This window comes from Gluconobacter sp. Dm-44 (assembly GCF_018256175.1).
GTDB lineage: Bacteria > Pseudomonadota > Alphaproteobacteria > Acetobacterales > Acetobacteraceae > Gluconobacter > Gluconobacter cadivus.
The window spans coordinates 1-229227 of the sequence record NZ_JAERLZ010000003.1; the positions used below are offsets into that span (position 1 = coordinate 1).

The following is a 229227-nucleotide window of genomic DNA, read 5'->3' on the forward strand; positions in this document are numbered from 1 at the left end:
CGCGGGGTGGAGCAGCCCGGTAGCTCGTCAGGCTCATAACCTGAAGGCCGCAGGTTCAAATCCTGCCCCCGCAACCAGTGAATAAGCGTCTGAAAAGACAGAAGAAAAGCCACCCAATCGGGTGGCTTTTTTGGTGCCTGAAATGCCCGCAGGAAACACATAGGAAACAAACGAAAAGGAATTCAGGCGCAATTTTGTCGGTTTTCACTTTCGCGTGATCGTCGGGACGCTAGCCCTCGTAGTCGCAAAGACAGGGCTTTGGTTCTACGACATGCAGTGCAAAACGAACTGCGCCTAGTGTTTCCAGGCCGGGTTTCAACTCCATCGTCGGGATCTGATAGTCGCCGCCGTTTTGTTTCCGGTATGGGATCGGCGTTGTCGTTGCGAGCGTGCGCATACGCTCGCGAAGTTGTTCGGACACAATTTCGAAACGTGCGTCATCCAGTCGGTCTGTCCTGTAAGCCACGAAAGGCGGTAGCACTGTGAAGCCGGGATAGAACAGAATGCCATGGTTGATCGGAAACAGCAGATCATCGATCTGACCATTGATCCCGCGTTCGGAATAATGCTCCGGCCAACCTCCCGTCGTTACGAGCAGCATGGCGCGCTTGCCTGCCATCACGCCCTCGCCATAGCGATCCCCCCAGCGGCGGTCGCTGTGTTCACCAACGCCATACGCAAAGCCACAGGCATAAACGCGGTCAACCCAGCCTTTGAGGATCGCCGGCATGGCGAACCACCAGAGCGGGAACTGGAAAACCACGGTATCGGCCCAGCGAAGTTTCTCCTGTTCTGCTTTCACGTCATCCGTTAGGCCGTCTGCTGCGAATTCGCGGGAAGATGCAGATGCCACTTTAAGGCGCTCGTCGGTAGGCAGATCCGGGAAATCGCTGCGGTCGACGGTCGCTTTCCAGTGCATGGTATAAAGATCAGAGACTTTGACCTCGTGCCCCTGCGATTGCAGTTCGGCGACTGCGATATCGAGAAGAGCGCCATTGAGGGAGTGTCGTTCGGGATGGGCGAACACGATCAGGACATTCATGCGTGGGGCCTTGTCTTTGTAAAAAAGGTTCGTTTCCCGGCAAGACTAGGCGATAGGATATTCTTCTCCCATATGGAGATAGCGGAAGGCACTGTGCCGAAAAATGGAACAATCCTTGATCTCGCTGGAACGGATGCGAACCTTTGTACGCATCGCTGAACGCGGCAATCTGGCCGCCGTCGCACGGGAAACCGGTGCCGGACAATCGACAGTGACGCGGCATCTGCGTGAACTTGAAGAGGCTCTGGGTGTCTCGTTACTGACGCGCACCACGCGCCGGACTGCTTTAACAGACGAAGGCACGCGATATTATGCGCAGTGCGTGCAGATTCTTTCTCTTGTCGAGCAGGCAAGTCAGGAAATGCGTGACACACGGCAGGCAACTGCCGGAACGGTGCGTATTTCCTGTACGGGTGCGTTGGGTGTTCTGCATGTCAGTCGTCTCGTCTATGCTTTTCAGGACGAGAACCCAGGGATCAGGGTGGAATTCGGTCTGACGGACGAGCGTATTGATTTGGTGCGTGACGGTGTTGATATCGCCATCCGTCTTGGCCCCCTGAGCGATTGCGCAATGAAACTGCGCTCCCTTGGCGAGAGCGAGCGTATGCTGGTCGCATCTCCCGAATGGCTGCGTCGCAACGGTCCGGTGCGGAGCCCCGAGGACCTGCGTCAGCTTGAAGGCGTACGGATGTCTCGTGTGCATGGATCGGACCGGCTGGTTTTGCGGAGCACGAGGGGCAGAAATCACGTTGTGCCGTTCCACGGTCGTTTAATCGTCGATCATGGTTTGGCAGCGCGGGATGCGTTTCTTGCAGGTCGAGGCTATGGGCCAGCCCATCGCTGGCTGATAGAGGACTGCCTGCGGGATGGTCGGCTTGAGCATGTGTTACCAGATTATACACTGTCGCCCGTGCCGCTGAGTATGCTGATCGCGCCGGAACGGACGAACCTGACCCGGGTTCGTCTCTGCGTTGATTTTCTTGCAGAGGGACTTAGGCGGGTTCCCGGCATCAGCCGGTGAGTGTTCGAACTTTGCTGCGGCATTCAGCCTGCGTGCGCACAGAAGCTAACATGCGCCTGCGGATCAGTCCGCTCACGGGGCGGATAAGATACCAGTAAGGCGCGAAACGTCGCCGGGTCGCGGACGTAGGACAAAAGACACATGTCTCGGTCGTGAGGCGCGCTCTTCCGTGTGTCAGAGGCAGAAGCGTGAAGGAAAGCACAAGTCTGCAAACGTCCTGCCTTGCGCAACTCCGGAAATCTTCCACTGAACGGCATGGGAGTAACCCGTAATCGGCTTCCCAGAATGCACCAACCAGCCCGAAAGCAAGGGTGCTGTCTCCATCACGTCCTAAAAAGGTAAAATCGTCCTGGTCAAAGGGTGGTCGACTGGTGCGTCCCAACATATGCATGGGCAGTTCGCGTAGCTTTATGGCAGCACGAACCAGCGGATCATGTTTCAAGCGGTAGTCCATCGCGCAGTCAAGAATGCGTCCCGGAGGCGCCGCAATATCGATGCTATGTCGTTCCCGAAAATCAACACGAGGCAGAAGCGTCTCGATCCAGTTCGGGGAAAGCGTCGCGGCGCCTTTAGGTGTCATCTGTCAATACCGGGCATCGGCACGAATCCCGGTAACGCCCGGACGCGATCGATCCAGCGTGTCAGCGCGCTGAAAGGGGTGATGTCGATCCCGCCTTCATGGGCGAGCGCAAGATAGGGAAATAGTGCGCAGTCCGCGATGGTCGGTCGGTTAAGAGCGAACCAGTTATGGACACTCAGATGCTGGTCCAACAGAAGCAAAAGCCGCTGCGTGACAAGACGTGCGCTTTCCATCGAACGGTCATAGCCAAATTTTCGGATCAGGCGAGCCGTGTTTGGACCATCGCGCACCTCGTTCGCGGCGATGGAAAGCCATTGCACGATTTCAGCCTGGGCTGCTGGTTCTTGTGGCCACCATGTTCTGTCCGCAAGTTGGCCGGCCAGATAGACGAGGATCGCCTGGGAATCACGCAGAACGATCTCCCCGTCGATCAGAACTGGCACTTCCTGAAACGGATTCAGGGCCGTGAATTCTGGAGTGCGCTGTTCGTCTGCCGCGAGGTCCACGGGTACATGTTCCAGATGAATTCGGGCCAAGGCTGCCAAGAGGCGCACCTTATAACAATTGCCGGAGAGTTCGAGATTGTAGAGTTTCATGAACGCTTCTCCGTCATGCGTGATGACTACGTCTGATTTGTATAAAGCTTTCCCCCAGCAAGCGCACGCTTCGTTGCCGTGCTGGAAATGGGCAGAGGGAAGGGGACAGGGTTTTTGAATTCCCTGCCTCGGTTTCCGGGCCATTACGATTTTCTGTGTTCATACGTGCGCGCTTGGCTTTATTTTGTACCAGATCGCATAAAGAGCGGGCAGAAAGAGCAGAATCAGCACTGTTCCTGCAATGGTTCCTCCAATGAGGGTAAAGGCCATCGAACCCCAGAACACTGATTCTGTCAGAGGAATAAAGGCCAGTACAGCCGCGAGCGCAGTCAGAATGACCGGGCGTGCACGCTGTACGGTGGCTTCAACGACGGCATGAAAAGGATCAAGTCCCGCAGCCTGATTGACCTTGATCTGCCCTATCAGGATCAGTGTGTTGCGCATCAATATGCCCGATAGTCCGATCAGTCCCAGAATTGCATTGAAGCCAAAAGGCTGATGAAAGAGCAGCAGGACGGGAACAGTACCAACCAGCCCCAATGGTGCTGTTAAAAAGACCATTATCATGGCGGACATGGTGCGTGTCTCAATGACCAGAACGAGAAGGGTCAGGAGGACCATCACCGGAAAGATCGGAAGCAGAGCGCGATTAGCCTTTCCAGCTTCCTCTGTATTTCCACCCGTTTCGATACGATAGCCGGGCGGCAGGGTTGCCTTCAGATGAGCCAAAGCAGCTTCAATCTCTGTCGAGACTTGTGGGGGCTGAAGATTTTCGTCGATATCGCTTTGCACCGTAATGGTCGGCACACGGTCCCGCCTGCGCAGGATGGGGTCTTCTGCGCGGTAGTCGAGATGACCGATCTGGCTCAGGGAAATCGCCCTACCTGTGTTATTGCTGATGGTCATGTCCTTGAGACGATCGGGGTTGAGGCGGTCATGGCCCGCGCTTCGGGCGATCAGATCGACGGTCCGGATATCCTCGCGTACTTGAGTGATTGGAATACCCAGAAGAAGAAACTGAATCTGGGAAGCGGTCTCTTCGGGCGTTAAACCAACGAGCCGCAAACGGGCCTGATCCAGCACGAAATGGGCTGTAGGAGCGCGTTCGCCCCAGTCGGTATTCACCTGGCGGGTATTCGGGTTTTGCCTCATGATGTCCTGCACTTGCCGCGCGATCACTCGCAATTCGTCTGCATCAGGACCCATGACACGAAATGCGACGGGAAAGTGAGAATAGGGGCCGAAGACGAGTTGCGTTGCACGGATGCGGGCTTCCGGCGCCAATCCCTGCGCGACCTGCGCTCTGAGCTTGAATTTAAGACGGTCACGCGCTTTTTCGTTCGGGGTCAGAACGATAATTTTCGCAAAGGACGGATCGGGAAGTTCAGGGTTATAGGCAAAGAAGAAACGGGGCGCGCCAGCACCTACATAACTCGTGACGATGGTGGCTTCCGGCTGGGTGCGTAGCCAGTTTTCCACGCGTGCGGTGATTTTGCTGGTTGCTTCAATGCCCGTACCTTCGGGCATCTGGACTTCAACGAGTACTTCCGGACGATCGGATGTCGGAAAGAACTGTTGTTTGACGGCTCCCATCCCCACGACCGCCAGAAGGAAAGCTGCCGTGACACTCCCCGCAACCATGAACTTGCGACGCACTGCCCAGATGACAAGGCGACGAAACCTCTGATAGCGCGGCGTCATGTAAGGCGAGCCGTGCTCGTTACCGACCTTATGGATTTTGGGGAGAAGCTTTACCCCCATATAAGGCGTGAAAACGACTGCAACGACCCACGAGGTGATCAGTGCAAATCCGACCACCCAAAAGATGTTGCCCGCATATTCGCCAGCCGTGGATTGGGCGAAACCCACCGGTGTAAAGCCAATAACCGTGACGAGTGTGCCAGCGAGCATTGGGGCCGCGGTATGGCTCCAGGCATAGGCCGCAGCGCTGGTGCGTTCATACCCTTCCTCAAGTTTCACCACCATCATCTCGATTGCGATGATGGCATCGTCCACCAGAAGGCCAAGGGAAATAATCAGGGCGCCAAGAGTAATACGATCAAGTGCCCGGCCAGTCAGATGCATGATGATCATGACGGTCGCAAGCGTAAGGGGAACAGCAGCGGCAACCACAATGCCCACACGCCAGCCAAGACTGATGAGGCTGACAATCATCACCACGATCAGCGCCACAAAAAACTTGAGCATGAACTCGCCGACCGCCGCGTGAATATTCACGGCCTGATCGACGACTTTTGTCAGCGTGACGCCTTGTGGAAGGCCTGCCGAGAGGGTCTTGCCTGCGTCATCGAGCGCAAGCCCCAGTGTCTGACCGTTCCAGTGCTCCTGCATTACGACATTGAGGACCAGCGCCTGCTCGCCATTGTGCCGGATCAGGTAGGCCGGAGGATCTTCATAACCACGATCGACTGTAGCGATGGCGCCTATTCGGAAGGTTCGGCCATTGGCTGCGACGGGTGTGTTGCGGATCGCTTCGAGATCGTTGAAACGGCCATCCAGACGGATGAAAACCTGTGGACCGCTGGTATCGATCGAACCCGCTGCCGTGACGCTGTTCTGGTGGGAAAGAGTATTGAAAATATCCTGCGGCCGGATGCCAAGTGTGGCGAGGCGCGCGTTGGAAAGATTGACGAAAATCTGCTCGGGACGTTCTCCGACGATGTCGACTTTTCGCACGCCTGGCACATGCAGCAGGCGCTGGCGGATGGTCTCGGCATGGCGAACCAGCAGCCGTTCGGGCAGACCATGGCCTTCGATCGCATAAACGGCGAAATCGACGTCGCTGTATTCGTCGTTGACAAAAGGCCCCATGACACCGCGCGGTAGTTTGGGGGTCGTATCAAAAAGCTTTTTGCGCGCCTGATAGAACTGTTCTGACACCGTAGATGGCGGCGTGTTGTCCTTTAGTGTGACCAGAAGAACGGTCATTCCGGGCCTGGAGAGGGTTTCGACCCGGTCATACCACTGAAGTTCCTGAAGTCTTTTTTCCAGAGGGTCTGCGACGAGATCCTGCATCTCCTGTGCCGTGGCACCTGGCCAGACAGCAGAGATGGTAAAGCTTTTGACGGTAAAAGTGGGGTCTTCAGCACGCCCGAGCTGTTTGAAGGAAAAAGCCCCGGCGAGACTGAGGGCGATAATCAGAAAGAGGGTGATCCCGCGCTCGCGAACCGCCAGAGCCGAAAGGTTGAAGCGGCTCATTGCATCGCGACCTTCTCGTGAGCGAGTGACACATGCTCGTCGGGATGCAGGTAATGGCCTCCTGTTGCGACAATCGTCGCTCCAGAGTGCAATGTGGGGTCGCTGGCAGGAGTGAGGACAGCGTTTTCTTCTGTCAGTTGTGCGACGGCGACTTTATGGAAACTGACGCGGGACGTTTTGTTGTCTACGATCCATATGCCCTGACCCTGTCCTTCGTCATCCAGTGCTCCCAGAGGAACCTGAAGCCTCTGTGCGTCCTGATCGAACGGGAGTTCGACCCTGACCGTCGTTCCCAAAGGAGCCGATGCGCCTTTGTCTTCCAAGACATAGCGTGCCGCATAGGTGCGCGTTGAGGCATCCGAGGCATCGGAAAGCTCTCGCAAATGGGCAGAGATCTTCTGAGCGCCGCCATAGAGAAAAGCGCTTGCTTCTGAATGTAACGCTGGACGGAGGCCTTCCGGAAGATCGACGCGCGCTTCGCGGGGACCGGCATGAGCCAGGACGATGACGGCTTGGCCGCTTGATACAACCTGGCCCGGTTCTGCCAGTTTCTGGACGATAACCCCGTTGGCATCGGCGCGGAGCAGTGAATAATCGTCCTGATTGCGGGCAACTTTTTCCTGAGCGATGGCGGCATCGAGCTGCGCTTTTGCGCTGTCAGCTTCTGCTTTCACTTCGTCGTAGGTTAAGGCAGACGCTGCTCCCGTGCCAACAAGGCCGCGATAGCGCTTTTCATCGGCGGCAGCCTTTACCCAACGGGCACGTGCGGAAGCCATGCTCCCTGTCTGTGCCGTCAGGGCATGAACGTAATCAGTCGGATCAAGCCGCATCAGCACCTGACCAGCCTTTACCTGCTGGCCGACGTCAACCAGACGCTCAATAATTTTGCCTTGAATACGAAAGCCCAGATCGCTTTGTACCCGCGCGACGACAGTCCCGGTGAATTGGTACGTGTCAGTGCGCGCATTTTCGATCTGGGCGGTCTGAACGATACGATCGGCAACGCGAGGGTCGGAGTGAGCCTCTCGTTTGCAGCCGACGAGTCCTAAAGTGGCGAACAAAGTTGCCGCCGTAAGGCGGGGCAGGCGCAAGACGGCCATTGAGGGCTCCAGGACAAGAGTGGTGACTTATCCTGTTTATTAGTGAACGAAATGTCAAATCGTCACTTAAAATTTACGGTGCGAGGCTGCGCAGAACCAGATTGGCAATCATCGTGGCATCGGTATCGAGGGTCTCCAGATTGTATTCGAGAAGAACGGGATGCCGAATGGGCTGAAGGCTGAGTGTGATGGCGCGGCAGGCTTCATCAATCGGCGTCTTGCGTTCGAACTCTCCCTGTTCACGCCCTTCCAGAATAATGTGGCGGATAATGCTGCTCAATTCCTGATCGAAGGCGATGGCGGCGTGCCATTTCTCCTCAATTGCGGACGCGACAATATCGTGCATTTTACGATCATGAATAAACAGATCGGCCCCATTATGAGCAAGAGACTGAAAGGTTTTTCGCAGTTTTTCAGGGGGCGTGATGTCTTCTCTCACGACGGTCTGGATGTCAGTCAGGAGCTTGTCGTGACAGAGGGTGCAGATCGCTTCGCCAATGGCTTTTTTTGAGTCGAAGAATTTATAGAGATAGGCGGTGGACAGACCGATCGCCTTTGCCAGATCCGCGACTGTCGTTTTTTTATAGCCGTACCGCCGGAAGTGCTCGTGTGCCGCCGTGATGATCTGCTCCCGACGGTCATGATCGACGGGGCCTCGTTGCCCGGAAGGTTTTCTGGTCATCGTTTTGCCCCTTGTTTTACCCGTCCTTCATAGCTCTGTTACCCAATATTGACAACGAGTGACGAATGTGAAAACCATTCACTCGCATTGTAGAGCCAGACACGATTGCTGGATCACATTTGGGGCATGAGCATATGGCTGTCGATCACACCGCACGAGCGATGTTTGTGAAGCCCTCAAGGGTCGTGCGCTTCGCGAGAACGTCTTTGTCGCTTACGGCTATGTTAAGTCTCGGGGCATGTGCGGTGGGGCCAAATTACAAGGCACCTCACTCGGATCTTGCCGCGTTTCATAATGTCGACTTGCGAGGGTATGACGGCGGCCAGACTTCTCTGGATCGCTGGTGGGAGTCATTTCACGACGCTGAACTGGTCCGTATAGAACAGCGTGTTCTGACGCAGAATCTTGATCTGGAAGCGGCAATCGGGCGCATAAGACAGGCTCATGGTGCGGCTGAGGCTGCTGCTGCACAAATGCTGCCAACACTGGATTTTGCTCCGCAGGCATCGGCCTACAGGCTGTCCAATGAAGGACTGATTGGTCGGATAGCGCATAATTTTCCGGGCTATAACCGCGATCAGCGAGCTTATGATATGCATGGCGTGGCCAGTTGGGAACTGGATCTGTTTGGCGGTCTGAGACGTGGGCATGAGGCGGCCCGAGATGAAGCCGAGGCTGCTGTTGCGCAGAGCGCGGGCGTACGGATCAGTGTCGCAGGAGAGGCCGCGGATGCTTATTTCCAGATACGGGGATATCAGGCCCGGCTACGCATCGCGCAGGATCAGATTTCAACGGATCGGCACTTGTTTGATCTTGTGCAGCAAAAGCGGGACCGCGGTGTTGAGTCGCAGCGTGCGCTTGATCAGGCGCAGGCCCTTCTTCAGTCCGCACGCGAGACAGTGCCGGTACTACGGGTCGCGTTAGAGGTTCAGCTTAACCGGCTGGATGTCCTGATGGGCGCCCAGCCGGGGACTTATGCACAGGAATTGGCTTTTGCCTCGCCTTCGCCAGCAATTCCGTCCATTGGTAATGTCACGCCCGCAGATATTTTGAGGTGCCGCCCCGATATTATCGCGGCAGAGCGGCGTCTTGCCGCGTCAAACGCACGTATCGGTCAGGCACTGGCTGATTATTATCCGAAGCTTTCGCTCTCGGGTGCGCTTGGGTTTCAGAGTCTGAGCGTGAACAAGATGTTTACGCCAGCAGGTTTCGGGCCGTCGGCGTCCGGCGCTCTTCGGTGGAGGATTTTCGATTTCGGCAAGATCGATGCGGAAGTCCAGCAGGCAAAAGGCGCACATGCCGAACAACTTGCACAGTATCGGTCAACGGTTCTTCACGCGGCCGAAGACGTGGAAAACGCTTTTATGGCGTTGGCTCAGTCTGAAAAACGTGGAGACGATCTCAGAACCGAAGTGGCTTCTTTGACCCAGGCTCGTGATCTTTCCAGCCAGTCCTACAAGGCGGGGGTTATTCCTCTCACGGATGTCCTTGATGCCAACCGGCAGTTGCTCGAGGCCGAAGACCGCCAGGCCGATAACCAGAGCGAAACCGCCCGGGCCGCTGTCCGATCCTTCAGAGCGATCGGCGGCGGCTGGGAAGGAGCGGCGGACGGTCTGCAACTGGCTTCACGTTAGGCCCATCGGCAGGGATGTCGTGGTCGTTGTTGCAATAAACATCAAAGTTGAAAGAGCAGAATATGGCACAGAATATTTCTGGAACCCATGAAACGATTAACCTCGGTAAAAGAGCCTTGGTCACTGGGGCTTCAAGTGGTCTGGGTGTCGATTTTGCCGATTTACTGGCAGCGCAGGGAGTGGATCTTGTTCTTGTCGCCAGACGACAGGATCCGATGGAGACGCTGGCGGAAAGACTTCGGCTTCAACATGGTGTGGATGTCATCGTTGAACCGTTTGATCTGGCCAGCTCCGGAGCGGCCGGTCGTCTCAGAGAGAGGCTGGATGCCCGATCGCTCCAGATCGATATTCTGGTGAATAATGCTGGCTATGGCCTGCATGGAGATTTTCTGGATATTCCGATTGAGCGAACCGCCGACATGATCCAGCTTAATATCACGGCGCTTACTGAGTTAAGCTATATGTTTGGCGCGGCCATGGCGGAGCGCGGCAATGGTCATATTCTGCTTGTGTCCAGCATTCTGGCATTTCAGCCCGTGCCGACCTATGCGGCTTACGCTGCGACGAAAGCCTATGTGCTTTCTTTCGGGGAGGCGCTGCACGATGAACTCCGCTCTCGCGGTGTAAAGGTGACCGTCCTTTGCCCGGGCCATACGGAAACGGGCTTTGACGCGGTGGCTGGTGCGAGCGTTTCAACTGCATTGCGGATGTTGACCATGCAGCCCCGTCCAGTCGTGCAAAGTGGTCTTTCGGCACTTTGGAAAGGAAAGGCGAGTATCACAGCCGGGATCATGAACAAGATCGTCGTGTTTTCCAACCGCCTAATGCCAAGATCAATGCAAAGAGCCGCGATGAAGAAAGTTCTGGGGCCATAATCTTTACCGGTATTGGTGACAGGCGATGCAGGGCCTGTTGGTCACGAGCTCTCCATCGTAACCTTTGTCGGTTAGGAATGCCTTGATCCTGTCAGGGATCATACGGAACAGCGAGCCGAAACCATGGACATCGTGTGTCTATGTCGGCGTCAGGACAAAACCGATAGGACACCCCTGACGTCGTATCGGGCCTGCAGTTTGGCGGTGAAACTGTCACGCGATCGGCCAAACAGCTCGGTTGCCTGAGATCCTTTTTATAACGACGATATAATGATGCGCCCGGGTCGCCGTGCTGTCGATCATGTCTGATGTGGTATCTCGTTCGACCGCTTCAGCCAGGATTTCCTGCACCGCATCGCACACGCCCGTCGTCACCCAGCGTCGGTAGCGTCGGAACACGCTATTCCACTTGCCAGAGTCATGAGGCAGACAGACGATTGTTTTGCGCAGGACGACAGCCATGACCCTTTTTCGAGCGAAAGCAGCGTCCCGATAAGGGTTCATCCTTCATCAGAAAGCTCAATACGATCACCCAACAATGACTCTAAAAAGCGGCCCTGAATCAATCAGTGACGCTACTGCCAAATCTCGTCCACGAAACCCAAAAAAATTTTCCATAATAATTATAAAGACACCATAAATTCCCACTGATAATTAATTAAAAATATATTATATTACTCGATTTTCTTCATTGAATTTATTATTGAAGAAATACAATATTTTTCCCTAATAAAAGAAACGCCAATTCTTGATATACTGTCAATATCTCTGTCGTCATGCATGGAAATAATCATATTCGCAATACTATCAGCGTCCTTCTCCACAACAACCTCCTTCAACTCTACCGGAAGAGGGATCCCTTCAGCAGCGACAGGTGTCATGACAACAGGAAGACCCCACCCCAACATTTCAAGAACCTTGCCTTTAATACCCGCTCCAAAGCGAAGAGGCGCAACGCCAATCCTTACCCTGCTAAAAACTTCATTCAGATCCTGAACATAACCAAGAATTTCTATGCCCGGACTTGTGGTATTCCGAAGGCGCTCTGGCATATGAGAGCCAACAAGATAACAAATGATATCCGGACGCCGCTTGTGAACAAGCGGCATAATTTCTTCTATTAACCAGAAGGCTGCATCGAGATTAGGTTGATGAGCGTAATGCCCGACAAAAAGACAACCGCTACGATTTTGAAGCCGTTGAATAACGGGGGGCGTTTCAATCACCCATGGCACAACAAAAACAGGAGTTCGAGGCGCTAATTCTTTCAGAATACGCATTTCTTCTGTTGAATGCGTAATCAAAGCGTCAGCCTGAATTGCACAAATTCGCTCCAGAACCCGTACACGCTGCGCCTTACTCTTTAATTCCATATCATCAAGTTCTATGGCTTGGCGTTCCAATCTTAAATAAGACAGATCGGCAACACTAAAAATGATACGAGCCCGCGACTGAAAGCATCTTGCAAGACCGATATAAGCCTGCGCCACCTCCACTCGATGGAGATAAATCAAGGAAAAACTATCACGTTGATTGCGTAAAACTACTTCCACAGTATCAAAAAGCGGAGCCTCTAAAATTTGGATCCCGTCTTTTTCCAAAAATTTCTTTTGTTCTCTGGTCGCCTTCGTTTCATTTAACGCAATAAAAGAAACATCGTATCCCATATCTGAAAGCGCACGGATATGCGATATAATAGCATTTGAGCCAGCATCGCGACTTGGATTTGGAAATCTACTATCTATCACTAGCGCACGTTTATAACGATTTTTAATATTCTGAGAAGGATCTTCAAACCCCGATGTCAAAGCCTTCTGTCGTTCAATGGAATGTTTGTCATAACCAGATATTTCGTCATTAGCCGTTGTCTTCAAAATATCCAACGTTGACAGAAGTATTTCCGAAATTCGCTCTCTCTCTTCATTATTTCCAACGCGCTTTGCTGCAAGCTGCATGAACCAAAGTATATCTGGATCAAAAATGGAAACCGCTTCGATAATAACTGGGGACCCCTGTAATTCAGCCCCATCATCTCTGATAACACGAACGGTATTGCATATGTGTGGGGATAATAATTCTGGTAATATTATAATGAATCCATGATAGCCCGTTCCAATCCCACATTCTTTTAAATCTTCTCGAAACCTATTTGCTATAGAGTTTATTAATACACAATCATTAACAATTACCTGTATGCCAACAGAATTTTCGGGATGGCTTTCGTCCCATGCCCACCCCGCTATACAGCGTCTTTCAACAGTATCCAGAATGCCTGCATGCTTTCCTTCCTGCAAATTTGCTAATGCAGTAACCTGGCGTGGCTCAGCCGGGATTTCGACTTGGCAGGGAGAACCCTCCAACTCGACGCCACTCACGGCTTCTCTTGCTTCAATTTGGATTAACTCTCCTGAAGGTAACCCACCTACAACATTGAAACAAAAACCATGATATCCATCACCTATACCAGACTGCTCGAGGTCCTCTCTATACAAATCGGCTTTGATGATCCCTAGAACAACTCCATTACACAATAGACGGATAGCTACCGCCTCATCCGTCCCATTATATGCCCATCCTACGATGGTGGATTTGTCGATTTTATCGACAAATCCACGTACGACAACGAGAGATCCCTCTCCGTCAAGATTTTTTCCATTCATGATCAATAAGTATCTTCATACTATAATCACGCTGAAAGAAGCGTATTTTTCTTGGAAATCTCTTGGAGATTGCGACGAATACGCTCTACGATGGGCCCTTCTTCCAATCGCGGAGCACAGTAATGCACCGGTTTCACCCTCCGGTTTGGGTAAAGTGTATAATAGTCGTTTACGTTATGGAACATTGATCGGCTTGAATCGTCGATGAACGTCTCAGAAGGCGTCCCTTCTGCATAAACAGCGTCGTGCTCTTCAAGTTCTATATGATAATATTCAATTATTTTTTTACTAAACGATCGGACTATTGTTGTCTCGTTCACAAGGCTTTCAGCTTGGACAAGCACTCCATCTATCAACATTGCATGTTTCGGAGAGACTGTCAGATCGCAAACGGGGAGACCACCTCCCAACGAACCACGTTTGAAAATTACAGGGATAACATTCGGGTTTACGCCTGCGAAACGCGATGAATAACTTCTGTAGCCAATCCAGACTACAGGTTTCAAATCTCCGCTCACAGTCCGAACCAGATCCCCAATCTGCAAATTCTCTACGGAGACTTCTCCGTCTGCAGCCTGAATTGCGGTCCCCTTCGCAAAGCACGCGACGACAAGCTCCGTTCCATTTCCGCCTGAAACGGACTGTGTGGAGAGATATGTCCCCTCTCCATCTTCTTGATCCGTGTATTGCCCATTGAGGATTAATGTATCCCCATTGCCAAAAGATATCGTACTTGTGTCAAGCAGGGAGTTGTATGTAACACCTGTAATCGTTGCCAGAGTGCCGTTAGAGCTCACGATAATCTCGTCGCCTGCCCCGAAACCATTGATAGTTGCTCCACTCAAAAGAGCGATATTCGCGCTTGATGCCGCAAGATTGAGGGTTCCCCCTCCCTCCCCAAAATTGATCTGAAGGCCTGACGCCGCGCTAATAAAACTGGCAGATCCACTAAAAGTGCCGCCGTTTGTAATATTTACTGTTACGTATTTCAATGCATCCAACAAACCGCCGCTAATAGACATTGTCCCGCCGTCCGCATCAAGCGTAACTCCGGTCAAGATGCCAACTGTTCCACTGCTGACTGCGACTGTCGTGTGAGCTTCCGCCGTTATCGTATATGAAGCAGCGGCCGCGAGCGCAGCCAACTGGACAGTGGCGCTGACTGCAGATCCGTCTCCGGATCCCACAGTCAAGTCATTGGGGCCAATAGCCAAAAGAGAACCCAGATTGTAGCTGCCACCATTTGTTGAGGCTGTAAGTGAGAGAGAATTCCCAGATCCGTAATAAGTATTTCCGATATTGGACATGTTACTTCTCCATTTTTCTCGTTGACTCGAACATCAACCCAGAAAGACTGAATGAAGCAAAACAAGAAAAATAATTTATTTCTATAAAAAATTACGACACTTTCACATAAAGTATCATCATAAAATAGTTATATTATATAATAAATGGTTACCGAGAATCAGATTCCTCTTTGGTCCACGCATATTGCGTCGAATTATCTAAAATGAAAATTTCTGAAAAATACTCAGTTTTTGAGTTACGCTTCAGTGATTCCACTCCGTCTATGTTGGCCTAAAAATAGATCACGAAGCCCGTACTATTTTTGATAGCAAGAAAGAAGGATAATCCGCCCTATCGACCTCACCACTCTATTTTTTGACTCTAAATCAAAAATGAGACTGGCTGCTGCGCGAATCAGATTGTCTAATATCGTTGACAAGCGGCAGATGCATCTGCACATGGACGCCACAGCCTAGATTTCGTGGACGAGGTTTGACAGTAACATCCCTGATTGATTCAGGGCTGCTTTTTAGAGGCATTGTTGGGCGATCGTATTGAGCATTTCTAACGAAGGATGAACCCTTATCGGGACGATGCTTTCGCTCGAGAAGGATCATGGCTGTCGTCCTGCGCAAAACAATCGTCTGTCTGCCTCATGACTCTGGCAAGTGGAACAGCGTGTTCCGACGCTACCGACGCTGGGTGACGACGGACGTGTTCGATACGGTGCAGGAAATCCTGGCTGAGGCGGTCGAACGAGATACCAAATCAGACATGATCGTCAGCACGTTGACCCCAGTGAACCATTATTTCATCGTTATAAAAAAGATCTCAGGCAAGCGAGGCGTTTGGACGGTCGCGTGACAGTTTCAGCGCCAAATTGCAGGCCCGATACAACGTCAGGGGTGTCCTATCGGTTTTGTCCTGACGCCGACATAGACACACGATGTCCATGGTTTCGGCTCGACGTTCCGTGATCCCTGACAGGATCAAGGCGTTTCTGGCCGATAAAGGTTACGATGCAGACTTCATTCGCGAGGAGCTTTCCGAATCCGTCATTCCACACAAAAACAACCGCCGCGATCCTGTCCCTCATGATAGGATAAGTATTGTTGACGAAATTTCGTCGAGCGCCTCTTCAATAAACTCTAGGACTGGCAATGTGTTGCTAACCGATATGACGAAACCCAGAAACCATATCTTGGCTTCGTCAATCTCGTCTCACCATTCCAATGAATAACCTTTGTCTGCGAAACTTAGTTAAGCTTGCAAAGGCTCGGATCTTGCACGCGTCATTGCGGGGGCTGAAGATGCGCAGCTTATAGGTTGCACCTGGCTGAGTTGGGGGGAGTAGAAATGTCGTTTCCGACAGGTTTGTCCAACCAGCGATCGCTTGCATTTGTTTTGTGTTCAGTCCTCCAGCATCCAGTACAACAGCAACAGGATTTCCCTTAAAGGGAGTAGAGCTGAAAACATCCACAATTTTGAAATCGCGGCTCATGGCATTTCCTTTTGGAACTTTTCTGTATCTTTAATTGATATTCAATCACGCTACAAAAAATTAAAAATATAATGTTAATTATGTCGTAAGGATTTACCCGGAAAGAAGCGGGCGCCCATTAATATGGGTTGCGATTTATATTTTCCTTTAGTGTGTTTGCTGTATTCCGAATTGATTTTCTAATGCGGCAATATAATCTTTTTGACGTTTTGTATGTGCTTCATGAAGGGTTAGGCGATTGATGAGCAGGGTATGCATGTACGCAATTTCTTCGATATGGTTTAGTCGATTGAGAGAGTGTGTTGCTGAAACAGCATGTCTTCGATGAACATTGAGAGATTTTGCTATGTATACAATTTCTGCATCTTCCTGCGTCAGAAGTTCTACATAAATTCTCCAGTCTCCGGCAACGCGAAGTGTTTTTAAATCTTTTTGACAGGCATTAATAGCAGTCAACAAACGTTTTTTCTGAAAAATGGCGCTACTGACATTGAGAACGAGATTACGTTCAAACAGGCATTCTCTTACAAATCCTTCACCTGTAAATTGACTGTTATTTTCCAAAAGTGCGCCTACACTTTGTGAGTAGTAGGGACGATAAGATGAAGACATTGGCGTTCCGTCTTCATCTACAGAGCGGCTATCGGTGAATGCCATGACAACAGACGGATTGCTGTTGATGCCGTCCAGAATATTTTCGAGAAAATCAGGTTCACAAAAATCATCTGCTTCGGCAATCCAGATCCAGTCGCCTTGTGCGAGGTTAAGGGCTTTGTGCCATTGCCGGAAGACAGACCCTGAGGGGACAGTATTTTCAATGCAGAGAATGTCTCGGTTCCAGTCTTTTGCAGTCTGACGCGCAATTTCCAGACTGTTATCGTGAGACGCATCATCAAGTACGATGATTTCAAAGACCGGTATTGTCTGCGCAAAAATGGAAGACAGGCGGCTGCTCATGTAACGGGCATAGTTATAGGACGGAATAACGACGGAGATTTTTGGTACCTTTGGCAGAGCCAGGCTGAGAATGTCCTGAGCATAGTGTTTGAAGCTGAATGCGTCCTGTGCGAACCGCCCGGCTTTCTGTCGTTCTTTGCCAGTTCTTTTCATGGACCAGATGGCCAGTTCTTCAGTTGCACTGGCCAGAGTTGAGACATCTGCGAACGGAACAGTCCGGTTTTGGAAATCTTTATTGCTGTCGAGTTCTTTCAAAAGATCTGGAATTCCCCCTGCATCGTCGAATGCAACGCATGGAAGGCCCGCAGCCAGCGCTTCAAGAACAACCGAAGGGTACGGGTCCTCGCGTGATGGCAGAACAAACACATCGGCCGCGGCAAACCAGACCGGAACATTGTCTATTCGTCCCGGCATGTGGAATGTGCCGCTGGAGCAGGCGTTTTCCAGTTCAGTGTGAAGGCTGTTTTTCAGGGACGGATCAATATCTCCCAGCCAGACACAGTGTACTGTGCTGCGCAGTTTGCGCCAGAGCTGAAGGAAAAGGTCAAATCCCTTTCGCAAATCCGCGTAGCCTGCGCCGATCACGACCGGATCTGTTGAGCTAAAGCCCATCTGTTTGCGGATCGTCTGCCGTGTCTGCAAGGAAAGTGACGCGGCGGCATAGAGGCCCTGTGGCAGGATTTTCAGGGTTTTTGCAGTTTCGAGATCAAGTTTTCTGGCCACACTTCTGGCCGGGACAATAACATTCCGAGCAAGCGCGCAGGCCTGTTTCATAGGTGTATAAAGGTCGCGACTGCGGAGGAGGGCTGGAAGTTCATGGATCAGGAACAGGAAATCGATACCTGCCTGCGCAAGGTGAGGCGCGATGCCTGAAGACGCAGCGCTATTGAGGATGGCTGACTGAAATCCCTGCTTTTGAAGTGTGTAGAGACGAGATGCGAGTGTTTCTGCTTCTGCGGAGAGCACTTCCGTTGGTGCGACATTCCGATAGTCATTCAGAAGTGCACCGTCCGCTAGAAGAAGAAACTGAAGCTCCACTCCAAAGCAGTGTTGCAGGGTGCGGCCTGTTTCCAGAAGCAGTCTCTGCGCGCCCGCTGGAAATGCGTCATGACCAATCAGCAGAAGCTTGGATCGAGACCGCTTGCCGCCAAAGCCCGTACAGGCGCGGGCCGTCGCGTTGAGATAGGCGCTTCCGAAATGTTGATCCGGTTCCAGATATGCTCCCTCGGCCCATTCGTTCCAGGCATTGATGCACACGACCGGGTCTCCGAAGAAAGTCCGGGTTTGAGCCTGTTCGATCAGACCGCCGAGCCAGTGTTCGTAGAGTTCCGGGGTTGATCCGTGCAGGACAAGACCTTTTCCCTGCCGGCGCGCGTCATTATCCCAGGAGGGGGCCGCAGTTCGGATGAGTGGAAACGGCGCTTCGGGTTGAGACAGCGCATGCTCCACGACGTCACTGTAATCATAAACCTGAGCACTGAACTCATTATCGAAGAGCTTGAGTTCGTCATTCATCAGGTTGCAGCCTGATACGACCTTGTGGGGCGGAAACTCGATGGCCCCGTCCAGTCCGAAAAGGTCGGGATTTTCGTCTCCAAAGGCCTGCCCCATGACAAGGATCGGGTTTAATCCGTGTCGATGCCGGAACATCGCGCGCCATCTGGCGATCGTGGCCGGCGCATCGGGGATTGTGCCAGGGCGGTAGATCATGAGGACCGGTCGGCCATCGCAGTGGATATAGCGCCGGTCTTTCAAATAGCGGGCAAAGCAGTCCACGAGGGCTTCGTCATCTTCGGGGCGGTAGTCCTGCGCAATCAGCAGGTCGTCATCCGATCCGTCCCAGCGACGGCTCCAGTTCTCATTGGCCCACATCAGGCAGAACGGAAGGTCGATCTGCGGGTTGGCCAGCAGGATGTCCAGTGGTTGTTCCAGCAGGCGCTGGCGGTTGAACCAGTAGAAATAGAAAATGAACCCCTCAATGCCCGCTGCCTGGGCCATGGCAGCTTGCCGTTCGAGGATTTCTGGCGAGTTCAGAGTGTAGTGGCCCAGGTCGCGTGGAATGCGCGGCTGATAATGGTCTGCAAAACGTGGAACGCCACGGGGCAGGTTGGCCCACTCCGTGAAGCCATCGCCCCACCAGGCGTCGTTCTCTGGGATGGCGTGAAACTGCGGAAGATAATAGGCCAGAACCCGCGCGCGGCGAATGGCGCTTTTGGGAATGGGGCGGGGCTTTTCAAAAAATGGGCCGGGTTTTGTTCTGCGTTTGATTTCGCCAAAAACCGATATTTCGCTTTCAGGACTGCATGGATGAACATCCGGCCGTTCGCGGTTTTCCAGATAATGAAGAAATGGATTGCTTTCGGGCGCATTTCGCAGGTGCTTGCGCCTGTAATAAAGCGGGTCGAACCCGTCGAAGGGGCGTCTTGCCTCGCGAAAGCCCTGAATCATATAATGCTCAAGCGCATCCAGGCCAGCTTTCGCGACATCCGGATAAGACCGCAGATAGAATTCCGGATCGAAATCCGGAATGGGGCGCAGGGGTGTCGTGTGTCGGTTCAGCAGATAATGGGCGAGTGCCAGCATCCGTTCCGGAACGTGATAGGTTTTTACATACCAGGTCGGGTCGAACCATGCGATCGGGCGACGTCCTTCCCGCTCCCCGCGTAGGACATAATGCAGTAACGGATCGCCAATAACGTCGCGGTTCTGACTGAGATACCAGTGAGGATCAAAAAAAGGATTGGGTTTGCGACCTTCGCGCCATCCATGCTGGTGAAAATGGCGCAGAACGTCGGTTCCAAGGGGTTCAAGATCCGGATTGGTTTTCAAATAGTAAAATGCGTCGAAAAGTCCGGAATGCCCGAGAATCTGAAGAGGCGACGCATCGACCGGGAAAGACGGTGCTTGTGAATCGTCAGCAGGGGAATGTGAGAACGCATTCGGCATTGATGACTTTTTTACGGTTTTTTAACTTTATTCAAGCCGTTAATTGATCGTCATTCCAAAAGGAATTTGATCGCATTGCCGTGCGGTGTCATACCGTGGCGCCTTGAAGGCAATGCTGCTTTCAGGTCTGGTATCGGAGGCGGGTTAACGATGGACATCAGCGCGTTACCGATTGTCGCGGATGGTCCGGTTCATGAGCACCGGACTGTGCGTCTTGAGGGCGGCCTCGATCTGGAATGCGGGGTGCATCTGGCACCGCTGGAGATCGCGTATTGTACCTATGGAACGCTCTCGCCAGCACGCGACAATGCCATTCTAGTCTGTCATGCATTAACGGGCGATCAGTATCTCGCGGAGCAGCATCCTCTGACCGGAAAACCCGGCTGGTGGAGCCGCATGGTGGGGCCCGGCCTTCCGATTGATACGGATCGGTATTTCGTTGTGTGCTCCAATGTCCTGGGGGGCTGTATGGGCACGACGGGGCCGCGCTCGGTCTGTGCAGAAACCGGGAAGGCGTGGGATAGCGCGTTTCCGCCGATCACCATGCATGACATCGTGGCTGCCCAGGCCAAGCTAATCGACCATCTGGGCATTGGACGCCTGTTTGCCGTTATTGGCGGCTCAATGGGCGGAATGCAGGCCCTGACCTGGGCTGCGGATTTCCCGGACCGGGTGTTTGCCGCCATGCCGATTGCAACCTCGCCGTTTCATTCCGCCCAGAATATCGCGTTCAACGAAGTCAGCCGACAGGCTATTTTTGCCGATCCGGACTGGCATGACGGTCACTACCGGGACTTCGATGCCATTCCGGCCCGTGGGCTTGGGGTCGCACGGATGATGGCGCATATCACCTATCTGTCGGAGGAGGCTCTTAGCCGGAAATTCGGACGGCGCATCCGGCATGATGCCGCCACGGCTGTGCCGGCGTCCAGCAGTCCGTCCCTATTTGGCGAGATGTTCGAGGTCGAGAGCTATCTGCGTCATCAGGGTTCGTCATTCGTGCGGCGCTTCGATGCCAATTCCTATCTGACCATCACGCGTGCGATGGACTATTTCGATCTGGCTGCGGAACATGACGGGGATCTGGCCAACCCTTTCCGGAAATCGCAGACGCGTTTCTGCGTCGTTTCTTTCAGTTCGGACTGGCTGTTTCCGACATCCCAGTCGCGTCTTCTGGTGCGGGCGTTGAACCGGGCAGGAGCGAACGTGTCTTTCGTCGAAATCGAGAGCGATCGCGGACACGATGCTTTTTTGCTGGAAGAGCCCGATTTTGACCGGACGATCCGGGGCTTTATCAATGGCGCTGCCGAACATGCAGCCCTTCTGGCGGGAGAAGGCTAATGCGTGTTGACCAGCGCCTGATTGCCGAAATGATTGCGCCCCGGGCCCGCGTTCTGGATGTCGGAAGCGGAGACGGTACCCTGATCGACTACCTATACCGGACGCGTTCGTGCGATGCGCGTGGCATAGAGATCGACATGCAGAACGTCACGCAGTCGGTTGCCCACGGTCTGCCTGTCATGCACGGCGATGCGGATCATGATTTGGCGGATTATCCAGACGGTACGTTCGATTACGTCGTGCTGCAAAGAACCCTTCAGGCCGTCGAGCGTCCTCGGGAAGTCCTGCGGCAGATGCTCAGGATCGGGCGCTATGCGATTGTTTCCTTTCCAAATTTCGGACATTGGCGGCTGAGGCTTCAGCTTCTGACGACAGGCCGGATGCCAATGACGTCTGTCTGGAGCACGCCCTGGTATACGACACCAAACATCCATCCCTGCACAATCCGGGATTTCCTCGTTCTGTGTGAAGAAGAGGGATATGTCGTTCAGCAGTGGCTGGCGATTGACGAAGACGGAGCCCGTGCGCCCTGGCGTCGCTCCATCAGGCTCGCCAACCTGTTCGGGGAACAGGCGATGTTCCTGCTGCGGCGAGCAGAACCCTGACCGGGTTCAATTGTTTGCAACCTTTCCTTTAGGGTAGGGTTTGAAGATACAGGCCTGATTCAGGTCTTTCATCATCAAAGCGGAGTGCTGGATTTATGAGCGACATTCTTCAGGCCATCGCATCCCGTCGTGCTACCAAGCATTTTGATGCGGACCATCAGATTGCGGATGCTGATCTGACGGCGATTCTGGAGGCGACCCGCCATGCGCCGACAGCATTCAATATCCAGAACTATCGCTTTCTGGTTGTGCGGGACGCCGATCAGCGTCGCAGAATTCGCGCCGCCGCATGGGATCAGCCGCAGGTCGAGGAATGTTCCGCGCTGATCGTTATGTGTGCCGATATCAAAGCGTGGGAGAAAGATCCCGCACGGTACTGGAAAGACGCGCCGGAATCCGTGCGCGAAGGATATGTCGGCATGATCCGCTCTTACTATGAAGGGCGCGAACAGGTGCAGCGGGACGAGGGTTTCCGGTCGTGCGGTCTGGCGGCCTATGCGCTCATGATGGCAGCATCGGCCTATGGTCTCCAGACATGTCCTATGGACGGGTTTGATTTCGATCGGGTCGGGGAGATCATTAATCTTCCGGTGGATCATGAAATTGTGATGTTTGTCGCGCTTGGGCGTGAGGCATCCTCGCCAAAGCCTCGCGGCGGGCTCTTGCCTCTTGATGCACTGGTTCAATACGACAGCTTCGCCTGATGGCAAAACTCAAGAAATAGCAATGGTTTTTCACAGAATGGCATTGCTGTATCCTTGCAATGGGACAAGTGCTGTCCTACATCCCATAAGCACTTCAGGGGCATTTTCTGAAATGTGATGATGACTTCATGATCCTGCTGGCTCTGTGAGCACATCGGGCAAGAAGTGGTCTGCAATATAAAGCCTGCGGCCGATTGGTCGGGCGGGATGTATAGCGGTGCGGTTAACTGAGCATGACCTTGCCGTCTCAAAGGAGAGGTCCATGACCAGTTTTGCCGAACTCAAGCTTGCCGAGCCAATTCAGAAGGCTCTCGCAGAAGAGGGTTACACCACGCCTACGCCGATTCAGGCCGGGGCCATTCCCTATCTGCTGGAAGGCCGTGATCTTCTGGGTCTTGCCCAGACCGGCACAGGAAAAACTGCAGCATTTGCCCTGCCGATTCTGAATCATATCTTTTCAAACCGTCGTCCTGCGCCGCCTAAGGGCGTTCGGGCTCTGGTTCTGGCGCCGACGCGAGAACTGGCATCCCAGATCGGCGAAAGCTTTGCTGCTTACGCACGGCACATGAAATTTTCCTACGCTGTCGTGTTTGGCGGCGTGGGGCAGGGGAGGCAGATCGAGGCAACGCGCCGTGGTGTCGACGTTCTTGTGGCTGCGCCGGGCCGTTTGCTTGATCTGATCGGGCAGAAATATATCGACCTCTCAAGCCTTGAAATTCTTGTGCTTGATGAAGCCGACCGCATGCTGGACATGGGCTTCGTGCGCGACATCCAGCGCATTATGGCCCTTCTGCCCAAGCAGCGTCAGACCCTGCTGTTCTCGGCAACCATGCCGCCGTCCATCAGCGATCTGGCGCATTCGCTGCTGAAGGACCCAGCGACCGTTCAGGTCACACCTGAATCCAGCACCGTTGATCGCATCAATCAGGCCGTGATGTTCGTTGATTCGAACAGCAAGAAAGATGCGGCTCTCATGCTGCTGGAAAGCCCGAGCGTTGCCCGGGCCGTGGTCTTTACGCTGATGAAGCACGAAGCCAACAAGGTCGCCGAATTCCTGAACAAGAACGGGATCCGTGCGGAAGCCATTCACGGCAACAAGTCTCAGGGTGCGCGCGAGCGCGCTATGGCGGGGTTCCGCAGCGGAGCCATCAAGGCACTGGTGGCCACCGATATCGCGGCGCGTGGTATTGATGTGGACGAGGTCAGTCACGTCTTCAATTACGACCTGCCCAACGTTCCGGAATCTTACGTCCATCGTATTGGCCGGACCGCACGTGCCGGACGTGAGGGTTGCGCAGTGTCGCTGTGTGATGCCGAACAGCGTGCATGGCTCAAGGATATCGAAAAGAAAATCGGCAAGCCTATCCCGGTCGTGACCGATCATCCTTTCCATTCCGAAGAAGCACGCCTCTCCACCCAGCGTCCTCCCGTTCTTGGCGGGGGGCGTGGTGGCGGCGGCGGAGGTGGACGACGCCGTTCGGGACCGCCGTCAGGTGGTCGTCCGGGTGGCGGACGTGGAGGCGCTCCCAGCCGTAGCGGTCATCGTTCCGGCCCACGCTGATCTGTCTTTGAAAATATTTCCTGAAGAGCCCGTTTCTGCACACATGCAGGAGCGGGTTTTTTTTATATTGCTCGGGTCCGTACCAAAGACCATTATTCTTATAAAGTAGGGAATTCCATTTTAATAAATAACAATGTCTTCTGTCAGTTCATGCCGACTCTATCGCCCGGGTTTGACCTGACCGGCATGGGGATCGATAGATACCAGCAGAAACGGCTGTATGATGCGGGATTGCCCCTGATGGAACATCGAAAGACGATCCAGTTGCGCGACAGGCAGCCACATTCGGCCATCCGGTGCAAGGCAAGGTGCATCCGCCCAGTGCAGACGTGGGTCCGAGAGCAGTTTCGTGATCTTCCCGGAAACGTCCCTTCGATAGACGCCGTCATCCTTCAGATTGGTAAAATAGAGGTTTCCGGCAGTATCCATGGCGCTGCCCCCGATTGGAGGTAAATCTGCCCAAGGCTTTACAGCCGCAGACAGATCGGTTGACGATATATTGGGATCGTCAAGAAGTGCTGTCGGAACTTGAGACCAAGGCCCTTCAAGCGGCCCGAAATACAGCCATTTCCCGTCCGGACTCACTTCAAGCGGATCGACATTCACCAGAAGCGGCTGATGCAGGCGGCTCTCCACGACGTGCCCATCCATGACAATCGGTCGATCTGTCCGTGCGCGGGTGGACGCGTCGTTGTCCAGAACGCGGCGTGCCTGGCCTGTTCTGATATCAAGAACAATCAACGCTGCCTTGCCCGCATCCGTGAGATAGGCATGCGGCCCGTTGAAACGGATATCGTCGATATAACTGCCTGCCTGCGCGATCTTTGGGCCCAGAGGATAGATCCGCAGCACATGACCTGTTGCCGGATCAATACGGACCAGTTTCGCTGCCCCGGGTACGGGTGAACCTCCAAAAGACGGAGTTCCCGTATCAACAACCCAGAGCGTGCCGTCAGGAGCAACGTGGAGAGCATTGACGCTGACAAACCGATGCGTCGCATCCCGTCCGGATTGCCAACCATTCCAGTCAGCGTCCGGAAACGGCTCTATCTTTCCATTCTTCGTCAGAAGACCTACGGCCGGTCCGGAAAACCCCGTCCAACGGGGGCCTGCGACAAACACACGACCGCCTGAAAGCGCCACGGCGTTCCAGTCCATGGCTGTAGTGGTCGCCTCAATCCTGATGGTCTGGGCACGCAACGGGGCGGAATGCGCGCAGGCTGCAACGAATCCCGTGAAAACGGCAATGGCGATCCTGCGAAGGCCTCTTTTAGAGAAAGCCTGCTGCCGATTCTGTTTCATGACTCCCATGCCTTCAGATCCCGGCAATAAAACCGGAGGGCGTGCCGTCAGCAGGATCGACGAACACCACGTCGTCTGGTGCCCGTCGCGGCGTGTCGATGGCCAGAAAAATAACTGGATGGCTTAGAATGCGGGGTACGGCATGCACGGCCCGACGGGGGAATACCAGAAGATGGCCGGGGGCAAACGGCGCCTCCTTCTTGGGATCCCCAATCCAGAATGTGCCTGTCCCGGAGAGGACATGAAGCACTTCATCGCACTGGGTATGATAATGCGGCGGCACATCCCGATAGATCCGGAAGACCCGGATACTCGCTTCCGGCTTGTCGGTCAGATAGGTGTCCAGCAGCATCGTGTCCGCCGTTTCGGGAAATGCCGCCGCAATTTTATTGAGATCGAAGCGACCTCCCGTCCGGTTCAGGGTCATCAGATGTTCTTCGTCATTCATGAGGTCTGCTCCTCTCAAGCGCTTTGGTTGTTTTCGTCATGGTCGTCTCCGTTCAGGGAGAGAAACCCTCGAGAACGATTTTGCCTTTGGCCTGACCACTCTCGATCAGAGCGTGAGCCTCTCGCAGATTGGCGGCAGTGATGAGACCGAGATTTTTGCCGAGCGTCGTGCGAAGACGACCTTCATCTACGAGCCGCGACACGTCGTTCAGGATTTTCCCCTGAGCGCTGATGTCTTCCGTCCCAAATAGTGAACGCGTGAACATCAGTTCCCAGTGCAGGGACAGGCTTTTGCGCTTGAGGGGTACAGCATTGAGTTCAGCCGGATCATCAATCAGGCCGAAATGTCCTTGAGGGGCAAGAAGTTCGACGATCTCCGCCAGGTGTCGATCCGTCTGCGTCGTGGAAAAAACAAAACCAGGAGCGCCGGTAGGAAGGGCAGCAACCTGTGCGGCCAGAGGCTTGCTGTGATCGATCACACAATCTGCCCCGAGAGATGTGACCCAGTCCTGCGTTTCAGGGCGCGAAGCCGTGGCAATGACCGTGATGTCGGTCAGAACCTTGGCCAGCTGGATCGCCATGGAACTGACCCCGCCTGCGCCCCCGATGATCAATATGGACGGCGTCGTTCCCGGGACAGGCCGACGAATGTCCAGACGATCGAAAAGCATTTCCCAGGCGGTGATTGCTGTCAGCGGTAAGGCGGCGGCTTCGGCCCAGTTCAGAGAGTGGGGTTTGCGACCGACAATCCGTTCATCAACCAGATGAAACTCCGCGTTGGTCCCCGGGTGATTGATTGCGCCCGCATAGAAGACCTCGTCGCCGACAGAAAAATCCGTGACGTCCGGTCCGGTGCCGACGACAACTCCCGCCGCATCCCAGCCCAGGACACGCCACTGACCCGCCTCCGGCGTCGCACTGCGACGGACTTTTGTATCAACCGGATTGACCGACACGGCCCTGATTTCCACCAGAAGATCCCGACCCGAAGGAACAGGTTTTGGCAGATCAATGTCCTGAAGGGATGCCGGATTTTCGATGGGAAGCGGCGTCTGATAACCGATGGCCCGCATGATCTCTGCTCCTCTGTTGAATGAGGAGAAGAGTGAGCATTATGCTGTTTTCAGGCAAGAACGCACTTTTAACGCCCATAGTGTCGGAAATGATACCGTTATGACCCGCATCCGCCATCAGTCGCTCGATTGCAGCCCCGGCTGCGCTGTTGAAGCAACGCTTCAGCTCATCGACGGGAAATGGAAAGGCGTGATCCTCTATCATCTGCTTCAGGGAACATTACGCTTCAACGCCATCCGCAGGCGCCTGCCCAACATCACGCAGAGAATGCTGACGACCCAGCTTCGCGAACTGGAGCGTGACGGGTTCGTGTTACGGACGGTCTACCCGGAAGTTCCACCAAAGGTGGAATACAGTCTCACCCCGCGCGGGCGGACCCTCGAGCCCGTCATCATGGCGCTCAAAAAATGGGGCGACGAACACACGGTTTTCAAGCCCGGTGCTGCGGACTGCAAAGGTCAGGACGAAGCATTTTTGCCTGTCATTGACTCCTTTTCAGCCGCTGAGTGAACACTCCGGAAATACTGGGTGAGAAGAAGCCATAGGGAATTTTCGATCCATCTCCATGGTTCGTGTTTCTTAGCGCGAAGTTTCACCACTGATGAGAGCTTGGGGAAGTATCAGCCCCATCAAGGCGACAAAGATGAGCAAAACCCCCACGCTTCCGAGCGCGATGGGAAGGTTTGCACTCTGGGCGACAAACCCCAGGGCCGCAGGGCCAACCAGAATTCCTGAATATCCGAGCGTTGTTATGGCCGACACTGCAAGATGTTCTGGCATGAAAGTCTGTCTTCCAACGGCTGAATAAAGCACTGGAACCACGTTGGCACACCCTGCGCCAACCAGTGCGTAGCCCACAAGGGTCAGCTGCCAGACCGGAAACATCGTCACCAGAAACATTCCCATGGCAGCCAGAAGACTTCCACCTATGACCAGCACACGGCCGGGGATGTGGCGAACCAGCCGATCTCCCAGCAATCTCCCGACTGTCATTGTGGAAGCAAACGCAACATATCCTAGCCCCGTATAGCGCATCTCGACGTGGCGCACTGTCGCCAGGAAGACCGCACTCCAGTCGATGGCAGCTCCTTCCGCCAGAAAGACGATAAAGCACATAATCCCTATGATCAGAACGATCCCATGAGGGAGAGCAAAGGCGGTCCCGGCGTCCGAACTGGTTCGCCCGGTCAGCAGACCAGAGAGCGCCAGACATGCACTCAGAAACAGCAAAACAACAACGACAAGAGAGGCCTGAGTGGGCGTGAAGCCAAGGCTGAGCAGGCTGCTCACGCCTACGGCTCCGAGGAGGCCGCCTACGCTGAAAAGGCCATGAAAGCCCGACATCATGGTTTTCTGGCAGGCGCGCTCGACAATAACAGCCTGGACATTGACGACGCAGTCAATCGATCCAACCCCCGCGCCGAAAATAACCAGGGCGGCAACAAGAAAAGGCATAAAGTCTGAAGACGCCAGAACAGGCAAAGCGCAGCAGACGGCCAGGGTGGCCATTGCAATGATCCACCGGCAACCGAAGCGTCCAGCCAGACTTCCAGCAATGGGCATGGCGATGATCGATCCCATCCCCAGACATAAAAGGAGCAGACCAAGATGGGCGTCTGTGAGGCCGCATCGCAGTTTGACATAGGGAATGATCGGCGCCCATGCCGCACCCGAAAAACCGGCGATGAGGAATGCCAAACGGGTTGAGTGCTGGGCCCGGAGCGAAGCTGGGTGAGGATTGCCCATCAATGACACGTCGAAAAAACCTTTATTTTCATGCGGTAGGGAGGCACTGGTCAGAGGGGCTTTCGGCGTGATGTCACACGGGCAAGCTGCCGGACCGTTTGATTTCGCGGATTGAGAAATGCGTATGCATTTCCTTGATGCACCCCAGCATCCGGATTTGCCGCATCGAGAGATTATGAAAATCGTTCATGTCCCGGACGACTATCTGTAGCAGATAATCATATTTTCCCGAGACATTATGACAGGCGATCACTCCGGGCATTTTCGAGACTGCGCTTTCAAACCCGGTCATCGTTTCTTCTGAATGGTCATCGAGCATGATGCTGAGAAACGCCAGAAGATTGAGGCCAAGCGCTTTTGCGTCTAACTCTGCGTGGTATCCCGCAATGCAGTCGGCTTCCAGCCGCTTCAGCCGTTTCCAGCACGCGGGCGCGGAAATACCGACCCGCTGCGCCAGATCGCTGTTGCTCAGGCGTCCATCCGCCTGAAGCGCCTGTAAAATCGTACGGTCGATCTGATCCAGCTTTATCATCGGGAAAAGTTAATATTCTTTCCCGAATGCGTCCATGAAATCAGTTTTTTGAAAGCACATTTTGTCAGGGATTTCCTACGTTTAAAGGAAATGGAGACAAAATGACTAAGAAAATGAATGATCGCACGCTCCTGGCCCATGCTGCTGTCAATCCATCAGAGCACCATGGGTTCATCAACCCTGCCCTTTATCGCGGTTCGACTGTCGCCTTTCCCACGGTCGCTGCTCTGGCTGGGAGGACGCAGCCCTATCGTTACGGTCGATGGGGTAATCCAACCTCAACCGCGCTGTGTGAGGCTATCAACGCGCTGGAAGGAGGGGCTGTCGGCACGGTGCTCTGCCCGTCCGGACTGACCGCCTGTACCACAGCGATCCTGGCGGTATGTGGTGCGGGCGATCATCTGCTGGTTCCCGACAGCGTTTACGGCCCGGTCCGGCATTTCTGTGATACGGCGGCGCGACGGATGAATATCGAAACCACCTATTACGATCCCCGCATCGGGGCTGGCATCGCCGGGTTGTTCCATCCCAATACCCGTGCCGTCTTCCTCGAATCTCCCGGTTCCGGGACGTTCGAAGTTCAGGACGTTCCCGCTATCGCTGCCGTAGCCCATGAGCGTGATATCTTCGTCCTGATGGATAACAGTTGGGCAACGCCTCTGTTCCTGAAGCCGCTGGAACTGGGTGTTGATCTGTCCATCATGGCAGCCACGAAATATATCGGTGGTCATTCCGACGTGATGCTGGGCACGATCGCCTGTGGCCCCCGGGCGTGGGAGCAGGTCAGAGACATGCATTTCCAAGTTGGCCAGTACGTCGGGCCGGACGATGTGACGCTCGTTCTGCGCGGGCTTCGTACCCTCGATGTCCGTCTGCAACGGCATCAGGAAAGTGCGTTGACCATTGCCCACTGGCTGGAACAGCGGCCTGAAGTCTCGCGTGTCTTTTATCCCGCGCTCCCGTCTCATCCGGATCATGCTCTGTGGCAGCGGGATTTCCGAGGGGCCAGCGGCTTGCTGTCATTCGTGACCCGTAGTCCGTCATCCGATTTCGTGGCAGCTATGATCGACGGTCTGAAGCTGTTTACGATCGGCTATAGCTGGGGTGGTTTTGAAAGTCTGGCGCTGCCCGTGGATCCCCGTTCCCTGCGCACTGCAACACAATGGACGGAAACCGGGCATCTCATACGGTTGCATATCGGTTTGGAAGACGTCGATGACCTGATGGCTGACCTTGAAGAGGGTTTCAGCCGCCTGAGAGCGGTGGAAGCGCAGAAAAACCTATGACAGACAGATCATGCCTGACCCGGCCAAAATGTCTGCACCCAATGATTTTTTATAACCCATCAGGATGGGAAGGATGTGTAAGACATATCATTCCCGGATGGCACGCTTGGGTTAAGGAGAAATGGCATTATGACACTACACACTTGGTGGCTTTTTCTGGCCGCTGTCTTTCTGCTCTCAGGCACGCCGGGCCCTAATATGCTGCACATTCTGTCGCGCAGTGTTGACCTTGGTATGAAGCGAAGCACTGCTGCCATGGCTGGCTGCCTCACGGCACTCGTGACCGTTTTGACAGCGTCATCCGTAGGATTAACCACGCTGCTTATGGCACTTCCGGGCGCTTTCGAAATTCTGAGATATGTCGGTGTCGCCTATCTGCTTTATCTCGGCATCAAAGCGTGGCGCAGCGATGTTGCACCTCTCGATGTCGGTGAGGACAAGCTCCCTGTGTCTCTCTCCCCGGCCATTCTGTTTCGGGGCGGCTTTATCATCGGTATCAGTAATCCCAAGCTTCTTCTGTTCGCAGCAGCTTTTCTCCCGCAATTTGTTAATCCCGTTGCCGCACAGGCCCCTCAGTTTGCAATCCTTGTTGCGAGCTTCTCGGCTGTCGAATGTTTTTGGTACGTCATTTATGCCGCAGGGGGGCGTTCGTTATCCCATTATCTGACGCGTCCCTCCATCAAACGCATCTTCAACCGTGTCACAGGAGTGATTTTCGTTGGGTTCGCAGCTCTTCTTCTGAAAACCCGCCCCAATTGAGTTTTGACATCAGATCCACGCTTCGCCTGAATGATGACGGTCTGTTTTTGCGCGCTTGAGTGATCTTTACGCATCAATGCTGGTTGGGTCTGGCCACGTCGCCAGCAGAATGGAGGGAAGCGCCGTCTCGATGAAAGTACTGATCGGATCTGGCGTATCGAACAAGAGTGCAGGGCGGCCTTCTATCACCATATGCGCCAGTCCATGAGCCGTTGCCATTGCACTGGCCATATGGGGACGAAAGACACGGTGATGCAGATTGGGTGGTTCGTGTCCGAAATAGGCTGCTGCGGCATGGGCATAGTGTGTCAGTGCTTCAAAAGAAGCCTGTATCAAATCAGCGTCTTTGAAATCAATCAGATCAACGCGGCAAATAAGCCGGAATAATCCGGGATTACGTGCGGCGAATGTCACGTAGCCCAGAGCCTGCGTCCGCAGATCCTGAGCCGGCATTCCGGATGACGGGAGAGCATCCAGTTCCGCTCCGAGCTGCTTGAAAATCCGGATGGCAACAGCTGTCAGAAGCCCCCTTGTGCCATTGAAATGATGCGAGGGGGCTCCGGGAGAGACGCCAGCAGACTTCGCAGCTTTTCTCAAGGTAAACCCTTCAACGCCTTCTGCCCTGATGATGGCTTCTGATGCCACAATAAGTGCCGTTTTCAGATCGCCGTGGTGATAGCTTTCCCGTGCTGTCACGCTCATATCACCTCCTGTACGTTAATGTGAACATCGTTCAAATTGATGGTTGCTTCAATCTATGCAATGTTCAGATTGAGAAATCACTCCACTGGAATACGTTATATGACACAGCGCGCACTGATCGTAGGCCTCGGCATTGGCGGCATGTCTGCTGCCATCGCATTGCAGCGTCAGGGCTGGACGCCTGTGATTGTCGAACGTGCTCCCGAGCGGCGAAAAGGTGGGTATTTCATCGGTTTGCGCGATGAGGGAAAAAATGCCGCCTCGGCTTTGGGTGTTCTGGATGTCATGGAAAAAAGAACCCCGGAAAACATTCGTTTCTGGGATGTGCGTAAGGATGGCACCCGCAGACGCATTGCCGATCTGACGCAAGAGACAAACGCGCCGATTGCCGTACTGCGAGGGGATATCGAAGAAGCTCTCTGGTCCGGAATTGAAGGAAAGGTGGACGTCCGGTTCAGCACTGTCCCTTCGGCAATTGTGAATGGCGATACACAGGCGCAGGTCATACTCCGAACAGAAGGCGGTGAGGAAACGACAGAAACCTATGATCTTGTGATTGGCGCTGACGGGGTGCGCTCGACCGTTCGCAAACTTGTTTTTGGACCTGATGAGGCATTCTTTCATTCGATTGGCACAATGCTGTGTGCTTTTCCGTTGGCGCGCCCCGTTGAGGGTTTCAAAGCGGGCGATGGCCTTATGGTTGCAGACGTAAAGCGCACTTTGACTGTCTTTCCTCTGGAAGGACGTCCCTCAACCGCACTTTTCTCGTACCGAACCAGAAATCCGGAAAAAGCTTCCAGAACAAATCCGCTTTCCACGCTGCGCCAGATATTTGCCGATCTGGATGTGGGCGGGATTATTTCCAAAGCTCTTGAGGATCTGGCAACAACAGACGACTTCCTTTTTGATTCCGTTCAGATGGTCAAAATGCCCCGATGGTCGAAAGGTCGTGTTCTGCTGCTTGGGGATTCAGCCTGGTGCCTGACACTGTATTCAGGCATGGGGGCTTCAGCCGGGATGCTTGGTGGACAGGTTCTCGGTGAAGCTTTCGCGGCTTGTCCGCAGGGCATTGATGGTGCGCTGAAAATGTTCGAGGCCCGGATGCGTCCATTTGTCCGCAAGCATCAGAGATTCATCGCTCTGCGTTCCCAGTTGTTCGTCCCGTCAAACCGCTTTTCGCTCTGGGGGCGCCGTGTTCTGTGGCAGATCCTGCTGCGCTCCAGGAAATACCTCTTCCGCAAGAATGCATGAGGAAGGGGGAAGGCAGGGCTGATATAGTCTATCTCTAAACCAGACCTTTCGTTTGTCTCTGAAAGCGGACGTTTGCCGAGAGATTGGGTGGCCGCCCGTGAGGCGCAGCGTCGCAGTTTTATCGATTTTCATGGCGAATAAAAAAGGCATTAAGGGCAAGAAACGGAGTTCGTGAGGGCACCGAAGGCGACATAAGAATCCGTCTTTATCGCCAGGAATTTTTCGATGAACGATCCGCATCTCACGATTGAGCTGTCCATTCTTTATCTAGGGACTCCAGTTGTCCTGATCAGCACGGTTAATGAAGACGGAAGCTCTAATCTTGCGCCGATGTCATCCGCGTGGTGGCTGGGCTGGAGAGCCATGCTAGGACTTCAGACGGCGTCAAAAACCCCACAGAATATGTTACGCACAGGACAATGCGTCCTCAACCTTCCATCTCCGGCACAGGCTGAAGCAGTGAACAGGCTTGCTCACCTCACTGGAAGCAAAAGCATTCCTGAATTCAAACAAAAACTGGGCTATACTTACGAGCCGTCCAAATTTGAAGTTGCGGGTCTTACACCCGTCGCGTCTCAAACGGTCAACGCGCCTCGTGTTCTGGAATGTCCAATTCAACTGGAAGCCGTTCTGGTCGCGCAGCACGGTATCATGGACGATGATCCCCAGGTTGCAGGCCTCATCTCGGCTTTCGAAGTGCGTATAACGCGTGTCCATGCGCATCCGGGCATCCTTATGGAAGGATACGAGAATAGAATTGACCCGGATAAATGGCATCCTCTCATCATGAACTTCCAAAAACTGTACGGAGTTTCTGATGCTCAGATCGTGCCATCCCGTCTCGCCGAAATTGATGAAACAATTTATCGGATGCCTGATGTGGATCGGGCGCGTACAGAAAAGAACTGGCTCTGATGAAGAGCGCCGCAGCCGTGACAATGGCCTGTCGCCTTATCGAGGAAAGCGAAGAAAGCCTTTCCCTGATAGATCTTGCGCAGGCGGTTGGCCTGAGCAGCAGCTATTTTCATCGCACTTTTAAGACCCATACCGGGCTTACACCCAAGGACTATGCTGCCGCACATCGTGCAAAGCGCGTTCGCGCGGCATTGGCGCGCGAGGCAACCATCACTAATGCGATCTACGATTCCGGCTTCAGCTCTAGTGGTCGGTTCTACGAAACGTCTCGTGCCATGCTTGGTATGACACCATCACGCTACCGCAAAGGAGGAGCCGACGAAGATATTAAATTCGCGATTGCAAAGACAACGCTTGGTGATCTTCTCGTGGCCTCAAGTGCTGCGGGGGTAGCCGCTATTTTGCTTGGTGATGATCCTGAAGTGCTCCTTCGCCAACTCCAGGATATGTTCCCCAAAGCGCACCTGCTCGGTGCCGAAGCGGACTATGAAGCGGTTGTGTCTGAAGTCGTAGGATTTATTGAAGCACCTAAAATCGGACTTCACTTGCCGCTGGATATCAGAGGCACAGCATTTCAGCGCAGAGTATGGCAGGCCCTTCGCGATATTCCTTTTGGGGAGACGCGGTCTTACACTGCTGTTGCGGAATATATTGGTTTGCCACGTGCCACACGGGCAGTGGCAAAGGCCTGTGCGGCTAACAAGTTGGCCGTCGCAATTCCATGTCACCGTGTGATTCGCCGTGACGGCTCTCTGTCTGGTTATGCATGGGGCGTGGACCGTAAAGAGATCATACTCGACAGAGAGAAACTGAAAAAAGAGAAGTGATCGTAAAATTATAACAATTAAAATCAAATCCTAATTTTTTAAAGTAATTGTATGTTTGTGCGTTAAGGGTATTATTGATTTATAGATACAAAATAAATGCCCTTTTAGTCTGTGATTCGCCTTAGATCGAACCGCATTGCACACCGGGAACCCTCTGGAAATCCATGTGCCTGCTCCCTGTCGAGGATGGATATCAGGCGCTGATTCAACTCGTCATGCGTAAGGATCACGAAACCCATTTTGGAGTAAAATGGTGCATTCCATGGAATTTCCTGAAAAGTAGTCAAAGTTATATCTGCCAGCTCTTTGCGTAGAGCCCAGTGTTTAAGATGTTGTAGTAATGCTTTCCCGATCCCGCATTTCTGCCAGGACGACGCGACTGACATTTCAAGAATATGGACGTCCTTATGCTTCACAGAAGCTGTCAGAAAACCGACAGGCGTATCTGCTGTATCCACAGCTACCCAGCATGTCTTTGTCTGTATAGAGCTTCGGTGCGCCTCCTCTGGTATCGTCTCTGAGGTCGCAATCCAAGCTAGTCCCGGCACAGACCTGAAAGATTGTGCTGCAGAAAGTTCAATGGCAGGCAGTTGCTCTATGTCCGTCAGGCGTGCGTCACGGATCTGAAAAGTTTGCTTCTGGACGCGTGAATTCATGTTCAGGACTTTGCTGAGGCGTGTTGGCGCATATATACCGACGATATCAGGTAATACTGGGCGGTATAGATGACAGGGCCAGAAAGATGATCGCCAGTAGCGTTACAAAATGAACTGAAATGGCATCAACCTCGCAGAACTGATCGTGCAGTTTACCCAGATTTGTGATGGCAGACTGATACCTCTTCTTATTAAGACGACTGCCTTTTGATGATTGTTGCGGGATATAATGTGCCAAGACCAGCGGGGGTGCCGAGGGAAAATCGCGCTCAGTCTATGCTGTATCCGTTATGCCGCTTGCGGGCTTCTGCCTGGCGTTGTTTGCGGATCAATAGAGGATCGCGTTGATAGGGAGTTCCCGGAAAACCTCAGCCCGCTTTAGGGTCCTTGAATATCGCGCACCCCTGCGAGATTCAGGACCGAATGTGACGGGATATCATGAAATTTATCTTAGTGGCGGAGAGGGTGGGATTCGAACCCACGGTACGCTTCCACGCACGGCGGTTTTCAAGACCGCTGCCTTCAACCACTCGGCCACCTCTCCATCCGGCAGGCTTCATTTCTGAAGACTTCTGTTCGGATCTGGATGCTTCATGCGACGGGAAACATTTGCCGTCAAGTCGCTATGTTACATATACCCTCTCTCCTTACTCTTTGAAACGGAGGAGGGGGAACTCAGCAACATTGAAGCATGCCATCTAGAACGTCATGGAAGGCGCCTTGTGCGTTTCCGGCTGCCATAACCTCCAAGGATATGACGTCCATGACGATCCTTCGTCCTGTTGTTTTTCTTCCCGTCATTGCGGCTCTGGGCCTGATGGGAACTCCTCTTGTGGCTTCGGCACAGGCGCATCATGCGTCTGACTGGGTTCAGCCTCCTCCGGGAGGTCCGCGTGGCGCTCCTGGCCGTATGATGCCTCCTGTTCCTCCCGGCGTTACGTTGACGGCGGCTCAGAAAACAAAGCTCAAGGCCATTTTTGAAAAGGCTCATCAGGATGAGCGCGCGCTTCGTCTCGAGGGACGGGCGATCGAAGGCAAGATCCACGATGCTCTCAGTGCTGTCGGCGATCTGGATCGTGCAACGCTGACAGATCTGAGTGGGCAGGAAAACGCCCTCAAGGCGAAAGTCTCCGCGTTGCATCTTGAAACCATGGAACAGCTTCATGATCTGCTGACGCCTGCTCAGCGCCAGCAGGGCAAAGAGACCATGGACAAGCTCAAGGCGCTTCATGAGCAAATGAAGGCTCTGATGGGGCATCCGCCAGAAGGCGAACCGGACGATATGCCCTGAAAACCGAGGTTTCTGCGTCTATCGCTTGACGCCTGTGTGGCAAGGCGATAGACGAACTCTGTTTCCGGACACGCCACCTCGCGAAGACTCGCGCAGTGGCGTGTTTCTGTTTGCTTTTAAGGTGACCCGTTGTTCGATCAACTCTCAGGCAAGATGTCCGGTGTCCTCGAAGGGCTTTCCAAGAACGGGAAGCTCTCGGAGGCTGATGTCACCGAGGCCATGCGTGAAGTACGTCTCGCCATGCTGGAGGCAGACGTTGCTCTGCCTGTGGTGCGGGACTTCGTCAACAAGGTTCGCGAGCGGTCTGTTGGGCAGGAAGTGCTGGAAAGCGTTTCTCCCGGTCAGGCCGTGGCCAAGATCGTCAACGATGCCCTGATCGACGCACTGGGCGGGGCAGGGGCTGTTCCGCTGAACCTGTCCGCCAATCCGCCGGTCCCGGTGCTGATGGTGGGTCTGCAGGGTTCGGGCAAGACCACGACCTCCGGCAAGATCGCCCTGCGTCTGTCCGGTCGCGAGAATAAGAAAGTCCTTCTGGCCAGCCTCGACGTCCAGCGTCCGGCTGCGCAACTCCAGCTTCAGCAGCTGGCTGAGCGCGTCAACGCCAAGACGGGTCGCGTTCAGGCTCTGCCGATCATTGTCGGGCAGTCGCCTGTCCAGATCGCAAAGCGTGCGCTCGAGACCGGTCGTCTCGAAGGTTATGACGTCGTCATTCTCGATACGGCAGGCCGTCTGTCCATCGATGAAGCGCTGATGGATGAAGTGCGGGAAATCCGTACGCTCACCAAGCCTGCCGAGACGCTGCTGGTCGTTGACGCGATGACCGGTCAGGACGCCGTCAACACCGCGAAAGCCTTCAACGAAGCTGTTGGCATTACCGGTGTTGTCATGAGCCGGATGGACGGCGACGCCCGCGGTGGCGCGGCCCTGTCCATGAAGGCCATCACGGGCGCGCCGATCAAGCTGACCGGTTCGGGCGAGAACCTCGAAGCGCTTGAAGAATTCCATCCCGAGCGTGTCGCGGGCCGTATTCTCGGTCTGGGTGACGTTGCCGGGCTGGTGGAACGTGCTGCTGAAACCCTCGATCACGAGGAAGGTGAGCGCGTCGCCAAGAAGATGCTCGCGGGCAAGTTCGATCTGGATGACTATGTGTCCCAGATCAACCAGATCAACCGCATGGGCTCGATTTCCGGCATTCTCGGCATGATGCCGGGAATGGGAAAGATCAAGGATATGCTGGGCGATAAGGAGCTCGATACGTCGATCTTCAAGCGTCACAAAGCCATCATTTCCTCGATGACGAAGCAGGAGCGCAAGACGCCGGAGATCATCAAGGCGTCCCGCAAAAAGCGCATTGCGGCAGGCTCCGGAACCACGGTTCCGGAGATCAACCGTCTGCTCAAACAGTTCAACGACATGTCCACCATGATGAAACGCATCAGCAAGATGGGCCTTGGTGGCCTGATGCGCGGCATGGGTGGTGCAGGAGGTCTGGCGGATCTGATGAAGGGCATGGGTGGCCCCGGGGGCAAACCCGGCGGACGCCCGCCTTTCGTCTGATCTGTCCCGTTTTTTACAAGTTCTGTCTCTCAGGAGTATTTCATGAGCCTCAAGATCCGCCTTGCACGTGCAGGTGCCAAGAAGCGTCCCTACTACCACATCGTTGTCGCCGACAGCCGCAGCCCGCGCGATGGCCGTTTCATCGAGAAGGTTGGTTCCTACAACCCGATGCTGCCGGCTGATCACGCCGACCGTATCCGTCTGGTTGACGAGCGCATCAAGCACTGGCTGTCCAACGGTGCCCTCGCCACGGACCGTGTTGCCCGCTTCCTCGGCAATGCAGGCCTGGCTCCGAAGCCGACCTACAACGAGCAGCCCAAGCAGTCCGCTCCGAAGGCGAAGGCTCAGGAACGCGCCAAGGCTGCTGCTGCCGCTGCTGCGGCCTGATTGAGCTGCTTTTCAGGAAGCCCGAGACGTGCCCCGCTTCAACCCTGACAGCGATGTCCTGATTGCCACCGTCGGTCGTCCGCACGGTGTCCGCGGTCTGGTGCATCTTCATGCTGCCACAGATGATCCGGCTTCGGTCGAGACGCTGGGCGTGCTGCATGACGGGCAGGGCAGGGCATGGACGGCACGCTGGATTTCGGCTGGCGTGGCTGCACTGACGGATGCCGAAGGCCAGGATCTTCCTGACCGTACGGCCGCCGAACGTCTGGTCAATGTCAAGCTGTATGTTCCGCGTACCGTTCTTCCGGAAGCCGGAGACGACGAATTCTATCATGCCGATCTGATCGGTATGACGGCTGTCTCGGAAGACGGAGAGGTTCTCGGGACGGTGTCGGTCGTTCACGATTACGGCGCAGGCGTCAGCCTCGAAGTGGATCGTGGCCTGATCGTGCCGTTCACGCTGGCTTGCGTACCGCGCGTTGATCTTGCGAAACGGGAAGTGACCCTTGTCCCTCCTGTTGAAGTCGAGGTCGAGGGGGATCTCTCCGGCGAGGTCCAAGTGCGGGCATGAGCTGGCGCGCGGACATCCTGACCCTTTTTCCCGACATGTTCCCGGGGCCGCTGGGGTTCTCCCTTGCGGGCCGGGCGCTGGAGCGGGGGATCTGGTCCTGTGAGGCGCATGATCTGCGCCAGCATGGACTGGGACGTCACCGGGCCGTCGATGATACGCCTTTTGGTGGCGGAGCCGGCATGGTGATGCGGGCAGACGTTCTGGATACGGCCCTCTCGGCGCTTCCCGCGCTGGATGGGCGCCCGGTTGTCTACCCGACGCCACGGGGGAAGCGCATGTCGCATGAAGATGCGGAGCGCCTGTCGTCCGGACCGGGGGTCGTCGTTCTCTGTGGGCGCTTTGAAGGCGTGGACGAGCGCGTTCTGGAGAAGCACGATATCGAACAGCTCTGCATGGGCGATGTCGTGCTGTCGGGCGGGGAAATTCCTGCCCTGACTCTTCTGGATGCGTGCGTACGGCTCCTTCCCGGCGTCATGGGGTCAGATGTCAGCGGTCAGGACGAGAGCTTCGCCGAAGGGCTTCTTGAATATCCACAATACACCAAGCCGGCAGTGTGGGACGGGCGGGACGTGCCCGACATTCTTCTCTCCGGCAACCATGGTGCCATCGCCCGCTGGCGCCATGAACAGTCAATCGCCGTCACGAAGGCGCGCCGCCCGGACCTCTGGGATGCGTATCTGGCACGACAGCAGGTCCATTGAAGTTTTGTTTTCAGGAGTTTGGTCATGAACATTATCCAGCAGTATGAGGCGCGCGAAATCGAGCGTCTTTCCGGCGTCCGCGCTGTTCCCGAGTTCATTGCAGGTGACACGGTCCGCGTTGGCGTCCGCGTTGTCGAAGGCACGCGTGAGCGTGTTCAGAGCTTCGAAGGCGTTGTCATCGCCCGTTCCAACAAGGGTCTGAACAGCAACTTCACGGTTCGCAAGATCTCGAACGGTGAAGGCGTCGAGCGCGTGTTCCCGCTGTACGCACCGTCGATCGCCAGCATCGAAGTCGTGCGTCGCGGTAAGGTCCGTCGCGCAAAGCTGTATTATCTGCGTGGCCGTTCGGGCAAGTCCGCCCGTATTGCCGAGCGTCCCCGCGATCTGCCGAAGGCGGACAGCAAGGCCGCTTCCTAAACCGTTCGGAGTAGAGACAGGATGCCCGTTAGCAATTCGCCCAGAACCCTTTTTGACAAGATCTGGGACGATCATGTCGTCGAACGTCTCGAAGACGGGACGTGCATCCTCTACATCGACCGGCACCTCGTTCACGAGGTGACAAGCCCGCAGGCCTTTGAAGGTCTGCGGCTGTCCGGGCGCCGTGTGCGTCGTCCGGATGCCACGGTGGCCGTGGTGGACCACAACGTCCCCACGTCCGACCGTTCCAAGCCGATCGAGGAGCCGCAGAGCCGCCTCCAGATCGAAACGCTTGAGAAGAATGTTGCCGAATTCGGCATTCCCTATTTCCCGCTGCGTTCCGCCTCTCAGGGGATCGTGCATGTTGTCGGGCCGGAGCAGGGCATTTCCCTGCCGGGCATGACGATCGTCTGCGGCGATAGCCATACCTCCACGCATGGCGCTCTTGGTTCGCTGGCATTCGGGATCGGCACGTCCGAGGTCGAGCATGTGCTCGCGACCCAGACGATCCTGCAGAAGCCCGCGAAGAACATGCGTGTTTCGGTCGAAGGCAAGGTCGGTCCGGGCGTAACGGCCAAGGACATCATGCTGGCCATCATCGGGCGCATTGGCACCGCGGGTGGCACTGGCCATGTCATTGAATTTGCAGGATCTGCGATCCGTGATCTGGACATGGCAGGGCGTATGACGCTGTGCAACATGTCCATCGAAGCCGGTGCACGTGCAGGTCTGGTCGCGCCTGACGAGACGACCTTCGCCTATGTGAAGGGCCGCCCGTTTGCGCCGAAGGGCGAAGCGTTCGACCAGGCCTGTGAGTACTGGCGCAGTCTGGCGTCTGACGAAGGTGCCTATTTCGATACCGAAGTCACGCTCGCTGCGGAGGAAATCATTCCCTCCGTCACTTGGGGTACCAGCCCGCAGGACGTGCTGCCGATCGACGGTTCCGTGCCGTCTCCGTCGGACGTTGCGGATCCGGCCCGTGCCGCCCAGATCCAGCGTGCCCTGGATTATATGGGTCTTGAAGCCGGCCAGAAGATCGCCGGAACGCCAGTGGATGTCGTGTTTATCGGCTCCTGCACGAACAGTCGTCTGGAAGATCTGCGCGCTGCTGCGGATGTGGTGCGCGGGCGGCATGTTGCCGAGGGCGTTCGGGCCATGATTGTGCCCGGCTCCGGTCTGGTGAAGCATGCGGCTGAAGCGGAAGGACTGGACAAGCTGTTCCTTGATGCCGGTTTTGAGTGGCGTGAGGCAGGCTGCTCGATGTGTCTGGGCATGAACCCCGACCGTCTGACGCCGGGCCAACGTTGCGCTTCAACCTCCAACCGTAATTTCGAAGGGCGTCAGGGGCCGGATGGTCGCACGCATCTCTGCTCGCCTGCCATGGCGGCAGCGGCAGCTGTCACGGGGCGTCTGTGCGATGTGCGTGAACTGGTGAAGGAGACCGTCTGATGGACAAGTTCACGGAACTCACCGCCATTGCGGCGCCCATGCCGACCGAGAACATCGACACGGACCAGATCATTCCGGCCCGCTTTCTCAAGACCATCCAGCGGACCGGTCTTGGCAAAAATGCTTTCGCCGCCCAGCGATATGACGCCGATGGCAATGAAAAGCCGGATTTCGTGCTCAATCAGGAACCATACCGGCACGCCGAAATCCTGATTACCTACGACAATCTGGGCTGCGGATCCTCGCGCGAGCATGCCCCGTGGGCGTTGCTGGATTTCGGGATCCGTTGTGTGATCGCGCCCAGCTTTGCCGATATCTTTTTCAATAACTGCTTCAAGAACGGTATTCTGCCGATCCCGCTGCCGCGTGAGATCTGCGACGAACTGATGGACGATGCGCGTCAGGGTTCGAATTCGCGTCTGACAGTAGATCTGGAGCGTCAGGTTATCGTGCGTCCGAATGGCGAGACCATCGCGTTCGAGGTCGATCCGTTCCGTCGCCACATGTTGCTGGAAGGGCTGGACGACATCGGTCAGACCATGGCGCATGATGCCGAAATCAGCAGCTTCGAACATCGCACCAGCCGTGCGTGGGTGCCGTCAATTACCATAGGGACTGTGAAATGAGCGACGCACACAAGCTTCTGGTTCTGGCCGGAGACGGGATCGGACCGGAAGTCATGCGCGAAGTGGCGCGGATCGTGCACTGGATGAGTGCGCATCGCGGACTGAAGCTTGAAATCACGGAAGAACTTGTCGGCGCAGCGTCGCTGGCCGTGCATGGGGTCCCCATCCGCGATGAGGTCATTGAACTGGCCCGCCAGTCTGACGCGGTACTGTTTGGCTCGGTGGGAGATCCGGCTTGGAGCCATGTCGGGTTCGACAAACGCCCGGAAGTAGCGATCCTCAAGCTCCGCAAAGAACTTGAATTGTTCGCCAATCTGCGTCCGGCCAAGCTGTTTGATGCCCTGATTGACGCCTCCGCGCTGAAGGCGGAAGTGGTGCACGGACTTGACCTGATGATCGTTCGCGAAACGGTCGGCGGCATCTATTTCGGTGAGCCGCGTGGAATCGAAACGCTGCCTGACGGCTCCCGTCGCGGCATCAACACAGAAGTTTACACAACGTCCGAAATCGAGCGTGTGGCGCGTGTGGCGTTCGATCTGGCCCGTAAGCGCGACAACCGCGTATGCTCGGTCGAGAAGTGCAATGTCATGGAAAGCGGCCTCCTGTGGAAGGAAGTCGTAACCGACATTCACAAGCGCGAATATTCCGACGTCCAGCTTTCGCACATGTTGGCCGATAACTGCGCGATGCAGCTCGTGCGTGACCCGAACCAGTTTGATGTCATTGTAACTGGGAACCTGTTCGGAGACATCCTGTCCGATCTGGCGTCGATGCTGACGGGTTCACTCGGGATGCTGCCGTCTGCAACGCTTGGCCCGGTTCGCGCCTATGGCAAACGCAATGCGCTGTATGAGCCGATCCATGGCAGCGCGCCGGATATTGCGGGCAAGGGGATCGCCAATCCGCTGGCCCAGATCCTCTCTTTCGCCATGCTGCTGCGGTATTCGCTCAATCGTGGCGAGGATGCAGATCTTATTGAAACGGCTGTCTCGAACGTGCTGGCTTCGGGCCTGCGGACCGGGGATATCATGTCTCCCGGCATGGCTCGAGTCGGAACCGAAATGATGGGACAAGCCGTTCTGCGCGAGATGGAAAAGCTCGCCTGACCTCTTACGGGACCTATCTGGCAAATATCAGGCGCCTTCCTTAGGGAAGGCGCCCTTTTTGTTGATCGCAGCCCGGCTGCCTGTGGTCAAAACTGCTGGAACATGCCTAGGATCGCGCCATCGAAATGATCCGGAACCTTGTCATGTCCTTTATTGCCGACCGTCTGAACCGCATTCTTCCCAGTCAGACGATTGCCGTGACCCAGAAAGCCCGTGCCCTGAAGGCAGAGGGCCGTGATATCATCAGCCTTTCTGCGGGTGAGCCGGACTTTGATACGCCCGACTTCATCAAGCGTGCGGCAATCCGGGCGATCGAGGCCGGCAAGACAAAATATACGGATGTTCCGGGCACGATTGAACTCCGCAAGGCGGTCGCAGCGCGTCTGAACGCCGATTTCGATCTGGACTACAAGGCCGAGGAAATCTGCGTTTCCACGGGTGGCAAGCAGGTTATCTATAATGTCATGGTCTCGACCCTGAACGCAGGCGATGAGGTCATCATCCCGGCTCCTGCATGGGTGTCTTATCCCGACATCGTAACGCTGGCCGATGGAACGCCTGTCATTATCCAGACGGCCCCCGAAAATGGCTTTCGCCTGACGGCAGAACAGCTTCGTGCGGCCATCACGCCTCGCACGAAATGGCTCTGCCTGAATTCGCCCTGCAATCCGACAGGGGCGGCGTATGACGAGGTAGCCCTGAAGGAATTGACGGATGTCCTGCTGGACTATCCGGATATCTGGATCCTGACGGACGATATGTACGCCAAGCTCCTGTATGATGAGGCTGTTGCCAAGACCGTTGTGCAGGTCGAGCCGCGTCTGCGGTCCCGGACCGTGACGATGAATGGTGTCTCCAAAGCCTATGCCATGACAGGCTGGCGGATCGGGTTTGCCGCCGCACCGGTGGAGTTCACAAAACAGCTTATCAAGCTGCAGGGACAGAGCACGAGCAATCCCTGTTCCATCGCGCAGGCGGCAGCGCAGGAGGCCGTATCCGGCCCGCAGGATTTCATTTCGGAGATGGTGGCGGTCTATCAGGAGCGGCGCAATCTGGTGATCGGCATGCTCAATGATGCACCCGGTCTGACCTGCGCTCTCCCTGAAGGGGCGTTCTACGCCTTTCCGTCCATTGCTGGCGTTCTGGGCAAGACCAGCAAGGGCGGTCGTCTGATTGAGAGTGACGAGGCTTTCGTAACGGCTCTTCTGGAAGAAACCGGCGTGGCGGCCGTGCATGGAACGGCGTTCCTGACCCCGGGATATTTCCGGATTTCCTATGCCACCAGCACGGATCTTCTGGTTGAAGCCTGCACCCGGATCCAGAAGTTCTGTCAGGGTCTTTCATGAGTTTTACCATCGCATCACGCCTTGCGGATCTGCCGCGACCTGCAACGATCGCCATGGCTGCCCGCGCCCGCGAACTGAGGGCGCAGGGCGCGGATGTCATTTCACTTGCCTTGGGGCAGCCGGATTTTCCGTCTCCTCCAGAAGCGATTGAAGCCGCTTATGCAGCCGCGAAAGCCGGGGATACGGGCTATCCGCCGATCCCCGGACAGAAGCCGCTGATCGATGCCATTATCCGCAAGTTCAGGCGTGACAACGAGTTGGACGTTGCGCCCAGTCGAATCATGGTTGCGAATGGCGGCAAGCAGATCATTTTCAATGCGCTGATGGCGTCGCTGGAAATTGGCGACGAGGTCATCATTCCTGCGCCGTACTGGGTGAGTTATCCGCTGATTACCCGGATGCTGGGCGGGGTTCCGGTCGAAATCTGCTGCCGGGAAGAGGACGGCTTTCGTCCTGATCCTGAGGCCATCCGCGAAGCTATTACGCCGCGCACGAAATGGCTGGTTCTGAATTTTCCGAACAACCCAACCGGTGCCATTCTGGTACGGCAGGACCTTGAAGCCATCGCAGATGTGCTGCGTAAGGCGCCGCATGTTCTTGTGATGAGCGACGAGATCTATGAACATCTGACGTTCGACGGCCGCAAACACCTCTCCTTGCTGAATGTCGCGCCTGATCTTGCGGATCGGATTCTGATCGTGAACGGGATGGCGAAAGCCTACGCCATGACGGGATGGCGCGTCGGGTTTGCCTGTGGTCCTGTGCCTCTAATTCAGGCCATGGTGGCGGTGCAGGGCAATTCCACCTCGGGCGTTTGCACGCTGGCACAGGCCGGATCGGTGGCCGCGCTTGATGGGGACGCTGACGGAATTGCACACATGCTGGCGACGTATGAGCGACGTCGGGCGCTGGTTGTCGGTGCCTTGCAGAAGGTTCCCGGACTGACCTGCGTCATGCCGGAAGGGGCGTTTTATGCCTACCCGGGTGTCGCGGCCCTGGTCGGTCGCACATCCGGGCAGGGGCGTCTTCTGGACACGGATGTGGCATTTGCGGAAGCCCTGCTCGAAGAGGCGCATGTTGCGACCGTTCCGGGTTCGGCGTTCGGATATAGCCCGTATCTTCGCCTGTCTTTTGCGGCGTCCGATGTACAGCTTGCAGAAGCCTGCCGCCGTATTGCCCAGTTTGTGGGCGAGATCCGCCCCGTCTGATGGCAACAAGGGCAGGGCATGGACGCAGAAGCGGGGGAGTGTCAGACTTGCATCATGACGAAGACACTCCCTCCCTTTTCCGAACTGTCTTTCCCCCGGCCTGACGAGCAGTCGCTCAAAGCGCGCTACGATGCCATCGCGTTTCTGCTGGATGCCGGGGACCGGGTGGAAGCCCTGAAGGCTTTTGATGCTGTCCGACGCGAGTATGAGTCGTGGGCATCGCACGTTCATCTGCAATTTTCGCGCAATACACAGGATGAGACCGCCAAGGCAGATCGGGATTATGCGGATCGGTTGTCTCCGATCGTAACCGATCATGAGGTGACGGTCAAGAAGCGTCTTCTGGCCGATCCCGACCGCGCGGGTCTTGAAGCCATTGTAACGTCGCATGTGGTGCGGCTCTGGGAAGCTGATACGACCACATTCGATCCGCGTATCAGTACGGATCTGGAAGAGGAAGCCCGTCTTTCAGGGGAATACACGGCGCTTCTGGCGGCTGCGAAAATCTCTTTCGATGGCAAAGTCCTGAACCTGTCGGGGTTGGTGCCTTATCTTCAGGGCATGGATCGGGATGTCCGTCATGCGGCGGAAAAGGCGCGCTGGGATTTTTTCGAGCAGAACGGCGCTGAACTGGATGCCCTTTACGGCAAACTGGTCGCTCTGCGGGACCGGATGGCGAAAACCCTTGGTTTCGATAACTATATCGAACTCGGGTATCGCCGGATGCGCCGGACAGATTACGGTCCCGAGCAGGTCGCAGCCTTTCGAGAGAAGGTTCTGGCTTATGTCACACCCCTGATCAGCGCGCTCATGGAGCGTCGTCGTCTGAAAATGGGCTGGGACAAGGTGATGGCGTGGGATGAGGCTCTGATTGACCTTCAGGGTAATCCCGAGCCCGCTGGCGATCATGACCTGCTGGTGGCGCGCGCTGAAACCATGTTCCGCGACCTCGATCCTTCAGGGGAAATGGCGGATTTTTACGTCCAGATGCGCGATCTTGGGTATCTCGATCTGAAAAACCGAGAGGGCAAGGCGGGAGGCGGCTTCTGTACGTCTTTTCCGACGGTCGGGACGCCTTATATTTTCGCTAACTTCAATGGCACCCATAACGATATCGGCGTTTTCACCCATGAAATGGGTCATGCGTTCCAGAACTGGAAAAGCCGTGATCTGCCGTGGATCGATCAACTCTGGCCGACCATGGAAGCGGCGGAAATCCACTCCATGGGCCTTGAGTTCCTGAGCTGGCCGCAGATTGGAGACCTGGTCGAGGATGGCGCGGCAGAACGATATCGGCGCATGCATCTGATTGATGCGCTGTCGTTCTTTCCCTATGGCGTCTGTGTGGATCACTTCCAGCATGAGATTTATGCCCATCCTGACATGACGCCAGAAGAACGGCATCAGACTTGGGAGCGGCTTGAGAAACTCTACATACCCTGGCGGGACTGGGGCGATCTGGCCTATCCGGCCAAGGGTGGCCGCTGGCAGGCCCAGCTCCATATTTACCGGCTGCCGTTTTATTATATCGACTATGCATTAGCACAGTGCTGTGCTCTGCAACTCTGGCTGGGGTCGCGTCTGGACCGGGAAGGGACGCTGGAAATCTACCGCAGGCTCTGCGCCGAAGGTGGGTCGAAACCGTTCGCGCAACTCGTGTCCGAAGCAGGATTGACCTCTCCGTTTGAAGCAGATGTGCTCGCTGAAGTCGTCCATGAAGCCGAGCAGGTGCTCGCGCTTTAAGGATAGAGTAAGGCTCCGGAAAAAAGCCGGAGCCTCAAGGACTTATCCGCGTTTGTTCCAATCAGAAATGAGGTCAAGAACAGCCTGCGGTGACATGCTGCGGGCGTTGCCAAGCGCCTTGGAGCCGTCGCCGTTCAGGGCATGGCCTTCCGGCGTGACGATAATGACGGTCGGGACGGCCTTGATGGTCACGCCATAGCGTTCCGCCAGATCGAGATTGGTGTTGATGCGTCCGACATTGATCGGCACCACCACGAACTGGCTGTCCAGCCAACGTGCCGCATCAGGTAGTGCGAAAATCCCGCTGAGCATTTTGCAGTCCGGGCACCAGTTGCCGCCAAAATCGAGCAGAACCTTACGATGCGTTTTCTTCGCGAGCGCGAAGGCCTGTTCTACCTGCTCGTGCGCCACTGCCGTATCGGGATAGGGTTCGGCGACGGGCGGTGCGGATGTTTCGGTCAGTTTTGGGGCGGGGACTGCTGGCGTTGTGGACGCGGCATGTGCCGGCAGGGTTGCAGTCAGCGCCAGACCAAGGCCGGCGGCAAGAAGGGAACGGTTCATGAAAAAGGCTTTCATTGATGTTGTCCTCTGCATGCCATAACGCAGAATGACAGGAACAGATGATTAAAGCCCAATTTTGAGGAAAGGTCATGCGTTTGAAAAAAGCAGTACCCCGCCCACAAGCAGAATCTCCGCGTGAAGTCAGTGTTACGGAAACCCTGATCCGGACAGCAATCCTCGTGGCGTTAACACTGGCCTTTGCGTCGGTCTTCCGTTTCTGGAAACCGGCCATCAAGGCCGCGCAGCATATCGCTGGAACGTCTGTCTGGCAGGAACTCTACAGCCTGTTTCATATCGACTCAGGGGTCGGACGCGAGCAACTGATCCTGACCGGGATCATGGTGGTCTGTTTTCTGCTGGCACTTGCCGTCCAGTCCATCGGGTTTCTGATTTTTCGGAAGCTTAGAAAAAACCGGGCCTGACTTTCAGGGCCGAAACGGCTGCCAGGCACCACGCAATCATGAGCATCGTCCCGCCATAAGGCGCGATCCGGCCAATCGAGACCGGACCCAGCTTCAGGTCAAACAGCGCAAGCAGGGTGACGGGCACGCAGAACAGAACCATGCCGACCGCCATGCACAGACATGCCATGCGGATCAGTCGCGGCGACAGGCGCGCTGCGTTCAGAGAAAGCAGACCAAGCCCGAGAGCATGCCACATCTGGATTTCCACTGCGGAATGCAGCATGGCCCTGCCACCCGGAACGGCAAACAATCGGTCCGGCAGATGGGCGGACAGGGCGCCGAGCATGACGCCGGACGCTGCGGAGAGGGCCGCGAAAATGAAACTGCCTCGAAGCAGAACTGGTGTACCGGGCTGGATGGGGTTTGCGGACATGCCGTGAATGTATCATGTGTTGTCTGAACAGCGAATGAGAGACTGTCATGAGTGCATTGTCAGTCTGTCGCGGCCTGTCTTTTCGAGGCAGGCGCGTTTGAAAAAGGAAGCTTCGATGACTGTTTCGTATCTCCGCCTCTGTCTGTCCGCGGGCCTTCTGGCCGGTCTTGCGGCCTGTAACGCTCCCGATGCGCCGCCTGCGCCGGCGCTGCCGAGCGTCGCTTCGACCTACAAGCTGACGACGGCAGATGCGGCGTTCCTCCAGCAGGTGGATGAGATGGATCAGACCCAGATCGCCATTGCGACACTGGCCGCGACCCATAGCAACAGTGACGTGGTCAAAGCCTTCGGTTCGACCGTTCAGGGTGATTACACGACCAATCAGAAAGCCGTCGCCAAGATCGCCTCAGACGCCAATCTGACGGTTGCCGCCAAGATTGATGCGGCCGATCAGGAGCATGTCGAGTCGTTTTCCCATCTTTACGGTGCTGCATTCGACCGGATGTTCCTGCGCGATATCGTCAGTATCCGGACACCGGATCTGAGCAAGGCCATCGCGACGGCTCAGGCTTCGGGCGGCTCGCCGGACATCAAGACCCTCGCTACGGACACGGACAAAATGCTGACGGATCATACATCCCGCGCCCGTGATCTGATGGGCGATCGCAGCATCGGTCATCACGCGAAGCACAAAAGAAGCCGCTAAGACCAGCGCGGAGGATTGGACAGGTCATGACGATCCGCATCGATAAGATCGTAACACGGGGTGGAGACGGCGGGCAGACGTCTCTTGGAGATGGCACACGCGTCCCCAAGTCTTCAGACCGGATCGAAGCGATGGGGACTGTTGATGAACTGAATGCCCAGTTGGGAATTTTGTGCAGTACCATGGCGCAGGATTTCCGGATGGCTGTTCTTCTGGACGAAATCCGTCAGATCCAGTCCTGCCTGTTCGATCTTGGTGCGGACCTTTGTCTGCCTGACCCAGAACGTACCCCCAGCTTGCCTTCGGAAGCCATTATATGGCTGGAAAGCAGGCTGGAGGATCTGCGCCGACACCAGAAGGAACTCAGAAGCTTCGTGCTGCCAGGGGGCTGTTCCGTCGCGGCTCAAGCGCATCTTGTCAGAACTGTTGCGCGCCGGGCAGAACGGCGTGTTGCGCTTCTTGAACAGAGGCCGGTAGAGGGACTTCGTTTTTTGAACAGATTGTCTGATTACTTCTTTGTTCTTGCGCGTCACGCGAACAATCATGGTGAAACCGATATTCTCTGGTCGCCGGGTCGTTGGCATGAGAAGAAAATATAAATAAACGCTTATTGCCCTGATGACAGAATGGGCGTGAAGTGCTAGGAAATCCTCGTCAGAACGCTGGGGTTCTTCCAGACGAGTCGACTTTTCATATCCTTGTCAGGACATGTCTCGGCTGAGCGGGTTTAAATCCGGTCAGCTTTTCTGCCTTTCGGCAGGCCTGTTCTGCAGGGGAAAATCCATAAATATCATATTGGTTGAAGAATACAGAATGCAGGACGAGCATCAGGCTAACGAAGAAGACAAACTGCGACAGGCTCTGGCCCGTCTGGGTGCCGGGGCGTCCTCACGCACTCCAAACAAGTCAAGGCCCGTTCCCCCGACTGCCGAGCGTCGGCGTCGTTTCGTCCGCGACGGGCAGGTTGTGGTCGAACATCAGGGCGGTCGTGGAATTGCAGCACGTAATGTCGGGCAGGACGATCAGGAAGAACTTGAGCGTCTTCGTCAGTCGGTCAAGCGTGAACAGCGTCGCTGGGAAGAGGCCGAGCGGAGCCTCGGGGAAATTCGCAGCCAACTCAAGGCGTTCGAGACGCGCGAAGCCCATGCGAAAATCCAGATCAGTGAACTGAACCGCGAGTTACGCGAAAATCAGGACACGATCCAGACATTGAAGGCATCTCTTCATCAGGCGCGTGAGCAGGCTGCCGAAGCAGCACGCCGTACACCGCGCCCTGTTGGACGCCCTCGCAAGGAGCCTGCTCCGCAGGTGGTGGATGTGGCGGAAGCCGAGATTGCCGAACAGGAGCCTGTGCAGTGGTGGGTAAAGGCCTGACCGCAGGCCTTTATTCATTTACTCTGAATGTTTGACCCGGCGTCCGAACCAGAGCAGAACACCACAGAAGACAGCCCAGCCTAATCCGGCATTCAATAGAGCTGGAACGGGAAGCGCCAGACTATCTGAGCTTCCCGTAGCGCCTGTCATGGCCGCAAGTGCTACGCCGATCAGGCTTTCCCCAACAATGAAGCCTGAGGCGATCATCGTTCCCTGTTCTCTGGGGAAACGGCGCAGAAGCCACGCAAGCCCCGCACCAATCCCGATAGTTACCGAGACCTCTGCTGGGAGGTAGATGCCCATTCCCACGGCCAGCGGCGGGAGAGCAAGGTTGCGGCGGTTCAGCACAATATCCAGTACGACCAGGCAGACGCCAATGGCTGCTCCGATTTCCAGCATCAGCCAGTCAAGTCGGTGCGTCAGAATCCCAGTTGCAATAGCTGCCATCAGGGCGGGCTGGGGGGCGGCAAGTGCGCGCGAAGGGTCCATATCTGCACGTGGCATGGCACCCACGAAACCATAAGCCTGATACAACACCTGAAGCACCCAGGGGATAACGATCGCGCCAACGGCACAGCCGATAAGCAGCGCAACTTCCTGCCTCCAGGGTGCCGCGCCGACGAGCTGGCCTGTCTTGAGATCCTGCAGATTATCGTTCGAAACGGCGGCTGAGGCAGTGATGGCGGAGAGGACGAACAAGCCGAACGCGATGGCGATCGGGCGCTGGTCCACCGTCAGGATGCCGCCGCTCTCCAGCCCCCAGAGAGCAACCGAAATGACAATGATGGCGATGATACCAACACCGGATATCGGCGAAGATGATGATCCAATGATACCAGCCATATAGCCGCACGCGCTGGCGACCAGAAAACCCAGTCCGAAACAGGCGATCAACCCCAGAACGACCAGTGTTCCCAGAGCGCCACCATGCGGCATGACAGGCCACAGGAAATAGCCGAACAGCGCAGCGAGCAGGATTGCAAGACCTGCGCAAAGACCAATCAGTGTACGAGGAGAAAGATCGCGATCGCTGTCATCGCCGGTGGCCAGATGGGTGACCGAAAGCGCTTCTTTCAACCCTTGTGCGACCGGACGGGCAAGAGCGAGCAGCGTCCAGACCGCTGCCACCGCAATGGTTCCGGCGCCGATGAAGCGCACCTTGTGCAGCCAGAGGCCCGAAGCCTCGGCCAGTGGCGTGGCTGAGGGGGCGAGGTGGCCCAGAACCGGCACCATGACGCCCCAGGCCAGAAACACGCCGAGCAGCATCGCAATGCCGCCGCCAATGCCGACCAGATAGCCGGTGCCCAGCAGGGCCAGCGAAAAACTTCCATTCAGACGAAATGCCGACGACCCGACGACGGTAGCAGCAGAAAATCCGTCTGACAGGAGGCGTAGACCCGATGTAGCAAAAGCCACAGCACCCGAGACAAGAGTGCCGAGCATGAGGGATTTGAGGCTCCGGGCATCGCCCTCCGGCGAGGAGGCGCGCAGGATTTCCGCACAGGCTGTGCCTTCTGGGTAGGGCAGATCGGAGTTGCTCACGAGGGCCCGGCGTAGCGGGATGGTGAAAACAACGCCCGTCATGCCCCCCGCCATCGTCAGCAGCAGGGTGATGACATACGGAAATTCATGCCAGTATCCGACCATGATAAGGGCCGGGAGAGCCGCAAACACGCAGGACAGGGTACCGGCAGCAGAAGCCTGCGTCTGGACCATGTTGTTTTCCAGCATGGTCCCGCCGCCCATGAGGCGCAGGACGGCCATCGAGATGATGGTGGCTGGAATGGAGGAGCCAAAAGTCAGGCCGATTTTCAGACCCAGATAGACGTTTGCTGCCGTAAAGACGACCGTGATGAGGGCTCCGAGAATAATCCCCCGGAGGGTCAGTTCGCGATTGTCCATGTATTTCTGTTCCGAAATGATGGCAGGCACAGAGCCGCTCGCTGTGACTGCATGTCGGGGCTGATGCTTCAGCCCCGCCGATTTTTACTGGTACTTTTACTGGGTGTGGCTGTGGAAAGCGACCGGGGAGAGGTGTTCGCGGTTATAGCCCAGTTCGCCGTGCGTCAGCTGATACCCGATTTCGAGTGTATAAGGATTTTCCTGCGCCATGTTGTCGGTGGCTGGCAGGTCGATCAGGCGCAGGTTCGTGCGGACGGATTGTGTGCTGACATTCGGCGGGAAGCGGAACGTGTCCGTGAAGACTTTCTTGTCCACGATCTTGCCGTCCCGCATGATGACAATGAAATACGGCACATCGATCGTATTGCTGGTCGCCGCCGGGCCACGGGTCAGGTTCATGGCAAGGCTCAGACGCGTGCGGACCGTCTGGTGACCATGAGGTCCTTCCGGACCGCGCTCGCAGTCTCCGGACAGAGATGTGATCTGCGCATGGCTGACGAGGCTTCCGATATCCGCGCTCTTGCCGTCATAGACGAACTGGTCCGCTGCCGATCCCGGGATATCGAGCGCCGGACAGGCGGGGGCGAAGAAACTCTGGTTGGATTCGTCGCAGCCGGCCAGACTCGAAAGGGCCAGGAGGGCGAAAGCCGGAGCAAACAGGGGCGAGGCGAAGCGCCGGATGGCTAGCATCAGCTGAAGAAACTCCTACAAAGAGGCTCGGCAAAGAAGCCCGGACGTTGCGACGAGAGGCAATCCGGTCGATACTGGTCCTACATATCGAACTCCGCCCGCTTGGGGAACACCATGTCAGAACAGACGACTTTCGCTCCTGCCCGCACCAATGGTGTGGATGCTCCTCCAACCCTTCGCGTCCTGCTTGCCGGTCCGCGTGGATTCTGTGCCGGTGTGGACCGCGCCATCCGTGTCGTGGAAGAAGCGCTGCGTCGTTATGGCGCTCCGGTCTATGTCCGTCACGAGATCGTCCATAACCGGACGGTCGTTGAGGGGCTTGAGGCCAAGGGGGCCATTTTCGTCGAGGAACTGGACGAGGTGCCCGAGGACGGACATGTTGTTTTCTCTGCGCATGGCGTTCCAAAATCCGTTCCCGCCGAAGCCCAGCGCCGCAATCTGCTGTATCTGGATGCAACATGTCCGCTGGTGTCGAAGGTCCATCGTGAGGCCGAGCGTCACTTCGCGGGTGGGGGTCCGGACCAGCTCCACATCCTCATGATCGGCCATGCGGGCCATCCGGAAGTTGTTGGCACGATGGGCCAGCTCCCGCCGGGTGCTGTCACGCTCATCAATGATGCGGAAGAAGCCCGCACGATCCAGCCGGAAGACCCCGCGAAACTGGCTTTCATCACGCAGACCACATTGTCGGTCGATGATACGGCCGAGATCGTGGACATCCTGCGTTCGCGCTTCCCGCTCATCGAGGGGCCGAAGCGCGAAGACATCTGCTACGCGACGACCAACCGTCAGGAAGCCGTGAAGGCGATTGCGCCCGAAAGTGATCTGGTGATCGTGATCGGCTCTCCGAACTCGTCCAACTCACAGCGCCTGCGCGAAGTGGCTGAGCGTTCGGGCGCGCGTCGTGCGCTGCTGGTGCCGAAGCTCGAAAATCTGGACTGGAGCGTCCTTGAAGGCGTGGAAACGCTGGGCATCAGTGCGGGTGCATCTGCTCCCGAGAGCCTTGTGCAGGAGATGGTGTCGGCTCTGGCCGAGAAATACACGCTCAAGATTGAAGAGCGGATCGTCAAGGAAGAGAACATCAACTTCCGTCTGCCCGGTCCGCTGGCTGGCGAGGAAGACTGATTTCTCATGGCCGTCTATACGGAACTGGCGGCCGAGACGCTTGAGGCGTTTCTTGGCACTTACGCGATCGGCACTCTGGTCTCGTTTCATGGCATCGCAGAGGGTGTCGAAAACAGCAATTTCCTCCTCCGTACGACGGAGGGGGATTTTATTCTCACGCTGTTCGAGCGTCGGGTAAATGCCAGTGAGCTCCCGTGGTTTCTGGGGCTTATGCAGCATCTGGCGGGCAGGGGGCTGAACTGCCCGCTCCCCGTATCAGACCGGAATGGCACTGCGCTGCGGACACTGGCAGACCGTCCGGCCGCCATCACGACATTCCTTCCCGGTGTTTCTGCAACCCAGCTTGATGCGGGGCTGTGTCTGGAACTCGGCAAGGCGTTGGCTCGGCTGCATATTGCTGGTGAGGGATATAGCGCCGTTCGTCCGAATGCGCTGTCTCCGGCGGCGTGGGGACCGCTGCTTGATAGCTGTGGGGAGAGCGGAGACGCGCTGTCGCCCGGCCTGACGGCTGAAGTGCGGACTGCGCTGCAGCGGATCGAAAGCGCATGGCCCCTCCCGGATGAACTGCCGCGTGGGCAGATCCATGCGGATCTGTTTCCGGACAATGTTTTCTTCCAGAACGGGCAGGTGTCGGGGCTGATCGACTTCTATTTCGCCTGTACGGATTTTCTGGCTTACGATCTGGCGATCTGCCTGAATGCCTGGTGTTTCCGGGACGAAAAGACATTCGAGCCGTCATTCGCTGCGGCCATTCTTCAGGGTTATGAAAGTGTTCGCCCGCTGACTGAGGCGGAGAAATCGGCGCTTCCCCTGCTGTGTCAGGGGGCTTCGATCCGCTTTCTGCTGACGCGCCTGTATGACTGGATCAACACTCCGGCCAATGCGCTCGTGACTCGCAAAGACCCGTTGGCCTATCTGGTGCGCCTGCGCCATTTCGCAGGTGTCGCGCATGTCTGAGGCCTCTGCGGAGCGGCCTCAGGTTGAAATCTGGACGGATGGCGGGTGTAAACCCAACCCCGGCCCGGGTGGCTGGGGGGCGCTTCTGGTCTGCCGCGGTCAGGAAAAAGAGCTTCTGGGTGGGCATCCGGAAACGACCAACAACCGTATGGAAATGACGGCTGCCGCCGAGGCGCTGGAGGCTCTGAAACGCCCCTGCATCGTGACGCTGCATACGGACAGCGAATATCTGCGGAATGGCATTACCCGCTGGCATACGGGCTGGGTGCGCCGGAAATGGCGGAATGCGGCTGGGGACCCTGTCGCCAATATGGATCTGTGGCAGCGTATTCTGGAAGCTGCGAAGCCGCACGAGATTGAATGGCTCTGGGTCAAAGGGCATTCGGGCGATGAAAACAACGAACGCGTGGATCAGCTTGCAACGCGGGGGCGGGAAGAGCTCTGAAAATCGCGGTTTTTCTCAGGTCTTTGAAGAAAAACGAAAAAATCTCCAAAAAAAGTTCATTTAGGGGCTTTACCGACCCCGACCATTTGGCTACATACCACCTCGCCGGTCCCGAATAGCTCAGTTGGTAGAGCAAGCGACTGTTAATCGCTGGGTCGTAGGTTCGAGTCCTACTTCGGGAGCCAGCCTTTCTCTTAGAAAGCTGCTTCGGCCGCAATAAAAAGCTCCCTTTTGGGAGCTTTTTGCGTTTCTGACCTTACTGTTCTTCGGGGAAGACGTCTTCCAGACGATCCAGCGCCCATAGTCGCGGGAAAAGGCGCGCCCATGCGGCCGCCACCAGAATGGTGCCGACGCCGCCCGCGATCACGGCTGCCTCTGGTCCGATCGCCGTTCCGAGCATCCCGCTCTCAAATTCGCCAAGCTGGTTGCTGGACCCGATGAACAGCGTATTGACGGCTGAGACACGTCCACGCATCGAATCCGGTGTTGCAAGCTGGATCAACGAGGAACGGATGACGACGCTGATGACGTCAGCGGCTCCGAGGATCATCAATGCGACAATCGAGACCCAGACCGTGTGGGACGCGCCAAAGACAATCGTCGCTATGCCGAACACGACGACCGACACGAACATGACGAGACCTGCACGCCCCTTGAGGGGGTAACGGGACAGGCCCCAGGACATCAGGAGTGCGCCAATCGCCGGAGCCGCGCGAAGCAGTCCCAACCCGACCGGACCGACATGCAGGATGCCGTCGGCATAAACCGGGAGCATGGCTGTAGCGCCGCCCAAAAGAACGGCGAATAGATCGAGCGTAATCGCCCCCAGCAGGTCACGGCGGCGGTTAAGAAAGGAGAGACCGGCAAAGACCGAGGCGAATGTGATGGGTTCTTTTGGAGGAACGGTGTGCACCAGTTTCAGGGAAAATGTTCCCGAGAAAGCCACGGCAAACCCGATGGTTGAAAGGCCATAACAGACGACTGGCCCAATGCCGTAAAGCAGGCCGCCAAGGCTCGGGCCGACGATGGAGGCTGTCATGAAGAGCGAGGAGAGTAGGGCCTGTGCGCGGGGTAGAAGGGATGGAGGTGCGATGGCGGGGAGAAATGCCTGCTGGCAGGGCATCTCGAAGCTGCGCAGAACGCCATAGAAGGCTGCGAACGCATAGATGCCGCCCGTCGTCAGTCCGTGAAGTGCGGCGGCCACGGCGAGGGCGGCCGTAGAGAGAATTTCGCAGATCTGACAGACAAGGACGATGGTGCGCCGGTTGAAGCGGTCCGCAACGTGCCCCGCGACGAATGTCAGCGGGATCATGGGCAGGAACTGTGCCAATCCCAGATAGCCTAGAGAGGCTACGTCATGCGTCAGCGCATAGATCTGCCATCCGATGGCGATCGTCATGGTGGTCGCGGAAAGCTGTGAGAAAATTCTTCCGACGATAAGAGCCGGAAGGCCGGGGAGGGTGCGCAGGGCCGGATCGATCATTGCGGCACTTTAGGCACTTCCGTCTCTCAAGTTTATTGCAAAATTGCGAGACGGAAGGCAGAGGAAGATCATGACAGCCAATCAGACCCCCCAAACCGTTCATTATGCGACCGTCACCTGGGACCAGCTCCATCGGGACGCGCGCCTTCTGGCCTCAACTCTCATGCAAAAGCATGGGCCTTTCCGCGGGATCGTCGCCATTACCCGTGGTGGCCTGATTCCCGCCGCTATTCTTGGCCGCGAAATGGGCTGCCGCCTGATCGAAAGCGTTTCGGTCATCAGCTATGCGGGCGAAGAAGGCACGCAGCATGAGCCGAAAGTCGTCAAGCCGCCTGTTGCTGCGGGAGATGGCGAAGGCTTTCTGATCGTGGACGACCTCGTGGATTCGGGCGTAACGGCCCGTATCGTGCGCGAACTGCTGCCCAAAGCAGTTTTCGCGTGCCTCTATGCCAAGCCTGAAGGCAAACCCTTCACTGATCATTATGTGACGGAAGTTGCGCAGGACACCTGGGTGCTCTTTCCGTGGGACACAGCACCGCTTTTCGTGCCACCGCTCGTAAGAAGCGAAGGCGAATAAAAAAACCCTCTTGCCTCGACCGGCCAGACATCCTAGGTTCCGGCCGGTTCGGGGCGTGGCGCAGCCTGGTAGCGCGCTTGTTTTGGGTACAAGAGGCCCCCGGTTCGAGTCCGGGCGCCCCGACCAGTTAACGGCCAATTGATGCGCCCTTAGCTCAGATGGATAGAGCAACAGCCTTCTAAGCTGTGGGTCGATGGTTCGAATCCATCAGGGCGCACCAGCCATTTCAGAAACATCGGCTGGCGCTCCATTTTCCTTTAAATTCAGTCTGCTGGATTATTGTCCTGATAGGCTTTGAGAAGCACTTTCTGCATCTCGGCATCGGGTGCGCCCAGAAAAGTCTGTTTCAAAGGCCCCTCCCGTTTGATGCTCAGCAGGCCCCATGCGGCTGAATGGTCTTTCGCAAAAACAACCTCAAGCTGCTCTGCCGCACAGTCATGCTGGCGGCACATATGCCCCAGAAGATAAGACTTGCCCCCAATGCTGAAATCACTGACCGGTACGGAGGTCGCATGTGCCGTCATCACCCATGACGGCAGTGTCACCATAGCCTGATAGGCCTGTCGGAACCCTTGCGTATTCGCCAGATCCGCCGTTGTCGGAGGTGTCGCTGCCGAGGCAGTCTGAAACGCCGCACATGCCAGCAGGGCAGGAAGCAGTCGGGTTATATGCATGATTGTGCCCTTCAGAAGGCATTCAAGTTTTTCAACCGAACGCCTTGTTTTTCAAGTTTTTCCAAGGTGGCATTTGGATCAGTCGAAATCCCTCGACAGGCTTCCGGCACGACGTCGGTTTGATAGCCACAATTTACGGCATCCAGCGCCGTCGCCATGACGCAGTAATCCAGAGCCAGCCCACAGACGACCACATGGTCAATGCCAAGACCTTTCAATAACCCGTCGAGCCCTGTTGAAGTTGCACGATCATTGTCAAGAAAACCCGAATAGCTGTCCCGCTCCTGCAGAACGCCTTTGCGGATGATGTGCGTTATTGGTTCGGGCGTGAGTGCTTCAGGAAAATCAGCCCCATGGGTGCCTGCAACGCAGTGAACCGGCCAAGGACCGCCCTGAGAGCTGAAAGAGCAGTGATGGGAAGGGTGCCAGTCCTGCGTTGCGATCACTGCCCTGAAGGGGCGTCTGGCAAGCGCGTTGACGGCCTCAAGAATGCTGTCCCCATTTGGTACGGCAAGTGCACCGCCGGACAGGAAATCATTCTGGATATCGACAAGGATAAGAGCGGAGCGGTTGAGATCGATCATGTCACGATCTAAGCAGCCTGCGTCCGGCAGAGGAAGTCAGTTCAGACGTGTCACCAACAACTGGTTGATTCTGAAGCCTTCCACGTCCACCACTTCAAACCGGAATCCGGACGATTGTACGCTGTCCGCCTTGCGGGCCATGCGACGTAGACGGTTCATTACAAAGCCGCCAACCGTGTCAAAGTTTTGGGCATCGTCGAACATGGGAATGTCCAGTTCGCGGATGACGTCGCCGATGGGGGCCGCGCCGTCGATCAGCCAGGATTTGTCGTCGCGGCGGACGATGGCCTGTTCTTCAAACGGACTGACCAGACCGTCCATCAGGGCGCCCATGATGTCCTTGTAGGTGATGAGGCCGACCACGAGACCATATTCGTTGACGATCAGGGCAAAGCCTGCCGAGTGCGCCTCGAATTGTGCGAGGGTTTCCCACAAATTCAGGGTGTCGGGGAGCGAGAGGACATCGCGGCGCATGCGGAAGATCTGACTGGCGATGGTGGTCAGACCCGTGCTTTTGGGCTGGGGTTCGTCGACGACGGCAACCAGAACGTCTTCTGCGCGAATGGAGCCGATGACCTTATCGAGACCGCCGTCGCAGAGCGGGTAGCGCGAATAGGGCCGAACCCGCACTTTGTCGCGCTGGCTTTCAGGGCTTTCCTGTACGTCCAGAAAAACGATCTCGTCGCGCGGGGTCATGGCGGACGTGACGGCACGGTCCTGCAGGCCGAGCACGTTCTGGATCATCTGGTGCTCTTCTTCCAAAAGCACGCCGGAAGCTGTTCCGGCCGCGAGAATGGCGCGCAGGTCTTCAGGCGTGACAGGCTCGACGGTTGCGGCGGCCGGGATCTTGAGAAGTTTGAGCAGCCAATCGGAGATTTTCGAGAAAACCAGAACCGCCGGGTAGAGAACTTTCAGGGCGATGGCGGGAAACCAGCCGACCTTGAGCGCGATCCGGTCGGGCGCGTTCATGGCAATCCGCTTGGGAAGAAGATCCGCAAACAGGACGAAAAGGCCGGTGATCAGCATAAAGGAACATGCCGAACCCAGCTTGCTGGCAAGGGCTGGGCTTGTGCCCATAGAACGAAAGCCTGCCGCGATCGGGTCGCTCAGCATGGATTCGCTGATGATGCCGCCCAGAACTCCGACCGCGTTCAGGCAGATCTGAAGGACCGTAATGACCTGGCCGCTGTTGCGTCGCAGTTTGAGAAACGCGACAGCACGGGGGTCTCCTGCTTCGGCTCTGGAACGAAGGCGCACATCCCGTGCCGCGGCAAAAGAGATCTCCGATAGCGAGATCAGGATGGAGACGCCAATCAGCGCGACCGTGGCAGCTAAGCCCAGCAGGAGGAAAACGATCTGTTGCTGGGAGGAAGGAAGGACTGACATGCGGGAGGCGTTATACCCTGAAAAAGTGAAATATTACCAACTTTCTCACGGTTTTGGTTTTGCAGTTCTGTTACAGCCCTGCCAAAACGCGCCAGCCGTCCTCATCCGTGGTTTCAATCCCGAGTTCGGCGGCTTTCTTCGCTTTTGAACCCGCTTTTTCACCGAGGACGACCAGAGACGTTTTTTTCGAAACGCTGTCCGTCACCTGCGCACCCAGCCGTTCGGCGATGGCTTTGGCTTCCGGACGGGACATGGTTGTCATGGTCCCTGTGAACACGATGACTTTTCCGGAAAGATGGCCTTCCTGAGGGGCGTCTTCGGGAGTAATTTCAGTCAGTTCCGTTGCCAGATCATCAAGAGTGTCGATGTTATGGCTCTCGGCGAAGAAGGCGGACAATTCGTCGGCGATCGCATCGCCTACGCCCATGATCGCGCCGAGGGTCGCCCGCTCTTCTGAATCCGGACGGGCGGCCAGCATGGCGTCGCGCCAGTTTTCGAAAGTCTGGTAGTGCCGTGCCAGAAGCTGGGCATTGCGTTCGCCAATGCGCCGGATACCGAGGCCGAAAATAAGCCGCGCCAACGGGATAGTCCGTCGTTCGTCAATCGCGCGGAACAGATTGTCGACCGACAGCCGCCCCCAGCCGTCGCGCTGGAGTAGCGGGTCTTCGTGCTGGTGCAGGCGAAAGATATCGCCGGGTCTGCGGATGTAGCCTGCCTCGTAGAATTCACGGATGCTGCGCTCGCCAAGCCCGTCGATATCGAAGGCGTTGCGTGACACCATATGGATCAAGCGTCTCACGATCTGCGCTTCGCAGTTCAACCCTCCTATGCAGCGACGGACGGCCTCACCGTGCACACGTTCGGCGAGCGATCCACAGACGGGGCAGTGGTCGGGATATACGAAAGGCTCCGAGCGCGGCCCTTCGCTTGGGAGGGATCCCAAAATCTTGGGGATCACGTCTCCGGCTCGCTGAAGACGAACCAAATCTCCGACGCGCACGTCCTTCCGGGTGATTTCGTCTTCGTTATGCAGGGTTGCGCGGGAGACAATGACGCCACCGACATTGACGGGCTCCAAACAGGCAACAGGTGTTAGGGCTCCTGTACGGCCAACTTGTATCTCTATTTCCCGTAGACGCGCGATAGCCTCTTCCGCGGGAAATTTATATGCGACGGCCCAGCGAGGTGTACCGCCTATGAAGCCAAGCCGTTTTTGCAAGGCGATATTATCTATTTTGAAGACTATGCCGTCGATATCGTAGTCTAGCTCTGAACGTTTGCGGGCCAATCTCTCGACATAAGCCGGAATGTCATATGCATGGGTAATCATTTCGGACAATGGATTGATTATAAAACCCCAGTCCCGCAACTTTTCTAAATATTCCCATTGTGTTTTGGCTACAGGTGAGGATGTGTATCCCTGCGCGTAGGCGAAGAAAGAAAGCGGCCGATTTCGGGTAATTTCTGCATCTATTTGCCGAACGGAACCAGCCGCCGCGTTGCGGGGATTTGCAAAAGACTTAGCCCCAAGTGCCGCCTGCTTTTTATTGAGCGTTAGAAAGCTACTTTTAGATAGAAAGACTTCGCCGCGAATCTCAATTAGTTCGGGTGCACCCTTAGGGAGTTGAAGGGGAAAGTCCTTCAGGGTCAGCAGATTCGCTGTTACGTCCTCACCATCAATACCATCCCCTCGCGTCGCTCCGCACACGAAGCGTCCGTGCTCATAAGTCAGGTTGATTGAGAGGCCGTCGATTTTGGGTTCAGCCACAAACTGCAGTGCCTGCAACTTGTCTTCATTCAGACCGAGAAAGCGACCAATCTTGGTGATAAAGTTCTCTAATCCTTCCAGATCAAAAGCCTTGCTGAGAGACGTCATGGGAACGAGGTGGCGATATTTGCCGAAAGCGGAATCAGGCGCCGATCCGACGCGCTGGCTGAAGCCATTTTCAGATCGAAGATCCGGGTGTGCGTCTTCCAGAGCCAGAAGTTCGCGCCGGGCCGCATCATAGACGGCATCAGACACTTCCGGTTCGTCGCGCCCATGATAGGCCTCGTCCCACCGTGCGAGGTCCGCTTCGAGTTCAGCGTGACGCTCGGCGGCGGAGACTGGGGCAGTGGTCATGAAATCTGATGTCCAAGAAGGCTGTCGGCGGCCCCGCGGGCCGCGTCGGTAATGATATCGCCCGCAAGCATCCGGGCGATTTCTTCACGCCGGGCGTCATGAGGCAGAGGTTCGGCCAGTGTTTCGGTTCGGTCGTTGCGGACACGTTTGGCGATTCGCAAATGGTGGTCGCCACGCGCCGCGACTTGCGGGCTATGGGTGACGACCAGAACCTGCACGTCCTGCGCGACCTTATGAAGCCGGTCGCCGATTGAGGATGCGGTGGCGCCACCCACGCCGGAATCGACCTCATCGAACACGAGCGTGCCGATGTCGGAGCGTTCCGCCAGAACCACTTTCAATGCCAGCATCAGGCGTGACAGCTCACCGCCTGATGCCACCTTGGCGAGCGGGCCGGGAGACTGTCCGGGGTTGGCAGCGATCAGGAACGAAGCCTGTTCCATGCCCTGACTGTTCCAGTGATCGGGTTCCAGAGGCAGAAGCGAGACGATGAAGCGCGCGCGTTCCAGTTTGACGGGACGCAACTCCATGCTGACGGCTTTTTCAAGCTTTTCGGCTGCTTTCTGGCGGGCGGCAGAGAGGGTGCGGGCAGCGTCTTCATAGGCCAGACGGGCCTCGGTCAGGGCCGTCTGGAGGCGGGCCAGTTCGGCGTTGCCGGAGTCTAGTGCGCTCAGCCGTGTTTTCAAGGCAGCGAGAAAGCCGGGCAGTTCGGCTACGGAAATATTGTGTTTGCGGGCCTCGGCCCGGAGTGCAAACAGCCGCTCTTCCGTTTCTTCCAGAAGACGGGGATCGCCTTCGGTATCTGCGGCAAGGCGGCTCAGCAGCATCTCCGCTTCGGCAAGGGCCTCTTCGGCTTTTCCAAGAGCGTCGAGCGCGTCCTGTGCCTGTGTCTGGTGGCTGTCTGAAAGGGTTTCCGTCTCCGTCGGTGCTGGCAGCAGTCTTGCGAGCGCACGGCTGGCTGCACGCAGGGCAGCGGCCGGAGCGGACGAGCGGCGGTCACGGGGAGTCAGTTCTGACAGGGCGGCGGCAACGGCTTCACCACGGCGTTCATCACGCTGGAGGCTGACGCGCGTGGCGGCGAGCGCGTCCTCCTCACCTTCCTGCGGGGCCAGACGTTCCAGATCATCGACCGTCTGACGCAGCCATTCTTCCTCGCGGGCTGCGGCTTCCATATCGGTGCGCGCGGCTTTGAGGGCATTGCGTGCTGCGGCCCATTGCCGGAACGTGCTGGCCGTTTTCTCTCGGAGCAGTGGAGTAATTCCGAATACGTCCAGCAGATCGAGATGGGTGCTCTGGTCGGCAAGCCCCATCTGCTCGTGCTGGCCCTGAATCTCCACGAGGTGGGCGCCCACGCGACGCAGCAGGCCAACGCCGACCGGCTGATCGCAGACATAGGCACGGGAGCGGGCATCCGGCGTCACGATGCGCCGCAGGACGATCGGGTCCGATGGATCTTCGCGGACGATGCCGTGTTCGTCGAGCAGGGCTAGAACAGGATGACGGGCATCGACTTCAAAAATAGCCGATACGCTGGCTTGCGTGGCGCCTGAGCGCACGAGGCCACCGCTGGCACGCTCTCCGAGGGCCAGGCCCAGACTGTCGAGCAGGATGGATTTTCCTGCCCCGGTCTCGCCAGTCAGAACGGTCAGACCGGGGGCGAGACCAAGATCGAGCTTTTCGATCAGAACGACGTCGCGGATCGAGAGATGGGTCAGCATGACAGCAATGTTGGGAGTGTAGTGCCCTGTTTCAAAGGGCTGGTATCAGAAGACGCTGTGCCACATCCGGGAGAAAAATCCACGATGGTCCTGCTGGCCCGGACGGACGACAGGCTTCTTGAGATCGCCATTGAGCAGCTTATTCTCCCGAAGATCATTATACGCGTAACGATACCACTGGCTGTCGGGATAGTTGTAGCCGAGAACGGAAGCCGTCTGGCGGGCCTGATCCTTGAGACCAAGGGACAGATAGACTTCCACGAGCCGCTCAAGAGCCTCGGCAACGTGGTTGGTCGTCTGATAGTCCTGCACGACGCGCTGATAACGTGTCATGGCAGCTTCGTAGTTGCGCTGCTGTTGATACCAGCGGCCAACCAGCATTTCCTTGCCGGCCAGATGGTCGCGGCACAGATCGATTTTCAGCTGGGAATCACGGGCATAGGAGGTCTGGGGGAAGCGGGTGATGACTTCTTCAAGCGCGTCCAGTGCCTCGACCGTACCCTGCTGATCACGCTCAACATTGGCAATCTGTTCGTAATAGCAGAGAGCACGCAGATAGAAGGCGTAGGCTGCATCAGGGCTGGTCGGATGCAGCTGGAGATAACGCTCGAGCTGCTGAACTGAAAGTGCGTATTCGCCCTGAAGGTAATACGCATATCCCTCCATCAGCTCCGCATTTCCAGTGAAGCCGGAATAGGGGTAATTTTGCTGAAGCAATTCGAATTCGCCACCAGCCAGTTCGTAATGGCCCGTATGCAGCGCATCGATTCCGTAATTATACAGAGTCTCGGCATCAGCGGTTTTTGGAATCGCGGGTTTTTCGTGCTGATGCGAAAACAGGGAGCAGCCGGACAGCAGCAGAAGCCCGCTGACAGCCGCAGCTCTCAGAATGAAACCACCATTCGTGACCGATGCTTCAAAATGACGCTGAGTGCTGCTTGTCATACCTGCTCTTCCCGTGGAAGCCCGTCTTATATCACGGGAATGCGCTGACGAAAGACCTGCCATGCGGCCTCAGGCGGCAACGCGCGTGCGCAAAGCTTTTGTAACGGACCGGGAAGGGGCTGTGGAAACGAAACGCCAGTTGGAAGCATCTGAAAAAACGGTTCGCAGAAGCTTGTTGTTGAGCGTGTGTCCGGATTTATGGCCAATGAAACCAGCCTGCATCCGGTGTCCGGCACAATAAAGGTCGCCAATGGCATCAAGTAATTTATGGCGGGCAAACTCGCGTTCGATTTTCAGCCCAGCAGGATTGAGGATGTTTTCGCCATCCACGACGACGGCATTTTCCAGTGATCCACCGCGAGCAAGGCCAATACTCTGAAGATATTCAATGTCCTGACGATTAACGAATGTCCGGCAGAACGCCACTTCTTCCATGAAGCGCTGCTCGTTGAGCTGCATGGCGTAACGCTGATTTCCGATGGCCTGTGCTGCAAAGCTCAGGGAAATGGCCAGTGACAGTCCGCGCTGGGCAGGGCGCAGTTCGGCAAATGCTCCGTCTTCGCCTTCGACGCGAACATTACGCAGGATCTCAATGACCTGGCGAGGTGTATCCAGGATCTTGCGACCAGCGCACTGGATCAGGAATGCAAAGGCGTCAGAAGAGCCGTCGAGAACCGGCAGTTCAGGACCACTGACCGAAATCAGGATATTGTCGATCTCGCAGGCATTGAGGGCCGCCATCAAATGTTCGATCGTCGCGACACGCAGGGAGGGATCGGTCTGGCAAGCAACGACCGTTGAAAGTCGCGTGTCCACGATGTGGTCATAGGTCGCCGGAAAAGAAGGTGACCCTTCTCTGTCGGAACGCTGGAACCGGATTCCCGTATTGGCCGCCGCCGGAGAAAGATGGAGATCGACCGTGACACCGCTATGCAGGGCGATCCCCTGACAGTGAATGGGGTGTGCAAGAGTTGTCTGCAGATTTTTTGAACCGCTGCGCTCAGTGCGGGAAGGCGAGCCATCAAGAGCCGAAGCCGTCTCTGGCTTTATGACATCAACGCCACGCGCCGTTTTTACACCTTGCTTGGGCGTCACCTGCATAAAGCCTCCGAAAAATCTGGTTCCGGAGACTAGAAAACAGATACTGGGTTTTGGTTCCAGTCAACGATTGTTGCCGGATATTACCCCTCTCGCCCTGCGAGCAAGAGGGGGGGGCGTTGATCAGCGACGCAGATAGGTTGGGATATCCAGATTGGAATCATCGCCGCCGCTCGAAGGCTGTTCGGGATGTTGCGGGGCCTGATGCTGGTAATTGTCGCGTGTGTTGGGTTCTGCGCGCTGCGTTGGCTGCTGGCCCTGCTGCGGCTGGGGCGGACGGCTGCGGAAGGCACCTGTGACCATGCCGAACAGGCTGCGGGGCGGTTCGGCCTGCTGCTGGGGAGCGTGGCGGGAGGGATCTGAGAACAGACCAGCCCGCGGAGAAGGCTGATGGGCGCTCTCCTGCCGGTGCGCGGGGTTTTCAGGGGCAGTCTGCTCGGGAGCAGGGGCTTCCTGTGCGGACAGGGAAGCTGTGTTGTGAGCCTGTGTCTGTTGTGCGTCGAGTGCGAAATTCGGGCGCGGCGGGCCACCGGCATAGGTTGAGCCGGGCTGGAAAGAGGGTGCGCTGGCACGGGAAGACGATGTCTCCCGGGCGGCAGGCTGGGACATGGGGTTTGCGTGAGGCGCGGATGCCTGAACAGGCTCGGGAGCAGCAGACGGATCCTGAGAGGGCTGGGTATCAATGCCGGTTGCTACGACTGAGACGCGCACGCGACCGTTCAGCTTCTCGTCAATCAGGGCGCCGAAGATGATGTTTGCATCGTCGGCCACTTCTTCACGAATACGGTCTGCGGCGGCGTTGACTTCGTATAGCGTCAAGTCTTCGCCACCGGTGATGTTGATGAGAAGACCGCGTGCGCCTGCCATTGAGGCATCTTCCAGCAGCGGATTGGAAATCGCACGTTCGGCCGCGAGGACGGCACGGTCTTCCGCGTCTTCTTCGCTGGAGGCTTCGCCCGTCCCCATCATGGCCTTGCCCATCTCTTCCATCACGGCCTTGACGTCCGCGAAATCGAGATTGATTAGGCCCGGAGAGACCATAAGGTCTGTAATGCCGCGGACGCCCATGTTCAGGACGTTGTCGGCCATCCGGAAGGCTTCGCGGAATGTCGTGTTCTGCGTTGCGGAATTGAAAAGATTCTGGTTCGGGATGACGATCAGCGTATCGACGTGCTTCTGAAGTTCGGCAATGCCTTTTTCAGCAGCCGTCGTGCGGCGACGCCCTTCGAAATTGAAAGGTTTCGAGACGACGCCCACCGTCAAGACGCCGCGTTCGCGTGCCATGCGTGCGATGACCGGAGCCGCACCCGTACCCGTACCGCCGCCCATGCCAGCCGTGATGAAGACCAGATTCGCACCTTCAAGCTGCCGGTCGATTTCCTGAGCGGCTTCTTCAGCGGCTTCACGACCGATTTCCGGCTTCGCGCCTGCACCGAGGCCGCGCGTCAGATGCGGGCCGAGCTGGACGCGGCGTTCAGCCTTGGAATGGGCAAGCTGCTGTGCGTCGGTGTTGGCAACGACGAATTCGACGCCCTTGAGATCAGACGCAATCATGTTGTCGACGGCGTTTGTCCCGCCGCCGCCAACGCCGATCACGGTAATCCGTGGCGCCAGCTCAACGTGGGAATTGGGAGTAGGGGTAAGGTTCAGCGTCATGATCTGGTCCGGAACTTCAGGAAAGCGACAGGTGAGGGCGTTATGATCTGTAATAGCTTATACATTATTGCGTATGAAGCCTACGAGACGTTTAACAAGTCCGCGAGGTCTTGGTTCGGGTGCGGAAATATCTCCGAAGTCCCGATCCGCACCCGCTGCCCAGGCCAGAAGCCCCGCAGCGGTTGAAAAGCCTGCCGAAGCCGCGGCTGTCTCGGGCAGGCCGTAGATGTTCTGGGGTTTTCCCATCCGGACAGGACGGCCCAGAATACGGGTAGCGACAGGCACGATCCCCTCAAGCAGGGATGCTCCGCCGGTAAGGACGACCCTGCCATTGGCCAGTCGGCCCAGTCCGGCATTGTCGAGGGACTGTCGAACGAGTTCAAGGGTTTCCTCGATCCGGGGCTGGATGACGGAAATGACCTTGGAACGCTGTAGGCGCACCAAGCGGTCGCTGTTTTCCCCGATCAGGGGAACGGACAGGATTTCCCGCTGGTCGTCAGAACCCATCTGGGCTGCGCCATACATCGTCTTGAGACGTTCGGCCGTTTCTAGAGACGTCGACAGGACGCCTGCGATGTCGCGCGTGACATGCAGGCCGCCAACGCGGATCTGGGCCGTGTGCAGCAGTTTACCTTCGCAGAAAACAGCCAGAGACGTGGTCCCCCCGCCCATTTCCACGACCGTGACGCCAAGCTCCCGCTCTTCGGCTGCAAGAACCGAAATGCCCGAGGCGAACGGACTTGCCACCAGTCCGTCCAGCTTGAGTTCCGCATGTTGCAGAACGGCGTCCAGAGTGCGCAAGGCGCTGGAGTTCATGTCCACGACATGCATCCGGGTCGCCAGTTCTTCGCACTGGTGGCCGATGGGATCGGCAATGCCGGGAATGGAATCCACGACATATCCGATCGGGAGCGTATGGATGACCTCTCGGCCTTCCATCCAGGCGCGAGCCTGTCCTTCTGCGATGAGGCGTTGAACGTCTCCGGCCGTCACTTCGCGTCCACCGATCGGGATCTGAGCGTCCACCAGCCGGCTCAGCGGTCTGCCGCAAGACAGGTTGACGACGAGGGAGTCCATGCGTCGTTCGGCGGCTTCTTCGGCCTGACCGACCGTCGCCCGGATCGCGGCTTCGGCTTCGCGGATATCGACGATCGATCCTGAGCGGATACCGTGAGAACGGCGCCATCCGTGACCCAGAACCTGAATGGAACCGTCAGCTTCACCCTTGCCGATCAGGCAGGTCATTTTCGTCGTACCGATATCAAGTGCGCCGAAAATTCCCGGACGCCATGCGATACTGCGATGCGTCTCTTCGGGAGGGAGCGGCAGGATGTCGCGCGGGACACGGTTGACGCTGACATCACGCTCGCCGCCAACAGGGATGAGGGACCGGCCTCTCAGACCGCCCCGGCGCCGGAATGCCGGAAGATCTGACATGGAGGTAAGGTCATTCATGGCTGCTTCGTGCTGTCTGCTGGGGGTGGAGAAGAGGACGGAGACGGATCGGGTTTTGCTCCTTCGGCAGGCGGTACGGCGACCTGTGGAGGCTGGTGCACGACCATTCTGTCCGGGAGGCGCAGATCAATCGACTGTACCGGACGTTCCAGCAGGCGCATGCTCTGCTGATAACGCGCCAGACGCGCAAAAGCTGCAGCTTCTTCGCCTTCAGGCAGCAGAATAGTGGTGCCATCCTTGAGCGTTGCATTCCAGCGGCGGCTTCCGACCCGGATCAGCGCCGTGACCTGAGCCTTGACCAGCGGTTCGTGGTTGAGCGCGTCAATAACGCTTGCAGCAGCGGTATTGGCGCCTTCACCCACAACGAGAGGAAGCTGGAGAAAAGCCTGCGCATTCTTCCCGGTCAGGCCCTGATCGGGAACTTCCTCGCCGACGCGGTTGATGAGCATGAAATGCCCGCGGTCCTGCCAGACGGCGATCGGGGTGCGCTCGACCAGTGTAATGATGACGGTATCGGGCATGTGTCGCTCGACCGTGGCGTGGTCGATGAATGGCAGTTCGTCCAGTCGCTGGCGGGCGGCCTCGACGGAGAACCCGAAAATCGGGTGTCCGATGGAGGTTCCGAGCGCATCCTGAATTGAGGCTTCGCTCGTCATGCCGCGACCATTGATGACGATGTGGCGGATGGGCAGCGGCTCCATTGCGACCAGACGTTCGCGTAGGGGGGCAAAGCGTTCTTCCGAAGCTGCGTCATACAGCAGGCGCATGCCCGCACCTGCAAGACCCATCACCACCAGAAACACGATCGCAGGCCGGACCAGCCGCCGTTGCCGGCGCCAGAACAGCTTGGCCCGGGAAGGACGGTCTTCCTGAGGCGGCATGGCCCCGGAATAACGCTCCCGGACAAAATCGTTTTTCTGAAAGGACGGGTCTTCCCGCATCAGCGCGTCAGTGCCTCCCGGACCATCCAGTCACACAGCTCCGGATAGGGAATGCCACAATAGGCAGCCTGTTCCGGAAGCAGGGATGTGGGTGTCATGCCTGGCTGCGTGTTGACCTCGAGAATGATCAGCGTGTCGGTATCCTCGTCATAACGGAAATCCGTACGGCTGGCACCCTGACAGCCCAGCGCCTGATGGGCGCGCAGGGCGTAGTCGAGCGCGCGATCCGTTACAGCCTGCGGAAGCTCGGCGGGAACGACGTGACGCGAGCCGCCAGCCTTGTACTTGGCTTCGAAATCGTAGAACGCAGCCGTTTCGCAGGGCAGGATATCTGTAACGGCGAGAGCGCGGTTTCCCATGACGCTGGCGGTCAGTTCCCGGCCGGGGATGAAGCTCTCGACCAGTGCGTCTTTTCCGAAACGCCAGGTCTGTGCGATTTCCGCACGGCGGTTGTCTCCCGCTCGGACGATCTCGACGCCCACGGATGAGCCTTCGGCAACGGGCTTGATGACATAGGGGGCGGGAAGAGGGTCGGCTTCGGCCAGTTCCTCAACCGTCACCACACGTCCCTGAGCCACCGGCAGACCTGCGGCAGCCAAAAGGATACGGGTAGCGCCCTTGTCCATTGCGACGGCAGAGGCGCGGATTCCGGAATGCGTGTAGGGCAGGCCGAGCCATTCCAGAACGCCCTGAATGGCGCCATCTTCGCCGCGCGGGCCATGCAGCGCATTGAAGACGACGTCCGGAGCTGCGGATTTCAGGCTGGCGATTGTTGCGGCGATGTCGGGCCCGACATCGATCGGCGTGACGTCGTGACCCGTCTCGCGCAGGGCCTTGATCACGGCCTCGCCGGTCACGAGGCTGACGGGGCGCTCGTTGGATGTCCCGCCCAGCAGGACTGCGACTTTCATAACGTCTGGTCTCCTTCGGACGGACGTCCGATCCGTTTGATTTCCCAATGCAGACTGACGCCGCTCTGTGCCAGAACTTTTTCGCGCACTGTCTCTCCCAGCGTTTCCAGATCAGCGCTGCTGGCCTGCCCCAGATTGAGCAGGAAATTGCAGTGCTTTTCGCTGACCTGCGCATCTCCGATCCGAAGGCCGCGACATCCGGCTTCGTCGATCAGTTGCCAGGCTTTGTGGCCTTCGGGATTGCGGAACGTGGAGCCGCCTGTGCGTGCACGGACGGGCTGTGAAGCCTCGCGAGACGCCCGGATATCTGCAATGCGGCTGCGAATGGCGTCTGCATCATCCGGCGTTCCGCGTAGGCTTGCCCGGATCACCACGCTCCCTGCGGGAAGCTCTGAATGGCGATAGGCAAAGCCCAGCTCGTCATGTGAAAGGCGTCGCAGATCGCCATTTTCCGTCAGGATTTCGGTCCATTCGAGAATGCCATCGAGATCCGATCCGTAGGCGCCTGCGTTCATGCGGACAGCGCCGCCGATCGACCCCGGAATGCCAGCCAGAAATTCCAGACCAGCGAGACCGGCTGCGGCGGCATGTTCGGCCACGGTGATGTCGAGGGCTGCGGCCCCGACGATCAGGCTGTTGCCCTGTATGTCGATATCCGCAAAGCCACGCGCCAGACGAATGACCGTGCCTGCAATGCCGCCATCGCGGATGATGACGTTCGAGCACGCTCCCAGAATTGTGACCGGCATGGATGCAGGCTTTTCACGCAGGAAAAGTGCCAGATCGTCCTGATCTTCAGGGATGAAGACCCAGTCTGCCGGGCCGCCGACGCGAAACCACGCACGCGGACCAAGCGGGGTGTTCGGCGTCAGTCTTCCCCGCAGGCCTTTGACCGGAAAATCGCTGCTGTCTGTCATGCCGCGCCTTCGGTTGCGGGCTGCCGTTTCAGGGCTTCGAGCTGGGCAGGGAGCGCCTGAGCCCACTGGGTGATGGTTCCGGCACCGAGGCAGACAACATAGTCACCGGGCTTGGCGATGGCGTTGATCATTTCCGGAAGATGTGCGGGATCGGGGAGCGGCACGACCGAGCGGTGGCCGCGATCGCGCAGACCTTCGACGAGTGCATCTCGGCCCGCGCCTTCAATCGGGGCTTCACCCGCAGCGTACACGTCTGCCACGATGACCGTATCGGCATCGTTCATGCAGGTGCAGAATTCGTTGAACAGGACTTTCAGGCGCGAATAACGATGCGGCTGCACGACGGCGATGACGTTCTTCGCACCCGCTTGACGTGCGGCTTTCAGAACGGCGGCGATTTCAACCGGGTGATGGCCGTAATCGTCGATGATGGAAATGCCGTTATAGTCGCCGGTGCGTGTAAAGCGGCGCTTGACGCCTTTGAATGTCGTCAGGGCAGACGCGATGACGGAATCGCTGATTTCCATTTCAAGGGCGACGGCGATGGCGGCCAGCGAGTTCAGGACGTTATGGTGCCCGAGCATCGGCAGACGGAACGGACCCGCCCGGCGGGAGCGGTTGCGCTGGCGGTTCGTGACCACGACCTCGAATGTAGCCCCCCGCTTGTCCATGACAACCTTTTCGGCACGGATGTCGGCCTGTGGGCTGAAGCCGTAGGTGATGACGCGATGATCGGACAGGCGCGGGATCATCTGCTGGACCTGCGGGTGATCCACGCACAGGACGGCAAAGCCATAGAACGGGATGTTGGAAACGAACTGGTCGTAACCGGCCTGCATGGCCTCTTCTGTGCCCCAGTGATCCAGATGTTCCGGATCCATGTTCGTCACGACCGCGATCACGGCGGGCAGACGCAGGAAGGAGCCGTCGCTTTCGTCAGCTTCGACCACCATCCAGTCGCCTGAGCCCATGCGTGTATTGGTGCCATAGGCTTCGATGATGCCGCCGTTGATGACGGTGGGGTCGAGTTTGGCATGTTCCAGAACACAGGCGACGAGGCTGGTCGTGGTGGTCTTGCCGTGCGTGCCGCCGATGGCGACGGACCAGCGCAGACGCATTAGTTCGGCCAGCATTTCTGCGCGCCGGACGACCGGAATGAGCTTGGCACGCGCCGCCACGACTTCCGGGTTGTCTTTCTTCACCGCCGTAGACGTTACGACAACCTGTGCATCACCCAGATTGGCAGCGTCATGGCCGATATGAACGACAATTCCGGACTGTCGCAGGCGTTGCACATTCGCGCCCTCCGCGATGTCTGAACCCTGCACCCTGTAGCCCAGCATGTGCAGCACTTCGGCGATGCCGGACATGCCGATGCCGCCGATACCGACGAAGTGAATGGTTCCGATGTTCAGGGGCAGGGCGCGCATGGGGCAGGTACTCTTGGGTAGAAACGGGGGATCAGGGACGAAGAGCGGATTCAATCAGATCCGCGACTTTTACGGCAGCATGAGGGCGCGCGCAGGAATGAGCGGCTTTTGCTGCATTTTCGAGCTTTTCAGGATGGGAAAACAGGTCTGTCAGCAGAGTGGTCAGCGCTGCGGGCGTGAAATCAGGCTGGCGGATCATCCAGGCGGCACCCGCATCCACGAGCGCCTGACCATTCGCGCCCTGTTCATCGGAGGCCGCGATGGGCAGCGGAACGAGAATGGAGGGGCGGCCTGACATGGTCAGTTCCGCGACCGAAGAGCCGCCCGCGCGACCGATGACGAGATGTGCGTCTCTGAGGCAGGTTGGCACATCGGTGAAAAACGGTGCGGCTTCGACCTCAATACCGGCATTCGCATAGATGGCGCGGACGTGGTCCAGATCGTCAGCCTTGATCTGCTGCGTCACTTTGAGGCGCTTGCGGAATTCTTCGGGCAGGGCGGTAAGGGCCTGCGGAACGACCTCGGAAAAGACCCGCGCTCCGAGAGAGCCACCCCAAACCAGAAGATTGATCTGCTCTTCCGGAGCCGCATAGGCGTTTTCAAAGAGCGCTTCGATACCTGCGCGCACGGGCATACCGGTGAGCGTCGTCTGGGCGTTTTGCGGGAGGCGCGCGACCGTCGCGTAGGATGTGGCGATCAGGGGAGAAAAGCGGGACAGGAAGGCATTGGCCTGACCAAGGACCGCATTGCCCTCATGAATGACCATGCGGGGCCGCTTTGCGGAAGGCAGAAACCGGGATGCGGTCAGGGGCGGAATGGACGGATAGCCGCCAAAACCGACGACGGCTGCTGCATCGAGGGATTTGAGGACGCGACGTGCTTCTCCTATGCCGCGGAGCAATGCGAGCACGCCACGGATTTTTCCGCCAAGACCCTTGCCTGCCACACCGGCACCATCCAGCACATATTGCGGAAGGTCTTTGAACAGGCCCGTGTCTCGGCGTCCATGCCGAGCGTCGGTCATGAGGACGAGGTCATGGCCTCGCTCTGCAAGAACGGTTGCGACGGCTTCGGCTGGAAAGAAATGTCCCCCGGTGCCACCGGCGGCGATAACGATGGGGCGGCTCACGGCGCATTCCTCTCAAACAACGGGTTCTGGCCGTAAGATGCAGCGGCTCTTTGTGCGATTTTGCTCTGGCCGACATGATGGCGGGTCAGGGCCAGAACCATTCCCATGGTCAGGGCGACCGACATTGCCGAACTGCCGCCATAGGAAATGAAGGGGAGGGTCATGCCCTTTGTCGGGATCAGATGCAATGTCGAACCCATGTTGACGAAGGCCTGAAGGCCGAAACCCGTCACCAGTCCCGCAGCAGAAACAATGACGAACGGATCGTCTTCATGCATCAGCTTGAGGAGGGTCCGCAAAACGATCGTTCCGAAAAGCAGAATGATGATCACGCACAGGATCAGGCCGTATTCTTCCCCGGCAACGGCGAAGACAAAGTCAGCATGGGCGTCGGGCAGCAGGTCTTTCACACGTCCTTCGCCGGGGCCGCGTCCCAGAAGGCCGCCGTTTCCGAAAGCGCGTAATGCGGTGTCGATCTGGTAGTGATCACCGACATCGGGATGCAGGAAGCGCTGGACGCGGGACTGGACGTGCGGAAAGACGATATAGGCCACAGCAAAGGCCCCTGCCATGCCTGCAACGCACAGTCCAACCCAGTAGAGCTTGAGCCCATCCACGAAAAGCTGGGTCATGAAGACCATCGTGATGACGGAGAGCATTCCGATATCCGGCTGTGATTTCAGCAGGAGCAGGATGAAACCGAAGCACAGGAAGGCAATCAGCATGCCCGGAAAGGCGATATTGCCCCACATGACGACCGAACGTCGTGCGGAAAGCAGCCAGCCCGTCACGACCGCAAAGCAGGGCTTGAGAAATTCGGAGGGCTGCACGGACATCATCGGCAGCGCGATCCATCGGCGTGCGCCCTTGATTTCCATACCATGAACCAGCGTCATGGCCGTAGCACCGAGTGCGATGATCCCGCCGATGATCGCCAGTCTTTTGATGGCTTTGCGGGACAGATACGACGTGCCGAGCACGATCCCACCAGCCAGCGCCAGAAAGATCACCTGCTTGAGAATGAACATGTTGCGCGAGGCACCGATGCGCGATGCCACCGCAGGACTGGCGGCGAGCATCAGCACATACCCCAGACCGATCAGTAGGCCGACGCAGGCCAGCGTGACGCGATCAAGGTTTCGCCACCAGCGGGCGACAGCGGAGGTCTCGACACGGGATAGTCCCGACATGGTGTCAATTCTCCAGCTTTTGCGTGAGCGTGGTGCCCGAATGGCCTGATTTCACAATATTATCGCAAATATGAAGAAAGTGTGACCCACGATCCTCGAAACTGCGAAATTGATCAAAACTTGCACAGGCGGGTGAGAGCAGAACAACCGGGACAATCTGGGCGAGAGCTGCGCTGAAGGCTGCCGAGACGGCATTCTCCAGCGTTCCGCACTGCTGGAAAGGCACGCCGTGTATGGCCAGTGTCCCAGCGAGAGTGTCCGCATCCTGCCCGATCAGAAAGGCCTGTGCGATATGGTTGAAGAACGGAGCAAGGCTTTCGATGCCGCCCGCTTTTGCAACGCCGCCGGCAATCCACATGACCCTGTCATACGAAGCAAGAGCCTTGGAGGCAGCTTCGGCATTTGTGGCCTTGCTGTCATTGATAAACGACACGCCGTCGTATTCCGCGACTTTTTGCAGGCGATGTTCCAGGCCGGGAAATGATTTCAGACCGTCGCGGAGTGCTGCCTCATCAAGGCCGAGATGACGCGCGATGGCGCAGGCTGCACCAACATTCTGGGCGTTGTGCCGGCCCGGAAGGGCTGGACCGTCGAAAGGGGGCAGAGTATCGGCGTCCAGTTCCATGACCTGCACACCGCGTGCTGCGACCTGTGACGCAATGGCGCGGCACCAGTCATCATCGGTGCCGATCACGGCGAGGTCACCGGAAACCATATTGTCGAACACATGCGCCTTGGCGGCGGCATATCCGGTCATGTCGCCGTGCCGGTCCAGATGATCGGGCGTTAGGTTCAGCAGGCAGGCTGCGCTTGCATGAAAGCGGTCCAGCCGTTCGAGCATGTAGGACGACATTTCGATTACATAGACGCCGTCATCGGGCAGGAGCGGCAAGGCCAAAGAGGCCGTTCCGAGATTGCCACCTGCCACGCAGGGACGCCCGGCCATCGTAAAAAGATGGGCGATCAGGGCTGTTGTCGTCGATTTGCCGTTTGTGCCGGTGACGGCCACGAACGCGGCTTTTGAGCCGGATTTCCGAACGACCCGATATAGGATTTCGGCATCGGATAGGATCTGAATGTCCTGTGCGCGGGCGAGATCTGCGACAGGATGCGCCTTCGGCAGCAGGTGCGGAATACCCGGTGACAGGATGAGGGCCGTCATTCCGGACAGATCGTTCAGGGGCGCGAGCGTCAGGTTCGGATGTGCGGGCAGATCGGCGTTGCGATCGTCCCAGGCCTGAACCTGTGCGCCCATTCCGAGCAGGGCATGGACGACAGCCGCACCGTTACGCCCCAGACCGCAGACGGCATAACGCTCGCCTGCCAGAAGGCTGGGTGAGAAGCCGTTCATCGCAGTTTCAGGGTCGCAAGGCCGCACAGGCCGAGCACGATGGACACGATCCAGAAGCGGATAACGATTTTCGGTTCCTGCCAGCCCTTTTTCTCGAAATGATGGTGCAGCGGCGCCATGAGGAAGACGCGGCGTCCCGTTCGTTTGAACCAGAAAACCTGAATGACGACCGAAAGGGTTTCGGCCACGAAAACGCCGCCCACGATGCACAGGACGAGTTCATGCTTGGTGGCGACGGCGATGGCGCCCAGTGCGCCGCCGAGAGACAGGGAGCCGGTATCGCCCATGAAAACAGCCGCAGGTGGGGCGTTGAACCATAGGAACCCAAGGCCCGCGCCGATCAGGGCTGCGCAGAAAACCGCCAGTTCGCCCGTGCCTGGGACCGGGTGGAGTTGCAGATAATCCGCAAAAACGTGATTGCCGACCAGATAGGAAATCAGGGCGAAAACCAGTGCTGCGATCACGACTGGAACGATGGCCAGTCCGTCCAGACCGTCCGTGAAGTTCACGGCGTTGCCGAAGCCGGTGATGGCGATCATGGCGAAGATCGGAAACGCATAACCCAGCGGAAGCAGCACATCCTTGACGAACGGGAAGGCGACCATGTTGCGCAGTTCTGGTGGCGTCAAATGTTGCAGCCAGATGCCGGCAATCAGCGATGTCAGGAATTCGCAGCCCAGTCGGGTACGTTTGGAGACGCCGGTCGTATTGCGTTTGGAGAGCTTCAGATAATCGTCTGCAAAACCAACGGCGCCGAAAGCGGCCGTCGTCAGCATGACGGCCCAGACGAAGCCGTTTGTGAGGTCGGCCCAGAGCAGTGTTGCCGAGAAAAGCGCAATCAGGATCAGCATTCCGCCCATCGTTGGCGTGCCGGCTTTTTCCAGAATGTGTCGTTCGGGGCCCACGGAGCGGATCGGTTGGCCTTCGCGCTGGATGCGTTTGAGCTGTGCGATGAAGGGTTTGCCCAGTGTCAGCGAGATGACCAGTGCCGTCAGGCAGGCGCAGCCTGAGCGGAACGTCAGGTAATGGAACAGGTTGAAGAACCCGCCATGAGACGTGTCGTGAGCGGCGATAAGATTGAAGAGCATCAGGCAGAAACCGGGCTGGAGGCGTTGTCGAGGGCTGAGATCACGTCACGCATCCGGCTGCCGAAGCTGCCTTTCACGAGCAGGAGATCACCGGGGCAGAGGGTATCAAGAAGAATGGGAGCCAGGGAGGCGGCATCAGCGGCGTATCCTCCCTGAAGTTCGGAGGGAAGCGCATCGTAAAGAGCACGCATATGGGGGCCGCAGCAGAATGTAAGAGCGCTTGCGGCCTGCACGGCGTCTGCCATAGAGCGGTGTTCGGCATCGGCGAATGTGCCGAGTTCGCGGATGTCTCCGAGGGCCGCAACATGTCGCTGGGCCGGAAGGAGGGCAAGCGTCGCCAAAGCGGCGCGAATGCTGGGTGTGGAGGCGTTGTAGCTCTCATCCAGCAGGCGTACGTCGTTCAGGATTGTGCGGATCTGCCCTCGGCCCGCGCCGGGCACGAAAGCATGCAAAGCGCGCGATGCTGCTGTAACGTCTTCGCCGAGGGCTGCAACTGCGCCGAGGGCCAGAGCTGCGTTTCTGGCAAGATGTTCGCCGGGTGCAGTGAGCGTCACCCTCTGCTTGCCGCAAGGTGTGTGGAGCAAAAAATGACTGCCTTCCGCCGCGCAGTTCAGGGCTTCAAGGCGGAGTTCCGCTGTTGCGGAAAGGCCAGACCGCCAAAGGGTACAGCCTGTGGGAAGAGCGTCTGTAAAGACTGTCTGACCGTGAGCATCATCAGGGACGATTGCAATCCCATGGGCAGGAAGAGCGCCGAACAGGGAAGCTTTTTCCCGCGCAATCGCTTCGATGCTGCCCATATGACCGAGATGCGCGGTTCCGATCGTGGTGATGATGGCCACATCGGGACGGACCTGCGCGGCAAGGGGCGCGATTTCTCCCACATGGTTCATGCCGATCTCGCTGATGCAGAAGCGGGCATCCTGTGGCAGCCGGGCCAGCGTGAGGGGAACGCCCCAGTGATTGTTGTAGGAAGCGACGGCGGCGTGTGTCGGGCCGATCGCGGACAGGGCGACGGTCAGCATGTCCTTGGTCGTTGTCTTGCCGACGCTCCCAGTGATGGCCACGACTTTCCCGCGGAAACGGGAGCGAGCATAGCGGCCCAGATCCACCAGTGCGGTCATGGTGTCGGGAACAATCAGGAGGCGCGAATCGTTCAGACCGGCGGTGTCATGCACGAGGACACAGGCTGCGCCTTTGTCCAGAGCCTGCCGGATATAGGCGTGGCCATCGCTGCTCTCGCCATGCAGGGCGACAAACAGGTCTTCGGGCGCGAGCGTGCGGGTGTCGATTGAGATGCCCGTGACATGGACATCGGCCTCAAGCGTGCCGCCCGTCGCTGCGCGCAGGTCTGCGCTGGTCCACAGAACGCTCATGCTGCACCTGCCAGTTCGCGGAGGACGAGACGATCGTCGAAAGGCAGGATGTTCGTGCCCACGATCTGTCCCTGTTCGTGTCCTTTGCCCGCTACGACAAGGATGTCGCCCGGTTGCAGGGCCTCAAGCCCTGCTGCGATGGCGCTGCGGCGGTCTGCGATTTCCAGAGCGTCCGGGCAGGCCGCGCGGATTTCGGAACGGATCGTCATGGGGTCTTCCGTGCGGGGATTGTCGTCCGTGACGATGGCCAGATCTGCCATACGTGCCGCGACCTCTCCCATCAGCGGACGTTTGCCGCGGTCACGGTCCCCGCCTGCGCCGAACACTACGACCAGACGGCCCGTCGTATGCGGGCGCAGACTAGACAGAACGCAATCAAGGGCGTCGGGCGTGTGGGCGTAATCGACATAGGCTGCGGCACCGTTAGGCAGTTCGACCGCGCGTTCGCACCGGCCGTGGACGCCTGTCAGTCGCGGTAGAAGCTCGACAACCTGCTTGGCATCGGCCTCGTCCGTCCAACACATGGCTGCTGCCAGCATGACGTTGTCGGCCTGAAAGCGGCCCGGTAGTGAAAGAGACAGCTCGGGTAGCTCCTCGCCATGCAGCGCCAGACGAAGGATTTGACCGGAGGGCGTGGGACGGGCCTCTATCAGTCGAAGGGCCGTGCCGTTGCGCCCGACGCTACGGAGTTTCAAGGTTCTTCGGGCTGCAATTGTCTGAAGGGCTGCGAAAGTCTCGCTGTCCATATCTGCGTTGACGGCTGCAATGCCGCCCTCGGGCAGGACTTCGCCAAACAGGCGCAGTTTGGCCTTGCGGTAGGCTTCCAGCGTCAGATGATAGTCGAGGTGATCGCGCGTCAGGTTGGAAAAGCCAGCGGCTGTCAGGGTGATGCCGTCCAGGCGGTGCTGCTCCAGCCCGTGCGAGGAGGCTTCGAGCGCGACGTGGTCCACCCCGTTCCGGGCCAGTGCGGCAAGAGTCTGGGCGAGGGAGACGGGATCGGGGGTGGTGAGGCTTGGAGGGGCGGGGATTTTTGTGTCCGACACAAGCCCAAGCGTTCCCAGACTGGCCGCGCGGTTTCCCTGAAGGATCCAGAGTTGCCGGAGAAAATCGACCGTGCTGCTTTTCCCGTTTGTCCCGGTGATTGCCGCGATACAGGAAGGCTGCGGACCGGCAAGGGCGAAGGCCATGCAGGCCAGAAGATGCTTGGCATCCGGGCGCACGATCACAGGGATCTGGACCGAGATTTCTGCTGTATCATGATCTGCGATGACTGCGGCGGCGCCTTGTGAGAGGGCCTGTGCGATGAAGGCGCTTCCATCCTGTTTTGCGCCACGCAGGGCAAAGAACAGCGCGCCCGGCCCGGCCCTGCGGCTGTCGGCAGTGACGGCCAGAATGTCAGGATCGTCCGTCAGGGACTGCGATGTGCCGCAAAGGGCGAAGAGCTGGGAGAGGCGCATGGGACGGTTCAGTGCTGTGTCTTGGTCTTCGGGGAGGTGGTCTTGGGTTCGTGAGGCTGATTACGCGGGTCTCCGGGGTCATTTCCGGGGCCGAGGGCATGGTACCCGGCGGGAACAACCGGGTTCATCGGAATGGCCAGAGAGGCATCAATGGCATCTTTGTTCGTAAGATCCGGGAACTGGTTCAGGATCGGGCCTACGCGGGAAATGATCTTTTTCACGGTCGGGGCGGCGTTCCAGGCGGCCGTCGTCCAGCCATGGGTCGCAGCGGTTCCCTGCGGGCTGTCGAGCATGACATAGACGGCATAATGCGGGTTGTTCATCGGGAAGACGCTGGTGAAGGCCGAGACGTTGACGTGCTTCAGGTAGCCGCCATGCGCGCCGATCTTTTCCGCAGTGCCGGTTTTCCCGCCGACATAATAGCCCGGAACTTCAGCGGACTTACCGCTTCCCATCGTGACGTCGAGGCGCAGAAGTTTGCGCAGGAGGGCTGACGTCTGTTCAGACAGGACTCTTGTGCCCACAGGCGTTTCAGCGCCGATTTCGTCGCTGTCGGTGCCCGGACGATACGCGACCGGGCGAAGCTGTGCCGTGTCGGCGTCAGGTGTTGGTTTGCTATCGTCTTCGGTGTCGCGGGCCACCAGTGTTGGCTTGAGCAGGATGCCGCCATTTACGGTCGCGGCTGTTCCACGCACGATTGCAAGCGGTGGTTCGGCCACGCCATGACCGAAGCCGACTGTCATAACGGTAGAGATGCCCCAGTTGCGCGAGGCTGGTACGAGCGGTCGTCCGGCTTCGGGCAGTTCGACAGGAACACGGTTGAAGAAGCCCATGTTCCGCAGCCAGTCCTGCTGCCGGGTGGCACCAACATCAAGTGCGATATGCGCGGCGGCAGGATTGGACGAAAACGCCAGAACGCCGGGCAGGGAGAGCCACGGGGCGAAATGGTCCGTCTTCATGTCCCGGATGGTGAAGCGCCCGACGCGGATGGGGATGGTCGAGAAGCGGTCCCAGATATGCACGACACCAAGCTGAAGGCCCATTGCGGCGGTCTGGAGCTTGAAGGTCGAACCGGGTTCATACATGCCGGTAACGGCGCGGTTGAAGCGCGCATCATTGGGCGCATGGCCGAAATCATTGGCGTCATAATCGGGCAGGCTGACCATAGCCAGAATTTCGCCAGTGCGGACATCCATGACGATGGCGCTGGCACCGATGGCGGAGAATTCGTCTTTCGCGGCCTGAAGTTCGTCATGCGCGACGGTCTGGACACGAACGTCCAGCGACAGGCGCAGCGGAGATTTGTCGGAATTCAGGCGCTTGTCGAAATACCGCTCCACCCCAGCGATACCATGATCGTCAATATCGACACTGCCCATGATCTGGGCGGCGGTCCGGCCAAGAGGGTAATGACGGCGTTCACCTGCTTCGAAATAAATGCCCGGAATACCCAGATTGTTGATGGCGATTTCCTGAACGGGGGAAATATCGCGCGCCAGATAAACGAACTGTTTTTTAAGCGACAAACGCCGGATCGTCTCATCCCGGTCAAGCTGTGGGAGAACTTTGCGGAGTTTGTCTGCCGCATCTGCCGGGTCGATCAGCTCCATTGGATTGGCATAGACCTGCGCCACGGGCAGAGAGAGCGCCAGAGCCTGACCCGTGCGGTCCGTGATGGTGGCGCGCTTGACCGTTGGCAGCACGAAATCGCCGGACATTTCTCCGCGCGGATCGCTTTTGGGAATCTCGGGAACCTGCGGGGCGATCTGACGCTTTTCGGGCTCCATCGGCATCAGGACCGTGGCGACGGTCGCTTTGAGCGCTACGGCACCATAAATCGCCAGAAAGCCCATCCCGACGCCCAGAAGGCGTCCGTGCATCTGGTCAAGATTCAGGCGGATACCTCTTCGTGATGCCGCACCTTTCCGGCGACGTCCTGACGGGACATCCTGACGCGCGGGGCGCTGCGAACCGGAAGAAGGTGGCACGTCCTGGGGCATCGTGCGGGGGTGCGTCCTGTTGAAGGGCTCGCCCTAAGCTATCCGAGAATGCTGAACGAGCGGTTAACGATGAAAGGGCTTTCAGTTAGCCAACGGCACCGGCGCGGGCAATGCGTCATTTACATTTGCCAGAGCGGAAAGTTGAGCGTGATGCGCCCGCGGACGCTCTTCCGCAAGGCGGGTCGTTACGGGCGCATGGCTGACATGAACAGTCTGCGGATGCCAGGCGGCCACCATCAGCGGAGCAGGGTGGCTCTCACGATAGCTGACAAGATGCACGTTCGGCGCCGTGTCCGCATGGCTGTGACCGGACGCTGTAGCGGGACGAGGTGTGGCGGAGGCCAGCTGGACGTCCGCAGCGCGAGCATGGGAAGGGTGCGTCGGGATCGCGGCAGGTTTGACGGCGACCGGGGCAGGATGACTTGCCATGGCTACGACCACTGGGCGGGGTGCTGGTGCACTCTGGGTAGGAGGCTGTGTATGCACAGCAGGCTGCTGCGGGGCGGGCAGGGGCAGATGTGCGGCTTCTGCGGCCCTGTTGACGACTTCATGCAGACCTTCGCGAGGATCTGCCGCCTGCGCTTTCGAGCCGGGGGCTGGAAGATGCGCTTCAAGAGACGTCATGCGGATGAACTGGTCAGGCTCCATCGGATGGAGCGCCGGGACGAAGCGGGCAGCGAGTGTGTTGAGGCGGTCCGGCTGGTTCAGAAGGGCCCATTCCGTCCGTAGCATGGCGGTCTGGCTTCGCACGCGCTGCGTGTCCTGCACGATTTTCGTGATCTGCTGGTCCAGAACCGTAGTCTCATGCTTCTTCGTATAGAGAAACAGGCCGGATCCTGCGGCAAGGACGGCACAGGCGACGGTGAAGGGCCGGATCATGAGGAGATTCCTGAGGCGGGATTACGGACCAGTGCACGCAGACGGGCGCTGCGCGCGCGCGGATTTTCCCGGGATTCCTCGTCCGTAGCGGAGAGGGGGCGGGAATGGAGAAGGGAAAAAGCCGGCGCGTTCTGACGAAGCGGAGCCGGTTCGTAGCGGGAAGGATTTCCCGTCCGTCCTGCGAGAACAGCCATGGCACGTTTCGCCAGACGGTCTTCGAGGGAATGGAAGGTGACAACCACGAAAATACCGCCCGGTGCCAGAAGACGCGGCGCGGCGTCCAGCGCACGCTCCAGTTCGCCAAGCTCGTCGTTCACGGCAATCCGCAACCCCTGAAAGCTGCGGGTTGCGGGGTCGATATTGGCACGGTCGCGGGGGACGCAGCAGCGGATGATATGGGCAAGCTGGCCAGTCGTGGTGATCGGAGCTTCAGCACGGGCCGCCACGATGGCGCGTGCGATGCGGCGGGAGAGTTTTTCTTCGCCGTATCGGTAAAGAATGTCCGCGAGGTCCGCTTCCTTGAGGTCATTGACCAGATCGGCGGCGGAAGGGCCGTCTGAACCCATGCGCATGTCCAGCGGACCGTCGTTCCGGAACGAAAAGCCGCGCTCGGCCTGATCGATCTGAAAGGAAGAGACGCCCAGATCGAGCACAATGCCGTCAAACGGCCCTTCTGCGCCAACCAGAGCTTCCATGTCACCGAACGTGCCCTGATGCATCCGCAGCCGTCCGTTGGCCTGTACGGCCATGGCGTTTCCGCGTTCGATGGCTGCCGGATCACGATCGATGCCGTCAAGGGTGCAGTCAGCGGCGTTCAGAATGGCACGGGCATAGCCGCCGCCGCCGAACGTACCGTCCAGATACCGGCCACCAGCGCGGGGTGCGAGGGCTTCGAGTACCTCATGCAGCATGACGGGGACGTGGCCCGAGTGAACCAGAGTAATCGCGTTCATTCGGCTGCTCCCGCAGTGTTTGTGGCGGCGGGCGCGCTGATGGGGCGACGGCTGGTTGCAAGTGTTTTTGCACGGCTCCGGGCAGCCTGACGGCGCTCTTCGGCAGCGGCGGGATGCCAGATCTGGAATGTCCGTCCCAGCCCCATGAAAGACACTTCGTCCGTCAGCGCCGCGTGGGTGCGCAGGGTTTCGGGCAGAATGATGCGGCCTTCCTTGTCGCTGTCCAGCGGATAAGCATCCGCGTAGAGGCTGGCGGCCAGATCTTCGTGGTCTTCCGAAAACGGATCGTATTCGTCAAGCGGAGTGGCAAGGGAGGCGAAAGCGCCAGCCGTCCAACCCTCAATGCATGGGTGGAGGTGGGACGGACGGAGAATAACCAGCGGATCGCCCGGCTGGGCCTGAGATTTCAGGGCGGCACGGAAAGGTGCAGGGATGGAGACGCGTCCCTTGGCATCGAAACGGTTCTGATGCGTGCCGAGGAACATGCTCATGAACGATGTGCCTCCTTCCTGCATTCAGAAACCGGGTATTCGGCTGCTGATTATTTGGCTTGGTCTTTATTGGGATATCATGGGATTTCATGGGACGTCAAACAGATATCGTCAAAAAACCGCAGAAAACTGCGGCATTTTCAAAAGTTGAAATGTGACAAAAATTTTTGCTGTTTGTTAGGGTTTATCAGGGATAATCGCGGAGGCGGATCTATACCTGCCGTTATTTGTTCTGTTTTTGTTCTTCTTTGGGAGAGGGGACAATTACTGGAAGAACAGATTTTCAGAGGGTGCCAGACGGCCTGTAAGCCGGGTTCTGTCCGCCCGAAAGCGGGACGATCATTCCTCTGGGACCTGCATTGCTGCAGGCCTCACGCAACCAACCCGAACGACGGGGCGAGAAGCCCCCGGCTTCCTTGCGGAAACCTGCCGTTCCTATTCGGTCTTGCTCCCGGTAGGGTTTACCGTGACCATCGCCGTTGCCGGAGATGCGGTGCGCTCTTGCCGCACCGTTTCGCCCTTACCCGCAACGTATTTTCCCCGCGATAAATCGCTGAAAAAACAGTCCGGCGGGCGGTCTGTTTTCTGTGGCACTGTCCCTGGGGTCGCCCCCGCCGGCAATTAACCGGTACCGTTTTCCCGTGGAGCCCGGACTTTCCTCCCTGTATGCGATCCTCATCGCACACACAGCGATCGTCCAGCCGTCTGGCGGGGCAGACACTGCTCCGGGACGCCTGCGGGGTCAAGGGCAGACTTTTTCTGATGACCGGAGCATAAGGGATACATGCGCCCGACCCTGACATTGCGGATCTTCCTGTTCTGGCTGGCCCGACAGAGCCGCAGACGTGGTATTGCACCGCGAACAATCGTTCTCGATGAAATTCCGCCCATCCCTGCCCCACAGCCTTCTGCGGACGTTCTGCAACAGATCCGCCGCGTGACGGGGCGTCCGAGTTTTCCGGTCAGTCTTTCATCGCTGCGGATCCGGCAGTGGTGTGAGATCCGTGTTCCCGGAGCGGAGGGACAACGGAATGCCCGTCTGTACCGGCCGCGGGGAAAGGTCAGGGGTGTTGTGCTGTTTCTGCACGGCGGCGGATTCGTGCATTGCGATCTCGTTTCGCATCACGGGATCTGCTGCCGTTTGGCAGCCGCTTCAGGGGCAATGGTGCTGTCGCTGGATTACCGTCTTGCGCCCGAGCATCGTTTTCCGGCTGCTCTGGATGATGCCAAAGCCGCGTTGGAGTGGATTTTCGCGACTGTGCCAGCCGATATGCCTGTGGCTGTAGCGGGTGACAGTGCGGGAGGAAATCTTTCTGCCGCGCTCACGCAATGGGTCCGGGCGCTGGGATCACGCCCGCTCAGCGCCCAGCTTTTGTATTATCCCGCCCTGAGCGGTCCGTTCGTTCCGCCGTCCCGTCAGGCTTATGCGGACGGTTACATGCTGAGTGTGGAGCTTCTGTACTGGTATTGCGGTCAGACACTGGCGAGTCCGGAGCAGCTTTTCGATCCGGCATTTTCGCCATTGCTGGCAGACGATTTCGAGACTCTGCCGCCCGCTATGATCGTTACTGCGGGGTTCGATCCACTCAGGGGCGAGGGCGAGCTTTATGCCCGTCGCCTGAATGAGGCCGGGGTGTCGGTCGTGCTGAAAAACTTCCCGCGCATGATTCACGGTTTCCTGAACGGCTACGCGCTGTTCCGGGATGGGCGGCGGGCGTTGAGAGAGGGGGGCCTGTTCCTGCGCGAGGCTTTTGCACAGGAAAAAAACGGAGCGCCCTAAGGCGCTCCGTTTTTTTAGAACACCTCAGAGAGGCAAATCGTGGAAGGAGCCGGGCGTTCCCGCATCGGTCTGTACGGTCCGGTCGGCACGGTTGATCTTCAGGCTGAACAGTTTGTCGGCTGACGGTTTCTCGCCGGGGCAACCATTGCCGTGCCGCCCGAGCACATCCATCGTCGGCGTGTTGTCGGACGCGCTGCCGTTAACGACGAAAACGAGGCAGTTGCGTGGCAGATCCGTCAGATTGTCCTTCACCACCGCAAGGCGGAGATGCTCCACCAGAGCGGTGTTATCGAACCAGCTCAGCTTGCTGAACGTAATCTTGTCATAAGACATGTCCAGCAGTCCGCTCCGGACTGCGATGAACATGAGCAGAAAAGCCGGGATGACGATCAGAAGCCGCCGCAGCAGAAGCTGTTTGAAGCTGCGGGGCTGGCGGCGTGTATTTTTGCCAGGCGCGCGGCCCAGACGGGGCGTTGCGCTTTTATCATCACTCAAATGTGGTCACTCCGAGGCTTCGTGCCAGGTGTCGCCATGCTCGGCGAGCAGGCGGGTGGCCTGCTCCGGACCGTAGGAACCGGCGCTGTAAGTCTGCATGGGTACCTTATTATGCTTCCACGCATCAAGGACCGGTTCAGCCCAGCGCCATGCAGCTTCGACTTCGTCGCGACGGATGAAGAGGACCGGATCACCCCGGACCGCGTCAAGCAGCAGCCGCTCGTAGGAGTCGGGGAAGGGCATGCCGCCTTCCATACGGATGGAGGTGTCCAGATCCGCCGTGTGGAGGTTGAACACATCCAGCGCGGGGTTCTTGACGTTCAGGCGCAGTTCCACACCCTCATTGGGCTGGATGCGCAGCACGAGGCGGTTGCTGGCGGGAGCGGCACCGAACATCGTGGTCGCAGCCGGGCGGAACGTCACGACGATTTCGCTGACCTTGCGGGCTGAACGCTTGGCCGTGCGGATATAGAACGGCACGTTCTTCCAGCGGGGCGTATCCACCCAGGCCCGGACTGCGGCAAAGGTTTCCGTGGCGCTGGGCGTGCCCAGTTCTTCAAGGTAGCCCGGAACATTCTCGCCGCCGATCACGCCAGCCGTGTATTGCGCACGTACGGTCTCGGTCGCTGCGCTGGCTTCCGTAATCGGGCGCAGCGCGTTCAGAACCGCCAGCTTGGCGTTACGGACGGCATCGGCCTCAAGGGAATCCGGCGCTTCCATGGCGACCAGACACAGCACCTGAAGCAGATGGTTCTGGATCATGTCGCGCAGTGCGCCTGACGTATCGTAATAGGCGGCACGACCTTCAACGCCAACCGTCTCGGCAGCGGTGATCTGCACGCTTTCGATATGCTCTGCAGACCATGCCGCATTGATGAGCGGATTGGCAAAGCGCAGGGCAAGAACATTTTGCACCGTCTCTTTGCCGAGATAGTGATCGATCCGGTAGATCTGCTTTTCCGGGAAATACTGGCCCACGCCGTCATTGATGGCGGTTGCGGTCGCCATATCCGTTCCGATGGGCTTTTCAAGCACCACCCGCGAATTGGCCGTGATCAGCCCATACCGGTGCAGGTTTTCGCAGATGCTGCCGTAAAGCTGCGGCGCGGTTGCGAAATAAAAGACCCGTACCCGGTCAGGCTGCGCCTTGGCGAACAGGGACGTCAGGCTGTCCCACTGCTCGCTCTGGCGGCTGCTGTCGAGGGTCACATAGTCCAGACGGGCGAGGAAACGGTCCACCAGTCCGGGGCTCAGGACATCCGAAGGAAGGAAACGCTCGAGCGCCTCACGGGCACGCGCGACATAGGCCTCACGGCTCAGCTCTGTCCGGGCGGCTCCGATGATGCGGGCATCATCCGGAATCTGCCCCAGCCGGAGGCGGTTATAGAGCGCGGGTAGCAGCTTGCGCATCGTGAGATCGCCAGTGGCGCCGAAGATGACATAGTCGAAAGGTTCGACCTGCTGAAAATGTTCCATGGGAGACTCTCTGACCTCTCGAACCCGCAGACCGGGAAAAAAGGGTTAAGGTTCAGGCCGTTTCAGGCACCGTCTAGTTCCCTGTCGGGGGGCTTTCTGTCAAGGGATGAGCCGTGCACGACATCGGGAGAAAAGCTTCGTCATGTTCACGCGTTCATGAAACGTGCGCATAATTCCGTTGACCGTCCGACCCTCATCACGATAAGCCGCGCGGCGGATGCTGTGTTTGCGCAGCGTCGGCAAAACATAGCCCAGACGACATAAGGAAACCGGACCATGGATGCAGAAATCAAGAACGAAGGCGCTGCCACGGGCGGGATCGCTGCGGACCGTCTGCGCTCCATTATCGAGCGTGTCGAGCGTCTAGAAGAAGAGCGCAAGGCTCTGGCTGGCGATATCAAGGACATTTTTTCCGAAGCCAAATCGGCCGGATTTGACGTAAAAGTCATCAAGCAGATCATCCGTCTGCGCAAGCAGGAGCCTGCGGAAATCGAGGAGCAGGAAACCCTGCTCGACATCTACCGTCGCGCCCTTGGAATGTAATTCCAGCCGCCGGACAATCGAACACGCCACTTTCAGACGGGACCGGGCCTCCTCATGATGTCTGATTTTTCATGGCTGCCAGGCTGGGCCTTCGGGTGCCTGGTCGTGGTGGCCGCACTGTTTGGGCTGGCACTGCTGTGCATGCCGTTCGCTGTGTTCGGCACCAAGCCCCGGTTGCAGGATCTGGAGTTTCAGATCGCCGAGATGCGTGCTGAACTCCGGGCCCTGAACCTGCGTCTGGCAGTCTCGACACGTCCGGACACTCTTTCTGTGGAGCCGGTGGCGCAGACCGTCGCTGCATCTCAGGAGCGCATGGCGCGGATAGATGAAGACTATCTGATGCCCGCACATACCCTGCGTCCTGATCTGCCGTCCTATGAGGATGGTCCTGGGCAGAGTGGCTCGGGGCAGGGCATTACGGGACGGGCAGACCCTGAGACCCTGCCGCGCCGGGGTTTTAAGGCGGCATCCACTCCAGCGAGAGACGACCTGCCTAGTGCGCCCGAGCGGGTCTGGTCGCGCGCGCCATGGGAGCAGGGCGCAACAGAGACTGCGCGCCAGCCTCTGAGTCGCGCCATTGACAAGAAGCAGTCCGCAAAAATAGTTGCGGAGAGTGACGCTTACCAGCCCCGTTCCGAACCTAAGCTGCGCTGGCCCCCAAGGGGCTGAACAGCAGGGCAGGGCGTGTCAGGGATGATCGAGAGCCAGATCATCCCGATGAATTAACGCATCCCGGCCGCGATATCCCAGAAGCTGCTCCATTTCGCCGGAGCGGTGTCCGATCAGTTTCAGACTTTCATCCGAATCATAACCGATCAGGCCGCGCCCGATCACGTTGCCTTCAGCGTCGCGGATGGCGACAAGATCGCCGCGTCCGAACGCGCCCTCAAGTCCGGTTACGCCTGCGGGAAGGAGGGAGGCACCCTCCTGAAGTGCGCGGCACGCGCCTGCGTCAATTGTCAGTGAGCCTTTGGGGTGGAGGCTCCCGCCAATCCAGCGCTTGCGGGCTGACCCTGCATCGGTCTGGGCCAGGAACCAGGTGCAGAGGCCACCATTTTGCAGTCTGCGCAGTGGATGGTGGCCCTGTCCGGCCGCAATGACCATGTTCGCACCGGCGCGCGTTGCAATCTTTGCAGCCAGCAGTTTCGTGCGCATTCCGCCCGATGAATAACCCGGTGGCGGCTCGCCCCCCATGGCCATGATGTCGTCGCTCATCTGTTCGACCACGGGAATATGCCGTGCAGACGGGTCCTGTCGCGGGTCGGCCGTATAGAGCCCGTCAATATCGGACAACAGGACCAAGCAATCCGCTCCCGTCATCTGCGCAACGCGCGCGCCCAGACGGTCATTGTCGCCGAAGCGGATTTCGCTGGTGGCGATGGCATCATTTTCATTGATGACCGGCACGCAGCCCAGATCGAGCAGTGTCTGGAGCGTGGCGCGGGCGTTGAGGTGGCGCTCACGGTTTTCCGTATCGTCCGGCGTCAGGAGAAGCTGTGCCGCGACCAGATTGTGGTCCGCCAGCGCTGCACTCCAGCCCTGTGCCAGTCCGATCTGCCCGACACTGGCCATCGCCTGTTTTTCGTCCAGACGTAGTTTGCGGGACGTAAGGCCAAGACGATGCCGGGCAAGAGAGATTGCGCCTGACGAGACCACAATAACCTCAGCACCCTGCGCGCGCAGGTCAGAGATGTCGGCGCAAACACCCTGCAGCCATTGCTGGCGCAGGGTCGCGTTTGCTGAATCGACCAGAAGCGCGCTTCCGATCTTGATGACGATCCGGCGGGCCTGCGCCAGATGAGGAGCACAAGCCGCAGCGTTCATCCCTGCCGGTCCTGTTTGGCAGCCGTCACACGATCCTGAAGCATCCGAAGCAGTTCGGGCAGGCCTTCCTGCGTCGCGCCGGACAGCATCAGCACTTCGGCCCCGGATGCCTTGGCCAGTGCCCGCTTTTTGGCGGAACGCTGTGAGGGCGTCAGGGAGTCGCACTTGTTCAGAACGATGATCTCGGGCTTGGCAGCAAGCTCCGGATCGTAGGCTTCAAGTTCCTTGCGGATCAGGCGCCAGTGTTTGACGACCTGACTTTCCGTCCCGTCGATCAGGTGCAGGAGCGTCGCGCAGCGCTCCACATGCCCCAGGAACCGGTCCCCAAGGCCCGCGCCTTCGCTGGCTCCTTCGATCAGGCCGGGAATATCGGCGATCACGAATTCTTCGGTGTTGTTCAGGCGAACCACACCGAGCTGGGGGTGCAGGGTCGTGAACGGGTAATCGGCAATTTTCGGGCGTGCACGGGATGCGACGGAAAGAAGCGTGGACTTGCCTGCGTTGGGAAGTCCGACAAGGCCGATATCGGCGATCAGCTTGAGGCGCAGCCACACCCAGCGCTCTTCGCCCGGCCAGCCTTTGTCGGCCCGGCGTGGCGCACGGTTGGTGCTGCTTTTGAAGTGGGTGTTACCAAGGCCGCCATCACCGCCGCGGCACAGAAGGACTTCCTTGCCCTCGGCGTCCAGATCAGCCAGCAGGGTTTCGCGGTCTTCGTCGAAAATCTGCGTTCCAACCGGCACGTTAATGGTAACGGTCGAAGCAGCAGCTCCGGTCCGGTTGGACCCTGCGCCATTGCCGCCCTTACGGGCCTTGAAATGCTGCGTGTAGCGGAAATCGATCAGGGTATTCAGACCGGGGACCGCACGGAAAAGGATATCGCCACCACGACCGCCATCGCCGCCGTCCGGACCACCATATTCGATGTATTTCTCGCGCCGGAATGCGATCACGCCGTCACCGCCGTCACCGGAACGCACATAGATCTTGGCCTGGTCGAGAAACTTCATCGTATTGTCCGAAAGAATAAGGTGAGGGGCGCTTTATACGCAAAAAGGCCGGTCCCGAACAGGACCGGCCCTTTCTGCTCGCGCTGGAACAGCGGGCTGCTTATTCAGCGGCTTCCGGCAGTGCCACGGAAACGTGGACGCGGCCTTCTGCGCGGCGCTGGAACTGCACGTGGCCGTCTACCAGAGCGAACAGCGTGTGGTCGCGACCGATACCGACATTGGCGCCAGCCTTCATCTTCGTGCCGCGCTGACGGACGATGATGTTGCCTGCGATGACGCTTTCGCCACCGAACTTCTTTACACCTAGACGACGACCTGCACTGTCGCGTCCGTTACGGCTCGAGCCGCCTGCCTTTTTTTGTGCCATGACTGTTTGTCCTTACCTAAAGTGTCTGGCCAATCAGGCCGCGTTGATCGCGTTGATACGCAGGACGGTCACCGGCTGACGGTGTCCATTCTTGCGGCGGCTGTTCTGACGGCGACGCTTCTTGAAGATGATCACCTTCGGCAGGCGATCCTGAGCGACGACGGTTGCCGTCACGGTTGCACCAGCAACCAGCGGTGCGCCAACGGTCAAGGTGCCTTCGCCGCCAACCATCAGGACGTCGGTGAAGGTGATGGTGCTGCCGGCTTCAGCTTCGAGCTTCTCAACCTTGAGGATGCTCTCGGGAGCAACGCGATACTGCTTACCGCCGGTGCGGATGACTGCGTACATTCTGGAAACTCTCTCTGTTCCGATCTCGTGGTCGCTGCTGCCGGGTGGTCCCGGTCTGGCGCGACCCAGTCGCTTTTTGTCGTTGGCTCCAAGGCAACCACATACAATGCGGTCGTATGGAACAGCCGCGGTCGATACAGATATGAAGGCTTTCAGTCAATCAGAAACGACTAAAAAACCGCCCTGCAACCACATTTCTCGCAGGAAGGCGTTTCTACCCTCTTGCAATATCGGATAAAGCCCGTCATAAGCCCCTCCGTCGATCAGGTTCAGCGAAACAGCAGAGCCGTACGGAGAGGTGCCAGAGTGGTCGATCGGGGCGGTCTCGAAAACCGTTGTGCCTTCGCGGGTACCGTGGGTTCGAATCCCACCCTCTCCGCCAGATAAATCAAAAAATCCCATATTTTTCAGAGCGGTATCTGGTTTATCGAAATGCGTCCGACTGTGGACGCCATCTTAAAAATTAAGGCAACCACACATTAAAGTTGTCTGGTTTGGAAATGTCTTTGCTCATGTTTCAGTGATCGAGGTCTTGGCCGTCATCCGGACCTTTGAGCAGGCGGCTTTTTTCGCCCGCAATGCTGATGGGCGTGTCTCCGCGTACAGTGATCCGACGGAGGAGGCGGGGATGGGTGTCGAAGTCGGCTGTGGCATAATGCTGCGTGGCGCGGTTGTCCCAGATGGCGACATCACCGGGCTTCCAGTTCCAGCGGACAGTGTTGTCGATCTGCGTAATGTAGGACTGGAAGATTTCCAGTAACTGGTTGGCGTGCTGGGTAGGAATTCCGCGGATTTCTTTGAAGAAATGACCCAGAACGAGTGTGCGTTCGCCGGTTTCAGGGTGAATGCGAACGACGGGGTGCTCTGTTTCATAAATCCTTGAGATGAAACGGGCGCGAAAATCGGCAATTTCCTCATGACGAAGGTCGTATTTGTAAAAATTGGTATCGTAGTCGTTGCCATGAACAGCCCAGAGCGTGTCGGCTAGTTGTTGGAGTGGAGCGGGCAGGTCGTCATAGGCCGTGGCCGTATTGGCCCAGAGAGTGTTGCCACCATAAGGCGGGATCGTGATGGCGCGCAGAATGGAGGCTTTGGGATAGGCGGGGACGAACGTGACATCCGTATGCCAGGAATCCGTGGAGCGGCCGTTGCGGGAGTTCAGCTCGAATGTATAGGGGGTGCCGTCTGCGGCCGGGATGGTCGGATGGAGGATCGGGTCCCCGAAAACGCGACTGAGTGTTTCGTGCTGGGCGTCATCGAGAAACTGATCGCGCAGGAAGATCACCTTGTGGCGCAGCAGGGCGTCATGAAGAAACGCCTTGTGTTCTTCGGGCAAAGGCTCTCGGGTATTGATGCCATGAATGATGGCACCGATGCGGGACGTGACCTTTTCGGCATTGAGGGTGTCGGCGAAGGTGGGTTCGTTGGGGACAAGGCGGAGGGTCGTCATGAGGGAAGTCCTTCGGGCTGGGGGACTGCGGTGCTGTTGAGAGGGCGGTCGGGGCGTGTGAGGGGCGGGGGTGTGATGAAAAAAGTGAGGATTGCGCTGGCCAGAAAAAGCGCGGCGTAAATGAGGATAATGCCCTGCGTGCCGACAGCACCTTCAAAGGCATAGACGATGAAGGGGCCAATCCAGACGCTGCTGCCCGCGCCGAGGTTCAGCAGGGACATGGCGATGCCCTTGTGGTCCGGCAGAAGGGACGGCGTCAGGGCCGAGAGCGGTACATATCCGGCGAGTGTCATGCCGAAGACGGCAGCAGAGGCGTAGACTGCGAACAGGCTGCTCTGTGCGTAGAGCAGTGGAATCCAGTACAGCCCAACGCAGCTCAGCGCGCTGCCGATGCCGCCGAACCAGATGACAGTCTGGCGCCAGGAAATATAGTCGCTGGCAAAACCGATCAGCAGGTTGAAGACGATATTGCTGGCGAAAATGATTTCCAGAAACCGGATCCACACATCCTGCGACAGGCCCAGTCGGCTGGTGAAGAAAAAGGGCATGAAGACGATCAGGCCATGTGTGGCGCTGGAATTGACCGCGCGCACGATGCAGGCCAGTCCCACGCCCGGATTGTGACGGATCTGGCGGACTGTTTCGCGCAGGGTCGGGGCGATATCCTTCAGGCTCCCTTTCTGCGACCGGGGCGTGGCAGGTAGGGGCAGGATGGCGAGAACGCCCCCAGCTCCTACGCCGAGCAGGGCGATCCAGAGCGTAACGTACTGGCCGTACACCGGCAGCAGGAGTTGCGCCACGATGGAGCCGACCGTGGGCAGGCCGCAGGTGAAGCAGAACCAGAACAGGCCGACGGCCCGTCCCAGACGGTCCTGCCGGACCGTAGTGACGAGCAGGGTCAGCAACCCGTAGGAGAACAGCGGATAGCCCGCTCCGCGCAATCCGTAGGTCAGCAGAAGCAGGGCTGGAGAATGGGCAGGAATGGCAACGCCAAGGAACAGGATCTGCGGGAGGACCCAGAACAGCAAGCCTGCCGTCATGATCGTGCGGCTGCTGAAAATATCGCATAGCAGGCCCGAGAACCAGGCCGCCAAGGCAGCAGCCAGACCATAGGCTGTAAAAAGGAGGGCGACGAAGTGCTCCGTCTGGCCCGTCTGGACCAGAAACGGCGACAGATAGCCGACCTCGACACCATCTCCGATCATGAAAACCAGAAGCCCGGCGTATTGCAGCGCGAAGCTCCGTGGCAGGCGGCTGGCGGGCAGGAGTGAGGCGGTGGGAACCATCGTCTGCATCTCAGAAATCCGCATGAACCGCGCCAAAATACTGGCGTGGGGCACCGAGGACGACAGACTGGTAATCGCCAGCCATGGGATAGCCGTTCTGGCCCATGGTGGAGATGTATTTCACGTTCGTCAGGTTATAGACGTTGAAGTCCAGCGAGAGGTGCTGGACGAAACCTGTATGGGACAGGCGGTGGAGCTGTTTGCTCAGGTCGTAGCGGGCGCCGAAATTGGTCAGCCAGTAGGACGGGACTTTGGTATCTCCCGTATAGCTGAGGTTACGCTTGCCGACATACTGGGCCTCGATATGAGCCTGAAGGTCATGCCAGGTGTAGGACAGATCGGCATGGTACATCAGGCGCGGATAGGCCACGACCTGTTGACCTTTTATGTTGTAGGTCACCCGCGATCCATTGATGGTCTGGGTGATGTTGTCATCATAGACAGCGTGATTGTAGCTGATGCTGTTGGTCAGGCTCAGCCCTTTGACGGGGGTGAGTGTGACGGCACCGTCCACGCCGCTCATCGTCACGCCGCCGACATTCTGGATGGTGGTGTAAGGCTGGGTTGTCGGGCCGGTAGAGATGCGTTGCAGACGGTTGGAAAAGATCGTGTGGTAGCCGTAGAGCGAGCCGCTGACGAGGCGGCCGGTGTAGCGGTAGCCGCCAGCGAAGTTCCAGTCGGTTTCAGGTTGCAGGCTGCTTTTGGACGCCAGATAGGACGCCTGCGAGGTCGAGAATGGTGATGAGCCGCTGTTATAGCCCGAGACCGGATAGACCTTCACGTTCTCCGCAATATCGAAATAAAGCTGATGACCGGGAGCAAAACGCCATTCCCCGCTGAAATGCGGGAGGAACGGTTTGCTGGAGGTGAGGGAATCTCCGCCTGCAATCGCAGTGGTGCGGGTGTAGGTCTGCCAGTTGGCAAGGGCACCGACGCGGCTGGTATTCAGGACGGAACGGAAACCGGCATGCAGGGCGATGGTGTTCGTGACGTGATAGGTATCCTGAAAATAGGCGACAAAGGTGTTGGTGTTGAAGACCTGTCGATAGCCATTCTGGAACGGGTTCTTGAGATTATCGAGACCATTGACCGGCGTTGCGGTGCCGTTGAGCACGTCTTCCAGCAGAGGTTCCTGATAGAGCGGTTTGCTGATGTCGAAATGGGTGTTTTCGTACCACAGCCCCGCATTCAGCACGTTATGCGCGATGCGGTAGGACAGGGACGTCGTGAAGCCGAAACGGTCCGTATCGGGCTGCGTGACCTGATCGATCAGCGGGGCGCCATTGGGCGATGCGATCAGCGGGCTTGCGACCGATCCACGCTGGTAGGAACGATGTCCATAGGCGGTGCTTTGCCAGCGCAGGCGGTCGGTTAAAGCGAGATCCGCCGAGACGCCGCCGATATAGGAATGCTGCATCTGCGCGCCCTCGTAATAGGAGGCGGTATAGGGACTCTTGAGATTGGCATAGGCAGCCGGAACCTGTCCGCCCGGCAGACCGCGCTGGGCCAGTGCCAGACGGTAGGCTTTCTCATATCCTCCGGGTTGTCCGATGAAATTGTCGATCGCGTAGCCACCGTGGTTGAACATATCCAGGCTGTAGTCCTGGTAGTTCTGCATCTGAAGATCCGCGTAATCGAAGAAGGCCGTGATGCGGCTGTCCTGCCCGATGGGGTGCAGAACCTTTGCATTGACCTGCTGCATGAACTGATCCTGTCCGCCACGCCATTTGTTGGTGTCGTTACGGGCATAGGAGACATAAAAACGCGTCCCCTGCGGGTTCAGATCGCCGCTTTCGAGCCGCAGAAATGTCCGGTACATCGCATTGCTGCCAAAGGTCTGGTTTACGCTTGCGCCGCGCTTATGGGACGGATCGCGGGAGATGAACTGCACCGTGCCACCCAGATTGGATGTGCTGGCGACGCTTTCCGAACCCGTGGAGGCCGAGACGTCCATTCGCTCGATATTTTCGGACGAAATGGCAGATGTCGGGCTGAGGCCGTTGACGTTACTGAACTGCTGGTCGCCCAGCGGGATTCCATCCAGCGTCATGCCGATCTGGCTTTGGTCGAAACCATGCATCAGGAACGAATTCTGCCAGGTGTTCACGCCCTGCGGGTCACCGGAATTGAACAGCACGCCGGGCAGGCGCGTCAGGGCCTTGAGCGGGTTCGTGCCGGCGACATACTCGCGGATTGTGGCGGCGGAGACGGGGTTGGACACCCAGTTGGCCTGCCGATGCCCCTCCACGCCGATATTTTCGGCAAGACGGGAGGTCAGGGCGTGTGTTTTGGCGGACGCTTTGTGCGCCGACGCGGGTGTGGCGTGACGGGGCTTCTCGCCGGGTTTGGTGACGGGTGCATTTGTGGCAGCGAATGCCGTGGTGCTGACCGAGAGAGTCAGCAAGGCGATCAGAGAGACGGAGCTTCCGGACGTACGGATGGTGTGACGATTGGAAAACGGAAAAACGGGCATGAAAAGACACTCACAAGAAACAGGAAACGGGGATTTTCAGGTCTTGGGAGGATCAACAGCGCCACGCCGGATGATCGGCGGCTGGATGGGCTGAGGAGTTCTGCGGGAAGAGGCTTTCGCGCAGGGTGTTGCCGGGTTTAGGGCGGATGCGACCGCGACGCTTCAGTTCCGGCAGGACGAGGCGGATGAAGTCGTTGTAACTGTCCGGATTGATGAGCTGGATCAGGTTCAGCCCGTCGGTTTCCGACTCTTCGAGCCAGCGTTCGATCTGGTCTGCGACGGTTTCGGGGCTGCCGACGAACGTTTTGGCCCGACCGAAGCCTTCTGCCGGACTCGTCGCTTCGGCGATGGTCCAGGAGCGGCCGCTGATGGCAGGATCGAACTGTTCAAGGACGGACTGGCTGGCCTCTGTCGGACGATAGGTCAAAACCTCGTCCGTCTGGTTCTTCGAGAAATCCACGCCTGTCATGGAGGAATAATGGATGAGCGATCCGGTCGCGTCGTAGAACACCTTGTATTCCGCAAATTTGCGGATGGCCTCTTCTTCCGTTTCGCCCACCACGACGGCGGCAGCGCAGATGAAGCGCAGGCTTTCGGGATCGCGGCCCTCGCGCGCGGCTTCCTCGCGGATGCGTCGGACGTTCTTTCGCGTGCCTTCCGCCCCGGCGCCGACGACGAAAATGACTTCCGCATGCCGGGCCGCGAAAGCGCCCCCGCGAGCGGAGGCACCAGCCTGAAGAAGGACGGGAACGCGCTGCGGGCTTGGTTCGGCGGTATGGCCATCTGGAACGCGGTAGTATCGGCCGTCATGACGGATGGGATGAACCTTTTCCGGGTCGGTATAGATCCACTCGCCTGATGCCGTCTGGCCGCGGATGACCGCGTCTTCTTCCCAGGATTTCAGCCAGAGCTTGTAGACGATATCCATGAATTCGTCTGCGCGGTCATAGCGTTCGTCATGTGGGATCTGGTGGTCCAGTCCAAGATTTCGGGCCGCGCTTTCCTGCTGGGACGTCACGATATTCCAGCCCAGACGCCCTTTGGTCAGATGATCGAGGGTCGTCAGTTTGCGGGCGAGCAGATAGGGATGCTCATAGGTCGTGGACAGCGTGATACCAAAACCAAGCGACGTGGTCGCCGCTGCCATTGCGGACACGAGTAAAAGCGGATCGATCAGTGGAGACTGGATGCCGTGTTTCAGGGCAGCGTCGGGGCTGTTGCCATAAACGTCAATCTGGCCAAGGGCGTCCGCGATAAACAGGGCATCAAACCCGGCATCATCCAGCGTGCGGGCCAGTTCGGTCCAGTATGTGATGTCCTTATAGCGATATGTCTGGTCGGCAGGGTGGCGCCACAGCCCGTAATTCAGATGCGAGACCGTCGCCATCGTGAAACCGTTGAGGATGATGTGCTGCCCCATTACGCCACCCCCACGCGCCATTGGATCGGCGGCAGGGTGCCGTTGACGGCGTAATCTCCGACAACACGCGTGCGATAGACGCGCGGGTTGTGATTGCCTAGCGTCCGAACATTACGCCAGTGTCGATCCAGACCAGCCACGCGCAGGGTCGCGCCGCCGCTCAACGCATCGAACAGGGCGGTCGTGGCCTCCAGAACCAGCGGGAGGATGCGGTCCTGTACCTGCCAGACTTCGAGTTCGGCGCGGGCGACTGTGAGGTCGAGTTCCGGAGCCGGACTGTCCGCGACGGCCTGTATGGCGCGGGCGGCACGCTCAACGGCAGCGCTGGCGAGATAGGCGCCACTGAACACATGACCGACGATTTCGAGAATCTGAGGATCCTCAGCTGGCAGGTCCGCGTTGCCATGGCTGAAAGAGCGTTTGCGACGACGCACGGCATCTGCGACATCTGTTGCCGCAGCGCGGGCAATACCAGCGACAGTCGCCAGATGATAAAGCTGGAAGAAAGCCTGTGAATGCGGAAAGGCCGTGTTGCCGTAGCGCAGGTCGGCTTCTTCAGTGTGAACGTTGTGGAAATGTGCGGTGCCACTGGCCGTCAGGCGTTGTCCAATTCCATCCCAGTCATCCACGATTTCAAGGCCCGGATCGTGACGGGCGGCCAGCGTCTTGACGGTCTGGCCATCTTCGGTGGTGCCGGTAACAGTGAGCCAGTCGGCGTAGAGCGAGCCGGTCGTGAAAAATTTGGAACCGTTGATAACCCACTTGCCATCCGTTTGAGACAGGGTGGTGCTGAACAGATCGCGCTTGGAAGCCGGTCCTTCAGCAGCAGCGGCGCCTGCGGTTTGCCCTGCGCCAAGTCGGTCGAGCCATTTTGTGCGGTACGGTCCGGCAGCTTCAAACAGAAGATGTTCGACAAAACCAAAATGGGCCCTGAGCGCCTGTGCGACGTTTGAATCGGCTGCCGCCAGCGTGGTGATCAGAGCGAACAGGTCTTCAAGGCTCGCGCCAGAACCGCCATGTGCAACGGGAACGCGAAGGGCTGTAAAGCCGCTCTGCTTGAGGAGACGGATTTGTTCGAAGGGTAGCTCTCGACTGAGTTCGGCCCGTAGTGCCTGTCTGCGGATCTGCTCGAAAACGGGAGCGAAGCGGTCGTGAAGAGCCGTGGCTTCACGGGCGTCCTTCCCCCAGAGAAGGGAAAGATCAGGAAGCGGAGCGGAGATATATGTCATGATGTCTGCCTGTAGCGCCGGGGCCGAATAACGGGAGTGAAGGCAGGGGGAGGCCCCGCATCATCGGGGAACAGGGACAGAGCAGTGCGACAAACATATAACTAATATTTCTCGTTATTATTAGATATCCAGAAATTATTGAGATGATTCTTTTGTTCCGTCAATAAAATAGTTATTACTAAATTTAACTATTAAATAGTGTTATATAGAGGAATGACAGCAGATCGTATGATCTCCGGCCTGAAACCTTCTGTGTGGTTCCAGCATATGCGTCTGAGTATGGATATTGAGCCGATAGATGGAAAATAAATACTAAAATACGGTAATAAATTACTCAAATATACCTGTATAAATAGCAAAATATCATCCTGATGTATGCAATCAGGATATTTAGAAATTTAAAAACTCGGAACTAAATTGCGCCACGATCATTCATAAAACGCAGGGTGGTTTTGCTACGCTGTCTCCATCGGAAGACATAGAAAAGCTATTATGATGACGAGAAAAAAATCTTTTCCGGGATATCTGAATACAGCAGCAATCGCTTCATATGTCGTTTTTTGTATAACGCAGGCTGCGCTCGCGCGCGATTTTTCTCAACAGGCTCCTGCATCAAATATTCAGCAGGTAGTCGATCGGGCCTATAATCACTATAAAACAATAACAGACGGCTCTAATGCCTCGTATATTTCTTATTTGGCGAAGGCCAACACAAAACTTTACGGTATTGCAGTCGTCACGACAGACGGAAAAATTTTTGAAGCGGGAGATGCGGAGCATCTTTTCCCCGTTGAGTCGATCGCCAAGGTTTTTACTTTGGCTCATGTCCTGAAAGTGCAGGGAGCAAAAACCGTCCAAAACAAAATAGGCGTTAATGCTACCGGCCTTCCTTTTAATTCTGCTCTGGCGATCGAGCTCAATAATGACAAACTGACGGGCAGTCCTCCGCCCGGTAATCCTTTGGTGAATGCAGGCGCTATTGCCACGGCAAGTCTCGTTGACGGCAAATCACTCGAAGAAAAATGGAACATGCTTCTCAAGGAAGCTTCGGCTTTTGCGGGGCATTCATTGATGCTGAATAAAGACGTCTATGATTCTGAAATGGCGGATAATCAGCATAATCTGGCGATTGCGGTTCTGCTGAAAAGTTATAAATCGCTATACGCAGATCCGACTGAAACAATCGATTTGTATACTCGTGAATGTTCCTATGACGTTACAGCAAAAGATCTTGCTGTGATGGGAGCGACGCTGGCAAATGGTGGCACCAATCCGCTCACCCATCAGGCGGTTACCGATGCTGAAACAAGCGCGCGCGTTTTAGCCGTTATGGCGACCGCTGGCCTTTATAATACGTCTGGTGAGTGGCTTTATAATGTTGGGCTGCCTGCGAAAAGCGGTGTTGGCGGTGGTATTGTTGCGGTTGTGCCCGGGAAAATGGCAATTGCGGTTTACTCGTCACCGCTTGATGCTGCGGGAAACAGTGTCCGCGGACAGCTGGCTATTCAGTCTATCGCGCAGGATCTCGGAGTAAATATTTTCAAGATCCAGATGCAAAAATAGCGTCGAGGCGGGGGCATTTGCAGCCCTGTCTCTCTTTGGAAAACTGCTCAGCTCTGTCCGGAGTTGAGCAGTCGGCTGTTTCTTTCGCCCCGGAAGGGTTTGCTGGCATCAAGGAAATCTTCGTTCGTCCGCATGGTATGGGCAATCACGACCAGATAGGTGATGGCGCGTGTGAGCTCAAGGCGCGTTACCAGGTCCGTTTCCTGGGCATCGAGAACGCGGAGCCGTCGTACGGCGGCTTCTGCGATGCGGGCGGCTTTGTCGTGTCTGCGGGTTGATTCTTCAACATAATGCAGAACAAGCAGGATTGGCCGTCTTGCGCTTTCGGGCAGATACTCGCGATCCAGCAAGGCGCGTAGACGGATGACATTTAGCCCAAGAGTCAATGTGGCCAGCGTTCCGAGGATGCAGGCTTCGATCAGCGGGGCAGGGGTTGGGCCTGCATGACGGATCAGGCGGGCAAAGCGGTCCGTATTGCGACCGATCCATACGCTGATGCGCGGTGTGAAGCCCGGATGGGCCAAGTGTTGCAGCTCACCCAGCATGACGCGGCGGAGGCGGAGGCGCTCGGCATCGCTGCTGAAGGGGAGGACGCTTCGGAAAACGATTACGCTGACGGCGACCGCAAGAACAGTCGCCATGTTGCCATTATAAAAGGCAAGTTCGTTCATGACATGATGGTTTTCCAGACCAAGCATGGCCGGAAGCAGAAGCCCGTAGGCTGCTGAGCCGCCCGCAGTGGCCGGGTTACCCTTGGCCAGTCCGCCCAGAAACATGGCGGGCCCCAGAAAAAGGGTCAGGGTCTCGAATGTCGTGACTTTCGGCATCAGAACGAAGACCAGAAACCAAGCGACGATATAGGCTGCCACGGCGCCTTTGAGGAATTCCGTAGTGCCAAGAACGGGATTTTCTTTGGTGGCAAAAAGCCCGCAGACCAGTGTTGTAATGGCGATGAAGCCAAGGCCGTTCGGCCAGGCCGTCACTTCATAAATATAGGCGGTGATCAGAACCGCGCAGGCTCCACGCAGGCCGTTATGCACGGCTTCACGGGTGTCGCGATGGGTTTCGAGCTGGAAGTGGAAGTGATCGCCTTTGATGCGGTGCGTGCTGGCTTCGTATTCCTTGATAGCCTGTTCCAGATCGCCCAGAAGCTCACCCAGCGAGACGAAAAGCACGCGCTCGTCCAGTCTGTCGTCCAGCGTCTCCGGGCTGGCGTCGATCGCATCAAAGGGTTCATGCCCGGGGATCGGCTCAAGATCAGGACGAATGTCGGTTTCGCGATGCGGTGCAGCGTAGAGACGGCAGACATCCCGAAAATGCTGTAAATCCGCGAGAAGGGCAGGGACGGAATTCTGGTCGGGCAGGCGCTGTGGAAACTGCTTCAGAAAAGCCAGGATTTCGTCTGCGGTTTTGGTAAAGGCGGGGTGGTTATGGTTGAGCACCTGAAGGCGCATGGCCATTCCGAAGCCGCGTGACAGCAGGGCTGAAACGGCGGCGAGGGCTGCGCGTGCATGATCGCCTTCATGGCCGTGCGGTCCCATTTCGACTTCGGCAAATTCGATCTGGTCATTGATGGTGAGGATCGTACCGAACTGACGCCGGGCCGCGTTCAGCGCGCCGCGCTCTTCTCCCAGAAGGCTGCACAATGTTGTCGTAACGAGAACCAGTGCCGATTCAAGTTTCTGTCTGAGCTGCGCGCGGGCATGCCGTTCCTGACTGGTGGCAAAAATCAGCCCCATGAAGGCTTCACACAACACACCGAGCACAATGTAAGTGCCGCGCGACATCGCGACCATGAAAATATTGTCGGGATTGGACGCCGCGCCCATGCAGATGATGGAACAGGTATATCCTGCAAGAACAAGGGCATAGGAGCGGAAGTTGCTAACGAATGTTGCAAAACCGCTGCACAGGCCGATCCATAATGCGATCATGGGGAAGAACAGCCATGGCGCCTGCGGGGCAAGCGCCATGATGGTGATGGCGGCAACACCGCCACTGATGGTGCCGACGATACGCCATTTGGCCTTGGACTGGCTTTCACCCCGGCTGGTCTGCGCGACGGCCCAGACGGTCATGGCGGCCCATGCCGGGTCGTCCAGTTCCATCCAGAAGGCAATCCCGATCGCGAGACAGGCTGCAATGGTGTTGCGTAGGGCAAACGTGACGGATGAAGCGCTGGGAGCGTACAGCCACGAGAGAAAAGGACGTGCCCGCGGCCGCAGCGGTGCAGGCCGTGTGGTCGTATTATCCGGAGTCGGTTGTCCCGAGGAGATGGTGCTGCCACTCATTGCCCGGGTTTCTTAGCCCTAACGGCATTATCCGGCGAGAGTGGAAATCGCCATTCTGAGATCGTTTACAAATTTTGTATATTCGCGTGCCTTCGACTCCTCATCGGGCAGGCGCAGTAGATAAGACGGATGTACGGTTACCAGACCGATACTGCCGTCCTCGAGAGGAATAGGCCTCGAGCGCTCACGCGACACTGTAACCGAGCGTCCCAGAACAGCACTGGCCGCTGTAACGCCCAGCATGACCGTCACTTCGGGAGACAGAACCCTGCGCTCTGTTGCAAGCCACGGTGTGCAGGCGTTGATTTCAGGTGCATCGGGTTTTTGATGGATGCGGCGATGTCCTTTTGGAGTGAATTTGAAATGCTTGACGGCATTGGTGATCCACATCTCTGCACGACTGCCGCCGGCCTCTCGCAGAGCACGGTCAAACAGTTGTCCTGCTGGTCCAACAAAGGGGCGTCCGTGAAGATCTTCCTGATCTCCGGGCTGCTCGCCAATGAAGATGATTCGGGCTTTGGGGTTACCTTCTCCGGAAACGGTTCGCGTCGCGAGCTTGCACAATTCGCACATCTGGCAGTCGATCGCCTGAGCGCGCAGACTGGCGAGTGAAAAAGAAGATTCAATCTTTCCGGGGGTAGGATGGAGTCGTACCGGCGCAATTCCGTCCCAGTAGGCGTTTCCGCGGCCAGCGGTAGCGAGCTCGCGTGCAGTTTCGATCACCTCTGATGGAGGCAGTTCATTGCCTGTGAAACCCGGTCCAAAGCGATATTCCCGACCGTCCCAGAGCAGTGTTCGATCAGGCGCCATCACGATCCACGGTGTGGGTCGTAGGTTTGACAGTGCGTCTGCCTGACTGTCGATCAGGGCCGCAGTATGAGAGGTATGCAGGATCTGCCATTCCGGATTGCTGGCGTCGGGCATCTGGCAGCGCAGGTCGAGTGCTTTTTTCCGAGTTTCCATAGCGATGCTGCGGAGGCGCTCGCTCACTTCATCTGGCACCGGCATACCGTCGCGTAAAGTCTGAAGCGTGAGGTATAACAGGTGTAGCCTGTCAGGGGCATCGGAAACAAAAACAGCGGGAAAAATCGCGGCAAGAGCGCGAGGAAGGCTGGCGGTCGACGGGGCTGTAGGAAGAGGCCGCGTGGCAGAGATGCCGTAAAGGGACGGTGGGGCTTCCACGATCCATTGTATTGATTCGGTCGAAACTTTGTCATGAAGCAGTTTGCGCGCCCATGCACGCCAGCCGGAAAAATCACTTGTTGTTGAAAGCGTGACGGTTTCACGGATCATGTCGTCATTCCAGTTGTCAGGCGCAACACAGGATACATTTGTAAGCGCATAGAGTTATTTTTGTTTGCGGGTTATTTTGATATGGTGATAATCATGGGCGGGAAAAGGAATACGTCAAATATTTCCATGCCGCATTTACCTGACCCTTTACAGGCGTTAAGGAACTGAAAATTCATTCGAATGGATAGGATGAGATATTATGTCTGAAAGCACTTCCAATACAGGACTCTTAGAGCTTACGGCTAGAATCGTTGCTGCCCAGGCGTCTCGCGGAACTCTCGAAGCTGAAGCCCTGCCAGCCCTGATCCGTCAGGTTTATGACGCGCTGTCAAAGGCTGGCGTTCCCGAAGAGGCGCCGCAGCCCGAGCGTCCGCAGCCTGCTGTCCCCGTCAAGCGCTCCGTTTTTCCTGATTACATCATCTGTCTTGAAGACGGCAAAAAGCTGAAGATGCTCAAGCGCCATCTTCAGAGCGCCTATGACATGACGCCGGAACAGTACCGTGAGCGCTGGGGCCTGCCGGCGGATTATCCTCTGGTGGCTCCGAACTACGCCCAGCGTCGTTCTGCCCTGGCGCGTGAGATCGGTCTGGGTCGGAAGATCAGTGCGGCAAGCGGAGAGGGCAAGAAAGAGTCTACCCGCGCCCGTCGCACCAAAAAAGAAGACTGATTTTCTTTGACCGCGTCCGGAAAGCAGGAGCAGAATTCCCGTTATGAGTGCTGAACTGAATCTTTTTCTGACACGTCAGTTAAAGCATCGGCAATTACTCTTCTGGCGGGTGGGAGCGCTCGTTGCGTTCTGCGGCGCGGTTGTCATTTCCATGATGGGCCATCGTGGGTCTGTTGGGCCGAATTTCAGCCACAGACCGCATATCGTCCGTCTTGCCATCAACGGCGTCGTGCAGAACGACGTTTCACAGATCGTCCGTGCTCTGAAACAGGCCCAGACGGCACCGGATGTGACCGGGCTCCTTCTGGTTGTGGACAGTCCGGGTGGAGGCGTTACAGGCGGCGAAAGGCTTCATGATGCAGTCAAGCGCTTCGCCGCGGTCAAGCCGGTTTCTGTTTCAATGGGAGATATGGGAGCATCTGCGGCCTATATGCTCTCTGTACCGGCGCAGCATATCGTTGCCTTGCCTTCAACGCTGACCGGATCGATCGGGGTTATTTTTCAGCGTCCTGATGTTTCGGTTGGGCTTGGGCGTCTGGGAATCGGCGTGGATGCCATTACATCCGGTGCCATGAAAGATCAGACCGACCCGACCAGTGCTCTCACTCCTGAAGGACGTCAGATGCTTCAGGGTATCGTCAACGATCTGTTTGCTCAATTCGTGTCGATGGTTGCGGACGGCCGTCATCTGACGGAAGAAAAAGTCCGGAGCATGGCCGATGGGCGTGCCTATACGGGGCGGCAGGCCATTGCACTCGGGCTTGTCGATGAACTCGGGGACGAAGATGCGGCGCGTCTGTGGCTCAGAAAACGGTTGAATATCGGGACGTTGTCCTATCCGGTTATGCCGTTGATGCCAGAACGCTCCAGACGCTGGTATGAATGGCCCGGCAAGAAGGCGCTTCTGACAGGGTTGCTGGGAGGAAGTTTCTCCACCGCTCTCGACCGTGAAGGCCTTGACGGAGCCGTTGCGATTTTGCAACTCTGATGGCCTGTTTCAGAAGGCGGAGTCAGGTGGAACAACTGTCATGACTCGATCCGAACTTATCGCCGAACTGGCGGAAGCATATCCGCACCTTCTCACCCGCGATATAGAACGTATCGTCCACGCGGTCTTTGACGAGATCGGTTCTGCACTTGCGCGCGGGGATCGTGTGGAACTGCGTGGTTTTGGGGCATTTCTCCCCCGTGAACGTGCAGCTCGGACAGGGCGAAATCCCCGGACGGGCGATATCGTGCCTGTTGAGGAAAAGAGCGTCCCGTTCTTCAAGGTGGGCAAGGAACTCAGGGAGCGCGTTAACCAGCGCCTGTCATCGTCAAAATCCGGGAACTGATACTATTGTGGCTAAGGCGCATCAGCTGTGCTGCAAGATGATGGCCGTGTCTGGTCAACGCTGGTTCAGCAGATCGTTTTTGCGATATCATGAGCGCATGAAGCCTGTTCCGCATTTTCTGGTGATTTCTGTCTGGGTGATGGGCTTGTCTTCTGGGGCTTTGCTTGCGATCCCCTCGACAGCATGGGCTCATGATTTCCCGAAACCGGTCGGGAACTCTCTGGCTCGCCATGGCAAAAAAGCACACTCACCGCAGGCAGCAGCCTGCTACCGGATGGCATCAGGTGTCATCGTGCTCGAGCAGATGCCCAACAATGCGCATCGCCTCGGACGGGGCAGTGGATTTGCGCCGATTGGGGAGGCGGTCTTCCGATCCAGCAATCGGCCTCATGCTTGTCCCTCGACACATGGTCGCAGGGGGTAGGAGGCGTAAAAGCCTCCCGGTTTCTTATCCCTGTTCCTGCCCTTTGAGGTTGCTGATTTCGGAAAGAAGAAAGTCCCGGAAGACCGCGATCCGCTTTGATGTTCGCAATTCTTCAGGGTAGACGAAATAGGCTTCCACCAAGGGCACCTGCTGGTTCGGCAATATCCTGACAAGATCAGGATAGCCTGCTGCGGCATAGAGGGGCAGGGAGCCGATGCCGGTTCCGGCTGCAATCGCATTCGCGACCGCCGAGATATTGTTGATGGCCAGACGACGGCTGCCTTGGCGTGCAACACCTTCCTGACGCAGAAGATCCAGCAACCAGTTCACATTAGGCAGTGGCAGGTGCCAGCCTGCAAAGCTGATGATCTGATGATTGGCCAGATCTTCGATAGAGTGTGGTGTCCCATGGCGCTCAAGATAGGCGGCGCTTGCATAAATCGGCATGGGGAAATTGGCGAGATGACGCTGCACCAGATCGGGTTGTGTGGGTGGGTGTAGCCGGATGGCGACATCTGCCTCACGCATGCCCAAATCCAGATCCGCATCTTCAAGCAGAAGTGTGACTTCAATGTCGGGATGCAGTTCCAGAAAACGGTTCAGACGTGGAGAGAGCCATGACAGGCCGAAGCCCGTTGTCGTGGTAATCTTGATCTTTCCTGCAGCCCGCTCCTTGCTTTCGCTTAGGAAAGCCTGGGTCAGAGCCAGTTTGGAGAAGACCTCCCGGACCGTACGGTTCAGGACATCGCCCTGTTCCGTCAGGATCAGCCCGCGCGCATGCCGATGGAACAGCGGCACGCGCAGGACGTCTTCAAGCGCGGAAATCTGCCGGGAAACTGCCGACTGGCTCAGTCCCAGCCGGTCACCGGCATGGGTAAAGGAACCGGCTTCCGCCACGGCATGAAAAATCCGCAGCTTGTCCCAGTCCATCTGGTTTTCTCCCCGTTCGCCAAGGCGACGGTCCTCGTCCTTTTTACCCATACGTCCCGGCGTTATCCGTCAAGATATGTCGTTGAAAGGACGAAATTGTCTGAAGCACGCGCGAGGGTCAAGTTTTTGTCATGGCAGGTATGCCAGAAAGATATCGTTCGGCTTCCAGAGCGGCCATGCAGCCTGTTCCGGCCGCTGTGACGGCCTGCCGGAAAATGCGATCCTGAATGTCGCCTGCCGCAAACACGCCTTTGACGGATGTTTCGGTTCCGCCGCTTTCCGTCAGAATATATCCGTCGCTGTCACAGGCCACCTCATGCAGGAAAGGCCCAGTATTCGGCGTATGGCCGATGGCGACGAAAACTCCGTCGACATTCAGTTTGGACGGCGCGCCTGTCTGGGTATCTTTCAGTGCGATCCCGCAAACCACTTCCGGCTCGCCTGAGCCCAGAACCTCTTCGACGGCCTTGTTCCAGTGAACTTCGATCTTCGGGTTGGAGAACAGACGTTCCTGAAGGATACGCTCGGCCCTCAGGCTGTCCCGACGATGGATCAGATGAACCTTGTCCGCGTGGTGCGTCAGATACAGCGCTTCCTCGACGGCCGTATTGCCGCCACCGATCACGGCCACCGTCTTGCCACGATAGAAGAAGCCATCGCAGGTCGCGCAGGCAGAGACGCCGCCGCGCTGGAGACGCTTTTCCGATTCGAGGCCGAGCCACCGGGCCTGTGCGCCCGTAGCGATCACGACAGTCCGGGCCCGGAACTCGTCTCCCGAATCTCCGACCAGCCGGAAATACCCATCCGGCCCGGGGCCTTTTTTCAGATCGGCCTGAACGATCAGGTCATAAATCAGGCGCGTTCCGACATGCTCGGCCTGCGCGCGCATCTGCTCCATCAGCCAGGGGCCCTGAACAGGAGTCGCAAAGCCGGGATAGTTTTCAACATCCGTCGTGATGGTCAGCTGGCCGCCGGGCTGCATTCCGGTCACGAGAATCGGCTTAAGACTTGCGCGGGCCGCGTAGATTGCCGCCGTGTAGCCAGCAGGGCCAGCGCCCACAACCAGCAGATCCGTATGATGGATTTCGGGCATGATTGGTCCTCAAATGATATCAGGCCCCTTCATATAGGGACTTCGGACGCATGTGCCATCTTTGCGGATCATGTCGGCTGACATATACGTCAGATTGAAATGAACGCTTCTTCGCACTCCGCACCGATTGAACTGGACGCCATCGACCGGCAGATCATTGCCGAACTCCAGGCCGATGGACGCATGACCAACGTGGAACTTGCCCGTCGTACCGGCATTTCCGCGCCTCCCTGCCTGAGGCGGGTCCGACGGCTGGAAGAGCTGGGAATCGTTAAGGGATATCACGCCGAAGTGGATGCTGCCCTGCTGGGGTGGTCCCTGAATTTCTATGCCCTGATTGGCCTCGACAGCCAAAAGGGGAGTGTTCTTGAGGCTTTCGAAGCTCAGGTCGGTGCATGGCCCGAAACGCGCGAATGTCACATGATCCGGGGCGGCGGAGATTTTCTCGTCCGTCTGGTCGCCCGTGATGCTGCCCATCAGAATGCCCTGACACGCCTGCTGACCGACAGTCCGCATGTGGTTCGCGTCCAGACTCTCCAGACCATCCATACGAGCCGCGATCTTGCCGGCGTGCCGATCTGACCGGCTGAACCCATGACCGCTTCCCGGTTGCTGTCTCTTCCGGCCGAACTGAGCGTCATTGTTCCCTGCTACAACGAGGTGTCCAATGTGGCGCCGATGGTTGCGGCGCTTGAAGGTGCGCTTGAGGGCAGGGCGTGGGAAGTCATTTTTGTTGATGATAATTCACCGGATGGAACGGCCAATGAGGTTTCGCGGCTTGCGCGGCTGGACCCACGGGTCCGGCTGGTGCGCCGCGTTGGCCGTCGGGGGCTGTCTTCTGCCGTAATCGAAGGCATTCTGTCGTCCAGCGCTCCTCTGGTCGCGGTGATGGACGGCGATCTGCAACATGATGAATCCGTTCTGCGGACCATGCTTGTTGAATTACAGAAGGGTGCCGAACTGGTCGTGGCCAGCCGCCATGTCGAGGGTGGCGATAGTGGTGGACTGGCCGGGCGTTGGAGGCATCTGCTTTCGGATGCGGGCATCAGGGCCGCGCAGGCCGTCATGCCGCATCCGCTGAGCGATCCGATGAGCGGTTTTTTCGCCATACGCCGGGATCTTTTTGAATCGCTGTTGCCGCGCCTGTCCGGGACGGGCTTCAAGATTTTACTCGATCTGGTGATGTCCGCTCCCAAAACTGTCCGGATTGTCGAGGTGCCATTCGTCTTCCGCCCGCGCCTTGCAGGCGAGAGCAAGCTTGATGTCGTGGTACTGCTTCAGTTTGCGACCATGGTGCTCGACAAGCTGACGCATGGCTGGCTGCCGACCCGCTTCATGGCCTTCGCGCTGGTCGGGCTTATTGGTGTGGTCGTGAATGTCAGCGTCCTGGATCTGGCAGGCGCATGCGGCCTGAGTTTTTCCTGGGCACAACTCGCCGGAACCGCTGTCGCTATTTTGACAAATTTTCTGCTGAACAACCGCTTCACCTACCATGATCGTCGTCTCAAGGGTCACAAGCTCTGGCGAGGATTGGCTGTCTTCGTCGCGGTCTGTTCGCTGGGGGCCGTCGCCAATATCGGCATTGCCCGGATGATGCTGGATAGTGCGGGTCATGGTCACTGGGACCGCTCGTCTGCGGCGGGGGCCGTCGTTGGTGTGGTCTGGAACTATGCGGTGTCTTCCACGCTGGTCTGGCGCTGAGACCGTGGGTGACAATACGCGAAATATCCGGCTCTTCTGGGGGCTTCTTGCGGGCCTGACGATTATCCGTGTGTATCTTGCAGCCAGTGTGTCACTAACGCCGGACGAAGCGTATTACTGGGTCTGGTCGCGCAATCTTCAGCTCGGCTATCTGGACCATCCGTTCATGGTGGCCCTGTGGATCCGTGTTGGAACATGGATCGTCGGGGATACGACGCTGGGTGTCCGTCTGCTGGGTCCCCTGTCTGTCCTACCGGGAAGCTGGGCGCTGTACCATGCGGCGCGGCGGCTGTTACCGGGGTCTCCGTGGCCGGAATCGGGGCTCAGGGCCGCGCTTTTGCTCAATGCTACCCTGATGCTCGGCCTGGGTGCTGCGACGATGACGCCCGATACGCCGCTGCTGTTCTTCATTACGCTGTTTCTCTACACACTCAGCCGCGCAATCGATCCCGAACTGACCGCACGCGCTGCTCTTCCGTGGTGGATCGGATCGGGCCTTCTGCTGGGACTGGCGTTTGATTCAAAATATACCGCCATCCTGATCGGTCTTGGACTGGGAGGGGCGGTTCTCACGACGAAACGCCTGCGTCAGCAGCCCGGTCCCTGGCTGGCTCTTTCGGGGCTGTTTGTGGCGATGTCGCCTGTCATTGTGTGGAATGCGACGCATCACTGGGCCAGCTTTATCAGGCAGGGAGGACGAACGGGTGACTGGCATCCGGCACGGGCGCTTCAATTCATGGGCGAACTGATCGGCGGACAGATCGGACTTGCCACGCCGCTTGTTTTTATCCTGTTTGTGGTCGGGCTTTGGGTATGTGTCAGGCGTAACAGGCTGCTGGCATGGCTGGCTCTGGTGCCGACGGCCGTGTTTGTCGCCCATGCTTTCGGAGACCGCGTGCAGCCAAATTGGCCTGCCGTCATCTATCCGGTGCTTGCTATCGCCGCACTTGAAGCCGGATGGCGCATCCGCTGGCCTGTGATCAGTGGGCTGGTCATCACCATGATCGTTTGCATTCAGGCAATATTTTCGCCGCTTCATCTCGTCCCGCATCGCGACCCGGTGTTGCGTCTGACCGGAGGATGGGATGAATTTGCCCGCAATGTTGCCGTGCAGGCAAAGGCGCAGGGCGCGACGGCTCTGGCTGCCGAAGATTATGGTCTGGCCTCCCGTCTGGCATTTACGCAGAATATTCTTCCCGTTATCGGAACGGACCCGCGCTGGCATCTTTTCCGCCTTTCTGCGACAGCGGCGGCGAAAACGGTCATGATTGAAGAACAGAGGCATGGCGGGGAAGGGCAGAAAGCTGCAATATCCTGCCGTGAAGTCAGGGGGCAGGCTATCCGCTGTTACATTCTGCATGAGCCGGATTTTGTCACAGGCGTGCGGCTGCCGGAGCGTTCTTAAACCTCTCCTTAAGAACTTGCCTGTCATACTGAGACCACTCAGGAGGCGGGATGTCCAACCAGAACGGCAAAGCAGCACGAAAGATCATCATCAAACGTTTTGACGTTGTTGAAGGTGGTCATCACGGCGGGGCATGGAAAATCGCCTACGCCGATTTCGTAACGGCCATGATGGCGTTCTTTCTGGTCATGTGGCTCATTAACGCCACGACGGAAGAGCAGCGAAAGGGTATCGCCAACTTCTTCAATCCGATGGCAGTCTGGAAAGATATGCCGCCACCCGTGGATAATGTCCTGCCTGCGGCTCCCGAGCCTGTTTCCCTGGAAACAAAAGCCGTCGCCTTGAAACCGGGAAAGGACCAGTACGGAAAACCGGTGCAGGGAGGGGCTTCGGGCGCACAAATGGCCAGAGATCAGAGCACGTCCAGCCCTCATACGGCTCAGATCGTGGTTCTTCATGACAATCAGATCCAGCCCGGCGAGCCGCCTGTCACGTCTTCTCCCCGGAACGCAGACCAGAAGGCCGAACAGGCTGCCAGAATGGCTGCGGCCCAGAAAATTCAGGCTCTGATCAGTAATGCGCCGGAACTGGCCGATGTCCGCTCGCAGGTCTCTGTTTCCACGGGCGATGATGGCCTTCATATCCAGATCGCAGATTCCGACCATCAACCGATGTTCGCTTTGGGCAAGTCTACTCCTGATGCCCATGCAGTTCAGTTGATCAAGGCGATCGTGCCCTACCTCGAAAAACTGCACGGCAAGCTCTCCATCGCCGGTTACACGGACGCAGCACCCTACCGTCCCGGACAGATGAGCAACTGGAGCCTGTCGAGTGCAAGAGCGGTCGCCGTACGGGATCTGGTGGTTCAGAACGGCTTTCCGGATGGGCGCCTGAAATCCGTCAGCGGATATGCCGATCGGAACCTGTTTGACCCCACCCAGCCTCTCAATCCGCGGAACCGTCGCATCGTTCTGGTGCTGTCGCCCGATATTTCTCAATAAATTCAGGTCAGTCAGGAAGTTTTCGGATGTTCATCATTATCGGTCTGCTTGTTGTTCTGGGCTGTGTTTTCGGATCGTTCGTGGCATCCGGCGGGGCCATTGGCCCTCTCGTCTCCTCAATGCCTTTTGAGCTTCTGACCATTCTGGGGGCTGCCGTCGGAACCTTTCTGATGGCCAATTCCATCGCGGCCGTGAAGCACCTGCCGGGTGGTCTGAAGAAGGCCATGAAAGGCTCGCAGTATGTCCGGTCAGACTATGTCGACCTTCTGAGTCTGCTGTTCCATATTTCGAAGCTGGCCTCTTCAAAAGGGTTCATGGCGCTTGAATCCCATATCGAAGACCCGCAGGGCAGTACGGTGTTCGGTGCTTTTCCGAAAATCCGGGACAATTCCCATGTTTGTTCGTTCATCTGCGATTACCTGCGTATGGCGGGTATGAACGCCACCGATCCGTATCAGATGGATGAGGTGATGGGGAATGAACTCAAGAAAAACATGCGGGAGGAAATGCATCTTTCCCATGCCCTTCAGTCCATTGCCGATGCGCTGCCCGCACTTGGGATCGTGGCGGCCGTTCTGGGTGTGATCAAGACCATGGCGTCCATCAGCAAGCCGCCCATCATTCTGGGTGAAATGATTGCAGGTGCTCTGGTCGGAACATTCCTTGGTATTCTTCTGGCTTATGGAATTGTCGCACCAATTGCCAGTCGGCTGGGGGGCGTAGTGGAGGAAGAATCCTCTTATCTTGATCTCGTGCGATCCGTGATTGTGGCGCATCTTCAGGGCAATGCGCCTCAGGTCAGTGTCGAAATCGGCCGCAAAAGCATCCCGTCCGATCTGATGCCGAGCTTTCAGGAAGTGGAAGAAGCAGTCAGCGCAGCAGCTGTGGCCTGATTGTCCGGATGTCTTTACGATGCCGATATTGTCGGTATCGTAAAGGCGTTCCATGTCTCCTGTTCTTGCGAGAGCACTTTGTCTGTCTCTCTCCATTCTGCCTCTGGCAGCCTATGCGGGTCCATCTTCTCTTCCGTCGCCTGCCGAATTAAGTCAGACGGATGGTGCCAGGGCGCTGGAATGGGTGCGGGCACAAAACGCCCACACAGAAGCGACGCTCACTTCTGATCCCCGCTACAAGCCTCTCTATCAGAAAATCCTGACGGCCCAGCAGTCCCCCGCACGTCTTGCGCTTCCGACGCAGCAGGGTGGAGAAATCTGGAACTTCTGGCAGGATGAACATCATACACGCGGGATATGGCGCAGCACGTCCACCTCCTCCTTCCAGTCCGGCCATCCGCAATGGAAAACGCGTTTCGATCTTGATGCTTTGGCGCGCAATGAGCATGCCAACTGGGTCATGGAAGGCCTGTATTGTCTCAGCCCACAAGACCGGTTCTGTCTCATGTCGCTGTCACAGGCGGGAGAAGACGCTCATGTGGTCCGGGAATACGACACGCAGACAGATACTTTTGTAAAAGACGGCTTTGATCTTCCTTCCGGAAAGCAGACGGCCATCTGGGTTGATGCCAATACACTTCTGGTCTCGCGGGACTGGGGGACGGGCAATGCCGGGCTGACGCATTCGGGCTACCCCTATTCGGTTCGGCTTTTGCATCGTGGGCAGAAGCTGGATCGGGCCGTCGAAGTCTATCGCGGTCAGATCACGGATATGGATGTGGCACCTGAGCGCTTGCGTGATGAAAAAGGCCACGAAGTCTTTCTGATCAGCCGCCATCGGGATTTTTTTCACACGGAAGTCAGTCTGTTTGATCCTGCCACGCAGACGCTGACCCGGCTGCCTCTGCCAGAAAAATATGACAGCCTATCCTATCTGGATGGCCAACTGGTTCTGCATCTCTTGCAGGACTGGACGGTATCCGGTCAGACATTTCACGCCGATGGCATTGTCGCGCTGGACCTGAAAAATTCTGCCGCGCCTCAGCTCATCCTGTCGCCGACATCCCGTCAGACGGTCGGGGATGGGATGGGTGATGCTCTGGCGGTGACAAAAGATGGTCTGGTGGTTGTTCTGTATGACAACGTCCAGCCTGTCCTGAAGCTCTTTCGCCGGGCCGCGACTGGGGCATGGACGTCGCGGTCCATTGATCTCCCAAAGAATATGGCCGCAGAAATCGTTTCGTCCGATCCTGGCCTGTCGCAGGCCTATCTTCAGCTTGAAGGCTTCATTCAGGCGCCGCAGATCTGGAGCCTGAATACGACAGCTCAGACCGCTCAGCCTCTGTATCGCCAGCCCGATCTGTTCGATGCATCCAATCTGGCTGTCGAACAGATGTCGGCGACCAGCACGGATGGGACGGCCATTCCCTATTTCATTGTGCATGCCAAGGATTGGCAGAAAGACGGGGCCCGTCCGACGCTGATGACGGCCTATGGTGGTTTCGGACTCTCCTATTTGCCGGTCTATCATCCCGATCTTGGGATCACGTGGTTTGACCGTGGTGGCGTTTACGTCATGGCCAATATCCGTGGCGGCGGAGAATTTGGCCCGGCATGGCATGATGTCGCGCGTCGGGAAGGGCGGCAGAAGGCTTATGACGACTTTGCAGCCGTTGCCCGGGATCTGACGGCGCGCCATATCACATCGCCACGGCATCTGGGGCTGCGGGGGCGGTCCAATGGTGGTCTGCTGGCGGGGGTGGAGTTCACCCAGCATCCGGAGCTGTGGAATGCCGCCATCATCGGCGTGCCGCTTCTGGATATGATGAATTACGAGCAGATGGCGGCCGGGGCGTCTTGGGCGGCCGAGTATGGCAGCGTCTCGGAGCCGGGGCCGCGCGCTTTCTGGGAGAAGATGTCGCCTTTGCAGAACCTGAAGACGGGCGTGTCCTATCCGGAGCCGTTTATTTTCACCTCAACGCGTGATGACCGGGTCGGTCCGATCCATGCGCGTCGTTTCGCGGCGCGGCTGGAAAGCCTTAAGTTGCCCTTCCTGTATTATGAAGACGTGGAAGGCGGCCATGCGGGTACGGTCAATGCGGCGGAAGTCGCGCATGAGCGGGCTCTGGAAGCCATCTATCTCAGTCACCGCCTGATGGACGCGCAGTAAGCTGTGCGTCTCCCCTGTCCGCAGATGGCGGGCAGGGGAGCAGGAGAATTTTAGGCATAAAAAAAGCCGCGCTCCCGAAGGAGGCGGCTTTTTTTCCGTTCGGAGGACGGGAAGGCTTAGAAGCCTTCACGCTCCAGACGCTTACGCTCCATCTTGCGGGCGCGACGAACAGCTTCAGCTGCTTCGCGGGCGCGCTTCTCGGAGGGCTTTTCGAAGTGGCGACGCAGCTTCATTTCACGAAACACGCCTTCGCGCTGCATCTTCTTCTTGAGCGCCTTAAGCGCCTGGTCAACATTGTTGTCACGAACGAGAACCTGCACGGTGCCGTCAACTCCTTATGGGCCCGCTCTTCAGCGCCACCCGTGATATGGCAATCCAACTAAGGATGGTGCCCTTAACACATCTTTTGCGGGGAACGCAATTCATTCGGCCATGCTTGAATGGATTCTTCGCAAAGCGCACTCTGCGGCGTGCATGTGCGTTCCATCCGATGCAACGCCTGTCTGAAGAAAGAGGATTTCATGGCCCTGCTCAAGATTGCCCGGATGGGCAACCCCGTCCTGCATCAGGTGGCACGGGCCGTTTCCGACCCGAAAGCCCCGGAAATCCAGTCTCTTATCGCAGACATGATGGAAACGATGGCCGATGCGCGCGGGGCAGGGCTGGCAGCACCTCAGGTTCATCAGCCCTTGCGGATGTTCGTCTATCACGTTCCTGCAAGCCGCGTGGCGACTCCCGAGGAGGCCTTGCTGCCCCGCGTTCTCATCAATCCCGAAATCACGCCTCTGGGTGAAGAGATGATGACTTGCACCGAAGGGTGCCTGTCGATTCCGGGACTACGGGCTGATGTGCCGCGCTATGCTGCCGTGCGCTACGCGGGGTTGGATCAGGACGGTGTGCTCGTCGAAGGCGAGGCGACGGGGTTTCATGCCAATGTTCTGCAGCACGAAAACGACCATTTGAACGGCATTCTCTATCCGCAGCGCATCATTGACTTCGATCGCTTCGGATATGTGGAGGAAACCCTCCGGTGACGGCCCGATCCATGGACATCCCGTCATCCGCGACGGCGCATCTCTATCTGCGGGAAGACCGGATCCGTCAGTCTTATGAGGCCATGATGCTGGCCTGGCGGACACTCAACGCCGACTGCGAGAGTCTTCTGCGCGAGAAAGAACTGGGGCCGGCACATCACCGCATTCTTTTCCTGGCCGCCGCACATCCGGGGATTACCCCCACTGCGCTTTTGAACAGTCTTGGCATTACCAAACAGTCTCTGGGTCGCGCTCTGGGCGATCTTCGGGATCGCAAACTGCTTGTACAGGAAGAAGACCGCCATGATCGTCGCAGACGTCCCCTGCGCCTGACGGAAGCCGGGGAGGCTCTTGAACGCGAACTGTTCCTTATGATCCGCGAAGTGATGACCCGGGCCTATCGTGAGGCGGGCATGACGGCTGTGGAAGGGTTTCGCCGCGTCCTGACCCCCCTTCAGAGACCAGTTGGGAGTTCTGCGCCATGAGCGACGAGCATATTCTGGTCGTTGATGACGATCCGCGCCTTTTGCGGCTGCTTCAGCGTTACCTGTCCGAGAACGGTTATCGGGTGAGCACGGCCCTGGATGCTCTGGCGGCCCGCGACGTTCTGCAACGGATTCAGCCCGATGCACTCGTTCTCGACGTGACCATGCCAGGCGAGGACGGTCTGTCCCTGACCAACAGTCTGCGCAGAGATGGTCTGTCACTTCCCATTCTGCTCCTGACGGCGCGGGGGGAGCCTGCGGACCGGATCGGGGGGCTTGAAGCCGGTGCGGACGACTATCTGGGCAAACCATTCGAGCCGCGTGAGCTTCTGCTCCGTCTGCGGGCCCATCTCCGACGTGTGGTGCCTACGTTGCCGGTAGTGGACGAAGTTCCCGACATCCTGCGGCTGGGAGAGCTGGAATTCGACGTCAAACGCGGCCTGCTTAGCGGTCCTCAGGGAGCAGTGCATCTGACGGGAGGAGAATCCGCGCTTCTGGGCGTTCTCACCAGTCAGCCGGGAACGGTTCTGTCGCGTGAAGCCATCGCCAAGGCGCTGGAAATGGACGAAATTGGCGAACGCGCCGTCGATGTTCAGGTCACGCGTTTGCGTCGGCGGATCGAGGTCGATCCCAAGGAACCCCGTTTCCTTCATACCGTGCGGGGCAAAGGTTATGTTCTCAAACCGGGACGCTGATCCAACGGTTGAGCGGGACGAGTCCTGGCAGAAGCTGGACCGTCCGTTAAGGCGTATTCTGCCGCGCTCCCTCATGGGGCGGTCGATGCTGATCGTTCTCATTCCCCTGCTGGTGACGCAGGCGATCGCGCTGGGCCTGTTTTACGGAACCTATCTGAACGTCGTCTCCCGCCGCCTCTCAGACGGCGTGACGGGCGAGATCTCGCTTGTCGTGGCCATGATCGAGCACGCATCATCCGCAGCGGAACAGGAGCTCATCCTGCAGGATGCGTCTTCGCGGACCCAACTGGGTTTTTCATTTCATCCTGCCGAAAAACTCTCCCGGTACGGCACCAATCATGTGCTTGGCCCAATGGATGACGATTTTGCCCGCTCGATCCGGCAGAATCTTGGTCAAGCCTATGATGTGGACTGGTCTGAAGCGCCCCAGACGGTCCGTGCCTCGATCCAGCTTCCGCAGGGTGTGATGGTGGTGATGGTGCCGGTGAAACGCCTGAATATCGGGCCGATCTGGCTGTTCGTGGTCTGGGCCGTCAGCAGTTCCATTCTCCTGTTCCTGATCGCCGGGCTGTTCATGCGCAATCAGGTGCGCGCCATCCGCCGTTTGGGCCGTGCTGCCGAATTGTTCGGAATGGGAAGGGATGCAGGGCCGATCCGCCCTCAGGGCGCGCGGGAGGTGCGACAGGCTGCTGTTGCGTTCAATCGCATGCAGGCGAGGGTGAACCGCTTTGTGGCGCAACGTACGGCTGTTCTGGCGGGTGTTTCGCATGATTTGCGAACGCCCCTGACCCGACTGCGCCTGACAGTTGCCATGATCCCGACCTTCGGCCCGATCCGTGCCGAGAGCCTCAAGCCGGATCTGGCGGATATGGTCGCGGATATCGAGGACATGGAACGTCTGATCGGCAGCTATCTGTCATTCGCGCGTGGAGAAGGGGCCGAGGAGCCCGTTCTGACCGACCTGAGAGGCATGCTGGATGATGTCGCGGCTGCCACGCTGCGTGCGGGAGGGCAGGTTCTGGGCGTTGAGGGTCGGGAAGGTGTTGAAGCTGTGGTCCGGCCTGATGCATTGCGCCGCGTTCTGACGAATCTGGCAGAAAATGCCCGCCGTCATGGCGGAGCGATGCGGTTCTCCCTGCGCGAAGGAGAGCGGACTATCGAAATTGCTGTGGAGGATAATGGTCCCGGTCTGTCCGCCAGCCGCCGGGCTGCCATTTCGGAACTGAATGGCACGAGTGTCAGTCAGGATGGGCAAAGCGGAGGTCTGGGTCTGACGATTGTGCGGGACATCATTCACGCCCATGGCGGGTCCATCCGCTTGACGGACAGCCCGTTGGGAGGTTTGGGCGTTCTGCTCAACCTCCCGAAATAATCAGGTTTCCAGAAACTTAGGGCAGCGAGTTGCCAGCGCCACCATTGCCGGTGCCCTGACCGCCCATCGGTCCGGTGCTTCCGCCGAACTGGCTGCTCATGCCGCTCATCGGGTTGTAGCGGCCGACATTGCCCAGCAGTTCCTGCAGAATGGACGAACTGGTGCCTGGCGTCGGCGTTTTTGCGCCCACCATGCCGACATACATCGCGTTCTTCTTGTTGAGTGTGTCCACTTTGCGCAGGATGCCGCCATTATCGAAGTTCAGCACCACGACTTCCTGCTTTTTAACGCTCGGGAATGTTAGCGGCGTAGGGGACGTGATCATGGAAACGTAGATCCAGGTATTGTCGTCGAAGGTCGCGTGCGCCGTCGGTGAGCCCAGCAGATCGAGAACGTCCGTGCGGGTGCTTGTTCCGGGTACGAGCTGTGCGTAATCGGTCTTTTCGATCAGGGAGCCGCGCGGCTCGGGAATCGGGGAAAAGAACGAGCATCCGCCGAGCATCAGCGGAACACATGCCACTCCAGCCTGCGCGAAACGGCGAAGGCGGCGTGTTCTGCTTTGGGGCGTCGGGGAAGATGCGTTATTCATGGATCCGGAAACTATCCTGTGCAAGAGAACCGCTCCACTGAGCGCGTGCCCGAATGGCGCCTGCATGTCAACGATTTCCCCCATAATCCGGGGGCTGGAGTGCCTGAATGTCCCATTCTCCTGAATTTTCCCGACGTATTCTCTTCAACCGGCTGGGATCGGGACTGGACGAGACGATCGAGGCAACGCCCGCAGAGCGGGCAGCCCTCGCGGCTCGTCTGGGTATCCCCGAGATTGAAACCCTGACCTGCCGTTTCCGTCTGACGCCATCGACCAACCGAAGCGTTCTGGCGGAAGGGCATCTTGCCGCAAAGCTTACGCAGGTCTGCGTTATCACCTCAGAACCCTTCAAGGATGTTCTGGCCGAAACCTTCTTTTTAAAATTCATCCCTGCGGAAGAGATGCCGGAAGATGAGTTCGATATCGATTCCATTGATCTGGACGGTCCGGACGAGGTTCCGCATGACGGAAAGGCCCTTGATATCGGCGAGGCTGCAGCGGAACAGCTTGCCCTGATGCTGGACCCCTATCCTCGTAAACCCGGCGTCGGTCTGGAAAATGCGGTTGACGTGGCGCCCGCAGAAGGGGAAGAAGGGGCTGAGTTGTCTGGCGAAGGACCGGATGGTCCACGCCGTCCCAATCCGTTTTCAGCACTTTCCGCGCTGAAGAACGGGGACAGGAAAGAATAAAATCCTACGTCTGACTTGCGGGTTTCTTCAGGCTCTGCTAGAGCCGCCCGCCTGAACTCGACGTAAATACGAGACGACGAACAACAGGGCACCGGATGCCGCGGGGAGCGGAGCAGGGGTGCCGACACAGAAGCAGAAAGAGGCATAAAAGCCATGGCCGTCCCTAAAAGAAAGACTACGCCGTCCCGTCGTGGCATGCGTCGCAGCCACGACGCCCTGACCGTCGAGGCGCACGCAGAGTGCTCGAACTGTGGCGAACTGAAGCGCCCGCACCACGTTTGCAGCCATTGCGGTCACTATGACGGCCGTGAAGTGGTCGCTGCTGGCAACAGCGGCAAGGGCCTGAAGACCGCCGTCCGCGCCTGATCCCTATCTGCGGGGCCGTGCCTCCCAGGAGCACTGCCCCGCATCTGTGATGCTGTCCGGGAAACTGTCTCAATGACCAATGCGCCTGTCACGCCCGAACGTGACGTCGCGGCCTCCGGGCCTTATGCCCTCGCCGTCGATGCAATGGGTGGTGACAGGGCCCCGGATATCGTCCTTGCTGGACTTGATCTGGCTGCCGACCGGCACCCGAAGGCCCGCATCCTCCTGATCGGAGATGAAGTTGTTCTCAGGGCCGCTCTGGAAAAACACCCCAAAGCCGCAAGCCTGTGTGATATCCGTCACTCAGACGCCAGCATCCCCATGGAGATGAAGCCGACGTCCGCGTTGCGCGTTCGGGGCTCGTCCATGCGTATGGCCATGGAAGCCGTAGCGGCAGGCGAAGCTCGCGGCGTTGTTTCTGCGGGCAATAGCGGTGCCATGCTGGCTCTTGCGAAAATCATCGTCAAAGCCCTGCCGGGGATTTCCCGGCCTGCCATGGCCGCGGTTCAGCCTTCGGCCCGTGGTGATGTCGTGATGCTTGATCTGGGTGCGAATATTGCCTGCGATGCGCGCAATCTGGTTGAATTCGCGATCATGGGCGAAGCTTTTGCACAGGCCGCGCTCGGCCTGCCGTCTCCGACAATCGGCCTTCTTAATGTCGGCTCGGAAGAGTTGAAAGGGGATGATCGTCTGCGAGAGGCTTCCGAGCGCCTGAGGGCCAGCCCTCTGGCGCCGCAGTTTCATGGCTTTGTCGAAGGACATGATATTACCGCCGGCACGACCGACGTGATCGTGACGGACGGATTTACCGGCAACATCGCGCTGAAAACCGGCGAAGGTGCGCTGAAACTTGCCTTTGGCCTCCTGCGGCGCGTTTTTGAAACCAATCTGCTGACCCGCCTTGGATATCTGCTGGTCAAACCCGGACTGGAGCGGATGCGGGAATGGATTGACCCGCGTCGCTACAACGGAGCTCTATTCGTCGGTTTGAATGGCATTGTCGTGAAATCGCATGGCGGCGCGGATGGCGAGAGCTTTGCCGCAGCCGTCGATGTTGCCATGGATGCCGTCACGCACCATCTGAACGACAAGATCCGTGATCGTCTGGAGCAGTTGGGCATGGGGACGTCCGAACCGACTGAGGCCATGTCCACCAAGGCTGTTCCTGAACCTGTGAGCTGAAAAAATATGTCCGATCCCATTCGTGTCCGTCTGACGGGTGTCGGGGGCTATCTGCCGCGCGACGTCGTAACCAATGACGATCTTGCGCTGAAATACGGCATCGAGACTTCGGACGAATGGATCAGGACCCGAACCGGCATTGTCCAGCGGCATATTGCTTCCTGTGACGAAACCACGGCCAGCATGGCGGCTGAAGCAGCCCGACAGGCGCTGGACTATGCTGGCGTTGACGCTTCCGAAGTCGATGCGGTTCTGGTCGCCACGGCCACGCCGGACCAGGTTTTCCCAGCTGTGGCTGTGCAGGTTCAGGCATTGCTCGGCATGACGACGGGTTTCGGCTTCGACCTCAGCGCTGCCTGCTCGGGTTTTGTCTATGCTCTGGCGACGGCCCGTGCGTTGATGCAGGCAGGTCAGGCGAAGAAAATCCTCGTGATTGGGAGCGAAGTTTTTTCGCGTCTGCTGGATTGGACGGACCGTTCCACCTGCGTTCTCTTCGGAGATGGCGCGGGTGCGGTCCTGCTGGAGGCAAGCCGTGACGGCGAGGAGGGCATTCTCTCCACCCATCTGCACTCCGATGGCCGGACGGGCGATATTCTTTATGTGGACGGTGCCGCAGGCTGTGCGTCCGCGACGCAGAAACTGCGCATGCAGGGACGTGAGGTTTTCCGCCATGCCGTGGTCAAGCTCTCGCAGGCCGTGGATGAAGCGCTGGCGGCCAATAATCTGACGGGTCAGGATATTCACTGGATGGTGCCGCATCAGGCCAATCTGCGGATTATCGAAGGTATGGCGAAGAAACTGGCGCTGCCGTCGGACCGGGTCGTCGTGACCGTGGACCGTCATGCCAACACGTCTGCGGCCTCCATTCCGCTGGCCCTGAACGAGGCGGTGCGGGATGGACGGATCCGGAATGGCGATCTGGTCCTGATGGAGGCATTGGGCGGTGGTCTGACATGGGGATCCGCTCTTGTCCGGATGTAGTCAGTTTCCTGTTTAGAGCAGGTTAATGATTGATTCCTTTGACTGTTCTGAACGTCATGATACGCAAGTGACATGAGCACAGTCACGCGCGCGAATCTTGTCGAGCATCTCTATAGTCGTGTCGGTCTTTCCCGGCACGATTCCTCCATGATTCTCGAGAGCCTTCTGGATGCGATCTCCAACCGGCTCGAGGCGGGCGAATCCGTGAAGCTGAGCGGGTTCGGAACCTTTTCCGTCCGCCAGAAGGGAGAGCGCATTGGACGCAATCCCAAAACGGGCGTGGAAGTCCCCATCCTTCCCAGAGCCGTACTGGTGTTCAGGCCCTCCCAATTGTTGAGGGATCGCATGAACGGCTCCGAGACGGTCGCTGCCGAGGCATCGTCCCATGACAGATAAGTCTATGCCCGAAGCCGTCGTGCTGCCGCCGAATGACGATATTCCGGTTGGCGCTGAAAAGGTCAGGAAGGCTCCGGATGCGTACCGGACCATCAGCGAGGTTGCCGAGGAACTGCATATTCCCCAGCACCGTCTGCGTTCGTGGGAAACCATCTATCCGGGTGTAAAGCCGTTTCGTGGGGAAAGTGGACGGCGCTATTACAGCCCCGAGCATATCGAGACGCTTCGGCTGATTTCAGACCTGCTTTATGTGCAGGGATACAAGGGGCAGGGGGTTCTGCGCGTGCTGCGGGAACGCCGTGCGCAGAAAGCACGGGCGGGTCAGAAGACTGTTGAAGAGGTAGTTCCGGAAGCAGTACCTGAAATTTCAGCAGACTCCGCAGAATGGGTTTCTATGCCCGTCGTTATCGCCGAGCCGACTGAGGACGAGCAGCCATCTGCGGAAGAATCGCTGCTTACGGAGGCTGTCCGCGATGAGAACTTGGATATCGCATCAGCAACCGAAGCTGACGACGAAATCATTTTCCCTGAACTTCCGGCCGAAGCTCACAACGTCATCGTGACTGAGGTTGTTGACATTCCGGAAGAAGAGAAGACGCCCGAAGCCGAAGCCGAAGCCGAAGCCGAAGCCGAAGTTCACGATTCTGCTCTTCTCATAACCCTGCGTGACGAGAACGAGCTTCTGTTCAGCACCCTGGAAAAAACAGAAGCCGAGAACAGTCTGTTGCGGGCGGAACTGCGCGAAATTCTCGAAGAGCTTCAGAATTTGCGAAATCTTCTGCCAGTTTAGTCACAATCCCCCATTGCGGTGAGGGTGGGACACTGCTAAACCACCGCCACCGCAGGACGACGGGCAGTAGCGCAGCCTGGTAGCGCACCAGTCTGGGGGACTGGGGGTCGTGGGTTCGAATCCCGCCTGCCCGACCAGTCCTGCGGTAATAATTCTTCCTTAACCTTCGGTGTCTTTTGCATAGATCCCTTTACGGGGATTTGTCTCTGTCCAGATCGTCCACAGCAGATGCAGGGCGGACATGATGGCTGGACCAAGGAAGAGGCCCAGCAGGCCCCAAGTCTCGGCACCCCCAAGAATTCCCAGCAGAACCCACAGGAACGGCATTTTTGTGCTGCCACCAATCAGGGCGGGGCGGATAAAATGGTCCGCGATGAAGATCACGACGGAGCCGATGGCGGCTACGACGATCGCTCCGATCATGCTGCTTTTTGCCAGCAGGAGCAGCGCCACCAGCCCGACCGTCGGCCATGCCAGAAACGGGATCATGGCGGCGACAGCCGTCACCATTGCAAACAGCAGGGGCTGGGGTGCGCCCGTCGACATATAGACGATGCCCATGATCGCCCCTTCACCCAGACCGACCAGAACAAGTCCAGCCAGTGTTCCGTGAACTGACGAAATCATCTGTTTGGCGAGGCTTTCTCCCTGCTCACCGAACAGACGCTGTGATCCCAGAAGGCATTTGCGGATGACACTGTCGCCATCTTTCAGCAGGAAAAACAGTGTCAGGAGCGAAAAGGCGAACAGCGTGCCCCGGCGGGCGAGCTGAGTGCCCACCTGTCTGGTCATCTGCATTCCGTGTCCGACATCGACGGAATGAAGCAGATGGGCGAGGCGTTGGGGGCTGGTCATGTGGTTCTGCCACCAGTTGGTGGCCTGAGTGGCCATAAAGGGCAGACGAGGCACCCATTCCGGCATCGGAATGCCGTTATTGCGGACGTCATCAATCCATTCCAGCGCGCTTCGTGCCTCATCCGCGACTTTCACCCCAACCAGCGAGACAGGCACCAGAAAGATCAGTGCCACGGCCAGAGTGAAGATCATGGGCAGCCAGTCGCTGCGACCGAAGCGCAGTTCAGCGCGGCGGTAGAGCGGCCAGATCGAAATTGCGAACACGCAGCCCCATAGAAGCGCTGGCAGGAAGCCCTTGAGAGTGTAAAGCCCTATCGCCACGAAAAAGAGTGCCAGAAAGCCCCGTGCGCGCCGCTGGATCGTTCCCGTGGAGTCTGAGGCCTCTATCGTGATGGTGTCGGGTGCTGAGGGAGAAGAAAGATCTGTCATGGGACTTCCGGAAGAAAAACATGCCTGAACTGTCGTCCCGTGCAGAGCGATCTGCCTTGACGAGAAAAGTCCGGATGAAGAAGGCGTCAAAAGGACCGGGAAACGCTGTTCCGTAGTGCGGAACTATTCCACGGGAAGGCTTTCAAATGAAGAGCAGCCGGACTGGATGGTCAGTCCAACAGCCTGCTGGTTGAAACGTTTTTGATAGATCTGACGAATGGCTCTCAGATGAGCCTGAAGGCTGCGGTCTGTGGAAGGCGCAACAATCCAGACGATTCGTGACCCTTCCTGAATGACCTTGTGACCAGCGGCATCATACCACTGCCCCTGAGCGTCGATCACGGTAAAACCCGCAGGGAAACGCGGTGTGATTTCGCTGTCCACAAACTGCTGCCAGTCCTGCCTTTCGATGACACTGCCATCAGGGCGGGTCAGGCCGAATGCCAGACGGATCTGCAATCCGTCATGCGCACCGATTTCCCGGCACAGATTGGGTGTGACGCTGACAGGAACAATACATCCGCCCAACAGAGGCGTCGTCAGGATCAGGGACGCGACTGCTTTTCTCACGCGGCCTGTCCGGAGAGGGCGCGGCGTAAAATGGCGGCGTCGGCGGGATCGAAAAGGCCGCGGCGCAGGAAGAGGTCGATCAGGACGAGATTGACGTTGAACTTGAAGTCGTCGGTGTCGCGGACCAGTGCCATGACCTCCTGAATGGGCAGAAGGTGGAAGCTTTCCACTTCTCCGTCCTCCGCGACAGGCACGAAACCTTCGGGGAGCAGCAGATCGTAACAATGCAGGACATCGCGTCGTAGCCCTTCAGGTCGCTCAAGAGCATAGTGGATACGACCGACAGCCTGCGCTTTTGCCGCGAGTTCGGCAGGGATCCCGGCTTCTTCCTGCGCTTCCTTGATCACGGTCGTCTGCGGGTCGAGACCGGCACTCATGCCCCCCGCCACCAGATGGTCCAGCTTTCCCGGATCGAGGCGCTTGCTCATGCTGCGCCGTGCGACCCAGAGGAAAAGCCCGTCTGCGCGCTCGACCAGCCCGTTCAGATGCACGCCCTCGGCTGCAAGCCCCAGAAGCGGAATGGCACCCCGATCCACCTGTCCAAGAACGGTGCCACTGTCGTCGCGCACATCGAAGGCCTCGTGATGGGAGGCGTAGAGGCCCATCTCGCAGAGCGTGCGAGACAGCGGAAAGAGGTCTGCTCCGGCACCGACGCCGAATTTCTCCCCTGCGCGAAAACCAAGGGTTTCAAGAGCCTGCACCGTGGACGGGCTGACCCAGCCGATCTGTGAGTCAGCACAAAAGAACGGAGTGCGACCGCCCGGCAGGACGGCGCTGTTGCAGGCTGCGATATGCCGCAGAAACGGCTGAAGGGTGCGGGAGAAAGATTTATTCGACACAGTTCAGTATGTCGCATGCAGGACAGTCATTTGCAAAGCGCCGTCAGCACTTCCACATACTCAATCCATGCTCAAAAAAACCGATTCGACGTCTGAAGCGCTTTCCCTTCGTGTTTTATGGCCCCTGATCCGACCGGAGAAGCTCTGGCCGGACGCGACGCGCATTGGGTTTGCGCTGCTCATTCTTCTGATGGAGAGCGCGACTGCGGTTGCAACGCCTTGGCTCTTTAGTCGCATGGTCAGCAGCCTTTCGCGTCCCGAAACCCTTCTGGCCGTCCCGGTCTGGCTGATCGCCCAGTATGCGGTCATCCGCATTATTTCCGGGCTGGCGAGCCCATTGCGGGAATTTCTGGTCAAGCCGGTTGAAACGGATCTTGAACGTCGTGTCGCTGTCCTCGGGCTGCGACATCTGCATGATCTGAGTGTCCGGTTCCATCTGGACCGGCAGACGGGCTCCCTGACCCGAACACTCGATCGTGGGGCCGATGCTGTTGGAACGCTGCTGTCACTGGCGCTGTTCAACGTTCTGCCCAACGTCATCGAACTCATCATGACGTTGACCGTCATCCTGAAAATCTTCGACTGGCGATATGTGGCGCTGCTTCTGGTGGCGCTGGGGCTGTATTCCACCGTTTCCTATATTTTTACCCGTTTAAGGATGACGGCCCGCCGGGCGCGGAACCGTGCCAGCAATCAGGCCCAGCACCAGCTTGTGGACAGCATTCTCAACTTCGAGACGGTACGCAGCTTTGCCAATGAAAGCCACGAGATCGAGCGTTACGATGCAGCCCGCAGGGATCTTCGGAAGGCGGAAATCAGCCTTCAGCGTTATGTCAGCCTGTCCCAGATCAGTCGGGGCTTCCTGATAGCCGCGACGACCACCACGCTTCTGGCTATGGCCGCGCATGATATCGTGTTGCATCGTCTCGCGGTGGCCCAGTTTGTTCTGATCGGCAGTTATCTGAGCGGGCTTTATTCATCCGTCGGTGCCCTGAATTATGTCAGTGCAGGCTGGCGCAATGCCCGCGTTGATCTGGAAAACTATCTCGAACTGCTCGCGATCCGGTCCGAAATTCTTCAGGTTCCACACCCTGTGCATCTTGCTGGAAAACTGTCGGAAGCCGGAGCGGCAGCGGTTGCGTTCCGCCACGTCTCTTTCGGCTACAGCCCCGCAAGGCAGATCCTGCATGATGTGTCCATCACCGTACCTGCAGGGACGTCTCTGGCCATTGTCGGCCATACAGGCTCTGGGAAATCTACGCTCGGGCGTCTGCTGACCCGCGCCTATGATCCCACGGAGGGCTCGGTCTGCATTGATGGGCACGACCTGCGTGAGATCGCGCCGACCGACATTCAGAACATTATCGGGACGGTCCCGCAGGATACAGTGCTCTTCAATTCCAGCATTGGCGACAATATTGCCTATGGCGATCTGTCGGCCTCCCGCGAAGAGATTGAAAATGCGGCCCGCAGCGCGCAGATCGACGCCTTCATCCGGGAACTGCCCGACGGGTATGAGACTGTTGTCGGGGAGCGTGGGCTGAAGCTCTCAGGGGGCGAGAAGCAGCGTGTGGCCATTGCCCGTGTCATCCTCAAAGACCCGCGTATCCTGCTGCTGGACGAGGCCACAAGTGCGCTTGACACTCGTACGGAGGTCGCCATCCAGAAGGAACTGGCGATCCTCTCTCAGGCGCGCACGACGATCATTGTCGCGCATCGCCTGTCCACCGTGCAGGATGTCGATCTCATCGTCGTGCTTGACGCAGGGCGCGTGGTAGAGCAGGGAAGTCATCCGGAACTGCTGTCCGCAGGTGGCCATTATGCCGCAATGTGGGCCGCGCAGGCCGGGGAAAACGCCGCTTGAACGTCTCCGGGGGTTGACGAAGCCCCCAACCATACGTCATAAGCCGCGCCTGATTTACGGAACACGCCGGGCCTCGCTGTCCTGCGTCATCCAGCATCGAGGAAAGTATCACCATGTCTCGCCGTTGCCAGATCACGGGCAAGGGCGTGCTGACGGGCAACAACGTCAGCCACGCCAATAACAAGTCCCGCCGTCGTTTTCTCCCGAACCTGCAGGAGACCACGCTGATCTCCGATATTCTCGGTGCTTCGGTGCGTATGCGCCTGTCCACCAACGGTATCCGCACGGTTGAGCACAACGGTGGACTGGATTCGTTCCTGCTGGGTACGCCGAACCGTAAGCTTCCGACGGAAGCCCAGGTCATCAAGCGCCGTATCCTGCGCGTTCAGGAACGCAAGGCTGCCCAGACCGCCTGAGGAATCTTTGCCGAACTTTGTTTGGTAACAAGATTGCTCTTGAAAACCATGGCGGTCTGGGTCATTCAGCCGCCACTGGGATAAATCAGGTTCGGTCCTTTCACAGGGCCGCAGCGGAGGTGTTTCGGTTCAGGCTGAAACACCTTTCATTGTATTTTGGAGGTTCTCCGTGTCCGAAAGCGTTCAGGAAGCCAAGTCGGCTCTCTCGAAGATTCGCAACATCGGTATTACCGCGCACATCGATGCCGGTAAGACCACGACGACCGAGCGTATCCTGTATTACACGGGTGTCTCTCACAAGATCGGTGAGGTCCACGAAGGCAACACCACCACCGACTACATGGCGCAGGAGCGTGAGCGTGGCATCACGATCACCTCGGCTGCCGTGACGTGTGAGTGGAACGACCACCGCATCAACATCATCGACACCCCGGGCCACATTGACTTCAACATCGAAGTCAACCGTTCGCTCCGCGTGCTCGATGGCGCGATCTTCGTGATCGAAGGCGTGGCCGGCGTGCAGCCGCAGTCCGAAACGAACTGGCGCCTTGCTGACCGTTACAACGTTCCGCGCGTCATCTTCATCAACAAGCTCGACCGTACCGGCGCCGACTTCTACTACGCTTTCAGCACGCTGAAAGAGAAGCTGGACATCGTGGCCGTTCCGCTGCAGCTCCCGATTGGCGCCGAAGAAAACTTCGTTGGCGTGGTCGATCTGGTCGAGATGCGCGCCATCGTGTGGGAAGGCGGCGAACTCGGTGCCAAGTTCCACTACGAAGAGATCCCGGCTGACCTGAAGGAAAAGGCAGACGAAGCCCGCCAGGTTCTGCTCGACACGGCTCTCGCCGTCGACGACGCAGCCATGGAAGAGTACTTCGAGAAGGGTGACGTGGACGTCGCAACCCTAAAGAAGTGCATTAAGAAGGGTGCGATTTCCGGTGAATTCCGTCCCGTCATGTGCGGTACGGCGTTCAAGAACAAGGGCGTTCAGCCCCTGCTCGACGCGGTCATCGACTACCTGCCGGCTCCTGACGAAGTCGAAGGCATCCGTATTGCTCCGCCGGAAGGTGAAGAAGTCGACGAAGACTTCCTGCCGATCGTTCCGGTCGATCCGGATGGCAAGTTCGCTGGCCTTGCGTTCAAGATCATCTCCGACAAGTATGGCACGCTGACCTTCGTTCGCGTCTATCGTGGCGTTCTGAACTCCGGTGACACCATCCTGAACACGACAAAGGGTCATAAGGAACGCGTCGGCCGCATGTTCCAGATGCACGCCGACAAGCGTCAGGAAGTGAAGTCCGTCGGTGCCGGTGACATCGCCGCATTCGTGGGTCTCAAGGACACCGTCACGGGTGACACGCTTGCTGATGCTTCCGATCCGGTGGTTCTGGAACGTATGCAGTTCCCGGTTCCGGTTATCGACATCTCCGTCGAACCGAAGACCAAGGACGGCGTCGAGAAGATGACGCTGGCGCTGCAGAAGCTGACGGCTGAAGATCCGTCCCTGCACCTCAAGACCGATCAGGAAACGGGTCAGACCATCCTGTCCGGCATGGGTGAGCTTCATCTGGACATCATCGTGGACCGTCTGCGTCGTGAATACGGCGTTGATGCCAACATCGGCGCACCGCAGGTGGCTTATCGTGAGACGATCACGCGGCCGCATGTCGAGACCTACACCCACAAGAAGCAGTCTGGTGGTTCGGGTCAGTACGCTGAAGTCAAGATCGAATTTGCTCCGTCCGACAAGCCGGATGAGATCATCTTCGAGAACAAGGTCGTCGGTGGTACAGTTCCGAAGGAATACATCCCGGCTGTCGAAAAGGGCATCCGCATGCAAAGCACCACGGGTGTTCTCGCCGGCTTCCCGACGGTGGACTTCAAGTTCACGCTGCTCGACGGTAAGTACCATGACGTTGACTCGTCGGCTCTGGCCTTCGAAATTGCCGCCAAGGCCTGCTTCCGTGAAGGTATGAAGAACGCCGGTCCGGTGATCCTCGAACCGATCATGGACGTGGAAGTCACGACCCCGAACGACCATGTCGGTGACGTTGTGGGCGATCTCAACCGTCGTCGCGGCATCATCCAGAACCAGGAAACCTCCGGTTCGACCGTGATGATCCGTGCACAGGTGCCGCTGAAGGAAATGTTCGGCTACATCTCGCATCTGCGTTCTGCCACGAAGGGCCGTGCGTCCTTCACCATGCAGTTCCATCACTACGAAGCCGTTCCCCGGAACGTGGCCGACGAAATCATCGCGAAGTCCGCCTGATTTCTTCAGCCTGGCTGAAACATCGAACCCCGCCAGAGCAATCTGGCGGGGTTTTTTGTGTCTGATCTGTTGTCGGGTGAGATCGCTTTCCCGGTTCCTGCGCCTTAGTAGCGCATAAAAAAAGCGGCGGAAGGTTTCCCCTCCGCCGCTTTTTCCGGTTCTGTCAGCGATCAGTGCAGATTGTCGGTCCGGCGGATGAACGCCGCGACATTGTCATGCAATTGCTGGAGCGTTGCCGGGTCCACATAAACCATGTGGCCGGAAGGATACTGTGCGTATTCAATGTTCTTTTGCAGGCTCTTGGCCATCGGCAGGTGCTTCATCTCGTAAATGCCTTCAAAATACGGCGTTGCGAGATCGTAGTAGCCCGCGTTGAGCATCACATGCAGGTTCGGGTTGGTCTTCATTGCCATGGCCAGATCGGTCATGACATTTGGCTCGCCCTTGGGCTGGTAGCCATGACCGGGCTGACGGTGGTGATTGTCCCAGTGCCCTTGGCTGTTATAGAGGCGATAATCCTCGTCTGTGCCGTATTTGAGCGTATTGCGGACATAGTCGTTGAAGGCCGTAACATAGGCCGAACTGATGGCGCTGGACTGCGGATCGTAATCCACTTCCTGGCTCATCGGGTCGATCGTCGGGCTTGAATAGCGTGTATCCAGACGGCCCGTCGCCATGCCGGTCTTGGCCTGAAGTTGCTGGTCGAATTCGCCGCCATTGACGCGCAGATCCGCCCGCAGGATGTAATCGACGGGCAAGCCCGTATAGTCATGCAGCTTTGCCGCAATCGCCTGACGCTGGTCTTCCGGCAGATCAGCACCCTGACGCAGGGCCAGCGTGTAGTCGGTCATCGCGAAATGCTCGACTTCGTGCAGGAACGCCTTCAGGTCCGGATGTTCGGCGGGCAGGCAGTGGTGATACCATGCCGTTGCCGCATAGGTTGGCAGCGCCAGCACATACGGGTCGTCCATGCCAGCGTTGAACTGCGGGCTGTCATCGCTGTTGTCGTAGTTCAGGATCTGCGACAGCAGGATCACGCCGTTGAAGTCGATGTTCTCGTCCTGCTCAAGGTCGTTGATGACCACAGCCGAACGCATCGTGCCGTAGCTCTCGCCAAACAGGTATTTGGGCGAGTTGTAGCGATGATACTTGGCGAGGAACTTCGAGATGAAATGCGTGAACGCCTCGCCGTCGCCATCAACACCCAGAAATTCCTTGTCGGCATCTTTTCCGGCGATCCGCGAAAAACCTGTTCCCGGTGCATCGACGAACACCACGTCCGAGACGTCCATCAAAGACTGCGGGTTGTTAATGAGCGCATAAGGGGCAGCGGGCAGATGGGTGTCGCCCGGCGTATTGACGCGACGTGGACCGAACGTGCCCATATGGACCCAGACCGATGCTGATCCCGGACCGCCATTATAGAGGAACGTGATCGGACGCTTTTCCGACGGTACGCCTTCCTTGAAATAGGCCGTGTAGAACATGGACGCGACCGGCGCGTTCTTGCTGTCGTCGTCCTTGCCGCCATCAATTTTCGTGCCGCGCTTGGCCAGAACATCGTTGGAATCGTTATAGTCGGCGCCATGAACCAGAATGGTTCCCGCAACAGCCCGGTAGGGGATCGTGACGCCATTGACCGTCACCGTCCCGTTCGTCACGCTGTCAGCATTGGGTGCCGGTGTGGCGGGACCTGCGGCCAGAGCAGGCACAGCCATCATGGCTGCACCCAGAAGAAGGGCCTTGCGAAGCATGCAGAGGAACTTTCCGTTAGGGTTTGTTACGAGAGCCTTCTAAACGGACGTGGCCGTTACCGACAAGGGTTCCGGCCGCGTATCATTCCTCAGCCGAAAGCCCGGTTGGCATGCATGATCGCGATCCCGACTTCGCGCAGCAGCGCAAAACAGTGCGATAGCGGCTCGAAAATCTCCTGATGTTCCCGTGCAAAGCCGCCAGCTTCCGCCGCATCGCCCGGCTCTGCAAAATCGAGATTGGCAACGCTGGGAACGGTGACCGGGAAGAGATCGTCCAGAAGATGAAGCGCGCGCGGCACATCCAGACAGAGGATGAGGTTCGTGATCGATTCCCGTGTCAGGCTGTTGCGAGGGCCGAAATAGGGAATGCGCGTCGAGAGACCCCACAGACGGTCGATGAGGGCGAAACGGATCGCATGGAGTAGTTTTTCACGCGCGGCCATACGCGGGGCATCGGGCCATGCGGCGCGCAGGGCGATGTGGTCCGCCTGAATACGCCGGAACATTGCCGGGCCGCTCGTCCAGAAGCGCAGCAGCTCCAGCCCGTGTGAAATGCTCAGCAGGCTCTGTCGTTCTTCGTCGCTCCGCGCATCGGCTGCGCGGTCCAGCCAGGTTCCGGGGTCGAGTTGATGGATCGTTGTCCGCAAAACATCCAGATCGGAATGAGCCAGTGCCTGACGCGCAAAATCCATGGCTTCGCGGAAGCGTGATGATTCTGTTGCGAACTGCTCGAACGTCTCGGGATGGCGTTGCGCCGCATTGCCCAGCCCGTGCAGAACATTCGCCCACCAGCCAAGCTGCTGGAGGATCGCATTGTTGGGGATGGCCCGAAGTTGGCCGGGATGCGTGATACGTGTCACGGTCGCCGCGTCAGACTGACGGGCGGAGGGGCGGGAGCCCGTCTTGTCGATCAGTGACGGCCCGAATGCGCTGAGCAGGGCCGCATAGCCCGGGTCATCCACCAGCGCCCCCATGTCGAGCGCAATGGTGGAGAAGAAATCCGCTGCGAAGTCCGGGCGTGTATAGACCGGATCTTTCGTATCTTGCGGAATTTCAGCCGTATGTTCGGCAAGAGTGGCAATCGTGGATGCCGCAAGCGCCTTCGTTCCGAACAGCGTGTAGCCGTCGCCACCCTGAAACGCGGTTTCAACGCGGCAGCCGATTCCGGCTTCACGCATGGCCAGCCGTGTGCGGGCCGGGGAGAAATAATCCAGACGCTGACGCAGGCTGAAAGGATGCGCGCCACGTCCGATGCTCTCGCCATGCGTATCGAACAGGGTGAGGGAAACATCCTCCAGTCCGTGCTCTGCCAGCAGGCTCAGGGTCCGCATCCGTAGGCGTTCGACCAGATTGGTGGCGGCAAGCTGTCCAACGTACCGTCCCGAATCGGAATATCCAAACTGGAGCGACAGTCGTCCGTTAGCCTTCAGATAATCGCGCCAATGGCTTGAGCGGAACGCTTCTTCCAGAATGGTCTCACCATTTTCCAGCGCGCTTTCCGTCTCAAAAAGCGGCGAAATCTCGATCTGATGGTCTTTAATTCCGAACAGTCGTGCCAGCCAGAGCGTCGCCAGCAGCGTGTAGCCACTCTCCGTCTCGGCGATGAGGAAGCGGATGGGCGATCCTGAATCGATGTGCTTGAGGATCTGCGCCATGGTCATCATCAACCGTGCGGCGGATGCAGGCTCGACCAGCAGCGAGCCGAAATCCACGGCGCGGGGCGTCAGGTCTGACAGAGCCTCGTCGATTTTCGTCAGCAGGACGCGTCGGCGCGAGGGCAGGGCGGGGTCATCCGTCAGGCCCAGTCTTGTGCGCGCGACATTATAGATCTGTGCCGCATTCAGTCGGGTATGGATACGCGCGATCCCTAGGCCGTGGCTCATGAAACCAGCGCGGAGCGTCCGTAGATGCAGCAGACTGTCTTCATCAAGACCGGCGGCGGCATCCTGAAAGAGCGGCAGAAGTTCAGCGGCGTCCAAAAGCGCTTTGTCACGGTGCGAAATCAGCGTCTGGGCAAAATCGCGGATCGTTTCGGGTGCGGCATCCCGTCCGGTCGGGCAGGCGGCGTGCTGTGTTTTGACGGCTTCGATGGCCCGGCGGGTACGCATGGCCAGCGCACTGTCCTGTAGCCCCAGCCGCTCCAGCCCGTCCGTCAGACGATGAAGCTGGGACGATTTCAGCTCGAGCCGGATACGAAGAGTGTCCCACCAGCCGATATCGTTGCGTCCATCCGTATCGAAACCGACCCAGCTTGCCAGAACGACAGGGGCGGGATCGACATGGCTGTTTTCTCCCGACCAGCGCTGGGACATTTCCCGCAGGAGCGCTGTTGTGAGGTCATCAAGCGCATCACGGCCCCGCAGAATGGCTGCCAGTGCGAGAGCCTGTTCCTGTGCCAGTGTGGGCGGTCCCGGACGACGATGCGTTTTGAGGCACGGGATCGGCATGTCGGGATTTTCAGCCCGTTGCGTCAGGATGTCATACACCCCGTCTGCCAGTGCGAAGGTCGGATGCGCGGTGAAAACCGCGGCAATCTTCGGCACGGTCAGGGACACCGCATCGGTAGCCTGATCCACTAGAGATTTCGCCACGGCTTCGAGACGCGCCTGCGGGGCCGCTTCATCAAGGCCGACATAGGCGCGCAGATGGGCGGCGCGGTCGACGAAGTGCTCGTCACGCAGGGCACGCACAACGTTTCCGATCTCGGTCAGCCGCGTCTTGCACGTCTCCGGATCGTCGTTGGACAGATCCTGCCCGATAGACGCAATCAGGTCTTCAAGACCGTCGCGTTCGTGGAGCAGCCGGGACGTCATCGCGTCAATACGGTCATGGAGAGACGGATCGAGCCGGGAGGCGCAGTCAGACATCGGGAGCAGTCTCGCTTCTGCGAAAAAAGAAAAATGGACCGAAAAACGGGCCGCAATACTTTTCACGCCCTGCCGCCAAGCGCAACCTTGCTCTGAGCGCGACAGCCCGTCCGGATGATGCTATCCGTGTGTGGATGCACGCGGACACGCCTCATCCCGTTTCACGAAAATCCGGCCCTTCAGGTCTGTCGCCACGCTTTATGGCCGGGGGACTGCTCGTTGGCATGGGGGCACTCGCTGCGGGCACGACGCTGGCGGCTGCCCGTCATATCGGCGACAGCAGTCTGGCATTTGGACTCCTGAGAGCGGGCTCCAGGGCAGGCGTCGTTGGTGGTCTGGCCGACTGGTTTGCCGTGACTGCGTTGTTTCGCCATCCGCTGGGCCTTCCCATTCCGCACACGGCCATTCTGCCGCGTCAGAAAGAGCGCCTCGGACAGGCGCTGGGCCGTTTCATTTCAGGACAGTTCTTCACCGAAGATGACGTTCGACGCGCTTTGTCAAAAATCGATCTTTCTAGTCTGATCGCCGATATGCTGAGCGAGGCCGCGACGCGCCAGACCCTCGTCAACAGCATGCGCTCCGCCATTCCCCTGATGTTCGACCATCTTGAAGACGGGCGGGCCAAAGCTGCCATTTCACGCGCCCTCCCGGTCCTGCTCAATGGAGAGGAAATGGCGCCTCTCGTCTCCCGTGGCATGCGTGCCATGGTGGACAGTGAGATGCATCAGGAGGTCCTGTCCTTCCTGCTTGAACGTATCAAGACCACTGTAACATCCCGTGAGTCGGACCTGCGACATTTTGTTGAGGAGCGTGTGCGGGAACAGGGCGGTCGTTTTCTGGGGTGGGCGATTGGGGGTTCCGTCGCCAGTCGTGTTCTCATGGCGCTGCATGCCGAGTTCGAGCGCGTCGATCCGATGGACTCGGACCTGCGGCACGGGTTTACGACATGGGTTCGCGGCGAAATCGACCGGATCGAACACGATCCCGTCCGTCGCAAGGATATGGCCGATACCATCACCTCCGTCCTGACCCATACCAGCCTGAAAGGATGGAGTTCGGAACTGTGGGACCGTCTGCGGCGCATGGTGGAAGAAGACAGCGGACGTGAGGATGGCTGGAGCGCCACGGTTATTGATGCGGCGATCGTCCAGCTTGCGACGGCTCTGCGCTCCAACGATGTCTTGCGTCTGAAAGTCAATCAGGCTGTGGAAAGTACCGTCCAGCGGATCCTGCCGGGCCTGCGCGAGAAGCTGTCCGGATTCATCGCCGCCGTTATGGCGGGATGGGACGGAAATGATCTGGCAATGCGGTTGGAGTCGCGTGTCGGGCGTGACCTTGCCTACATCCGTATCAATGGCACGGTGGTCGGTTTTCTCGCCGGAGCGGCGCTTGACGGCGTTTCCCGACTGTTTTTTGGTGTGTGACATTCCATGTCAGCCAAAGGTCGGGCACAGAAGCCTTGACCTTTGCGTCGGTATGGGTCATTTGGAACAAATCAGGACTTAGCAAGTCTTGAATTAGAACAAGATGCGAGTGTGCAAGCGATGCTGAGGCTCTCCAAACTGGCCGATTACGCCACTGTCCTTCTGGTCCATCTCGGTCGTCATGAAGGACTGGCAACAGCCGCAGCCCTTGCAGTAGAAACCGGCGTTCCCGAACCCACCGTGGCCAAGCTCCTCAAGGGGCTGGCCTCCAGCGGTCTGGTCCTGTCCCATCGCGGCGCACGGGGTGGCTATCGCCTCGCGGGCGAGCTTGAAAAGGTGACCGTCGCCGCCGTTATCGCAGCCGTGGACGGACCCATCGCCATTACCGCCTGCTGTGACGGACGCGAATGCGAACATAGCTCACTGTGTGGCCTGTCGGGCCAGTGGGATGTCGTGAACGATGCCATCCTCAACACACTCAACAGCATTACACTGGCGGATATGGGCCGACATGCGGAGCGCCTGACAAGGCGCGGCCCGGCGTTGGCCCCTGTCGCCACCGTTGGAGCGGAGGCCCCCTCCGTGACCGAAGCGGTCAGTTAAGGACAACACACCATGCCAGCCGTGACGGAAACCCGCGAGACAGTCGAAAAGCTCGCGAAATCCAGCTACGAATGGGGCTTCGAGACCGATATCGAAATGGATATCGCGCCCAAGGGTCTCAATGAGGAAACGGTCCGCCTGATCTCCGAGCGCAAAGGCGAGCCGCAATGGATGCTGGACTGGCGTCTGAAGGCTTTTCGCGCGTGGCTGGAAATGGAAGAGCCGAAATGGGCTCATATCCATCATCCGCCGATCGATTATCAGGACGCGCATTACTTCGCCCAGCCGAAGAAGAAACCCGGCCCCAAAAGTCTTGATGAAGTCGATCCCGAACTTCTCAAGACCTACGCCAAGCTGGGTATTCCCCTGCACGAACAGGCTCTTCTGGCCGGTGTGGAAGGTGCTGAAGAAGCGCGCCTGCCTGTTGCCGTGGATGCCGTTTTCGACAGCGTGTCCGTCGCAACGACGTTTCGCAAGACCCTTGCGGAAGCCGGCGTCATTTTCTGCCCGATCTCCGAGGCCATTCGCGAACATCCCGAACTGGTCCGGAAATATCTGGGTACGGTTGTACCGGTGTCCGATAACTTCTTCGGGGCGTTGAACTCCGCTGTCTTTACCGATGGCTCGTTCGTCTATATCCCTGAGGGCGTTCGTTGCCCGATGGAACTCTCCACCTATTTCCGCATCAATGCGCGCAATACGGGACAGTTCGAACGCACACTCATCATCGCGGAAGATCGCGCCACCGTCTCCTATCTGGAAGGCTGCACGGCGCCGCAGCGTGATGAGAACCAGCTTCATGCGGCGGTGGTCGAACTGATTGCGATGGAAGACGCCTCGATCAAGTATTCCACCGTCCAGAACTGGTATCCGGGCGATGATGAAGGCCGGGGTGGCATCTACAACTTCGTCACCAAGCGTGGCATCTGCCGTGGCGCACGGTCCAAGATTTCTTGGACGCAGGTCGAAACCGGGTCTGCGATCACATGGAAATATCCGTCCTGCGTGCTGGCGGGTGAGGGATCTGTCGGTGAGTTCTACTCGGTTGCGGTGACGAACAACCACCAGCAGGCCGATACCGGCACAAAAATGATTCATCTGGCGCCGAACACGCGCTCGACGATCATCGCCAAAACGATCTCGGCCGGTCAGTCAGACAGCACCTATCGTGGTTTGGTGCGTATGCAGCCGAAAGCCCGCAATGCGCGCAATTTCACGCAGTGCGACAGCCTGCTGATCGGCGATCAGTGCGGCGCGCATACAGTACCCTATATCGAAAGCCGCAATATGACGGCGCGCGTGGAGCATGAAGCGACCACGTCGAAAATCTCTGAGGACCAGCTCTTCTACTGCCGTTCGCGCGGCCTTTCGGAAGAAGATGCGGTTGGTCTGATCGTCAATGGTTTCTGCCGCGAAGTGCTCAAAGAGCTGCCGATGGAATTCGCGGTCGAGGCGCAGAAGCTTCTGCAGATCAGCCTCGAAGGAAGTGTGGGTTAATATGAGCGATTTTCTGAAAATTCAGGGTCTTCAGGCCCGCATCGACGCCGACGGCACGCCCAAGGATATCCTCAAGGGGCTCGATCTCGAAGTCCCCAAGGGTGAAGTCCACGCCATCATGGGGCCGAACGGCTCGGGTAAATCCACGCTGTCTTATGTGCTCGCCGGTCGTGACGACTACGAAGTCACGGGTGGGTCGGCCACGTTCAAGGGGCAGGATCTACTGGCCATTGAACCCGAAGAACGGGCTGCTCTGGGCCTGTTTCTGGCGTTTCAGTCGCCGGTTGAACTGCCGGGTGTGAACAACGCGAATTTCCTGCGGACTGCTGTGAACGCGGTTCGCCGGGCGCGTGGTGAAGCCGAACTGGATGCCGTGGCCTTTCTCAAGGCTGTCCGTGCCGAGACCAAACACCTGTCCATGTCCGACGACATGCTCAAGCGTGCGGTCAATGTCGGCTTCTCGGGTGGTGAGAAGAAGCGCAACGAAGTGCTCCAGATGCGTCTGCTCCAGCCGTCCTTTGCCATCCTCGACGAAACGGATAGCGGTCTGGACATCGACGCCCTGCGCATCGTCGCGGAAGGCGTGAATTCGCTGCGTAGCCCGGATTTTTCCGCTCTGGTCATCACGCATCATCAGCGTCTGCTTGACTATATCGTGCCGGACCGTGTGCATGTCATGGCGCATGGCCGCATCATCCATAGCGGCGGCCCTGATATTGCCAAGACGCTTGAAAAGCAGGGCTATACCCAGTTTCTCGAGGCGGCAGCGTGAGCGTACAGTCCTTCATAGCGTCAGACGCTCCGGCGCTGGAGGCGTTCATCCAGCGTTCCTCTGGACGCGGGACCGCTCTTGCCGAAATCGGCCTGCCGACACGCCGCGTCGAAGCATGGCGCTATACGCCGCTGCGGGCGATCGCGGACACGGCATGGACACAGGCTGCTCCTCTGGCGTCTGAATCCGTCAGCGCGCTCCTTGACGGTTTGCCGCTGCCCGAAAGCGGCGCGCGCATGGTTTGTGCCAATGGTAGGTTCTTAGAGGGACTATCTGCTCCTCTGGACGTTGACCAGCAGGCTTCGGACCATGTTTCCCCGCTCAAGGGTGTCTTTTCCGCGACGCTGAATATGGCGCTTGGCGAAAAGGGACTTGATCTTCACATTCCGGCAGGAACGGACGCAGGACTACTGACCCTTATCAGTCTGTCCAGCGGCGATACTGTTTCGACGCATCTTCAGCATCGTATCGTGCTGGAAGATGGCGCATCACTCACACTGTACGATGTCAATGCAGGCGAAGGGCGGTATATCGCCAATCCGCGTTTCGATATCGTCGTGGGCAAAGGCGCGACGTTGCGTCACATCAAATTGCAGCGCGAGAGCCTGAGCGGTACGCATCTTGCCATCGTGTCCGCGGACGTGTCGGAGAAGGGCGAGTATGACAGCTTCACCCTGAATCAGGGCGGGAGCCTTGCCCGACACGAAGCTGTTGTGACGCTGAATGCGCCACATGCCATGGTTCATGTGAATGGGGTGCAGATCGTGGACGGCCAGCGCCTAAACGACCTAACTTCAATGATTCACCATGCGGCTCCTGATGGCAGTTCGCGCCAGACCGTCAAGACGGTTCTGTCAGACGCCGGGCAGGGTGTTTTTCAGGGCAAGATCCTCGTGGACCGCGTGGCCCAGAAAACCGATGGCTACCAGATGAATCAGGCGCTGCTGCTGTCTGAAAAAGCGCAGATCAACAGCAAGCCCGAGCTGGAAATCTATGCCGACGACGTCAAGTGCAGCCACGGCGCGACCGTAGGCGCTCTTGATGACGAACAGCTTTTCTATCTGCGCTCTCGCGGCGTTCCCGAAGCGCAGGCGCGCGCTATTCTCGTGCGGGCGTTCCTGATCGATGCACTGGATCTCGTCGCCGATGAGGCCCTGCGTGATCTGTTGGTGCGGAGCATGGCGTCATGACCGGCAGCAGCATCCCGCCCGGAAAAACGACGCCTGAAATCCGCGCTCATTTTCCGATCCTGAACGAAACCGTTCATGGTCGCCCGCTGGTTTTTCTCGACAGCGCAGCCTCGTCCCAGAAGCCGGATGCCGTGATCGAGGCCATGCGGGATGCGGCGTATCATCAATATGCCAATATCCATCGCGGCCTGCACTGGATGAGCGAGCGCACGACGGAAGCCTATGAGCGCGCCCGTCATGACGTTGCCCGCCTTCTCAATGCGCCCGATCATCGTGAAATTGTCTTCACCCGCAACAGCACCGAGGCCATCAACCTCGTGGCTCATAGTTTCGGCAGTCTGCTGAAACCGGGGCAGGCGGTTCTGATTTCCGAACTGGAACATCACGCCAATATCGTGCCCTGGCTCATGCTGAGGGACCGGACGGGGATTGACCTGCGTGTCGCGCCCATCAATGACGCCGGCGATATTGATCTGGACGCCTATGAAGCGCTTCTGTCGGATGGCAAGGTGGCGCTTGTGGCCGTCACGCATATGTCCAATGTGCTCGGAACGATTACCCCGGCCCGCAAGCTGACCGAAATTGCCCACGCTTATGGCGCGCGCATCCTGCTGGATGGGTCGCAGTCCGTCGTGCATCGCAGGATTGATGTGCAGGATCTTGGCGCGGATTTCTTCACGTTTACCGGGCACAAGCTCTATGGCCCCACAGGCATCGGTGTGCTCTGGGGCAAGATGGAGCTTTTGGACGCTATGCCGCCGTTCATGGGCGGCGGTGACATGATCGAGAACGTCTCGTTCGAGCGCGCGACCTGGGCGCATGTTCCGCACAAGTTCGAAGCCGGAACACCGGCCATTCTGGAAACAATCGGCCTCGGGGCTGCCGTGCGCTTCGTGGAAGAGATCGGCTATGAGGTGATCTCCCGTCATGAAGCGGAACTTACCCGCTACGCATTGGAAAAAATGCGCGCAATCAACAGTCTGCATGTTCTGGGTGAACCTGCGGAGCGTGGTGGCGTGATTTCCTTCATTATGGATGGCGCGCACCCGCATGATCTGGCGACGCTGCTCGATCAACTCGGGATTGCCATCCGTGCGGGACAGCATTGCGCGGAGCCGCTGGTTCGTCGTCTGGGCGTGCAGGCAACAGCGCGCGCCAGCTTTGGCATCTATACCACGACCGATGAAATCGACACGTTTATCGAGGGTCTTGAACGGGCCCGGATGATGCTCACATGAGTGAAGCCATGACCGATATCCCCACCACTGAAGACACAGCCTGCGTTCCGGATACCGGAACTGCGCCTGATCAGGACGCGGTCATTGCCGCTATTGCCACGGTTTATGACCCGGAAATTCCGGTGAATGTCTATGAACTCGGCCTGATCTACGCCATCGACCTGCATGACGACGGCCGCGTCCATATGGAGATGACGCTGACGGCGCCCAATTGCCCCAGCGCGCAGGAACTGCCCGAGATGGTGCGTGATGCCGTCTCTCATGTGCCGGGCGTCAGTCAGGCGACGATCGAAATCGTCTGGGATCCGCCGTGGGACATGAGTCGTATGAGCGATGATGCCCGTCTTGCCCTTAACATGTTCTGATCCGGGGAAAACCATCATGTCCGATGTTGCAACGCGCCGTCCTCTGCCTGCGCTCATGAGCGTTTCTGATCAGGCTGCCAAGCGTCTGAAAGCTCTTTATGAAGGCTCTCATCAAGGACAGCTTCTGCGGATCAGTGTAGGAACGCGTGGATGCTCGGGTCTGTCTTACGAAATGAATTTCGTCACAGAGCCGCAGCCCGCTGATGAGCGGGTCGAGGATCAGGGTGTGACCCTGCTGGTGGATCGTAAGGCCACCCTGTTCCTGACCGGCACTGTCATGGACTACGAGGTCAAAGACCTCGAATCCGGCTTTACGTTCAAGAATCCGAACGAGAAGGGTCGTTGCGGTTGCGGCGAGAGCTTTCACGTTTGATCCGCTTCGCATCCCGCGACAGCACAACAACCGCTTCGACTTCCGTGGACCACAGGAACTGGTCCACGATCGTCAGGCCAATGACTGAAAACCCTGCGTTCCAAAGCGCTCTGCCGTCTTTTTCAAGGGCAGCAGGGTTGCAACTCACATAGACGATGTCCGGGACGGCAGATTTTGCCAGAGGCACAGTCTGCGCCCCTGCACCGGCATAAGGCGGATCGAGCACAACAGCCCGTGTTGATTTCAGATCATGCGGCAGAAGTGGCTGGCGCCCCAGATCTCGATGAAAACCGTCTACGCGTCGGCCACCCGCTGCCGCTTTGAGGCAGTTTGCGGCGGCGAGATTGCCTTCATAAGCCATGACGCGTCCTTTTTCCGACATCGGAAAGGTGAGCGTGCCACAACCGGCAAACAGTTCGACCGTCACATCTTTTTTGTTCAGCGACGGCAGACCATCCAGAACGGCCGTGACAATGGCCTTTTCGGCATCCGCCGTTGCTTGAAGAAATGCAGAAGGGGGCGGCGAGACGGCGACCCCGCCAAACTCTTCCCGCACGGCTCCAGAATGGGCGACGGTCTCGATTCCCTGATCTTTCGGGTCCTGCCAGGAAATGCGGGATAGATGATGTTCGCGTGCGAAGGCCGCCAGTTTGGTGCGGTCTGCGCTGGTCAGTGGGGCAGGGGTCTGAAGCGTCAGATCTGGTCCGCTGTCGAGCAGGTTGATCATCAGACTTCCCCGGCTCGTCAGGGCTCCCAGACTTCCAAGAACTTCACGCAATGGCGTCAGAAGCTCGAAAATCGCAGGGTGCAGGACGTGACATTCCGTCATGTCCACAGGGTCACCGTTGCGGCGATGCAGCCCGATAATCACGCCACCCGGCACGCGTTGGACAGCAAAATCCATCCGTCGCCGTGTTTTAGGCGCAGTCTGGAACATCCGTGCAGGCGGCAGATCGGTGAAACCTGCGGCTGTCAGGGCATGGAGGACGCGCTGCGATTTCCACTCCAGCAGGGCCGGGAGGGAAAGGTGCTGCAATGCACAGCCGCCGCATTCACCAAACAGGTCGCAGGGCGGCGTTACGCGCTCAGGAGATGGATGAACGATATCAATCAGTTCAGGGTGGCCGGAAGCAAGGCGGACCCGAACCTCTTCTCCGGGCAAGGTACCCGGGATGAAGACGCTCTGGCCATCAAGATGCGCAACGCCGTCGCCTGCCGCACCCAGTCCTTCAATCCGGAGTTCTGCAACTCCGGTTAAGGTTTCATTCATTACCGTAATGGCGCCCATCATGCTGAACAGGAGCAGCGAGATCGGTGTCACCGGACACCATGATTTTCCGACGGCGCGGAACCAGCATGAAGGCGGGTGTATCTCCACCAAAGCCGGTCTTCGGGCCATCGTTTTCGAATGCGGGCGCCAGCTCAACCGAGCGATGGCTCACAGGAGCTTCGATCACGGAGACGGAAGGCGGGACGGCAACAGGAGTTGCCTGCTGAATGCTCTCGTTTTCCTCACGGTCGCCACGGTTGCGTTTGCGACCACCCCGACGACGCTTGCGTGCACGATGTTCGCCGTCTTCTGAGGATTCCTGCGGCGCAGGAGTGGCTTCTGTCGGGCGGCGTTCGCCGTCTTCCGGAGCCCAGTCAACAGTTGTGATCCCTTCGAGCGCAGGGCGAGCAATGACCTTACCCGTCAGCGTCTCGATCGCCTCAAGGAGTCTGCGATCGCGCGGCGATGCCAGACTGAAAGCGTGGCCTTCCTTGCCAGCCCGTCCGGTGCGTCCGATCCGGTGGACGTAATCTTCGGCATTGAATGGCAGGTCATAGTTAAAGACATGTGACAGGCCGCCGATGTCGATACCGCGAGCCGCCACATCCGAGCAGATCAGAAACTTCAGTTCCCCGGAACGAAAACGCTCAAGCGTCGAGAAGCGCAGCGACTGGGCCAGATCTCCGTGCAGATGTCCAGCCTCTATGCCGTGCTTGGTCAGATACTGCTGGATCATGTCCACATCGCGTTTGCGGTTGCAGAACACGATCGCGCTCTGGACGTTTTCACGACGCAGCAGCTTTTTGAGGGTGCGACGCTTTTCGTCCTCCGGCACGATCACCAGAGCTTCTTCGATGGTCGCAGCGACGGAAGACTGACGCGAGACCGTAATTTCAGCCGGGTGACGCAGGAAAGCATCTGCCAGACGGCGGATTTCCGGAGCCATTGTGGCGGAGAAGAACAATGTCTGGCGATGGGGTGGCAGCAGCCCGACGATTTTCTCGATATCGGGGATAAAGCCCATATCCAGCATACGGTCGGCTTCGTCGATCACAAGTGTGCTGGTCTGCGTCAGGAGCAGGCCGCCCCGGCCGAACAGATCGAGTAGGCGTCCCGGTGTTGCGATCAGTACGTCGACGCCCCGGTTCAGGACATCGCGCTGTTCGGCCATGCTTTCGCCGCCGATCAGCAGCGCATGTGTCAGACGCAGATGTTTGCCATAGAGCTTGAAGTTTTCCGCGACCTGCAAAGCCAGTTCACGCGTAGGCTCAAGGATCAGCGAACGCGGCATCCGGGCGCGGGCACGCGATCCGGAGAGCTTCTGAAGCATCGGCAGCGTGAAAGAAGCGGTCTTGCCGGTGCCGGTCTGCGCGACGCCCAGAACGTCATGGCCTTTCAGGACTTCGGGAATAGCCTGTGCCTGAATGGGGGTGGGGTGCTCGTACCCCAGTTCCTCAATGGCGCGCATGATCGGCTCGCCAAGACCCAGATCGGCAAAGCGGGGCTTTTCGGAAGAAGCCTCGGCGATCATGACAGTCTCAGCGACGGCGGGGAGTTCGACACTGTCTTCAGCGGCGACGGTGGCCTCTGCAACAACAGACTTGGTGCGACGACGCCGGACCGGAGTTTTTTCGCTCTTGGTCGGTTCGGCGGCCTTTTCTTCGACGACGGGCGCGGCGATTTCTTCAACCGGAGCAGAGGCTTTGCGACGGGTCGTACGGGCTTTCTTCTCTGTCTTTTCGGCGTCAGGTTTTTCTACGGGAGCTGCCGTGGCGACTACGTCTGTTTTGCGGGGCCGACCGCGGCGACGAGGAGCTTCGACAGGCTTCGGAGTTTCTTCCGCCACGACTTTAAGTTCAGGCTGCTCGACAGGAATGACTTTGCGCGGGCGACCACGACGTTTGGGCGCTGGCTCAGCTACCGTCTCATCCGCCACTTTCGCGGAACGCTTACGGCGGGGGGCAGGGGCTGTTTCACTGATTGCCTCAGGTTCAGCAGCAGTCTTCTTGCGGCGAACGGCAGATTTGGCAACAGGAGCTTCGGCCTCGGTTACAGTCTCAACAGCCGGAGATGTCACCTTGCGGGCGCGACGCGTGACGGGCTTTGCAGCCTCCGTCTTATCCGGGGTTGCAGGAGCTGCGGTTTTTGAGCGTCGGACTCGCGGGGCCTTGGCAGCAGGGGCTTCCGGTGTCGCAGACGTATCGCCGTCATCGGCAGGCGTCGGGGAAACCTCGGCTGCGGCACTGCGCGAAGCGGGAGGGCGACCACGTTTGGGCGTGGCAGTCGTACGGGATTTGGAAGGACCGGAGGTCGTTTTCGCGCTCAAATGACTCTCGAGACTCTCGTTGACGGTGCGCACCCCAACAGGTGCGGGCCGGAGTTGAGGGCGGGGCTAGTGACCCGCAGCTATAATCTGGTGCGTTATCGATAAATGGCAGAAATGGCAAGCGATACGGCCACAAAAGCGCCGTATCGCATACGATTTCAGATGCCGCGTGCCATTGCTGCGACAAGGATGGTCAGAACACCCAGTCCCGCCATGATCGCGGTTCGGCTGCGCAGCGTGTCGAACAGGGCCTGCTGGGGGCGCATGGCCCGGCGTGCCCGACGGAATGGCCCTTGAACGGTCAGGATGAACACCACTGCCATGACCAGCCCCAGAAGCTGCATTGCATTGACGGGCCAGGCCACGGCGCCAAAGCCACCTTCATGAAAAACCAGCCCCCAGCCGCTCAGCAGGGAAAAGGGCACCACCTGATAAAGCCCTCGGAAAAAGCGTGTATAGCCCTGAAGCAGAACTGAATTGCGCGGGCCGGGATCAAGCAGTCCGACTGTGGAGCGGACAACCAGGGTCGAATAGATCGACCCGCCAACCCAGTAAGTCATGCACAGCACATGAATTGCGAGCACTAGGCTCCAGATAATCGATCCTGTCATTGATTCTCGTCAGGGTTGAAAATTGAAAGAGAGGGAAAGATCATTCCCGAAATACGTTTCCCCTGAATACCCGACGCAGCCCTCTTTGCGCCAGAGTGATTGCAACAGTGTCATCGTAAACCACGCGCCGTAAAATATGGTTCGGTCTTTGCGTTCTGAGTTCGGCAGGAGATTGCCCCGATATGTCCCGACATCCTTTTGCACTGCTTCTTCCAGACGAAAGTGACCGGATGGATCGGGCGGCGGCCACCATTCTGCCCGCGACGCTTCTGATGGAAAATGCCGGATGGGCTGTTGCCCGAGTGATCCAGAGCCGTTTTTCGCCCTGTCATGTCACCGTCGCCTGCGGGCCGGGCAATAATGGCGGTGATGGTTATGTGGTTGCGCGCCATCTTGCGCGTCAGGGCTGGCCGGTCCGTGTGGCTGTGCTCTCCTGCCTCAAGGCAGAAACACCGGCGGCGGAAATGGCTGCGCGATGGACGGGCCTTACGGTTCCATTTTCGGTTGAAGAAATGGAGCGGGCGGATCTGGTGGTGGATGCGGTCTTCGGTTCCGGACTGAAGCGACCGGTTTCGGACGAGGTCGCCTCCGTACTGGCCGCCGCCCGTCAGGTCGTGGCGATCGATATGCCCAGCGGCGTTTCGGGTGCGTCGGGTGAAATTCTGGGTCGGGCGCGCGACTGCCTCATCACCGTGACTTTCGTCCGCCCGCGTCCCGGCCACGTCCTGCAACCGGGCGCTGGGCTGTGTGGCGAGGTGATCTGTGCCGATATCGGGATGCCTGAGTTTGCCTGGGACGGAATTGAACCGACCGTGCAACATAACGAGCCTGGCCTGTGGAGCCTGCCGGTCTCGGGTGAGGGCGATTACAAATATCGCCGCGGGGTCGTCAGTCTGTGTGGTGGGGCCCAGATGCCGGGCGCGACCCGTCTTGCAGCGGCAGCGGCCCGACGAAGCGGCGCGGGGTTGGTCCGGATTTCAGCGGGCGAGGGCGCGCCAGCCTACCGACTCGGTGACTCCGGTCTGGTTGTGGACGCGGAACCGCTTGCCGAACTGCTGGAAGATGCTCGGCGCAAAGTGTGGATCTGCGGACCCGGCCTGACCGAAAATGAAGTGGCAGCAAGCTTGCCGCAACTTCTGGAGGCCGGTCGTACGGTGATCGCCGATGCCGGGGCGCTGGCTTGGGGCGCTCAGGATCTGTCTCGTCTGGAAGGCGTTGCGGCCATCACACCTCATATCGGCGAGTTTCGCAAACTGTTCGGGCCTGTCGAAGGAAGTCGCCTCGATGCGGCGCGTGCGGCGGCAAAACGCCTTGATACCGTCGTTGTCATGAAAGGGCCGGATACCATTATCGCGGCCCCTGACGGACGGATTGCCATCAATAATCATGCGTCTTCCGCCCTTGCGACCGCAGGGTCGGGAGATACGCTGACGGGTGTGATCGCTGCATTGCTCGCTGCGGGAATGGACGTCTGGGAAGGCTGTTGTGCAGGCGTCTGGCTGCATGGAGAAGCCGGAATTGAGGCCGGGAAAGCCCATGGCGGCTGGCCTGTGGCGGAAGATCTGGACCTGCCTCTTGGTACGGCCCGTGCCACCGCCGCACGCCTTGCGCAGGAGGCTGGACGCAAAAAGGGGGTCGGCCCCCTGTTGTGAAGTCGCGTTTCATGCGCTAAAGGCCGCGCTTCCGAGGTTCGGTAACACGAGCCAGGAAGCCGAGCGCTGCGGGCGTGGTGAAATTGGTAGACACGCCAGATTTAGGTTCTGGTGGCGCAAGTCGTGGGGGTTCAAGTCCCTCCGCCCGCACCAACCCGGCTTCCCGAGAAAGAGATTTGACCAACCTACCGACCGAGAGGATCGCCTGGCTCATGCAGGTTACGCCCACGCTCAACGAAGGACTTAAGCGCGCCTTCACCGTCGTTGTCCCGTCTGCTGACCTGCAGGCCCGTCGCGATGCACGACTCGCTGAAGTCGCCAAGACGATCAAACTTCCGGGCTTCCGTCCGGGCAAGGTGCCGGCCTCCCTCGTCAAGCAGCGTTACAGCGATTCCGTGAATGCGGAACTGCTGGAAGAAGTCATTAACGATGCCACGACCAAGCTGTTCGCAGAGCAGAACGTCCGCCCGGCGATGCAGCCGAAGGTCGAAGTGGTTTCCGCCATCGAAGACGGCAAGGATCTCGAATTCAAGGTTGAGACCGAAGTTCTCCCGGAAATCGAAGTTCCCGACCTGTCCGGCCTGAAGCTGACGCGCCTTGGCGCCAAGGTCAGCGAAGAGACCGTTGAGAAGGCCCTGAACGACGTTGCCCGTCGCAGCCGCAAGTTCGAGACGATCGAAGAAGACCGCGCAGCCGCTCAGGGCGATGTCGTCTGTGTTGACTTTGTGGGCAAGCTGGACGGCACGCCGTTCGACGGCGGCACGGCTGACGACGTGAATGTCGAAATCGGTGGCGAAGGCTTCATCCCCGGCTTCGCCGAGCAGATGGAAGGCATGAAGGCTGGCGAAGAGCGCGTCATCAACGTGACGTTCCCCGCCGACTATCAGGCCGAAGAACTGGCCGGCAAGGCCGTGACCTTCGACATCAAGGCGAAGTCCCTGAAGAAGGCCGTTGATCCGGCCATCGACGACGAGCTTGCCAAGACGATCGGTTTCGAGAACCTCGAACAGATCCGCAAGATCATCACCGAGCAGGCTGAAGGCGAATACCAGCAGCTCTCGCGTCTGCGCATCAAGCGCGATCTTCTGGATGCCCTGTCCGAGAAGACGGACTTCGAAGCACCGTCCAGCATGGTTGACGCCGAGTTCAACCAGATCTGGGCCCGCGTCGAGGAAGACCGCAAGGCCGGTCGTCTGGACGAGGAAGATGCTGGCAAGGACGAAGAGACCCTCAAGGCCGACTACCGTCGTATTGCCGAGCGTCGCGTGAAGCTGGGTCTGCTGCTGGCTGAAATCGGCCGCAAGCAGGAAATCCAGGTTTCCCGTGAAGAGCTTCTGGGTGCGATGCAGCAGGAAGCCCAGCGTTATCCGGGTCAGGAACAGATGGTTTTCGAGTTCTTCTCCAAGAACCCGCAGGCCGTTGAAGGGCTCCGTGGCCCGATTCTGGAAAACAAGGTCGTCGATTACCTGATCGAACTGGCCGACGTCACCGACAAGGACGTGACGCCGGAAGAACTGGCAGAAATCCCGCCCGCCGAACTCTGATCTTTCGGCGTGGGAACCAGCGGGCACTCTTCGGGGTGCCCGTTTTTTCCTGCCTGCTCCCTTTGACGGAACGCCATGTCGGGTCCATGTTAGGGAGTAGAAGAAAGCCCATCGGGCATTGAGGAACAGACAGCATGGCCATTCGGGATCGTGATCCCCTCGAGGTGTTGAGCAACTCTCTGGTGCCGATGGTGGTCGAGCAGACTGCCCGCGGAGAGCGCGCTTTCGACATCTTTTCGCGTCTCCTTCAGGAGCGCATCATTTTCCTGACCGGACCCGTTTACGATCAGGTTTCCTCCCTGATCTGCGCGCAGCTTCTCTATCTTGAGAGCGTCAATCCTACCAAGGAAATCTCGTTTTATATCAACAGCCCGGGCGGCGTCGTTTCCGCCGGTCTCGCGATCTATGACACCATGCAGTACATCCGCTGCCCGGTCAGTACGGTCTGCATCGGTCAGGCCGCCTCCATGGGGTCACTGCTGCTCGCAGGTGGCGAGAAGGGGCATCGTTACGCCCTTCCGAATGCGCGCGTGATGGTCCACCAGCCGTCTGGCGGTGCGCAGGGACAGGCTTCGGACATCGAGATCCAGGCCCGCGAAATTCTCATCATCCGTCAGCGGCTGAACGAGATTTATCGCGAGCATACCGGTCAGACACTGGAGCAGATCGAGCAGAAGCTCGAACGTGACAGCTATCTTTCGGCGCATGAAGCCCGTGAGTTCGGCCTGATCGACAAGGTCGTTGAGCGTAATCCGCATGAGACGACCGCAGACCCGAGCTAAGGCGTTTCCAGTACGGGGAGCAGTTCTCCTCTTGGAACTGAAAAGCGGCATTCCGATGTGCCGCTTTTCGTGTCTTGGGGCTTTCAGGCTCCGGGGTTGCCGAAGGCTTTGACCTCGGCCTAAAGTTAAAGTTCTTTCGCATGTCTGCTGCGTGAATGCGGCCATGTCGTGCGTAAGGGAAAGGAAGCAGCAGTGAGCAACAAATCCGGCGATTCCAAGAACACCCTGTATTGCTCGTTCTGTGGGAAATCCCAGCACGAAGTCCGTAAGCTGATCGCGGGTCCCACGGTCTTCATCTGCGATGAATGTGTCGAGCTGTGCATGGATATCATCCGTGAAGAGCACAAGACCCATCTCGTGAAGTCGCGTGACGGCGTTCCGACGCCCAAGGAAATCTGCAAGGTTCTTGACGATTATGTGATTGGTCAGTTCGAGGCCAAGCGCGCGCTCTCCGTGGCTGTTCACAACCACTACAAGCGCCTCGCCCATGCCGCCAAAAGCACCGATGTCGAGATTGCGAAATCGAACATCCTGCTGATTGGCCCGACGGGTTCGGGCAAAACGCTGCTCGCCCAGACTCTGGCCCGTATTCTCGACGTTCCTTTCACGATGGCCGACGCCACGACCTTGACCGAAGCCGGTTATGTCGGTGAGGACGTGGAAAACATCATTCTCAAACTGCTCCAGTCCGCCGATTACAATGTGGACAGGGCGCAGCGTGGCATCGTCTATATCGACGAAATCGACAAGATTTCCCGCAAGTCCGACAATCCTTCCATCACGCGTGACGTGTCGGGCGAGGGCGTGCAGCAGGCGCTTCTGAAGCTCATGGAAGGCACAGTCGCTTCCGTGCCGCCGCAGGGTGGTCGCAAGCATCCGCAGCAGGAGTTCCTGCAGGTCGATACGACCAATATGCTCTTCATCTGTGGTGGAGCGTTCTCCGGTCTGGACAAGATCATCTCGGCCCGCGGTAAGGGTTCGGGGATCGGGTTTGGCGCGGATGTCCGTTCCGAAGACGAGCGACGCCTGGGAGCCATCCTTCAGAGCGTCGAGCCGGAAGATCTGCTGAAGTTCGGCCTTATTCCCGAATTTATCGGCCGTCTGCCGGTCATTGCTGCGCTGAATGATCTGGATGAAGCCGCGCTGATCCAGATCCTGAGCAAGCCTAAAAATGCTCTGGTGAAGCAGTATGGCCGTCTGTTCGAGATGGAAGGCGTCAAGCTGACCTTCACGGAAGACGCACTGGCTGCCATCGCCAAGCGTGCCATTGAGCGTAAAACCGGTGCGCGTGGACTGCGCTCAATCTTGGAAAACATCCTGCTTGGCACGATGTTCGATCTTCCCGGCCTTGAAGGGGTGGAGGAAGTCGTCATCAACCGCGAAGTGGCTGAAAGCAAGGCTCAGCCCGTGTATGTTTATGGGAAAGGTAAGTCCGAGCCCGCCGAACAGTCTGCGTAAAAATGGTTTCGGCTCTTGTGCCGGAGCCTTCGGGTTTCGACATAACTGACTGAGGTTGTCCCAATTCATGCCTCACAGGCATGAAAGAGATGCGATACCGACGCTGCAAAGCAGGTTGGTATCGCAAGATCGTCCCTCTGGAGATCAAGTGAATGACTGACGATACCAAGCCGAAAACCCGTCGCCGGACAAAAAAGACGGATGACGTGGTTGTTGCCGAAACTCCCGTAACGGTGTCCAAGAAAGCCGTTCGCAAGCCTCGCAAGGCTGCTGCACCCGCTGTTGTGGAAGCCGTTGAGGAGCCTGTGCGTCACGATGTGATGGCCGTTCTGCCATTGCGCAATATCGTGGTCTTCCCTCACATGATCGTGCCGCTGTTCGTCGGGCGTGAAAAGTCGGTGAAGGCGCTGGAGACCGTGACGCGTGAGAGCAAGCAGATCCTGCTTGTAGCGCAAAAGGATGTCTCTCTGGACGATCCGTCAGTGGATGATATCTACCGGTATGGTACGGTCTCGACCATTCTACAGCTTCTGAAGCTGCCGGATGGGACCGTCAAGGTTCTTGTCGAGGGGACGCGCCGTGTGCATATCACGCGTCTGTTCGATGTGGACGGACATTTCGAGGCTGAGATCGAGGAAATTCCCGAGGAAGCCGTGGATGCGGCTCCGGGAAGCGAGATCGAGGCATTGAGCCGTTCAACGGTTTCGCAGTTCGAGCAGTATATCAAGCTCAACAAGAAAATTCCGCCGGAAGTCATGGTCTCGATCAATCAGATCGAGGGGATTTCCAAGCTGGCCGACACAATTGCGAGCCACCTGAACCTCAAGATTTCCGAAAAGCAGGATATTCTGGAAACGGCGTCTCCCGCTCGTCGTCTGGAACAGGTTTTTGCTCATATCGAAACGGAAATTGGCGTTCTTCAGGTCGAGAAGCGCATCCGCAACCGCGTGAAGCGGCAGATGGAAAAGACCCAGCGCGAATATTACCTGAACGAGCAGCTTAAGGCGATCCAGAAGGAACTCGGCGAGGGCGAGGATGGCAAGGACGAAAACTCCGAGCTTGAAGAGAAGATCAACAAGACCCGCCTGAGCCGGGAGGCCAAGGAAAAGGCTCATGCCGAGCTGAAGAAGCTGCGTGGCATGAGCCCGATGTCGGCCGAGAGCACGGTGGTCCGCAACTATCTGGACTGGCTGCTGGGCATTCCCTGGAAGAAGCGCTCGAAGATCACGCGCGAGTTCCAGCATGCTGAAGACGTGCTCGAAGGTGAGCATTACGGTCTGGAAAAGGTCAAGGAACGTATTCTCGAATATCTGGCTGTGCAGACGCGTTCGCAGAAGCTCAAAGGACCGATCCTGTGCCTTGTCGGACCTCCAGGTGTGGGCAAGACCTCTCTGGCGCGTTCCATCGCCAAAGCAACCGGCCGGAACTACATCCGTATGTCACTGGGTGGCGTTCGGGATGAATCCGAAATCCGTGGCCACCGGCGGACATATATCGGCTCCATGCCAGGCAAGATCATTCAGGGCATGAAGAAGGCCCGGACGTCCAATCCGCTCTTTCTGCTTGATGAAATCGACAAGCTGGGCGCTGACTGGCGCGGTGATCCGTCTTCGGCGCTGCTTGAGGTGCTGGATCCGGAACAGAACGCTACGTTTGCCGATCATTATCTTGAAGTGGATTATGATCTGTCGGACGTGATGTTCGTCACGACGGCCAACAGTCTGAACATGCCCCAGCCGCTGCTGGATCGCATGGAGATCATTAACCTCTCTGGCTATACCGAAGATGAGAAAGTGCAGATCGCGCGCCGTCATCTTCTGGGCAAGCAGGCTGAGGCGCATAATCTCAAGCCAGATGAATGGACGGTCACGGATGATACGATCCGCGAACTGATCCGGGCTTATACCCGGGAAGCCGGTGTGCGAAATCTTGAGCGCGAACTTGCCAAGCTGGCGCGCAAGACGGTCAAGGAAATCATCACGACCGGCGTCAAGCATGTCGAGATCACGCCAAAAAACCTTGAGAAATATGCGGGTGTCCGTCGTTTCCGTCACGGTGAGACTGAGACGGAGGATATGGTTGGCGTCGTGACAGGTCTGGCCTGGACGCAGGTTGGCGGCGAGATCCTGACGATCGAAAGCGTGATGGTTCCCGGCAAGGGGAACGTCAAGCAGACCGGCAAGCTTGGCGAAGTTATGCAGGAAAGTATTTCTGCTGCGCTCTCCTATGTCCGTTCGCGGGCTCAGGAATTCGGAATCCGGCCGCCCCTGTTCGAGAAGAGGGATATCCATATCCATCTTCCAGAAGGGGCAACGCCCAAGGACGGTCCGTCCGCTGGTATTGCGCTTGCGACGTCTCTGGTGAGCATCATGACGCAGATTCCCATCCGCAGGGATGTGGCCATGACGGGTGAGATCACCCTCAGGGGCAGGGTTCTGGAGATCGGCGGGCTCAAGGAGAAGCTGCTGGCCGCCCTGCGGGCAGGGATCAAGACGGTCCTGATTCCCGCGGATAACGAGAAGGATCTGGCGGAAGTGCCGGACAATGTCCGTCACGCACTCAAGATCATTCCCGTGAGCCATGTGGACGAAGTGCTCAAGATTGCGCTGACTCGTATGCCGGAAGCCATTGAATGGGATGAAAATGTTGATCCCATCAGTGAAATAACGGTGGATAAAGCGGCTCCGCAGGCACTTCCCCACTAACACGGACGATCTTCTGCGATTCTGGCAGTTGACGCCGGAAAAATCCGCTTCATAGTGCGGCCGCAGATCGAACAAGGCGCCTGAGCCAGAAGGGACTCATTTGAGCCCGGCTCAGGCGCTCTAACACCAGAAAGGCACATCATGGAGAAGCCCCTCAACAAGCAGGAACTGATCGCCGCCGTTGCAGACGCTGCCGATCTTCCGAAGGCAAAGGCCAGCGAAGTTGTCGATGCGGTGTTCAGCACGATCGAAGCGACGCTTGCCAAGAAGCAGGAAGTCCGTCTCGTCGGCTTCGGCAGCTTCGTGACCGCAACGCGTAAGGCCGCCAAGGGCCGTAACCCGCGTACGGGCGAAGAGATCGACATTCCGGCATCCACCTCTGTCCGCTTCAAGCCGGGCAAGGGTCTGAAGGACGCCGTGAGCTGAGAAAGCTCACAAAACGGTTCCGGGTGGCTTTACCGCCATCCGGAACCGTGTATATAGACCTCACAAACATTCTGAGGGCGATTAGCTCAGCGGTAGAGCGTCTCGTTTACACCGAGAGGGTCGGCGGTTCAATCCCGTCATCGCCCACCATTATGAATACAATGCAGCCATGAACTGGCGTTTCGAATACCATGAAACGCTCGGCTCCACTTCCGATCTGTGCAAAATCAGAGCTGAGGCTGGTGAGCCCGAATATCTGGCTATTCAAGCTTTTTCCCAGACATCAGGCCGTGGTACGCGCGGACGAACTTGGGCTGATCCGGGGGGAAACCTTGCGATCTCTCTCCTGTTCCGGCCTGCTGAGCCTATGCCGTTCATAGAAGCTCTTCCATTCCTCACTGCAGTGGCTCTTTACGAGACGGCCGCGCATTTCTGTCCTGCCGCTGTGGGGCCGACGCCTTTCATGGTGAAGTGGCCCAATGATCTGCTGTTGGATGGCCGGAAGATGGCTGGTGTCCTGATCGAGACGGGCGGACCACAGGGCAGGCCGTGGGTTGTCGTGGGAATCGGCGCCAATCTGACGCAGGCTCCCGAGATCCCCGGTCGCCGTCTCGCCGCGCTTTCCGAAAAAACGGCTGCCCCATCCGCAAAGGCATTTGGCGAAATTCTGGTCGCGCAGATCGAGCGTTGGACCAACATTCTGGCGGTGCAGGGCTTTGCACCGGTCCGGGCTGCCTGGCTGGCCCGCGCACACCCCGTTGGGTCGCGGCTTGCGGTTCAGGGTTGTGAAACCTATATTACAGGTTCGTTTTCAGGGCTCGACGCGCAGGGACGCCTGCTGCTCACCCTTCCCAACGGTGAAACCATTCCGGTTGTAACCGGCGATATCCTGCTGGACTGAAGGACCGGACCGCAACGTGCTTCTCGTCATTGATGCTGGAAACACCAACATCGTGTTCGCTGTACACGACGGAGAGTCGTGGCTCGGGCAATGGCGAATCTCGACGAACGAAGCACGGACGGCGGATGAATATGCTGCCTGGCTTCTGACGCTTTTTGACCGGCGCGGTCTGGATGCGACAAAGATCAGTCGCGCCATTATCGGGACCGTGGTTCCTGTTGCGCTGTATGAACTGCGCCGTTTCTGTCGTGAATGGCTGGATGTCGTGCCTCTTGTCGCCAATGCAAGGCTGGACTGGGGCATTGATGTTCTTGTGGACAATCCGAACGAACTGGGTGCGGACCGGCGTCTGAATGGTCTGGCAGGCCGTGAATTTTATGGCACACCCCTGATCGTTGTTGATTTCGGTACCGCGACGACATTCGATGTGGTCAACACGGCGGGTCAGTTCTGTGGGGGGGCGATTGCTCCGGGTGTGAACCTGTCGATCGACGCGCTACACCGGGCCGCCGCACGATTGCCCCGCATGAGCATTGGCCGTCCTTCCACGGCGATTGGCCGCAATACGAGTGTTGCGATGCGCTCCGGTCTGTTCTGGGGCTATGTCGGCCTCGTCGAGGGACTGATCCGTCGTATTTCCGATGAAATGGACGCAAAGCCAACAGTGATCGCAACAGGCGGTCTGGCTCCACTGTTCTCTGAGGGAACGCCACTTTTTGATGTGCTGGCGCCCGATCTGACGCTGGATGGCCTGCGCCTTCTGGCGGACCGCAACACGGGTCCGCCGCTTTCTTATTCCCCTGAGCGCCCGCAGGGCGTTGGGCAATGACTCACGTTTTAATTTTATATCGTATCTGCAAGGAACCATCATGACGGAAAAACCGGACGGTTTGTCTTTCCTGCCCTTGGGCGGGACGGGCGAGATCGGCATGAATTTCAATCTCTACTGCCTGACAAAGAATGGTCGCGACACCTGGCTTGCCATCGATTGCGGCATCGGATTTTCGGGCAACGACACACCCGAAGCCGAAGTGCTAATGCCGGACCCGACCTTCATCGCGGATCGCGCTCGGGACCTGTGCGGTCTGGTGATTACGCACGCGCATGAAGACCATCTGGGTGCCGTGGCGCATCTGTGGCCGTATCTGCGCTGCCCGGTTTATGCAACGCCGTTTGCGGCGGCTGTTCTGCGGCGCAAATTGCAGGAAGCGCATCTGAACAATCAGGTGAAGATCCATGTCATTCGTCCGGCTTCGCGTTTTGAAGTTGGACCGTTCGATCTTCAGTTTGTGTCCGTCACGCATTCCGTCGCCGAGGCTCAGGCTGTGGCACTGCGGACGCCGCATGGCCTGATCGTTCATACGGGTGACTGGAAGCTGGACGAGAACCCGCTTGTTGGCCCGGTGACGGATCTTGAGACGTTCGGCAAGCTGGGCGACGAAGGCGTTCTGGCTATGGTCGGTGACAGCACCAATGTGCTCAAGCCCGGTAAGTCTGAATCCGAAGCAGACGTCCGCAAGGGCCTGACGGATCTGATTATGGGGCTGGAAGGCCGCATCGCCGTGACGTGCTTCGCCAGTAACGTGGCACGTGTCGAGAGCATCGCTAAGGCGGCTCAGGCGTCGGGGCGTGTGGTCATGATCGTCGGACGCTCGCTGCGTAACCTTGAGACGGCCGCACGTGAATGCGGCTATTTTCAGGACCTGCCGCCGTTCCTGACCGAGCAGGACGCGCGGGATGTGGATGATGACAGCCTGTTGATGATCATCACGGGCAGTCAGGGCGAGCCGCGCTCGGCCTTGTCCCGAATTGCGTCTGACACGCATCCGAACATTGCCCTCGGTGAGGGTGATACGGTGATCTACAGTTCGCGGATGATCCCGGGCAACGAGCAGGCCGTTATGGCCGTGCAGGACAATCTGTCGCGCCGTGGCGTGACGGTCCTGACGGACAAGGACGCCAAGGTCCACACGTCCGGCCATGCCACCAGCGAAGACATTCGCACGCTCTATCGGATTGTCCGTCCGAAATACAGCATTCCGACCCACGGCGAATGGCGTCACCTGACGGCTCATGCCGCGCTGGCGCATGAAATGGGTTCCGAGCCGATCCTGCTGGAAGACGGCGATATCCTGAACCTTTCACCGGGTGAGGTGAAGGTTGTTGATACGGCGCCGACGGGCCGTCTGGCCTTGGACGGGGGTCGTCTGCTGCCCATGACGGGTGGTGTTCTGGCTGCGCGTCGCAAGATGCTGTTCAACGGCATCGTGCTGGCGAGTTTTGCCGTCGATGACGAAGGTTATGTCATTGGTGAGCCCAAGATCAGTGCGCCGGGCCTGCTGGAATCCGACGATCCCGAAAGCATCCGGATTCAGGAAGAGTTTGCCGACTCTATCGATCAGATCCCCGATGAACTGCGTCAGGACGATGCAGCCTTCCGGGATGCGGCCAAAACGGCCCTGCGTCGTGCTCTGGGGCGCAAGCTTCAGAAGCGTCCGCTTGTCGATGTTCATCTGCTGCGCGTCTGAGAGAAGTAACACATGCGTTTGACGAAAGCCTTTCAGCCAACGCTGAAGGAAATTCCGGCCGAGGCGCAGATCGCGTCTCATCGCCTGATGCTGCGGGCTGGCCTTGTGCGCCAGACCTCTTCGGGCATCTATGCCTGGCTGCCGGCAGGCCTGCGGGTTCTGCGCAATATCGAGCAGATCGTCCGCGAAGAGCAGGACGCGATTGGCGCACAGGAAGTCCTGATGCCGACGCTCCAGTCCGCCGATCTGTGGCGCCGCTCTGGGCGTTATGACGCTTATGGTCCGGAAATGCTCCGGATTCAGGATCGTCATGGCCGTGATCTGCTGTACGGGCCGACGAACGAGGAAATGATCACGGATATCTTCGGAGCGTCCGTGAAATCCTACAAGGATCTACCCAAGGCGCTTTATCACATCCAATGGAAGTTCCGTGACGAGGTGCGTCCCCGTTTCGGCGTGATGCGCGGGCGTGAGTTCCTCATGAAGGATGCCTATTCCTTTGATGCGACATACGAGGATGCCGTCGCCAGCTACCGCCGGATGATGCTGTCTTATCTGCGTATCTTCCAGCGTCTGGGTGTTCGGGCTGTTCCGATGGTCGCCGATACGGGACCGATCGGTGGTGATCTGAGCCACGAATTCCTCGTTCTTGCTCCAACGGGTGAAAGCGGCGTCTTCTTCGATGCCGCACTTGAAGAGCAGGACTGGCTGGGTCGTCCGGTCGATTGTGACGATCACGAAAGTCTCGCCACATTCTTCTCAACCGTGACCGATCATTACGCGGCCACGGATGAGAAGCACGATGAGGCCGAATGGGCCAAAATCCCGGAGGAGCGCAAGCGAGAAGGCCGCGGGATCGAAGTCGGTCACATCTTCTATTTCGGTACGAAGTACACGGAATCGATGGGTATTGAAGTGATCGGCTCTGACGGGGCGTCGTTCCATCCGCAGATGGGGTCCTACGGCATTGGTGTGTCGCGTCTGGTCGGCGCAATCATCGAGGCGTCGCATGATGAGGCCGGCATTATCTGGCCCGCATCGGTCGCGCCATATCGTGCGGCAATCCTGAATCTGCGTCAGGGTGATGAGGCCTGCGATGCGATTTGTGAGAGCATTTACGGCACCGATCCTGAGAACCTGTTGTATGATGACCGCTCGGACCGCGCGGGTGTGAAGTTCAACGATGCGGATCTGATGGGACATCCCTGGCAGATCATCGTCGGACCGCGCGGCGCCAAGGAAGGCAAGGTCGAGCTCAAGCAGCGTGCTACAGGCGAGCGGTTTGAGCTGTCGGTCGAAGAGGCTCTGGCCAAAATCGGAGCTGCCTGATGTTCGGCCGCTTTGAGCGCATGGTGGCGGGACGGTATCTCCGTGCCCGCCGTGGCGAACGTTTCGCTTCGATCATCGCCATTTTCTCCCTGATCGGGATTGCGCTCGGAGTGGCGACTCTCATCATCGTCATGTCGGTGATGAACGGCTTTAAGGCCGATCTGATGGGACGCATCCTCGGGCTGCACGGTGATCTAACCGTGTATGGCTATGGACGTCCTATCGAAGTTTATGAAAACGACGTGGCCGCCATCCGGCAGGTTCCGGGTGTAAAATCCGTCATTCCCATGGTGCAGGGAACCGTACTGGTGGAGGCGGGGCGTTTCTCGTCCGGAGCGGAAATGCAGGGCGTGTCCCAACAGTCGCTCCGGGACTGGACGGCGCTGAGTAGCGGGATCATCGCGGGAAGCCTGAACAATTTCACGGGCGATGACGCGGTTGCGATCGGAACGACGATGGCTGATCGGGCCGGGCTGACAATCGGCTCTCCGATCACGCTTCTGTCGCCAGACGGGCAGGCGACGCCGTTCGGAACGATGCCACGGGTGAAAACCTATCATGTGGCTGCCATTTTCGATGCCAACTGGAACGATTATAATTCCAGCATCGTCCTGATGCCGCTTCCTGCCGCACAGAAATTCCTGATGCTGGGGTCTTCGGCGGTTTCCCTCATTCAGGTTTCGACGGATGATCCGTCCAATGTCCAGCCGACGCGCAAGGCGATTGCCGAGCGTCTGGAAGATCCGCGTTTGAGGGTGCTGGACTGGACGCAGAGCGCCAATGGTTTTCTGGATGCGGTCACGGTCGAGCAGAACGTCATGTTCCTGATCCTGACGCTTATCATTCTTGTTGCGGCGTTCAATGTGATTTCGTCGCTGATCATGATGGTCAAGGATAAGACGCGCGATATCGCGGTGCTGCGGACGCTTGGTGCGAGCCGGGGCGCGATCATGCGGATTTTCCTCATGTGCGGCGCATCTGTCGGAATTGTCGGAACCGTAACTGGGTCCGCGCTGGGGATTGCTTTTGCGCTGAACATTGAGCGGATTAGACAGTGGCTTCAGTCTCTGACGGGAACCAATCTGTTCAACCCGGAAGTCTATTTTTTGGAGCGTCTGCCCGCGAAACTGGTGTGGTTTCAGGTGTGGGAAGTGATCGGAATGTCTCTGGCGCTTTCGCTTCTGGCGACGCTTTATCCATCCTGGCGCGCGGCCAGAACCGATCCGATCGAGGCCCTGCGTCATGAATGACCGTTCAGTCGGGGCAAGTGCCCTGCGTCTTGAGGGACTGAAACGCCGTTTCCGGTCGGGCGAAGAGACGCTTGAAATCCTGAGCGGTGCCGAATTCGAGCTTCGGGCTGGCGAAATCGTGGCTCTCGTTGCACCGAGCGGCACTGGAAAGTCTACTCTTCTGCATCTTGCAGGTCTTCTGGAAGCCCCGTCCGAAGGGACAGTTTTTGTGGCCAATCGCCCGGCAAGTGGATTGAGCGATACACTACGCACGGCGATCCGGCGGGATCAGATCGGGTTTGTGTACCAGTTTCATCATCTTCTGAGTGAGTTCACGGCCTGCGAAAACGTCATGCTGCCGCAGCTCATTGCTGGCGTTTCTCCGAAGCAGGCTCGCGCACGCGCCAAGGATTTGCTCGGCCGTTTTGGACTCTCTCATCGCCTTGAATCTCTGCCCGGTCGTCTGTCCGGAGGGGAGCAGCAGCGGACTGCGATTGCGCGTGCGCTGGCCAATCAACCCAAACTGCTTCTGGCAGACGAGCCGACGGGCAATCTGGATATCGGCACGGCGGATCATGTGTTCGGAGAGCTTCTGCGCGTTGTGCGGGAAGAGGGCGCAGCAGCGCTGATTGCCACGCATAACGACGAACTGGCCTCACGAATGGACCGGACCGTGACATTGCGGGATGGGAGACTGGTTTCGCTGTAGGGCGCTGAATTGGAGCGACAGGTCTCAAAAACCCCTGCATCCGATGTCCGTCCCTGATAGACTTGCGGCATGTCTCATGCCGATTTTGTTCATCTCAGAAATCACTCTGCCTATTCCCTGAGCCAGGGCGCAATCCGGATTCCGGACCTCGTGAGTCTGGCCGCTAAAAATGCCATGCCCGCCGTGGCCCTTACGGATAGCGGCAATCTCTTCGGAGCGCTTGAGTTCTCGCTCTACTGTCGAAGCAACGGTGTGCAGCCGATCGTGGGCTGCCAGATTTCGCTTCCACCCCGCTCGACCAAACCGGGAGCGGCTTCCGAGCCTCTGGTTATTCTGGCGCGGAACGAAGAAGGTCTCGCAAATCTTCAGATACTGTCTTCCGAAGGGTTTCTGAACGGCGATCCTGCTGATCCCTCAATCGCGATAGAATTTCTCTGCCAGCATGCGGCAGGGCTGTTTCTGCTGACGGGCGGCAATCGCGGCCCGATCAACAGGCTGATCTTGGAAGAGCAGAAGTCTGAGGCAAAAGCACTTTTGACACGGTTGGAAGAGGCTTTCCGGGGGAATATCGCAGTCGAACTGAACCGACTTGGAGAGGCTGGGGAGCAGGAGGTCGAGAGCGTTCTCATCCCGATGGCGGACGAGATGAACATTCCTCTGGTGGCGACCAATGAGTGCTTCTTCCCCAAGCCTGAAATGCACGAGGCCCATGATGCGCTTTTGTGCATCGCGCAGGGACGGACCATTGCAGAAGACGATCGCTGGCATGTCTCTCCGCAGGCGTGGTTCAAAACCCCTGCGGAAATGCGGGCTGTTTTTCATGATTTGCCAGAGGCCTGCGACAACACGCTGATTATTGCGCAAAAATGTGCCGTGGCAGCCTGTACGCGCAAACCGCTTCTGCCAATCTGCCCGAAGGTCCGGGAAGGCTCGACGGAAGAAGAGACCCTGCGCGCCATGGCTTGGGAAGGGCTGGAAAAGCGCCTGGAAGCGGTCAATGCGGACGAGGAAAAACGTAAGCTTTACTCCGAACGTCTGCAGGTTGAACTCGATATTATCGCGGGAATGGGTTTCCCCGGTTACTTCCTGATCGTTGCCGACTTTATTCAGTGGGCGAAAGCGCACGACATTCCGGTCGGCCCGGGGCGTGGGTCAGGCGCAGGGTCGCTTGTGGCCTATGCGCTGACGATTACGGATATTGATCCCATTCCGTTTGGATTGCTGTTTGAGAGGTTTCTAAACCCCGAGCGTGTGTCCATGCCGGATTTCGATATCGACTTCTGTCAGGACCGTCGCGATGAGGTGATCCGTTATGTGCGCGAGGAATACGGCGGAAGCCGGGTGGCGCAGATCATCACCTTCGGAAAACTCCAAGCCAAGGCAGCGGTGCGGGACGTGGGCCGTGTGTTGGGGCTGCCTTATGGCATGGTCAATCGTGTTGCCGAACTGATCCCGAACAATCCGGCCAAGCCTGTATCGCTTTCGGACGCGATTGACGGAGAGCCGCGGCTTCAGGAAATGCGCGACAGTGATGAGTCGCTCAAACGCCTGATGGAAATCGCGTTGCAGCTCGAAGGGCTGTACCGTCACGCCTCCACCCATGCTGCAGGTGTGGTGATTGGTGATCGGGAACTGGTGGAACTCGTCCCACTGTATCGCGACCCGAAGAGCGACATGCTCGTGACGCAGTACAATATGAAGTATGTCGAGCAGGCCGGTCTGGTGAAGTTCGACTTCCTCGGCCTGACCACGCTTACGATCCTTAAGCGTGGTCTGGATTTCCTTAAAGAACAGGGTATTACAGTCGATCTCTCACGGATTCCGCTGGATGATGCCAAAACCTTCGAGATGCTGGCCAAGGGCGATACCGCCGGTGTGTTCCAGTTCGAAGGCGCCGGCATGCGCGACATGCTCAAGCAGATGGCGGCCAGCAGGCTCGAAGATCTGATTGCGGGCGTCTCGCTGTACCGTCCGGGACCAATGGCCAATATTCCGGATTACTGCCGACGCAAGCACGGCGAGCATTGGGAGCCTCCGCACGAGGAAATCCGCGACATTCTTGAAGAGACCTATGGCATCATGGTTTATCAGGAACAGGTCATGCAGATCGCGCAGAAGATGGCGGGCTACAGTCTGGGTGGCGCTGATCTGCTGCGGCGCGCGATGGGCAAGAAGATTGCCTCTGAAATGGAAAAACAGCGCGCGATTTTCACGGAAGGTGCCACAGCCCGCGGTATTCCGCAGGATAAGGCAGTCGAAGTCTTTGATCTTATGGCTCGTTTTGCCGATTACGGCTTCAACAAGTCGCATGCGGCTGCCTATGCGCTGGTGTCCTATCAGACGGCCTGGATGAAAGCGAACCATCCTGTGGCGTTCCTTGCCGGCTGCATGTCTCTGGCACGGGAAAAAACTGACAAGCTGGCAGCATTGTGTCAGGAAGCGCGCCGGATGAAAATTCCCGTGTTGCCCGTTGATATCAATAAATCTATGGCAGATTTTTCCATCGAGATGATGGAGGACGGACAACAGGGTATTCGCTATGCGCTTTCCGCGATCAAGCGTGTAGGAGCCGTGGCGATGGAAAGTGTCGTTGCTTCGCGCGGGGATCGTCCGTTTCAGGATCTGACGGATTTCTCGGAACGCTGTGATCCGAAGAGCCTGAACAAGATCCAGATCGAAAGTCTTGCAAAAGCTGGAGCTTTCGACAGTCTTCTTAAAGAGAGGCACATTGTTTTTGCCAGCGCTGACATTCTCCTGCGACGGGCTCAGGCGCGTGCTCAGGAAGAAAAAGTAGGTCAGACGGGCCTGTTTGGTGGCGCTGGGCAGGAACGTGAAATCCTGCGCCTGAACGAGGGGCGGCCGTGGCCGGATTTCGAGCGTCTTTCGCTTGAGGCTTCGTCTATTGGTTTTCACATGAGCGCCCATCCGCTCGATGCCTATCGCAGCGTGTTGCGAAGGCTTGGGGTCACACCCTCTAACGCTCTGGAAAATGCTGCAAAAACAGGCACTACGCGCGTCAAGATTGCAGGCTGTGTCGTCGATCGGAAGGAACGACCGACCCGGACCGGCAAAAAGATGGCGTGGGTCAATCTGTCCGATAGCGGCGGAGGATGCGAGGTCACGCTCTTCTCGGAAACGCTGATTTCCTGCCGGGATCTGCTGGTGGCCGGCCAGGCCATTCTGGTGAATGCCGAACTCAAGATTGACGGGGATGCGCTGCGGATTACGGCTCAGAGCGTCATTGATCTTGAGGCCGCGGCGGCGGCAGAGCGGTCAGAAATTCGAGTCTGGTTGAAGCAGGAAAGTGCTCTGTCCGAACTCACGGCGCTTCTGGAAGAAGTTCAGGGTGGATTTGGTCGGGTGAAGCTCCTGCCGTCCGTCGAGGAAACGCAGGACGTGGAAATCTCCATTCCGGGGCTGTATCGCGTGACCCCCCGTCTGGCGGAGCGGCTGCGGACAATTCGCGGCGTGGAAAAAGCGCAGCAGGTCTGATCCTGCGTGTGGATATTGTGTGAAATCCTGCGGACAGACCTTGCGTCCGCAGGGATTTTCCGCCATATCGCGACCGTTCTTTGTCGGGATCTGTCCTGACGGGAGCAATCCGCACGCATGGCTCTCGGGTTTTCTGGTGTCCTTTAAGGGGACGTTGCCATGCGGAGGTTCAACCAGACGCAAGGAATTCTGAATCATGGCAATGCCTGATTTCACCATGCGCCAGCTGCTCGAAGCCGGCGTTCATTTCGGTCACCACACCCGTCGCTGGAACCCGGCCATGGCGCCGTACCTGTTCGGTGTGCGCAACCAGGTTCACATCATCGACCTGCAGCAGACGGTTCCGATGCTGGACCGCGCCCTGAAGGTTGTCCGTGACACCGTTGCCAATGGTGGCCGCGTTCTGTTCGTTGGCACCAAGCGCGCTGCGGCTGACCATGTTGCTGAAGCTGCACAGCGTTGCGGCCAGTACTACGTCAACCACCGCTGGCTCGGCGGCATGCTGACCAACTGGAAGACCATCACGGGCTCCATCAAGCGTCTGCGCCAGATCGACGAAATGCTGGCTGGCGGCACGGCTGGCCTGACGAAGAAGGAAGTTCTCGACATCACGCGTGACCGCGAGAAGCTCGAGCGTTCCCTCGGCGGCATCAAGGAAATGGGTGGCCTGCCCGACCTGCTGTTCGTGATCGACACGAACAAGGAAAAGCTGGCGATCGAAGAAGCCACGAAGCTTGGCATTCCGGTCATCGGCGTTCTGGACAGCAACTCCAACCCTGCTGGCGTGACCTATCCGATCCCGGGCAACGATGACGCCATCCGCGCCATCACCCTGTATTGCGATCTGGTTTCCGGTGCGGTTCTCGACGGTATTTCCGCCGAGCTGGCTGCTTCGGGTCAGGACATCGGTGCTGCCGAAGAACTGCCGGCTGAGACGGCTGTTCTGGAAGCCGCCGCTGCTGAAGGCGCAGAAGCTCCCGCTTCCGCAGGCTGAACAGACTGCCGGGGTCCGGTCATGGAAAACGGCAACTGAAACATGGCATGCGGTCGGGCGAGTTCGTCCGGCCGCATGATCTTTTTTGAGGGATGAGATAAATGGCAGAAATCACAGCAGCCCTGGTTCGCGAACTGCGCGAAGCCACTGGCGCAGGCATGATGGATTGCAAGAAGGCCCTGACGGAAGCTGCAGGCGACATGGACGCCGCCATCGACTGGCTGCGCACGAAGGGTCTGTCCCAGGCTGCAAAGAAGTCCGGCCGTACGACGGCTGAAGGTCTGGTCGGCGTTGTGTCTGGCAAGAACCGCGCCGCTATGGTCGAAGTCAACGCCGAGACGGACTTCGTGGGCCGTAACGAAGCCTTCCAGGCATTCGTCGAGCAGGTTGCTCATGTTGCTCTCGAAGTCGGTGACGATCTGGACACCATCAAGGCTGCCAAGGTTCCGTCCGGCCGTACGGTTGCTGACGAACTGACGCACCTGATCGCAACGATTGGCGAGAACATGGCCATCCGTCGCGCCAAGGTCCTGTCGGTCGAGTCCGGCGTTGTTGCCAGCTACGTTCACAGCGCCCTGCGTCCGGGTATCGGCAAGATCGGCGTTCTCGCCGCTCTCGAGGCTCCGTCCGAGTCCGACGCGCTGCTGACGCTGGGTCGCCAGATTGGCATGCATGTTGCAGCAACCCGTCCGGCTGCACTGGATGTTGCCAGCGTCGATCCGGAGTCCCTGGAGCGTGAGCGCGCTGTTCTGATCGAGCAGGCTCGTGAGTCCGGCAAGCCGGAAGCCATTATTGAGAAGATGGTCGAAGGCCGTATCCGCAAGTTCTATGAAGAAGTCGTTCTTCTGGAGCAGGTGTGGGTTCTGGACGGCGAAAGCCGCGTGTCCAAGGTTGTCGAGAAGGCTGGCGCAAAGCTGGCTGGTTTCGAGCGCTTCCAGCTCGGTGAAGGCATCGAGAAGGAAGAGAGCGACTTCGCTGCTGAAGTCGCTGCAGCCGCTGGCACCAAGTAAGATTTTCCGTTTCTGCCCTGAGCCGGGTCTGTCTGGTTCAGATCGGACGTGAAAGTCTGTAAAAAGGCCCCCGTGCGCTCTGGCGTGCGGGGGCCTTTTTGTTTTTGGCCAGTGCGGAGGGATTAGGGATGGAATGGGAAGCGGCAGCTCTGGTTCTGTCGGTTCGGCCTTATGGCGAGGGCAGTGCGCTGGTCCATCTGTTTAGCGAGGAGCAGGGTGTTTCGCACGGAATGGTGCGGGGCGGGGCGTCACGTCGGCAGGCATCCCTGTGGCAGACGGGCAATCTGGTTATGGCGCGCTGGAGGGCGCGACTGGCGGACCAGCTCGGTACACTGACAGCCGAGCCCGTGCAGTGCGTAGCAGGGCGTATTCTGGATGCGCCGCTCCAGCTTGAGATGGTGAGCAGTGCGTGTGCTCTGGTGGATGGAGCACTGCCGCAGGGTGAGGCGCATCCGGAACTGTTCATGCGGCTGGTGCGACTTCTGACGCTGATCAGTGTGGCTCCGGATCCGGCCCCGATGGGCGCCTATCTGCGTTGGGAAAGCCAGCTTCTGGCCGGACTGGGCTATGGGCTTGATCTTTCGGACTGTGCTGTGACGGGCGCGCGGGAAGATCTGGTATATGTGTCTCCCCGTTCCGGCCATGCCGTGAGTCAGAACGGCGCGGGAGAGTGGCGGGACCGTCTGTTGCCGTTGCCCGCGTTGATGATGAATGAAGCAGACGACGGGACGCCTGAAGACTGGAAAAATGGCCTTGCGCTGACAGGACATTTCCTGTCGCGTTGGGTCTTCGGTGTGCGGCACCAGCCCCTGCCAGCAGCACGGGAGCGGCTGGTTGATTATGTGCAGCGGCTTCAGGTCGTTCCCCCGGATCAGACGATGGACCCCACTCAGTAAAAGACGTGACTGGGGCCGGGACGCAGGCCGCTGACAACATCCACGTCGGCCGTACTCGCCCAGACGGACCAGTCCCAGCCGGGATGCTGATTAATTTCGGCAGTCATGCGCTGTTCCTGTGCAAGATCGACCGGATGACTGGCCCTGTAGGCAGCGTAGGCAGTCTTGTCGCCCATATAGACGCAGCCACAGGCGATAGGATCGGCATAAAGCAGGACCGGTTGCCCGTTTTGCATGCGATAGGCCAGTGTGTCGGGGGGCAGGAGGTTCATCATGGCCCAGCGTGCCGTTGTGTCGGCCGGGTGCGCTGTAAAGCCTGCCAGCGCGAGAGACATCTCGGCTTTCTGGATCGGACGGTATGGTGAACAGGCGGCCGTGCCGACAAGGAGGGCGCTGGACAGAAGGGCACGCCAGTGTCTAAGTCCTGCTCGAAAAAGGGGAGCGCTATGGGAACGGATCTGGCTGGTCATATCGAGGATACCAAGCTCGCTGAGGCTCTGAGCGAGCGATATATTGCGTATGCGATGTCGACAATCATGTCGCGTTCCCTTCCGGACGTGCGTGATGGCCTGAAGCCGGTCCACCGCCGCCTCCTTTATGCGATGCAGCAGTTACGCCTTGATCCCACATCAGGGTTTAAAAAGTGTGCACGTGTCGTCGGTGACGTGATCGGTAAATTCCATCCGCATGGCGACGCGTCCGTTTATGAGGCGCTGGTGCGTCTGGCACAGGATTTTGCGGTCCGTTATCCGCTGGTCGAGGGGCAGGGCAACTTCGGCTCCATCGACGGCGATGGCGCGGCAGCCATGCGATATACCGAAAGCCGCCTGACGGAAGTTGCGCAGGCGCTTTTGGACGGTATTCAGGACGATGCGGTCGATTTCCGTGCGACCTACGATAACGAAGATCACGAACCGATCGTACTGCCGGGAATGTTCCCGAACCTGCTGGCCAATGGCGCGGCAGGCATTGCCGTGGGCATGGCGACGAGCATTCCGCCGCATAATGCCGCCGAAATCTGCCGGGCCGCCAAACTCCTGATCGAAAACCCGGATGTGACGATCGCCGAACTGGTGGATCTGATTCCGGGGCCGGATTTCCCCACGGGCGGCATTCTGGTGGAAGAGCGCGATTCCATTATCCGCTCTTACGAAACGGGTCGTGGCAGCTTCAGAACGCGCGCGCGCTGGGAAGTTGAACAGGGCCGGTTTGGCACCTGGATGATCATCGTCACCGAGATCCCCTATCAGGTGCAGAAATCGCGCCTGATCGAGCAGATCGCGGACCTGATGGAGCAGCGCAAACTGCCGCTTCTGGGCGATGTGCGGGACGAGAGCACGACCGATATCCGCCTTGTGCTGGAGCCCAAGACCAAGGGCGTCGAGCCTGAAGTCCTGATGGAGACGCTGTTCCGCAATACGGCGCTTGAGAACCGTTTCAGCCTGAACATGAATGTTCTGGGCGGGGATCGCGTTCCGGGTGTGTTGTCTCTGAAAGAGGTTCTGCGGGCATGGCTGGACCATGTGCACGAAGTGCTGGTGCGGCGGTCGAATCATCGTCTGGCAGCGGTACTGCGACGGCTGGAGATCCTTGAAGGTTTCCTCGCGGTTTATCTGAACCTCGACGAGGTCATCCGCATTATCCGCGAGGAAGACGAACCCAAAGCCAGCCTGATGGAGACGTTCAGCCTGACGGATATTCAGGCTGAAGCCGTGCTGAACATGCGCCTGCGCTCTCTGCGTCGGCTGGAGGAAATGGAAATCCGGCGCGAGCGGGACAAGCTTGCTGACGAGCAGAAGGCGCTTGAAACGCTGCTGGGTTCGGAGCGTCGGCGCTGGACGCGGATCTGTAAGGATCTGGATGGCACCATCAAGAAGTTCGGCTCCGGCCCGCTTGGGGACCGGCGCACGCTTATTGCGGCGGCACCGGAACCCATTGATATTTCCGCAGCATTGGAAATCGACCGTGAACCGCTCACGGTTCTGCTGTCCCGCGAGGGATGGATCAGGGCGATGAAAGGCCACGGCCTCGATCCGCAGGGACATCGCTTCAAGGAAGGCGATGAAGGCTGGCTGTCGGTGGAATGCCAGAGCACAGACCGTCTGTGCCTGATCTCCAGCAGTGGCAAGGCCTATACCATCAAGGCGGCTGACCTGCCGCGCGGGCGCGGGTTCGGACAGCCGTTCCGGACCGTCGTGGAGGTGCCACAGGAAGACCGGGTTGTGACCCTTTTCCCGGTTTCAGACGAGGGACGTCGCCTGATCGCCTCTGCATCGGGACGCGGGATGATCGTGTCCGAAGCTGGGCTCGTGGCGGAAAAGCGGACGGGCAAGCAGGTCTTCAACGTCAAGGACGGGGATGAGGTGTTTGACTGTATTCCGGTGAGCGGTACGCATGTCCTGACTCTGGGGCAGAACAAGCGGGCACTGATTTTCCCGCTGGAACAGGTGCCGGAAATGACTCGGGGTGCCGGTGTCGCGTTCCAGAAACTGGGCGACAGCACATTGCGGGACATGCGGACCCTGACCCTGTCCGAGGGGCTGTTGTGGCAGGAAGGGCAGCGTGTTCGTGCAACGGCCGATCTGACGCCACTTGAAGGCCGCCGGGGAGCCGTGGGCCGCGCGGCCCCGCAATGGATGCTGCGTAAGGGCTAAGGGCAGTTAGGCCGGGAGTGTCCCGGCCAGCAGGCTCCAGTGCCCGTCCCGAAAAACTTCGGCAGGCCCGAAGGCGGCTTTATAAGCCATCTTTGGGCTGCCGGGGACGTAATAGCCCAGATACAGGTGCTCCAGTCCCATCCGGGCAGTCTGTTCGATCAGCCACAGGATCGAAAACGTTCCCCAAGATGCGGTCAGATCGCTAACGTCATAGAACGTGTAGACGGCGGACAGTCCATCCGAGAGACAGTCGGTCAGGCTGACACAGACCAGCGTTCCATCGGGGCGACGGAACTCGGCCAGAAACGTCTCGACCGGCGTGTTGGCGATCAGCTCGACATAGTCGCGCCAGCACATATGGGCCATGTCGCCATCGGGATGGCGGACAGCCTGATACATCTCAAACAGGCGGAACTGCTCGTCCGTGGGAACCGGAGGCACCATGTTGACGATAAGATCACTATGGCGATTGCTGATTTTTTTCTGGGTCCGGGTCGGGGCGAAGGTTGCGACCGGAATGCGCATGGGTGTGCAGGCGCGGCAGCCGACACAGACGGGCGCATAGGCGATGGCATGGCTGCGGCGGAACCCGGCCTGTGACAAGCGGTTATGTAAGGCAACGGCGTCAGGGCCGACCAGTTCGGTCAGAACCTTGCGCTCTGTCCGGTCGGGCAGGTAGGGGCACGGGGCCGGAGCCGTCGTGTAGAAGAGCTGTGGGCGGTGCTGCATGGAACGCTCTCCTTTTCAGATGACGGGCTGAAAGATGATCCTATCGCAAGGAGAGGGGATGGCGCATCCACGATCTTTGCGAAAGGATGACGAAAGATGATCCGCACGGATCGTCCGTAACAGGGAAATTTATGCTGCACTGGACCGTTTTCCATATTCTCGTGCAGATCCTGCGCTGGGCTCTTCCTCTTTTTGTGACGGTTCATGCCCTCGTTCACAAGCGGAACACGGCGTCCTGCACGGGATGGATCGGCATCTGCTGGATTGCGCCGTTTCTGGGTACGGTTCTGTATCTGATGTTCGGCATCAACCGCGTCCGGCGCCGGGCCCAGAAAATGGTGAACCGTCATCTGTGGGAAGGGCGCGACCCGCTAGCGCAGTACCGACAGACTGTGGACGGAACTCTGGCGCCACTTTCAAAAATGCTGGGCCGTCTGACGGAACGGCCCCTGATGCGGGGCAATTCCATCACCTGCCTGCATGATGGGGACAATGCCTATCCCGTGATGCTGGAGGCGATCGGGCAGGCGAAGACGTCGATCATTCTGTGCTCCTATATTTTTCGTGACGACAAAGTCGGCCAGCGTTTCGCGGAGGCATTGGTAGGGGCCAAACGGCGGGGCGTGGAAGTCCGTGTTCTGGTGGACGGGATCGGGAGCGGCTATTTCCGCTGCGGTATCGAACGTCGCCTGCGACGTGAGGGTGTGGCCTGCGCGCGCTTCATGCACTCGGTCTGGCCGTGGCGCATGCCGTTCATCAACCTGCGCAACCATCGCAAGATTCTCGTAGTGGACGGCACTATCGGCTTCATGGGCGGCCTGAACATCGGCGAGGAGAACATGCTCCGCCTGCGGACGAAACTGCCGGTGGCGGATACGCATTTCCGTCTGCAAGGGCCGATCGTGCATCAGCTTGCAGTCGCGTTCGCATGGGACTGGTCGTTCACCACAGGCGAAGAACTTCAGGGCGAGCGTTATCTGCCTGAGCCGCAGCCGGTGGGTGATGTGCCGATGCGGATCGTCACCTCAGGTCCGGATACGGATTTGGAAAAGATCGAATATGGGATGTTGCAGGCTTTCTCACTGGCGCGGAGCCATATCTGGGTAATGACGCCCTATTTCCTGACGGATGACCGCTTCTCGACAGAACTTGTTCTCGCGGCCCTTCGGGGCGTGGTGATTGATATTGTCGTGCCCAAAAGCAGCAATCACGCCCTGATCGATCACGCGCGGGACGCCAATCTGCGGCAGTTTCTGGATGCGGGCTGCCGCATCTGGATGGCGGACCCACCGTTCAATCATTCCAAGCTGATGGTCGTGGATGATGAATGGAGCTTTGTCGGAAGTGCGAATATCGACATGCGCTCCCTGCGACTGAATTTCGAGATCAATCTGGAAATCTATGACCGGGACGTGGCGAAAGAACTGGCCACTTTCATGGAAACGCATCGCCGAAACCGGCTGACCCATCATGATCTGGACAGCAAGACGTTCCTGATCCGGATGCGCAATAACGCCGTCAGGCTTCTGCTGCCCTATCTTTGAGAGGTGTCAGGCGCCCAGCCTGAGCGTAACGCAGATGGGTCGATGATCCGAGCCGAAGCGTGGCAGAGCGCGAGCTTCCATCCGCGCCAGCCCACGCACGAGGCATCGGTCCAGCCGTAGGGGAAGATGGTTCAGCATCCGATGCGTCTTTTCCTGCGGACCGACATCGAGAAATCCGGGAAGCAGGACAGGGCCGACCAGATTGAAATCGCCCATGATGACAGCGCGGTGTCGCATATTGGTGCTGATGCTGCGAAGCTGCCGCCGGTTGAGCAGTTGGCCGTGAGACAGATGGACGTTGGCGAGCGAAAAGCTGCCGAAATCAATAAGCTGTGCCGTACGTTTGACCAGCAGACCGCGCGGCAGGCGGCAGAATGACGGCGGACGGGTGAAAGGCAGGCGGCTCCAGCAGGCCGTGCCATGTGGACGGCCGGGAAGCGGAATCCGGTCGTAATAGCCGCCAAGGATTTCGGGGAGTTCGTCCACGGCCTCCTGCGCTTCCTGCATCACGACGATGTCCGGATTTTCCGCGCGGATGACGGTCAGAACGTCCTCAAGCGAGGCGCCTTCCCAGCGATAGAGGTTCCAGCTCAGGATCTTGAAAGAGGCTCCGGATTGAGGAAATGCCGTCATTTCGGAGGCTCCGACAGATAGAGAGGGTTACGCCCGCGGTGATGGGGACCGGCGGCAAATTCGCTGGTCAGGGTATAGCCGACCGCCAGCAGGACGGGACCGAGGAAGATACCGACGCCGCCAAAGGTCACGATGCCCCCCAGAACACCGAGGACGGTCAGCAGGTAGGGAAGCTGGGCACCGCGGGCGATGAAGGCGGGACGGATGATGTGATCGGCGCCGGAGATGATGAGAACGCCATAAGTCGCAAGAAAAAGCCCGTGCCCGACGTGATGCGTCATGCCCAGCCAGATGGCGGCTGGCACCCAGACCAAAGGCGCACCGATCGGGAACACCGCAACGAAAGCGGTGATGCCCGCCAGCAGAACCGGGGACGGCACTCCTGCCAGCATCAGACCAATTCCTGTCAGGACCCCTTGAATCAGCGCTGTGCCGAGGATGCCATAGACCGTCCCGCGCACGGTGCGGCCAATGATGTTGATGAGCCGTGGCGTGGTCTGCGGGCCAGCGATACGGTCAATCAGGGCCGCGATGGTGTTGCCGAGCGTATCGCCGTTCAACCACAGGAAGAATGCGACGAACAGCGCCATGACCAGCTCGGCGAGGCCGCTTGCCAGCCGCAGCAGAACTGTCAGAGTGAGATGCGCGATCTGCCCGGCATAAGGGCGCAGGACTTCGGTCGCAAAAGCGCCGACATCATGGCTGAAATGATGCCAGGCATTGACGAGATGCGGGCCTGCCATGGGGATGCGGTTGATCCATTCCGGGGGCGGGTTCGCGCTGGTGACATGCAGGATCAGGGTGTCGATTTCCGAGATAGTGCCGGGAATGTCGTTGATGCCCGCGCTTGTCAGCACTGTCATCGGGACCAGAATGAACAATGCGCTCAGGGCCATCATGGCAAGGGCTGCCAGAACGGGGCGGACATGGCGGCGCATACGCCGATAGATCGGCCATGTCGTAAAGGCTAGAATTGCCGCCCACAGAATGGCCGAGAGAAACGGCCATAGGATAATGCCGCATCCATAGGCGATTCCCGCCAGTACCAAGCCAAGGATAATCCGTTCGGTCGTCATGCGAGGATGCGCTCCTGTCTGGAAAGAGACGGACGACACGGATGGCATGACGGTGTGGGCTGCGTGCTCATGGAACGACACATTGGCACGCTCTGGCGCCGGGCGCATCCCTCGACCTATGGTGTGGTCATGACGATCTCGCCACTTGTTGATGCCGCGACCCTGATCCTCGAGGTCGGCCGGTTCATTCCCCTTGATGCCAGCGTGCTTTTGCCGGGGCAGAAGGGCGATCCCGATTCCGCATTTGTCGCGCAGCACCTTCCGGGTGCTCGGCGATTCGATATCGACGTCTTTGCCGATCCGGAGAGTCCGCTCCCTCATACAGTGCCGGGTGCGGCACGCTTCGCCCGATTGATGGGGGAACTAGGCGTGAGCGAGGAGACTCCGATCGTCTTTTACGACGGTCGTGGAAGCGTGGGGGCGTGTCGCGGATGGTGGCTTGCACGGCTCTTCGGGCATCGAAATGCGCGGATTCTGGATGGTGGTCTTGAGGAATGGGTGAAGGCGGGCGGTCCGGTTGAAAGCGGTGCGCCCACTACGGCTACGCCTGCGGTTTTTCGCCCCCGCCCGCGCTACGGTCTTCTGGCTGGCAGGGGCGATGTGCGTCAGGCGCTGAAACGGCCTGATGCGCTGGTGTTGGACGCAAGAAGTACAGGTCGCTTCGCCGCGACGGTGCCGGAGCCCCGTCCGGGCGTCCGAGGGGGGCACATGCCGGGCGCGCAGAGCATGGACTGGACGCGCCTTGTGGACGAAAAAGGTCGTTTTCTGCCGCCGTCCGAACTCAAAAATATTCTGGAGGCTGCCGAAGGACGCGCCGTTATTGCAAGCTGTGGGTCCGGTCTGACGGCTGCAACGATCGTCGCAGCACTGGCAATCGCGGGCTATGACGACGCGGCTTTGTATGATGGGTCCTGGGCGGAATGGGGGAGCGATCCCGACGCGCCGGTTGTTATGGGAGAGGCATGAGCATGAGTGATCTGGAGCAGCGTGTGAGCGCGGGATGGGGCCGGATGGCATCCATGCTGGTGCGGGAGGGACGCTCGCATGAGCTTCCCGAAACGGGAGAGTTCGTAAACGCGCCGGTCAGCCGGGGTTCGACGGTCCTGTTTCCGACGCTGGAGGCCATGAACAGGACAGATGGACGCAGCCACGCGCACAAGGCGGTGTATGGGGCGATGGGATCGCCGATCCAGCACCAGCTTGAAGAAATGCTCAGCCTGATCGAAGGCGGAACGCATACGCAGGTCGTCAATTCAGGTCTGGCGGCGTGTACGATGCCGCTTCTGGCGTTTCTCGGCTGTGGCGATCACCTGCTTCTGCCCGATTCGGTTTACGGTCCCACGCGACGTTTTGCAGGGACAATGCTTCAGCGGCTGGGCGTAGTGACAACCTATTATCCGCCCATGGCCTCACGCGCCGAAATCGAGGCGCTCATCCGCCCCGAGACGAAGGTTCTCTTTGCCGAAAGCCCGGGCAGCCATACGTTCGAGGTGCAGGACGTGCCGATGCTAGCCGAAGTGGCGCATGAGGCCGGGGCGTTGCTCATGCTGGACAACACCTGGGGGATCGGCGTGTTTCAGCCCTTCGTTCATGGTGTGGACGTGTCGATTCAGGCCCTGACGAAATACCCCGCCGGGCATTCGGACGTCATTATGGGGTCGGTCACGGTCAATGACGAAGCGCACTGGAAAACGTTGCGTGATGCAGCAATCCAGCTCGGACAGTGCGCGGGGCCAGATGACTGCTGGCTGACGCTGCGCGGCCTGCGGACGATGGGCGTGCGGCTGGCGCATCAGGCGCGTTCGGCTCTGGACATCGCGCAGTGGCTCAAAGCGCGCCCTGAAGTCGCGCGGGTTCTGCATCCGGCGCTTGAAGACTGTCCGGGGCATGAGTTCTGGAAACGGGACTTTACGGGTGCCTGCGGGTTGTTTGGGGTGGAGCTTCAGCCGGGCATTTCCGTCGAAGCGACCGAACGGATGATCGACGGACTCAGCCTGTTCGGGATCGGGGCGTCGTGGGGGGGTTATGAAAGCCTCGTCCTGCCGACGACCGGGCATATCCGGCGCGTCACGGGTGAGGGCGGCCCGACATCCGCAACCTTCCGCCTCCATATCGGGCTTGAAGACGTTGAGGACCTGAAGACCGATCTGGCGCGTGGACTGGATGGCCTTCAGTTCTGAACCTTAGCGGCGGCGGAACGTCAGGGCTTCAGCGACGTGATGGCGCTGGATGCTCTGCGTTCCTTCCAGATCGGCAATGGTGCGGGAGACCCGGATCAGGCGCGTGATGCCACGGTTGGACAGGCGCAGCTTTTCGGCAGCCTGTTCGGCGAGAGAGCGGGCGTCATCGTCCATGTCGAGGTCGTCCGGGGACGCCTGTGAGTTCGGAACGCCCTGACGGTCGATCTGACGTTTGCGGGCAGTCTCCACACGGGCGCGAACCGTGGCGCTGTTCTCGCCTTTCGGGGCTCGGCTGATTTCGATCGGAGAGAGCGGCTCGATCTGGACGCAGAGGTCCATACGGTCGAGCATCGGGCCGGAAATCTTGGCCGTGTAATCCTCGCCACAACGCGGTGCCTTACGGCAGCTTCGCTCCAGATCGCCCAGATAGCCGCAGCGACAGGGGTTCATGGCTGCGATGAATTGAAAACGCGCGGGATAAGTCGTGTGATGGGCCGCGCGGGCGATGGAAATGCTGCCAGTTTCGATGGGCTGACGCAGGGACTCCAGACAGGAGCGTGAAAATTCCGGCAACTCGTCGAGAAACAGGACGCCGTTATTGGCAAGACTGACTTCGCCGGGCCGGGCCTTCGCGCCGCCTCCGACGATTGCGGGAAGGCTCGCGCTGTGGTGCGGCGCACGATAGGGCGGCCGGACGACCAGTCTCCCATTCTGTAGGATGCCGGAGACACTGTGAATCCGGCTGGTTTCAAGCGCTTCTTCACGTGTCAGATTGGGAAGAATACCGGGCAGACGGCTGGCGAGCATGGACTTTCCGGCACCGGGCGGTCCGCTCATGAGCATGGAATGCGCGCCTGCGGCGGCGATTTCCAGAGCGCGCCGTCCAAGCGCCATCCCTTTGACGTCCGCCAGATCCGGTCCGTATTCGAGAACCTGTTCACTTGGCAGCGGTGCCGGAGACAGGATCTGTTGCCCCTGAAAATGGGAGACGAGAGCGGCAAGCGTCGGCGCACCGAGAACGTCCGTGCTCCCATTGCCCCAGCGTGCTTCAAGAGCCTGCGCGATCGGACAGATCAGGCCGAGTTTGTCCGCAACGGCGCCGATGGCAGCCGAAAGAACACCAGCAACGGGGTTGATCCGCCCATCCAATGAGAGTTCGCCAACGGCGGCATAGGCCGAGACAGCCTCAAAAGACAGAACGCCCATAGCGCAAAGCAACCCAAGTGCGATGGGCAGATCGAAATGCGCGCCTTCCTTGAGAAGATCGGCCGGGACGAGATTGACGAGAATGCGTTTGGGCGGGAGCGCCAGTCCCATGACTGTTAATGCAGCACGGACACGTTCGCGGGCTTCCCCGACAGATTTGTCCGCCAGTCCTACGACGAGAAACGCCGGAAGGCCGCTGGACACCTGAACCTCGACCTTAACCGGGACGGCTTCGATGCCCGAGAAGGCGAAGCTCTGGATGCGGGCGAGGGCAGGTGAATGCGGGCTGGGACTCGTCATGAGACAAATCCTAGCCCGAAATTATTTCCCGTTGGTTAACGGAAAAGGTTTCAGGAACGCTGGTACAGCAGACGAGCACGGAGTGTGCCATCGAGCGCCTTGAGGCCGTCGAGAAGTTTCGTGTCCATGTCCGGGCCTTCCGACTCGGCTTCGACGACGACATATCCCACTTCACCATCCGTCTGGAGATACTGCGCCGTCACGTTGCAGTTCTGGGCTGCGAACAAATCGTTGATCTGGCGCATAATGCCGGGACGATTGGCGTGGACATGCATGAAGCGTGTGCCGCGCGGGCGTTCGGGAAGCTGGACGCTGGGGAAGTTGACCGACCCGATCGTGGAGCCCACGTCGGAATAGTCGACCAGCTTACGCGCCACTTCAACGCCAATGCGCTCCTGCGCTTCCATGGTGGAACCGCCGATATGCGGCGTGAGAATGACATTCTCCAGACCCTGAAGGGGGGATTTGAACTCTTCGCCGGCCTTCTTGGGCTCGACGGGGAACACATCCACACCCGCGCCCATGAGATGGCCGTCCTTGAGGGCCGCGGCGAGGGCGTCGAGGTCCACGACATTTCCGCGCGCGTTGTTGAGCAGGATGGAATTGGGCTTCATGGCCCGGATTTCCGTCTCTCCGATCAGCAGATTGGTCTCCGGCGTCTGCGGGACGTGGAGGCTGACGATGTCGGACTCGGCCAGCAGGTCATGCAGGGTCGGAACAGCGATGGCATTGCCGTGCGGCAGACGGGGCATGACGTCGAAATACAGAACGCGCATGCCGAAAGCTTCGGCGAGTACGGAAAGCTGTGATCCGATGGAGCCATAGCCGACGATACCGAGCGTCTTGCCGCGGACTTCCCAGGCATTGGTGGCGGATTTATCCCAGCCGCCCTTGTGGCAGGCTTCCGAGCGCGACGGGATGCGGCGGAGCAGCATGACCACCTCGCCCATGACCAGTTCGGCTACGGAACGGGTGTTGCTGAAGGGCGCGTTGAAGACAGGAATCCCTAGCATACGGGCGGCATTCAGATCGACCTGATTGGTGCCGATGCAGAAACAGCCGATGGCCATGAGGCGGTCTGCGGCTTCAAGGACATCCTGTGTGAGCTGCGTCCGGCTGCGGATGCCGACCATATGCACGCCCTGAAGGGCCTCTTTCAGCGCATCGCCTTCAAGCGCGCCCTTGACCCGCGTGACCTCTGCGTAGCCCTCTGCGGCGAAATGGGAAGCGGCGCTTTCGTGAATGCCTTCCAGAAGAAGAATGCGGATCTTGTTCTTGGGGAGAGAGAACTGCGTTTCCATAAATCCGTCCCGGTCATGAACCGGAAGGCTCCGGTTTCAATTCAAACTGGTTCACCAGATCTGGCCGTGACCAGACCGGCCCCGGCTGATGTCTGCCGCCACGTTCGCCGGGGCCCCCTCCCTAGCCGATCAGCGGGTTTCAGGAAAGATGGTGCACGAGTTCGGGAAGCAGGGTTGCGTCTCCGCAGGCCAGGACAGTGCCGTCGCTTTCGAGCGTCAGCCTCTGTCCCTGCCAGTCCGTAATGCGGCCTCCCGCACCTTCCACAACCGGAACGAGCGCACCCCAGTCCCATGGATTCATGGTGCATTCCGCGATGACGTCGATCTGGCCAAGCGCAAGGAGGCCGTAAGCGTAGCAGTCTCCGCCCCAGGACGTGCGGCGAGTGTGTTTCTGCAGATTGGCAAAACGTGGCGCATGAGCGGCGGTCATGATCTCCGGGGCGGTGCAGGACAACTCTGCTTCGGCGGCGTTCGGGCAGGGACGGGTGCCGATCGTGCCAGGCAGGCGATCGGACAGAAACTGCGTAGGTCGTCCCGACACACCAATCCAGCGTTCCCCGGTTACGGGCTGGTCGATCAGCCCGAGCACAGGACGACCTTTATGGAAAAGGGAAATGAGCGTGCCGAAAGTAGGACGACCGGTTAGGAAGGCACGGGTGCCGTCAATGGGATCAAGAACCCAGAGCCAGTCGCCATTCGTGCCGCTCATGCCACTTTCTTCCCCGAGAATGGCATGTTCCGGCAGGCGCTCTGTGAGAATGTCGCGCATGGCCTGTTCCGCCTGACGATCCGCGATGGTGACGGGGCTGTCATCGGATTTCGCATCGGCGCGCAGGGATGTCCGGAAATAGGGCAGGACGGTCTTGCGGGCGATATCCGCGCAGGCCGTTGCGGCATCAATGGCACTTTGCAGCACGTTTTCAGTCATGATTTGTGTCTATTCCTGTCCTGTAAGCGCTGCATGAGATTGACGCCCGTGGTGGCGGGCGGCATCAGAGGAGCCATGCATCCGATCATCGTCATTCCCTCCAGACTTGCTTCCACCCGCCTGCCGCGCAAGCCCCTCGCTGATATTGGTGGCGTCCCCATGATCGTCCGGGTCGCCCGTCAGGCTCTGGCGGCGCAGATCGGCCCTGTAGTCGTGGCGGCGGGAGACGAGGAAATTCTGGAGGCCGTCAAAGGGATATCCGGCGTAAGGGGCGTGCTGACCGACTCGGATCTGGCAAGCGGCTCCGATCGTGTTCATGCCGCTTTGGCGGACGTGGACCCCGATGGCGCTCATGACGTGGTCATCAATCTTCAGGGCGATCTGCCCCTGATTGCGCCTTCCAGCCTGACCGCTGTTCTGAAACCGCTTGAAGATCCGGCGATCGATATCGGAACACTGGCCGCTCCTGTAACGAGCGATGCCGAGCGCGATGCTACGCAGGTCGTCAAGATTGCGTGTGATTTTGACGGGACGGATGTGACGCGGGCACTGTATTTTTCGCGTCTGCCCATTCCATGGGGTGACGGGCCGCATTGGCATCATGTGGGCGTCTATGCCTGGCGCCGGACCGCACTGGAGCGTTTTGTGGCTCTTGCGCCGTCTGCTCTGGAGCGTCGGGAAAGTCTTGAACAGCTTCGTGCGCTACAGGCTGGCATGACGATCGGCTGTGCAAGGATTGACCATGCCCCTCAAGGGGTGGATACGCCTGCTGATCTTGAGCATGTGAGAGGGTTGGTCTGATGCCGGTCATTGCATTTCAGGGCCGTCCGGGCGCCTATTCCGATCTGGCCTGCCGTCAGGCGCGTCCGGGCTGGACAACGCTGCCCTGCCCGACTTTTGCCGATGCGATTGACGCCGTGCATGATGGCCGGGCCGATGAGGCGTTATTGGCCTGCGAAAACACGCTCGCCGGGCGCGTGCCGGACATTCATGCGCTGCTGCCTGACGCCGGGCTTCATATTGTCGGGGAATATTTCCAGCGCGTGGAGCACTGTCTTCTGGGTGTGCCGGGAGCGACGATCGAAGATATCCGGCGCATTCACACGCATCCGGTTGCTCTGGGGCAGGTTCGCAAGTTGGTCAGCGAGCTTGGCGTAGAGCCAGTGGTGCAGTTCGACACGGCGGGCGCGGCTGAAATGGTCGCGCAGTGGGGACGGAAAGAAGACGCGGCCATTGCTTCTTCTCTCGCAGCAGAACTGAACGGACTGACGGTGCTGCGCAGCAATGTGGAAGACGCCTCTCACAACACGACGCGCTTTTATCGTGTCTCCCGCAAGCCTTGCATTCCTTCCCCCGAACGCACAGATGTTCTGACGACGCTCCTGATGCGGGTCGGAAACTGTCCGGGTGCGCTCTATGCGGCATTGGGTGGATTTTCCCGGCATGGTATCAACATGACGCGGATCGAAAGTTACATGCTGGACGGCTCGTTCACGGCGACGCAGTTCCTGATGGATGTCGAGGGGCATCCCGAGCAGGCAGCACTGGCCAGTGCACTCGCAGAACTGGAGCAGGTCAGTGATGATCTCAGAATTCTGGGTGTTTACCCAAGCAGCCTCTCACGGCACACCGCGTGACGGCAGGACAGGAACCCATGACAGAAGACGGAACAATGGCTGACACGAGCATGTATCAGGGGTCGCTGACGGCTCTGGTGACCCCGATGCATACGGACGGGCGGATTGATTTCGACGTCTCGGCCAAGCTGATCGAACGCCAGATCGACGCTGGCACAACGGCACTGATCCCCGCTGGAACGACGGGTGAAAGCCCCACACTGTCGCACGAAGAACATAGCCGTGTTGTCGCGCACTGTGTCGAAACGGCGAATGGTCGGGTCCGCGTCATGGCAGGTGCTGGCTCCAACAGCACGTCTGAAGCCGTCCTGATGGCGAAACACGCTCATTCCGTCGGAGCGGACAGTCTGCTGGTCGTGGTGCCATACTATAACAAGCCCTCGCAGGAAGGGCTGTATCGCCACTTCATGACGATTGCGGATGCAACGCCCTTGCCGATTTTCCTGTACTGCATTCCGGGTCGGTCTGTTGTCGACATTTCGGTGGCGACCATGGCGCGTCTGGGAGAACATCCCAATATCGTCGGAACAAAGGACGCTACGGCCAATATGGCACGGCCGATCTCGGTACGTCGGGCAGTGGACAAGTCCTTCAACCAGCTTTCTGGTGACGACAATACTGTTCTGTCGTTCCTCGCTGCGGGAGGCGACGGATGTATCGGCGTGACGTCGAATGTTGTGCCGCATCTGTGCGCGGACATGCATCTGGCTTGGCAGGAAGGGCGGATCGAAGATGCGATCGCCATCCAGGATCATCTGACACCGCTCCATGACGCGATGTTCATGGAAAGCAATCCGGGGCCGGTCAAGTATGCGATGTCGCGGCTTGGTCTGTGCGGTGCAACCCTGCGTTTGCCGCTGGTCGAGCCTCAGGAAGCGACTCGTCTGGCTGTTGATGAAGCCCTGCGTGCTCTTGAGCTTCTGGACTGAGTGCAGGTATGGCGGGAAAGAAAACCAAGAGCGGCATGATTTCTCACGGCATTGCTGCGCAGAATCGCAAAGGTCGATTTGACTATACGATTCTGGAGACGACCGAAGCCGGGATTGTTCTAAAGGGGCCGGAAGTTAAAAGCCTTCGTCTTGGACGCGCGACCATCACGGAGGCTTATGCAGCTGAGCGTGACGGCGAAATCTGGCTCTTTAATTCTTATATTCCGGAATATCAGGGCGGTGTGCTCTCGCGTTTCGAACCGCGAGCACCACGCAAACTCCTGATGCATCGCAAACAGATCGTGCATTTTCTGGATTCGGTCAGTCGTGCGGGTGCCAGTCTTGTGCCGCTGGATATTCACTTTAACGATCGTGGAATGGCGAAAGTGACGCTGGGTCTGGGTCAGGGACGTCGCAAGGAAGACAAGCGGCACGCCATTGCCGAGCGGGACTGGAAGCGGGATAAAGCGAGGCTGGTCCGCAGTAGTGGTAAGGATTACGGGTAAGAACCCCGCAAAGGCCGGATCAGATCCGGCCTTTTTTTATGGCCTGAGACAGCGCCCGCAATTTTGGGCACAAAAAAAACCGCTGCAGCAGAAGCTGGCAGCGGTTTTTTTAATCAGACCGAAGTCCGGGTCATTCAGTCAGCGCTGATTTCAGCAGCTTCCGGACCCTTCTGGCCCTGAACAACCTTGACGTTGATCGTCTGGCCTTCGTCAAGCGTCGGCAGGCCGGAACGCTCGAGAGCAGAAGCGTGGACGAAAATGTCCTTGCCACCGGATTCCGGCGTAATGAAGCCAAAGCCCTTCGTGGCGTTGTACCACTTGACCGTGCCGCGCATGTCTTCAGCGCGGGACAGGTCCGGAGCCGGACGGCCCGGACGAGCCGATCCACCGAAACGGGGCTGATCGCCAAAAGCGGCGCGCGGGCGCGGGGCTTCTGCCGTGCTCTCGTCAACGGAGAGAACTTCAGCGACCTGACGACCCTTCGGGCCCTGGCCGATGCGGACCACGACGGTTGCACCCGGGTTCACGGCGCTGACACCGGCATTGGTGAGAGCGTTGGCGTGCAGGAAGATGTCGCCCGAACCATCGGACAGTTCAACGAAACCGAAACCCTTTTCGGTGTTGAACCACTTCACGCGGGAGCTGATTTCCGGGCCGGAAGCTGCGACGAAGCTGTTGCTGCGACGGGGTGCGCCGTAGCCGCCACCGCCACCATTTCCACCACCAAAGCCACCACGGTCGCCATAGGACGGCTGGGACGAGTATGTGTCGTCAAACCCGCCGCGGCGAGGTGAGTTGAAGCTGCTGCGGTCGGTTCTGTTGTTTCTCAACGGTCTAATCCCGAGACTGGGGTGCCATGATAGGGCGGACCCTGTCGTGACGTAATTTCAAAAATTTGGAAAAAAACGATGCTGCTTTTCTCCTGCAATAAGCTGTAGCACGGTTTTTTCCTTCTCTGCCACAGGGAATGTCAGGCTGAAACATAACTCGCGCTGATTTTAAGATTGTGAAGTGCCAGCTCGACACTTTGATTTCGGTCGTGGAAATGACATACACACGTTTTCCAGTACTTTGCGGTCCCGGATCCCGCACGTAACAGAGGTGCCCATGCGAAGCAGACTGACTTTTTCCATTGGAGCCACTGCCGTGCTGGCGCTGTCTTCCTCTGCCATGGCAACACCGTTGCAGGACCCGTATGGAACATGGACCATTCAGGGTGAAAATGATGCAATTTCCACGCTGAAAGGCACGTCGGATCAGTATTATACGTCCGGTCTGCGCATCAACTGGACGTCCGGCACCGATAATCTGCCGCGCCCGATTGCCAAGCTGAACCGCATCCTGATGGGAGAAGGCGTTCAGCGCATCAGCATCGGTTTGCAGCAGATCATTGATACGCCGCGCGATACGCAGGCCGATAACCCGCCCCAGGGTGATCGTCCTTATGCGGGCCTGCTGCTCGGAACGGTCAACCTCATCAACGATACCGATCTTTCCCGGACTGTTACGGGAATCCAGTTCGGCATGCTTGGCCCGGCAGGACTCGGGCGTCAGGTCCAGAACGGGTTTCACAAGGCTATCAGCGACACCCCGAGCACGGGCTGGGGCCATCAGCTTGCGAATCAGCCGATCTTTCAGGTTCAGGCTGGGCGGATCTGGCGTCTGCCGGTTCTGAATGTTTATGGCATTCATGCGGATGTGCTGCCCGCGATCTCGGGTGCTGCTGGTGATTACCGGACCTATGCCGATGTGGCGACGACGTTCCGCATTGGTCAGGGTCTCGATAGCGATTTCGGGAACGCAACAATCGGACCGGGGCTGGACGGAACGGATGCGTTCCGCGCGACTCGTCCTTTCGCCTGGTATTTCTATGGCGGTGTTGAAGGTCAGGCCGTGGGATATGACGTGACGCTTCAGGGCAGTACGGTCCGCCCGAATGCGCCGCATGTGAACAAGATATGGGATGTGGGTGAGGTTCATGCCGGTGTTGCGGTGATGTGGCATGGTGTGCGCCTGTCCTATAGCCAGAACTGGCAGACAGCCCAGTTCCAGACTCAGAAGGCCGGCCTGTTCAACTATGGATCGCTCAAGCTGTCCGTGAAGTTCTGACCCATTTAGACCGCTGATCTGAAAAGGCCGCCTTCCATGAAAAAGAAGGCGGCTTTTTTTATGTCAAGGCAGGATGCGGGGTGTGACTGTCACGAACCGGTGCGCCCAGAAGATAGCCTTGGACTTCCTCGCAGCCATTGGCGTCCAGCAGGGCCATCTGGTGCTCGGTTTCCACACCCTTCGCGCAGCAGGTGATATTCAGGGACCGTGCCAGTGACAGAATGGCGTACATTACTTCGTCGGCGCGGATGTCTTCGCCCAAATACTGGACAAAAGCCCGATCGAGTTTGATCTGATCCAGCGGATAAGTCCGCAGGCGTTCCAGCGAAGAATAGCCTGCCCCGAAATCGTCGATGGCGAGGCGCACGCCCAATGCGCGAACACGGGAGAGTTCACGGAAAGCGATGTCGGATGGTCCGAATGGTCGGCATTCGGACAACTCGATCTGCAAACGGCCGGGCGGAAGGCCGGTCTGGGTCAGAACTGAATCGATGAGGGGGGCCAGGCGTTCGTTGACCAGCCAGACAGGCGAGACATTCACGCAGACCCTCAAGGGAGCAGGCCAGTGCAATGCAGCCAGGCAGGCGTTGCGCAGACTCCAGCTGTCGAGCGCTTCAATCATGCCCGCTTCTTCGGCGTAATGGATGAACAGGTTCGGCGCGACTTCGCCGTGTCCGGGGCGCGTCCAGCGTAGCAGCGCCTCATGTCCGACAATCTTCTGGGATTCCGTATCGACGATGGGCATCCATTTAAGGAAGAGTGCGTCGTCCTCGACGGCTTTGAGAAGATCCTGCTCAAGATTGGACGTGACGGTATAGGTGTTGGTGAGTTCTGCGTTTGCGCGGCGTTCATGCCCCCCTCCGGTCCGATTGGCTTCGGTGAGGGCAGCGCGTGCGGCGAGAATGAGCTGGTTCGCATCTTCGGCATCCTGCGGATAGACGCTCCAGCCCGCGGAGATGGAGAAAGGGACAGCTCCCATCTCCAGGTCAACGGGAGTGCTGGAAATCTGCAGGATGGCGTTGACCAGAGTGCGGGTCGTGACGGCTGTTGTGCCGGGCGGGGTGAGGACCATGAAATGTCCTCCCCCGATCGAGCTGAGGAAAGCCCCTTCCGGCAGGACGGCTTTCAGGCGCCGGATCATCTCCGCAAGAATAAGATCAGCCGTGTCCCATCCATATCGATCGTTGATTAGGGAAAGGTGATCGAGATTAAGATGAATGAGGCTGAAAACGGCGCGCCGCGGCAGTTTCCCCGTCCTTTCGATGAACTGCTGCAGGACAAGAAGGCTTTCCTCACGATCGGGAAGAGAGGATTTTCCAGCGTTCTCCGTAACCTCACAGGCAAGCTGCCTGGCCACGTCCTGCAGTGAATCTTCGGCCGTTGGCAGGAAACTGCTACCGTTCAGGCGAATGGCGATCAGAAACTGTCTGCGGTGACTGTCATATGATCTGTTCGTAATCGGAAGCCCGATGAGCGACCAATCTTTGAAAAACGGACATGAGAAAAAGGTTTTGCCGTTTCGTTTTTGCTCGGCTGCGAGAATGATCTCGCCAGCGTCCAGCTTGTAGAGCGCGACTGGGGGCGATCCTGCGGACTGGAGAATGGATGGTATTCCGTTCTCCGGGATATCCAGAAATGCGACCGCTGTTGCGCCTGTTGCGGCCAGAAGCAGACGAAAGAGCAGGGATCGGCTGTCCGGAGAGGAGCCAGAGTATTCGTGGAGCGTCTTTTCCTGAACGTCTCTGGCCGGACTGCCCATCATTCGTAGACTCCATGAAATTCGGTTGAACGCATTACTGATAAATTCACAGTATTATATCGGTGTGAATTTTTCTGTCTAACCGGAAATCAGAAGTCTGTCGGGGTCGTTGCGGTCGAATATTTCGAGCAGAATTCTGAGTGCATGGCCTCGCGCACCAGTGAGTTGCGGGTTGCGGACGATTTCGCGTTCGCTGTCCTGCTGCATGGCGGTCAGCAGCAGCGCAAGACGGGCGCCCTGTGCCAGACGGAAACCGGGAAGACCGGACTGACGGTCTCCCGCAATGTCTCCACCACCCCGGATCCGATAGTCTTCGTCAGCGATCAGAAAACCGTCATTGGTGTCGCGTAGAAGGCTCAGACGCCGGACTGCAGTGGGCGTAGCGGTCCGGTCATGGAGCAGGAGGCAGAAGGACTGTTTTGAACCGCGTCCCACGCGGCCACGCAATTGATGAAGCTGAGCAAGGCCGAAGCGTTCGGCCTGTTCAATCACCATGACGGACGCATTGGGGATGTCCACGCCGACTTCGATGACGGTTGTGGCGACGAGAAGCCGTGTTTTGCCGAGACGGAACGTGTCCAGAGCTTCCTGACGAACGGTAATGTCCTGTTTGCCGTGTGCGAGACCCACAAGCCCTTCAAATCGTTGCTCCAACGAAACCCACCGCTCTTCCGCGGCAGCCGCGGCCTGTGTTTCGCTATTTTCGATGAGCGGGCAGACCCAGAAGACCTGCACGCCATCACGCAGAGCCCGGCTGATGCCTGCAAGAACGCTGTCGAGCGAGTCCATGCTGTGCAGCGTCGTGCGGATCGGCTGGCGGCCGGGGGGCTTCGAGTCCAGACGGCTGACGCTCATCTCACCCCATTCCATAAGCTGGAGCGTGCGGGGAATGGGCGTTGCGGTCATGATGAGAATGTCCGTCGCGTCACCCTTGGCACTCAGGTTCATGCGTTGACGGACACCGAATCGATGCTGTTCGTCGATGACGGCGAGGCCGAGATCGTGGAAGGTCACGCCGTCCTGAAACAGGGCATGCGTTCCGATGACGATTCTTGCCGTGCCGTCCACGATGGCCGCGAGCACCTTGCGCCGGGCCGCGCCTTTGATTGTACCGCTCAGATAGACACATTCCGTCGGGCACAGACGGGAGAGCGTTTCGAAATGCTGGCGGGCGAGGATTTCGGTCGGCGCCATGAGTGCAGCCTGAGCGCCAGACTCCACGACCTGAAGCATCGCGTTCATCGCGACGAAAGTCTTGCCCGCGCCGACATCGCCCTGAAGCAGACGCATCATGGGCGTTGATGCAGAGAGATCGGCAGCGATTTCCGCAATGGCCATGGTCTGGGCATGGGTGGGTTTGTGCCCGAAGCGCCGAAGCATTTCATCCTGAAGCGCGCCGGTGCCACGAAAGCTGCGCCCATGCCGTTCGCGGGCTTTGAGACGCGCGAGCCCGAAGCAAAGCTGATCGGCCAGCAGCTCGTCGGCTGCAAGGCGGGACAGCGCACGGTTGCGGACAGGCTCCCACGCAACGTCCGGCGGGATGATCTCCGGCGATTGCATCAGGCGCAGAGCCTGCGTGAAGGACGGCCATTTCCGCTGGGTAACGAGGGCAGGGTCCAGCCATTCCGGCAGATCGGGCAGGAGGGCCAGAGCAGCGCGCATGGCCTTGCGGACCGTATAGGGGAAAAGCCCGGCGGTGAGAGGCCAGACGGGTTCGAGCGAGGGGAAGCTGTCGCGTTTGGCCCAGCTCACGACATGATCGGGCTGCGGCATTGTCAGCTCGCCCTGAAAGCTGCCGGTTTTGCCAGATACCAGCAGTTCGGCGCCCGCGGTCGGGCTGGGCATGTTCCGCGTCTGGAAGAAGACCAGATCCAGCGCTCCGGTATCGTCTTCGGTACGGATGATCGAGGGCTGTCCCGGACGTCCGGCTTTGCGCAGGGCAACGACACGGACATGCGCCGTCAGGATTTCGCCGGGAGCGAGATTGTGTCCGTCCGCAACTGTGCGCAGAATGCGTCGGTCAACCACCCGTTCGGGCAGGGTGAACAGCAGGTCCAGCACCTTTCGGCCGCCCGCGATCTTTTCGAGCAGGCTGGCATGCCTTGGCCCAATTCCGGGCAGGCTCGTCAGCGGCGCAAAAACTGGGGCGAGCGCATGCTCTGTCTCGAGGTTGGGATCGGCAGGGGACGGGAACTGTTCGGACGGCATCGTGACAACGGGCGCTTCCCGTGCTCCTCGGGCTGACAGGCGATGGAACGGAAGGTATAGGGCATGAGCAGGATGGAACAAAACGAAACCATGACCCGTGAAATGTCCACAACGTCCTTCGACCGGTCTTTCGGACCGACCGTTTGGGGTGTGCCTGATGGCAGCGTGGCCTTTCTTCTCCGTCAGCGCCTTGCCGAGCATGACGGACCACTGCTGCATGTTGCGCGCGATGACGCCGCCGTAGCGGCGCTGGCCGACATGCTGGCGTGGCTCACGCCTGAAGTCGAAGTTCTGCGCCTGCCGGCCTGGGACTGTCTGCCCTATGACCGTGTTTCGCCCAATCCGGTTCTGATCGCCGAACGGGCAGGGACGCTGTGCCGTCTGCTGGAGCCCACAAAGGCGCAGCGCATTGTCCTGACGACCGTGCACAGCCTGATCCAGCGCGTGCCTCCGCGCTCGGCGTTCCGGGGACAGTCCATCAGCGTGAAGACGGGCGAGAGCCTCGATCAGGCCATGCTGATCGAACTGCTGGTGGCCAACGGCTACACCCGGACCGATACGGTCATGGAAGCAGGCGAATTCGCGACGCGGGGCGGTATTTTCGATCTGTTCCCGGCGGGTGAAAGCGATCCGATCCGGCTCGATCTGTTCGGCGATGAAGTCGAGAACATCCGTGCATTCGACGTCGGAACGCAGCGCTCAACCGAAACGCTGAAACGCTTTGAACTTCGCCCGGTGTCTGAATTCTCGCTGGGCCCCGACAGCATCAGTCGCTTCCGCACCGGCTGGCGCGATTCGTTCGGCCCTGCGGCGACGTCCGACACGATTTACGAGAACGTTTCGGACGGTCGGCGCTATCCGGGGCTGGAGCACTATCTGCCGCTGTTCCATGACGGTGACGGCCATCAGATGGAAACGCTGCTGGATTATCTGCCGGGTGGTGCAGTCAGTTTTGACCAGCATGCACCAGAGATCCTCAAGGCGCGGCTGGATATGATCGCTGATCATTATCAGGCCCGGCGCGTTCCGACACGCGAAGGCGAAATCCCATACCGTCCGCTGCCGCCACACCGGCTCTATCTGGATACACACGGCTGGGAATCGATGCTGGCGGATGTGCCGTCCGTAATTCTCAACGCGTTCGCTATGCCAGATACTGCACAGGGCGTGGATGCAGGGTACCGGCCCGGCCCGCTGTTTGCGCGGGCAAAGGACGGAACGCGGGCAGGGATGTTTGAGGCTTTCGGACAGCAGGTGAAAAGCTGGGCCGAAGCCGGACGACGGACTTACGTTACGGCCTGGAGCCGGGGCTCGCGGGAGCGGATTTCGCATCTTCTGGCGGAGCATGGCGTCACCGTCACGTCCTATGACGACTGGCCGGATGCGGCGGGAATGCCAAAAGGCACGACCGGCCTGCTGACGCTGGGGCTGGAGCGCGGGTTCGTCTCGGACCGTCTGTGCTTCGTCTCCGAGCAGGATCTGCTGGGCGAGCGGATCTCGCGTCCGCCGCGCAGACGCAAGCGTGGAGAGCAGTTCATCTCGCAGGTCGGCGAGATTGCGGAAGGGGATCTGGTCGTTCATTCCGATTACGGGATCGGGCGGTATGTCGGGCTTGAAACGGTCGTGGAAGGGCGGGTCGCGCATGACTATCTGTCGATTCTCTATGACGGGGAGCAGCGACTTCTTCTGCCTGTCGAGAATATCGAACTTCTCAGCCGTTTTGGTTCCGAGCAGGCGGGCGTTCAGCTCGACAAGCTGAGCGGAACGGCTTGGCAGGCCCGCAAGGCCAAGATGAAATCCCGCATCCGCGTCATGGCGGGTGAGTTGATCAAGACGGCAGCAGCACGCGCCATGAAAGATGCGCCAATGCTCGCACCCGCCGAGGGGTTGTGGGACGAGTTCTGCGCGCGTTTCCCGTTCATTGAAACGGAAGATCAGTCCCGCGCGATTGCGGATGTGCTCGAAGACATGAGCGCCGGGCGCCCGATGGATCGGCTGGTCTGCGGCGATGTGGGTTTCGGCAAGACGGAAGTCGCCCTGCGGGCCGCGTTCGTGGCCGCGCTTTCAGGGATGCAGGTCGCGGTCGTGGTGCCGACGACGCTGCTCGCCCGTCAGCATTTCCGCAGCTTCACGGCACGTTTCGAGGGCTTTCCCGTCAATGTGGTGCAGCTTTCGCGCCTTGTAACGCCCAAGGAGGCTACGAAGGTCCGCGAGGGGATGGCGAACGGCACGGTAGATATCGTCGTTGGCACTCATGCGCTGCTGGCCAAGACCGTGGCATTCGAGCGTCTGGGCCTGCTGATCATCGACGAAGAACAGCATTTCGGTGTCTCTCACAAAGAACGCCTGAAAGCGCTGCGCGAAGACGTGCATGTCCTGACGCTCTCCGCTACGCCGTTGCCCAGAACGCTTCAGCTTTCGCTGTCCGGTGTGCGCGAAATGAGCCTGATCGCAACGCCGCCGACGGATCGTCTGGCGGTGCGGACGTTCATCACGCCCTTCGATAGCGTTATGATCCGTGAAGCCATCCAGCGTGAGCGCTTCCGCGGTGGTCAGGTCTTCTGTGTCGTGCCGCGTCTGGCGGATATGGACAGGATGGCCGAGCGTTTGGCTGAAATCGTGCCGGACGCCAAAACCGTACAGGCGCATGGCCGCCTGACGCCGACCGAACTCGAACGTGTCATGACGGAGTTCGCGGACGGGAAATACGACATTCTGCTCTCCACCAATATCGTGGAAAGCGGGCTGGACATGCCCAGCGTGAATACGATCATCATCCACCGTGCGGATATGTTTGGTCTGGGGCAGCTTTATCAGCTTCGCGGGCGCGTGGGGCGTGGCAAGCAGCGGGGCTATGCCTATCTGACCTGGCCGCAGACGCGCCCGCTCTCGGCATCGTCGGAAAAGCGGCTTGAGATCATGCAGACGCTGGATTCGCTCGGGGCCGGGTTCACGCTGGCGTCCCACGATCTGGATCTGCGAGGCGCTGGCAACCTGCTGGGGGATGAGCAGTCCGGGCATATCAAGGAAGTCGGGATCGAACTCTATCAGCAGATGCTGGAAGATGCCGTGGTCGACATGCGTCGTGAGCGTGGCAAGCGTCTGGAGGAAGAGGATAGCTGGACCCCGACCATCATTCTGGGCCTGCCTGTCCTGATCCCAGAAACCTATGTGCCGGATCTGCCGGTGCGTCTGGGGCTGTATCGCCGGATTGCGTCTCTGACGAATGAGGCCGAAGTCGAAGCGATGCGCGCGGAACTGGTGGATCGTTTCGGATCGCTTCCGCCGGAAGTCGGCAATCTGTTGGATGTGGTTCTGATCAAGCGTCTGTGTCGCGAGGCCGGGGTGGAACGTCTGGAAACCGGGCCGAAGGGCATGGTGATCCAGTTCCGCCGCAACCGGTTCGGCAACCCTGCTGCGCTGATCGACTGGGTGGCACGCAAGAAGGAATCGGGCGTAAAAATCCGGCCCGACCACAAGCTTGCGGTCATCCGCGAAATGACGAATGCGACCCGTATTGGCTATGCCAAGAAGGTCACGACCGTCCTGTGCAAAATGATCCGCAAGCTCGAAGTCGAGACATCAGGGGACTGAGAACGGCAGCGGAATGCGGTTGACGGTCACGACGCCGCCGCTCAGCCCGACATCCCACAGGGTCGCATCGCCGTTTTGACGACCCATCAGTCGGGCAATGGTGAGTGCGGCTACGACCTTCTTGGGGGCCGTATCACGGATCTCACCAATGAGGGTATCGACGTTCGTCACGCCAATATGCAGGTCCGCCGCTGACGTGGAGGCGGTGGGGCCGGGGTCGATGGTGCCCTTGCCGTCGATGGCGCTGCTACCCGTAACGGCATGAAGGGCGTTGATCGTGATCTGCTGGCGGGCTGTGTCGAGGCCCTGAACCGTCAGATCCGCCGCAAGCTGCGTGGGCATGAGTGGCTGCTTGGTGTCGTGGATGCCGCTGCCCTCAACCTTCAGGCGCAGATCCGGCGTCGTCTGAACTGCCTGGATCGACGCTTTGCGGATCGTCATGTCATGACCCGGGCGGGCGAGCGTTACATTCGTCCATGTGACCTGTGGAGTGCCGCCACGGATGTCGCTGCTGTTGATCGTCAGGCTCTGGTCCTTGCAGGCGGGACTGATGCCGCCGCGAAAGGCGCTGAGAGCGGCATAGGCGGCAACAGCATTGAAACGCTCCAGAGTTGCGGTCTCGACGTGACCGGAAGAATCGGAGAGCGTCACGCCATGAATGTCGAGCGTGATGTCCGTTCCTGTCAGCGCTGCATGCAGGGTCTTGGCCGTTAGGCCATGTGCGGTGGTCTGGGTGCCGCCCAGCTCATAGGTCATACACGAGGCGGGAAGGCCAGCGGGTGTGTTCGCGCTGGCCACAATGGGTGTCAGGAGTGCGGCAGTCGCGGCGAGTAGAGTAAGGCGCAGGGACATGAGAGGGTTCCGGACTGTGGAGAGAGAAGAAGCGTTAAGACCGTATTAGGGAATGAAGCGGTAAAATAATGGCACCTCCTCCTCTTTCGGAGAAATGCGCGTGTCGTCTTCCATTTCTGCCATGCCCGCCATTCCGCAGTATGTCTCCATCATCAAGGATGAAGAATCTTCGGCAAACAAGTGGGAAAAAACAAGCGTTTCCACCCAGCAGGCGGTTGCGGCGTTTAAGAGCGATGCGTCTTCGATCAAGACCCCGCAGCAGCTTCTGAAAAACTACAAGGCCCTCAAGGTCGTGCTGGGCGCTTATGGCATGTCTTCGGCGATCGGCGAGACGGCCGTTCTGACGAAACTGATGACGCAGGACCCGACATCAGCCAAATCCCTTGCCCAGACCAGCGGCAATTCGTCATGGAAAGCGTTCGCCAAAGCGTTTTCTGACTGGTCAACGTCTCCGTTGGCCTCTGCCGATACGGTTCAGAGCATCACGCAGAGCTATCTGACCAATAGCTACGAAGACAGTCTGCAGACGGAAACGCCGGGTCTGGGGGATGCGCTCTATTTTACCCGGACCGCCAAGACGGACATGACGCTTGAAAACGTGATGGCTGATCCAAAGCTCCTGAAAGTGGCGGAAGTTGTGTCGGGGTTTGATACCACGCAGTTTGGTGCACTGGACTACGATCAGCAGGTTCGTCTGCTCGGCTCCAAACTCGATCTGTCCAAACTCAGTACGACCAAAGGAATCCAGCAGTTCGCCCAGCAGTATCTGGCGCTGTTGCAGGTCCACCCGACAAAGACCACGACTCCCGCAAGCATGCTGACCCTCTACGGGGGAAACGGTTCCACAACCAGCATTCTCTCCCTTTTTACGGGCGACAGTTCAGACAGCAGTTCTTCCCTGTATTCTGCGTTGTTCTGAACCTCTCTCTGACGTGACATCCTGTGTGCGGCCCTGTATCGCAGACACCTGACGGATTTCAGGTGAAGGGATATTTTCATGGCCGGACTGGACCCCACGGACTGGAACGGCATCCGTGAGATCGGGCATCGGATGCTGGATGAGCTCTTTGACCGTATGGAACATGTGGGCGAAGGCCCCGTCTGGCGACCGATGCCGCCCGCTGCCCGACAAAGTCTGAAAGAAGGTCTGCCGGAAAAGGGGCATTCCCTCGACGATCTGTATGGCCGCTATCAGAAACTTGTCGTGCCTTATGGCGTGGGAAATACCCATCCCGGTTTCATGGGATGGGTGCATGGGGCAGGAACCCCGGTCGGCATGCTCGCCGAGATGCTGGCCGGGGGGCTGAACGCCAATTGTGGTGGACGCGATCACGCCCCAATCGAAGTCGAGCGCGAGGTGATCCGCTGGGCTCTGCAGATGGTCGGAATGCCTCAGGATGGCTCAGGCTGTCTGGTGACGGGGTCATCCATGGCCAATTTCATCAGCGTCATTACGGCGAGCCGCGCGCAGGACCTTGCGATCCGTAAGGATGGGATCGGCGGTCGCGGGCTTGTCGGCTATGCCGCTACAACAGCGCACGGATGTCTGCCCCGGGCGTTCGATCTGGCGGGGCTTGGGAGCGAAGCGCTTCGGCGTGTACCGGTTCTGGCCGATCATCGGATGGATGTCGGGGCCTTGTCCGACATGATCGCAGCGGACCGGAAAGCGGGCTTTGTGCCGTTTATGGTGGCGGGTACGGCGGGTACGGTTGATTGCGGGGCGATTGATGATCTCGTTGCAATCGAGGCTGTCGCTCGTGAGGCCGGGCTCTGGTTTCATGTGGACGCGGCCTTCGGAGCACTGGCCTGTCTTTCGCCCCGGTTCAAAAAACAGCTTTCCGGCATCGAAAAAGCAGACAGCCTGGCGTTCGACTTTCATAAATGGGCGCAGGTTCCTTACGACGCGGGCTGCGTGCTGGTGCGTGACAGCCGCAAGCACGCTGCGGCTTTCGCACAGTCCCTCGATTATCTCGTGCGTGAAGAGCGTGGGCTTGCTGCAGGGGCCCCATGGTTTTGTGATTTCGGCCCGGATCTGTCGCGCGGGTTCAGGGCCCTCAAGGTCTGGATGACGCTGGGCCATTACGGGTCCGAGCGTATGGGAGACATGGTCGAGACATGCTGTGACGTTGCAGCTGATCTGGCGCGGCGTGTGGAACGGACCGAAGGATTGGTTCTGCTCGCGCCTGTGACGCTGAATATCGTCTGTTTCGGTCTCGACGGTCTGGAAGACGTTGAAGTCTCGGAACTGGTGCAGGACCTGCATGAAAGCGGGATCGCTGCGCCGTCCACGACAAGGATCAACGGTCGGCTGGCGGTGCGGGCGGCGATCGTCAATCACCGCACCACAACCGCCCACACTAACCGGATGCTGGACGCCGTTATCGCGCTCCGCGACGACCGGCTGAAGGCGCGAACAGGGCGCTGAGTTGTGCCATCATGGTTCCGCCGAGGTCTTCGGCGGAACTGATGGTGACGCTGTTGCGATAATAGCGCGTCACGTCATGCCCAATGCCGATGGCCAGAAGCTCCGTGCCCCGGTCCGCTTCGATCCGGGCAATCACCTGACGCAGATGGTCTTCCAGATAGTTGTGCGGATTGGCCGAGAACGTACTGTCATCAACCGGTGCGCCATCCGAAATCACCATCAGGATATGGCGATGCTCCGACCGGCGACGCAGGCGCTTCCAGGCCCAGAGCAGGGCTTCGCCGTCGATATTTTCCTTCAGCAATCCGTCACGCAGCATAAGACCCAGATTGCGACGGGCCCGTCGTAGGGGCGTGTCTGCATCCTTGTAAATAATGTGGCGCAGATCGTTCAGACGTCCCGGATGGGCCGTGCGACCGCTCTTGAACCAGCGTTCACGGCTCTGTCCGCCCTTCCATTGCCGCGTGGTGAAGCCGAGAACCTCCACCTTCACGCCACAGCGCTCAAGTGTCCGGGCCAGAATATCACCGCAGATGGCGGCCGTACCGATGGGACGACCCCGCATTGAGCCCGAATTGTCAATCAGAAGGGTGACGACCGTATCGCGGAACTCGGTCTCACATTCGTGCTTACAAGAGAGCGGCAGGGTGGGATTCGTCACGACGCGAGAGAGGCGTCCGGCATCCAGAATGCCTTCTTCCTGCTCGAACTCCCAGCGACGTTGCTGCTGCGCCATGAGGCGGCGTTGCAGACGGTGCGCGAGGCGCGAGACCAGACCATGAAGCTGGGACATCTGCTGATCGAGCTTCTGGCGCAGGCGGTCCAGTTCGTCCGGATCACACAGATCGGAGGCGTTCACTTCCTCGTCGAAATCCGTGGTGTAGGCTTTGTAGGTATTGAGGGCTTCGGACGGACCCGTTTCCGCCTGCTGATCCGAAGGGCCAGCAGCTTCCTCCGTACCGTCTTCCGACATCTCGGCGGAGTCCGTGGCTTCGCTTTCGCCCGAAAGGCCGGTTTCGCCACTTTCGGGCTGATAGCCGTCTTCTTCTTCTGTTGCAGCCGGAGCCTGCTGATCCTGCCCTTCGGTTTCCGGAGCGTCGCTTTCGGTTGTCTCTTCCTCATCGGACGGCAGATCGGACGGCGCGGTCTGGTCTTTGTCTTCATCCGGAACGGTCGTGAGCTGGCACGCGCCGAGGAAGCGGGTCGTGGCGCGGGCGAAGGCGGTCTGATCGTTCTGGGTGCGGGCCATATCAGCAAGAGCGGCCTTTGCTGCAGGCGTGAGGGCCGCGCGCCACTCATCAAGCGCAGAGCCGGCCTGAACCTGCATCGGATGGCCGGTCATGGCTTCACGCGCGAGCAGATCCAGCGCTACGGGAGCTGGCATGTCCTCCCGCGTTTTCATGCGGTTGCAGCCGATTTCGGCGCAATGCTGGGCGAGTTTCTGTTCCAGATTGGCGCGGACGCCCGCCATGTGGCGGGAGCCATAGACTTCGCAACGCGCCTGCTCCAGCGCATCGAAAGCCTGCCGGGCTACGGGCTCAGCCGGAGCGTTTGTATTCCGGTCCACATGATACCGCATGCGCAGAGCGGCAGCGTCCGCAGCTCCCCGGATCTTACGGATTTCCCAGTCATGCATATGGCGCGACAAATAGGGAAGTTCCACATTTCCGGCCTCTGGCGCGGTTTTGCGGTTTCCGCTGACGGCACCCTGAAAATCCACGCCCTGTTCCGGCGCACCACCCATGGCGCGCAGGGTGGCGATGGTGGCCTGACGAAAGCGTTCCTGCCGGTCTTCGTCGGTGGGGGAAGTCTGGGGAGCGGACAAGGGATCAGGCCAGTGGTGAGGCGTTGAAGCAGCGCTGATAGTATTCCGCCACGATTCCGCGTTCGGCTTCGTCACATTTGTTGAGGAAGGTCAGGCGGAAAGAAAACGCCACATCATTGAAAATACGATTGTTTTCGGCCCAAGCGATCACCGCGCGGGGGGACATGACGGTTGAGATATCCCCGGCCATGAAACCGGCGCGCGTGAGGTTCGCCAGTGCGACCATGCGCTCAACAAGCGTCGTGGCCTCCTGATTGTCCGCCGGGATTTTCAGCTTGGACGTGACGATGCTGACTTCCTGTTCCAGCGGCAGATAGTTCAGGGTGGCGACGATGTTCCAGCGGTCCATCTGGCCCTGATTGATCTGCTGCGTGCCATGATACAGACCGGTCGTATCGCCCAGTCCGACCGTATTGGCAGTGGCGAACAGACGGAACGCAGGGTTCGGACGGATGACGCGGTTCTGATCCAGCAGCGTCAGATGGCCTTCGGCTTCCAGCACGCGCTGGATGACGAACATCACGTCCGGACGACCGGCGTCATATTCGTCAAAGATCAGGGCGCAGGGATGCTGGAGACACCAGGGCAGCAGACCTTCGCGGAATTCCGTGACCTGTTTGCCATCCTTGAGCACGATGGCGTCCTTGCCGATCAGGTCAATTCGCGAGACGTGACTGTCCAGATTGATGCGGACGCAGGGCCAGTTCAGACGTGCTGCGATCTGCTCGATATGGGACGATTTGCCGGTGCCGTGGAAGCCCTGAACCATGACGCGACGGTTAAAAGCGAATCCGGCCAGAATCGCGCGGGTCGTGTCTTCGTCGAACTTGTAAGACGGGTCGATGTCGGGGACGTGTTCCGTGCGCACGGAATAGGCCGGAACCTGCATGTCCGTGCGGATGCCGAAGATTTCTGCCGAGGAGACCATGAGGTCTGGCGCGCCGAGAACGCTGGTCGGGACCGAGGAGTTTTCAGCGGTGGTCACGGCTTCCGGGGTATCAATCGTCGCGAAATCACTCATGGGACTCTGGGGCTTTCTCTGGCTCTTGGATCAGGGCGTTCTGGAGAAGATGGAGCCTTGATGCTCTCTCTTCCAGTCTAAAAATTCAGGAAACGAAATCGTCCTGACGCGTGAAATGGACTTTGAGCGTGGCATAGGCCGAGCCGATGGCCTTGAAACGCTCCTCGGATGTCGCATCGCCGATATTGGCATCGGGATGATGCTGGCGGGCGAGGGCACGGTAGCGGCTTTTCACGTCCTCGAAAGAAACGGGCCATGTCAGGTCCAACGTGGCCAGTGGCTGCCGTAAAGGCTCGGGAATTCCGGCTGCCTGAGCGGACGCGCGCTGTCGTGCCGCATCTTTGGCCCGCTCCGCCCGGCTGTGACGGGTCGCACCAAGAATATCGAGCGGATCAATGACGTCGTCTTCGTTGAACTCCGCTTTGTTTGCCGTGCCGGTTCCCAGCTTCCACGAAGGGCGTTGCCAGGAAACATCGGCCCTCAGATGCGCCTCGATCTGGCCCGGCGTCATGCCGCGATAGAAGTCCCAGCGGGCATTATATTCGCGGACATGCTCAAGGCAGAACCAGAAATATGAACGCAGGGCATCACGCCCGCGCGGCGCACGATAGCCGGCAAGCTCGTTGCAGCCCGGATGGTCGCAGACCTGTTCCGGCGCGTCAGGATCGGGATCGAATGCCCGGTGTCTGGTGGATTTGCGCTGCATGGTGTCTGATATGGGCAATCACCGCCGCCCGATGCAAGCGGGCATTCCTCAAGCCGGACGATTTTCATCATGTCTGAAACAACTGCACACCCTTCCAGCCGACGCGAACGGATTGCGACCCTCCTCCAGCAGGGACTGGCCCCTACAAAGCTCGAAATCCAGGATGACAGCGCCCGACACGCCCACCATGCCGGCGCCAAAGCCCTCGGCGGCGGAGGCGAAACGCATTTCAACATCGCCATCACGAGTGCGCGTTTTGACGGACTGAACCGGGTGGCGCGGCACCGGCTGGTCAATGACCTGCTGGCGGAAGAGTTCCGCTCCGGTCTTCATGCGCTGTCGCTGGTCCTGCATGGAGAACAAACCCCATGAGACGTGCCCTTTTCGCTCTTCTGCTGCTTTCAGGCTGCGCAACCAGCGGATATGATCGTCTTCCCAAAGCCGATCAGAATGACGTGCATCGCATCGAAGCGTATCTGAACGGTATTCAGGGATTGCAGGCGGCTTTTATCCAGCATGGACCGGACGCAGGCGAAAGCGGCGGCCGCTTTTCGTATATTCCGGGCCATCTGAGACTGGATTATGTCGTGCCGCATCCGATGGAACTCGTGGCCGGAGACGGTCATCTTGTGTTGGACGATCAGGGAACAGGCGCTGTTACGCATCTGTCGCTGCGACATAATCCGCTTGGGCTGCTGCTGAAACACCCGATCCGCTTTGATGGCGACATTCAGGTCACGGATGTGCGACATGGGAACGGATCGCTTCAGATTTCCGTAGCCCAGGCCGATAACCCCTCACAGGGCCTGCTCACGCTCCAGTTTTCGGACGTGAACGGCCAGCTGAGCCTGATCGGATTGCAGGGCGTGGATGCCCGACAGCATCATTTCGGCGTTCTGCTGTCGGATGTGAAACAGGGCGTGGTGATCGTCCCGTCCGTGTTTACGCCCCCTGCGGGTTAGAGCCGAAACGGTCGGGCCATGCGTCGGCCAGCGCGTCATCCAGATCTTTCATCGTCAGGCCGCTGTCGAATCGCTGAAGGCTGGTGACACCGAATTCGCGGATGCCGCAGGGGACGATCCCGTCAAAATCGTTCAGATCGGGGCTGACATTGATTGACACGCCATGCCAGCTCACCCAGCGGCTGACGCGGATGCCCAACGCGCCGATCTTGGCTTCAAGTCCGCTCAGCGGATCAACCGTCCAGACGCCAATCCGTCCCTCACGGGTGAAGGCCGTGACCCCAAGTCGGGCGAGGGCGTCGATCATCCAGCCCTCCAGACCCGCCACGAACGCCCGCAGATCGCGGGGAGGGACGGTGCCGTTCGACTTCGTCAGATCCATCATCACATAGCCAAGCCTCTGCCCTGGGCCATGATAGGTCCATTGCCCTCCACGCCCCGCGTCATAAGTCGGATATCCGTAGGGATTATAAAGATCGGCATCCTTGGCTGATGTTCCGGCTGTAAAAACGGGCGGATGCTCGACGAGCCAGACCAGAGGCGCGGCGGTTCCCTGATGAATCGCCCGTGCGCGCTCCTCCATGAACGCCAGAGCATCGGGGTAGGGCGTCAGTCCCGGAGAGGACGTCCACAAAATTTCTTCATAAATCGTATCCTGGGTCATTGCCCTCGTATCTGTCATCGGCTATAGCCCCTCCCACACCGGACGGTCATGCACCAAGCAGGATCGTTTGTCACGGGGCGGCCGTGGCGGAATGGTAGACGCGCAAGCTTGAGGTGCTTGTGGGGGCAACCCCGTGGAAGTTCGAGTCTTCTCGGCCGCACCACTGACATTCACATGTCGGTGTATCAAATTAAAAATCATGGATCTCCTGAATATTACTCTCCCTCAAGGGGAGCAGGTTTTATTAAGGTTCTGATAGTCTGTGCCATCTTATTGCCAGACTATTAAGACAGGGGTATTCCTCTAATGTCTTTGAAGAGCGTCTGGGCTTCCGTTCGGCAGTCGGGCGTCATCTCGTATGATGTGTGAGGTTTCGTGATCAAACCACTGAAAAAAGCTGTTCTTCCTGTTGCCGGTCTTGGTACGCGGTTTCTGCCCGCAACAAAGGCCATGCCGAAGGAAATGCTTCCTGTCGTCGACAAGCCGCTGATTCAGTACGCGATCGACGAAGCTCGCGAAGCCGGGATCGAAGAATTCTGTCTGGTCACCGGACGTGGCAAAGACAGCCTGATCGATTATTTCGATATTGCTTATGAGCTTGAGGCAACGCTCAAGGAGCGCGGCAAGAAGAGCGCGCTTGAAGCGTTGGCTCCCAGCAGTGTGCAGGCTGGATCTCTTGTGGCCGTGCGTCAGCAGGAGCCGCTGGGCCTCGGACATGCGATCTGGTGCGCCCGTTCCTTCATTGGCGATGATCCGTTTGCGATCCTGCTGCCGGACGATATCGTCAAGGGGCGCAGCTGCATTGGCCAGCTGGTCGAAGCTTACAACAAGACCGGTGGTAATGTCGTGGCTGTGTCGGAAGTTCCGCCCGAGCATACGAACCGGTACGGCATTCTTGACGTTGGTAGCGACGATGGAAAGCTGGTTGAAGTGAAGGGTCTGGTTGAAAAGCCTGCTCCGGAAGACGCGCCGTCGAACCTGTCCATTATCGGCCGCTATGTTCTGACGCCAGATGTTATGAAGTATCTGGCGAAGCTTGAGCGTGGTGCAGGCAACGAAGTCCAGCTTACGGACGCAATGGCCAAGACGATCGGTGAAGTGCCGTTCCATGGCCTGCGTTATGAAGGCACGCGCTTTGACTGCGGCGACAAGGCCGGCTTCCTTGAGGCCCAGCTTGCCTTCTCGATTGATCGCGAAGATCTCGGGGCGTCGGTCAAGGCGTTCCTCAAGAAGTACAAGCAGTACACAGACGCCCCCTGATCCCGGTCAGGTACGATTCTGATCTGCTCTGCCTGCAAGGTTTTTTACCTTTCAGGTAGAGCAGCTAAAGACCATATCCGCTCAGATCCTGCGACGAGGAGTCTGGCAAGCATGTCAGTAGGCGGGCCGTTTCAATCTTTTCTTGAGCCAGGTCAGATTGTTCTGCATCCCGATTACCCGGACTGGGGATGGGGGCAGGTTCAGTCTGCTATCGGTGAACGGGTGACGGTCAATTTTCAGCATCAGGGCAAAGTCCTGATCGATGCATCCCGTATTACGCTCCGACTTCTGCCGAAACCCCGGTAATGCGGACAGGCCGTCGTATAGCTCGCGCGCTCCTCAACACACTTTTGCCTCCCGTCTGTGCGGCCTGTGGCACAGAAGTCATGACGGAGGGGGCTTTTTGTAGCACCTGCTTTCAGACGGCACACCGGATCGTCTCTCCGCAATGTGATCGTTGTGGTGTTCCTCTGGAAAATGAGGGGCTTGGAGGTACGCAGAACTGCTGTGCTGCCTGTCATGCCCATCCGCCGGTCTGGCGTTCTGCCCGGGCCGCATTCGTTTATGATGGTTGGTCCCGACGCCTCATCCTGCCACTGAAATATTCCGATCATACCGAAAATGCGGCCGTTCTGGCACGGCATATGGCTGTTGCGGCTGAAGATCTGCTGGAGAAAGTAACGCTTGTCGTGCCGGTGCCACTATATCGCACCCGATTATGGAAGCGGCGTTACAATCAGGCCGGTTTGATGGCGCAGGGTGTGGCACGGCTTGCCGGATTGCCATGTATGGTAGATGCCCTTCAACGTGTTCGCTCGACAAAGGCTCTGGCCCGTCTGTCCGCCGGAGAGCGCGAAGAGGAGATGACACAGGCAATCCGGATCAGAAAAGGGCGGGACGCCTGCATAAGAGGGCAGGCTGTTTTGCTGGTGGATGATGTGCTGACGACAGGCTCCACGGCGACGGCCTGTACATTGGCTCTGATGCAGGCCGGGGCGGCAAGTGTGGATATTTTGGTTGCAGCCCGGACCGGGAGAGTGGATGAACAGAACCCGCGCTTTGTCCAGGAATGAGAATCCTATGCCGAAAATCGAGATTTTTACCCAGCCTGGATGCCCTTACTGTGTGCATGCCGTCAGTCTTCTGCGCTCCAAGGGCGTGACGTTTCAGGAAATCAACGCCCCGCACGGATCCGCCGAACGCGAGGACTCCATTCGTCGTTCGGGACGTCGCACGGTGCCTCAGACGTTTGTTGACGGGGAGGCGCTCGGGGGCTGCGACGACCTGATGGCCCTTGATCGCGCCGGGCGGCTTGATGCCCTGCTGGGCACCGTCTGAATGCGCTGTGCGGGCTTTTTCGCGGCTTTCCTGATGACTGTGCTGTCACTTTCATGTGTTCGGGCCCAGTCTCCTGCTCCGGATGATGCTCTTCCGCAGAACATTCCCGAACAGGGCCTGTGGCTGTCGGAAGGGCACGATGGGTTGTTTTCGATCCAGCCCTGCGGGCATGCTCTCTGTGGTCAACTGATTGGCATGGCTTACGACGGGGAAATGCCAAAAGACGTCTGGGGACGTTCGCAATGCGGTATCCGTATGCTGACAGACTTTGTCCCAATCGAGGATCGCAAGTGGCAGGGCCATATTCTTGATCCGAGAACCGGACGGGTCTATCAGGCGCGGATATGGGTTTCCCAACCCAATGTTCTGAAGCTGCGCGGATTCGTTCTGGGAATGCCTCTTCTGGGCGAAACCCAGACCTGGAGCCGCTACACCGGTCCGCCAGTCGGACCACAATGCAAGCTACCGAAAGACGTGCACTAGGTCTGTTGTCGCGAAACCGGCATCATGGCCCGGACGTTATCGTCACCCTATCGAAAGGAATGCAGACCCATCATGTCCCACCCTGTTTCCCGCCGCAGTTTTGCGGCCGGACTGGTTGCCGGTGTTGCGGCTGCCGGTACTGGTATTGCTGGTGCCGCCGATCCTGAGAAGGAGGTCCCGACGCCACCTCCGCCACCGAAGCAGGTTTCCAAAACGATCTGCTTTGTCGGCGGATATACGAAACACGGCCCCCCGGGCGGCGGAACCGGAAACGGGCAGGGCATTGCCGTTTTCGATATGGACCGTGATACGGGCGTTCTGACGCCGATCACGACGTTCACCGATATCGCCAGCCCGTCCTTCCTGACGATCTCGAAAGACCAGCGCTTCCTCTACGCGCTGAGCGAAATCGACGATTTCAACAAGAATGGTGACGGGTCCGTCACGGCATTTGCCATCGACCCCAAAACCGGTTCACTGCGCAAGCTGAATGTCGTCAGTTCGATGGGTGCTGTTCCGGCATATGTGAGCATCCACCATTCAGGCCGCTATGTGCTGGTGGCCAATTATGTTGGTGGCAATGTGGCGGTTCTGCCCATCCGCTCGGACGGATCTCTGGGCGAAGCATCGGACGTGGTTCACAACACAGGCCCGCGCCAACCGGAGCGCGCTGCGGACAATCCGCAGGGTAATTTTGCCGTTTCCGATCATTCGGGCTCGCACCCGCACATGATTCATTCCGATCCAAGCGGAAAATTCGTACTGGCCGATGATGCGGGTCTGGACCGGGTGTATGTCTGGACGCTGAACCTCGACACGGGCAAGCTGATCCCGGCTAAGACGCCATATTACGACATGGAGCCGGGGTCGGCACCGCGCCACTTCCAGTTCAATCATTCCGGTCGGATTCTGTACAATCTGTGCGAACAGGATTCGAAGGTCGTTGTTTCCAATTTCGATCCGGTTACCGGCGCGATCAGCAATATCCAGACCGTCAGCACCGTCACATCGCATTTCCGTGGCTCGACGCTGGCGGCGGAAATCCTGATCTCGGCCAGCGGCAAGTTCGTTTATGTGTCCAACCGATTGGGTGATTCGCTGGCCGTGTTCGCCATCGGTACCGATGGAACACTTACACTTCAGGACGAAGTCTGGATGCACGCGGACTATGGCCGTGCCCTGATGTTCGATCCGTCCGGAACGTTCCTGTTCTGCGCCAACCAGCGTTCGGATGCCGTGACTTCGTTCCGGGTGGACAAAAAGACGGGCGAAATTGCGTTTACGAACAATTTCACGCCCGTCGGAAGTCCGACGACCTTCGCGTTCATGAACACGCAGGCCTGATCAGCCCTTTCTGCGATTAAGGCGCTTGCGGCGGATGATCCCGCTGCAAGCGCCTTTTTTGTTCAGTCCTTGCGGAAAATCGCGATGTAGTTGATGCCGGTGTCGCGGCTTTCGCGCCATTTGAACGGCACATAGCTCATGCCCGCGATGTCCAGCATCCGCAGACCGGCCTGTCGGGCCATGGCGGCCAGTTCGTCGGGTTTGATGAACTTCTTCCAGTCATGCGTGCCCACAGGCAGCATCCGCAGCAGATATTCCGCACCGAGTTTGGCGACAGCGAAAGAGCGTGGCGTGCGGTTCAGCGTGGACACAGCAACCATACCGCCCGGCTTCGTCAGCGTAGCCAGCATGAGCAGAAACTCCTGCGGATCATTGACATGTTCGATGACTTCAAGCGCATTGACGACGTCGAACCGCGCCCCTTCCGCGACAAGGTCTTCCGCACTGCCATTGCGATAGGACAGGGGGGCAGCTTCGGGAGAGAGGGGATGCTGAGCCAGATGTGCTTCGGCTGCCCGGATCCCGGCGGCGCTGGCATCGATTCCGAGTGTTTCAAACCCGAGTTTGGCATAGGCCTCGCTGGCCAGACCCGCGCCGCAGCCGATATCGAGCAGGCTTAGAGGTCCGGCGGAAGCGGCGCGCAGAGGAGCGACATGCCGGCTGACCCATTCGGTTCGTAAGGGGTTCATGGCATGAAGCGGGGCCATAGGGCCGCGCGGATTCCACCAGTCTTCTGCCAGAGCGCTGAAATGGGCAATTTCGGATTCCGAAACGGATGAACGTCTGAAATCCTGTCCCGGAGATGTTTCTGTGGGCATCAGAACTGTCCTTCTGTGTGCCTGTCTGCCGTGCGTCATCTGGACGTGGCGGAGCGAGACGAGTATGTGGACCGGCAGAGTCTGTTCAGGCGCCGGGTGTTTTGCGGTACCCGATGCCAGACCCGAGCGCGCAACGCCAGACACGTACTGGAGCCTTATCCGCGATGTCCATGCCCGATACTCCCGTCCACGACCAGCTTTCCGGTCGTGCCGATCCTCATGCCGCCATGACTGGCGAAATTGGGAAACGGAAGACGGTTGTCATGAAATTCGGCGGTACATCCGTCGGAAATATCGAGCGTATCCGGAACGTTGCGAAACGCGTGAAGGCGGAACATGACCGCGGCCGCCGCGTGGCGGTTGTTGTGTCGGCGATGGCGGGTGTGACGAACCGGATGGTCGGATATTGTGCGGAACTCGACCCGCTGGCCGATCCGAAGGAATATGATGCCGTGGTGGCGGCGGGCGAGCAGGTGACAAGCGGGCTTGTCTCCATCGCGCTTCAGGCGCTTGGCGTGAAAGCGCGGTCGTTTCAGGGCTGGCAGATCCCGCTTGTGACGGATGACGCCCACGGCAAAGCCGCTATCGAGAGCGTGGACGGCACGGCGCTGCTGGCCTGTCTGGACGATGGGATCGTGCCGGTTGTCGCAGGCTTTCAGGGCGTAGGGCCTGATGGACGGATCGCAACGCTGGGACGAGGCGGATCGGATACCTCCGCCGTGGCCGTTGCGGCTGCCATCCATGCCGATCAGTGTGATATTTATACCGACGTGGACGGGATCTACACGACCGATCCGCGCATCGTGAAACGCGCAAAGAAGCTGGATCGCATCACTTACGAAGAGATGCTTGAACTGGCTTCCGTAGGCGCCAAGGTACTTCAGACCCGCAGTGTCGGCCTCGCCATGCGTGAGAATGTCCGGGTGCGGGTACTGTCATCGTTCGCGGAAACGGATGATGACAGTGGTTCGATTGTTGTTGATGAGGACGAGATCATGGAGAAGGAACTGGTTGCGGGAATTGCCAACTCGCATGACGAAGCGAAAATCTCCGTGCGGAATATTCCGGACCGTCCGGGCATCGCTGCCGCGATTTTCGATCCGCTGGCTGCTGCGAACATCAATGTCGACATGATCGTCCAGAGCGTTGGCGTGGACAATCTGACGAACATGACCTTCACGGTCAGCAAAGCCGACGAGGCCGCTGCCCGCTCTGTGCTGGAGAAGGCCCGCGAATACGTCCAGTATGGCGAGCTGATCACGTCCCATAACGTGGTGAAGATCAGTGTCGTGGGCATCGGCATGCGCTCGAACGCCGGTCTGGCCGCGCGGATGTTCCGCACGCTGGCCGATCGCGGCATCAACGTGCAGGTCATCTCCACGAGCGAGATCAAGATCTCGGTGCTGATCGATTCCGAATATACTGAACTGGCCATGCGCGCACTGCACACGGCTTATGGCCTTGATGCCAAAGAGGAAGCCGACGCGTGAGCGAAACCCTGATCGAAACCCTGATCGAGACCCCGAGCGCGGCTCTGGACGCCCGCGCGACGCTGGACCGGCTGTGGAAGCCGGGCTGTGACTTCCTTGGAAGTGAAGTTGCGATCCTCGGCGGGGCCATGTCCTGGGTTAGCGAGCGGCATCTCGTCTCGGCCATTTCCAACGCCGGTGGGTTTGGTGTCATCGCCTGTGGCGCGATGTCTCCCGGGCGTCTGGAAGAGGAAATCGTTGCCACACAGGCGATGACGAAGCGTCCGTTTGGCGTCAACCTCATCACCATGCACCCCGAACTGGACCGACTGGTGGATGTGTGTCTGGCGCACAACGTCTCTCACATCGTGCTTGCAGGCGGCGTGCCGAACAGTGCCACGATCCGCAAGGTCCGCGATGGGGGAGCGCGGGCGATCGGTTTTGCGCCTGCTCTGGCTCTGGGCAAGCGGCTGGTGCGCATGGGCATTGAGGCTCTCGTGATCGAAGGCTCGGAAGCCGGTGGTCATGTCGGGCCGGTGTCGCTGACGGTTCTGGCGCAGGAAATCCTGCCCCATATCCGCGATGTGCCGGTGTTTGTGGCTGGTGGTCTTGGACGTGGTGATGCCGTCCTGTCCTATCTGGAGCAGGGCGCCGCGGGTGCGCAGCTCGGAACGCTGTTTGCGGCATCCGAAGAGAGCATCGCGCATGAAAATTTCAAGAAGGCTTTCCTGCGCGCCAACGCCCGTGATGCCGTGACGACTGTCCAGCTTGACGAGCTCTTCCCGGTCATTCCGGTTCGGGGCCTGTCGAATGAAGGTGGCCGTCGATACGCACGTCTTCAGGGCGAAGCACTTCAGAAGTTCCAGAGCGGCGAACTGACCAAGGAAGAAGCGCAGCTCTCGATTGAGCATTACTGGGCTGGTGCGCTGCGTCGTGCTGTTATCGAAGGTGACGTGGAAACGGGTTCCGTCATGGCCGGTCAGTCCGTCGGCATGGTCAAGGAAATCCGTCCGGTCGCCGATATTCTTGCGACGCTGGTGCAGCAGGCCGTTGATGCCATAAAGCAGCGTGAAAACCGTATTCACGCTGCCAGCTAACGGATCATCCGGTCATGTCCTCTCCGTCCTCCAGCCGCCCGTTCTCGCAGTCTTCTGACCAGCCCAGTGTTGGAAAGGTGCTGCGCGAGCGTCGCGAGGAACTGGGATGGCGGCTGGAAGATGTGGCGGAATGGCTGCGAATCCGCCCGAAGCTTCTGGCAGCGCTTGAAGCGGACGATCTTTCGGGGCTGCCGGGTGTGGCTTATGCCGTCGGCTTCCTGCGGACTTACGCACATGCCATGCAGCTTGATGCGGACGCACTGGTCGAGCGCTTCCGGCGCGATACGCGTGGCGCCGTAACACGCAAGACGGAGCTGGTTTTCCCGCAACCCGAAGGAGATCGGGGGCTGCCGGTCGGCGTGCTGGTCGGCGCCGGGTTGGTGGTCGTCGCTGTGGCCTATGTCGGCTGGTACCGTTTTACGGCACACGACACCCCGGCGCAGCGTCAGATTCCAGCCGTGGCAGAACTGATGCCGGGCGCGGCAACTCCTGCCACGACCTCCCCACAGGTCGCCTCTGTCATGCCCGGACGCGCACCCACGCCCGAGCCTCATGCTCCGGTCGTTGCGTCGCCTACTCCTGCTGGGCCGCCAACAGTTTCCAGCCCTGTGCAGACGGCTGCGGCCCCGCAAAATCCGCCTGCGTCTGCACCGGAACAGGCTGTACCAGCGGCTCCGTCTTCTGATGAAGATGATGCACCTGTCCCAACGCCCCCGACTGAGACCGTCGCGCCTGAAAAAATCCCGACACCCGGACAACCTGCCACGGATCTGCCCCCGGCTGTTCCAGAAGGGGCTGTCGTCGTGCGGGCGCTGTCGCACGTCTGGGCGCAGGTTCGTGACAAGGACGGGCACGTCCTGATGTCGCGCGTCATGCAGCCGGGCGAAAGCTGGCAGGGCGATCCCGCGGGTGCTCCGTTTCACATGTCGTTCGGGAATGCAGGCGGTGTGGTCCTGACCACGGCGGGGGCGACCAGTGCGCCTCTGGGCCGGGAAGGGCAGGTCCGTCGCAATGTCGAGGTGACAGCCGATGCCATCCGTTCCGGCTCATTCGGATCGGGTGTGGCGCTTCCGGTTCAGCCCAGTGCCCTCCCATCACCAACCGCCACGGACGCAACGGCTGTCGTGCCGCCTGTGGCCGCAAAACCGTCTCCGGCACCCGTTCCGCACAAAACCCCACCGCCGGAGCATGACGTTTCGGCCGATGATCTGAATGCCCGGCAGCTTGAACATCAGCCGCTGGAACAATCGTCGCCACCGCATTAAACCCTTATATCCGTCAGGGGGGCTCAGTGCTCCGAAAATACAGCCCCCTGCGTTAGAGCTTCCGGTTTCCACCGGGCACGAAGAGGTAAATCATGAGCAGCTACCGTCCGTATCAGCACATCGAACGTCGCAAGTCGCGCCAGATCCATGTCGGCAAGGTCGCGGTCGGTGGTGATGCCCCGATTTCCGTGCAGACCATGACCAACACCCTGACGTCGGACGCACAGGCCACGATCGACCAGATCCGCCTGTCCGAACTGGCTGGCGTGGACATCGTCCGCGTCTCCTGTCCGGATGAGGCCAGCACCGAGGCTCTTGCAGAAATCGTTCGTGAAGTGAACGTCCCCATCGTTGCGGACATCCACTTCCACTATAAGCGCGCCATTGAGGCCGCCAAGGCCGGTGCTGCGTGCCTGCGAATTAATCCGGGCAATATCGGCAGCGCCGAGCGTGTGCGGGAAGTCGTGAACGCCGCCAAGGATTATGGCTGCTCCATCCGCATCGGCGTGAATGCCGGTTCGCTGGAAAAGCACCTGCTTGAAAAATATGGTGAGCCCAATCCCGAAGCTCTGGTCGAGAGCGCTCTGGAGCACGCGAAGATCCTTCAGGATCACGATTTTCACGAGTTCAAAATCAGCGTGAAGGCATCCGACGTGTTCATGGCGGTTGCGGCCTATCAGCAGCTTGCGGATTGCTGTGACCACCCGCTGCATATCGGCATCACCGAGGCAGGCTCCAAGCGTGCGGGCACCGTGAAGTCGTCTATCGGTCTGGGCAATCTGCTCTGGGCTGGCGTGGGTGACACGATGCGTGTGTCGCTCTCGGCTGCTCCGGAAGAGGAAGTGCTGGTCGGCTGGGATATCCTGAAGTCCCTCGGCCTGCGTCATCGCGGTGTGAAGATCATTTCCTGCCCGTCCTGTGCCCGTCAGGGCTTCAATGTCGTCGAGACGGTCCAGACGCTGGAAGATCGCCTCCAGCACATCAAGACGCCGCTGACGCTGTCCATCATCGGCTGCGTGGTGAATGGCCCCGGTGAGGCATTGATGACCGATCTCGGCGTGACCGGTGGCGGCAATGGCCGTCACATGGTCTATGCGGCCGGTCGTCAGGACCACACGATGCCGGGTGGCGACATGATCGAGCATATTGTGGACCTCGTGGAAAAGAAGGTCGCAGACATTGAGGCGGGTAAGGTCGAGGCCTCCACGGCCAAGCAGATGGACCCGGCAGCGCACTGATGTCCGGACTTCAGCCCCCTCGCGGGACACACGACCTTATTGGCGACACGATGCGTCGCCACCACCATGTCGTGGAGACGGCGCGCCGGGTTCTGCGGACTTATGGGTTCGAGGAATGGAGCACGCCCATCTTCGAGGACACGCGCGTCTTTTCGCGCACGCTCGGCGAGACGTCCGATGTCGTGTCCAAGGAGATGTATACGTTCGAGGATCGCGGCGGTGAGAGTATCACCCTGCGACCCGAAGGCACGGCGGCGATCTGCCGCGCGCTGGTTACGAACGGTCTGACGCAGTCCCTGCCGCAGAAGGTGTTCTATCACGGGCCGATGTTCCGCTACGAACGCCCGCAGAAGGGACGCTACCGCCAGTTCCACCAGATCGGTGCAGAACTGATCGGCGCGGAAAGTCCGCTGCGGGACGCTGAGACGATCGCCATGGCGCAGGACATCCTGCGCGAACTGGGTCTGGGCGATCACGTCACGCTGGAACTCAACACGCTTGGTGATCTGGCCAGCCGTCAGGCATGGCGTGAGGCTCTGGTCGCCTATTTCCGCGATCATGCCGATGCGCTGTCGGAAGAGAGCCGGGTCCGGCTTGAAGCCAATCCGCTGCGGATTCTGGACAGCAAGTCGGAGCAGGACCGCAAACTGCTCGACGACGCCCCGGCATTCGCGGACTATCTGAACGATGAATCCCGCCAGTTCTGGGACACGCTCCGCTCCAGCCTTCAGGCATTCGGCGTGGACTTCGTTGAAAACCCGCGCATCGTCCGCGGCCTTGATTACTACAGCCATACAGCGTTCGAGTTTGTGACCTCGAAGCTCGGGGCTCAGGGCACCGTGCTGGCCGGTGGCCGGTATGAAGGGCTGGTCGAGCAGATGGGCGGTCCGGCCATCCCGGCGATCGGCTGGGCTGGCGGGATTGAGCGTCTGGCAATGCTGCTGGACAGCGCACCGGAGCTTCCGGCGGGCATTACGCTGGTGCCCATGGGCGATCCGGCTGTTCTCAAGGCTGCGTCCATTGCACGCGCGCTGCGTTCTGCGGGATTGAGGGCCGAAATCGAAACGCGCGGCAATCTGAAAAAACGGATGGAGCGCGTGGTGAAGTCCGGCGCGTCTCATGCGATTGTTCTGGGCGACGAGGAAATCGCCAAGGATGTCGTGCAGCTTCGGGATCTGTCCAGCCGCGAGCAGCAGGAAGTTCCGGTCACGGATCTGGTGCGTCTTCTGAGCGCAGGACGCGCCTGAGCGTATGGCGTTTGACGACAGGCTTGAGCGAATTGTCGCGCGTTCAGAGGAAGTTCAGGCCCTGATGTCTTCCGGCGATCTGACGGGTGAGGATTTCACCCGTCTGTCGCAGGAATATGCCGAACTGGAGCCGGTGGTCGCATCCATTCAGGCCTGGAAAAGTGCCGAGGAACAGAAAGCCGGGGCGCAGGCCCTGCTCGATGACCCGGAAATGCGTGAACTGGCGCAGATGGAACTGGCGGAGATCGAGGCGACCCTGCCCGATCTCCAGCATGCGCTCCGTCTGGCACTCCTGCCGAAAGATGCGGCGGATGAGCGCAGCGCCATTCTTGAAATCCGACCTGCCGCTGGCGGCGACGAGGCTGGTTTGTTCGCCGCGGAACTCTTCGATGCCTATCGCCGCTTTTCGGAACAGAATGGCTGGCGTTTCGAAGTCATGGAATATTCCGAAAATGAAGTCGCAGGCCTGAAGGAAGGCATGGCGACCATTTCAGGCCGCTCGGTCTTCGCGCGTCTGAAATACGAATCCGGCGTGCACCGCGTGCAGCGCGTTCCGGCGACCGAAAGTCAGGGTCGCATCCATACCTCGACCGTGACCGTTGCTGTGTTGCCGGAAGCCGAAGAGGTCGATGTCACGATCAATGACGATGATCTGCGGATTGACGTTTATCGGGCATCCGGTGCGGGTGGTCAGCACGTCAACAAGACTGAAAGTGCAGTCCGCATTACGCATATGCCCAGCGGGATCGTGGTGGCGATGCAGGAAGAGAAAAGCCAGCACAAGAACAAGGCCAAAGCTTTGAAGATCCTGCGCGCGCGGCTTTACGAACGCGAGCGTGCACAGCTTCATGCTACCCGGGCAGCAGACCGGAAATCACAAGTCGGGACGGGGGATCGTTCGGAGCGCATCCGGACCTATAATTTTCCGCAGGGTCGCGTGACGGACCACAGGATCAATCTGACGCTCTACAAGATCGACCGGATCATGAGCGGTGAATTCGACGAGATCATCGACGCCCTGACCCGGGAAGAACAGACGGAACTGCTCGCTGCCGCAGGCTTTTAAGCTTCAGGTGTTGGGTGTGGCACAAACGGCAGCGCGGCCATGCCGATGGGTTGCGACAGCGGCATCGTCGTAATCGACCAGAAAGAAGTCCGTGAAATTGTTGCTGCCCACGGCGTCGAGGGAATGGCCTTCAGGATGGTGGAGCTGGCCCTCGCTGCTCACCTGATGGGTTTCCTGATGGCCATTCCGTACAATGGTGATTTCTCCGCACAGGGCGTAATCCACATCGGAACGGCCAACCGGAAGCACGATGGTCTGCGTCTCATGGGCCTTGGACAGCCCGAGTCTGAATGTTGCAACCAGATTGCCATCCAGATACAGGCGCGAGACTTCCGAAATTTCTTCGGGCGCACGCTCGTCCGTTACCGTAAAGGACGGGGGCAGTTCCCTGGACAGGTCTGACTGCGCCTGAACGGGGGTGAGGGTGCAGCCAAGCATCAGGGCGGAAAAGAGGAATGCACGTTTGGACGTCATGACACCAACTATAGCAGGTTCGCTTTGAAGATGATGGCCAAAGATGATCTTTTGCGCGAGGCCTCACAGGCACTGGAACGGGTCGGAATCGAAGATGCGCGTCGCGAAGCGCGGCTTCTGCTGTGCTGGGCGACAGGACGGGATTTGGGAGGGCTGCTGTCTCTGGATGGCGTGGATGACGTCCAGCAGACACGATTCGCAGAGGCCCTGACCCGCAGACTGAATCGGGAGCCTCTGGCGTTCATCACGGGCGAGACGGGTTTCTGGACACTGGATATGGAGACGGGGCGCGACACGCTGATCCCCCGTGCCGACAGCGAGGCCTTGATCGAAGCGTTGCTGGATATCCACCCTGATCGGGATGCACCGCTGTCCATTCTGGATCTGGGCACGGGAACGGGTTGTCTGCTGCTCGCCGCCCTGTCGGAATACCCGCAGGCAACAGGCGTAGGCGTCGATTTATCTCCTCAGGCGGCAGCTCTGGCGCGACGCAATTCTGTTCGTACCGGGCTTGGGCCACGGAGCGTTTTTTTCGCCGGAAGCTGGGCGGAAGCCCTGAATGCCCGGTTCGATATCGTGCTCTCTAATCCGCCTTATATCGAGACCGGTGATCTGTCGGATCTGATGCCCGAAGTTGTGCGCTATGAACCCGCGCGGGCTCTTGACGGCGGGGCAGACGGGCTTGAGGCGTATCGTATTCTGTGTGCCGCCCTGCCGGATCTGCTGGTGCCGGGAGGACATGCCATCTTTGAGATGGGGATCGGGCAGATCAACGACGTGTCCGAACTGGGAGGGCAGAATGGTCTGCAGGACGTGGGGCGTCGAAAAGATCTGGGGGGGGTGGAAAGAGCGCTGGTTTTGCATTTGCCCGGATAAGAAGACAGACAATGGCGTGAGATAACGAAAAACCGTTGGCTTGACTGACGGAACTTGGTATGGCTAAAGCCAATGCATACGAATTTGAAGGTGTTTTACAGACACTCTCAGGCGTATCTTTGCCCATCGTTCACGTCATTCTGCACTGACGATGGAAGACTGGCTGAGCCGGGTTCAGCCATAGCGGAACAGACAGACGTCTTTTTCGATAGCGGCGGTCGGAACTTTCTGTGCTTGCAGAACGGTCCACGTCATCATGAAAGTGCATCACGGGTCGATGAATATGAAGCGCATAAGAGGCCGGCATCATCGTGCGGGCAGTGGGCCGTCACGTAGCAGTAGCAATGCCCAGACACCTCTGAACCGCAACCATGTGTTTGACAGTAACGGGCCTGATCTCAGGGTCCGCGGTACGGCGCAGCAGCTATTCGAGAAGTATCTCCAGCTTGGCCGCGACGCAACCGGAACTGGCGACCGCATTCTTGCAGAAGCCTATTTCCAGCATGCGGAGCATTATTTCCGTATTCTCAACGCCATGAATCAGGCCGCTGAGAAAAGCCAGCAGGAACGTAACGAGCGCCAGCAGCAGCGGCAGCGAGCTTACGAAGACCGTCGTGAGGCACGCGGTGAGCGTGGTGAAGACGAGGCCCCGTCATCCGAGCAGGAAGGCGACTATGCTTCGGAGCGTTCCTCCGATGAAGATCATGATCGTCGTGCGGCGGAAGTCGAAGCAGAATAAGACGTTCTGTCTTCAGCGCCTCAAAAAGACCGGCCCGTAAGGAGCCGGTTTTTTTGTACCTCAGACGCGTCCTACAAAGCGGTCTGGCAGGCGCCAGAGTTCTGTCCCGCTCAGATGCAGATCAAGACGGTACAGGTCGTTCAGGCGCGTCTGGGTGCTATCCTCGACCTGCTGTCGCCAGTGCATGAGGCGCGCGTCCCGATTGTCGAGCGTGCTTTCCGTTCTGGGTAGTCCTGCCATTCCAAGCAGCATATTTTCCCAGTCCGCATTGTCGAGGCGCTGATGACGTCCAACGTCTTCCGAGACCCAGGGCTGCCTGCGGGTCCGCTCCAGCCGCGCCAGACCCGAACCCAGATCAGCATAACGCAGATGGAACAGGAAAAGAGGAGCGGCGAGGCTGGGAACCGCTTCTTCGCAGCAGTGGAAACCCGGAGCCCAGGTGATGGGAATGCGGGTGAGAACCGGTTTGCACATCGCGCTCGAAAAGCGGAGATGGCGGCGCTGTAAAGAGACGGGACGGCTGTAGTCGAACGGGCCTTCCTCATCCGGACGGTGGATGACGTCAAAGCCTGTCGCCGTGACCACGGGGCTTCGGTTCAGCAGCGCGAATTCAGTCAGGGAAGGGAAGAAAGCGGGGTCCGCGAGGAGGATTTCGTCCACATCCGTATAGATGACGCTATCATACCATTCGAGCAGACTGTCACAGAATTTTCCGACCGCCCGGGTGCGGCGTTCGTCGTCTTGGGGAGAGCGGGGAATTCGAACGACATTCACCTGTCCAAGATGCGTCGTACACCCGTCATCTGACCCGTGATCGATGATGTAACAGGCGCTTTCCCCAACCTGTGCGCCATAATGACGCCGCCAGACCTGAAGATGCTCCGGTTCATTATAAACCATGGTCACGACGGCGAGGGGCTTTTTAATCATGTCCCGCAGACTACAGGAAATGACCCCACGCAGCAGCGTCTGGATCAGGAAAAAACGAATTTTTCGGGAAAAGAATGGTAGCGGTGGACGGATTTGAACCGCCGACCAAGGGATTATGATTCCCCTGCTCTACCACTGAGCTACACCGCCATCCTGCCGGTTGAACCGGCGTTGTGGCGGGGTTTTAAGGGGGATCTTTCCGGGTGTCAACACGTTAGGTTCAGGAAAATGCGGCATAAAATAAGATGTTTTTTACGGGTCGCATTCCTGCGGCTGCCCGTGGCATTTGAGGTATCAGGGTTTTCCAATCAATCCGGCCTTCAGGGCTTTTCCAGTTTCTCACGATGCAAGGAGTCTTTCGTCTGGTGATGCAGCACTTTGTCAGCACCCTGTTTGCCATAAGATCCTATTTCACCTGGCTTCCGGCATCCGTCGTTTCGGTGCTGATGCTTGTGGTAGTGGGGGTGCTGGCGTTCTATTGCGGCAATCTTGTCACGACACAGCTTCTGAAAATCCCCGGATCGCGCAAGGCCGCGTTGATCCGGCGCATCGTTTCGTCCCTGCGCAGGCCGACGCGGCTGATGGTCGCCCTGCTGGCCATGCTGTCGGCGCTCCCGGCTGCAACAGGCTTCACGGCGGCACAGGAAGATAACTTTCAGCTCTTTTTGCTGTTTCTGCTGATCCTGACCTTCGGTTTCTCGGCGATCATGGTCTTCCGGATCATGACGGAGGTCTATCTCAACCGCCTCGCATCGCGGGAGCAGACCGACGACATCATGATCCGCTCGCACCAGACGCAGATCCGCGTCCTGCGGCGGCTGACGGAGATTCTGGTGGGGATTGTGACGGTAGCATCGGCCCTGATGCTGTTCCCGTCCGTCAAGCAGTACGGACTGTCACTGTTCGCCTCAGCGGGTGCGGCGTCCCTGATCGTCGGCCTGTCAGCACGGGGGCTTCTGACGAACCTGATCGCAGGCGTACAGATTGCGCTTACGCAGCCGATCCGCATGGAAGATCTGATCATCATCAATGGTGACTGGTGCTGGGTGGAAGAAATCAACGCGACTTATGTGGTGCTGCGTGTCTGGGACTGGAGGCGGCATATCGTGCCGATCTCGTATTTTCTGGAGAACCAGTTCGAGAACTGGACGCATAATTCCGCGGCCATCATCGGCGTGGTGTTCCTGTGGGTCGATTATCAGGCGCCGATGGATAAGATCCGCGAGATGCTGAATGAGATCGTGCGGGGCTGCCCGTTGTGGGACGGGCGTGTGTTCGACGTGCAGGTGGCCGACTGCAACGCGCATGTCATGTCCATCCGTATCATCGCCAGCGCACGTACGGCGCTTCAGAGCTGGGATCTGCGGTGCGATATCCGCGAAAAAATCATCGCCCGGATCCGCGATGAATGCCCCGAAGCACTCCCGCGTTCGCGTTTTTCCATGATGCCTTCCGGTCCGGGCGGGCAGGACCCATGGGAGCAGATGGCGCCCCCGATCGGACGCCCGCCACCGGGAAGTTATATGGGGCCCGGAATGAGCAGTGCGTCGATGTCGTCAGACTAAAGGTAGTCCCGGGCGCATTTTTGAGTGTCTGCGGCCGTAGAAGACGTATGTTGCGACGCCCAGAACCAGATAGGTCACCAGAAGGACCAATGGCACCGGATTGCCGCTTCTGACGGCGCTGACCATGTCTGAAACCAGCGGGATGGTCATCACCAGACAGAACAGGATGCCCAGCGCAGGTGTCGTACCGATCCAGAACCCGCGGATACGGATACCGCCCAGCGGGACACTGAAGGGGCGAACAATGTCCGGGCGCGTGTTGCGCTGCCAGATCACGGTGAAGCACACAATTCCGAACGCAGCCGCCGTTCCGATGGACACGAGGTCGCTGATGATGTCGATCGGCAGTGTCGCGGTGATTAGGGCAACAACAAGGCCAAGCACGATCGTGCCGATCCACGGCGTGCGGAGCTGAGGATGGATGACGGAAAAGATCTGCGGGATCAGGCCGTCGCGGCTGATGGTCAGCAGAACGCGGGACTGGGCATACATCAGTCCCATCAGTACCGAGCACAGACCGATCGTGGCCCCAACATTGACCAGCAGCGCCAGCCAGGGCGTGTGCATGATCTTCACGGCAATTGCGAGCGGATCCGGTACGTCCAGTTCACGATAGGGTACGATCCCGAGCAGGACCGTGGCGACGATCATATAGACGACCGTGCAGATCAGCAGACTTCCGATAATGCCGATCGGCACGTCACGCGTGGGATTGCGGGCCTCGGCAGAAGCGGTGGAAACAGCTTCAAACCCGACATAGGCAAAGAAAATGACCGAGGCCGCACGAAAGATGCCGCGCACGCCATAATGAAACCCACCTTCGCTGGGGGGAATGAACGGATGCCAGTTTGCCGGATTGATGGCACCGATCCCAAACGCCACGAAGACGAACAGAACGCCGACCTTGAGCGCCACGATCATGGTGTTGACGCGGGCTGATTCCTCAATGCCGCGCACGAGCAGGGCCGTGACGAGAAGCGTTGCTACGAAGCCGATCAGGTCGAAGCGCCATCCTGCGCTGATCTGCGCTCCAGCCGTGCCTGCAACGGGTTGAAGTGTGGCATGGGTCAAAGCCGCAGGAATATGAAAGCCGGTGATGCCCAGAAGGGAGCTGGCATAGCCTGAAAGACCGGCGGCAACGGCAGAACACGAGATGCCGTATTCCAGAAGCAGCAGCCAGCCGACCATCCAGGCCACTTTTTCGCCCATTGAGATATAGGCATAGGAATAGGCCGATCCCGATACAGGGAGCGTCGAAGACAGTTCGCCATAGGAAAACGCGGTGAACAGGCAGGCGAGGGCGGCAATGACGAAAGAGATCAGAACGGACGGACCGGCATATTCGGCCGCCGCCGTGCCGGTCATGACATAGATGCCAGCGCCGATCGTGGACCCGACGCCAAGAATGACCAGTTGGGTCGCCGTCAGGCTGCGCTTGAGGCCGTTCGTATCGTTTTCGAACAGGACCTGTTCAAGGGTCTTCCGGCGACCTGATCCGGAAACGTCAGGAGGAGATTGTATCGATGCTGGCATGATCCGTAATGTGCCGCGAAAAACGGCGGCTGGGAAGTTCAGAGAAGAATGACGGCAGCGGAAAACGCCCCGGCCACAATGCAGTAGACACCAAAGGGTGTGAGCGCCCAGCCGTCATGGTTGCGGAAGAAACGCAGCATGAGGAGCGAGCAGATCAGTGCGGTGATTCCGGCGACGATGGCACCTGCGACGCACTGCACCATGACATCATGGGAGATCGTCATGTGGCGCATCTGCCAGGCTTCACGGACCGTGGCAGCCAGCACGATGGGCTGGGCCATCAGCAGGGAGAAGCGCGCGGCCGTTTCGTGGTCCAGACCCCGCAGAAGACCGCCATTCATGGTGGCACCGGAGCGGGACAGGCCGGGCAGAAGGGCAAGGCACTGCCAGATGCCGATGATGGCGGCGTCTTTTGGAGCGAGTGTCGAAATGGGTCGATGGTCGCGCTGGCCTTTCTGGCGGCGGAGCCACTCAGTCGCCATCAGCAGGAAGCCATTGAGGATCAGGAAACCCGCGACAGCGATGGGGGAGCCGAAAACATTCCGCAGACGATGCTCCAGAAGCCAGCCGACCAGTACGGCGGGAATGGTGGCGATGACGAGGAGCAGGAAGACCCGAATCGCATCCATCTGGGCGTGGCGACCATGACGGCCCATCATTCCGGTCAGAATAGCCACCCAGTCCTTCCAGAACACACCTGCCAGTGCGACCAGTGTTCCGACATGCAGCATGGTCAGGAACGGCAGGAACGTCGGTGCGTGCTCATCCAGATCCCAGTGCAGAAGCGCAGGAAGCAGAACGGCATGACCAAGGCTGCTTACCGGAAAGGGTTCGGTAATTCCCTGGACGACGGCGAGAATGAGGGCTTGGAGAAGCGTCATGGAGCCTGTCTCGGTGAAAGCCTTCGTTTACAAAGGCGGAAAAGAGATCACTTGCCCGATGGTTACAATCGACGCAACCACGGATGTAGCCTTGACCGGTCGGTCATGGGAGGACTAACTCCCGATCTGTTCAAGATTTTCGGGAAGGCGAGGCTGGCATGCAGTCAACATTGAGCGGCCGCGGGGGCGCCATCCTGGCCAGTGGTCTGGTGCTGGCAATTGCCGGAACATTCCTCGCTTACGGCAATGCCCTGCGCAAGGGACCGGATTTTCAGGGCTCGGTCCTGCACGCCGCCTTCAATTCCGCGAACGGACTTCATACGGGTGCGAATGTCGATCTCGCAGGTGTTCCGGTGGGGCGCGTCGTGTCCATTAAGCTCGACCCCAGAACGCAGATGGCAGATGTTGCCTTTACGGTGGACCAGCGTCTGCATCTTCCGGTGGATACGGCTGTGGGAATCGGTGCCCCGACCATGACGGCGGACAACGCCCTGCAGATCCAGCCGGGTCATTCCCGCACGACGCTCTCCAGCGAAGGCAAGATCACCGATACGCAGGATCAGCTCTCTCTGGAGCAGCAGGTCAGCAATTATATTTTCGGTGGTGGCAAGCTGGGCCAGTAAGACCCGCTTTCGTCAGTCGTTCAGAGGATAGGACGCCAGCAGGCGACGCTGTTTGCGCCAGGAATGCAGCATCGAGAACGCGCCGGACGTTTTCCAGCCCCGCGCCCGATTGGCGGCACCGATCAGGAACGTCTGGCGGTAATGAGAGAACTGGGCGCGATAGGCTTCCCAGAGCGTCGTCCGCCGGTCCCAGATATGGGTGGCTTCTGAGCCGACACCGTTGATTTCGATAATCCGGAAATTCTCACCACGACGCAGGTCCTCGATGGAGGCGGCCTTCACGTCTACGCGCCCAAAATGGAAGTCCGGGATGTCCTGCATAATGGCATCCAGACGAGCCGTCAGCGCATCCGTGGTATCGGCGCGCCCATCCCGGAAGACGGAGCCCTTGCAGTGATTGCCTGCAAAAACCAGTGACATCTCCTCGCCCTTGGCAAGGACGTTCTTTTCCCGCCCCGCCAGACGCGGCAGGTAGATCTGCGGAACGAGGCTCATGCGTGCGTCGCTTAGGATCAGTTCCTCGATCGTTGACACGCCATCGCCCGTCAGGACCGGTGCTTCCTTGTAAGTGATGGAGGTAATGCGCCCACGCGCCTCGTCGGGATGGCGGATGTAGAACAGTCCGGCCTCGACGGGATAGGTGATGAGTTCCTGAACCAGCATGTCCACATCGTCGGGAAACTGCGGCAGAACCGTTTCAAGCTGTTCGCGGGACTGGACGAGCTTCACACCCGTGCCGTTGCAGCCGATATCGGGCTTGATGACGACGGGAAAGGACAGGTCCTTGCGCGTCATGGCATCCAGAGCGCGATGGTCCGCGCCTTTGCCGCTGCGGAAGACGGCATAGGGCGCGATAAAGGACTGCGCCGTGGCGCCCCCCATGTCGAGAATGGACGACTTGCTCTCACCACATAGACCACCCGTTTCAATGCGCGGATTGGCGGCAGTGGAGATGCTGAGATCGCGGTATTTGATCCCCATGACGATCCAGTACAGGACGATGGGCGTGTAGAAGATGGAACCGGGCCAGAATTCAAAAAGGGAAAGCGGGTTCTGGTCGGCTTCTGACTTGGACATTGCTGTTATTTGCTCACGGTCTGGAGACGGGCGATCAGATGCCCGACGACGACGATACACAGGACAAACCCCGCCAGTCCGGCCCAGCGCCAGCCGCCCTGATGGGCAAGAAGCCAGCCGCCGACCCGCATGGCGAGCAGGAAAAGACATGTCGTCCACACCAGCGTAGCCAGAACTGCGGTCAGGGCAAAGCGCAGGAACGGCGCGTGGAAAAAACCGCAGGCGGTATAAAGCGGAAGCCTTGCGCCGGGTACGAAACGGGAGATGGCGACGATGCGGATGACATTCGTACTGAACCAGTCCTGCGTGCGTTCGCGCTTGGGCAGCGTCAGAAAGCGCCTGAGATAAGGCCAGCGCGCACCCGCAGCTCCAAGGCCGTACAGGCCAAGATCTCCGACCGCCACGCCGAAATAAAGTGCGCCCAGAGCCAGCGGAATACTGACCTCGCCCGCGCGTGCCGCGATGGCGGAGAGCACCGTGGCTACGTCTTCAAGAATGAAGGTGCCCACAATAATGGTGGCCGCCTTCAGCCATGCTGGCTGCGAGGCCATGGCGGGGCCGATGGCGATCATGAGTGGGGGGAGTCCATGAACATTCAGTCGCCGGTTTCGCATGCCAGCGCGCCAACCACAATCTTGCCGTGCCATATTTCGGCGCGAATGCTCTGCGAGAGTGCCGACAGAGTTCTGGCGAGGCTGGCGGTCCGGGCTGCGGATTGCTAGCGTGTACCCTATCATTTCTCCCTGTAAGGGACTGGTCCTGACCGTGCTTCAAAGACGTCATCTGCTTGCTACCCTGACCTCCGTTGCCGGTTCCGCCGCAGTGGGGCTTTCCTCTGCCAAAGCGCAGGCTGCCGCCCAGACACCAGCGCAGAGTTACGCCGCTTTTCTCGACAGTGTGAGGACGCAGGCTCTGGCACAGGGGATCGCGCCGTCGATCGTCTCACAGGCGCTCGCCCTGACCCGCACTCCCAATGCCTCCGTTCTCAAACTGGACCGCCATCAGCCGGAGTTCACCCTGACCTGGGCGCAGTATCGCGATCGCGTCCTGCCGGAGTCGCGTTTTGCGAAGGGGCGGAGCGTCTATGCCGCCCAACAGTCCGTGATGTCTCCCGTAAGCGCACGCTTCGGATGTGACGACCGTGCCGTTATGGGAATCTGGGGCCTCGAGTCGGGTTTTGGCGCGCATGACGGGACGTATTCCGTCATCGATGCACTCGCGACGCTGGCCTATGACGGACGACGCTCGGCATTTTTCCGTAACGAGCTCATGAAAGCGCTCCAGATCCTCAATGACGGCGATATCGCCC

The 229227-nt window shown here is 58.6% G+C and carries 208 protein-coding genes, 11 tRNA genes, 1 other RNA gene and 1 pseudogene (1 of these 221 only partly in view); 126 read left to right on the top strand and 95 right to left on the bottom strand.

Annotated features, from left to right (window positions below):
* Nucleotides 1-77, top strand: a tRNA-Met gene (locus JK213_RS05250).
* Between the two features lie 152 nt (nt 78-229).
* On the opposite strand, the gene JK213_RS05255 is transcribed toward JK213_RS05250, so the two are convergent.
* Entirely contained in the window at nt 230-1042 is an 813-nt protein-coding gene (locus JK213_RS05255) for an NAD(P)H-dependent oxidoreductase (protein ID WP_211571297.1), read from the bottom strand.
* A gap of 103 nt (nt 1043-1145) precedes the next feature.
* On the opposite strand from JK213_RS05255, the gene JK213_RS05260 reads away from it, so the two are divergent.
* Entirely contained in the window at nt 1146-2063 is a 918-nt protein-coding gene (locus JK213_RS05260) for a LysR family transcriptional regulator (protein ID WP_194262201.1), read from the top strand.
* A 576-nt stretch (nt 2064-2639) separates the two neighbouring features.
* On the opposite strand, the gene JK213_RS05265 is transcribed toward JK213_RS05260, so the two are convergent.
* From JK213_RS05265 to JK213_RS05275, 3 genes are all read right to left on the bottom strand, one after another.
* Nucleotides 2640-3239, bottom strand: a complete 600-nt coding sequence (locus JK213_RS05265) for a glutathione S-transferase family protein (protein ID WP_194262200.1) — start codon at nt 3237-3239, stop codon at nt 2640-2642.
* 159 nt (nt 3240-3398) lie between these two features.
* Nucleotides 3399-6458: an efflux RND transporter permease subunit gene (locus JK213_RS05270; protein WP_194262199.1), complete on the bottom strand. Its 3060-nt coding sequence runs from the start codon at nt 6456-6458 to the stop codon at nt 3399-3401.
* Entirely contained in the window at nt 6455-7366 is a 912-nt protein-coding gene (locus JK213_RS05275) for an efflux RND transporter periplasmic adaptor subunit (protein WP_228125457.1), read from the bottom strand. Before JK213_RS05275 ends, JK213_RS05270 begins: the two co-directional genes overlap by 4 nt.
* Here JK213_RS05275 and JK213_RS15835 point away from each other — a divergent pair.
* On the top strand, nt 7259-7507 hold the full coding sequence (locus JK213_RS15835) for a hypothetical protein (protein ID WP_228125459.1): 249 nt from the start codon (nt 7259-7261) through the stop codon (nt 7505-7507). The two genes, JK213_RS05275 and JK213_RS15835, sit on opposite strands and share 108 nt — an antisense overlap.
* Nucleotides 7508-7631: 124 nt before the next feature.
* On the opposite strand, the gene JK213_RS05280 is transcribed toward JK213_RS15835, so the two are convergent.
* Nucleotides 7632-8240, bottom strand: a complete 609-nt coding sequence (locus JK213_RS05280) for a TetR/AcrR family transcriptional regulator (RefSeq protein ID WP_194262197.1) — start codon at nt 8238-8240, stop codon at nt 7632-7634.
* A gap of 134 nt (nt 8241-8374) precedes the next feature.
* Between JK213_RS05280 and JK213_RS05285 the strand changes: the two genes are divergently transcribed.
* Entirely contained in the window at nt 8375-9874 is a 1500-nt protein-coding gene (locus tag JK213_RS05285) for an efflux transporter outer membrane subunit (protein WP_228125439.1), read from the top strand.
* 62 nt (nt 9875-9936) lie between these two features.
* Nucleotides 9937-10749 (top strand): SDR family oxidoreductase, encoded by an 813-nt coding sequence (locus tag JK213_RS05290; RefSeq protein ID WP_194262196.1) that lies wholly within the window; start codon nt 9937-9939, stop codon nt 10747-10749.
* A 213-nt stretch (nt 10750-10962) separates the two neighbouring features.
* Here JK213_RS05290 and JK213_RS05295 read toward each other — a convergent pair whose 3' ends face one another.
* The 3 genes from JK213_RS05295 to JK213_RS05305 all read right to left on the bottom strand — a co-directional run bounded on the left by JK213_RS05295 (nt 10963) and on the right by JK213_RS05305 (nt 14716).
* On the bottom strand, nt 10963-11211 hold the full coding sequence (locus JK213_RS05295) for a hypothetical protein (protein WP_194262195.1): 249 nt from the start codon (nt 11209-11211) through the stop codon (nt 10963-10965).
* A gap of 212 nt (nt 11212-11423) precedes the next feature.
* Nucleotides 11424-13409: a glycosyltransferase family 4 protein gene (locus JK213_RS05300; RefSeq protein WP_194262194.1), complete on the bottom strand. Its 1986-nt coding sequence runs from the start codon at nt 13407-13409 to the stop codon at nt 11424-11426.
* A 26-nt stretch (nt 13410-13435) separates the two neighbouring features.
* Nucleotides 13436-14716, bottom strand: a complete 1281-nt coding sequence (locus JK213_RS05305; protein WP_194262193.1) for a Hint domain-containing protein — start codon at nt 14714-14716, stop codon at nt 13436-13438.
* Between the two features lie 595 nt (nt 14717-15311).
* Here JK213_RS05305 and JK213_RS05310 point away from each other — a divergent pair.
* Entirely contained in the window at nt 15312-15560 is a 249-nt protein-coding gene (locus JK213_RS05310; RefSeq protein WP_194262192.1) for a hypothetical protein, read from the top strand.
* Between the two features lie 427 nt (nt 15561-15987).
* On the opposite strand, the pseudogene JK213_RS05315 reads toward JK213_RS05310, so the two are convergent.
* Together JK213_RS05315 and JK213_RS05320 are read right to left on the bottom strand one after the other, a co-directional pair.
* Nucleotides 15988-16197 (bottom strand): annotated as a pseudogene (locus tag JK213_RS05315) (PhzF family phenazine biosynthesis protein); the annotation flags it as partial.
* Between the two features lie 147 nt (nt 16198-16344).
* Complete coding sequence (locus JK213_RS05320; RefSeq protein WP_194262190.1) at nt 16345-20100, bottom strand: glycoside hydrolase family 99-like domain-containing protein; 3756 nt, start codon at nt 20098-20100, stop codon at nt 16345-16347.
* Between the two features lie 150 nt (nt 20101-20250).
* Here JK213_RS05320 and JK213_RS05325 point away from each other — a divergent pair, with 150 nt between their 5' ends.
* The 4 genes from JK213_RS05325 to JK213_RS05340 all read left to right on the top strand — a co-directional run bounded on the left by JK213_RS05325 (nt 20251) and on the right by JK213_RS05340 (nt 24311).
* Nucleotides 20251-21441, top strand: coding sequence for a homoserine O-acetyltransferase (locus JK213_RS05325; protein WP_194262189.1), 1191 nt, complete (start codon nt 20251-20253; stop codon nt 21439-21441).
* Nucleotides 21441-22046, top strand: coding sequence for a methionine biosynthesis protein MetW (gene metW, locus JK213_RS05330; protein WP_194262188.1), 606 nt, complete (start codon nt 21441-21443; stop codon nt 22044-22046). The genes JK213_RS05325 and metW overlap by 1 nt, the downstream gene beginning before the upstream one ends.
* A 95-nt stretch (nt 22047-22141) precedes the next feature.
* A complete protein-coding gene (locus JK213_RS05335) occupies nt 22142-22750 on the top strand; it encodes a nitroreductase family protein (RefSeq protein ID WP_194262187.1) in 609 nt (202 codons plus the stop codon).
* 262 nt (nt 22751-23012) lie between these two features.
* A complete protein-coding gene (locus JK213_RS05340; protein WP_194262186.1) occupies nt 23013-24311 on the top strand; it encodes a DEAD/DEAH box helicase in 1299 nt (432 codons plus the stop codon).
* A gap of 159 nt (nt 24312-24470) precedes the next feature.
* Here the strand turns inward: JK213_RS05340 and JK213_RS05345 are convergent, their stop codons facing one another.
* The 3 genes from JK213_RS05345 to JK213_RS05355 are packed head-to-tail and all read right to left on the bottom strand — an operon-like array spanning nt 24471 to nt 27133.
* Entirely contained in the window at nt 24471-25613 is a 1143-nt protein-coding gene (locus JK213_RS05345; protein WP_228125438.1) for a major royal jelly family protein, read from the bottom strand.
* A gap of 13 nt (nt 25614-25626) precedes the next feature.
* Entirely contained in the window at nt 25627-26061 is a 435-nt protein-coding gene (locus JK213_RS05350) for a cupin domain-containing protein (RefSeq protein ID WP_194262184.1), read from the bottom strand.
* Nucleotides 26062-26113: 52 nt separating this feature from the next.
* On the bottom strand, nt 26114-27133 hold the full coding sequence (locus JK213_RS05355) for a zinc-binding alcohol dehydrogenase family protein (RefSeq protein ID WP_194262183.1): 1020 nt from the start codon (nt 27131-27133) through the stop codon (nt 26114-26116).
* A 100-nt stretch (nt 27134-27233) separates the two neighbouring features.
* Between JK213_RS05355 and JK213_RS05360 the strand changes: the two genes are divergently transcribed.
* Nucleotides 27234-27644 (top strand): helix-turn-helix domain-containing protein, encoded by a 411-nt coding sequence (locus JK213_RS05360; RefSeq protein WP_211571298.1) that lies wholly within the window; start codon nt 27234-27236, stop codon nt 27642-27644.
* Nucleotides 27645-27713: 69 nt separating this feature from the next.
* Here the strand turns inward: JK213_RS05360 and JK213_RS05365 are convergent, their stop codons facing one another.
* The gene (locus tag JK213_RS05365) at nt 27714-28832 is read right to left on the bottom strand and encodes an MFS transporter (RefSeq protein WP_228125437.1); all 1119 of its coding nucleotides are present in this window, start codon (nt 28830-28832) and stop codon (nt 27714-27716) included.
* A 121-nt stretch (nt 28833-28953) separates the two neighbouring features.
* Nucleotides 28954-29412, bottom strand: coding sequence for an Lrp/AsnC family transcriptional regulator (locus tag JK213_RS05370; protein ID WP_194262181.1), 459 nt, complete (start codon nt 29410-29412; stop codon nt 28954-28956).
* Nucleotides 29413-29513: 101 nt separating this feature from the next.
* Here JK213_RS05370 and metC (JK213_RS05375) point away from each other — a divergent pair, with 101 nt between their 5' ends.
* Nucleotides 29514-30698 (top strand): cystathionine beta-lyase, encoded by a 1185-nt coding sequence (gene metC / locus JK213_RS05375; RefSeq protein WP_194262180.1) that lies wholly within the window; start codon nt 29514-29516, stop codon nt 30696-30698.
* Nucleotides 30699-30827: 129 nt separating this feature from the next.
* A complete protein-coding gene (locus JK213_RS05380) occupies nt 30828-31457 on the top strand; it encodes a LysE family translocator (protein WP_194262179.1) in 630 nt (209 codons plus the stop codon).
* Nucleotides 31458-31523: 66 nt separating this feature from the next.
* Here the strand turns inward: JK213_RS05380 and JK213_RS05385 are convergent, their stop codons facing one another.
* A complete protein-coding gene (locus JK213_RS05385) occupies nt 31524-32159 on the bottom strand; it encodes a TetR/AcrR family transcriptional regulator (protein WP_194262178.1) in 636 nt (211 codons plus the stop codon).
* Between the two features lie 99 nt (nt 32160-32258).
* Here JK213_RS05385 and JK213_RS05390 point away from each other — a divergent pair, with 99 nt between their 5' ends.
* The 3 genes from JK213_RS05390 to JK213_RS05400 all read left to right on the top strand — a co-directional run bounded on the left by JK213_RS05390 (nt 32259) and on the right by JK213_RS05400 (nt 35152).
* Nucleotides 32259-33410, top strand: a complete 1152-nt coding sequence (locus JK213_RS05390) for an FAD-dependent monooxygenase (protein ID WP_194262177.1) — start codon at nt 32259-32261, stop codon at nt 33408-33410.
* A 225-nt stretch (nt 33411-33635) separates the two neighbouring features.
* Nucleotides 33636-34325 (top strand): flavin reductase family protein, encoded by a 690-nt coding sequence (locus tag JK213_RS05395; protein ID WP_211571299.1) that lies wholly within the window; start codon nt 33636-33638, stop codon nt 34323-34325.
* Nucleotides 34325-35152 (top strand): bifunctional transcriptional activator/DNA repair enzyme AdaA, encoded by an 828-nt coding sequence (locus JK213_RS05400; RefSeq protein WP_194262175.1) that lies wholly within the window; start codon nt 34325-34327, stop codon nt 35150-35152. Before JK213_RS05395 ends, JK213_RS05400 begins: the two co-directional genes overlap by 1 nt.
* A 104-nt stretch (nt 35153-35256) precedes the next feature.
* On the opposite strand, the gene JK213_RS05405 is transcribed toward JK213_RS05400, so the two are convergent.
* Both JK213_RS05405 and JK213_RS05410 read right to left on the bottom strand, forming a co-directional pair.
* On the bottom strand, nt 35257-35808 hold the full coding sequence (locus JK213_RS05405; protein WP_194262174.1) for a GNAT family N-acetyltransferase: 552 nt from the start codon (nt 35806-35808) through the stop codon (nt 35257-35259).
* 454 nt (nt 35809-36262) lie between these two features.
* A tRNA-Ser gene (locus JK213_RS05410) sits at nt 36263-36352 on the bottom strand.
* Between the two features lie 219 nt (nt 36353-36571).
* Between JK213_RS05410 and JK213_RS05415 the strand changes: the two genes are divergently transcribed.
* The 12 genes from JK213_RS05415 (at nt 36572) to JK213_RS05470 (ending at nt 48210) form a co-directional block, all read left to right on the top strand.
* Nucleotides 36572-37099 (top strand): Spy/CpxP family protein refolding chaperone, encoded by a 528-nt coding sequence (locus tag JK213_RS05415; protein WP_228125436.1) that lies wholly within the window; start codon nt 36572-36574, stop codon nt 37097-37099.
* Between the two features lie 129 nt (nt 37100-37228).
* On the top strand, nt 37229-38656 hold the full coding sequence (ffh, locus tag JK213_RS05420) for a signal recognition particle protein (RefSeq protein ID WP_194262173.1): 1428 nt from the start codon (nt 37229-37231) through the stop codon (nt 38654-38656).
* Nucleotides 38657-38698: 42 nt separating this feature from the next.
* Nucleotides 38699-39043: a 30S ribosomal protein S16 gene (gene rpsP / locus JK213_RS05425; protein ID WP_062029531.1), complete on the top strand. Its 345-nt coding sequence runs from the start codon at nt 38699-38701 to the stop codon at nt 39041-39043.
* 28 nt (nt 39044-39071) lie between these two features.
* Nucleotides 39072-39614 carry a ribosome maturation factor RimM gene (gene rimM / locus JK213_RS05430; RefSeq protein ID WP_194262172.1) on the top strand — a complete coding sequence of 181 codons (543 nt, stop codon included), beginning with the start codon at nt 39072-39074 and terminating at the stop codon, nt 39612-39614.
* On the top strand, nt 39611-40315 hold the full coding sequence (gene trmD / locus JK213_RS05435) for a tRNA (guanosine(37)-N1)-methyltransferase TrmD (protein WP_062109737.1): 705 nt from the start codon (nt 39611-39613) through the stop codon (nt 40313-40315). Before rimM ends, trmD begins: the two co-directional genes overlap by 4 nt.
* A gap of 24 nt (nt 40316-40339) precedes the next feature.
* Nucleotides 40340-40732 carry a 50S ribosomal protein L19 gene (gene rplS, locus JK213_RS05440; RefSeq protein WP_041110658.1) on the top strand — a complete coding sequence of 131 codons (393 nt, stop codon included), beginning with the start codon at nt 40340-40342 and terminating at the stop codon, nt 40730-40732.
* A 21-nt stretch (nt 40733-40753) separates the two neighbouring features.
* Nucleotides 40754-42181 carry a 3-isopropylmalate dehydratase large subunit gene (gene leuC / locus JK213_RS05445; RefSeq protein WP_194262171.1) on the top strand — a complete coding sequence of 476 codons (1428 nt, stop codon included), beginning with the start codon at nt 40754-40756 and terminating at the stop codon, nt 42179-42181.
* Nucleotides 42181-42807 carry a 3-isopropylmalate dehydratase small subunit gene (leuD, locus tag JK213_RS05450; RefSeq protein ID WP_194262170.1) on the top strand — a complete coding sequence of 209 codons (627 nt, stop codon included), beginning with the start codon at nt 42181-42183 and terminating at the stop codon, nt 42805-42807. Before leuC ends, leuD begins: the two co-directional genes overlap by 1 nt.
* Nucleotides 42804-43913, top strand: a complete 1110-nt coding sequence (gene leuB, locus JK213_RS05455) for a 3-isopropylmalate dehydrogenase (RefSeq protein WP_194262169.1) — start codon at nt 42804-42806, stop codon at nt 43911-43913. Before leuD ends, leuB begins: the two co-directional genes overlap by 4 nt.
* Before the next feature lie 143 nt (nt 43914-44056).
* Nucleotides 44057-45259, top strand: a complete 1203-nt coding sequence (locus JK213_RS05460) for a pyridoxal phosphate-dependent aminotransferase (protein WP_194262216.1) — start codon at nt 44057-44059, stop codon at nt 45257-45259.
* Entirely contained in the window at nt 45256-46467 is a 1212-nt protein-coding gene (locus JK213_RS05465; protein WP_194262168.1) for a pyridoxal phosphate-dependent aminotransferase, read from the top strand. Before JK213_RS05460 ends, JK213_RS05465 begins: the two co-directional genes overlap by 4 nt.
* Nucleotides 46468-46521: 54 nt before the next feature.
* Nucleotides 46522-48210 carry a M3 family oligoendopeptidase gene (locus tag JK213_RS05470; protein WP_194262167.1) on the top strand — a complete coding sequence of 563 codons (1689 nt, stop codon included), beginning with the start codon at nt 46522-46524 and terminating at the stop codon, nt 48208-48210.
* Between the two features lie 42 nt (nt 48211-48252).
* Here JK213_RS05470 and JK213_RS05475 read toward each other — a convergent pair whose 3' ends face one another.
* Nucleotides 48253-48771: a thioredoxin family protein gene (locus JK213_RS05475; RefSeq protein WP_228125435.1), complete on the bottom strand. Its 519-nt coding sequence runs from the start codon at nt 48769-48771 to the stop codon at nt 48253-48255.
* Nucleotides 48772-48860: 89 nt separating this feature from the next.
* Here JK213_RS05475 and JK213_RS05480 point away from each other — a divergent pair, with 89 nt between their 5' ends.
* The gene (locus JK213_RS05480) at nt 48861-49193 is read left to right on the top strand and encodes a hypothetical protein (RefSeq protein ID WP_194262165.1); all 333 of its coding nucleotides are present in this window, start codon (nt 48861-48863) and stop codon (nt 49191-49193) included.
* On the opposite strand, the gene JK213_RS05485 is transcribed toward JK213_RS05480, so the two are convergent.
* Nucleotides 49174-49608 carry a DUF423 domain-containing protein gene (locus tag JK213_RS05485; protein ID WP_194262164.1) on the bottom strand — a complete coding sequence of 145 codons (435 nt, stop codon included), beginning with the start codon at nt 49606-49608 and terminating at the stop codon, nt 49174-49176. The genes JK213_RS05480 and JK213_RS05485 overlap by 20 nt on opposite strands.
* A gap of 115 nt (nt 49609-49723) precedes the next feature.
* Here JK213_RS05485 and JK213_RS05490 point away from each other — a divergent pair, with 115 nt between their 5' ends.
* From JK213_RS05490 to JK213_RS05500, 3 genes are all read left to right on the top strand, one after another.
* Nucleotides 49724-50314: a DUF4142 domain-containing protein gene (locus tag JK213_RS05490; protein ID WP_194262163.1), complete on the top strand. Its 591-nt coding sequence runs from the start codon at nt 49724-49726 to the stop codon at nt 50312-50314.
* A 26-nt stretch (nt 50315-50340) separates the two neighbouring features.
* Nucleotides 50341-50913: a cob(I)yrinic acid a,c-diamide adenosyltransferase gene (locus tag JK213_RS05495; protein WP_194262162.1), complete on the top strand. Its 573-nt coding sequence runs from the start codon at nt 50341-50343 to the stop codon at nt 50911-50913.
* Nucleotides 50914-51127: 214 nt separating this feature from the next.
* Nucleotides 51128-51688 (top strand): hypothetical protein, encoded by a 561-nt coding sequence (locus JK213_RS05500; protein ID WP_194262161.1) that lies wholly within the window; start codon nt 51128-51130, stop codon nt 51686-51688.
* An 18-nt stretch (nt 51689-51706) separates the two neighbouring features.
* Here JK213_RS05500 and JK213_RS05505 read toward each other — a convergent pair whose 3' ends face one another.
* Nucleotides 51707-53590, bottom strand: a complete 1884-nt coding sequence (locus tag JK213_RS05505; protein ID WP_194262160.1) for an OPT family oligopeptide transporter — start codon at nt 53588-53590, stop codon at nt 51707-51709.
* A 96-nt stretch (nt 53591-53686) separates the two neighbouring features.
* Nucleotides 53687-54280 carry a hypothetical protein gene (locus JK213_RS05510; RefSeq protein WP_194262159.1) on the bottom strand — a complete coding sequence of 198 codons (594 nt, stop codon included), beginning with the start codon at nt 54278-54280 and terminating at the stop codon, nt 53687-53689.
* 114 nt (nt 54281-54394) lie between these two features.
* On the opposite strand from JK213_RS05510, the gene ispH reads away from it, so the two are divergent.
* From ispH to JK213_RS05530, 4 genes are all read left to right on the top strand, one after another.
* Nucleotides 54395-55405, top strand: coding sequence for a 4-hydroxy-3-methylbut-2-enyl diphosphate reductase (gene ispH, locus JK213_RS05515; RefSeq protein ID WP_194262158.1), 1011 nt, complete (start codon nt 54395-54397; stop codon nt 55403-55405).
* Nucleotides 55406-55411: 6 nt separating this feature from the next.
* Nucleotides 55412-56362 carry a homoserine kinase gene (locus JK213_RS05520; protein WP_194262157.1) on the top strand — a complete coding sequence of 317 codons (951 nt, stop codon included), beginning with the start codon at nt 55412-55414 and terminating at the stop codon, nt 56360-56362.
* Nucleotides 56355-56807, top strand: coding sequence for a ribonuclease HI (gene rnhA, locus JK213_RS05525; RefSeq protein WP_099286527.1), 453 nt, complete (start codon nt 56355-56357; stop codon nt 56805-56807). Before JK213_RS05520 ends, rnhA begins: the two co-directional genes overlap by 8 nt.
* A 109-nt stretch (nt 56808-56916) precedes the next feature.
* Nucleotides 56917-56992, top strand: a tRNA-Asn gene (locus tag JK213_RS05530).
* A 71-nt stretch (nt 56993-57063) separates the two neighbouring features.
* Here JK213_RS05530 and JK213_RS05535 read toward each other — a convergent pair.
* The gene (locus JK213_RS05535) at nt 57064-58290 is read right to left on the bottom strand and encodes an MFS transporter (RefSeq protein WP_194262156.1); all 1227 of its coding nucleotides are present in this window, start codon (nt 58288-58290) and stop codon (nt 57064-57066) included.
* 70 nt (nt 58291-58360) lie between these two features.
* Here JK213_RS05535 and gpt point away from each other — a divergent pair, with 70 nt between their 5' ends.
* The 3 genes from gpt to JK213_RS05550 all read left to right on the top strand — a co-directional run bounded on the left by gpt (nt 58361) and on the right by JK213_RS05550 (nt 59087).
* The gene (gene gpt, locus JK213_RS05540) at nt 58361-58867 is read left to right on the top strand and encodes a xanthine phosphoribosyltransferase (protein ID WP_099286525.1); all 507 of its coding nucleotides are present in this window, start codon (nt 58361-58363) and stop codon (nt 58865-58867) included.
* A gap of 49 nt (nt 58868-58916) precedes the next feature.
* Nucleotides 58917-58993 (top strand) — tRNA-Pro (locus JK213_RS05545).
* Nucleotides 58994-59010: 17 nt separating this feature from the next.
* Nucleotides 59011-59087, top strand: a tRNA-Arg gene (locus tag JK213_RS05550).
* 43 nt (nt 59088-59130) lie between these two features.
* Here the strand turns inward: JK213_RS05550 and JK213_RS05555 are convergent.
* The 23 genes from JK213_RS05555 to mraZ all read right to left on the bottom strand — a co-directional run bounded on the left by JK213_RS05555 (nt 59131) and on the right by mraZ (nt 86615).
* The gene (locus JK213_RS05555; protein WP_194262155.1) at nt 59131-59541 is read right to left on the bottom strand and encodes an Ivy family c-type lysozyme inhibitor; all 411 of its coding nucleotides are present in this window, start codon (nt 59539-59541) and stop codon (nt 59131-59133) included.
* 11 nt (nt 59542-59552) lie between these two features.
* On the bottom strand, nt 59553-60125 hold the full coding sequence (locus tag JK213_RS05560) for a nicotinamidase (protein ID WP_194262154.1): 573 nt from the start codon (nt 60123-60125) through the stop codon (nt 59553-59555).
* A 36-nt stretch (nt 60126-60161) separates the two neighbouring features.
* Complete coding sequence (locus JK213_RS05565) at nt 60162-61511, bottom strand: hemolysin family protein (RefSeq protein WP_194262153.1); 1350 nt, start codon at nt 61509-61511, stop codon at nt 60162-60164.
* Nucleotides 61512-61581: 70 nt separating this feature from the next.
* Nucleotides 61582-63633, bottom strand: coding sequence for an NAD-dependent DNA ligase LigA (ligA, locus tag JK213_RS05570; RefSeq protein ID WP_194262152.1), 2052 nt, complete (start codon nt 63631-63633; stop codon nt 61582-61584).
* On the bottom strand, nt 63630-65351 hold the full coding sequence (gene recN / locus JK213_RS05575; RefSeq protein WP_194262151.1) for a DNA repair protein RecN: 1722 nt from the start codon (nt 65349-65351) through the stop codon (nt 63630-63632). Before recN ends, ligA begins: the two co-directional genes overlap by 4 nt.
* A 45-nt stretch (nt 65352-65396) precedes the next feature.
* Nucleotides 65397-66296: an outer membrane protein assembly factor BamD gene (locus JK213_RS05580; protein WP_194262150.1), complete on the bottom strand. Its 900-nt coding sequence runs from the start codon at nt 66294-66296 to the stop codon at nt 65397-65399.
* A gap of 69 nt (nt 66297-66365) precedes the next feature.
* On the bottom strand, nt 66366-67397 hold the full coding sequence (lpxC, locus tag JK213_RS05585; protein ID WP_194262149.1) for a UDP-3-O-acyl-N-acetylglucosamine deacetylase: 1032 nt from the start codon (nt 67395-67397) through the stop codon (nt 66366-66368).
* A 120-nt stretch (nt 67398-67517) separates the two neighbouring features.
* Nucleotides 67518-69050, bottom strand: a complete 1533-nt coding sequence (ftsZ, locus tag JK213_RS05590; protein WP_194262148.1) for a cell division protein FtsZ — start codon at nt 69048-69050, stop codon at nt 67518-67520.
* 57 nt (nt 69051-69107) lie between these two features.
* Nucleotides 69108-70505: a cell division protein FtsA gene (gene ftsA / locus JK213_RS05595; protein ID WP_062028568.1), complete on the bottom strand. Its 1398-nt coding sequence runs from the start codon at nt 70503-70505 to the stop codon at nt 69108-69110.
* Nucleotides 70502-71446, bottom strand: coding sequence for a cell division protein FtsQ/DivIB (locus JK213_RS05600; RefSeq protein WP_194262147.1), 945 nt, complete (start codon nt 71444-71446; stop codon nt 70502-70504). Before JK213_RS05600 ends, ftsA begins: the two co-directional genes overlap by 4 nt.
* The gene (locus JK213_RS05605; protein ID WP_194262146.1) at nt 71446-72357 is read right to left on the bottom strand and encodes a D-alanine--D-alanine ligase; all 912 of its coding nucleotides are present in this window, start codon (nt 72355-72357) and stop codon (nt 71446-71448) included. The genes JK213_RS05600 and JK213_RS05605 overlap by 1 nt, the downstream gene beginning before the upstream one ends.
* Nucleotides 72354-73274 carry a UDP-N-acetylmuramate dehydrogenase gene (gene murB, locus JK213_RS05610; RefSeq protein WP_194262145.1) on the bottom strand — a complete coding sequence of 307 codons (921 nt, stop codon included), beginning with the start codon at nt 73272-73274 and terminating at the stop codon, nt 72354-72356. The genes JK213_RS05605 and murB overlap by 4 nt, the downstream gene beginning before the upstream one ends.
* Nucleotides 73271-74704: a UDP-N-acetylmuramate--L-alanine ligase gene (murC, locus tag JK213_RS05615; RefSeq protein ID WP_194262144.1), complete on the bottom strand. Its 1434-nt coding sequence runs from the start codon at nt 74702-74704 to the stop codon at nt 73271-73273. The genes murB and murC overlap by 4 nt, the downstream gene beginning before the upstream one ends.
* Nucleotides 74705-74735: 31 nt before the next feature.
* Nucleotides 74736-75833, bottom strand: coding sequence for an undecaprenyldiphospho-muramoylpentapeptide beta-N-acetylglucosaminyltransferase (murG, locus tag JK213_RS05620; protein ID WP_194262143.1), 1098 nt, complete (start codon nt 75831-75833; stop codon nt 74736-74738).
* Nucleotides 75830-77023, bottom strand: coding sequence for an FtsW/RodA/SpoVE family cell cycle protein (locus JK213_RS05625; protein WP_194262142.1), 1194 nt, complete (start codon nt 77021-77023; stop codon nt 75830-75832). Before JK213_RS05625 ends, murG begins: the two co-directional genes overlap by 4 nt.
* 4 nt (nt 77024-77027) lie before the next feature.
* Nucleotides 77028-78374 carry a UDP-N-acetylmuramoyl-L-alanine--D-glutamate ligase gene (gene murD / locus JK213_RS05630; protein ID WP_194262141.1) on the bottom strand — a complete coding sequence of 449 codons (1347 nt, stop codon included), beginning with the start codon at nt 78372-78374 and terminating at the stop codon, nt 77028-77030.
* Nucleotides 78371-79462 carry a phospho-N-acetylmuramoyl-pentapeptide-transferase gene (mraY, locus tag JK213_RS05635; RefSeq protein ID WP_194262140.1) on the bottom strand — a complete coding sequence of 364 codons (1092 nt, stop codon included), beginning with the start codon at nt 79460-79462 and terminating at the stop codon, nt 78371-78373. Before mraY ends, murD begins: the two co-directional genes overlap by 4 nt.
* Nucleotides 79462-80835, bottom strand: a complete 1374-nt coding sequence (gene murF, locus JK213_RS05640; RefSeq protein ID WP_194262139.1) for a UDP-N-acetylmuramoyl-tripeptide--D-alanyl-D-alanine ligase — start codon at nt 80833-80835, stop codon at nt 79462-79464. The genes mraY and murF overlap by 1 nt, the downstream gene beginning before the upstream one ends.
* The gene (locus JK213_RS05645; protein ID WP_194262138.1) at nt 80832-82292 is read right to left on the bottom strand and encodes a UDP-N-acetylmuramoyl-L-alanyl-D-glutamate--2,6-diaminopimelate ligase; all 1461 of its coding nucleotides are present in this window, start codon (nt 82290-82292) and stop codon (nt 80832-80834) included. The genes murF and JK213_RS05645 overlap by 4 nt, the downstream gene beginning before the upstream one ends.
* Nucleotides 82293-82300: 8 nt before the next feature.
* Nucleotides 82301-84292 carry a penicillin-binding protein 2 gene (locus JK213_RS05650; RefSeq protein WP_194262137.1) on the bottom strand — a complete coding sequence of 664 codons (1992 nt, stop codon included), beginning with the start codon at nt 84290-84292 and terminating at the stop codon, nt 82301-82303.
* An 81-nt stretch (nt 84293-84373) separates the two neighbouring features.
* On the bottom strand, nt 84374-85171 hold the full coding sequence (locus JK213_RS05655) for a hypothetical protein (protein ID WP_194262136.1): 798 nt from the start codon (nt 85169-85171) through the stop codon (nt 84374-84376).
* Entirely contained in the window at nt 85168-86124 is a 957-nt protein-coding gene (gene rsmH, locus JK213_RS05660; protein ID WP_194262135.1) for a 16S rRNA (cytosine(1402)-N(4))-methyltransferase RsmH, read from the bottom strand. The genes JK213_RS05655 and rsmH overlap by 4 nt, the downstream gene beginning before the upstream one ends.
* Nucleotides 86121-86615, bottom strand: a complete 495-nt coding sequence (gene mraZ / locus JK213_RS05665) for a division/cell wall cluster transcriptional repressor MraZ (RefSeq protein ID WP_099286504.1) — start codon at nt 86613-86615, stop codon at nt 86121-86123. The genes rsmH and mraZ overlap by 4 nt, the downstream gene beginning before the upstream one ends.
* Here mraZ and JK213_RS05670 point away from each other — a divergent pair.
* Nucleotides 86614-86766 (top strand): hypothetical protein, encoded by a 153-nt coding sequence (locus JK213_RS05670; protein WP_211571300.1) that lies wholly within the window; start codon nt 86614-86616, stop codon nt 86764-86766. The two genes, mraZ and JK213_RS05670, sit on opposite strands and share 2 nt — an antisense overlap.
* Before the next feature lie 138 nt (nt 86767-86904).
* Here the strand turns inward: JK213_RS05670 and rnpB are convergent.
* An RNA gene (gene rnpB, locus JK213_RS05675) (RNase P RNA component class A) lies at nt 86905-87324 on the bottom strand.
* A gap of 75 nt (nt 87325-87399) precedes the next feature.
* On the opposite strand from rnpB, the gene JK213_RS05680 reads away from it, so the two are divergent.
* Complete coding sequence (locus JK213_RS05680; protein ID WP_211571301.1) at nt 87400-88395, top strand: alpha/beta hydrolase; 996 nt, start codon at nt 87400-87402, stop codon at nt 88393-88395.
* A gap of 24 nt (nt 88396-88419) precedes the next feature.
* On the opposite strand, the gene JK213_RS05685 is transcribed toward JK213_RS05680, so the two are convergent.
* Both JK213_RS05685 and zwf read right to left on the bottom strand, forming a co-directional pair.
* Nucleotides 88420-88890: a hypothetical protein gene (locus tag JK213_RS05685; RefSeq protein WP_174694266.1), complete on the bottom strand. Its 471-nt coding sequence runs from the start codon at nt 88888-88890 to the stop codon at nt 88420-88422.
* Nucleotides 88891-88896: 6 nt separating this feature from the next.
* Nucleotides 88897-90366 (bottom strand): glucose-6-phosphate dehydrogenase, encoded by a 1470-nt coding sequence (gene zwf / locus JK213_RS05690; protein ID WP_194262133.1) that lies wholly within the window; start codon nt 90364-90366, stop codon nt 88897-88899.
* Nucleotides 90367-90642: 276 nt separating this feature from the next.
* On the opposite strand from zwf, the gene JK213_RS05695 reads away from it, so the two are divergent.
* Together JK213_RS05695 and JK213_RS05700 are read left to right on the top strand one after the other, a co-directional pair.
* Entirely contained in the window at nt 90643-90909 is a 267-nt protein-coding gene (locus JK213_RS05695; RefSeq protein ID WP_099286501.1) for a DUF2312 domain-containing protein, read from the top strand.
* A 54-nt stretch (nt 90910-90963) separates the two neighbouring features.
* Nucleotides 90964-91578 (top strand): hypothetical protein, encoded by a 615-nt coding sequence (locus JK213_RS05700; protein ID WP_194262132.1) that lies wholly within the window; start codon nt 90964-90966, stop codon nt 91576-91578.
* An 18-nt stretch (nt 91579-91596) separates the two neighbouring features.
* Here the strand turns inward: JK213_RS05700 and proB are convergent, their stop codons facing one another.
* The 4 genes from proB to rplU all read right to left on the bottom strand — a co-directional run bounded on the left by proB (nt 91597) and on the right by rplU (nt 94455).
* Entirely contained in the window at nt 91597-92733 is a 1137-nt protein-coding gene (proB, locus tag JK213_RS05705) for a glutamate 5-kinase (RefSeq protein WP_194262131.1), read from the bottom strand.
* The gene (gene obgE / locus JK213_RS05710) at nt 92730-93740 is read right to left on the bottom strand and encodes a GTPase ObgE (RefSeq protein WP_194262130.1); all 1011 of its coding nucleotides are present in this window, start codon (nt 93738-93740) and stop codon (nt 92730-92732) included. The genes proB and obgE overlap by 4 nt, the downstream gene beginning before the upstream one ends.
* Before the next feature lie 100 nt (nt 93741-93840).
* Nucleotides 93841-94107: a 50S ribosomal protein L27 gene (rpmA, locus tag JK213_RS05715; RefSeq protein ID WP_062027139.1), complete on the bottom strand. Its 267-nt coding sequence runs from the start codon at nt 94105-94107 to the stop codon at nt 93841-93843.
* A 33-nt stretch (nt 94108-94140) separates the two neighbouring features.
* Nucleotides 94141-94455 (bottom strand): 50S ribosomal protein L21, encoded by a 315-nt coding sequence (rplU, locus tag JK213_RS05720; protein ID WP_011251736.1) that lies wholly within the window; start codon nt 94453-94455, stop codon nt 94141-94143.
* Between the two features lie 292 nt (nt 94456-94747).
* On the opposite strand from rplU, the gene JK213_RS05725 reads away from it, so the two are divergent.
* Nucleotides 94748-94837 (top strand) — tRNA-Ser (locus JK213_RS05725).
* A gap of 135 nt (nt 94838-94972) precedes the next feature.
* On the opposite strand, the gene JK213_RS05730 is transcribed toward JK213_RS05725, so the two are convergent.
* Genes JK213_RS05730 through JK213_RS05750 form a run of 5 tightly spaced genes read right to left on the bottom strand, consistent with a single transcriptional unit; the run spans nt 94973 to nt 102313 of the window.
* On the bottom strand, nt 94973-95905 hold the full coding sequence (locus JK213_RS05730; RefSeq protein ID WP_194262129.1) for a TauD/TfdA family dioxygenase: 933 nt from the start codon (nt 95903-95905) through the stop codon (nt 94973-94975).
* Complete coding sequence (locus JK213_RS05735; RefSeq protein ID WP_194262128.1) at nt 95902-97200, bottom strand: MFS transporter; 1299 nt, start codon at nt 97198-97200, stop codon at nt 95902-95904. Before JK213_RS05735 ends, JK213_RS05730 begins: the two co-directional genes overlap by 4 nt.
* A 1-nt stretch (nt 97201) precedes the next feature.
* On the bottom strand, nt 97202-99664 hold the full coding sequence (locus JK213_RS05740; protein WP_194262127.1) for a TonB-dependent receptor: 2463 nt from the start codon (nt 99662-99664) through the stop codon (nt 97202-97204).
* 52 nt (nt 99665-99716) lie between these two features.
* Nucleotides 99717-101084 carry an LLM class flavin-dependent oxidoreductase gene (locus tag JK213_RS05745; RefSeq protein WP_194262126.1) on the bottom strand — a complete coding sequence of 456 codons (1368 nt, stop codon included), beginning with the start codon at nt 101082-101084 and terminating at the stop codon, nt 99717-99719.
* On the bottom strand, nt 101084-102313 hold the full coding sequence (locus tag JK213_RS05750) for an acyl-CoA dehydrogenase family protein (RefSeq protein WP_194262125.1): 1230 nt from the start codon (nt 102311-102313) through the stop codon (nt 101084-101086). The genes JK213_RS05745 and JK213_RS05750 overlap by 1 nt, the downstream gene beginning before the upstream one ends.
* Nucleotides 102314-102805: 492 nt before the next feature.
* On the opposite strand from JK213_RS05750, the gene glsA reads away from it, so the two are divergent.
* The gene (gene glsA / locus JK213_RS05755; RefSeq protein WP_211571302.1) at nt 102806-103876 is read left to right on the top strand and encodes a glutaminase A; all 1071 of its coding nucleotides are present in this window, start codon (nt 102806-102808) and stop codon (nt 103874-103876) included.
* A 47-nt stretch (nt 103877-103923) separates the two neighbouring features.
* Here glsA and JK213_RS05760 read toward each other — a convergent pair whose 3' ends face one another.
* Together JK213_RS05760 and JK213_RS05765 are read right to left on the bottom strand one after the other, a co-directional pair.
* A complete protein-coding gene (locus tag JK213_RS05760) occupies nt 103924-106167 on the bottom strand; it encodes an FUSC family protein (RefSeq protein WP_194262124.1) in 2244 nt (747 codons plus the stop codon).
* A gap of 27 nt (nt 106168-106194) precedes the next feature.
* Entirely contained in the window at nt 106195-107460 is a 1266-nt protein-coding gene (locus tag JK213_RS05765) for a UdgX family uracil-DNA binding protein (protein WP_211571303.1), read from the bottom strand.
* 199 nt (nt 107461-107659) lie between these two features.
* Between JK213_RS05765 and JK213_RS05770 the strand changes: the two genes are divergently transcribed.
* From JK213_RS05770 to JK213_RS05780, 3 genes are read left to right on the top strand one after another with little or no spacing between them, the layout of a single operon-like run.
* Nucleotides 107660-108127, top strand: a complete 468-nt coding sequence (locus tag JK213_RS05770; protein WP_194262122.1) for a MucR family transcriptional regulator — start codon at nt 107660-107662, stop codon at nt 108125-108127.
* A gap of 43 nt (nt 108128-108170) precedes the next feature.
* Complete coding sequence (gene sppA / locus JK213_RS05775; protein ID WP_211571304.1) at nt 108171-109115, top strand: signal peptide peptidase SppA; 945 nt, start codon at nt 108171-108173, stop codon at nt 109113-109115.
* 40 nt (nt 109116-109155) lie between these two features.
* Nucleotides 109156-109461 carry an integration host factor subunit beta gene (locus tag JK213_RS05780; protein WP_194262120.1) on the top strand — a complete coding sequence of 102 codons (306 nt, stop codon included), beginning with the start codon at nt 109156-109158 and terminating at the stop codon, nt 109459-109461.
* Nucleotides 109462-109909: 448 nt separating this feature from the next.
* On the opposite strand, the gene JK213_RS05785 is transcribed toward JK213_RS05780, so the two are convergent.
* Nucleotides 109910-110815 carry a LysR family transcriptional regulator gene (locus JK213_RS05785; RefSeq protein ID WP_099286563.1) on the bottom strand — a complete coding sequence of 302 codons (906 nt, stop codon included), beginning with the start codon at nt 110813-110815 and terminating at the stop codon, nt 109910-109912.
* Nucleotides 110816-110933: 118 nt separating this feature from the next.
* Nucleotides 110934-111908 carry a thioredoxin-disulfide reductase gene (gene trxB / locus JK213_RS05790; protein WP_194262119.1) on the bottom strand — a complete coding sequence of 325 codons (975 nt, stop codon included), beginning with the start codon at nt 111906-111908 and terminating at the stop codon, nt 110934-110936.
* Between the two features lie 99 nt (nt 111909-112007).
* On the opposite strand from trxB, the gene JK213_RS05795 reads away from it, so the two are divergent.
* Genes JK213_RS05795 through JK213_RS05820 form a run of 6 tightly spaced genes read left to right on the top strand, consistent with a single transcriptional unit; the run spans nt 112008 to nt 119078 of the window.
* Nucleotides 112008-112490, top strand: a complete 483-nt coding sequence (locus tag JK213_RS05795) for an Lrp/AsnC family transcriptional regulator (protein ID WP_099286487.1) — start codon at nt 112008-112010, stop codon at nt 112488-112490.
* Nucleotides 112491-112502: 12 nt separating this feature from the next.
* Nucleotides 112503-113609 carry a glycosyltransferase family 2 protein gene (locus JK213_RS05800; protein ID WP_194262118.1) on the top strand — a complete coding sequence of 369 codons (1107 nt, stop codon included), beginning with the start codon at nt 112503-112505 and terminating at the stop codon, nt 113607-113609.
* Nucleotides 113610-113613: 4 nt separating this feature from the next.
* Nucleotides 113614-115014: a glycosyltransferase family 39 protein gene (locus JK213_RS05805; protein WP_322783037.1), complete on the top strand. Its 1401-nt coding sequence runs from the start codon at nt 113614-113616 to the stop codon at nt 115012-115014.
* A gap of 50 nt (nt 115015-115064) precedes the next feature.
* On the top strand, nt 115065-116015 hold the full coding sequence (locus tag JK213_RS05810) for a flagellar motor protein MotB (RefSeq protein WP_194262116.1): 951 nt from the start codon (nt 115065-115067) through the stop codon (nt 116013-116015).
* Between the two features lie 26 nt (nt 116016-116041).
* Nucleotides 116042-116908, top strand: coding sequence for a flagellar motor stator protein MotA (gene motA, locus JK213_RS05815; protein ID WP_194262115.1), 867 nt, complete (start codon nt 116042-116044; stop codon nt 116906-116908).
* Nucleotides 116909-116960: 52 nt separating this feature from the next.
* The gene (locus JK213_RS05820) at nt 116961-119078 is read left to right on the top strand and encodes a prolyl oligopeptidase family protein (RefSeq protein ID WP_194262114.1); all 2118 of its coding nucleotides are present in this window, start codon (nt 116961-116963) and stop codon (nt 119076-119078) included.
* A gap of 116 nt (nt 119079-119194) precedes the next feature.
* Here the strand turns inward: JK213_RS05820 and rpsU are convergent, their stop codons facing one another.
* Nucleotides 119195-119398, bottom strand: coding sequence for a 30S ribosomal protein S21 (rpsU, locus tag JK213_RS05825; RefSeq protein WP_011251722.1), 204 nt, complete (start codon nt 119396-119398; stop codon nt 119195-119197).
* Nucleotides 119399-119599: 201 nt separating this feature from the next.
* Between rpsU and def the strand changes: the two genes are divergently transcribed.
* The 4 genes from def to JK213_RS05845 are packed head-to-tail and all read left to right on the top strand — an operon-like array spanning nt 119600 to nt 122664.
* A complete protein-coding gene (gene def / locus JK213_RS05830; RefSeq protein WP_211571305.1) occupies nt 119600-120112 on the top strand; it encodes a peptide deformylase in 513 nt (170 codons plus the stop codon).
* On the top strand, nt 120109-120597 hold the full coding sequence (locus JK213_RS05835; RefSeq protein WP_194262112.1) for a MarR family transcriptional regulator: 489 nt from the start codon (nt 120109-120111) through the stop codon (nt 120595-120597). Before def ends, JK213_RS05835 begins: the two co-directional genes overlap by 4 nt.
* The gene (locus tag JK213_RS05840; RefSeq protein ID WP_194262111.1) at nt 120594-121292 is read left to right on the top strand and encodes a response regulator; all 699 of its coding nucleotides are present in this window, start codon (nt 120594-120596) and stop codon (nt 121290-121292) included. Before JK213_RS05835 ends, JK213_RS05840 begins: the two co-directional genes overlap by 4 nt.
* Nucleotides 121270-122664 carry an ATP-binding protein gene (locus JK213_RS05845; RefSeq protein ID WP_194262110.1) on the top strand — a complete coding sequence of 465 codons (1395 nt, stop codon included), beginning with the start codon at nt 121270-121272 and terminating at the stop codon, nt 122662-122664. The genes JK213_RS05840 and JK213_RS05845 overlap by 23 nt, the downstream gene beginning before the upstream one ends.
* Before the next feature lie 16 nt (nt 122665-122680).
* On the opposite strand, the gene JK213_RS05850 is transcribed toward JK213_RS05845, so the two are convergent.
* Nucleotides 122681-123253 (bottom strand): outer membrane protein assembly factor BamE, encoded by a 573-nt coding sequence (locus JK213_RS05850; protein ID WP_194262109.1) that lies wholly within the window; start codon nt 123251-123253, stop codon nt 122681-122683.
* Between the two features lie 107 nt (nt 123254-123360).
* Between JK213_RS05850 and JK213_RS05855 the strand changes: the two genes are divergently transcribed.
* The 7 genes from JK213_RS05855 (at nt 123361) to JK213_RS05885 (ending at nt 127794) form a co-directional block, all read left to right on the top strand.
* Nucleotides 123361-123942, top strand: coding sequence for a DUF177 domain-containing protein (locus JK213_RS05855; RefSeq protein WP_099286476.1), 582 nt, complete (start codon nt 123361-123363; stop codon nt 123940-123942).
* Nucleotides 123943-124095: 153 nt separating this feature from the next.
* Entirely contained in the window at nt 124096-124308 is a 213-nt protein-coding gene (gene rpmF, locus JK213_RS05860) for a 50S ribosomal protein L32 (RefSeq protein ID WP_062026921.1), read from the top strand.
* Between the two features lie 72 nt (nt 124309-124380).
* On the top strand, nt 124381-125490 hold the full coding sequence (gene plsX, locus JK213_RS05865; protein WP_194262108.1) for a phosphate acyltransferase PlsX: 1110 nt from the start codon (nt 124381-124383) through the stop codon (nt 125488-125490).
* 6 nt (nt 125491-125496) lie between these two features.
* Nucleotides 125497-126471 (top strand): beta-ketoacyl-ACP synthase III, encoded by a 975-nt coding sequence (locus JK213_RS05870; RefSeq protein WP_194262107.1) that lies wholly within the window; start codon nt 125497-125499, stop codon nt 126469-126471.
* 72 nt (nt 126472-126543) lie between these two features.
* Complete coding sequence (locus tag JK213_RS05875) at nt 126544-126867, top strand: integration host factor subunit alpha (RefSeq protein WP_194262106.1); 324 nt, start codon at nt 126544-126546, stop codon at nt 126865-126867.
* Complete coding sequence (locus JK213_RS05880; RefSeq protein WP_194262105.1) at nt 126857-127657, top strand: MerR family transcriptional regulator; 801 nt, start codon at nt 126857-126859, stop codon at nt 127655-127657. The genes JK213_RS05875 and JK213_RS05880 overlap by 11 nt, the downstream gene beginning before the upstream one ends.
* Before the next feature lie 60 nt (nt 127658-127717).
* Nucleotides 127718-127794 (top strand) — tRNA-Pro (locus tag JK213_RS05885).
* Nucleotides 127795-127816: 22 nt separating this feature from the next.
* Here the strand turns inward: JK213_RS05885 and JK213_RS05890 are convergent.
* From JK213_RS05890 to JK213_RS05900, 3 genes are all read right to left on the bottom strand, one after another.
* Nucleotides 127817-128941, bottom strand: a complete 1125-nt coding sequence (locus tag JK213_RS05890; protein ID WP_194262104.1) for an AI-2E family transporter — start codon at nt 128939-128941, stop codon at nt 127817-127819.
* 123 nt (nt 128942-129064) lie between these two features.
* Nucleotides 129065-129511, bottom strand: a complete 447-nt coding sequence (locus JK213_RS05895; RefSeq protein ID WP_194262103.1) for a DUF3574 domain-containing protein — start codon at nt 129509-129511, stop codon at nt 129065-129067.
* The gene (locus JK213_RS05900) at nt 129508-130350 is read right to left on the bottom strand and encodes an NUDIX domain-containing protein (RefSeq protein ID WP_194262102.1); all 843 of its coding nucleotides are present in this window, start codon (nt 130348-130350) and stop codon (nt 129508-129510) included. The genes JK213_RS05895 and JK213_RS05900 overlap by 4 nt, the downstream gene beginning before the upstream one ends.
* Nucleotides 130351-130417: 67 nt before the next feature.
* Between JK213_RS05900 and JK213_RS05905 the strand changes: the two genes are divergently transcribed.
* The 3 genes from JK213_RS05905 (at nt 130418) to fusA (ending at nt 134902) form a co-directional block, all read left to right on the top strand.
* The gene (locus JK213_RS05905) at nt 130418-132214 is read left to right on the top strand and encodes an ABC transporter ATP-binding protein/permease (RefSeq protein WP_194262101.1); all 1797 of its coding nucleotides are present in this window, start codon (nt 130418-130420) and stop codon (nt 132212-132214) included.
* Between the two features lie 113 nt (nt 132215-132327).
* The gene (rpmB, locus tag JK213_RS05910; RefSeq protein WP_041110511.1) at nt 132328-132630 is read left to right on the top strand and encodes a 50S ribosomal protein L28; all 303 of its coding nucleotides are present in this window, start codon (nt 132328-132330) and stop codon (nt 132628-132630) included.
* A 169-nt stretch (nt 132631-132799) separates the two neighbouring features.
* On the top strand, nt 132800-134902 hold the full coding sequence (fusA, locus tag JK213_RS05915; protein WP_099286467.1) for an elongation factor G: 2103 nt from the start codon (nt 132800-132802) through the stop codon (nt 134900-134902).
* 170 nt (nt 134903-135072) lie between these two features.
* On the opposite strand, the gene JK213_RS05920 is transcribed toward fusA, so the two are convergent.
* Together JK213_RS05920 and JK213_RS05925 are read right to left on the bottom strand one after the other, a co-directional pair.
* Nucleotides 135073-136656: a S10 family peptidase gene (locus tag JK213_RS05920; RefSeq protein ID WP_194262100.1), complete on the bottom strand. Its 1584-nt coding sequence runs from the start codon at nt 136654-136656 to the stop codon at nt 135073-135075.
* Nucleotides 136657-136745: 89 nt separating this feature from the next.
* Nucleotides 136746-139523, bottom strand: coding sequence for a phosphoenolpyruvate carboxylase (locus JK213_RS05925; protein ID WP_194262099.1), 2778 nt, complete (start codon nt 139521-139523; stop codon nt 136746-136748).
* A 134-nt stretch (nt 139524-139657) separates the two neighbouring features.
* On the opposite strand from JK213_RS05925, the gene JK213_RS05930 reads away from it, so the two are divergent.
* The 8 genes from JK213_RS05930 (at nt 139658) to JK213_RS05965 (ending at nt 146985) form a co-directional block, all read left to right on the top strand.
* Complete coding sequence (locus JK213_RS05930; RefSeq protein ID WP_194262214.1) at nt 139658-140947, top strand: DUF445 domain-containing protein; 1290 nt, start codon at nt 139658-139660, stop codon at nt 140945-140947.
* Nucleotides 140948-141067: 120 nt separating this feature from the next.
* Nucleotides 141068-141550: an SUF system Fe-S cluster assembly regulator gene (locus JK213_RS05935; RefSeq protein ID WP_194262098.1), complete on the top strand. Its 483-nt coding sequence runs from the start codon at nt 141068-141070 to the stop codon at nt 141548-141550.
* 12 nt (nt 141551-141562) lie between these two features.
* The gene (gene sufB / locus JK213_RS05940) at nt 141563-143047 is read left to right on the top strand and encodes a Fe-S cluster assembly protein SufB (RefSeq protein WP_194262097.1); all 1485 of its coding nucleotides are present in this window, start codon (nt 141563-141565) and stop codon (nt 143045-143047) included.
* Nucleotide 143048: 1 nt separating this feature from the next.
* The gene (gene sufC, locus JK213_RS05945; RefSeq protein WP_194262096.1) at nt 143049-143819 is read left to right on the top strand and encodes a Fe-S cluster assembly ATPase SufC; all 771 of its coding nucleotides are present in this window, start codon (nt 143049-143051) and stop codon (nt 143817-143819) included.
* Entirely contained in the window at nt 143816-145009 is a 1194-nt protein-coding gene (gene sufD, locus JK213_RS05950; RefSeq protein WP_194262095.1) for a Fe-S cluster assembly protein SufD, read from the top strand. Before sufC ends, sufD begins: the two co-directional genes overlap by 4 nt.
* Nucleotides 145006-146247, top strand: coding sequence for a cysteine desulfurase (locus tag JK213_RS05955; protein WP_194262094.1), 1242 nt, complete (start codon nt 145006-145008; stop codon nt 146245-146247). Before sufD ends, JK213_RS05955 begins: the two co-directional genes overlap by 4 nt.
* On the top strand, nt 146244-146612 hold the full coding sequence (locus tag JK213_RS05960; protein ID WP_194262093.1) for an SUF system Fe-S cluster assembly protein: 369 nt from the start codon (nt 146244-146246) through the stop codon (nt 146610-146612). The genes JK213_RS05955 and JK213_RS05960 overlap by 4 nt, the downstream gene beginning before the upstream one ends.
* Nucleotides 146613-146628: 16 nt before the next feature.
* A complete protein-coding gene (locus tag JK213_RS05965; RefSeq protein ID WP_194262092.1) occupies nt 146629-146985 on the top strand; it encodes an iron-sulfur cluster assembly accessory protein in 357 nt (118 codons plus the stop codon).
* Here JK213_RS05965 and JK213_RS05970 read toward each other — a convergent pair.
* From JK213_RS05970 to JK213_RS05980, 3 genes are all read right to left on the bottom strand, one after another.
* Nucleotides 146930-148273, bottom strand: a complete 1344-nt coding sequence (locus JK213_RS05970; protein ID WP_194262213.1) for a class I SAM-dependent RNA methyltransferase — start codon at nt 148271-148273, stop codon at nt 146930-146932. The genes JK213_RS05965 and JK213_RS05970 overlap by 56 nt on opposite strands.
* Nucleotides 148248-150236 carry a DEAD/DEAH box helicase gene (locus JK213_RS05975; protein WP_408869891.1) on the bottom strand — a complete coding sequence of 663 codons (1989 nt, stop codon included), beginning with the start codon at nt 150234-150236 and terminating at the stop codon, nt 148248-148250. The genes JK213_RS05970 and JK213_RS05975 overlap by 26 nt, the downstream gene beginning before the upstream one ends.
* Before the next feature lie 503 nt (nt 150237-150739).
* The gene (locus JK213_RS05980; RefSeq protein WP_194262091.1) at nt 150740-151192 is read right to left on the bottom strand and encodes a hypothetical protein; all 453 of its coding nucleotides are present in this window, start codon (nt 151190-151192) and stop codon (nt 150740-150742) included.
* 182 nt (nt 151193-151374) lie between these two features.
* Between JK213_RS05980 and JK213_RS05985 the strand changes: the two genes are divergently transcribed.
* The 18 genes from JK213_RS05985 to recO all read left to right on the top strand — a co-directional run bounded on the left by JK213_RS05985 (nt 151375) and on the right by recO (nt 172847).
* Nucleotides 151375-152844 carry an NAD(P)H-hydrate dehydratase gene (locus JK213_RS05985; RefSeq protein ID WP_194262090.1) on the top strand — a complete coding sequence of 490 codons (1470 nt, stop codon included), beginning with the start codon at nt 151375-151377 and terminating at the stop codon, nt 152842-152844.
* A gap of 68 nt (nt 152845-152912) precedes the next feature.
* Nucleotides 152913-152997: transfer RNA gene (locus JK213_RS05990), tRNA-Leu, on the top strand.
* 59 nt (nt 152998-153056) lie between these two features.
* A complete protein-coding gene (tig, locus tag JK213_RS05995) occupies nt 153057-154388 on the top strand; it encodes a trigger factor (protein ID WP_194262089.1) in 1332 nt (443 codons plus the stop codon).
* A gap of 134 nt (nt 154389-154522) precedes the next feature.
* Nucleotides 154523-155170, top strand: coding sequence for an ATP-dependent Clp protease proteolytic subunit (locus JK213_RS06000; protein ID WP_062029672.1), 648 nt, complete (start codon nt 154523-154525; stop codon nt 155168-155170).
* A 192-nt stretch (nt 155171-155362) separates the two neighbouring features.
* Entirely contained in the window at nt 155363-156628 is a 1266-nt protein-coding gene (gene clpX, locus JK213_RS06005) for an ATP-dependent Clp protease ATP-binding subunit ClpX (RefSeq protein ID WP_194262088.1), read from the top strand.
* Nucleotides 156629-156780: 152 nt separating this feature from the next.
* Nucleotides 156781-159333 carry an endopeptidase La gene (gene lon / locus JK213_RS06010; RefSeq protein ID WP_194262087.1) on the top strand — a complete coding sequence of 851 codons (2553 nt, stop codon included), beginning with the start codon at nt 156781-156783 and terminating at the stop codon, nt 159331-159333.
* A 141-nt stretch (nt 159334-159474) separates the two neighbouring features.
* Nucleotides 159475-159759, top strand: a complete 285-nt coding sequence (locus JK213_RS06015) for an HU family DNA-binding protein (protein WP_011251684.1) — start codon at nt 159475-159477, stop codon at nt 159757-159759.
* Nucleotides 159760-159834: 75 nt separating this feature from the next.
* A tRNA-Val gene (locus tag JK213_RS06020) sits at nt 159835-159909 on the top strand.
* Nucleotides 159910-159928: 19 nt separating this feature from the next.
* Nucleotides 159929-160660, top strand: coding sequence for a biotin--[acetyl-CoA-carboxylase] ligase (locus tag JK213_RS06025; protein ID WP_194262086.1), 732 nt, complete (start codon nt 159929-159931; stop codon nt 160658-160660).
* Nucleotides 160661-160676: 16 nt separating this feature from the next.
* Entirely contained in the window at nt 160677-161489 is an 813-nt protein-coding gene (locus JK213_RS06030) for a type III pantothenate kinase (protein ID WP_194262085.1), read from the top strand.
* A gap of 40 nt (nt 161490-161529) precedes the next feature.
* Nucleotides 161530-163188 (top strand): ribonuclease J, encoded by a 1659-nt coding sequence (locus JK213_RS06035; protein ID WP_062029683.1) that lies wholly within the window; start codon nt 161530-161532, stop codon nt 163186-163188.
* 12 nt (nt 163189-163200) lie between these two features.
* Complete coding sequence (gene proS / locus JK213_RS06040; RefSeq protein ID WP_194262084.1) at nt 163201-164517, top strand: proline--tRNA ligase; 1317 nt, start codon at nt 163201-163203, stop codon at nt 164515-164517.
* Nucleotides 164517-165767 carry a lipoprotein-releasing ABC transporter permease subunit gene (locus JK213_RS06045; RefSeq protein WP_194262083.1) on the top strand — a complete coding sequence of 417 codons (1251 nt, stop codon included), beginning with the start codon at nt 164517-164519 and terminating at the stop codon, nt 165765-165767. Before proS ends, JK213_RS06045 begins: the two co-directional genes overlap by 1 nt.
* On the top strand, nt 165760-166455 hold the full coding sequence (locus tag JK213_RS06050) for an ABC transporter ATP-binding protein (protein WP_194262082.1): 696 nt from the start codon (nt 165760-165762) through the stop codon (nt 166453-166455). The genes JK213_RS06045 and JK213_RS06050 overlap by 8 nt, the downstream gene beginning before the upstream one ends.
* 69 nt (nt 166456-166524) lie before the next feature.
* A complete protein-coding gene (gene dnaE / locus JK213_RS06055; RefSeq protein WP_194262081.1) occupies nt 166525-169947 on the top strand; it encodes a DNA polymerase III subunit alpha in 3423 nt (1140 codons plus the stop codon).
* Nucleotides 169948-170143: 196 nt separating this feature from the next.
* On the top strand, nt 170144-170941 hold the full coding sequence (rpsB, locus tag JK213_RS06060; protein ID WP_099286443.1) for a 30S ribosomal protein S2: 798 nt from the start codon (nt 170144-170146) through the stop codon (nt 170939-170941).
* A gap of 101 nt (nt 170942-171042) precedes the next feature.
* Nucleotides 171043-171951 (top strand): translation elongation factor Ts, encoded by a 909-nt coding sequence (gene tsf, locus JK213_RS06065; RefSeq protein WP_099286442.1) that lies wholly within the window; start codon nt 171043-171045, stop codon nt 171949-171951.
* 128 nt (nt 171952-172079) lie between these two features.
* Nucleotides 172080-172847 (top strand): DNA repair protein RecO, encoded by a 768-nt coding sequence (gene recO / locus JK213_RS06070; RefSeq protein WP_194262080.1) that lies wholly within the window; start codon nt 172080-172082, stop codon nt 172845-172847.
* On the opposite strand, the gene JK213_RS06075 is transcribed toward recO, so the two are convergent.
* Entirely contained in the window at nt 172841-173317 is a 477-nt protein-coding gene (locus tag JK213_RS06075; RefSeq protein ID WP_194262079.1) for a hypothetical protein, read from the bottom strand. The genes recO and JK213_RS06075 overlap by 7 nt on opposite strands.
* Here JK213_RS06075 and parC point away from each other — a divergent pair.
* Complete coding sequence (gene parC / locus JK213_RS06080; protein WP_194262078.1) at nt 173294-175501, top strand: DNA topoisomerase IV subunit A; 2208 nt, start codon at nt 173294-173296, stop codon at nt 175499-175501. The two genes, JK213_RS06075 and parC, sit on opposite strands and share 24 nt — an antisense overlap.
* Before the next feature lie 6 nt (nt 175502-175507).
* Here parC and JK213_RS06085 read toward each other — a convergent pair whose 3' ends face one another.
* Nucleotides 175508-176230, bottom strand: a complete 723-nt coding sequence (locus tag JK213_RS06085) for an arginyltransferase (protein WP_194262077.1) — start codon at nt 176228-176230, stop codon at nt 175508-175510.
* Nucleotides 176231-176361: 131 nt separating this feature from the next.
* On the opposite strand from JK213_RS06085, the gene cls reads away from it, so the two are divergent.
* A complete protein-coding gene (gene cls, locus JK213_RS06090) occupies nt 176362-177774 on the top strand; it encodes a cardiolipin synthase (RefSeq protein ID WP_194262076.1) in 1413 nt (470 codons plus the stop codon).
* A 6-nt stretch (nt 177775-177780) separates the two neighbouring features.
* Here the strand turns inward: cls and JK213_RS06095 are convergent, their stop codons facing one another.
* Nucleotides 177781-178407: an endonuclease/exonuclease/phosphatase family protein gene (locus tag JK213_RS06095; protein ID WP_062029707.1), complete on the bottom strand. Its 627-nt coding sequence runs from the start codon at nt 178405-178407 to the stop codon at nt 177781-177783.
* A complete protein-coding gene (locus tag JK213_RS06100) occupies nt 178404-179483 on the bottom strand; it encodes an AI-2E family transporter (protein WP_099286437.1) in 1080 nt (359 codons plus the stop codon). Before JK213_RS06100 ends, JK213_RS06095 begins: the two co-directional genes overlap by 4 nt.
* Before the next feature lie 129 nt (nt 179484-179612).
* Between JK213_RS06100 and JK213_RS06105 the strand changes: the two genes are divergently transcribed.
* Nucleotides 179613-180449 carry a sulfurtransferase gene (locus JK213_RS06105; protein ID WP_194262211.1) on the top strand — a complete coding sequence of 279 codons (837 nt, stop codon included), beginning with the start codon at nt 179613-179615 and terminating at the stop codon, nt 180447-180449.
* Between the two features lie 2 nt (nt 180450-180451).
* Entirely contained in the window at nt 180452-181663 is a 1212-nt protein-coding gene (gene metC / locus JK213_RS06110; RefSeq protein ID WP_194262075.1) for a cystathionine beta-lyase, read from the top strand.
* A 3-nt stretch (nt 181664-181666) separates the two neighbouring features.
* Here metC (JK213_RS06110) and JK213_RS06115 read toward each other — a convergent pair whose 3' ends face one another.
* From JK213_RS06115 to JK213_RS06125, 3 genes are all read right to left on the bottom strand, one after another.
* Nucleotides 181667-183169: a YifB family Mg chelatase-like AAA ATPase gene (locus JK213_RS06115; protein WP_211571306.1), complete on the bottom strand. Its 1503-nt coding sequence runs from the start codon at nt 183167-183169 to the stop codon at nt 181667-181669.
* Nucleotides 183170-183219: 50 nt separating this feature from the next.
* Nucleotides 183220-184470 carry a phosphoglycerate dehydrogenase gene (serA, locus tag JK213_RS06120; protein ID WP_194262073.1) on the bottom strand — a complete coding sequence of 417 codons (1251 nt, stop codon included), beginning with the start codon at nt 184468-184470 and terminating at the stop codon, nt 183220-183222.
* A 139-nt stretch (nt 184471-184609) separates the two neighbouring features.
* A complete protein-coding gene (locus JK213_RS06125; protein WP_194262072.1) occupies nt 184610-185398 on the bottom strand; it encodes an inositol monophosphatase family protein in 789 nt (262 codons plus the stop codon).
* A 75-nt stretch (nt 185399-185473) separates the two neighbouring features.
* On the opposite strand from JK213_RS06125, the gene JK213_RS06130 reads away from it, so the two are divergent.
* The 4 genes from JK213_RS06130 to smpB are packed head-to-tail and all read left to right on the top strand — an operon-like array spanning nt 185474 to nt 188470.
* The gene (locus JK213_RS06130; protein WP_194262210.1) at nt 185474-186199 is read left to right on the top strand and encodes a 3-deoxy-manno-octulosonate cytidylyltransferase; all 726 of its coding nucleotides are present in this window, start codon (nt 185474-185476) and stop codon (nt 186197-186199) included.
* Complete coding sequence (locus tag JK213_RS06135) at nt 186199-187035, top strand: prephenate dehydratase (protein ID WP_194262071.1); 837 nt, start codon at nt 186199-186201, stop codon at nt 187033-187035. The genes JK213_RS06130 and JK213_RS06135 overlap by 1 nt, the downstream gene beginning before the upstream one ends.
* 35 nt (nt 187036-187070) lie before the next feature.
* Complete coding sequence (gene dapA / locus JK213_RS06140; RefSeq protein WP_194262209.1) at nt 187071-187964, top strand: 4-hydroxy-tetrahydrodipicolinate synthase; 894 nt, start codon at nt 187071-187073, stop codon at nt 187962-187964.
* Between the two features lie 8 nt (nt 187965-187972).
* Nucleotides 187973-188470, top strand: coding sequence for an SsrA-binding protein SmpB (smpB, locus tag JK213_RS06145; protein WP_062031523.1), 498 nt, complete (start codon nt 187973-187975; stop codon nt 188468-188470).
* 134 nt (nt 188471-188604) lie between these two features.
* Here smpB and JK213_RS16055 read toward each other — a convergent pair whose 3' ends face one another.
* Nucleotides 188605-189300: a cold-shock protein gene (locus tag JK213_RS16055; RefSeq protein ID WP_194262070.1), complete on the bottom strand. Its 696-nt coding sequence runs from the start codon at nt 189298-189300 to the stop codon at nt 188605-188607.
* A gap of 277 nt (nt 189301-189577) precedes the next feature.
* Between JK213_RS16055 and JK213_RS06155 the strand changes: the two genes are divergently transcribed.
* Nucleotides 189578-190579, top strand: a complete 1002-nt coding sequence (locus tag JK213_RS06155; protein ID WP_194262069.1) for a lipid A deacylase LpxR family protein — start codon at nt 189578-189580, stop codon at nt 190577-190579.
* A 58-nt stretch (nt 190580-190637) separates the two neighbouring features.
* Here the strand turns inward: JK213_RS06155 and JK213_RS06160 are convergent, their stop codons facing one another.
* Nucleotides 190638-192341: a bifunctional diguanylate cyclase/phosphodiesterase gene (locus tag JK213_RS06160; protein ID WP_228125431.1), complete on the bottom strand. Its 1704-nt coding sequence runs from the start codon at nt 192339-192341 to the stop codon at nt 190638-190640.
* A 75-nt stretch (nt 192342-192416) separates the two neighbouring features.
* Nucleotides 192417-194546 carry an ATP-dependent DNA helicase RecG gene (recG, locus tag JK213_RS06165; RefSeq protein ID WP_194262068.1) on the bottom strand — a complete coding sequence of 710 codons (2130 nt, stop codon included), beginning with the start codon at nt 194544-194546 and terminating at the stop codon, nt 192417-192419.
* A 72-nt stretch (nt 194547-194618) separates the two neighbouring features.
* Here recG and mfd point away from each other — a divergent pair, with 72 nt between their 5' ends.
* Entirely contained in the window at nt 194619-198140 is a 3522-nt protein-coding gene (gene mfd / locus JK213_RS06170) for a transcription-repair coupling factor (protein WP_194262207.1), read from the top strand.
* Here the strand turns inward: mfd and JK213_RS06175 are convergent.
* Nucleotides 198129-198992 (bottom strand): DUF2125 domain-containing protein, encoded by an 864-nt coding sequence (locus JK213_RS06175; RefSeq protein ID WP_194262067.1) that lies wholly within the window; start codon nt 198990-198992, stop codon nt 198129-198131. The two genes, mfd and JK213_RS06175, sit on opposite strands and share 12 nt — an antisense overlap.
* 94 nt (nt 198993-199086) lie before the next feature.
* Here JK213_RS06175 and JK213_RS06180 point away from each other — a divergent pair, with 94 nt between their 5' ends.
* Nucleotides 199087-199911: a DUF1217 domain-containing protein gene (locus JK213_RS06180; RefSeq protein WP_249200426.1), complete on the top strand. Its 825-nt coding sequence runs from the start codon at nt 199087-199089 to the stop codon at nt 199909-199911.
* Nucleotides 199912-199989: 78 nt separating this feature from the next.
* Nucleotides 199990-201417, top strand: a complete 1428-nt coding sequence (locus tag JK213_RS06185) for a pyridoxal-dependent decarboxylase (RefSeq protein WP_194262065.1) — start codon at nt 199990-199992, stop codon at nt 201415-201417.
* On the opposite strand, the gene JK213_RS06190 is transcribed toward JK213_RS06185, so the two are convergent.
* The 3 genes from JK213_RS06190 to JK213_RS06200 form a co-directional block, all read right to left on the bottom strand.
* On the bottom strand, nt 201371-203242 hold the full coding sequence (locus tag JK213_RS06190; protein ID WP_194262064.1) for a cobaltochelatase CobT-related protein: 1872 nt from the start codon (nt 203240-203242) through the stop codon (nt 201371-201373). The genes JK213_RS06185 and JK213_RS06190 overlap by 47 nt on opposite strands.
* 4 nt (nt 203243-203246) lie before the next feature.
* Nucleotides 203247-204263 (bottom strand): cobaltochelatase subunit CobS, encoded by a 1017-nt coding sequence (cobS, locus tag JK213_RS06195; protein ID WP_194262063.1) that lies wholly within the window; start codon nt 204261-204263, stop codon nt 203247-203249.
* An 85-nt stretch (nt 204264-204348) separates the two neighbouring features.
* Nucleotides 204349-204969 (bottom strand): J domain-containing protein, encoded by a 621-nt coding sequence (locus JK213_RS06200; protein ID WP_194262062.1) that lies wholly within the window; start codon nt 204967-204969, stop codon nt 204349-204351.
* A gap of 69 nt (nt 204970-205038) precedes the next feature.
* Here JK213_RS06200 and JK213_RS06205 point away from each other — a divergent pair, with 69 nt between their 5' ends.
* Together JK213_RS06205 and JK213_RS06210 are read left to right on the top strand one after the other, a co-directional pair.
* The gene (locus JK213_RS06205) at nt 205039-205341 is read left to right on the top strand and encodes a BolA family transcriptional regulator (RefSeq protein WP_194262061.1); all 303 of its coding nucleotides are present in this window, start codon (nt 205039-205041) and stop codon (nt 205339-205341) included.
* On the top strand, nt 205338-205931 hold the full coding sequence (locus JK213_RS06210) for an outer membrane lipoprotein carrier protein LolA (protein ID WP_194262060.1): 594 nt from the start codon (nt 205338-205340) through the stop codon (nt 205929-205931). Before JK213_RS06205 ends, JK213_RS06210 begins: the two co-directional genes overlap by 4 nt.
* Here JK213_RS06210 and lipB read toward each other — a convergent pair.
* Entirely contained in the window at nt 205912-206613 is a 702-nt protein-coding gene (gene lipB / locus JK213_RS06215; RefSeq protein WP_194262059.1) for a lipoyl(octanoyl) transferase LipB, read from the bottom strand. The genes JK213_RS06210 and lipB overlap by 20 nt on opposite strands.
* A gap of 59 nt (nt 206614-206672) precedes the next feature.
* Between lipB and JK213_RS06220 the strand changes: the two genes are divergently transcribed.
* The 7 genes from JK213_RS06220 to JK213_RS06250 all read left to right on the top strand — a co-directional run bounded on the left by JK213_RS06220 (nt 206673) and on the right by JK213_RS06250 (nt 211020).
* Nucleotides 206673-206758 (top strand) — tRNA-Leu (locus tag JK213_RS06220).
* Nucleotides 206759-206970: 212 nt separating this feature from the next.
* On the top strand, nt 206971-207855 hold the full coding sequence (galU, locus tag JK213_RS06225; protein ID WP_194262058.1) for a UTP--glucose-1-phosphate uridylyltransferase GalU: 885 nt from the start codon (nt 206971-206973) through the stop codon (nt 207853-207855).
* Nucleotides 207856-207966: 111 nt separating this feature from the next.
* Entirely contained in the window at nt 207967-208161 is a 195-nt protein-coding gene (locus JK213_RS06230) for a DUF3553 domain-containing protein (protein ID WP_194262057.1), read from the top strand.
* Nucleotides 208161-208928 carry a ComF family protein gene (locus JK213_RS06235; RefSeq protein WP_228125430.1) on the top strand — a complete coding sequence of 256 codons (768 nt, stop codon included), beginning with the start codon at nt 208161-208163 and terminating at the stop codon, nt 208926-208928. The genes JK213_RS06230 and JK213_RS06235 overlap by 1 nt, the downstream gene beginning before the upstream one ends.
* A 7-nt stretch (nt 208929-208935) precedes the next feature.
* Nucleotides 208936-209193 carry a glutaredoxin 3 gene (gene grxC / locus JK213_RS06240; protein ID WP_194262056.1) on the top strand — a complete coding sequence of 86 codons (258 nt, stop codon included), beginning with the start codon at nt 208936-208938 and terminating at the stop codon, nt 209191-209193.
* Nucleotides 209194-209226: 33 nt separating this feature from the next.
* Complete coding sequence (locus JK213_RS06245; protein ID WP_228125429.1) at nt 209227-209676, top strand: DUF2147 domain-containing protein; 450 nt, start codon at nt 209227-209229, stop codon at nt 209674-209676.
* Between the two features lie 72 nt (nt 209677-209748).
* Nucleotides 209749-211020, top strand: coding sequence for a lactonase family protein (locus JK213_RS06250; RefSeq protein WP_194262054.1), 1272 nt, complete (start codon nt 209749-209751; stop codon nt 211018-211020).
* 62 nt (nt 211021-211082) lie between these two features.
* Here the strand turns inward: JK213_RS06250 and ubiG are convergent, their stop codons facing one another.
* Nucleotides 211083-211838, bottom strand: a complete 756-nt coding sequence (ubiG, locus tag JK213_RS06255; RefSeq protein WP_194262053.1) for a bifunctional 2-polyprenyl-6-hydroxyphenol methylase/3-demethylubiquinol 3-O-methyltransferase UbiG — start codon at nt 211836-211838, stop codon at nt 211083-211085.
* A 164-nt stretch (nt 211839-212002) separates the two neighbouring features.
* Here ubiG and JK213_RS06260 point away from each other — a divergent pair, with 164 nt between their 5' ends.
* The 6 genes from JK213_RS06260 (at nt 212003) to prfA (ending at nt 219220) form a co-directional block, all read left to right on the top strand.
* Nucleotides 212003-213328: an aspartate kinase gene (locus JK213_RS06260; protein WP_194262052.1), complete on the top strand. Its 1326-nt coding sequence runs from the start codon at nt 212003-212005 to the stop codon at nt 213326-213328.
* Nucleotides 213325-214404 (top strand): nitronate monooxygenase, encoded by a 1080-nt coding sequence (locus JK213_RS06265; protein WP_194262051.1) that lies wholly within the window; start codon nt 213325-213327, stop codon nt 214402-214404. The genes JK213_RS06260 and JK213_RS06265 overlap by 4 nt, the downstream gene beginning before the upstream one ends.
* 14 nt (nt 214405-214418) lie before the next feature.
* Nucleotides 214419-215669: a helix-turn-helix domain-containing protein gene (locus JK213_RS06270; protein WP_194262050.1), complete on the top strand. Its 1251-nt coding sequence runs from the start codon at nt 214419-214421 to the stop codon at nt 215667-215669.
* A 92-nt stretch (nt 215670-215761) separates the two neighbouring features.
* The gene (gene ispG / locus JK213_RS06275; protein WP_062031453.1) at nt 215762-216907 is read left to right on the top strand and encodes a flavodoxin-dependent (E)-4-hydroxy-3-methylbut-2-enyl-diphosphate synthase; all 1146 of its coding nucleotides are present in this window, start codon (nt 215762-215764) and stop codon (nt 216905-216907) included.
* The gene (gene hisS / locus JK213_RS06280; protein ID WP_194262049.1) at nt 216907-218154 is read left to right on the top strand and encodes a histidine--tRNA ligase; all 1248 of its coding nucleotides are present in this window, start codon (nt 216907-216909) and stop codon (nt 218152-218154) included. Before ispG ends, hisS begins: the two co-directional genes overlap by 1 nt.
* A 4-nt stretch (nt 218155-218158) precedes the next feature.
* The gene (gene prfA, locus JK213_RS06285) at nt 218159-219220 is read left to right on the top strand and encodes a peptide chain release factor 1 (protein WP_099286407.1); all 1062 of its coding nucleotides are present in this window, start codon (nt 218159-218161) and stop codon (nt 219218-219220) included.
* A gap of 3 nt (nt 219221-219223) precedes the next feature.
* On the opposite strand, the gene JK213_RS06290 is transcribed toward prfA, so the two are convergent.
* Complete coding sequence (locus JK213_RS06290) at nt 219224-219694, bottom strand: hypothetical protein (RefSeq protein WP_194262048.1); 471 nt, start codon at nt 219692-219694, stop codon at nt 219224-219226.
* 30 nt (nt 219695-219724) lie between these two features.
* On the opposite strand from JK213_RS06290, the gene prmC reads away from it, so the two are divergent.
* The gene (prmC, locus tag JK213_RS06295) at nt 219725-220570 is read left to right on the top strand and encodes a peptide chain release factor N(5)-glutamine methyltransferase (RefSeq protein ID WP_194262047.1); all 846 of its coding nucleotides are present in this window, start codon (nt 219725-219727) and stop codon (nt 220568-220570) included.
* A 277-nt stretch (nt 220571-220847) separates the two neighbouring features.
* On the top strand, nt 220848-221309 hold the full coding sequence (locus JK213_RS06300; protein ID WP_228125447.1) for a DUF4167 domain-containing protein: 462 nt from the start codon (nt 220848-220850) through the stop codon (nt 221307-221309).
* 60 nt (nt 221310-221369) lie between these two features.
* Here the strand turns inward: JK213_RS06300 and JK213_RS06305 are convergent, their stop codons facing one another.
* Nucleotides 221370-222239, bottom strand: coding sequence for a glycosyltransferase family 2 protein (locus tag JK213_RS06305; RefSeq protein ID WP_194262045.1), 870 nt, complete (start codon nt 222237-222239; stop codon nt 221370-221372).
* 75 nt (nt 222240-222314) lie between these two features.
* Nucleotides 222315-222389 (bottom strand) — tRNA-Met (locus tag JK213_RS06310).
* Between the two features lie 215 nt (nt 222390-222604).
* Here JK213_RS06310 and JK213_RS06315 point away from each other — a divergent pair.
* Nucleotides 222605-223804: a mechanosensitive ion channel family protein gene (locus tag JK213_RS06315; protein WP_194262044.1), complete on the top strand. Its 1200-nt coding sequence runs from the start codon at nt 222605-222607 to the stop codon at nt 223802-223804.
* Here JK213_RS06315 and JK213_RS06320 read toward each other — a convergent pair.
* Together JK213_RS06320 and JK213_RS06325 are read right to left on the bottom strand one after the other, a co-directional pair.
* The gene (locus JK213_RS06320; protein WP_194262043.1) at nt 223796-225337 is read right to left on the bottom strand and encodes an APC family permease; all 1542 of its coding nucleotides are present in this window, start codon (nt 225335-225337) and stop codon (nt 223796-223798) included. The genes JK213_RS06315 and JK213_RS06320 overlap by 9 nt on opposite strands.
* 38 nt (nt 225338-225375) lie before the next feature.
* Entirely contained in the window at nt 225376-226218 is an 843-nt protein-coding gene (locus JK213_RS06325) for an undecaprenyl-diphosphate phosphatase (RefSeq protein ID WP_194262042.1), read from the bottom strand.
* 158 nt (nt 226219-226376) lie between these two features.
* Between JK213_RS06325 and JK213_RS06330 the strand changes: the two genes are divergently transcribed.
* The gene (locus JK213_RS06330; protein ID WP_099286401.1) at nt 226377-226841 is read left to right on the top strand and encodes an MlaD family protein; all 465 of its coding nucleotides are present in this window, start codon (nt 226377-226379) and stop codon (nt 226839-226841) included.
* Between the two features lie 12 nt (nt 226842-226853).
* Here JK213_RS06330 and JK213_RS06335 read toward each other — a convergent pair whose 3' ends face one another.
* The gene (locus JK213_RS06335; protein ID WP_194262041.1) at nt 226854-227918 is read right to left on the bottom strand and encodes an ATP-grasp domain-containing protein; all 1065 of its coding nucleotides are present in this window, start codon (nt 227916-227918) and stop codon (nt 226854-226856) included.
* Nucleotides 227919-227923: 5 nt separating this feature from the next.
* Nucleotides 227924-228490 (bottom strand): DedA family protein, encoded by a 567-nt coding sequence (locus tag JK213_RS06340; protein ID WP_194262040.1) that lies wholly within the window; start codon nt 228488-228490, stop codon nt 227924-227926.
* Between the two features lie 193 nt (nt 228491-228683).
* Between JK213_RS06340 and JK213_RS06345 the strand changes: the two genes are divergently transcribed.
* A protein-coding gene (locus JK213_RS06345; RefSeq protein ID WP_194262039.1) for a lytic transglycosylase domain-containing protein crosses the window boundary here: on the top strand, nt 228684-229227 show its 5' portion. Its footprint extends 464 nt past the window's final position; the window shows 544 of its 1008 coding nt (coding positions 1-544); it begins with the start codon at nt 228684-228686; the stop codon falls past the right edge of the window.

Bases quoted from the DNA above. Each gene is read 5' to 3' on its own strand.
- JK213_RS05255 (WP_211571297.1), bottom strand. From the start codon at position 1,042: ATGAATGTCCTGATCGTGTTCGCCCATCCCGAACGACACTCCCTCAAT.
- JK213_RS05260 (WP_194262201.1), top strand. From the start codon at position 1,146: ATGGAACAATCCTTGATCTCGCTGGAACGGATGCGAACCTTTGTACGC.
- JK213_RS05265 (WP_194262200.1), bottom strand. From the start codon at position 3,239: ATGAAACTCTACAATCTCGAACTCTCCGGCAATTGTTATAAGGTGCGC.
- JK213_RS05270 (WP_194262199.1), bottom strand. From the start codon at position 6,458: ATGAGCCGCTTCAACCTTTCGGCTCTGGCGGTTCGCGAGCGCGGGATC.
- JK213_RS15835 (WP_228125459.1), top strand. From the start codon at position 7,259: ATGAACGTAATCAGTCGGATCAAGCCGCATCAGCACCTGACCAGCCTT.
- JK213_RS05280 (WP_194262197.1), bottom strand. From the start codon at position 8,240: ATGACCAGAAAACCTTCCGGGCAACGAGGCCCCGTCGATCATGACCGT.
- JK213_RS05285 (WP_228125439.1), top strand. From the start codon at position 8,375: ATGGCTGTCGATCACACCGCACGAGCGATGTTTGTGAAGCCCTCAAGG.
- JK213_RS05290 (WP_194262196.1), top strand. From the start codon at position 9,937: ATGGCACAGAATATTTCTGGAACCCATGAAACGATTAACCTCGGTAAA.
- JK213_RS05295 (WP_194262195.1), bottom strand. From the start codon at position 11,211: ATGGCTGTCGTCCTGCGCAAAACAATCGTCTGTCTGCCTCATGACTCT.
- JK213_RS05300 (WP_194262194.1), bottom strand. From the start codon at position 13,409: ATGAATGGAAAAAATCTTGACGGAGAGGGATCTCTCGTTGTCGTACGT.
- JK213_RS05305 (WP_194262193.1), bottom strand. From the start codon at position 14,716: ATGTCCAATATCGGAAATACTTATTACGGATCTGGGAATTCTCTCTCA.
- JK213_RS05310 (WP_194262192.1), top strand. From the start codon at position 15,312: ATGGCTGTCGTCCTGCGCAAAACAATCGTCTGTCTGCCTCATGACTCT.
- JK213_RS05320 (WP_194262190.1), bottom strand. From the start codon at position 20,100: ATGCCGAATGCGTTCTCACATTCCCCTGCTGACGATTCACAAGCACCG.
- JK213_RS05325 (WP_194262189.1), top strand. From the start codon at position 20,251: ATGGACATCAGCGCGTTACCGATTGTCGCGGATGGTCCGGTTCATGAG.
- metW (WP_194262188.1), top strand. From the start codon at position 21,441: ATGCGTGTTGACCAGCGCCTGATTGCCGAAATGATTGCGCCCCGGGCC.
- JK213_RS05335 (WP_194262187.1), top strand. From the start codon at position 22,142: ATGAGCGACATTCTTCAGGCCATCGCATCCCGTCGTGCTACCAAGCAT.
- JK213_RS05340 (WP_194262186.1), top strand. From the start codon at position 23,013: ATGACCAGTTTTGCCGAACTCAAGCTTGCCGAGCCAATTCAGAAGGCT.
- JK213_RS05345 (WP_228125438.1), bottom strand. From the start codon at position 25,613: ATGAAACAGAATCGGCAGCAGGCTTTCTCTAAAAGAGGCCTTCGCAGG.
- JK213_RS05350 (WP_194262184.1), bottom strand. From the start codon at position 26,061: ATGAATGACGAAGAACATCTGATGACCCTGAACCGGACGGGAGGTCGC.
- JK213_RS05355 (WP_194262183.1), bottom strand. From the start codon at position 27,133: ATGCGGGCCATCGGTTATCAGACGCCGCTTCCCATCGAAAATCCGGCA.
- JK213_RS05360 (WP_211571298.1), top strand. From the start codon at position 27,234: ATGACCCGCATCCGCCATCAGTCGCTCGATTGCAGCCCCGGCTGCGCT.
- JK213_RS05370 (WP_194262181.1), bottom strand. From the start codon at position 29,412: ATGATAAAGCTGGATCAGATCGACCGTACGATTTTACAGGCGCTTCAG.
- metC (WP_194262180.1), top strand. From the start codon at position 29,514: ATGACTAAGAAAATGAATGATCGCACGCTCCTGGCCCATGCTGCTGTC.
- JK213_RS05380 (WP_194262179.1), top strand. From the start codon at position 30,828: ATGACACTACACACTTGGTGGCTTTTTCTGGCCGCTGTCTTTCTGCTC.
- JK213_RS05385 (WP_194262178.1), bottom strand. From the start codon at position 32,159: ATGAGCGTGACAGCACGGGAAAGCTATCACCACGGCGATCTGAAAACG.
- JK213_RS05390 (WP_194262177.1), top strand. From the start codon at position 32,259: ATGACACAGCGCGCACTGATCGTAGGCCTCGGCATTGGCGGCATGTCT.
- JK213_RS05395 (WP_211571299.1), top strand. From the start codon at position 33,636: ATGAACGATCCGCATCTCACGATTGAGCTGTCCATTCTTTATCTAGGG.
- JK213_RS05400 (WP_194262175.1), top strand. From the start codon at position 34,325: ATGAAGAGCGCCGCAGCCGTGACAATGGCCTGTCGCCTTATCGAGGAA.
- JK213_RS05405 (WP_194262174.1), bottom strand. From the start codon at position 35,808: ATGAATTCACGCGTCCAGAAGCAAACTTTTCAGATCCGTGACGCACGC.
- JK213_RS05415 (WP_228125436.1), top strand. From the start codon at position 36,572: ATGACGATCCTTCGTCCTGTTGTTTTTCTTCCCGTCATTGCGGCTCTG.
- rpsP (WP_062029531.1), top strand. From the start codon at position 38,699: ATGAGCCTCAAGATCCGCCTTGCACGTGCAGGTGCCAAGAAGCGTCCC.
- trmD (WP_062109737.1), top strand. From the start codon at position 39,611: ATGAGCTGGCGCGCGGACATCCTGACCCTTTTTCCCGACATGTTCCCG.
- rplS (WP_041110658.1), top strand. From the start codon at position 40,340: ATGAACATTATCCAGCAGTATGAGGCGCGCGAAATCGAGCGTCTTTCC.
- leuC (WP_194262171.1), top strand. From the start codon at position 40,754: ATGCCCGTTAGCAATTCGCCCAGAACCCTTTTTGACAAGATCTGGGAC.
- leuD (WP_194262170.1), top strand. From the start codon at position 42,181: ATGGACAAGTTCACGGAACTCACCGCCATTGCGGCGCCCATGCCGACC.
- leuB (WP_194262169.1), top strand. From the start codon at position 42,804: ATGAGCGACGCACACAAGCTTCTGGTTCTGGCCGGAGACGGGATCGGA.
- JK213_RS05460 (WP_194262216.1), top strand. From the start codon at position 44,057: ATGTCCTTTATTGCCGACCGTCTGAACCGCATTCTTCCCAGTCAGACG.
- JK213_RS05465 (WP_194262168.1), top strand. From the start codon at position 45,256: ATGAGTTTTACCATCGCATCACGCCTTGCGGATCTGCCGCGACCTGCA.
- JK213_RS05470 (WP_194262167.1), top strand. From the start codon at position 46,522: ATGACGAAGACACTCCCTCCCTTTTCCGAACTGTCTTTCCCCCGGCCT.
- JK213_RS05475 (WP_228125435.1), bottom strand. From the start codon at position 48,771: ATGAACCGTTCCCTTCTTGCCGCCGGCCTTGGTCTGGCGCTGACTGCA.
- JK213_RS05480 (WP_194262165.1), top strand. From the start codon at position 48,861: ATGCGTTTGAAAAAAGCAGTACCCCGCCCACAAGCAGAATCTCCGCGT.
- JK213_RS05485 (WP_194262164.1), bottom strand. From the start codon at position 49,608: ATGTCCGCAAACCCCATCCAGCCCGGTACACCAGTTCTGCTTCGAGGC.
- JK213_RS05490 (WP_194262163.1), top strand. From the start codon at position 49,724: ATGACTGTTTCGTATCTCCGCCTCTGTCTGTCCGCGGGCCTTCTGGCC.
- JK213_RS05495 (WP_194262162.1), top strand. From the start codon at position 50,341: ATGACGATCCGCATCGATAAGATCGTAACACGGGGTGGAGACGGCGGG.
- JK213_RS05500 (WP_194262161.1), top strand. From the start codon at position 51,128: ATGCAGGACGAGCATCAGGCTAACGAAGAAGACAAACTGCGACAGGCT.
- JK213_RS05505 (WP_194262160.1), bottom strand. From the start codon at position 53,590: ATGGACAATCGCGAACTGACCCTCCGGGGGATTATTCTCGGAGCCCTC.
- JK213_RS05510 (WP_194262159.1), bottom strand. From the start codon at position 54,280: ATGCTAGCCATCCGGCGCTTCGCCTCGCCCCTGTTTGCTCCGGCTTTC.
- ispH (WP_194262158.1), top strand. From the start codon at position 54,395: ATGTCAGAACAGACGACTTTCGCTCCTGCCCGCACCAATGGTGTGGAT.
- JK213_RS05520 (WP_194262157.1), top strand. From the start codon at position 55,412: ATGGCCGTCTATACGGAACTGGCGGCCGAGACGCTTGAGGCGTTTCTT.
- rnhA (WP_099286527.1), top strand. From the start codon at position 56,355: ATGTCTGAGGCCTCTGCGGAGCGGCCTCAGGTTGAAATCTGGACGGAT.
- JK213_RS05535 (WP_194262156.1), bottom strand. From the start codon at position 58,290: ATGATCGATCCGGCCCTGCGCACCCTCCCCGGCCTTCCGGCTCTTATC.
- gpt (WP_099286525.1), top strand. From the start codon at position 58,361: ATGACAGCCAATCAGACCCCCCAAACCGTTCATTATGCGACCGTCACC.
- JK213_RS05555 (WP_194262155.1), bottom strand. From the start codon at position 59,541: ATGCATATAACCCGACTGCTTCCTGCCCTGCTGGCATGTGCGGCGTTT.
- JK213_RS05560 (WP_194262154.1), bottom strand. From the start codon at position 60,125: ATGATCGATCTCAACCGCTCCGCTCTTATCCTTGTCGATATCCAGAAT.
- JK213_RS05565 (WP_194262153.1), bottom strand. From the start codon at position 61,511: ATGTCAGTCCTTCCTTCCTCCCAGCAACAGATCGTTTTCCTCCTGCTG.
- ligA (WP_194262152.1), bottom strand. From the start codon at position 63,633: ATGACCACTGCCCCAGTCTCCGCCGCCGAGCGTCACGCTGAACTCGAA.
- recN (WP_194262151.1), bottom strand. From the start codon at position 65,351: ATGCTGACCCATCTCTCGATCCGCGACGTCGTTCTGATCGAAAAGCTC.
- JK213_RS05580 (WP_194262150.1), bottom strand. From the start codon at position 66,296: ATGACAAGCAGCACTCAGCGTCATTTTGAAGCATCGGTCACGAATGGT.
- lpxC (WP_194262149.1), bottom strand. From the start codon at position 67,397: ATGCAGGTGACGCCCAAGCAAGGTGTAAAAACGGCGCGTGGCGTTGAT.
- ftsZ (WP_194262148.1), bottom strand. From the start codon at position 69,050: ATGACGCTGAACCTTACCCCTACTCCCAATTCCCACGTTGAGCTGGCG.
- ftsA (WP_062028568.1), bottom strand. From the start codon at position 70,505: ATGAATGACCTTACCTCCATGTCAGATCTTCCGGCATTCCGGCGCCGG.
- JK213_RS05600 (WP_194262147.1), bottom strand. From the start codon at position 71,446: ATGCGGGAAGACCCGTCCTTTCAGAAAAACGATTTTGTCCGGGAGCGT.
- JK213_RS05605 (WP_194262146.1), bottom strand. From the start codon at position 72,357: ATGAAAGTCGCAGTCCTGCTGGGCGGGACATCCAACGAGCGCCCCGTC.
- murB (WP_194262145.1), bottom strand. From the start codon at position 73,274: ATGACAGACAGCAGCGATTTTCCGGTCAAAGGCCTGCGGGGAAGACTG.
- murC (WP_194262144.1), bottom strand. From the start codon at position 74,704: ATGCGCGCCCTGCCCCTGAACATCGGAACCATTCACTTCGTCGGTATC.
- JK213_RS05625 (WP_194262142.1), bottom strand. From the start codon at position 77,023: ATGTCGGGACTATCCCGTGTCGAGACCTCCGCTGTCGCCCGCTGGTGG.
- murD (WP_194262141.1), bottom strand. From the start codon at position 78,374: ATGAACGGCTTCTCACCCAGCCTTCTGGCAGGCGAGCGTTATGCCGTC.
- mraY (WP_194262140.1), bottom strand. From the start codon at position 79,462: ATGCTCTTCAATCTTATCGCCGCTCACGACACGTCTCATGGCGGGTTC.
- murF (WP_194262139.1), bottom strand. From the start codon at position 80,835: ATGAGCGTTCTGTGGACCAGCGCAGACCTGCGCGCAGCGACGGGCGGC.
- JK213_RS05645 (WP_194262138.1), bottom strand. From the start codon at position 82,292: ATGCGCCTCTCCCAGCTCTTCGCCCTTTGCGGCACATCGCAGTCCCTG.
- JK213_RS05650 (WP_194262137.1), bottom strand. From the start codon at position 84,292: ATGCCCCAGGACGTGCCACCTTCTTCCGGTTCGCAGCGCCCCGCGCGT.
- JK213_RS05655 (WP_194262136.1), bottom strand. From the start codon at position 85,171: ATGATCCGGCCCTTCACCGTCGCCTGTGCCGTCCTTGCCGCAGGATCC.
- rsmH (WP_194262135.1), bottom strand. From the start codon at position 86,124: ATGAACGCGATTACTCTGGTTCACTCGGGCCACGTCCCCGTCATGCTG.
- JK213_RS05670 (WP_211571300.1), top strand. From the start codon at position 86,614: ATGAACGATGTGCCTCCTTCCTGCATTCAGAAACCGGGTATTCGGCTG.
- mraZ (WP_099286504.1), bottom strand. From the start codon at position 86,615: ATGAGCATGTTCCTCGGCACGCATCAGAACCGTTTCGATGCCAAGGGA.
- JK213_RS05680 (WP_211571301.1), top strand. From the start codon at position 87,400: ATGCGCCCGACCCTGACATTGCGGATCTTCCTGTTCTGGCTGGCCCGA.
- zwf (WP_194262133.1), bottom strand. From the start codon at position 90,366: ATGGAACATTTTCAGCAGGTCGAACCTTTCGACTATGTCATCTTCGGC.
- JK213_RS05695 (WP_099286501.1), top strand. From the start codon at position 90,643: ATGGATGCAGAAATCAAGAACGAAGGCGCTGCCACGGGCGGGATCGCT.
- JK213_RS05700 (WP_194262132.1), top strand. From the start codon at position 90,964: ATGATGTCTGATTTTTCATGGCTGCCAGGCTGGGCCTTCGGGTGCCTG.
- proB (WP_194262131.1), bottom strand. From the start codon at position 92,733: ATGAACGCTGCGGCTTGTGCTCCTCATCTGGCGCAGGCCCGCCGGATC.
- obgE (WP_194262130.1), bottom strand. From the start codon at position 93,740: ATGAAGTTTCTCGACCAGGCCAAGATCTATGTGCGTTCCGGTGACGGC.
- rpmA (WP_062027139.1), bottom strand. From the start codon at position 94,107: ATGGCACAAAAAAAGGCAGGCGGCTCGAGCCGTAACGGACGCGACAGT.
- rplU (WP_011251736.1), bottom strand. From the start codon at position 94,455: ATGTACGCAGTCATCCGCACCGGCGGTAAGCAGTATCGCGTTGCTCCC.
- JK213_RS05730 (WP_194262129.1), bottom strand. From the start codon at position 95,905: ATGACGACCCTCCGCCTTGTCCCCAACGAACCCACCTTCGCCGACACC.
- JK213_RS05735 (WP_194262128.1), bottom strand. From the start codon at position 97,200: ATGCAGACGATGGTTCCCACCGCCTCACTCCTGCCCGCCAGCCGCCTG.
- JK213_RS05740 (WP_194262127.1), bottom strand. From the start codon at position 99,664: ATGCCCGTTTTTCCGTTTTCCAATCGTCACACCATCCGTACGTCCGGA.
- JK213_RS05745 (WP_194262126.1), bottom strand. From the start codon at position 101,084: ATGGGGCAGCACATCATCCTCAACGGTTTCACGATGGCGACGGTCTCG.
- JK213_RS05750 (WP_194262125.1), bottom strand. From the start codon at position 102,313: ATGACATATATCTCCGCTCCGCTTCCTGATCTTTCCCTTCTCTGGGGG.
- glsA (WP_211571302.1), top strand. From the start codon at position 102,806: ATGATGACGAGAAAAAAATCTTTTCCGGGATATCTGAATACAGCAGCA.
- JK213_RS05760 (WP_194262124.1), bottom strand. From the start codon at position 106,167: ATGAGTGGCAGCACCATCTCCTCGGGACAACCGACTCCGGATAATACG.
- JK213_RS05765 (WP_211571303.1), bottom strand. From the start codon at position 107,460: ATGATCCGTGAAACCGTCACGCTTTCAACAACAAGTGATTTTTCCGGC.
- JK213_RS05770 (WP_194262122.1), top strand. From the start codon at position 107,660: ATGTCTGAAAGCACTTCCAATACAGGACTCTTAGAGCTTACGGCTAGA.
- sppA (WP_211571304.1), top strand. From the start codon at position 108,171: ATGAGTGCTGAACTGAATCTTTTTCTGACACGTCAGTTAAAGCATCGG.
- JK213_RS05780 (WP_194262120.1), top strand. From the start codon at position 109,156: ATGACTCGATCCGAACTTATCGCCGAACTGGCGGAAGCATATCCGCAC.
- JK213_RS05785 (WP_099286563.1), bottom strand. From the start codon at position 110,815: ATGGACTGGGACAAGCTGCGGATTTTTCATGCCGTGGCGGAAGCCGGT.
- trxB (WP_194262119.1), bottom strand. From the start codon at position 111,908: ATGCCCGAAATCCATCATACGGATCTGCTGGTTGTGGGCGCTGGCCCT.
- JK213_RS05795 (WP_099286487.1), top strand. From the start codon at position 112,008: ATGAACGCTTCTTCGCACTCCGCACCGATTGAACTGGACGCCATCGAC.
- JK213_RS05800 (WP_194262118.1), top strand. From the start codon at position 112,503: ATGACCGCTTCCCGGTTGCTGTCTCTTCCGGCCGAACTGAGCGTCATT.
- JK213_RS05810 (WP_194262116.1), top strand. From the start codon at position 115,065: ATGTCCAACCAGAACGGCAAAGCAGCACGAAAGATCATCATCAAACGT.
- motA (WP_194262115.1), top strand. From the start codon at position 116,042: ATGTTCATCATTATCGGTCTGCTTGTTGTTCTGGGCTGTGTTTTCGGA.
- JK213_RS05820 (WP_194262114.1), top strand. From the start codon at position 116,961: ATGTCTCCTGTTCTTGCGAGAGCACTTTGTCTGTCTCTCTCCATTCTG.
- def (WP_211571305.1), top strand. From the start codon at position 119,600: ATGGCCCTGCTCAAGATTGCCCGGATGGGCAACCCCGTCCTGCATCAG.
- JK213_RS05840 (WP_194262111.1), top strand. From the start codon at position 120,594: ATGAGCGACGAGCATATTCTGGTCGTTGATGACGATCCGCGCCTTTTG.
- JK213_RS05845 (WP_194262110.1), top strand. From the start codon at position 121,270: ATGTTCTCAAACCGGGACGCTGATCCAACGGTTGAGCGGGACGAGTCC.
- JK213_RS05850 (WP_194262109.1), bottom strand. From the start codon at position 123,253: ATGAATAACGCATCTTCCCCGACGCCCCAAAGCAGAACACGCCGCCTT.
- JK213_RS05855 (WP_099286476.1), top strand. From the start codon at position 123,361: ATGTCCCATTCTCCTGAATTTTCCCGACGTATTCTCTTCAACCGGCTG.
- rpmF (WP_062026921.1), top strand. From the start codon at position 124,096: ATGGCCGTCCCTAAAAGAAAGACTACGCCGTCCCGTCGTGGCATGCGT.
- plsX (WP_194262108.1), top strand. From the start codon at position 124,381: ATGACCAATGCGCCTGTCACGCCCGAACGTGACGTCGCGGCCTCCGGG.
- JK213_RS05870 (WP_194262107.1), top strand. From the start codon at position 125,497: ATGTCCGATCCCATTCGTGTCCGTCTGACGGGTGTCGGGGGCTATCTG.
- JK213_RS05875 (WP_194262106.1), top strand. From the start codon at position 126,544: ATGAGCACAGTCACGCGCGCGAATCTTGTCGAGCATCTCTATAGTCGT.
- JK213_RS05880 (WP_194262105.1), top strand. From the start codon at position 126,857: ATGACAGATAAGTCTATGCCCGAAGCCGTCGTGCTGCCGCCGAATGAC.
- JK213_RS05890 (WP_194262104.1), bottom strand. From the start codon at position 128,941: ATGACAGATCTTTCTTCTCCCTCAGCACCCGACACCATCACGATAGAG.
- JK213_RS05905 (WP_194262101.1), top strand. From the start codon at position 130,418: ATGCTCAAAAAAACCGATTCGACGTCTGAAGCGCTTTCCCTTCGTGTT.
- rpmB (WP_041110511.1), top strand. From the start codon at position 132,328: ATGTCTCGCCGTTGCCAGATCACGGGCAAGGGCGTGCTGACGGGCAAC.
- JK213_RS05920 (WP_194262100.1), bottom strand. From the start codon at position 136,656: ATGCTTCGCAAGGCCCTTCTTCTGGGTGCAGCCATGATGGCTGTGCCT.
- JK213_RS05925 (WP_194262099.1), bottom strand. From the start codon at position 139,523: ATGTCTGACTGCGCCTCCCGGCTCGATCCGTCTCTCCATGACCGTATT.
- JK213_RS05930 (WP_194262214.1), top strand. From the start codon at position 139,658: ATGCACGCGGACACGCCTCATCCCGTTTCACGAAAATCCGGCCCTTCA.
- JK213_RS05935 (WP_194262098.1), top strand. From the start codon at position 141,068: ATGCTGAGGCTCTCCAAACTGGCCGATTACGCCACTGTCCTTCTGGTC.
- sufB (WP_194262097.1), top strand. From the start codon at position 141,563: ATGCCAGCCGTGACGGAAACCCGCGAGACAGTCGAAAAGCTCGCGAAA.
- sufC (WP_194262096.1), top strand. From the start codon at position 143,049: ATGAGCGATTTTCTGAAAATTCAGGGTCTTCAGGCCCGCATCGACGCC.
- JK213_RS05955 (WP_194262094.1), top strand. From the start codon at position 145,006: ATGACCGGCAGCAGCATCCCGCCCGGAAAAACGACGCCTGAAATCCGC.
- JK213_RS05960 (WP_194262093.1), top strand. From the start codon at position 146,244: ATGAGTGAAGCCATGACCGATATCCCCACCACTGAAGACACAGCCTGC.
- JK213_RS05965 (WP_194262092.1), top strand. From the start codon at position 146,629: ATGTCCGATGTTGCAACGCGCCGTCCTCTGCCTGCGCTCATGAGCGTT.
- JK213_RS05970 (WP_194262213.1), bottom strand. From the start codon at position 148,273: ATGGGCGCCATTACGGTAATGAATGAAACCTTAACCGGAGTTGCAGAA.
- JK213_RS05980 (WP_194262091.1), bottom strand. From the start codon at position 151,192: ATGACAGGATCGATTATCTGGAGCCTAGTGCTCGCAATTCATGTGCTG.
- JK213_RS05985 (WP_194262090.1), top strand. From the start codon at position 151,375: ATGTCCCGACATCCTTTTGCACTGCTTCTTCCAGACGAAAGTGACCGG.
- tig (WP_194262089.1), top strand. From the start codon at position 153,057: ATGCAGGTTACGCCCACGCTCAACGAAGGACTTAAGCGCGCCTTCACC.
- JK213_RS06000 (WP_062029672.1), top strand. From the start codon at position 154,523: ATGGCCATTCGGGATCGTGATCCCCTCGAGGTGTTGAGCAACTCTCTG.
- lon (WP_194262087.1), top strand. From the start codon at position 156,781: ATGACTGACGATACCAAGCCGAAAACCCGTCGCCGGACAAAAAAGACG.
- JK213_RS06015 (WP_011251684.1), top strand. From the start codon at position 159,475: ATGGAGAAGCCCCTCAACAAGCAGGAACTGATCGCCGCCGTTGCAGAC.
- JK213_RS06025 (WP_194262086.1), top strand. From the start codon at position 159,929: ATGAACTGGCGTTTCGAATACCATGAAACGCTCGGCTCCACTTCCGAT.
- JK213_RS06035 (WP_062029683.1), top strand. From the start codon at position 161,530: ATGACGGAAAAACCGGACGGTTTGTCTTTCCTGCCCTTGGGCGGGACG.
- proS (WP_194262084.1), top strand. From the start codon at position 163,201: ATGCGTTTGACGAAAGCCTTTCAGCCAACGCTGAAGGAAATTCCGGCC.
- JK213_RS06045 (WP_194262083.1), top strand. From the start codon at position 164,517: ATGTTCGGCCGCTTTGAGCGCATGGTGGCGGGACGGTATCTCCGTGCC.
- JK213_RS06050 (WP_194262082.1), top strand. From the start codon at position 165,760: ATGAATGACCGTTCAGTCGGGGCAAGTGCCCTGCGTCTTGAGGGACTG.
- dnaE (WP_194262081.1), top strand. From the start codon at position 166,525: ATGTCTCATGCCGATTTTGTTCATCTCAGAAATCACTCTGCCTATTCC.
- rpsB (WP_099286443.1), top strand. From the start codon at position 170,144: ATGGCAATGCCTGATTTCACCATGCGCCAGCTGCTCGAAGCCGGCGTT.
- tsf (WP_099286442.1), top strand. From the start codon at position 171,043: ATGGCAGAAATCACAGCAGCCCTGGTTCGCGAACTGCGCGAAGCCACT.
- recO (WP_194262080.1), top strand. From the start codon at position 172,080: ATGGAATGGGAAGCGGCAGCTCTGGTTCTGTCGGTTCGGCCTTATGGC.
- parC (WP_194262078.1), top strand. From the start codon at position 173,294: ATGGGAACGGATCTGGCTGGTCATATCGAGGATACCAAGCTCGCTGAG.
- JK213_RS06075 (WP_194262079.1), bottom strand. From the start codon at position 173,317: ATGACCAGCCAGATCCGTTCCCATAGCGCTCCCCTTTTTCGAGCAGGA.
- JK213_RS06085 (WP_194262077.1), bottom strand. From the start codon at position 176,230: ATGCAGCACCGCCCACAGCTCTTCTACACGACGGCTCCGGCCCCGTGC.
- cls (WP_194262076.1), top strand. From the start codon at position 176,362: ATGCTGCACTGGACCGTTTTCCATATTCTCGTGCAGATCCTGCGCTGG.
- JK213_RS06095 (WP_062029707.1), bottom strand. From the start codon at position 178,407: ATGACGGCATTTCCTCAATCCGGAGCCTCTTTCAAGATCCTGAGCTGG.
- JK213_RS06100 (WP_099286437.1), bottom strand. From the start codon at position 179,483: ATGACGACCGAACGGATTATCCTTGGCTTGGTACTGGCGGGAATCGCC.
- JK213_RS06105 (WP_194262211.1), top strand. From the start codon at position 179,613: ATGACGATCTCGCCACTTGTTGATGCCGCGACCCTGATCCTCGAGGTC.
- metC (WP_194262075.1), top strand. From the start codon at position 180,452: ATGAGTGATCTGGAGCAGCGTGTGAGCGCGGGATGGGGCCGGATGGCA.
- JK213_RS06115 (WP_211571306.1), bottom strand. From the start codon at position 183,169: ATGACGAGTCCCAGCCCGCATTCACCTGCCCTCGCCCGCATCCAGAGC.
- serA (WP_194262073.1), bottom strand. From the start codon at position 184,470: ATGGAAACGCAGTTCTCTCTCCCCAAGAACAAGATCCGCATTCTTCTT.
- JK213_RS06125 (WP_194262072.1), bottom strand. From the start codon at position 185,398: ATGACTGAAAACGTGCTGCAAAGTGCCATTGATGCCGCAACGGCCTGC.
- JK213_RS06130 (WP_194262210.1), top strand. From the start codon at position 185,474: ATGCATCCGATCATCGTCATTCCCTCCAGACTTGCTTCCACCCGCCTG.
- JK213_RS06135 (WP_194262071.1), top strand. From the start codon at position 186,199: ATGCCGGTCATTGCATTTCAGGGCCGTCCGGGCGCCTATTCCGATCTG.
- dapA (WP_194262209.1), top strand. From the start codon at position 187,071: ATGGCTGACACGAGCATGTATCAGGGGTCGCTGACGGCTCTGGTGACC.
- smpB (WP_062031523.1), top strand. From the start codon at position 187,973: ATGGCGGGAAAGAAAACCAAGAGCGGCATGATTTCTCACGGCATTGCT.
- JK213_RS06155 (WP_194262069.1), top strand. From the start codon at position 189,578: ATGCGAAGCAGACTGACTTTTTCCATTGGAGCCACTGCCGTGCTGGCG.
- JK213_RS06160 (WP_228125431.1), bottom strand. From the start codon at position 192,341: ATGATGGGCAGTCCGGCCAGAGACGTTCAGGAAAAGACGCTCCACGAA.
- recG (WP_194262068.1), bottom strand. From the start codon at position 194,546: ATGCCGTCCGAACAGTTCCCGTCCCCTGCCGATCCCAACCTCGAGACA.
- mfd (WP_194262207.1), top strand. From the start codon at position 194,619: ATGGAACAAAACGAAACCATGACCCGTGAAATGTCCACAACGTCCTTC.
- JK213_RS06175 (WP_194262067.1), bottom strand. From the start codon at position 198,992: ATGTCCCTGCGCCTTACTCTACTCGCCGCGACTGCCGCACTCCTGACA.
- JK213_RS06180 (WP_249200426.1), top strand. From the start codon at position 199,087: ATGCGCGTGTCGTCTTCCATTTCTGCCATGCCCGCCATTCCGCAGTAT.
- JK213_RS06185 (WP_194262065.1), top strand. From the start codon at position 199,990: ATGGCCGGACTGGACCCCACGGACTGGAACGGCATCCGTGAGATCGGG.
- cobS (WP_194262063.1), bottom strand. From the start codon at position 204,263: ATGAGTGATTTCGCGACGATTGATACCCCGGAAGCCGTGACCACCGCT.
- JK213_RS06200 (WP_194262062.1), bottom strand. From the start codon at position 204,969: ATGCAGCGCAAATCCACCAGACACCGGGCATTCGATCCCGATCCTGAC.
- JK213_RS06205 (WP_194262061.1), top strand. From the start codon at position 205,039: ATGTCTGAAACAACTGCACACCCTTCCAGCCGACGCGAACGGATTGCG.
- JK213_RS06210 (WP_194262060.1), top strand. From the start codon at position 205,338: ATGAGACGTGCCCTTTTCGCTCTTCTGCTGCTTTCAGGCTGCGCAACC.
- lipB (WP_194262059.1), bottom strand. From the start codon at position 206,613: ATGACAGATACGAGGGCAATGACCCAGGATACGATTTATGAAGAAATT.
- JK213_RS06230 (WP_194262057.1), top strand. From the start codon at position 207,967: ATGTCAGTAGGCGGGCCGTTTCAATCTTTTCTTGAGCCAGGTCAGATT.
- JK213_RS06235 (WP_228125430.1), top strand. From the start codon at position 208,161: ATGCGGACAGGCCGTCGTATAGCTCGCGCGCTCCTCAACACACTTTTG.
- grxC (WP_194262056.1), top strand. From the start codon at position 208,936: ATGCCGAAAATCGAGATTTTTACCCAGCCTGGATGCCCTTACTGTGTG.
- JK213_RS06245 (WP_228125429.1), top strand. From the start codon at position 209,227: ATGACTGTGCTGTCACTTTCATGTGTTCGGGCCCAGTCTCCTGCTCCG.
- JK213_RS06250 (WP_194262054.1), top strand. From the start codon at position 209,749: ATGTCCCACCCTGTTTCCCGCCGCAGTTTTGCGGCCGGACTGGTTGCC.
- ubiG (WP_194262053.1), bottom strand. From the start codon at position 211,838: ATGCCCACAGAAACATCTCCGGGACAGGATTTCAGACGTTCATCCGTT.
- JK213_RS06260 (WP_194262052.1), top strand. From the start codon at position 212,003: ATGTCCATGCCCGATACTCCCGTCCACGACCAGCTTTCCGGTCGTGCC.
- JK213_RS06270 (WP_194262050.1), top strand. From the start codon at position 214,419: ATGTCCTCTCCGTCCTCCAGCCGCCCGTTCTCGCAGTCTTCTGACCAG.
- ispG (WP_062031453.1), top strand. From the start codon at position 215,762: ATGAGCAGCTACCGTCCGTATCAGCACATCGAACGTCGCAAGTCGCGC.
- hisS (WP_194262049.1), top strand. From the start codon at position 216,907: ATGTCCGGACTTCAGCCCCCTCGCGGGACACACGACCTTATTGGCGAC.
- prfA (WP_099286407.1), top strand. From the start codon at position 218,159: ATGGCGTTTGACGACAGGCTTGAGCGAATTGTCGCGCGTTCAGAGGAA.
- JK213_RS06290 (WP_194262048.1), bottom strand. From the start codon at position 219,694: ATGACGTCCAAACGTGCATTCCTCTTTTCCGCCCTGATGCTTGGCTGC.
- prmC (WP_194262047.1), top strand. From the start codon at position 219,725: ATGATGGCCAAAGATGATCTTTTGCGCGAGGCCTCACAGGCACTGGAA.
- JK213_RS06300 (WP_228125447.1), top strand. From the start codon at position 220,848: ATGAATATGAAGCGCATAAGAGGCCGGCATCATCGTGCGGGCAGTGGG.
- JK213_RS06305 (WP_194262045.1), bottom strand. From the start codon at position 222,239: ATGATTAAAAAGCCCCTCGCCGTCGTGACCATGGTTTATAATGAACCG.
- JK213_RS06320 (WP_194262043.1), bottom strand. From the start codon at position 225,337: ATGCCAGCATCGATACAATCTCCTCCTGACGTTTCCGGATCAGGTCGC.
- JK213_RS06325 (WP_194262042.1), bottom strand. From the start codon at position 226,218: ATGACGCTTCTCCAAGCCCTCATTCTCGCCGTCGTCCAGGGAATTACC.
- JK213_RS06330 (WP_099286401.1), top strand. From the start codon at position 226,377: ATGCAGTCAACATTGAGCGGCCGCGGGGGCGCCATCCTGGCCAGTGGT.
- JK213_RS06335 (WP_194262041.1), bottom strand. From the start codon at position 227,918: ATGTCCAAGTCAGAAGCCGACCAGAACCCGCTTTCCCTTTTTGAATTC.
- JK213_RS06340 (WP_194262040.1), bottom strand. From the start codon at position 228,490: ATGATCGCCATCGGCCCCGCCATGGCCTCGCAGCCAGCATGGCTGAAG.